The organism is Sporosarcina sp. SG10008, assembly GCF_044569405.1.
GTDB classification, from domain to species: Bacteria; Bacillota; Bacilli; order Bacillales_A; family Planococcaceae; genus Sporosarcina; species Sporosarcina psychrophila.
This window is the reverse complement of record NZ_CP172607.1, coordinates 152,501-383,186: the sequence shown is the minus strand read 5'-3', so window position 1 is coordinate 383,186 and position 230,686 is coordinate 152,501. Positions and strand designations below refer to the sequence as shown.

The following is a 230,686-nucleotide window of genomic DNA, read 5'->3' as shown; positions in this document are numbered from 1 at the left end:
ATCATCATGTAAAAACAACACTTGAATTGGCTCTTCTACAACAACATTTTTCGGAACATATACGAAAACGCCGCCGTTTATAAGTGCTGCATGAAGTGCAGTCAGTTTATGCTCGTCTACCTTCACACCGTCTGTCATGAAATATTTTTTCATAAGATCACTATGTTCACGTGATGCTGTGAAAATATCTGTCATGATGACACCTTTAGCTTTCAACTCTTCAGATAAAAACAAGTAAGCTGGTGTGTTGTTGTGCTGTACATAAATACTGTTCTGTTGCTCTTTATCAACAAGTGCACGCGCTTCTTCAGAAAGCTCGTCCAAGGAAGCATACACAGTACTCTCTACCGTATGGGCAGGGAATTCCGTAAAGTTCCATTTGTCAATTTTCGTTTTATCTGGTCTTGGCATTGGAAGCTGTTCCGCTCTCACTAATGCGTCTGCGCGGAAATCCGCCATCCAATCTGCTTCATTCATCTTAGCGGAATAGGAACGGACGTCCTGTTCGGTTAATGCCAACTTTGTTTCAACCGTCATTTTGAATCGTCCTCCTTTCTTAAACTTCCTGCCCGACAGTTTCGTCTTCGATGCCAAGTTCTTCTTTAATCCAGTCATATCCTTGTTCTTCAAGTTTATGTGCTAATTCAGCTCCACCGGATTTAACAACTTTACCTTGCATCATAACGTGAACTTTGTCTGGTGTAATATAGTCAAGAAGACGTTGGTAATGAGTGATGATTAGGCAACCAAAATCTTCGCCACGCATTTCGTTGATGCCTTTTGAAACAACTTTCAATGCATCGATATCAAGACCGGAGTCAATTTCATCAAGCACTGCAAATTTAGGCTTCAACATTGTAAGCTGAAGAATTTCGTTACGTTTCTTTTCTCCACCTGAGAAACCTTCGTTTAAGTAACGTGTAGCCATGTCTTCGTCCATTTCAAGGAATTCCATTTTGCTGTCGAGTTCACGGATGAATTTCATCAATGAAATTTCGTCGCCTTCTTCACGTTTAGCATTGATTGCAGAACGAAGGAAGTCAGCGTTTGTTACGCCTGTAATTTCGCTTGGATATTGCATGCCAAGGAAGATACCCGCTCTAGCGCGCTCGTCCACTGCCATTTCAAGTACATCTTCACCATCAAGTTTGATTGTGCCAGATGTCACAACATATTTGGGATGCCCCATAATCGCTTGCGCGAGTGTAGATTTACCTGTACCATTTGGACCCATGATTGCATGGATCTCATTTGTATTAATCGTCAAATCGACGCCTTTCAATATTTCCTTGCCTTCAATTTCAACGTGAAGGTCTTTAATTTCTAAAGTAGCCATTCCAATACCTCCAATATATTAAAGATGAACGGATATCCATTCTCAATTTAGTATCATTCTAATCTTAACGTAATAAGCATTGCCTTGCAAATCATTGAGAATCGTTTCATTTGAAAGGAATGCCCTTAATTCAAGACTTGTATGCATACATTCTTCTAGACTTCGCTCATTTTCAATTATCCAGTTTTAATGAGAAACCACACAATTCAAAAAACCGGCACGTAATGTACCGGTTCAAACTCGAATTATTAGTATTGATCTGGCTCTAAATTTGTTTTAGTATCGTCACTATCCGTGAATCTGTCAACGATAATAGCGAGTGCGCCATCACCTGTGACGTTCGTTGCTGTTCCGAAGCTGTCTTGTGCCATATAAAGTGCAATCATAAGTGCAACCATCGTCTGATCAAAACCTAGCATCGAAACGAGTAGTCCAGTTGCCGCTACTACTGCACCTCCTGGGACTCCAGGAGCTGCAATCATTGCAACACCTAGCATGAAGATGAATGGAAGATAATCACTGAATTCAACTGGCATTCCATTCATAAGCATGACACCGATTGAACATGATACAAGTGTGATTGTACTTCCCGATAGGTGAATTGTCGCGAAAAGTGGAATCGTGAAATCAGTCACCTTGTCCGACGCACCTGTTTTACGTGCTTGACTTAACGTAACCGGGATAGTCGCTGCAGACGATTGTGTCCCTAGTGCAGTGAAATAGGCAGGTGCCATCGTTTTCATCAAGAAAAACGGATTGCGTTTTGAAAGAGAACCAGCAATCGTATATTGAATCGTTAGCATGATGAAATGAAGAACGATAATCATAACGAATACCAGCGCAAACACGGAAAGAACCTTCGCAACTTCACCGGTATATGTCATATTTAGAAAAATCCCGAAAATATGGAATGGTAACAGCGGAATGATAACGAATGCAATCACCTTTTCTATTAGAACATTCAATTCCTCGAATACAGAGAGCATTGCCTTACTACCAATGGATGCCATACCTATACCTAGTACGAATGCGAGAAGGAGCGCTGACATAACACCCATAATCGGTGTCATTTCAAGTTCAAAAAAGGATTCCGCGGCAGCTCGACCTGCTTTTTCTACCTTGCCGTCTCCAAGACTTCCGATAAATCCTGGCAATAATGCTGTTGCCGAAAAATATGCAATAATACCAGCTACAATTGTAGATATATATGCAAATGCTGTTGCCAGTCCAAGGAGCTTACCAGATCCCTTGCCAAGCTTAGCGATTCCGGGCGTGATGAACGCAATAATGATTAGAGGCACTATAAAGTTCAGGAAACCTCCAAAAATCATATTAAATGTTGCGGCAAGACTGACAAACCAGTCCGTAAAGGCTGCTCCGATTGTCGGTATCTTCGGTAGAAGTACACCGAGTACAATTGCTAATCCAATGGCAATAACGATACGCCATATTAGACCAATTTTGAACTTCAAAACCATATCCCCCTATGATAAATATATGTATTTAAGAGACAACAATACCATAATATTTTTGCTATTGGAACATCTATTTGTGATTAACATCTATTGGAAAAAAGAAAACTCCACCGAGTTCAAAATCTTCGGCGGAGTTTTCTTCATACTTATTTTACCGGAACGACTGTGCCATCCCATTCTTTTAAAATAAAGTCTTGAATTTCTTTTGACTTCAATACTTCAATCAAAGCTTTGATCGAATCTTTATCTTCATCACCTTTTCTTACAGCGATGATATTTACATAAGGTGAATCCGCGTCTTCGATAGCAATAGAATCTTTAATCGGATTTAAACCCGCATCGATTGCAAAGTTCGAGTTGATCAGCAATGCATCGCCTTCATCATTTGAGTAAAGCTGCGGCATTAATCCCGGCTCATAGTTTGCGTCAAATTTGATGTTTTTAGGGTTTTCAACGATATCTTTCAGTTCAGCAGCTGTTTTATCTATACTTTCGTCAAGTTTGATAAGCCCTTTTGATTCAAGCATCGCAAGCACTCGTCCGTGATCAGAAATAGAGCTACTCATTAAAATCGTCGCACCATCTGGAAGTTCATCAAGTGATTTATACTTTTTCGAATAAACGCCGATTGGCTCAATATGAATGCCGCCTGCATTTACAAAGTCATATCCCGCATCTTCAATTTGTAATTCGAGATAAGGAATATGCTGAAAGTAGTTTGCATCGAGTTCGCTGGATTCAAGATCTTTATTCGGCAACACATAGTCTTGATATGTTTCGATTTGAAGGTCATAACCTTTTTCCTTCAACAATGGTTTTGCTTGTTCTAGAATGATCGAATGCGGTGTATTGGAAGCTCCGACAACAATCTTAGTTGTTTCTTTTTCGCCTACATTATTGCTGCCGCTAGTGTTTTTTGTTCCGCAAGCTGCAAGCGCGAGTATCAGTACTGCTAATAAAACACCTGTTAGAAATTTCTTCATTTCATAATCTCCCTTTTTTCTAAGATGACAATCTAGGTGATGGGTAAAGATAGTTGTCCACTTTCATCATCAAATCACTTCACAGGAATGACGTCGCCGCCCCACTCTTCGAGAATGAAGTCTTGGATTTCTTTCGATTTCAACACGTCAACCAAAGTCTTAATTGCTTCAGTATTTTCATCGCCTTCTCTTACTGTGATGATGTTTGCATATGGCGACTCTGTCTCTTCAATCGCGATAGAATCGTCAAGTGGATTCAAACCTGCATCGATTGCATAGTTTGCGTTGATAACTACTGCATCGCCTTCATCATTTTTATACAATTGTGGTAAAAGTGATGGTTCGTAATTCGCATCAAATTCCAGATTTTTAGGGTTGTCAACAATGTCTTTCACTTCAGCTGTTACTTTATCTACTCCGTCAGCCAATTTGATTAACCCAGCTGACTCTAACAAAGAAAGGACACGGCCATGTTCAGCTACTGAGTTACTAAAAATAATAACTGCACCGTCTGGAAGTTCATCAATTGATTTATATTTCGTCGAGTAAACAGCCATCGGTTCGATATGGATAGCTCCTGCATTCGCAAACTTATAACCGTGGTCAATTACTTGTTGATCTAAATAAGGAATGTGCTGGAAGAAGTTCGCATCCAATTCGCCTGATTCAAGATCTTTATTTGGCAAAATATAGTCTTGGTATGTTTCAATGACAAGTTCGATTCCTTTTTCTTTCAATATCGGTGCTGCCTTTTCTAAAATGATTGCGTGCGGTGTGTTAGATGCACCAATGACAATTTCCGTTTCTTCAACAGTTTCTTTGTCAGCTTTGTCTTCCCCACTTGTACTTTTATCATCGCTGTCATTTTTCGCTCCGCAAGCTACCAATGCCAATACAAGTACTGCTAATACTATTCCCCCTAAAAGCTTTTTCATGATTTTTTCTCCCCTTTTTCTATGTTTTTATATAATTTACAGGCTTGGCCTGATATTACTGTACTAACTATTATCTCTTGTCGAATTTCCTCACCGCAAAATCCCCGATGAATTGAATGATGAAAACGATAATTAAAATAAGGATTGTTGCAGCAAGTGTAACGTCTTCCCGGCTACGCTGGAATCCATCTAAGTATGCAAGAGTCCCAAGTCCACCTGCTCCGATAATCCCAGCCATAGCAGTGTACCCGACGAGTGCAATCGCTGTTACAGTAATTCCTGAAATAAGTGCAGGCATCGATTCCGGTATAAGAACTTTAAAAATAATCGTTCTCGTTTTCGCTCCCATTGACTTCGAAGCTTCAATTACACCTTTATCAATTTCCTGTAATGCAATCAACACCATTCTTGCATAAAACGGAGCCGCCCCAATAATAAGTGCCGGCATCGCTGCATCCGGTCCGCGGATTGTACCAAGAAGAAATTTCGTAAACGGAATAAGTAAAATGATTAATATGATAAACGGAATGGATCTAAAAATATTGACGAATGCTCCTGATATAATATTGACCAACTTATTCGACCAAAGTTGACCGGGACTAGATAGGAAGAGTAAAATTCCAAGTCCTAACCCAATAACTAAAGTGAACAATGTAGAAACCGCAGTCATATAGAGTGTTTCCACTGTTGCTTCCCACATTTTAGTCCAGTCGACATTCGGAAAAAGGTTTTCAATCATTACCGATCACCTCCGTCTGAACATCATTTTCATTGAGGTATTGAATTGCTTCCTCAATGATTGAGGAATCTCCAAGCAGCTGAAGTATCAGTGTGCCGTATGCCCCGCCATGTGTATGGGATATGTTTCCCTGCACGATATTCACATCGACAGTGAATTTCCGAATAAGACTTGCGAGCACAGGTTGTTCTGTCCGCTCCCCTACAAATACAAGCTTGATAAGCGTGCCGGCAGGAAATTCTTCCTTAATATGCGCCATTGCCTGCTTCGCCTCCACGGGTTCCGTCACTTGAGAGACAAACCGCTTTGTGATCGGTTCCTTCGGTGATTGGAACACATCCAGGACATCTCCCAACTCAACAACTTTCCCTGCCTCCATAACTGCAACTCTGTGGCAAATTTTCCGGATAACGTGCATTTCATGTGTGATAAGCACAATTGTCAGTCCAAGTCGTTCATTAATTCCTGTTAGAAGGTCTAGTATTGAATCCGTTGTTTCTGGATCAAGGGCTGAAGTCGCTTCGTCACAAAGAAGGACTTCAGGGTCGTTTGCAAGCGCACGAGCAATCCCTACGCGCTGTTTCTGACCTCCAGACAATTCGGATGGATATGCATTTTCACGACCAGCCAAACCAACTAATTCAATCAGTTCCGCCACTTTCTTATCACGCTCGGCTTTTCGTACACCCGCGATTTCAAGAGGGAAAGCGATATTCTCCTTCACTGTTCTAGACCACAGTAAGTTAAAGTGTTGGAAAATCATACTCACTTTTTGTCGTGCTTCCCTTAGCTCTTTCCCTTTAATTGCTGATATTTCTAGACTTCCTATTTTAACGCTACCTGACGTTGGCATTTCAAGACCGTTCAGTAGTCGAATCAACGTACTTTTTCCTGCCCCACTATAGCCGATGACTCCAAAAATCTCACCGTCAGTAATTTCAAGCGATACATTTTCGACTGCTGAAATACTGCCTGGCCCTTCACCGTATCGTTTATTTATATCCGTTAAATAAATCATTTTTTTCACCTCAGAAAAATTGTTTTGTTACTAATTTTGTCTAGCTTCAGGCGCCACCCCCTCGGGTCACAAGGCAGTTCGCTGTGGTGGCTTAGGTACGCCCCCTTCGCAATCTGACTTGTGCCTGTCGGGGCTGAGCGGCGCCTTCCGCTTTTCAATACAAAAAAGCCTTCCTGCAGACGGGCAGAAAGGCTTGACGTTATCGAAAATAAACGTTGTCCAATCTCTCATCTTTCAAAGCGTATGCTTTGTGTGACTTGGCACCATTTCACTTACGTGACGGTTGCCGGGCTTCGCAGGGCACTATCCCTCCACCTCTCTTAATAAGAGTGACCTATTCAATTGAATGTTAAGACGAAGTATATCAAAGTTCCATATCTATTGTCAATCTATTTCTTCAAGTAGATACGGTACTGATTGAAATGCATAAATTTTATGGGTTAAAACGCCATCCTTTTGTATAAGAAGGCAAGGAACGCTTTCGATTTCATAGTCAATTGCAATATTTTGTACGTAATTCAAATCTGCTTTCCCGATTGGTATTCCCGGTCTCATGACGGTAATAACTCCCATCATTTTAGATGCGACTGCACAAGTTCCACACATTGGTGTATATAAATAAAACGCTGCCACTGAAGACTCTTTCAAAGCCATCTCCCATTGTTCGCGTGTCCAAGTTTCCATTAATTCTACATCCTTTAAATTAGAAATTCCGGTCTGATTTTAAAATCCGCACCTTGTAGTATTGTAGCCAACACTTTGTATGGGGTCGTCTCCACTTCCCGATAAACCTTTTCTGTGTACAAATGGATTGCTGCCGGGAACTCTCTTTTGAATAAAACACGGGTCTTTTCTCCATCTTCATCCGCATCAACGAAGACAAATAGTTCATGTTCTTCGTAAGGTGCAAGCAATTCTTCAAGCCGATAAGGACTTACTGTGCCGTTCGTACAAATAATTTCGACAGGCTCAACAAGTATTCGTGCCAAACGTTTCTTATCCGAACCGCCCTCGACGATAATTACTCTTTCATCCGACACAAGAGGCCCCTCCTTCGCTCTTTTTTATATAAAGATGCAAAAAACGCCGAAAAAGTACCGGCGCCTTGTCTTAGTTATTCTCCGACAGTCATTTTTTCATACGCTTCAGCTGACATAAGTTCATCCAGTTCAGAAACATTTGAAGGTTCAACAACGATCATCCATGCATTTTCATACGGTGATTCATTGACAAATTCAGGGCTGTCTTCAAGTCCTTCATTCACTTCAATTACTTTTCCGCTGATTGGTGCATAAAGTTCTGATACTGTCTTAACAGATTCAACGCTTCCGAAAGGCTCGTCCGCTTTGATGTCATCTCCGACAGATGGAAGTTCAACGAATACGATATCGCCTAGTTCAGATTGTGCAAAGTGAGTAATACCGATGCGGTAGTTACCACCTTCGTCTTTTACCCATTCATGCTCTTCAGAATAACGCAGATCTTTTGGTGTGCTCATTCCGTATCCCTCCAAATAAATAGTTTCATTCTCTTCAATTCTGTCATATTTCTCGAATAAAGACAAGATAGGAAATCAGTTAGTCCATACTTTGTCGAACTCTTCTTCCTTGAATCCGACAGTCACCTTACCATCACCGAAGACAATTGGTCTCTTAATCAACATACCGTCAGATGACAGCAAGCTAATTTTCTCTTCATCTGTCATTGTGAGCAATTTGTCTTTCAAGTTTAGCTCTCTATATTTCGTCCCACTAACGTTGAAAAACTTTTTCAACTCCAAATCCGATGCCGCAATCATTTTGCCAAGTTCTTCTACTGAAGGAGGAGCTTCCGCTATGTTCACTTCCTGAAAGTCCAAGTTGTTCGTCTCAAGCCATTTTTTTGCTTTCCTGCATGTCCCGCACTTTGGATAACCGTAATAAACTAATCCCATACCGCAACGCCTCCATTTTCGCCATTATAACAGAAAAAACACCTGGGCGCCTATTGCTACCTGGACGTCAAAGTGAGATCGTCAATTTTACTTCATTAAACAATCACGTCTGTTGATTAATTATTGACTTGCATAATACGATAGCGAGTAGGGTTTGTAAACCGCTATAACCCTTTACTATTTTCGGCCCGCTTTCGGCGAATTAATTACGATATTATTACCGTGGGGCAGGTGCTTTGAAAGAATAGAAAAGATGACTTTCTATAGAGATTGTAAGTGCCCGAAGATGCAATTTCGGGCACTCTCGCACGTTGTACATTGCGTTCTTTGCTTACTTTTGCAAAGATTATGTGATGCCTTATAGGAAATTGACACTTCCTTAAAATAAATATGGAGATACTATAGAGAAGGATTGAGCGGTCAAAATTATATCTTTGACCGCTTATCTTTAGGTGAGAAGCTAGCCATTCTTTCGTCCAAAAAAGCTTCGGCACTTCTTGTATCAATGTCTTTGGAGAGCGGCAAATGAACAAAAACCATGCGATTACCGAAAGAATAAGTAGGGATGCGACAGAGTCGCATCCCTACTTATCAATACATCTCGATAATGGTATTGAAATTGTTCAATTCAAAGCGATACAAAAAAAGCAATACACGTAACGCCCAGTGTGTGATCAAGGTAATTTTAATCTACATACGTGTTATACGATATACTTCTCCGCTTCGATTAGCTTAACTGAAGCTTCGCGTTTTTTAGCGATGATATTATACGGATTCGAGCGAGTCAATTTACGCAGCGCTGAAATCATCATGCGTTGATTATCACCATCGACAGCCGCAAGAAGTGTTTCTTTTGCATCTCTTTCAATCTCTTCAAATGCTTCTTGGCAGAAGATTTGTGTGTAAAGGATTTTCTGTTGCGCTTTTTCTTCTCCGCTGCGTGCAATTGCTTTTTCTGTACGTAGAAGTGCAGACTCCATCGCAAAAACATTATTAGCGATATCTGCAATATTTACAAGTACCTCTTGCTCTGCTTCAAGCTTCGTGCCAAAACGTTGTGCAGCAAGACCAGCAGCAAGCAAACCGATTTTCTTAGCATTTTTCACAAGTGCTTTTTCTTGTGCAAGTGCTTCGTCACCGATTTCTTCAGGCATCATCATAAGAAGTTCTTCTTGAAGTGCTTGCGCCTGTTGAAGCAATGGCAATTCGCCCTTCATTGCTTTTTTCAGGAATGTACCTGGTACTAGCAGACGGTTGATTTCATTCGTCCCTTCAAAAATACGATTGATGCGTGAATCACGATAAATGCGCTCTACTTCATATTCTTGCATGAAGCCGTATCCGCCGTGAAGCTGAACTGCTTCGTCAACGATGTAATCCAATACCTCAGATCCCACGACTTTATTGATAGAACATTCGATTGCGTATTCTGCGATTGCTGCCGCAATTGCTTTACCATCTTTTTGCTCTTCAAGACTCAACTGGCTTTGACGCTCTTCAAAGTAACCAACTGTACGGTAAATCAAGCTTTCAGCCGCATACAGTTTAGATGCCATTGTTGATAGTTTTTGTTTCGTCAAGTTGAATGAAGAAATTGGTGTTTTGAACTGTTGACGTTGATTTGTATAAGTAATTGCAAGCTCAAGCGCACGTTTAGATCCGCCCATTGTGCCGACTCCTAATTTGTAGCGACCGATATTCAAGATATTAAATGCAATAATATGTCCGCGACCGATTTCACCTAGCAAATTTTCAACTGGTACTACTGCGTCTTGTAAGATTAGCGTACGAGTAGATGAAGATTTGATACCCATCTTTTTCTCTTCGGCTCCGACAGATACACCTGGGAATTCTTTTTCAACAATAAAAGCAGAGAACTTATCGCCATCGATTTTCGCGTAAACAACAAAAATATCTGCAAATCCTGCGTTCGTAATCCACTGTTTTTCACCATTTAAGATGTAGTGTGTTCCAGCAGCATTCAATTTCGCATTTGTTTTCGCACCCAATGCATCAGAACCAGAGCCTGGCTCAGTTAGTGCATATGCAGAGATTTTGTCACCTGATACAGAGTTTGGCAAGTACTTTTTCTTTTGTTCTTCATTTCCGAAAAGTACGATTGGTAGGGTTCCGATACCAACGTGTGCGCCATGAGTAATCGAGAATCCGCCTGCTACGGACATCTTTTCAGAGATAAGTGCAGACGCAATTTTGTCGAGTCCAAGACCACCATATTCTTCTGGTACATCCGCTCCTAGAAGTCCAAGATCCCCCGCAGTTTTCAGTAGTCTTACAGAGTGCTCGAATTCATGGTTTTCAAGATTTTCGACAACAGGTTGAACTTCATTTTTCACGTAGTCTTCTGCTGTTTTCGCAATCATTTTCTGTTCATCAGTAAAATCTTCAGGCGTAAATACACGGTTTGCTTCAATGTCTTCCGTTAGAAAAGCTCCACCTTTAATCAGTTCGTTTGTTTTTAATTCAGTCAATGTTGTTTCCTCCTTTTAATCTTAACGGTTTATATGTCCACTATTAATATAAAATTCACTGGTTTGTTTACTAGATAGTCAGCACTTAATAAATAGAATGTTCTTCCTACACCGCTTTGTCGCTTGGTGATGGCCTCACGCAATAAGCCCGCCAGAAGAGCATTGTCGGTCTGATTGCTTCGGCTCACACTTGTCGCTCCTTCGCTAGAATTGTTCGTTATACTGGTGAGGTATATCACCTAGTTAATTCTAAATAAGTGGTGCCGAATATATAGTGTTTACAAAAGCTCAAACACGCCGGCTGCGCCCATTCCGCCGCCGATACACATTGTAACGACTCCGAACTGTTTACCTTGACGTTTTAATTCACTCATCATACGAATTGTTAAGATAGATCCTGTTGCTCCGAGTGGATGCCCGAGGGAGATTGCTCCGCCGTTGAAATTCACCTTATCTATATCAAGGCCTAGATGACGGATAACTTGAAGTGACTGAGACGCGAACGCTTCGTTTAACTCCCATACATCGATATCCTCAATAGAAAGCCCTGCAATTTTAAGTGCTTTTGGAATGGCTACAATTGGGCCGATTCCCATCACTTCAGGTGGCACGCCGCCTACAGCAAATGACAGGAATTTCGCGATTGGCTTCAAGCCTTGCGCTTCTGCCACTTCGCGGTCCATCACAAGTACTGCGCCTGCTCCGTCTGATGTTTGTGACGAGTTACCTGCCGTAACAGTACCTGTTACGGAGAATGCCGGACGCAATTTCGCTAATCCCTCTACGCTTGTTCCGTGACGGACTCCTTCGTCCATTTTAAATGTGAAATTCTTCTCACTATATTTTCCGTTATCATCTACAGAACGCTTTACGACTTCGACTGGCACGATTTCATCATCGAATTTTCCAGCTGCAATCGCTGCACCTGCTTTTTTGTGAGACAGCACAGCAAATTCATCCTGTTCTTCACGCGTGATACCGTATTTTACTGCAACTTGCTCAGCAGTGTGACCCATTCCCATATAATATTGTGGAGCCGTTTCTGCTAAGTGAGCATTCGGTCGGATTGTATTCCCCATCATCGGTACCATACTCATTGACTCGACGCCGCCTGCAATAATTGCTTGCGAGTGACCGAGCATGATGCGTTCAGCTGCATAAGCAATTGATTGAAGACCTGATGAACAGAATCGGTTTACCGTAATTGCAGGCGTCGTATCAGGAAGACCTGCAAGTGCACCAATATTTCGCGCAACGTTCATCCCTTGTTCAGCTTCAGGCATCGCACAACCAATAATTAAGTCATCAATTGGGCCATCATAGCCCCCAGCACGTTTCAACGTTTCTTTAATTACAAGTGCCCCTAAGTCATCCGGGCGTACGGTTACAAGAGAACCTCTACCCGCTTTTCCCACCGGTGTCCGTGCACCGGCTACTAGTACTGCTTCACGCATTGAATTTCCTCCTCTTTGCTATGCACTTTAAATCAGTTACGTAACGGTTTACCTTTTACGAGCATGTGTTGCATACGCTGTTGTGATTTTGGTTCCGCCACAAGGCTAAGGAACGCTTCACGTTCAAGGTCCAACATATATTGTTCGTCAACAAGTGTTCCGTATGGTACTTTTCCGCCGGATAAAACAAACGCCAGCTTCTTCGCGATTTTCAGATCATGCTCGCTGATAAAGCCAGATAGGAACATGCCCTCTGCCCCGAGAAGCATCGTTGCATAACCCGAATCACCTGTAACAGGGAATTTCTCACGTTTAGGTGCTTTATAACCCATGTCAAACAATGCAATAGCTGCCTGTTTCGCATCATAGATTAAGTGATCTGCATTGACACTAATACCATCTGCGAAATCGAGGAAGTTATTTTCACGTGCTTCGTCTCCTGAAGTAGACACTTTTGCAGTCGCGATTGATTCGAAAACTTTATTGGCAACAAATTGATAGTCAATGTGAACGCCCTTTGGCAATCCTTTTAAATGTTTCGTATAAAGTCCTACGTTTCCGCCACCACCCGGTATCAAACCAACGCCGACTTCAACAAGTCCCATATACGTTTCCATTGAAGCTTGAATATGAGCTGCCGGTAGACAAACCTCAGTCCCTCCCCCAAGCGTCATTGCAAATGGCGCTGCAACAACAGGTTTTGAGGAATACTTGATTTTCATCATGGCGTTTTGGAATGAGCGAACAGTGAAATCAAGTTCAAAGATATTGTCATCCTGCGCTTCCATTAGAATCATTCCAAGGTTTGCACCTACACAGAAATTTTTGCCTTGATTTCCAATGACAAGCCCTTTGAAATTTTTCTCAACTTCATCAACGGCGAAGTTGATCATTTGAATGATGTCAGGACCAATTGAATTCGATTGTGAATGGAATTCAAGAAGTGCCACTCCATCGCCAAGGTCGATTAAACTAGCACCTGAATTCTTTTTGATAACGCCATGTTTTTGCTTATAGCGCTTCAAGTCAATTACTTTTTCATTAACAGGAACAAGCTTGTAATCTTCTCCATCGAAGAAGTAAAGTTCATTGTCTTCTTCTTTATAGAAAGTTTCATAGCCTTTGTCGAGCAAACTTTGAACGAATGCTGGAACTTTCCCGCCTTCATCTTTCATCTTCTCAACAGATTTTGCTACGCCGATTGCATCCCAGATTTCAAATGGTCCTTGCTGCCATCCGAAGCCCCATTTCATGGCATTGTCGATTGCAACGATATCATCTGCAATTTCACCGTTTAGTTCTGCAGAATAAAGCAATGTTGGTGACAGGATATTCCACAAGATTTCACCAGTGCGATCATCCGCATAGACGAGCGTTTTCACTCTATTAGCAAGTCCTTTTTGTTGTTTAGCCATTTCAATAGAAGGTGTTTTCAATTTTTTAGCTAGACTATATTCAAATGTCTCTGTATCTAGTTCAAGAATCTCTTTACCTTTTTTCAGATAAAATCCTTGTTTTGCCTTGGCACCAATCCAGCCATTATCAATCATTTTCTTCATGAATGGCGGCAATTCAAACACTTTTTGCTCTTCGCCTTCCGTCTTGTCGTAAACGTTTTTCGCCACATGCATGAACGTATCTAGTCCAACAACGTCAAGCGTACGGAATGTTGCCGATGTCGGACGGCCAATCAAGGTACCCGTCACCGAGTCAACTTCTCCAATCGAATAGCCGCGTTTCTCCATCTCGCGTAATGTGATAAGAAGGCCATATGTACCGATTCGGTTCGCGATGAAGTTCGGCGTATCTTTTGCAATGACAACTCCCTTACCAAGCGTATCTTCACCAAAACGGGTCATAAACTCTATAACTTCCGGAGCCGTTGTGCTCGCTGGAATAATCTCAAGTAATTTCAAGTAACGCGGTGGATTGAAAAAATGTGTGCCCATGAAATGTTTTTGGAAATCTTCCGAACGTCCTGCCGCCATCGCTTCAACACTAATACCCGATGTATTTGAAGTGATGATTGTACCTGGTTTACGAACTGCATCTATTTTTTCATACAAACCTTTTTTAACATCAAGATTTTCAACAATCACTTCAATAATCCAGTCAACATCTTTTAATTTATCCAGATCATCTTCGAAATTCCCTGCTTCAATAAGGGACAGATTACTTTTCTTCGTTAGGGGTGCAGGTTTTTGTTTCACTAATTTCTGCAAAGCACCTGCCGCAATTTTATTTCGTACGATGCCATCTTCAAGCGTAAGCCCTTTTGTAGCTTCCTCTTCAGTTAACTTTCCAGGAACGATATCCAAAAGTAAAACTGGAATTCCTATATTAGCGAGATGAGCTGCAATACCCGAACCCATAACGCCTGAACCTAAAACTGCCGCTTTTTTAATTTGATAAGTCACTTGCGAAGCCTCCCTTTTTTCGTTTGAATGAACACTCATTCATTTAATGGGCAAAAAAAATAGAAACCGTTTCTATATCTCTCAGTGTAGAACATATTGCTAGTTTTCGCAATATTTAAATCTAAATTTTTTCAACTTCCTATCTGAAACATATCATTACCCGACTAAAGTGATTACGTTGTACACTGTCCATATAAAGGAGGTCAATATATATTATGAAACCAATTACAACAGTTGAACAATTTAATGAAATTATTGCCGGCGATTCTAAAGCACTTGTAAAATTCCAGGCAGGATGGTGCCCTGACTGCAGACGTATGGATATGTTTATTGATCCAATCGTCGAGAAATATGATGAATACACATGGTATGATGTCGACCGTGACGTACTGCCGGAAATCGCTGATAAGTATGACGTCATGGGAATTCCTAGTTTACTGATTTTCCAAAACGGTGAAAAGCAAGCGCATCTGCATAGTGCAAATGCAAAATCGCCATCACAAGTGACGGATTTCCTTGAAGGCGTAAAAGCGTAACTGTATAGAAGCTTTACCTAAACGGATGGACTTATGTCTATCCGTTTTTTCATTTTCGGTGCACCTTTTATCTAGATGAAGTATACTAGAAAAAATGATAACGGGGTGTGTATTAGTGGACTACGAGAATGAAATCCAACTGCTTAAAGCTAAAATTGCTTCCTATGAAAAGATTATACTTGAAACATCAGCACCAATCATTCCTTCAATCGTCGAAAATACGATTCTCGTCCCGATTTCGGGTCACACCGGTCAGGATCGCTTTAATTTGATCCGCACCCGCGTTCTCGATTATGTTGGAATTCATAGAAGTACGGTGTGTGCAGTATTCGATTTCACCGGGGTAGGTCTCAAAGACGTTGAGGAATATGATTTTAATATACTTACTCTTGAAATCAATCAACTGAATAACACATTAAAACTGATGGGGGTACGTCCAATTTTTGTCGGTTTTAATCCGAGGATTGTCAGAGAAATCGTATCTGCCGGCATCCACTTGGAAATTGAAACCTACGTAAACTTCAGAACTTCATTAGCAGTATTACTTAAAGAAACAGGAAACTCACTTCAATTGTTTTAATGAAGTGAGTTTTTTTCTACTAAAGTTGAATACCTTCACTTGCTACCAGGAAGACTATACTGTATTGCAATAAGTATTTCAACGTACAAACTTTCGTGTTATCACCGTGAGAGCTACGGTGATAATCTACTAACTATATATGTTGAATTACAGAATCCTATTGAATCTGCCGTGGCGCTCAATTAATGAGAGAGATGTTATTCGGTTTTTGGATTGTAGATCGCTTGTCGCTTTGGAGATGCCTCTCGCCCTAAGCCTGGATTAGCGCTTCGCATCCAGTCTTACGGCTTCGGCGACCCCTTTGCCGCGCCTGCGCTAGGTTGTCCATTATCGAGAAAAATATAATTTTGAGATGTATATACCGAGACTTTAATGTGATTTCTAGTTGATACTACTTATAGTCAAGATAGATGCACTCCAGGTTGCAGATTTTATGACAGATAATGAATGCCCTTTCTCGCATAGAACATCCAGCGAAGGCGCGTCTTCGTGGTAGCCGGAGCGATAAGACTAAGGAGGGATGCAGTTCAATCCCTCCCAGCGGTCTTCTTTCTGGCTTATCGCGGGAGGCATCCACAAAGCGGCGAAGCGGTATTGGCAGGAATTCTAATTAGTTCTAAGTATTAGAACTTTTTCAGTGATCTCACGCTAGGTAGAGCTCTTTTTTTCTGGAGGTAGATGAATGAAAACTATATTGAACGTCAAAGGAAAATCCCAATTTGATGAGGATGTTGAACAATCGATTCGATCATCAGCATGCGGACCGGTAACAGCATTTGTAATGACTCAACATCTTTTTCCACAGGGGTGCCCTTACACAACAAATGAATTATATCGTCTCCTAGGTAGCACAAAAATTGGTTTATTCAAATACCGCTTCATCCGAAATATGCGCAAAGTGCTTGGAGTAGAATGGACAGTTGCGGGGTGCACTATTGATGAAGTGAAAAGACAACTCGACAACGGCCGGCCCGTCGCTGCAAAATTTGATAAATGGTTTACATTTCGTTGGCGCGGCAAGTATGGATTCGACTATCATTGGGTACCTGTCATAGGCTATGAAGAGACAGCTGACGATATTTTTCTCTTTATTCATGACAACGGGGGAAGAAACCGGGATAGCCAGGTCCGGCATATTTCATATAAGATGAATAGGTCAATTTTATCTTTTATAAAGATTGAGCCTACTGAATAGTAAATCCAAAAATCCCTACCCGAATCAGTTTCCGACTCGGATAAGGATTTTTTCATTTTTCTATATACGCTAAAGTCTGCTTCAGCGTGGCCAAACTTTTGATCCTAGCTGTACGAGCGTTTTATGGTTGCGGGAGGCATCCACAAAGCGGCGAAGCGGCATTAGTGGGAATCCTAATTCATTCTAATTACTAGGTCTTTTTCAGTGGCCTCCCAAAAGCCCTTGTAAAGCGTATACGTCGTATTCATTTGTTTAACATATATAGTTCCCACCTTTTTTAAATTAGTTAACCAACTGATCATGAGTTACTACAACACTATCCTGACATTATTTCACATAATGCACTATTTACCATGTATTTAATTGTTAAATTTAGAAATATATTGATTCATTGACGACCTTAAATAGTTAATAGGTTTAACGCATCTAAAGAAATTGTAAATATAAATATGGAGTATTGTGTTAGATTTGAAAGTGCTCTAATTCCAGTTCGAATGCTGCATCCCCCCTAGTAGACATAACACCCGTTCTCGGCAGTATTTAGCTTTGTTACTCAATAAGAAAAACATCAATTTGTATAGTACGATTAGGTAAATACCCCAAAAATTGCTATAATAATCTTATAGTGATGATGGTTATGATGAAAAAAGGTGGTAATTATAGTAACAATTCTATTAATCGTTTCTATTTTAATAGTGAATTATTCCGCATTAGTCGAGGGACAAGTCAATTCACCTAAAAAACTATCATTGAACATTTATCAGCAGCTTTTGAAGTGAGTCCAACAAATAATGAAAATCAAAACGACTTTTACATCATTGTTTCAAATGTCACGAGTGGTTTATATAAAGTCATTATTACTGCCACAAATGACTACACTTATGAAAGTGAAGAACTAAATCGCGATATCATAGTACCTTCAACAAACATCGAACCTAATGAGAAGCGACTGACCTTATTAGATTTCGTGATTCTATTACAGTAGGTTAAACAAGTAATGTCTTCAAGAAAATATGATAGTAATGCTATTTGTGAAAAGCGAATTTTTAATTTCATAGGCAAAAGAATATTTTATAGTAGATTCGGATAATCTATGCTTTTCAATTAAAACAGATGAGGAAGTACTAATTTTTATGAAAAATAGTAAAATTAAACTTATTTTAGTATTATCTGCTATCTTGTTATTGTTGTTTACAAGTTTAAATGTCTTTACCTCTTACGTGAAGATAAAAAAGACAGTTGAAGAGTCAATCGCCAATCAAAGTCTTGCAGCAGCAGAATCCATTGCGTCTGCGATAGACAAAGAAACGTATCAGAAATTTTTGAATAATCCTGCAAAAAACGACTATTATTGGGAATTAACAAACTACCTAGTTGATGCAAGAGAAAAACTGGGTGCATTATTTGTGTATACACTGAAAATCGATAATCCAATAATATCGAACTCAATGATAGGCGGATTACCCAAGGAATTAGAAGAGAGCTATAGCATTGGATCGGTTGGTACAGTGCCCGAAAAGCAGGTCAAAATAGCCTTTGAAGGAAATACATATATTACAGATGTAATTGAGGATGCCGTTTATGGCACTTTTCTTTCTGTTGGAGTGCCTATAAAGGATGAAGCAGGAATTGTCATGGGATACTTAGGTATCGATATTAGTGTTGATACACTTGATTATATTAAAGGGACAGTACTGAAAAATAATATCCTTCTCTTCGTCTTTAATGGTGCCTTTATTTTGGTCGTAATCGGATCTTTTTTATTTTTGCAAAGATGGTATCAACAAGAAGTGGCAAAGGAAGTCGGCTATACAGAAGATACATACCAAGCTGAACTTAAAACGTTAATCACTTCCATATCTTCTTTAAGACATGATTTCACCAATCATATTCAGGTTTTACACGGACTACTTCAACTAGGGGAATCTAAGCAAGCTCAGCAATACATATCATCTTTGTCTAAAGAAGTTCTGGCGCTAGAAACTCTAAAATTAAATATAGATCATCCTGGTCTATCAATATTACTGCAAACAAAGAAACTGGCTGCACAAAATTATCATATTGATATGAATTTTACGGTTTCTCATGATGCATTCGATAAAATAAAAACAACAGATTTAATCATAATACTGTCGAATTTAATTGATAATGCAATTGATGCAACAGTTGCATTACCTGTAGCTGAACGTAAAATAACAATTAGCTGTCAAACGGATGTTACGCAGTATCTATTTAAGATAACGAATACTGGACCTAAAATTAGTGAGAATGAACATATTTTTAAACAAGGATATTCAACAAAAAATGCAGAACAAGGAAAGATAAGAGGGCAAGGTTTATTTATAGTGAAGGAAGTTGTGAATAGATATAATGGGGAAATCTCAATTGATTCAATAAATGATTTAGAGACTATAGCCCTTGTGGGAATCCCTCTAAAGTAAATTTGAATGAAAGTGTAAACTCCCTACTACTAGTTGTGGGGAGTTTTTTCATTTATCTCGCTGGTTTATGCTACTAATTTTCTTATTTTGTGCTTTCTTAATTCGAATGATTATTCATATGTATTCCGTATTCAATGTGTAGACATAACACCAATTCACGGAAGTATTTAGCTCCATTTCTTAAACTAAAGTAATCCTTTAGTTACTTCTCTTTTGGCACGGATTAGTGTGCTTTTAACAGGATGGCCGCATAATAATCGAAGTGAACGAGCAATTAAGCCCTTCGTGATTGGTCGAAAAAATTGCTTTTCTCTCAATCGAAGAAAGACGCAAAAGCAATCGCCTATAGTATCGTGGAAGCTGCCAAAGAAAATCACTTAAATCCGTTGATTTACGTAACCTACGTATTTGAACAGTTGCCTGTAATCAATCTAACGGGTTCCAAAGCGCTTGATCAACTGCTCGCCAAAGACCCTACCAACAGATTGCCACGTCCCAAGTAAAAACAAAACAAAGCATATCACGGTACGCATGACAAATAGCCGTCTATACGATTTTTTTAATCGTATAGACGGCTATTTTATTTAGTGCTACAAGTGGCTTTAATGTTTTTCGTTGAGGGCAAGTACTGAACTAAAACCTCATCATTTGTTGAATACTCAGAACCGTTAAAATTTTCTTAACATCCTCATAGAATTCGATGCCCTTGCTTTTAACCGTTTCTGCAATGCTCAAACAAATCGCGTTCGCTTTTGCACCATGGTGAAATTCCTTCAGTGGGTCGACACTTCGCCTTTCTTTGTAGAAATGCCCTCAGACAAGTAGCCGAAGCTTGAACTATTTTCTTGGCTTCCGCCGCGATTTTTATGCGCATATGTTGTAAACTTTTTCCACACGCATCCCCCTCGTATATTTATAGAAATAGCGAATCCGCTTGTCTAACAATCATGGAATAACCTTCTCTATCTATCAGTTCCCTTACAACTCCATCATAAACAGGTATTTTCAGGGTTTCGATTGGATCATCCATTTTTAATTCACAATGGATTTCTGCAAGTTTTTTGGATAATAAGAGCATGTCCATCTCTTCCTCGATTTTCTTGCGTATTGCCGGCGTCAACTCATGCAATGATTGAATCACGCCTTCCACCGATCCATATTCTTTAATGAGTTTAAGTGCAGTTTTTGGTCCGATGCCTCTCACTCCAGGATAGCCGTCACTTGTATCCCCAGTGAATGCTTTTGTGTCAATAAACTGGATAGGGGTAATTCCATACTCTTCAATGAAACGTTCCTCTGTGTAAATATCGTAAACATTAAAACCTTTTTTCGTAAATGCAATACGGACACCCGGTCTAAGCAACTGCAACATATCTTTATCGCCAGTCACGATTGTAATCTCCGCTTTCCCCTCCCAAGCCTGAACGAATGAACCAATCAGATCGTCTGCTTCCATGCCTGGCACTCCGTAGTTTTTCCAACCAATTAATTCAGAAACACTTCTTGCCATATCAAACTGCGGTACGAGCTCCGGCGCCGGTGCAGGCCGGTTTGCTTTATATCCTTCAAATAAGTCATTGCGGAACGTTTGCGCGCCCATATCCCAACAAACCGCCATATGTGTAGGTTTGAATATCGAGGTCGCTGTCATAGTATGACGGGCAAACCCCTGCACTGCATTCGTCGGAATTCCAGCGTCATTCGGGAAATAATGCCCCATCGCCGAAGTTGCAAAAAAGGAGCGGAATAAGAGTGCCATTCCGTCGATTATTAAAATATGTGGTTTTTCTTCTATAGTCATTTAATCTTCTTCCTCCATCTGCCAAACTTTATTAGTAGAACTTCATCAATGATAACATGCTTTCAATCAGTAGTTTGGGGGTAAAGAATAATAGATTTCATAGAGGAGGTTGTAAGTATGCATATTCACGAAGGTTCATTGTATTGGCCAGAAACGATGCCAATTCCCCTCGAACGAAAAAAAGTAGAAATCGCGTCACATTATGATGTCATTATTGTAGGTGGAGGGATGTCGGGAGCTCTTTCTGCACTTGCATTGGCTGACAAAGGTCTTTCGATCGCAGTGCTAGACAAGCGGCAGATGGCTACTGGCAGCACAATGGCAAATACGGGATTGCTTCAATATTCAAATGACATCATGCTCCATGAATTAATCGAACAAATTGGAGAAAAGGATGCTGTACGTTTTTATCAGTTATGCTTGGAAGCAATGGAAAACCTAAAAAAGACAGCTGAACGACTGCCGCTTAACCCTGATTTCATCAGTCGGCCAAGCATTTATTATGCAAGTGACGACAATGATTTAAAACGCATTAGGAAAGAATATGATACATTAACGCATTATGGATTTCCTTGCGATTTTTGGGACGAGGTAGAAATCTGCAAGCATCTGCCGTTTTCGAAACCGGGAGCAATCGTGACATACGGTGATGCTGAAGTGAACCCTTACAAATTCGTCAACGGACTATTACAATTGGTCGAATCAATGGGCGTCCATCTCTTCGAATTTACAGAAGTGACGGACATAAACGACGAAAATGGACTGTTGCACATTTCCACATCTGCAGGGGATTTTTATGCGGATAATGTTCTTTTTACAACTGGATACGAGACCCTTCCTGTAGGAAAACGAATTGGTGCCGACATTAACCGTTCGTACGTCATTGTCACTGAGCCAATTGACGATTCTCCGATTTGGCATGAAAATGCGCTCATTTGGGAATCAAAGCGCCCGTATCTCTATATGCGGACAACGGAGGACAACCGAATCATTGTAGGCGGGCTCGACGAGGACAAACCCCAAGCCCCTCTTTCAAATGAATCGATTATGAAGCACGGTGCAATCTTAAAAAAACAGCTGCAAGAACTTTTCCCCGAACTTCCGATTGAAATTGACTACGCTTATTGTGCAACATTTGGAGAATCTCTGGACAACTTACCATTCATCGGAGAGCATCCATCAAAAAGAAATCATTATTATCTACTTGGCTATGGAGGTAATGGAACTGTTTACAGTATGCTTGGTTCAAAAATTCTCGCTGATATTATGACGGGCAAAGCCAATTCTGATGCGCATATCGTTCAACTCGAACGCTCCGCAACCGCTTTAGCTGGTGGAAGAAGCGGAATTGCCTGACCAATGAACATGATGATAACGAGTAAAAAGTTCAAAGTTCTCAAAGAGAGACAATACAAAAAACCGAAGCCTCCTAAAATCCGCTTCGGTTTTTTGCTAGTTATCAGACTAGAAATTGAGCAAGCTTTTCAATATCCGGCGTAAAAATACGATCTTCTTCAATTGGTCGCACGATTTCCAGCAATTGATCGAACTTGACACGGGTTTTTGGTGCCATTTGTTCTGCCCCTCTAATGGAACAGCCTGTCAGTGCGCAAAGCGCTTCAATTGCGAGTACATTTCTCGCATTTTTTATGATGGCATGTGCATGCCTGGCACCGATTGTTCCCATTGATACATGATCTTCCTGGTTGCCAGACGATGGAATCGAGTCAACGGACGCTGGGTGTGCAAGTGTTTTATTCTCAGAAACAAGGCTGGCTGCTGAATATTGTAAAATCATTGCACCCGATTGTAACCCAGGTTCTGGACTCAGGAACGGCGGCAATCCTTCATTCAATTGTGGATTAACGAGCCGTTCAATACGACGTTCGGAAATACTTGCAAGTTCTGCTACGCCCAGCTTCAAGAAGTCCATCGCAAACGCAATCGGTTGACCATGGAAGTTACCGCCAGATACAACCGTATCACCATCATCGAAAATAAGTGGATTATCCGTCGCGGCATTCATCTCAATCTCTAGCTTCTCTTTTACATAACCAAGTACTTGCCAGCTCGCGCCGTGCACTTGTGGAATACAACGAATTGAATAAGCGTCTTGGACACGTTTTTCGCCTTGAATGGTTGTCAGACGACTCCCTTTCAACCAATCCAGCATCCTCGCCGCCACATCCACTTGTTCCGGATAACCGCGCGCTTCGTGAATCGCCGGATGAAATGCGTCCGTAATTCCATAGAGCGCTTCCATTGTCATTGCAGCAACCCACTCGCTAGCATACGCAAGTGATTCTGCCTCCAAATAATTGACAACGCCTTGCGCAGTCATTGCTTGCGTCCCGTTAATGAGCGCTAGCCCCTCTTTCGCTTCGAGCACAATTGGCGACATGCCATGCTCATTCCAAATAGTTGCAGCTGGAACGTGCAAGCCGTCTTGCCAGACAAATCCTTCGCCAAGTAAAACAAGCGCGAGATGAGACAATGGCGCCAGATCACCTGATGCACCAAGTGAACCTTGCTGTGGAATGACCGGGTGAATGCGATTATTCACCATATAAGCAAACCGTTCTAGCACTTCTGCACGGATTCCGGAGAAACCTTTTAAAAGCGCATTCAGACGTAGTACCACCATCGCACGCGAAACGTTTTCAGGAAACGCTTCTCCAACGCCGCATGAATGCGATCGGATCAAGTGTAATTGCAATGCTTTCGTATCCTTTTCATCGATTTTAACGTCGCTGAACTTACCAAACCCCGTATTAATCCCGTATACGGTCCGGTCTTCACTAACAATTTTCTCAACCGCAGCCCGGCTTTTATTAACACGTTCCAAGGCTTCATCGTTCAATGAAACCCCGATTTCTTTATATATGATGTCGTTCATTTGAGCCAGATTTAGTGACGATCCTGTTAATTCAATCATGACAACCATCCTTTAATTAATATTAATCATCCAACGACTTTTACACCTTTTTTCCAGACGGACTTAACATGGTTCACCCCGAACAAGTATTGAAGTTCTTGGTAGTTTGAAATGTCCCATAGAACGACATCCCCTTGTTTACCTATTTCCAATGATCCTGTTTTATCTGCCATTTGGATTGCACAAGCCGCGTTATACGTCGCGGCAGTAAGCGCTTCTGCCGGTGTTAGTCGCATCGATATACACGCTAAGTTCATAACAAGTGGCATCGATGTCGTCGGTGAAGATCCGGGATTACAATCTGTCGATATCGCGACCGGTACGCCAGCGTCAATCATCTTGCGCCCTTGTGCTGCTTGCTCCCTAAGATATAACGCGGTTGCTGGCAATAAACAAGCGATTGTTCCGGAATCTGCCATCGCTTTAATTCCTTCATCAGACGCTTTCAATAAATGCTCTGCTGAAATCGCTCCAACTTTCGCCGCCAGTTCCGCGCCGCCATAGGGTTCAATTTCATCCGCATGGATTTTTGGTATCAGACCATACTTTTTCCCTGCTTCTAAAATCCGTTGTGATTGTTCAGGTGTGAAAACACCGACTTCACAAAATACATCATTGAAGACTGCTAGCTTTTCATTGGCAACAGCAGGAAGCATTTCATTGACGACAAGATCTATATACTCGTCTTCCCGTCCTTTGAATTCTGTCGGCACTGCATGTGCACCCATGAACGTTGGCACAAGGTCAATCGCATGTTCTTGCTGCAAGCGTTTCATGACACGGAGCTGTTTTAGTTCCGTTGCCAAATCTAAGCCGTACCCACTTTTCCCCTCGACAGTTGTGACGCCGTGTTTCAGAAACGAATCAAGGCGTTTCTTCGTCTGCTCAACAAGTTCATCTTCAGTTGCTTCACGAGTCATTTTTGTTGTCGCATGAATACCGCCACCTGCATTCATAATTTCCATATAGGTCGCGCCTTCAAGTCGCATTTCAAATTCACGTTCGCGACTGCCACCATAGGCGACATGTGTATGCGGATCGACGAGGCCTGGAGTAACGAGATGACCAGTTGCGTCTGTGATTTCCGCTTCATGGGCGCGGTCTTTGAACTGCTCTTCTAATTGTTGAGTCGTGCCGACTGCTCTTATGATCCCATCTTCTATCCAGATACTGCCGTCTTCTATAATTGATAAATCATTCATCGCTTCTTTTATTCGCGGGGCTGTACCAGCTTGGGCTAACGTCGCAAGTTGCGCTGCATGTTTAATCCATATAATTTTTGTCATTCTTCAATCGCCTCTTTTGCCATCATCGGAATGTTGACCCCTTTTTCCCACGCCGTTTTTTCGGCAAGTTCATAGCCCGCATCAACATGACGGACTATACCCATTCCTGGATCTGTCGTTAATACACGTTCGATTCGAGCTTCTGCTTCTTTGGTTCCATCCGCGACAATAACCATACCTGCATGAACCGAATAACCCATCCCAACGCCGCCTCCATGATGAATGGAAACCCAAGTAGCTCCGCCGACTGCGTTAATCATTGCATTCAACAGCGGCCAGTCAGCTACTGCATCCGAACCGTCTTTCATCGCTTCCGTCTCACGGTTTGGCGATGCAACTGATCCCGAGTCGAGATGATCTCGCCCAATGACAATCGGTGCTTTTAATTCGCCCGAAGCGACCATATCATTAATGATTTTTCCAAAGCGGGCACGTTCTCCGTACCCTAGCCAGCAAATCCGTGACGGCAGTCCTTGAAACTGAATTTTATCTTGCGCCATTCGAATCCAGTTGCACAAATGTTTGTTATCACTAAATTCACGTAAAATAACTTCATCTGTTTTATAAATATCTTCAGGATCTCCTGATAGAGCAACCCAGCGGAATGGCCCTTTTCCTTCACAAAACTGTGGACGGATATAGGCGGGAACAAATCCTGGGAAATCGAATGCACGAGTTACACCTTCATCTTTCGCCACCTGACGGATGTTGTTACCGTAGTCGAACGTAATCGCACCTTTATCCATCATGTCTAGCATTGCTTCGACATGTTTTGCCATCGATGCTTTCGACCGTTTGATATACGCCTCCGGATTTTCCGCTCGCAGTTTCGCGGCTTCCTCTAGTGACATACCAGATGGGATATAACCGTTTAACGGATCATGTGCAGATGTCTGATCAGTTAACACATCTGGGATAAATCCAATCGCAAGCATCGCAGGAAGCACTTCCGACGCATTACCTAACAGACCGATTGACAGTGCACGGCCCTCTTTTTTTGCTTCTTCAGCAAGACGGATCGCCTCTTCAAGTGAATCTGTTTTCACATCGGTATAGCGTGTTTCAATTCGGCGATCAATTCGCGTTTCATCTACTTCGATACCGATACAGACTCCCCCGGCCATCGTTACCGCTAGCGGCTGTGCAGCCCCCATCCCCCCGAGCCCAGCAGTTAGTGTAATCGTGCCTTTCAGCGACTCTCCAAAATGCTGTTTCGCCAGTTCCGCAAACGTTTCGTATGTCCCTTGCACGATTCCTTGTGAACCGATATAAATCCAGCTTCCCGCCGTCATTTGTCCGTACATCATAAGTCCTTTTTTATCGAGCTCATGGAAATGTTCCCAGTTGGCATAGGCCGGGACTAGATTCGAGTTCGCAATCAATACTTTTGGTGCGTCTGTATGTGACTTGAATATCGCAACTGGTTTCCCCGATTGCACAAGTAATGTTTCATCATTTTCAAGTTCTTTCAACGAGCGGACAATTGCGTCAAACGACTCCCAATTTCGTGCCGCCTTTCCAATGCCACCGTAAACAACAAGGTCATCCGGATGCTCAGCCACTTCCGCGTCTAAGTTATTCATCAGCATACGAAGCGCCGCCTCCTGCTGCCACCCCTTCGTGTTCAATTCAGTCCCACGGTAACGAATAACCTTTTCAGATGCTTTCCCCACTATGAACCCCTCCTTACTATTCTACTAGTATCGTACACGATGAAAGCGCTTTATTGTTCGGTATTCAGAAAATTTAGTCCGTGCTAATAGGGTGCTATTGTAGTGAGATAAAGCAGTGAAGTCACTCGTCTATTGATTAACCCTTTTCTTGCATCAAAAAACAGGTAATTAAGTCTTGAAAAACTCCATTTTCACTGGATCATTTCCGGTCCGCTTTCGGCGAACTATTCATGACCTCTTTACCGATGGACTAAAAAAAGTGTCTCTTCCTTAATTTAAAAAGACAAGGCAATGGAGAAGGCTTCAGCCGCCAAAATTGTATCTTTGGCAGCTATTATCCAGATAAGAAGCTCCGCTATTCTTTCGTCCCTGAAAGCTTTAGCACTTTGTGTATTTATATATTTGGAGCGCGACGGATGAATAAGCACCATACGATTACCGAGAAAAATGTGTAGGGATGCGACTTTCCTGCAATTGCTTTCTCTGCCAATTCCATATCAGTCATACCCCCAGCCCCATTCCCATTTCCGCTTCTATATTAGACCCGCGAAACTCGAAAAAGTTTTCGGGAAAAAAATAAAGACCACCTAATATGGCAGTCTCGTTAAAGGTATTGAAAAATCTTATTAGAAAGGCATCAATTACCTATTTCAATTCAATCATTTTACTAGTAACTAATGAAAGAAAAGGGATTCGCCATCGCTAGTAAATTATATAGTGTCATAATCGCCCTTCCCTTTAATTTTGTAAAGCATCTGATGCTTTACATTCCTGTTTGAATATTCAGTGGTATATCCTTGGCTAAAATCTATATTCAGCACATCGTATTTCAGATTAAACGTAAAATAACTGAAGGCTATTGCATCGTCTCTAATAATTTATTACATTCTGCTATTCACTTTTTTAAAATTCGGAGACCGTTAGCTCTTTATTACACCCTGTAAGTAACAAAGCAAAAATGGCTATTAATAGTACCTTCCTTATGATATTTCGCCCTCACTAAAAAAAGCTACCCTTTTGCTGTTTTCGTAAAATTTGTTACTATTAGAATAAAGAAATATGTCACACTAAAATATAAGAATAATCGGAAAGTAGGAAAGGAGAGGTAATATTTATGCTATTTATGTCCTTTATTGTTGTGCCTTTATTAGGCGTCATATGGTTTTTGAATCTTATCACCTTTATGGAGAACTTACACAACGGTAAAAACACTCATAATCAAAAAGTATTGGGGGGAGTTTGGACCTTCGCCTTTATCGCTACACTAATTTACTGCTATATGGGCATCAGTTATAGTTGATACTTTGTGGAGCGACACATGCTGAAATAAGCATGTGCTCTACCGGGTTTTCAAATGACGAATTCCCGCCATATTCAAGCCTATGGAACCAGTAAAGGTAGTTGGGCAACTCCTTGAAAACGCACCATCCAAGCCTTTAAGCGTTTGTGGAAGTGCTGGATGTGATAGATCCCCTTCTAACCACGTTTTTCGTCTTTCTCCCCACATTAAGCACCCCCCTTTAACCGCATTGTATCAACCTTTTAACAGTCTGATTAGTAAAGTAACAATCTATACGAAAACTGCCTCTCTCTCTTACAACTACCTCCCAATACCATGAAGTACTTTCCAACAACCATATATTAAAATTTGCAAGCATCTATGCTAGTCAAAGTCTATCCTCACATCATTTATATAGTAGGCTAGCTACACGATAAAACCTTCCGAAAATAAAAGTCCATTCCTTTTCACCCATTGTTGCATAGGATAAAGAGAATCGCTTGGAAGGAGTGAACGAATGGTCAACATGCAACCAGGTGGTCAAGGGGAACAGCAATGGTACCCAAAATTACCTGAAGGATATGAAGCAAACCGGGCGCAAGATACGTCTGGGTATGCGAATGATAGCTGGTCACCAGGTATGGGAATGTCCGGACAGGGGATGCAAGGTTTTTCATCTGGGCAAGGGATGTCTGGACACGATATGCAAGCTTTCTCTCCTGAGCAAGAGATGCAAGGCTACGACATGCAAGCTTTTTCTCCAGGGCAAGAGGCACAAGGCTACGACATGCAAGCTTTTTCTCCAGGGCAAGAGATGTCAGGTTACGGGATGCCTGAACAGGAAATGGTTGCTTTCCACTCAGGACACGACATGCAGGGGTTTGCTCCGCCAGGACGGCCGCCGGGCCAAGGAATGCCTGGATTTGGTCCTCCAGGACGACCGCCGGGCCAAGGTAGTCCTGGATTTGGTCCTCCAGGATGGCCACCGGGACCAGGAATGCCTGGATTTGGTCCTCCAGGACGACCACCGGGACCAGGAATGCCTGGATTTGGTCCTCCAGGACGACCACCGGGCCAAGGACAACCGGGCGGACAACAAGCCCCATCATCTCCACCACCAAATACCATACCAGCTTATCCAAGTACCCAGTTGTTTGCAGTAGATCCAGGTGCAATCCGTGGTTGTCTCTACCGCTATACCTATGTCTGGCTATCCAGAAGACAAGGTTTTTGGTTTTTCCCAGTCTTTGTCGGACGTACTTCTGTCGCCGGTTACAGATGGCGTAATAGGCAAAGAAGATGGGAATACATGGGGATCGACCTTAATCGAATCGACAAGTTCTCCTGTTTTTAATTAGCTACTTTCTATTATCTATGCTCACTTAATGAAAAAAACGATTCCATCACCGATGGAATCGTTTTTTATTGAGCTTATCTGTTTAACAATGACAGAGAGAGGGAATGTAATTAGAGGTGCGTGCATGGTAATGAAGAATAATGGACAAGATTAGTCTAAATGATGTGTACCATTATCTTATAAGAAAAATAGGTGATTTGATGAAAAAGGTATCAGGTGTTTTTTGGATTTCGGTCGGTCTAATAGGTTTGATAGTTTTATTCGGAGCATTTGCACCTGAAAGCTTCGAAAACGTAACAGAGAATATGAAAAACTTCATAACTTCATCATTCGGCTGGTATTATTTACTCGTTGTCACTGGAATTGTACTGTTCTGTCTGTTCTTTATCGTCAGTCCAATTGGTCAGATTACGCTCGGAAAGCCTGATGAGAAGCCTGAGTATTCTCGAATGAGCTGGTTCGCAATGCTGTTTTCAGCAGGAATGGGGATTGGACTTGTCTTTTGGGGAGCAGCCGAACCTTTATCCCATTTTGCTATAGACCCCGCAACTGAACTGCCAGGAACCGACGCTGCTTTTCGTGAATCGATGCGCTTCACATTTTTCCATTGGGGTATTCATGCATGGGCGATTTACGCTGTAGTTGCCATGTCACTTGCGTATTTCCAATTCCGTAAAGGGGAACCTGGATTGATTTCCTCAACTTTGAAGCCGCTTTTTGGAGATCGGATGAACGGTCCTTTAGGCACATTGGTCAATCTACTCGCTATCTTCGCGACGGTAGTAGGGGTTGCAACGACTTTAGGATTTGGAGCTATTCAAATCAACGGCGGATTATCTTATGTATTCGATATCCCCATCAATTTTACCGTTCAAATTATCATCATCATTATCGTAACAATTTTATTTGTTGCTTCTGCTTGGTCAGGTATAGGTAAAGGAATTAAATATTTATCTAATATCAATATGGTACTTGCGGTCATCTTACTGATACTTGTTATCATACTTGGACCTACTATGTTAATCTTCAATACATTTACCGATACAATCGGTCTTTACTTGCAAAACTTACCCCGTATGAGTTTCCGGGCAGCACCGCTTGATGATGCCAATCGTACGTGGATTAATGGTTGGACTATTTTTTATTGGGCGTGGTGGATTTCATGGTCCCCATTTGTTGGTATCTTCATTGCCCGCGTATCACGTGGAAGAACCATCCGGGAATTCTTAGTTGGTGTCTTGATGCTCCCCACATTGCTTAGCTTTTTCTGGTTTTCCGTTTTCGGTGCCACGGCAATGGATGTACAAATGAAAGGAACTGACTTATCTGGATTGAAAACAGAAGAGACACTTTTCGCCATTTTCAATGGGATGCCAATGTCAATGTTTCTATCGATTTTAGCAATTATCCTCATTGCCATCTTTTTCATCACATCCGCAGATTCTGCCACATTCGTGCTCGGAATGCAGTCAACTTACGGATCGCTTAATCCGCCAAATATTGTGAAACTGACATGGGGTGTTGCACAAGCAGCAGTTTCCATCATTCTGCTCTCTGCCAACGGGCTAACCGCACTGCAGAATGCATTGGTTATTGCTGCATTCCCCTTCTCCTTCGTCATCATTTTAATGATGATTTCGTTTTATAAGGCTCTTGATAAAGAACGAACGGAGATGGGACTGATGGTGAGACCTTATTCGAAGAAGAGGAAATAGTAATTTGAAAAGCCAAGACTGAGCCGTGTGCTCAACCTTGGCTTTTCTTTTTATGTTCTCCAACTTATTTAAACGCCTCTCCCACATTATTGCTTTGAAAGTTGTACTTCATAGATGCGAGCAATCTGCATATATTTCGTAGAGAGGTTTTACGAATTATAATGGGTAGGTGATGAAAGTGAGTGCAATATTACTTGGCAGTTTTCTTTTTTTAAGTGTAAGCTTCGGAGGTGGAATTGCTTGGCTAGTATCTAAACTATTCCACAATTCAACCGCAGGATTATCACTCCTATGCGGTGGATTTTTAGTAGGATTACTGGCACTTGATATCATTCCAAGCGCATTGAAGATGTATAAGTCTTTCGGTATCATACTGGGGGTATTCATTGGATACCTATTTTTTCTAGTGCTTCGCAATTTATTCCACCCATCTGCAGGTCAAAGTCCTTCCGTTTACTTGCTCATGCTTGCCATACTCATCCATACAATCCCGCTAAGTATGACCATTGGCAGCTTAATGGAGAGTTCAATAGTCGGCATCACAATTACGGCTTCTGTAATTCTGCATCATCTTCCAGAAGGTTTTGCACTTACAACTGCTTTTCTTTCGCAAAGGAAAAAGCCATGGAAGTTATTTTTAGGTTTCCTCAGCTTATCGCTATGCTTTAGCCTATTCATCTGGATCGGGCATTACGTAAATCTGTCTACCAAAGAGCAAGGTGTTCTAATGGGGATCTCCATTGGCCTCATTGCAACTACAAGCATTAGTGAATTCATCCTGCATAATCTAAAGCTGGTACCTCCAAGATCTTTTATCACCTATATTTTTACGGGTTATTTACTAAGTACTCTATTTCATCTGTTGTTATAATTTTAGGCAATATGGATGAAAGATAGCCGACTCTTCACTTAAGCACCTGTTAGTTAAATGAGAAATTATTCAGAAAATATATCAGCTACTAAATTACTAAATTCTCTTAAATAATAGAGATAATTTTTCCCGTCAATTCCTTCATAGTTATATCTTTTGTTATACATCTTTGCAACAACAACATTATATTCAGGTATTACTAATAAAGTTGGACCTGTTACCCCTATTATTTGAAAAGCACCTTTAGGCACTCGGTCTCCAATCTCGCTTTTTAATGACGGAGTTCCTTGAACAAACCAAAACGCACCATTCAATGGAGTTTCTTCATTTTTATATGTAGGGCTTTGAACTTGTGTTGCAATTTCAATTACTTCTTTTGGAACAACTTGTTCTCCATTTATATTTCCTTTTCTTAAATGAAGATTGCCCCAATGTGCAAATTCTCGAGCAGAGACATAAAGGTTAGACTCAGTTCCATCATTTGAATTGCCCAGTTTAGATGTTGCCTCTTCGTTAGGATTAACAATAACTTTAACTAAATTTTCATTTTCTTTTGTTTGCCAAGCTGTTTCCTTATAACCTAAAGGTAAAAAGATTCTTTCGTGTAACAATTCAGAAACACTTTGGTTGTATAGTTGTTTAATTAATTGTGTCATCATTAATACATTAATCCCTCTATACGCCCACCCTTGACCTGGGTCAAACTCTCTATAAACCATTCCATACTCGTCCTCATTTAAACCATGAGAATGCGTAATTAAATTTCTAATGGTTGTTCTACCAAGTAATTCTTTATCAAATTCTTCAAAGTAATTTACTGCATAATCATCAAGACTTTTAATTTTACCTTCATGGATTGCATATGCAACAGCTAGCCCTAAATAACTTTTTCTCGCCGATGCAACATTAAACTGTGAAAATTGCGTTATAGGCAATGAACCTTCTCTATTAGAGTGGCTTCCACTGTAATGCTCTAGTACCATTTCATCATCCTTAAGTATAAGCAATGCCGATGCGGAGCAGTGATTTAGCTCCTTTATATCTTCAACCCATGAGATTAATTTTTGATATCTAATATCCAACTTTGTGCCCTCCTTTCTTTTGTCAAATTCAACAAAAAATAGATTAAACCATGTTGAACGAACCTACCCCGTTAGTTACAATAAGCACCTATTAATTAAGTGTGAATTCTTTTTCAAGAAAAGTAACTACATCTTTCCAATCTACTATTGGTGAATGTTCTTCATATTCAAATGCTCCCAAATTCACATTAGCATCTGGTTCATCTTCATAAAGTGAAAACTCTCTTATTAACGTACCATTTTTTATTACTATAAGCTCTGTATTTAAATCTTCATCATAGTAAGCATAGATAACAGATCTACCATTTGCCAGTTTCGTCCATGCCTGATTCGATAAACCAAAGAATGCTCCTCCTTCAAAGTCCACAAAATATGTCCATCCATCTTCAGTTTCAGAAATGTGTACTGATTTATCAACACAATCCCCGTACTCATCCAACTCAAATTCAATCTCTTCATTCATCCAACTACAATATTTTTTTTAGCTTCTTCTAAAGATAAATTAATTTTAAAACAACATTCTTTCATTTTTATTCATCAGCCTCACTTCACTTTACAATGCACCTTAACTTTTCATTCTTATTAAACAACCCTACCTGTTAGGCTAACTCCAACGACCATGATGCATCACAGACTGTCGCACCCAATACGAGTAGCGCTTACGGGCGATTAATCCTCCCTTGCTTATTGCACCAGCCTTGCCTATATTCTCTGAAGAATGGGGCTGTTTTTTTATTTTCATGGGAGTTTAGTAGAATACTTCACAAACTTTTTTCTCCTCCAACTTATCATTTCCTTTTACTTTTAAGCGTTTTTGCAAATACATAACCACTTAATCCTAGTGACGCACTAATCACATAGCATTTATAATTATTCTTTTGTAAGTATTTTTCGAGTTCATTCGTATCATCGTAGCAAATCGGCCAAGCATATAATTTATGGAACTCAAATTGTTCTCTGTTCCCTACGAAAAATGTATTCAAATCTACTTCTTCAATATCAAATAAAATACTTCCCGCCATTACATGATCGAAATAATGTGCTAAGTAATCCTCGAATGTAACTGTTACAATTTCATCTGCCACCGTTTCGATATCTAATAGCAATTCATTTTCAAGAAAATTTACTGAGTACCCAATTAACACACCATCGTGAATAGATATTGTCATTCACTTCCTCCTATATACTGCCGCGTTGTATGAAAAATCAATTAGAATTACCCATGGCAATCCTACGATACTTTACTAAAAAACCTGGATTAAATGCTTTTCTATTTTAAATTTAAATTCTCTAATACTTAAGTTTGTTTCTGCGTCGAGAATACTTATTTCTATTGTTATCGTATCCCAACTTTCCAAATATGTACGCTTCACAAACCTTTGAAAACCTCTTATTTCAGAGTATTTCTCCATATACTGGGGCTTTTCATGGGATAAATCATTAATACTTTCATCTATTTCCCATTTGCCGAATTGAATATTTATGTCTCAATCAAGTTTATTTTGTGTATCAAAACCAAAAAACATGTCTCCTGTTTCTTCGTTATAATAAATCCCCATTACTTTCAAATAAAACTTAGTATCATTAATCAACAATAGTTGAATTCCTATATTATCCTCTGGATCCCCAACCCATTCCTTCCACTGTTCTTTAGTCCACATGTCCATTTTACTTGTATCAAATGTGTTCATAGTGAAATCAACATTAATATTTTCTTTTGTCATTTCCTTCGCACCCCTTAATTATCTTAATATGGTTAACCCTTTCAGTTAACTTGCTGCGTTAGTTGAAGTAGAAGGTAAAGGATTGTCTCCATGAGATCAAACCTTATACATCTCCAATCCAGATCAACTTAAAATCCGTTCATGGAAATATTTAACTTCATTACTCAATAAGTTATGACACATGCAATAGATAAAAGTCTTCCTATGTAAATGAAAGAGCGACTTTTCGCAAATCTAACATATTTATATTGTGTTTGATTCATAACTTTTTCAAGCAGATCTAGTAGACGCAATGCCCGTTTTAGGAAATAATTAATTTCATTAAGAAAAAGCTGCCCTGTAAAGGCAGCCGATTGTTTAACTAAAGTAACTTGTTAGTTGAAGAAATTATATTTCAAGAAAAATATTCTCAGATCAAAATTATGTCTATCATTTTATTTAGGTGGATTTAGTTGCCACGAAAATCCAAGCTATTTTTATTTAATGTGTAATTCTACCGAAAAGGGGTTTTTGCTGTTTTTGGAAACCTTAATACTTGAGCTGCCCATTTTTTGGATAATCTCGAAAATAACCTGCCCCTTTACATTTGACACGTCTATTCTATAGACTTTTTCTGCATCAGGATCTAGGGTATCTATATGTGCAGGTTGATTATCGACATAAACAGGTAATAATTCCTTTGTCGGTGAATTTTTACTGTATGCATTTATGGTGAATTGACGACTAAGTTCTTGGTTCTTATTTTTAACTTTTACATATAGGTTATCGCTATCTTCCTCCGTAGAAATCATACAGCGTGAGACATTTGTTTTTGTCATGTAGCCTCCTCCGATTCTTTTCTATTCTTTTTTGAGAGAATTAATAGCGTCAAGGATAGCTTTGCGATTACTATATTCACTTTGTAATAACTCATTCATTATATTAGTGAATTTAGAAACTAGAGGTTCTATATTGTCTGAATTCTGGTTACCCATTAAGCTTTCCATCATAATAAGATTAGATAGAGTCATAGCCATAAATCCAGCACTATTATCGGTTACGTTGATAACGGTATTGTTTCCATTTGTAAAGGTATTGTTTCCAGCGTTTGCGGTAGCAGTTGAGTCAGCATCACCAGTTGCATCAGCGTCTCCAGTTGCATCGGCATCACCAGTCGCATCGGCGTCTCCAGTCGCAGTTGCATCACCAGATGCGGTTGCATCGGCGTCTCCAGTTGCATCGGCATCACCAGTTGCATCAGCGTCTCCAGTTGCATCGGCGTCACCAGTTGCGTCGGCGTCACCAGTTGCATCGGAATCGGCGGTTGCATCGGCATCACCAGTTGCATCGGCGTCTCCAGTTGCATCGGCATCACCAGTTGCATCGGCGTCACCAGTTGCAGTTGCATCGGCATCACCAGTTGCATCAGCATCACCAGTTGCATCGGCATCACCAGTTGCATCGGCATCACCAGTTGCATCGGCGGTTGCATCAGCATCACCAGTTGCGTCGGCGTCTCCAGTTGCATCAGCGTCTCCAGTTGCATCGGCGTCTCCAGTTGCGTCAGCATCACCAGTTGCATCAGCGTCTCCAGTTGCATCGGCGTCTCCAGTTGCATCGGCGTCTCCAGTTGCATCGGAATCGGCGGTTGCGTCGGCGTCACCAGTTGCATCAGCGTCTCCAGTTGCATCGGCGTCTCCAGTTGCATCGGCGTCTCCAGTTGCATCGGCGTCTCCAGTTGCGTCGGCATCAGCAGTTGCGTCGGCGTCTCCAGTTGCGTCGGCGTCACCAGTTGCATCGGCGTCTCCAGTTGCATCGGCATCACCAGTTGCGTCGGCATCACCAGTTGCGTCGGCATCAGCAGTTGCGTCGGCATCACCAGTTGCGTCGGCGTCACCAGTTGCATCGGCATCGGCGGTTGCATCGGCATCACCAGTTGCATCGGCATCGGCGGTTGCATCGGCGTCACCAGTTGCGTCGGCGTCACCAGTTGCGTCGGCGTCACCAGTTGCATCGGCATCGGCGGTTGCATCGGCGTCACCAGTTGCGTCGGCATCAGCGGTTGCGTCAGCATCACCAGTTGCGTCGGCATCAGCGGTTGCGTCGGCGTCACCAGTTGCATCGGCATCGGCGGTTGCGTCGGCATCAGCTGTTGCATCGGCATCAGCTGTTGCGTCGGCATCAGCTGTTGCATCGGCATCACCAGTTGCATCGGCATCGGCGGTTGCATCGGCATCACCAGTTGCATCGGCGTCACCAGTTGCATCGGCATCAGCTGTTGCGTCAGCATCAGCTGTTGCGTCGGCATCAGCTGTTGCGTCGGCATCAGCTGTTGCGTCGGCATCAGCTGTTGCGTCGGCATCAGCTGTTGCATCGGCATCACCAGTTGCATCGGCATCGGCGGTTGCATCGGCGTCACCAGTTGCATCGGCATCAGCTGTTGCGTCAGCATCAGCTGTTGCGTCGGCATCAGCTGTTGCGTCGGAGTCACCAGTTGCGTCGGCATCAGCTGTTGCGTCAGCATCAGCAGTTGCGTCAGCGTCAGTGTTAACTATCCATGGATACCGAGCATCGCATCGTCTGCAAAATTTTTCAAGATTTTCACTTTTGTAATGACAATATTCACATTTCCAATTACTCATTTTTGTACCTCCTTTCTAAATAATGATCAAGTTGAAAAATAATAATCAACCTGTCTGGATAGCATATGTCTTTAAAAATTATTGAACTAGTTAATCTGACTAACTAACTAAATCAAAAATTTATTAGCTAGAGTTATAGTCTCTATTAAGCACAGAACCGCATGAGCAGTTATAGACTCGCTCCGCTAACGCACCCGTTTGCTTAATAAGATGACAGCTCTCTTGTAAGTGAATGCTTTCCGAATGAACCTCTTTCATAATTATCATCCTTTTAATTTCTTTTGATTTTCAATAAAATGGCCTGATAATGAAAATCCAGGCCCTTCTTTCTTCCATTAAAAAAACTCCCTTTTACGGGAGATCCTTTATGTTGAACTATTGAAATTAAGACTTCAGTAGTTGAAAAAAACAAGTTTCTGTATAACTAGTTAGGATAAAAAAATTAAAAATCAACGGTCTCTTTGATAGTTGACCATTGAATTTCGGGATTAAATTCATTGCTAGTCATCATCGTTCCAACAAATATATCATCGGTATTAGTTATGTTATTCAAATAGTGTTCAATAGTTGAACTGATAACTTTTGAGGTGTATAAACCTGATAATTCATTCTTAGAAACCCAAAATAATTCCCCTTCGTCTGAAGGAATAAAGTTCATATGCTTTGTTTCTCCAAAGTAGACATATTGCTGACGTATTTCCCCGCTATTCTTCTCAAGCAGTATGTATTCAAGCCTGAAATTTTTGATGTCATCCTTTTTAAATCCTGTCTCTTCTTCAATTTCCCTGTAACTTGCCGTCATTGGAGAATTAAGTTCATCGGATTCCATATGACCTCCAATTCCACCCCAAAATTCAAAATTAAAGATTTTACTTTTTTTCTTTTTCATCATTAGTACACTTCCTTGATGAATTAAGAATGCAGTAGCCATTTGTCGGACTTCCAATAATACCATCCTCTCTAATTCTACAATTATTTTTTAAACTAAAAGAGCATTATACGATCAAAAATCCTACTACATATAATGGCCCTTCAATGGAATAACATTATTATTACTTAACAGGTACCTGATCTACAGGTAAAACCGAAATCCCTTCTATATAGAGATAGGAAATTCCGGTTCACCTTTTTCATAAAAAATTTGATCATTTCAATAAGCCTTCTTCAACTGAACTACCCCTTTAGTCTTCCCCGCCACTTCGATAAGACCGGTAATTCAGACTTTTATAATACTGAGTTCCCAGGTTATTCATTTTAAATGATGATTTTTCTTATCCAAAATGCCATGTACTACAACTAACACAAGAATTGTTATGATTAAAATTTTGTATATCAACCGTTGATCTAAATAAAAATAAGCTATTAAAGACAAAATGCCTAAACAAATTGCCAAAATCTCTAACTTCTTTGGCTTACTCAGCAGACTCCCTAACAGAGCAAGAGTTGAACCACTTATCATAAGTATAGGAAGGTAGTTTGCATACGTATCTTCTAAGTCAAAAAACGGTCCTAAAGCAATAAGAATAAAACCTAACCATTGAAGCACTTTTCCTAATTTGTTCATCCTTGAGAACCCCCGGTCATTTGACACTTTTCTTCAACTAACCGCCATACATGTAGCGCAAAATCAGCGCTACACCACAGAAGTTGAAAATATGTGCAGAACTGTTATTGGATACTACGGCTTGCGAAGAAGGTCGATGAACTATGGTGCCATAGAACCCTATCCGTTAGTTATACTCCAACGACCACTGTGGCATCACAGACTGTCGCACCCAATACGGGCAGTATTTCCGGAAAATAAATCCTATTATAGTTAATGTACCAGCCTTGCCAATATCGAACAAATTTTGTAAAAAATTCGATATAATTACGTAGACAAGACGAACTTTGACAATTCAATAATCGGGCTATTTGATTTAGTATTCGGTATTCAGGAGGGGTAAGATAGATGAACTCAATCTATTCTAAATCGTTGTTTGTAAACCTGCTTTTACTATTGCTTACAGCTTGCAATGAAATAACGGAAATAGAAAAAGAATATATGGATGCGGAACCAGCTACGAAACTATTAAGAGACTACTTGACAGATCACCGCGCTGAACTAGTAGAGGAAAGAGTAATTGTAACAGCGTATGGTCCTGATGAACTTAATAATGTTCTCGAAGTAAATCTCATAAAATTGAACAGGAAGAAGGAGAAATAATTTAAAAAGATATTGCATCAGGAAGTAAGACGGAAACTGGAACAGGGAGGATACCTCATAAGGCAAGAAACATTTACAACAAATTAGAACAAACGAATGTATGATCTTCCAGAGATGAAAAATTATTGGAAATGTATAACTTGTTAAGCTATCAGGCGCAATTGTGGCACAACATAGCTATAAAATGAGCAACCTTCATTTTAATGCCTCACCTCACGCATTTTAACGCCCCCCCCAATCTAACTTAAGTTAATTCTAAAATGCGTTAAGTTAGATTCAAATGAGCACCGAAAAAAATGGATGGCTAAAAAACAGCTTCATCCCCTATGTAGCAAGAGCTGAGGCAGTCTTTATGAATCTAACATAGTTCTATTGTGTTAGATTCGCAAGTTTTTTTAAATACACTTATACCGATGTTTTATTTCAATAAATCGTTCGGAATCCGAATCCTTCCTATAATTAGTGTTATACATTAAAAAACGTGTAGCCATTAAATTCTGTTTTTGGTAAGGGGTTCAATTTTAATCCAATCGTTTGATGATCAAAAGCGATTCGTACCAGTCCACGAGTCATATCAGCAACATTCATTGATTCCATTTCCTCCAATGAGAAAAAGCCTGCACCATCTACTTCAACTTCATCTGGTTGTGGCTGCCCTTCTAAATATTCCATCAAAAATCCAATATAAATATTATGTACTCGACCTGGATAATCCCCCAACATTACGATCGATTTCACTTTTGTAGTTACACCTGTTTCTTCTAATACTTCACGTATGACACTTTGTTCAATAAGTTCTGTTTGACCAATATAACCACCGGGGTTTGTCCATTTCCCTTTCCCAGGATTATCTTTACGGCGAACGAGTAACATTTTTTCATCTTTTATGACTAAAGCTCCAACACTTACACTGTAATTTCCCCAATGAATAAATGAACAGCTTGAACATGCTTTATACTCTTCATCATTAATGACACGTATTTCTAACACTTCTCCACAGTTCGAGCAATAATTCATTCCCATATAAAAACCTCCATATAATTTGTCATAACTATTTTTTCAGATAAATAACAAAAGCCCGAGGATACTATGCTCCAAGGACTTTTATATTTATTTAGCGTTGTTACTTTTTGATTGAAATAAATTAAGATAAATAGTCGGGCTATAAACCAATATAAAGTTTGAATATATGCTTCCTCATTCAGATACTTTGATTACGATTTTACCGAATGCTCCACGACCCAGATGCTCATAGGCTTGGATTGCATCAGAAAAGGGATAAACTGTGTCAATCACGGGTTTAATGTTCAGTTCATTAAATGCTTTGTTCATTTCATCGAAAGCTTTCCGATGCCCCACAAAGATACCTTGTATACGCGCTTGTTTGGACAACAATGAAAACAAATTTACTTCTGCCATCATACTCTTCAGGAACCCAATGACATAGATATTTCCTTGTTGTGCAAGAGCATCAATGGAACGGTTAATACTATCTCCACCAACAACTTCTAAAATATGCTGAGCTCCCTTACCATCCGTGAGCTTTAATACTTCTTTTTCCCAATCCGGTGTTTTCACATAGTTTATAACTTCTTTTGCTCCTAGAGCCCTTACTCGTTCGCCCTTTTCGTCACTGCTAGTTGTGACAATAACTCTTGCCCCTAGTGCAGAAGCGATTTGAATCGCATAGATTGATACTCCCCCCGTACCAAGAATAAGTACTGTATCGCCGGCTTTTATTTTTCCATATTCAACTAAAGAAAACCAAACTGTTAAGGCTGCAATCGGAAGTGTAGACGCTTCTTCATCTGTCATATTAGAAGGTGTCATTACCGCTGCGTCTTCGTCTAGGAGCATATATTCCGCAAGACCACCATCATTAGGTCCACCCACTGCAGTTGGGCCATAGTCCTCGGTTGGTGCTCCATCAGTCCATTTTGTGTAAAGATGGGAAACCACCCGGTCACCTTCATTAAATTTTGTTACCTCTGAACCCACACCGATTACAACTCCAGCTGCATCCGATACGGGTGTGAAAGGTTTACTCATTAAGTCTGGTAAATAATCACCATCCATAATTGATTTATCCCGAAAATTGAGGGATACAGCCTTCACACGTACCAACAGTTGTTTAGGACCTGGTTTCGGAATATCCACATCTACTAATTTTAAGTTTTCCAATCCTACGCCTTGCTTTTTCCATGCTTTCATATTCATCTTTTCCTCTTTCCTTAAATATATATTTGCAATAAGAATATTATTTATAACCACTTATTAGTCTAAACGACTCGCAACACAGAAATACATATCCCGAATTGTCGATGTGTAAGTGATAACAATAACCAAATTCATAACGGAATTTGGTTATTGTTATAGTTCTGTTTGAATGAATATACCAAGGTTTCTTATGGCTTCCTCATCCCTTTTGTAATAAGTCCATTTACCTAACCTTGTGGCCTCAATTAAACCCGCTTTTTGTAAGGTTGACAAGTATTGGGAAGCAGTAGATTGAGTCATGTTTAACTTATTTGTTATTTGACTAACGCAAACACCAACTTCAACTAAATCAATCCCATCCTGTGGTTCAAAATGATCCGAAGGATCTTTAAGCCATTCTAGGATTTGCAGCCGAGCATCATTTGAAAGTGATTTAAAAATATTTATCTTATCCATGTTCACATTATACATCGACAAAAACCAATTTGTCAATTTAATAAACATTAATATCTCTATAGGTTGAAATCTATCTCCCCCCAAAACCGTTCCTGACCTTTTATCGGTCTATTTATGACACCTCCAATAATTTAAAAAGTCCCCCTTTCTTAATAAAAGAGACTATTTACAAATCGATATAAGCTAGGTAAAAGAAGTACGATAAAAACAGCAGACAGTTTAGAATTAGCAAAAGAACTACAAGTAGCAGTTAAGGCTGGTGAAGAAGAACTATTAATGTTTAATGGTCAAACTTTTAATTACCCAAATGAAAAAGGTGACCATTTAATTGAGGTAAATCTTACTGCTGATTTTGGAACGGCTAAATATGTTGGAAATATTTTAGTGAAGTAATATTAAATACTTTAGAAAAAACTACTATGTAGAGGCAGTCCCTTCTTCAACTAAAGCCCCTGTTAGTTGAAGAAGGTCTACATAAAAAAACTTACTTTATTTTTAGTGTACTATTTTTTCGATACAAACTTTGCACAAACCAGATGCTCCATTTAATTACCTCAATAAGCACTTTTTATAATTAACTAAAACTAAAACTATAGCCACTAATAAATATATTACAGAGGTAACTGTAAGAGTATTAAGTACGTTTCCAACTTGAATGACCAAAAAATAATTGAAAAGTTGGTGAATCACAATAGGAATAATGAGATTATGATTCAAGTTATAAAATGCAGTTATGATGATTGATACAGCAACAATGCCACACAAAAAACAAATGATATATTGCACCAATTGTAATCCTGAGTATCCTGACATAAGCCATAACGGTGTATGCCAGAAGCCCCAAGCCAATCCAACGATAATGGCTGATTTTAATGGACTGAATCTTTTTTGCAAATCATTTAATACAAATCCCCTCCACCCTAATTCTTCCCCGAGTGGTCCAAGAATTAAATTGTAGCCAAATAAGATAAGAAGTGAAGTCCATGAAGCAGTAAATTGTTCATATACGGGCACATTCCATACTTTGTTTGTCATTAATAAACTACCAATTAAAAGCAAAAATTGAATAAGAACGACACACAATACAGTCGATATTCTGATTCTTTCCCTAAATTGGCTTTTTATAAAGTTCCATAGGTTCCATTGGGGATAGATTTTACGGAACATTGTTACGAAGACAAATGTAGACGTCCATGATGATAGCACGAGTAATATATCTACTACGGGCTGAGACTTTAAAAAAAACATCGTCAGCCCTATGACAAGAAGAAATACAAAGAACATGACATAGGTCCATATAATATACTTTTTTACCATTCCACTCAAACCAAACACCCTCCTATATATATAAATAACCAATAGAACAGTTTGCACTTGTTCCATTGGTTATAAAGATAAACTATGGTGTTACCCCCAGGTCAATATCAATAAAAAGTATTTTACTCTTCTTCAACAGGAACATATATTTCTAAGAAGGCTCGTTCTTTGTTATCAAGATATGTAATAAGACGAGTATTAACAAAAGCAACCCCTTTTGGTTTAAGTCCTTGTTCGTTTCCCCATTCCACAGTAGATTCAAAAACTTTATATTTAATATCACTATTTCCATTTTGATACCTGCCATCCTCAACAATTGTATAGATGCATTTAGAATATTGTAAATAACATCCGATATTTTCCTTATGTATCGTTTCATGCTTTTCAACAATATACATCTTGGAATCTAGAAACCCGTTTTCATCAAAAGTAAATTTCCTCATGATTTTGCTAAGAATATCATCCTTCATCATATCCATATTTTGCAATAAAGCAGGATACTCCAGAAAGGAATAAAAGTCAGAAAACTCATCAATTACTTCATAGGTTGGGAATTTCCTTATGGAGTATTGGTTTAAGTGTTCTTTTAATTCCTCACAGAATACTTTTGTTTCTTTTATTTTTTGAAGCATGAATTTTTTATTTCGTATGGTTTCTTCTAATTGTTCGGCTTTTACTTCTAATAAAGTTTCCAGTTCTTCTATTGCTCTTCCTTCTTGTAGTTTTCTAACTTCTTTCATCGATAAGTTTCTCTTTATATAAAAATCCGCTACCAATAATGTATATATATCATAATCATTATACTGTCGATAATTATTTGATTCATCATGGTTTGGTTTTACAATTCCTTGTTTCTCGTAATACCTAAGTGCATCTCTTGATACACCTAGAATTTCAAATAATTGACTTGTTCTATAAGTATTCCTTTCCATTCCATATTGACCTCCTAAAGATATAATATTCATTGAGTAATTTTAAATAATTACTATACAATCACGGACCTTATTAATATGACCGAATATTTATTCTCAATCTTCATAATTATGTTAACATAAATATTCAATTAAAGTTTATCTCCCCTCTAAGCCATCCTTTAGAGGGGAGATAACTTTAATCATTTTTAAAAAATAATAAATCTTTATTTATATAATCAAAATTCGTATTAAATGAATAATCTTTTTAAAAACTATAAGTAGGTTTTCTTTTTATTCTTGTTCAACTAACCTGCCCAGTTAGTTGAATAAAAAAAAGCTTTACTCATTAATGAAGTAAAGCACCTGTTAGTTCAACATTCAGTATTAGGTTATCTATTTTACTTCACACAAGAAAAAGCCAGTACAATAGGAATTCGTTGTCTTCTAACAAATTCATCTTCACTACTAAAATGTTCACGCTTTGGTGTACCCTCGCGTAAATCTAGAACTGAAAAACCAGCTTGTTTAAGTGCTATAAAATAATTTTCGATTGTTCGATGATACTTAACCACTATTTGGTCAATCCAAGGCTCTTTTCTTTCCCCCTCCTGGAAGTAGTCATCGACAATCCAATTACCGCGTTTATCTCCAGATTGCTTACTAGCAAAAGACGAAGTTGTAAGTGGATGCTGGATACTAAAAACAAATCTCCCGTTTTCTTTAAGTGTTTTATGAACATCTCTAAACAGGCGATTAATGTCTGAAACATAATGGATTGCAAATCGAGATGTCACAAGATCAAATACTTCTTTTGGATAATCATAAGATTCCATTGTTTCAAAGTGTATTGTCCCGTTTTGTTGAAGTATGTTAGAGCGTGCCACTTCCACCATTTGTTTCGAACCTTCTACTCCTGTGTAGTTTTTTGCTCCTAAATGTAAGAGTTCTTTTCCAAACGATGCATCACCACACCCTAAATCTAAGACGCTACTATCTTGAAAACTCCCAATTAACTCATAGATAATTGGTCCTTCAATTGCATTATTTGGACTATCGTTTCTCTTTCTTCTAATCATATAATTTTTCAAAAAATCGGTTTGATCATAGACGCTAGGTCCTTTAAATTCCATCGAAACGTCTCCCTCTAAAACTTGAGATGTCGGGCGAATCATCGCCACATACACAAATTAATTTATTCTATCAGTTGTTTTCTAGAATTGACAATTAGGCAGTTATTTACTTTTCAATAAAATTTATATAAAAAATTTCGCTATAACGATTCCTTATTGAACTCACCTGCCGCGTTAGTTCCAGAAGAACAAAGAGCTGCATTTGGTTAGGATACGCTAACATAGAATGGCATTATAATGCTTTTGGTGTTTTTTCCAATAACGACCAAATTAACAGCTATCTATTCGATTTGTGGTGTACTTATGTATATACTTGTTCTTTTATTGTTTCTCGGATATCTAAGGACTTTAAAAATCGTAAAGAACGCAAATAAATAAGAATGAACGTTATTTTTTTTCTTATTGGTTAAAGTAAACAGTCTGCCCTTAACGGACGCGATTGTCGAACAATGTACATGCGCCTTTTTACTAGCCAGATCCGAATAGTTCTTTAATAATTGGATGTAAATATATACAAAACCCAGCAAACTTCACATGAGATTTTTGCTGGGTTTTAAAGTTGGATGTGCAAAATGACGCCAAAAGTGACAGCCATAGCTTCTACACTATCTTATTTTTTAAATAGATTTTTTTTATGCCACTTGAAATAAGGCTTGTTCTCCTCAGTTCGGGCGATTTTCATTTTTGAATGCATACTGTACTTTTCATAATCCTCTTCCGAAATCTGTGATGAAATATGCAATCTACCTTGTCCATCGAATGCGATAAATCCATTCTCATAGAGCGCATCATGATTACAACATAGAAGGACACCATTATAAGGATCCACTCTTTCAAAACTCGTACCGTCTTTCCATGGCTTAGAGTAGCTTGCGCGAAGCAGTGCAGGTAACTCAATCTCACAAAGAACACATTTGTGATCCCAGAGTGGTAGTAAACCTTCCCTAAACTTTTGTTGCCCTAAACGAATCTTTGTTTTCAATTCCGATTCTGTTTCAGCAATCATGGGAATGAATGTGTTACGTTCTGTTTGAAGCACCGTACCAATTGCTAATTCGAGCTGCTCTTCATCTACTTGATAAATATTAAGGTCGCCAATTAATTCTATTAACTTTATTGCTAATTCCTCATTGCAAGGATATAAATACCCTTGATTACCATTTGCATCTGTTTGAAAAGGTGAATACTTAATTGGCAGAAGCGGCAAAATGTCATCAAATTTCGAGAGTACATTCACAGGTACTTCAAGTTCATGATAGTCCAATTCCACTAAATACCCATCATCAATCAAACGTTCTTGATTTTGCATAGTTGACGGATTACTCGCTATCAAGCATCCTGTTTTAGCAACACTAATCGCCACAATATTTCCTTTTACATAATGAAATATGCGATCCCCTTCATTTACCTCTATCATTCGTAGCCGTGAATGACGTTCTTTCCCACTACTGTCTTGTTGCAGTGACCAAATGATTCCTAATTCTTTTTCTTCTTGATATGTCTGACCTTGCATCACAACGAAACTTTGCATGTATGGAACACTCCCTAAATCGCAATTCAACTAGCTCTATACTCATTATAGCTGTTTTTTTCCTTTAGGCTGCTTATTGTAGTTTCAAATTGACCTGAATGAGTAAAAAAATGATTTCTGCACAACCAAAAGCCACGATCGCCGAATCATCTTCGGTAATCGTGGCTTTTAATTTTTCATCGTAATTCTTAAGACTTCACAGTAACTACTTTACCCTCTTTACGTTCCTTAGCATATTCAGCTGTAGCTGTGAACAGTACGTCAGAAGATGAATTCAGTGCAGTTTCACAAGAATCTTGAACAACACCGATGATAAAGCCTACGCCAACCACTTGCATAGCAATATCATTTGGAACTCCAAATAAACTACACGCTAGCGGGATAAGCAAAAGTGATCCGCCTGCAACACCTGATGCACCTGCTGCAGACACAGCCGCAACAACAGTAAGAAGAAGTGCAGTCACAAAATCAACTTCAATCCCAAGCGTATGGACTGTTGCGAGAGTTAGTACAGCAATTGTAACGGCTGCACCTGCCATATTAATAGTAGCACCTAGAGGAATTGATACTGCATAAGTATCCTCATCTAAGCCAAGTTCTTCACATAACTTCATATTTACAGGAATATTTGCAGCTGAACTGCGTGTAAAGAATGCCGTGATACCACTGTCTTTTAAAACCTTGAAAACAATTGGATAAGGATTTCTGCGTATATAGACATATACGATTAACGGATTCACTACAAGTGCGATAAACAACATACATCCAACTAAAATTAAAACTAATTTACCGTATACAAGTAAAGCAGAAAAGCCAGTTGTTACAATAGCATCAAAAACAAGCCCCATAATACCAAGCGGTGCTAAATTGATCACCCATTGCACGACTTTAGTAATTGCATCTGAAAAACTACCTAACACGTCTTTTGTATTTTGATTGGCATTTTTCAATGCAAGTCCAAGAACAACTGCCCACATTAAAATACCTAAATAGTTAGCATTGAGTAATGCATTAACTGGATTCGCAACTATGTTAAAGAGTAATGTTTCAAGAACTTCAACAATACCTTCTGGTGGAGAAAGCCCTTCTGCTCCTGTTGTCAATGTTAGTGTAACCGGGAACATAAAACTCACAGCGACAGCGACAGCCCCTGCTAGGAGTGTACCAATCGCATAAAGCCCAAGAATCGCTTTCATATTCGTTTTCGTACCGCTTTTATGCACGGAAATTGCGTGCATCACTAAGAATAATACTAAGACTGGTGCCACTGCCTTTAATGCACCGACAAATAAAGAACCGAAAATGGATACCCAACTTGCTGCAGTAGGAACGATTAAAGCTAAAATAAGACCGGCAATAATACCAATAACTATCCTTTTTACTAGACTTATTTGATTCCATTTAACAAATAAATTTTTCATTATACTATCCTCCAGATTTTTCTTTAAACTCGTATTATAAAAAATGCACAATCACTTCTCCACGTTGAGGCAAAATGTACTTATTTCACCTTGAAGTAGACTGAAACTTTATTTTAACACATCCTTTTTAGAATTGTGCATTATATTAGAATACTTTTTGTGGTTTACTATTAAAATCGTTTGGGCGCTAGTCAGAGATTTTGGATCATATGGACAGTGTAGGTACATAATGAAAACAAAAAAACAACAATCACTGAATTCCCTTCAGTAATTATTGCTTTAAATCCCATAAATTACATTCAATTTCACGAATGTTTTTATGGATATGGTGGGAATTGGGCCCGCCTAGGACAGTAAAAAAGAGAGCCATTATAACTCTCAAAAATACGATTAATAACCAGATCAAATAATATTTCGAGTATCGAATCTTTGAAATCTCACCCACTTAACCTATTTAACGCTACTCTATGACATCTCATTCGATAAGAGCAATCTGTACAGGTTCTACGTGTAGTTCATCATAAATGATTCTAAGACACTTAAACCTGCTCGTCTCGTTGAAATAACAGGTAAACAAACTGGCTCGGCTTACTCACTTCCCTACACCAATATTTGTAAATAAGTTATACTGTATCATGAACTGATATGCCCGTTGTTCAACTAACGCGGCACGATAGTTCAACAAGGATAACATATGAACAGTGGTGAATTATTGAATGTTAGAAAACTTTAAAGGGGGCAGGGATTAAATTATGTGGAAGAATTACATTGAGAAAATATCGAAAGAATATCATTTCAAAGCCCCAGCAACCAATTCTGAAATAACTCTTATTAAAAAAGAATTAAATATTGAATTACCAAAAAAATTATTAAACCTATTAAATGAAACAAATGGAGTATTTGATAAATTTGATTGTCCTTTGATTTGGTCAACTGGAAAAATAATAGAAGACAACTTGTTTTTTAGAAATTTTGATGATTATAAAGATATTTATATGCCATTTGATAATTTAATGTTTTTTTCTGATGGGGGAAATGGGGATTTGTTCGGTTTTGCCATATTAAATGGGAGTATTCAAAAAGAGGACATATATGTATGGAATCATGAGGATGATAGCCGAACTTGGATTGCTTCTTCGTTAGAAGATTTTATAAAAGGTTGGATTACTTCCGAAATTTCTATATAAATAGGAGGTTTCGTTCTTAACCAAACGGGTGTTTTGCTTCAATTAGGGGTTAAGCACCCTTTTCTTATTCAACTAAAAGAGCAGAATAGTTCAATAAGTGGATTGGATTTATGTGGTGAAATTAATTATTCAACTTACATGGCAAGGTAGTTTAATAAGAAGGAGACAAGGTAGGATAGACTAATTACGATGAAAAGGGAGGACTATAATTATGGATCGAATTTATTTTGTAGACAATCCTTGGCCTAATGGTCATCGAATAATCAACTTTAAGTGGAGTGCACATTTCAAATATGAAGAAGAGGAAGTATTGAAAGAAAGAACAGGATTGTATTTCGATTTACATTTGGAAACTGCAGATTATTATGAGGAAGATTTAGATTTAGATGAGAATGACGATGAAGAAGTAGACGATTGGCGCGCTAAGATTGTATGGAACAACTATCATAGTTGTACTATGTCATCTCAAGAATGGGATTATAAAGGTTTTCATGTAGGAAGTGATAAGGCACCATTTGACCTAGAGACACTAGATGGAAAGGCATATGAAATTGACTTTCTATCCAAGGATGAACAGAAAAACTTGAATCTAGATTTGACTGCCTTTGATGTTTATTTGCTCGGTCACGATGCGACAGCCTATCATATTATTAAGTTTACTAAGGAAGAAGGCCAGTCTTATCAAATTGATTGGAAAGGTAAGTTGGCGCTGGCTTATACAGGTGATTACGAGTTCAGATATGATTTTCATGCATTAATTTCTTCTACGTCATTTAGCGGAATTACTATTCCTGATGAAATAACGGATTATAGGGCCTATGAGCTTCTAGAGCGCTTCGTTAGTAAACCAACATTATTTGAATTGCAGAATGACAATGGTAAGAGAAAATTTATATTTAAATAACAATATGACTTGAATATTTATGGGATGTTACGTTTTATAAAGGCTTTTCGTTGCTATTAGGCAGTATTAGCAAAGGGGATCGATAGTAGCTCAAAGGTGAAGCGATTGAGCTTATCCGGTCGTCTGCTGTTACGGTCAATCTATCTCGTTGAATATCTTCTTTTTATTTACCTTGCCGTAGTTTTTGTAAATAAGAAAGTCACAGTTTAATAGGGGTGTAATTTATGTTAAGAAAATGGATTTTATTAATTGGTGGAGCTGCATTAACCTCTTTAATACTTAGTTTGTTTTTTGTTAATAGGGCTAGTGAAGATCCCATGCTCGCTAGAAAGATTTTAGAGCAGGCGGAAAGTGGTACAACAGAAATCTCACTGTCTACTTTAACCGATTTTGACTGGGAGAAGGCATCAGTCTATGGACCATATACAACAGTAGATGTCATAGAAGAATCATTGAATGTTGAATTTAAGGGTAGTATTAATGGAATTGATTTTAGAGAAGATATTTTTCTACTCGTATTTGCTAAGGGAAACCATGCTATAAAAACGGTAGTACTTTCAAGAAAAGTAGGTAATTATTACGAAAAGAACGGTATGCTGACACCAAAGAATGATCTATTAATTATTAAAAAATAGCTGATATTGACACTTTACTGGTCTGGTCACGCCCCACCCCCAGCCGCCGCAGCAGACTGGGCTGCTTTTGCGCAGTCAATCGCCACAACAAGCGACACGAGAAGTGGTTCCATCTCATCCTCTACAATTATTAACTGGTAGCTATCGCCCCATGTGAACCACTTTTTGCTGACAGCACCAATCAGTTCCCCATTTCGGTATACTTCGAAATCCATATCCCACCAATTCCCCTGTACTTCTATCCCTGCCACGTCAATTGAATACCGTGCTTTTAAAAAAGAAAATTCCTTCTTTATCGTTACCATTTCTTGGCCATGTACTTCGACAAAAAAAGTCGGTAGAAAACTAAACGTTTTTTTCGTGATCATCGCCACTTCTTGACAAGCCACATCCATAATCGAAAACGTCTTCGGTATTTGCATAAAGCTTCCTTCTACGAAATACACTTCATTCTCTTCTTGATCCTTCACCGAAAACTTGCCGCTCAAACTAAATACCTTTTGCTTAATATACAACTGTCTCATGTAATCCCCCCTGTACTAGAAACCCCTTTTCAGTAAAACCCGTTCTCTCTACTACGTATCGGATGACAATACGTTTCACTTTCTCCATAAATATATGGGGAAAACATATAGTCTTGCTACTCTACTCAAGCCCGCATCCGTGCCAACACCCGCTCCCCCGCCCTAGCATGTCCTAAATAATTCGGATATGCGACAACTTTGTTACGGTGGAAGTATAATATATTCGCAGCATCCAGTTCATCGAAATGAAAAAGCTTCGGCATTAAATGGGAGGCATTGGTCATTCGTTTTGGCGTCTCTCGGAACATGTCCTGATGGAGTGCGTGCGCTTCCAAAACATTCTCACTGTAATAAAATGCGAATAGTTCTGGCTCTCTAGTTTCAATGACGTACAGCTTAATCTTGCCAATACTTAACTGATTTCGTGCAACCATTTTCGAAATTGCCTCGTCGTCATAGTCGATGGCATCCAGTAATTCGGAATCTTCCTCCACTTTCACTTCCCCCTCGGCAATTGCCCAAAAAGTCCGATGGGCCAACTGAAACAGGTCTTGTACAGTTGCGATGTTTTACGATATTTATTTCTAATAGGCCCGGCATATCTGTTTCTTTATTATAGTAATTGTAACGGTATAAAAAACCGATCACATCCGCATCATTTCTCACAATGTAAATATCATTATCAGAATACCCCTGTGTTTTTAACTCGTCGATCTTATTCAAAACCTCAGTTTCATTTTGGAATGTGCCTACAAACTTTTTGTAAGCCATATCAATTTGCCTTCTAAGATTTTTATTATTTTACGCTTACCATGGTTCCATCAAAAGCCGGGAGTTATTCAACAAAAATCCAGTAATATATCATCATGAAAAGCCCCCAGCTGAAATATTCAATAAAAAAGTGTTAGTGTTGGATAGAGAAATTGAGTAAGGAGCAATGGTAAATCGTAGGATTGTTAGAGGCTGTGTATAGCTTTCTTATGATGAAAATGTTATTTTGAATAAAATAAATTTAGTTTTTGTGAAAAGTTTGGGATAGTGTTTAGATTATTAACATTGATTTGATCAATATTGCATACATATATATGAAAACTTAAAGTAGAGGTATTGATTAGTATGAATGAGAAGTTACTAAAAAATGCCGATGCATGCTATCGGTTGGCTGAGCAGGAGGCTGCTCATTATTTTAAATCACTTTCTGAACAGCTCGTGCAAAACATGGTTGCCCCTGTTTTGATAAAAGATATACAGTCTTGGAAACAGAACCATATTCATCCTTTCCCGTTATTATCTATTTTTTCGCGTGGAAAGGGAAAAACTGGTTCAGAGGGGTATCACACTTATATCCAATGGCTGGATTACACAGGTAAACTAGATAATTATTTGGATCGGAGCATTTCCTATATTTACATGCGAGATTTGGGTAAAGCCTTGGACTCACCTGACACACAGGCCAGGGTTCAACGTACAGTTGATAGTTTAAAAAATCACCTAATTGATTCCAATCCGAAAAACCCTGGAAGTAAATTGGAGATGTTTACTATGGCTGGGATGTATCGGCTGGCCCAGAAGGAAGGCGTTGAATCCACCATGATCTGGGTGATGGATAAATTAAAGACTGTATCATCCCATATTCCAGAGGGGATGGATGCTGAGGAAGCCAAGCGGAAACTTATCAAAATCATAGCCGGGGTCATCCTGCATGTGGTTGAAGAGATGGACGCTGAGATTACGCCTGAAGAACGTACCCGGAAGCTCGAAGAAGCGATTAGGCTGGGGTATTCCTATGGTCTGACGTATCCATTCATTGACGACCTTCTGGATGCCGGTGTTTTATCAAATCAAGAGAAAAAACGATATTCCGATTTAATACGGTCCACACTTATCACAGGATCTGTTCCTGAATTGGATCAGTGGACTGGAAAAAACGCGGAATTCATCAGATTTGCCCATTCGGAACTCCGAGATGCCTTTGAGTATATTAAGAGCCTTCAACGACCAGAGACAAGAAAAAGTTTTTTCGAGCAGTCTTATGTGTTTTTCAATTCCCAGGAAGTGGATCGCGTAAAGGTTCTATCCAATGCGAATTACACCAATGAAGAACTTTATATACCTGTCATTTTAAAATCCTCTTCTTCACGTTTGATTACCCGTTCAGTCATAAGTGCTCCTGAGGATGAGGGCTTCCATAACCGAACATTTTTATATGGCATTTACAACCAGCTAGCGGATGATTTTGCGGATATGTTTGATGACTTAAATGAAGAAAGAGTAACACCCTATACCTATTATTTGAAATATCACGATAAGCGCTCGGACCTCATAAATCCCTTTGAATTGTACTGGGCAGTCATCTATAATTTGATCCATAATGTCTATCGCTCTGATAGCAAGACGCGTGAGGTGATACTCGATCGTGCCATAAACGGGCTGAAACGATTTAAAAAACGAATGGGCACTAATAAATACAACGAAGTTATGAAGTTATTTGCTTCGGGAAATCCTACATTCAACAAAGTCATCCAACGTATGGTTCGAAAAGCGGATGATGTGGATTTCTTTGATAAACTGCTTCGAGATCATATGATTACGAATCTGAAAAGTGAACGGAAAGAGCAGGAAGCCTTTTTAGTTACAATCGAAACTGTACGTGACCAGATCAACGACGTATTATCTATTTCCGAAATAGGAAATACCTCTTCGATGAGTGAACCGATAATCGATGCGGCAAATTACAGTCTGAAAAGTGATGGAAAGCGACTAAGGCCAATCATGACTTGGGTCATGGGTGTGAACGAATATGGATTGGATAAGTCATCTATCGTCCCGCTTCTGAGATCATTGGAATATATGCATACGGCATCCCTCATTTTTGATGATATGCCATCCCAAGATAATGCGCCCAAGCGTAGAGGGCGTCCAACCTTACATCAGGTGTATGACGTTGCCACAGCTGAATTAACTGGACTTTTCCTGACCCAAAAAGCGGTTGAAGAACAAACATCTCTTGACCAGTACGATCCAAAAACGGTGCTACGCTTGATTCGATATTCGTCCCAAATCGTAGGGGATATGTGTAGAGGACAGGCGATGGACTTGGATTCCAGAGGGAAACAATTGACGCTGGAACAATTGAATACGATGTGCTTTTATAAGACCGGAATCGCATTTGAAGCTTCTCTTATAATGCCTGCAATTCTGGCCCATGCAACGGAGTTGGAAATGGAAGCTTTGAAAAGATTCTCCCGTCATGCCGGCATTGCATTTCAGATTAAGGATGATCTGCTTGATGTGGAAGGGGATCAGAACGTACTCGGGAAACCCATTGGAAAAGATGCTGAAAACAACAATACGACATTTGTATCAATCCTAGGTGCTATCGGTGCCAGAAAAGCGATGTGGGAACATTATTGTTTTGCGATGGAAACGTTACAAGAAATACCACGTAATACGACTTTTTTGAAGCATTTATTGAATTATCTCGTAAACCGAGACCATTGAGTTTGTTGGTTTCCAACAAACTCTTCGAAGTCTTCAACCAAAGCCCAGAACTGTCCAACGAACTCGGCAAAGTGTCCTACTAACAACGAGGTTTCCAACAAACTCTTCGAAGTCTACAACCAAAGCCCAGAGAACTGTCCAACGAACTCGGCAAAGTGCCCAACCAATGCTTCAAAGTGTCCTACAAACGGAGAGTATTCTGTTTGTTAAATGCAATTACACATTCATATAGTGAAGTTTTGATCATTACCTGCTGTGGCCAAACTATAAACATTAAAGTACAGCAAGAAAAAAAAGCCGTCTCCTCGATTTTTAAAAATCGTAGTAGACGGCTTTTTTCATAATTCGGTCTTACAGTTCAGTCTCGCATCTCAAGATAAGATAGGGATACTTTCAAATTCGCGTTGCGTACACGGATTTCATTTAGCAAGTCCTGATCTTTTGTATCGGTCTTGCTTCGGATGGCAAATGTATAGAGAATCATCGTCCCCAAGTTCGTTGTTTCAACTTGTCGAAGTTGGAAGTATTCGGTTTTTTCATTCAAGATATCGTTGAATAAATTTTCGTGATTTAGATTTTCAGGGACAGTTACTTTAAGGATTTGCGTATCTTTCCCTTTTCCATAGTCCACTTTGTATAGTATATAGAAAATCAGACTGGAGAATAACGTCAATGCAATGGCCAGAGGGAATTGAAACAGTCCTGCTGTCATCCCGACACATAATCCGAAAAAGATGTAGGCGATATCCTTGGCGTTCGTCACGGCACTTCGGAAGCGGATGAGGGAGAATACGGCGAATAAACCAAACGCCACACCGGCATTTCCGCTTACTACGTTCATAACAACTGACACGACAACACTCATCATAATGATTGTATGGACGAACGCTTGTGAATAGCGCTCTCCTGTAAATGTAATTTGATACACTTTCGTAATGATTAAACTGAGGACCGCAGCAAGTGCCATCGCGGTAATACTCATCCACATGGTCGGAGTGGCTCCTTCCAATCCATTAGATGAAAACAAGTTCGTGATCTGAGCCATTTTCTATTCCTCCTGTTAGTTGTTTTTCCAATTCTTTCGGTTCAAAGTATCCTGCCTGCGGTAATACATCTCCACTCAGCAGTTCCATACTGGTACAAAACTTTGATGCACTGCGCTGCTCACACTGAAGCTCCTGTAAAATACGTGTTAGCCAAAGCGGCACACTGTGATCGACTTTCACTTCTAACACGACGAGATCTGGATCGATGAAATGCTCTCCGTACGAACCATTCTCGATATGCAGATCTTCTTTACGGCAACGTAAGTCGAAATCGAAGGTAATACGCAGTTCTGAATCATGAATACCGTGCAATGCGTGACGGCTATACGATACGACCATTTCGGGACGTAACTGATAGAACTTACGGAAGTAATCAATTTCCTTCATGACTTGCGAATTGGACGTTTTGTAGTGATCCAAGCCCGCTTGACCGTTTTCCTCTAAATAGCGATACGCCTCCCCTAGCGACAAAAGCATCCGTCTTTTATTGACGACTTTCTTATGTTTCTGCTTCACTTCAAAAAATGCCACGCTGGTAAGATTTGCATCGTCGTATACGCGTAAACGTAATTTCTGGCGGTATCTTAGTTTGTTTTTGGTCTCAAAATAAATGCCTTTCTCCGCATTGTCAAAGTACAGGCTAGTGACTGAATATTTTCCATCGACGCCATTCTTATCATTTCGCATCTCTGGTCCAATCCGTTCTACAAGTTCTTCGTATTGGCGGCGAGTGATTAAATACTTTTGCTCTTGCCGACTGAAGATTTCGATCGCCATATCTATCTACTCCTTTTTGCTGTCGCTCTATGAACTAAATACTAAAAGAAGAACCTTAAACAAACCTTAAAACAATTTAACAACACAAAAAAAGAGATCACGATGATGTGATCTCTTACTTTGGAAGTTTGACTATAAAAGTGGTTCCTTTATTCTGGTTACTTATCACATGAATCGTTCCATTGTGCATCGATACGATCCACTGGGCGATGGACAATCCTAAGCCCATGCCTCCAGTTTCCCTAGTTCGGGCTTTGTCTTCTCGGTAAAAGCGATCGAAAATATATTGGATATTTTCTTCTTTGATCCCGATCCCCGTATCGCTCACTTCAATTACAACTTTCTGATCCTCGCCATATGTTTTCACACGAATACTATCGTTTTCGCTCGTATATTTTAAAGCATTGTCCACTAAAATTACTATCAGTTGATGCAGCCGAGTTTCATCTGCTTCTATAGTAAAAGGACTTTGACAATTTAGCGAAAAATGCTTATCCTGCGACTCAGCAATTTCCTTATAAGGCGTACATACGCTTCGGATGAATGTATCGATATGAATGGATTGCTTCATAATCTGTGTTTCTGCCGAATCTGCTCTTGCCAAGGTCAATAAATCCGAAGTGAGTTTGGACAAACGCCTTGTTTCAGACAAGCTTAGGGCTATATTTTCAAACCTATCTGAAATTCTTTCTTGCGGTGCTGTTAGGAGAAGCTCCAGCTTATTTTGAATAATCGTCAAAGGCGTCCTGAGTTCATGTGAAGCATTTTCAACAAACTCCGCCTGCTTATTCCAAGAATGAATAATTGGTTTCATCATCTTTTTAGATAAGATGAAACTTGCAGAAATAGAGAGGACGATGAAGATGACCGACCAGATAATGAACAGTTTCTCAAAGTTGGAAATGATGGTTTGTTCAGCATCCACGTTAATCATCAGCTGTGTATAGGCAATTTCATCCTCATCATTATGGTCCTCAAAAAGAATATATCTAAAGTGATACAGTTCACTGATTTTCGTCATTGTAATCTTGTCCATAGTTGTTTTATCTAGCTTATAATCGGTTAGATAGTTTTCATAAAATAAGGTTCCGATTTCATTTTCATTACGTATATTTCCTGCGTTATCCCAATGCATGACAATCATCCTTGGATTTGGCGCATTTTTTCGTCTCTCATCATTAGGTATAGGCCGGTCTAAGTCTCCATCTTTAAGAGGCAGCCGTAACCCCTTTGGATTGTTATCTGTCATCATTTCTTGAAATGATAACAGTTCCTCGTCTGTCTTTGAAAATAATGTATTTTGAACTTGGCCAAAAATGATAATACTAAAGATCGTGAAAATCACAGTAAAAGCAATCAAGTTGAAAATCATGAATTTTAGCTGCTGTTTCTTGAAAATTAGTTTATTAAACATTACCTTCACCATGGTCTTCCAGCATATAACCTAACCCACGGAAGGTTTTGATGTATTGATCATAGCCAAACTTCTTGAGACTTTTTCGTAAATTACTGGCGTACACCTCCACAACTGTAGTAGATGTATCAGACTCAAATCCCCATATTCGATCAAAAATCTGTTCCTTAGTCAAAATAGCGTTTTTATTGTTCATCAAATACTCCAGTAAATCAAATTGTTTGCCATTCAACTTAAGTGCTTCCCCATTAATTTCCACAGTTTTATTTTTGATATTCAAATGTAGTTCCATAAAAGTTAGGACATTTTCTTTTAATAAACCTCCTGATCTCCTTATCATTGCCTCTAGCCGCACTAATAGTTCTTCTCGATGGAAAGGTTTCACTAAATAGTCGTCTGCTCCCATTTTAAAACCCTTAATCTTGTCATCGATTCCATCTTTGGCTGTCAGCATAATGACAGGAGTCGTGATATTTTGCTTTCTCAAATTTTCTAATACCTCATAACCGTTCATATACGGAAGCATGATATCTAAAATGATTATATCGAAAATATTTTGCTGTGCAAGAAACAGTCCTTCCTCTCCATCGAAAGCCTGCTCGGTATCGAACATTTCCTTTGTTGTTTCACATATTGATTCAGAGAGATACTTGTCATCTTCAATGATTAGTAATTTCATATAGTGCCCCCCTTGTATCATTTATCAACGTTTTAACTTAATTCAACAGAAGTCCCCCACTTCTATAAGTGGTGAGATGAATGCTAGATATGCCTTCAAAATCTGGACGCAATCACGCCGAGGCGTGATTGATATCGTTACGATAGATTATAGGTCCAACTGAAATAAAAGCAAACTTTAATTTCGCATTTCCTTTTTTAAGCTTTGTTTAAGGTTCATCCTAAATAATAGGGTTATTAGCAAAATATCATCTGAAAAACGGATGAAATTTCATTTGCAATAAGGAGCTTATGATGAAAAAACAAAATTCTAAATTTATGAAGGTAGCCGCCTCTCTTTTGTTCACCGCATCTTTGTTTGCTTGCAGCAATGATTCAGAAAAGGTAAGTACCAATAATGAGTCTACTGCAAAAGGCGAGAGCTTAAGTACGATTGGGGATCAAGAAATAGCGAGTGTTATTAGCGAGTATGTAAGCTATTCAGATGGAGATTTTTACGAGGATTGGGAAAACGCAACGTCTATTCAGTTGAATGGAAGTGGTGCCAGCTTTGAAGGTGATGGAAGAGTAGTCATCGACAAAAGCAGCGTCACGATAACAACTTCAGGCGTGTATGAAATCCAAGGAAAACTGGATGATGGGCAACTCATTGTGGACACAGAAGACGATGGCATCGTTCGGCTCGTTTTGAATGGTGCGGAAATCCATTCTTCCTCTACTTCAGCAATCTACGTGAAACAAGCAGAAAAAACGATTGTTTCATTAGAAGAAGGAACTGAAAACGTGTTATCTGACGGAGCAAAATATGTTTATGAGAATTCAGAGGAAGATGAGCCGAATGCAGCGTTGTTCAGCAAAGACGATCTCACCATTAACGGCAGTGGGAAACTAATCGTGCAAGGCAACTACAACGACGGAATCACCAGTAAAGACGAATTGAAAATTACAGGAGGAACAACCCAAATTACTTCAGCTGATGATGGATTAAAGGGAAAAGATCTCCTCGCCGTTAAAGATGGCGATATCAGTATCGAAGCGAGTGGCGACGGCATGAAGTCCACGAATGACACAGATGCTTCAAAAGGGATCATTGCCATTGAAGGAGGAAGTTTCGATATCAAGGCAGCTGATGATGGCATTCAGGCTGAGACTTCACTTCTAATCGCAGACGGAGAGTTCAACATTTCATCTGGCGGCGGCAGTCCTGAAAAAATAGCAAATGCTGAAATGGGTCGGCCTACCCCTGGAGAAACGGAAACAAGCACAACTGACGCTAGCTCTGAGACATCTAGTGGCAAAGGGCTTAAGGCAAATGAAGAAGTGGCAATTGGCGGGGGAAGCTTTCAACTGGATTCATTAGATGATGCGATACACAGCGACAACTCGATCACCATAGCTGGTGGCGATTTGAAAATGGCTACCGGCGATGACGGCATTCATGCAGATACGTCCATTCTGATCAAAGGCGGGAACATCGACATCACGAAGAGTAATGAAGGGATAGAAAGTAATTCAATCACAATCTTGGACGGGAAAATTCATGTTAAAGCAACTGATGATGGCATTAACATTAGCGAAGCCGACGATAATTCTGACACGACTACTGAACAAGCGAAAGATCCTCTGCTTTCAATAAATGGTGGCTATGTTTATGTCGATGCAGCCGGTGATGGACTCGATTCAAATGGTTCCATATCCATGACAGGCGGTACCGTGATCGTTAATGGACCTACGAATAATGGCAATGGTGCTTTGGATTATGACGAAGACTTTGAAATAAGTGGCGGAGTTCTCATCGCTACAGGAAGTTCTGGTATGGCGATGGCCACTTCAGAAGGCTCATCACAGCATACGATCTTGATGACTTATAAGGAGACACAATCTGCAGGAACCACACTGCATCTAGAAGATAGCGAAGGAAATGAGATTGTGACCTTTGCGCCCGAAAAAGATTATCAATCGGTCGTCATTAGTTCGCCAAAACTAACGAAAGATGCTTCATATACCCTTTACTCAGAAGGGACAACGTCTGGTAAAGAAAGTAATGGTCTTTTTGAAGATGGTGACTATCAAGGCGGCACGAAAGTTGTGGAGTTCACAATTTCCGACACCGTAACATGGCTTGATGAATCTGGAATCACCACTGCAAAAACTTCTGGTCCTGGCGGTATGGGAGGTCCAGGTGGTAAGGGAGCGCACGGGGATATGGTACCACCGGAAGGGATGGAAGCTCCCGAAGGTATGGAACGACCAGAAGGGATGATGGAGCCACCAGAAGGGATGAAAGCTCCCGAGGGTATGGAGCCAGAAGGAAAATGAAATAGAGGAAAAGGAAATATAAAAAGTTCTATAAAATAAATTAAAGGGTTCTCTTCAGAGGTCCAAACCATTTAGAAACAATAGAAAAGGGACTCAAAACCGCGATGGTTTTAGTCCCTTCTTTTTATTGTTATAGCAATGTTTACAGTTATTTCATGCTTAATTGGTATGTCAATTAACAGGCTAATTAACATCGTTACATAAAAATGGTTTACCGGAGTTTGATAAGCCAATTCCATACATCTTGTATTATTTTGATAATGCAATTTTTATATGGGCTAAGTGGTGCTCTTCGTGCCAAGCTAATTTTGCAACTTTTGTTGCAACTGTTATTTCACCGTTCTTCTGGTGTGTAAAAGCTCGATTTAATTGCTCTTCAGTTAAACTATATCCTAAAGCTACGATGCGCTCATTTATACCTTCTAACATTTTAATCGAACTTTCTATTGGAAGCTTTGTATCCGGTTGAATGGCCCACTTTTCTTGATCAAAATCTGGTACTGTTGGATTCTCATCTGTTAAAGCCAGCTTCAAACGTTGATACATGTTCAACTGAGAGTCTGCAATGTGATGAACAAGTTGACGAACTGTCCAGCTACCATCCCGATATGTTCTGCTTAACTCATCATCACATAATGGATCAACAGTTTCTCTTAATCGAATCGTGTAAGTTTCAATTTCCTTTAGCCATTCTTGACTATTTTCTACTGTACCTTTTTCAGGAACTTGTAATTCTCCAATTGGAAATCTTACATCCATTTTCAATCCCCTTTTCCAAATTCATTATTTCTCTTTCTATATATGTTGACATAAAGAATCCTCTCAACATCGCTTGGGGATGCCTCCCGCAATTAAGCCAGACAGAAAACCGTTGTCAGTGTTATTCAAGAAAATGGCCCGTTTGTGGAAGTTTAGCCTTGTACGTTAGTTTGCTTTAGAACTGGACATTTTTATGTATTTTATCAACCTCCGTGTTCTTCAATTATCCGCATTGCAATGCCCGTTAACTCCCCATGTTCAGTAAATCGTTCACTAAGCATATCCGTAAGAATATGTTCTAGGAAGTATTCTACACAGTTCATATCTTGAAACAGCAGTATTGTCCTTAATGCTTCTTCGTATATCTCTAAAAACAATGGTTCTGGATTATCCTTTTGAATCTCACCAAATGCTTCATAAAGCAAATCAACTTTATCAGCCACAGATAAAATGCGCCCCTCCAATGTCTCATCTTTACCTTCTTTAAGTCGTTCCAAATAAATGGCTTGAAACTCAATTGGAAGTTCCTTTTCTACAAACTTTCTTGTCATTTCTTCCTCTACTTCACTGAAGAGTTGCTTCAACTCTTTCGATGCATATTTTACAGGCGTCTTAATATCTCCTGTAAAAAGTTCCGCGTAATCATGGTTCAATGCCTTTTCATACAAGATTCTCCAATCCACTTTCTGCCCAGATTCCTCTTCGACTGTTCCAAGAAATTGCGCAATTTTTGTCACCTTAAATGAATGACTGGCGACGGAATGCTCCTGATATTTGAACTTTCCTGGACAACGAATAATTTGTTCTAAATCAGATAAACTTTTAAAATATTGATGTACACCCATCCTACTCATCACCTTTCTATATTTTTCAGGGCTTAAGTATAAAAAAAATAGTCACACAGACGTTCATATTTACGACTAGAATAACACGTTTTTTTAAAAAAACAGAGCTATGTTCACTTTAAGCACTGTCTATAATTACTTTCCCTAATTCTAACTAAATTATGCAGGAAAGGGATTAACAACATACAACAAAGAATTTAATCGGTCAATTTAGTCAAATTGACGTGCTTCGGTAGTCTGTTCTGCTACTTCTCACTATTATGATTAACTGGGGCATCTGGATTGTTTCCTTTTTACAAATACAAAAAGACCAACTTCTATTTTTGATTATTATTGCCATTTTTTCAGAATCTTCACTCCTTCTCAGTATTTTAAAAGGACTATCTAACCCTTTAACTTTCAATAGAAGCCTTCTAATTCCCTTTTTTCTTCGACTATCTGGCCCGAGTCTGGAGTACGCAGTTTTATTCAGTTATCCCACTATTATTCTAAAATAATAAATAAAATAGCATTAACAATTCTTTACACTATCAATATATAAAGTTAACAAAGCTTAGAGATTAAAATGTTATAGTGAAATTACTGTCCATGAGGATGGACTATTACAATATAATTGGAGGATGATCTTCTTGAAAATCAAAAAAAAAATCATCTCAGTTGCCCTAGCTTTATCCATAGTAGGCGGAGTTGGCAGTACGCTCTCTTTTGCAACAGATAGTCCAAATCATACTGAAGTCAGCAAGGTAACTGTCACATTTAAAGGGGATACGACCAATTCTAAGGGACTCACTTGGTATACATCACTAGATTACAAGAATAGTGATTTGCAGGTAGTGAAAAGGAAAGGAGCGAAGAAACCTGATTTTAATAAAGCCTTGAAATTTTCAGGTACTGCTTCCCTCTCTACTAATTCCAAGAAAGAGTATGTACACAAAGCTGAAGCAACTGGGCTTAAAGCAGATGCTGAATACTACTTCCGTGTTGGAGATGAAGAACTCAATAACTGGAGTGAAATGGGTTCATTTAAGACATCTCCAAAAGATGGAACTTTTACATTTATTGATTTGGCTGATACCCAGGCTAAAACAGAAGATGAAGCAATTCTTTCATCCCAGACTATCTCTAAGGCTCTAGATACTGTCCCTAATGCTGAGTTCATTGTTCACAATGGCGACTTAGTTGACGATGGAGTCAAAGAGGAACAATGGGATTGGCTTCTAGGACATTCACAGGAAAGTTTGCTAAACACGACGTTTGCACCATCCGCAGGGAATCACGAGGATGAAAATTTTGCTTTTATCGATCATTTTAATTTTGATGCACCTGAAAATTCTGCAACTGAGACAGGTGCTTATTATTCTTACGATTATAGTAACGCTCACTTTGTCGTACTTAATAGCAACGAAGACTCCGAAAAATACGCCAATTTTTCAGAAGAGCAAATTGAATGGTTGAAGGATGATGTGAAGGCAGCCAAAGCTGATGGAGCTAAGTGGGTTATTGTCAATATTCACAAGGGACCTTACACGACATCTAACCATGCAACAGATGATGATATCCTAGATCCAAACGGTGTGAGAAATCAGGTGGCACCACTCATGGCGGAACTAGACATCGACTTTGTTCTTCAAGGACATGACCATATCTATGCACGTACTAAGCCTATCAAGAGTGATGGTACGGCTTCAGAAACCGAAAAAATTATTTGGACTAAAAAAGGACAAACCGTAGAATATACCGTAAATCCAGATGGTACGATTTATTTGATACCTGCTACAGCTGGACCAAAAGTGTATTACAAAAATCAAGCGCCCGAACTTGGATCAGCTTACTATAATCTCTTTGAAGTTGCCGATGAGAATCATGCAGCTATCTATGGTCCAGATCCGAACGATAACCGCCGTCCAGTACGCGGCCAAATTCAAAACTTCGTCGGTATCACTATTAATAAAGACAAATTGACTGCAATAACTTATGAGATCGATCAAAGCAAAAATAATGCAGAACCTTACATTGTCGATCAATTTGGGATTATCAAGAAATAATAACCCTTTAAACATACAATATGAAACTGTGTATAAACACCGACTTTTTTTCTTGCTTGCTATATTAATTCTTGATTTCTACAACAAATTCTTTCATTAACGTAACTGCTTTTTAGTTGAAGAAGAAAAGAGTGCTTCAATCCTATTACTTAGCGGTTTTTATTGTCGCCTCCAATACAACTGATTATTCTAACATTTCATTGACATATATCAGCATAAACATTACTATAAAAAAGAAAATAATGTTCATTCTTGATTTCTAAGGAGGATTAAAGGACAATGATACTGTTTTTACAAAACCACTTTCAAAATTAATAAATTCCCCGCGAGTATTGTGATTACATCGTCACTTTGCCATTTGCAGTACTACATTTGAGGGAGTTAAAAAAATGAATGATAAAATAGTAAATAATACGGATAAAACAAATTTGCGTTTACTTTTAGACAAAGCTATTGAATTGCGTGAAGATGGGCGTGCTAAGCAAGACCAAGACATTCTGAAGGAAGCACGTACTCTCCTTTTAGAAATGGTTGCTACCTATCCAGATCATGCTGAAGTCAACTATCAGGCGGGAATTGCTCATGATAATTCTGGATTAGGCAAGGAAGCTATCCCCTATTATGTAAAGGCTCTCGAGCAAGGTCTCGCAGGACCAGATCTTCAAAGATGTTTACTCGGTCTTGGCAGTACCTACCGTGCTTTGGGTTACTATCAAGAAGCAGTTGAAACTTTACGTCGAGGTGTGACAGAGTTTCCTGAACACCGCGGCCTTCAAATTTTTTACTCAATGGCTCTGTACAATTCAAAAAACTATAAACAGGCAATGGAAATTGTTCTGACTAATTTGATGGAAACAACGTCTGATGAAAATCTTCAATACTTCAAAAGAGGGATTTCGTACTATGCTGATCACCTTGATGAAACCTGGTGATGATTGAAAATTATTAAGACTAGATGTTCTGATTTGAATCTAATTCGTTCTCTTTTAGATTGTTAAATAACTTATTTTAAAACAATTAAATTAAAACGCAGTGCAATTCATGAATGAATTCCTACTGCGTTTTTTTATGTATACAAAAGTTTTATAAGGGTTGTTTTCAACAAACGTATCGAATTCAAACCACTATTCCACAAAATGTCCCGTTTGTTGAACAAGAATATAATTATCTTCATACGCGAACCATCGATTCGCTCGCTGAATGACCTTGCATACGCTATGCACACCAGGTAAACATAACACCGAATCACAGAAGTAGTTAACTCCAATACGCAACAAGAAAAAAGTGTCTTGTAAAGGTAGTCAACTCTTCAACTAAAGCATTCCGTTAGTGCAATAAGAACACGAGTTACCTACGCAGTCCGTGTTCTTCGGCTAAAGACCATTCTTCCTAATCCCATGCATGAAATCATGATTATAATTGAAATAATGTATCCCAGTTTCCAACTATCAGGACTTTTGATTAGCATGAAAGTGATTAGGACAACTAAGAATATTCCTATTAAAAATAAGGGTATTCTTAATTTTGGTTTGTAGTTTTGTACAGTTATCATATCACTTGCAAGAAAAATATTGCTAATTGTCAAGTAACTTGCAGCCTCCACTAAATGAAATAAGGCAAAAGAATAAAAAAAGAAAATTAAAATAGAGTTATTAAACTCAATGTTTAGGAAAAGGAAGGATATAGGGATACCAATAAGAAGATTCACTATTATTCCCGCTATACCAACATTAAAATACTGTTTACTAGTTAGAGTTTGTGCCTTTTTTTCATCAATAGGCTGGGGTGTAGAGAAGAATAAATAGAATGGCACATGAACTTTAAAAGGATTGTCTTTGCATTTATATTTTGCATATACGACCCCATGTCCAACTTCATGTAACCAAATCACTAAATATAAAGCACAGTAGCCAACTATAAAATATAAGAAAGTCATTTATTATCACCTACTCCGTATGTATACTATTATTTCTTCATCTAAATAAAGTACTTCGACACCAATCTAAATATAACCTGCTTGTTCAACTAACCTGTCCCGTAAGTTAAGAAGGAAAAAGAGCTCGCTAAGGAGCCCCTGTTGTTGAACTAAAGCTACGGTTAGTTTAATAAGAACAGGAACTAACCAATCCTTTTAGAATAAAATCACGAAGAAACGGAATGCTCTTTCTTCTGTTTCCTCTTATAAAAATAAAGCCAAATAAAAAAGATTGTCCAAGATATTGAAGGAAATACTGGAATTACAGTAAATTGCATAATTAATATTTCTGCTATTACAGCTGGCACCATAATAATCAACCACATTCTAACTACCTTGTTTTTAAAACTTAGTTCAAATCGGTCACTCATATACCTCACCCCTTTTATCTTTAACTGAACTGTCCGTTACTTGAATAAGGTATCTTTCTACTACTAATACGTTCATTGCGACTGGAAAGTTTCACCAATTCAAACTAAACAGTTACTCTCTCATAAGTTGAACAGGGCTATTTTTTAATAGGGGGTACACCGTTGCAACGGCTGGAGTACATACTTTTCTTCAGTTGAATGACGAAAGGGCTGCCGTACGTCCTACAACGCCAACTGAATAGACAGAAAGGATGTTAGTCAGCATTTTGTAAAGTTTGTACAATAATTGAATTACAACAAAAAAGTCGAATTCCTATATATTGAGGAATCGACTTTTCTTATTGAATCTTGTTACAGTAACCCCCCTGTTAGTTGAACAACCTCGATAATTATTAAATCATAAATTTTGTAAACCATGCTACATATTTAGCACCGGGTATAAATAATACCTGTGCAAGTAGAGTTCCAAATAATCTTGAAGCAATCATCATTAAAGAAATGCTCTTTAGTGTAAAGTAGCTTCCCCTTTGATTAACTACATCGTCAGCAAGAACAGAAATTTTGGGGTCAATAAATATTACAAGAAGAATAGTCGCAACACCATTTATGAGTCCAGATGCCATAATGGCTGTTGAAGCTCTATCTGGTGCCAATAATGATGCGTACAAAGCAGATAGTACCCCAATGGTATATATTGCAGTGATTATCATATTTACAAAAAATAATTTTAGAGGAATTTCTTTTATCCTAATATCTTTCAAATAACTTAGCTTAGGTAAACTAAAATGTTTTATCCCACGCTTTATATATTCAAAGGATATTCCCTTTTTAACTAAACTTGGAATTGAACCTCTTTCTTCTGATAAATGGATTATAGCTCTTGAAAATATGGCAATAAAAGTGGGTAATAAAAGGATACCAACTAATGTCCCAAATGTTGAAGCGCTTATAAGTATTCTATATTGGCTCTCTACAAATTCTAAAGTATTTTCAGTAGGTGCAGTATCTATAAGGCTTCCTGTAAAAGGTTGCTGCATCATATTAGCTAGTCTTGAAATAATAACCATTAAATTAAATAGAGATAGAGCAGAAGCAATCAATCTTACCCTTGCACCTGATAACCTAACAGCATAAGCGAGGGTTTCTATTGAGTGAATTACAAAAATAAACAAAAATATAAACAATAACTTTTCTGAAATAAATTCCAAATAAATTCCCCTACTTCAGCTTTTATAATTACCTAATAATACCACATAATCAAATTTCTTGTTTAACTCAACTGCCCAGTTAGTAAAAATGCGCCTCTACTTGTTGTAGAAGCGCACCCGTTAGCTTACTAGTTAATGATTACAACCTGCTACTTCTCCCAAAGCTCGATCAATCGACCTTCAGGATCTTTAATCCAAATGAACTTTCCAAATTCACTAATCTCTTTTTTCTTTGCAAGAGGTACACCAATATGTTCAAGATGCTTTATAGTCTCGTTTAAATCATGTACTTGGAAATTTAACATCACTTGTTGTTCTGTTGGAAAATAACTGTCATTCTCCGTAAAGAATGAAAAGATAGTCTCATTTCCTAATTGGGGTTTTATCACAGCCCCATTCCAATTGTCTATTTCAATTTTCAACACTTCACTGTACCATTTTTTCACAATTTCAAGATTATTAGTTCTCCAAAATATTCCTCCGAAACCTTTAATCATCGTCTCTAACTCCTGTCTGTCATCAAATTTTAGCTAACCGATTACATTAGATATACGAGATTTAAATTATAGTTCCTTTTTCTACAATACTGCCCCTGTAGTTGAATTGAAAAGGGTGTTTAGCCCCTAAATGAAGTAAAGCCCCCGTTTTTTTAATAACTAATCTTACGCATAACTCCCTCGTAAAAGCAGATAATATGGTGAGGTGATTAGAATATGTTAAAAACAAGGATTGGTTATATTGTTTGTTTTTCAATTATTTTAAGCTTATTTGTTTACAGTAAGTCCATAAATACAAAATCGATGGAGTTATCTTTCTCGCAACCGAATAGTGATAAAAATGAACAGGAACGAATTCACGAATTGGAACAACGTTTAGATAGTCTCGAACCACCCGAGCCTACCACAATTCTTGATTCACCTTTTCCATTCGAAAAAGGAACAGAGGTGCATTTCCCTACTGATGTCATCCCTATTTCACAAGTGTTAAAAGAAGGAACAAAAATCCCTTTTAAAGTAATTAAAAGCGCACCGAACTATATTAGACCAATATATGAAGAAAACTGGCATAGCACATATTGGGGTGGAAGATGGAGCTATGTTCCTTCTCGAATACACTATTCTCTCCACCGGATATTCCCTTTTTATGCCATTGGTATTTCAGCTGAATTAAATTTTCAACAGGATGTAGGTATTGCTTTTAATACTGCTACAAATGAATCAGACCTTGATCTGTATATAGTTGTGTTCCAAACAAATATCACAGATGTTTATACAAAAGGAAATCAAGTTGTTGTTGTTGGGACACCTAAACGAACAGGAGTTGAGGTTATAAACATTAAAACAGCAGATATATACCCGAGTAATAAGGAGAAATATTTGTTAGTTCAGTTAGCAACTAATGGAGCCGAACTCGATTATTCTTTAATTAGTTATCAACCACCCGATTTTTGGTTAAAGCTAAAACAAAAAAATGAACGTGAAAAATCTAAAAAACAGTGAACCATTGCCTTATCATGTAAGTTGATAAGGCTGTTCTTTTACTCGGACTAAAATAGATTGCAATAAAATCAATCTCCTTAACTCTTTCCTCTAACGCTACCGCACTTTTACCTCCACTCTTTGTTAACTCAGAGTCGCTCCAACCTTGCATCCTATTTTGTGGATTCCATATAGTCTCTCCATGTCTGGTATCCTTTAGAACAGTCCCATTGCCTTAAGAAAATCTATTCGATTTTCGCACTCTTTAACGGAAATTCGCCTACCGGTAATCTGATTTTGATAGCTTAAGTACAAGTTTTGACAACAATCTTCCTTTCAAAGTAAGTAAAATGACGCATTACTTATTTTTATTGATGAATGTATCTAACATCCATTCATTAAATTTTTCTTTCTCTTCAAATTGTGGATAATGTGCTGATTTCTCGAAAGAAATAAATTCCTTATGTTCGGCTTCAATCATATCAAAATACTTCTTTGCTGCATTAGAGGAAGTCATATAATCGTATTTACCCATGACGAAATACAAAGGAATTTCAAGTTTTGTTACAATGGTAGGTATTGGATTTTCTAATAGATCACTTAACAACTTTTCTTGGGAATACCCCATACCATAGTTGTAACGAATAACGTCTAATAAGTTATACTCGCTGCTCAATAAAACACCTATATTATCACCATCGGGGTTATCAATGAGTCTAACAGCCCCGCCGTATTTCATAACATAGTTTCTTGGTGTAACCGTATCGCCATTTTTAATTTGCTCGGTGAGTCCTTGTAAATCTAAAACATCATCCGCATTACCATCCTTTTGGGCCTGGCTAATAGAGTATTTTAAACTTTCAATCTCACTTTCCTTTGTTTCACCCATTTGCCCAATCCCAATATATGCTTCATATTTTTCGGGGGATTTATAAGCAGCTTGTATTCCAATGTATGTACCAGAAGAATGCCCCATCAGTATAACCTTTTCTTTTTCAAGCCGTTCTGATATATATTCGGTCAAAGCTAATAAATCATCTACCAATAAGTCTGTTGAAAGAGTAGAATAGTCCTCAAAAAAGTGATATGATTTTCCACTTGCCCTTTGATCGTAATTAACAATTGTGAAATTGGCTTCCAATAAGTCTGCGTATTTAGTGGCATATGGTATTTCCGGAGCCCCAGGTCCTCCATGTACGACAATGATGACAGGATTATCCTTATCGTTGCCACGTATCATAATTTCGTGACCACTTCCATTTATCTCTACTTGTTCTAATGTACTTATACTGTTATCTCCTTTTATATTGGGTGTCCATGTAGGAAAGAAGAGCGCTATTACGAGTACTGTTACGATAGTGATTGCAATATATTTCATTAATTTCTTTATACGTTTCATCTAATTTAGTTTATTCCCTTCTATTTAACACCATCCCAATATACGATTGAACAAAACATGCTCTTAATAAATGTGATGGATATTGATTATTTTTGAATTTCTTTTGCAAAAGGTGCCATAATTTAATAAAGAGTAATTTGTAGCTGATTGAACAGAGTTAATTAGAATGATTGGTAAGCCTTTGAATTTATCACCAGTTTTCGCCGCTAATAGCCTAGCTTATACCACGCAATATCTTACCAATCAGTGTGCTACTCGACGCAAGAGGAGCCTTTCAGAGCGTTACCTCTTCATTCGACTCCTCGACATCCCCCTTCAGTTTTAGAACACTATAACTGTTTAACCTTTACCGAAATTGTGTGACCACATTTCATTTGAGCCAGGAACGTTTTGCACCCAGAATCGCGTCCATTTTTTGAATTTCGCTATTCAAACAGGCTAAATATTATATCTGCAATGTAAGTTTCTGAAAATGCAGCCATAATAATTAACGGTAAAATTAAAATGGTGTAAATCTTTATAGTCTCTAGAACTTTTTTAATAAGAGATGTTCCTACTTCCTCTGCCTTAAATACATTTCTTATTTTGCTACAGCGAATATAAAAAAAATAATTGATCTTTTAAATCCAGTTTCACGAATTATATTTGCTATAGTAATCACCCCACTCAATTGATTTTTACTCAACCTTCGTACCCGATTGTGGAAGATTATCATACTCGTCTTGTTCAACTAACAGCGTAATTTTAATGAGCAATACCGTTATTACTAATTTCCATAGGACCTAAAACTCTACACAAAATGGTTGAATACTGTTATCAAGACAGTGTTCTATTCTTTGCCTGAAGTTCCCAAAAGTTACCATTTCCAGAACTTGCTCAATAGGGAAGAATCCCACTTCTAAACTTTCTGGCGAAGTTGTTAATTTACCACCAATCGGCTTAGCTATAAAGAGTGTATTACAAATTGACTTATCCACGTTTTGAAATATTCCGCAGAATTTAAGAACTTCAATATCAATACCTGACTCCTCTTTAGTTTCCCTAATTGCAGCATCTTTCAGAGACTCACCTTCCTCGACTATTCCACCTGGCATTTCCCAACCTCTCTTAGGTCCTTTAATTAGCAGAATTTCCTTTTGATCGTTGAGTACAATCGTTGCAGCTGAAACAAAGTGCTTAGATGGTGTGTAAATATGTGATGTGTTTTGTCCCAAAACGTTGCCCCCTCTTTTGTGTTAGTTAACTTTTCATCTCCATCAGTTCAATAATTCTTCCTCCAGTAACTGCTCTATTCAATTGAAGTAAAAATTACTCAAACTTAAATTCATAACCTATATAGTTAAATACATTCCTGAATCCTATACTCTTTGCGACCGCAATTGAAGGTTTGTTAGATTCCATACAATCCCAATAAGGAACAAGATTATTTTCCAAACAATCTTTTACAAAAGCAATGGCTACTTTTTGTGCTAACTTTTTACCTTGATGCTCTTCCAAGGTTTCAATATCAACACCATGTACATTATCAACTACAAAACCCGAAAAACAGACGCTAACAATTTTACTTTTACAAACTATACCGTATCCAAAGCCTTCATTAAAGAACCTTTCGGGTGAAGACCAGAACTCTACTATTTTGGAATGTAAAAACTCAATATTTTCAATTGATTTATCACTGTTTTTAAAAAGTGTTTTACTAATTTTCACAATTTTATATCCTTCTTCAATAGTAAGTTCGAAGTTGCCTTTATAATCTTTTTTTTGTAAAGTATAAACCCTCTGATTCCAACTTCCTAAATTGCGGTTTTCAAACACCTTTATAATAGTCTCATCCCACTTATTATGATTACCAATCCCCTCAAACCAAGTTAATCCCACCTTCTTTGCTTCTAGAATGATTACTGTATCAATAAAATGATTTAATTCGGTATTGAACCCTTCGTTTCTTTCATCTCCAATAAAGAAAAAACCGTCATTATTACCTAACCAAATAAGTCCCGAAGCAGGAGATTCAATATCATCTACAAAAATACGACCTGGATTTATCCCTTCGACGACTGCTTTAGCTTCTAATTGACCTTGCTCATATAACATATATCTGCATTTAAAAAATTCTGACTTTTTTAATTCTGATATCATTACTTACCTCCTTATCTGCCGGAAATTAACTAATTCAGGAACCTTTTCTTTTTTAACAATCCTTCTTTGTTTGTTTAAGTACATCCCTTCACTTTACAATCTACCTGTTCTTCAACAATATGGCCCATTTGCTTTATATGGTTCGCTTTAGGGCAGCCCCATCGCCGAAGATGTTCTATTCAATAATCACGCCCGTTCATTTAATAAGCTGCTAATCCATAGTTAGCCAGTAAATATACAGAAATGAGATAGGCATGTCCTATGAGGATGAAGCCTTTCAAGAAAAGATATTAAAATATCAGATCGTGTACTTCCCCAGTAATAACCATGATTAAGCCGATCAATGAAAGCATTATACCTACGTAAAAAGGCCAAGGATTATCTTCTTTTTCTTTATCAAATGTAAAAAATGTAACTATGCAAAAGATAAGGGTAATAACAGGAATAAAACCATACTGAGGTCCAAATGTGAACGCAATTCCACCCAATATCATTCCTATAAGCCCATAAGGATTTTGAGATTTTTTTCTGTCTATATATTCTTTATCATCATTGGATAAGCTCTCGTTTCTGTCCCCCCATATGTCGATGACTTTCATTCTATTTAGGAATTCGATCGTTTTTTTAAATGCCTTCATAAATCACACCTACTTTCCCGTTAATCCAGCCTCTATCATTTAATTTCGATCTTTTGCACTCTGGCTCGTTTGTGCGATTTGGACGCAATCGCTTATTAAGCAATCGCGCTCAATTGTTAAAAACAACTGTTTATATTGTCCAGTACCAGCTATTTATAGCAATGTAAGGTACTATGTATTTTTTACCAAGCTCATAATCAGTAAAGTTTGTTTCAAGGTAGATATAACCTCTCTCTCTAAAAAAGGTATACCATATCCCTTCTTCCTTACTAACCGTAAAAACTTTAGAGTAATTATGATATCTCATATTTTTAGCACCCAGTGTTTCACAAGCAAAATCTAATGCATTTCCAAAAACAGGACCTTTATGTATTAACCTGCTACTGGTTTTATTAAATTAACCCATCCACATCCCCCAAACAAAAAATGACCATATAGAAATCGGAAGCCCTATTAAGACACACGCAATAACACTCACAATAAGGACTACTTTTTCGGTTTTATTGAAAATAAATAATGAAATAGGGATAATTATATATAATCCAATACTAATGAAAGTTACGATAGTTATAGCTGTTGTTAACTCAATTGTTGGGAAACGTTCATTAAAATCATAAGCTATAATTTGACCAAAGATGCCTAAAATAGTTGCAACTATAAGACCTATAATTACAAAAAAACTATAAATCATTACCTTCATATCCTCAATCCCTTCGTTTGAAAGCATTATTTTATATTCTTGCACAGCAGTATCAATCATGCCTGGCGTTCACCAATTTCTCAATCACTTTTTAATCCATAATACTCTTCATAAAAATGCGTATACATGTCGAAACTCATTTGAACATCATTTTGAAGGTTTTTAATAAGAGTGATTAATTGGAATCTCGTATAATAAGGAAAGCTTTTAATCCTTACGATATTTTCCTCAATTAGCAGGCACCGTTGCAAGCTTAGGTCAAGATAATTTTTGGATTCCGACGAGAGCTCTTCATTGAAAACTATGATTAAAATTAAATTTCTCAAACTCCTAATACTATCCAACATCTCATTCAAATCTCTTTTGCTTACTTTAACTCTATCAGCCGTCATCAAATCCATTTCATAGGTGTCTAGGATAAAATCAGTATAGAATTCTACACGACCCGTACTTTCGTTTTGTTCATTGACATTCCTTAACTCTTTCAGTTCATTTCGATAGTCCTTAAAAAAGATAGAATCCGCTTTAAAGGCAATTGGCTTATATACACTAAAAAAAGAATACGGAAAAATCAACGTCATCAAAACTAAGCATATGATTACAATTAACCCTAACGTTCTTTTTCTTCTCAATTTGAAGCCTCCTTGAAGTGCCAGGTGCTTTTTTAACAATCCCCATTTACTTAGTTAACTGACTTTCTAATAATTGATTACAGATATCCACACAGAGACCTTGTGCTTTACATCTAATCAGCAGCTCATTTAACTCAATAAATAGTCCATTATCTTGTAGGTATTTCTCAAATTGAGAAAACGTTAAATTTGGATTAATCTCTGCTTTTTTGTCAAGAAATGATCTTTGGAATGTTTGATTAATCTCGTCCAATTTATTTCCAAGTTGTTTAGCCGTAGATGTAAAAGTTAAAATCGTTTCAATAAAATCAATATCACTAGTAGAAAACCCTTTATTTCTTAACCACTCACTAACAGTTTCATTCGGCATATGAATTCCCCTTCGTTTATACTCTCCCAAAAAAATTAGTCCAATATAAAATGGAAAGTAATATGACAATAAATATTAATTGAAAAATTGTCAATTTGTAGGAATTTCGATTTTCTGCATATTTCCACTCCATAACTGTTCTAGCTAATTCTGTCCAAATACTAAGTATTAACAGCAAAAACCACGTTTCAAAAAACCAAATCGAATCCATTGGTAATCTGGAGATATTAATAATAAACGATAATGATGAGGACTATGAAGGTAATTCTAATTTTCCTACCTATTTTCGATTGTTTTTCATTGACATGGTAATTTCAAGTCCCCGATAGCATTGCTCGACAGTAAATAAAAGTAATTACAACCTTTATAAGTATAGTAATCTATATGAGTATACAGTAAAATGCTCCTTCTGTAGAATAGATACTGACAACAATATCAGTTCCCTACACTATAAATGAAGGAGTATTTCATATGTAATGTGTAATGTGTAGACCAAGACATAGTCTTTCGTCAATACTAATCTCTATTGCCCCGAGGCGTATTGGCGTTTCCATTAGTCAATTATGTCTATGACAAGTTATCTGAATACACATTAGTCAAATCCTTGATTCTTGCAACTATATTCCGTTGGAGAAGTTGTGAGGAAATTGAACAAAGAATCCGCGCTAAACTGGCTACCTTAATCGAAATGGAGCTGGATTCTGTCACGCGCTTTGACCTTGTCTCCATACTAACTCGCCCGGAAATACTGCGACTGTTTAAGTTTACGGACAAGGAAGGTTCCATATATAGCCTGCTAACCAGTCGATTGGAATTGACTGAGAAATAGATATTGGACATGTATAAAAGTCGTTGGTATATCGAGCTAGATCATCTGTTCAGCCTCTCACCTAAAGGGATCTAGAACCAGCTTTTCATTGCTTTAATTACGGTAGGATTGGTTGAAATCATGCGCGTCGAAAAGCAATCTAAGAATACTGCATGAGAATTTCATCAACTTATCCAACACTATTTATTAGAGCCATAGGAAAAGATTCTAGAGGAATTAAACCATAAAATAATCCTAGTAGTGGAATATTTGTCAATAGTAAGTCCGTTTTCTAAAGTCCCTTTATTTCATTCATGTTCATCTGTATGTCCTCCCTTAGTTTGTGGTAGAACTGTTTTGTTAATTTCAGTGCAGTATGTACTGATGGTAGCAGTGAACTTTCAGCCGGACCGGTAACATGCAATTACGAAAAGCAGACATGCTGAGCATGTCTGCTTTTTTAGTAGTCCTCATTCAATCACATATACGTGTCGATCGATTCATATATCTCGACATGAATAATGGGACCCAATTCCTGAACACGTACACCGATATTTATAAGATCAGTCTTTTTGTGGTCTGGTAGCTTAATATCGAAGGAGCCTGTTTTCTTTGCTACTGCATGGAACAAGTTGGTTCCCGCGTCTCTTGTGACCGTGGCAATTTGCTCAGCATCTTTCGGTAGTATATGCTTTCCTATGTTGTATGTCGCTCCCAAATCTACTGACGCAGTCGGCTTCTCCTCCAATACTTGGAGGTTATAGTAAAAGTTCGGAGCAGAACTTACCGCTTCGATCCCGTACCTTACTTCTTCTCCGCCAGCGAAATGGACAGTGGCAATATATTGACCTGGCTTATCGATCGGAATGCGGATATTATTATACTTACCCTCAGTATCGGTCTGATCGGTATCGCGGCAAACAGAGCGATTGGTCGAAAGACATTTTCTGAAATCCACATTGTCAGACAGCTTCTTTCCGTCCATTGTGGAGAGCGAAACGTTCTGGACTTGTTTTTTAACACTGATTATAGCTGGTGTAGTTAGAAAATCGTCTGTCTCTTCCAGTGTCAACTTCAGCTCGCCATCCACTTCTTTGATGTGCACATAATACTTTTGGTAGTATTTCTTATCCGGATTTCCCGTATACACTAAAGCGACACTAAATGTTCCCGTCCCTTCTTGGAGCGGGACTAAATGGATTTTATCCGCAGTATAGCTATTTGCTGTATCGCGTCCTACAACCGCATTGAACAAACCGTAATCCTCATGATTGGAATCGTACATTTTAAATTCTTCCCATTGGTAGTCGCTAGCCCGCAACGTAACAATCGGCGACTTTGCTTCCTCTGTAGCCTTCAGCATTTTAGCCGCTTGTCCTCTTGTGATGGACTCGTTCGAGCTGAATCTGTCAGTAGACGTTCCTGTCGTGATGCCGAGTCTATAGATGATAAGAATGTTCGGATCATGACCTGCCCCTCGTTTAACATCCTCGAATGGACTTTTATACGACGTGAAGTCATAGCGTGGCAGATCGAACGCTTTGACAAGTATCGAAGCCATCTGTGCCCGCGTAATAGGATCGTTCGGACCGAAACGTCCATCTCCATAGCCGCTGATGATGCTTTTTTCTGCCATAGCTGCGATGGCTTTGTAGTAGCCGTTCGCTTTCGAGACGTCTTTAAACCCCGGATTCTTTGCATTCGAAGTGTCCAATTTAATCATTTTTGCGATGATTGCGGCCGCCTGTCCTCTCGTGATAGAATTGCCGGGTCTATATGTGCCGTCCGGATAGCCTCCGATAATATTGCGTTCTGCCAGATCATAAACAGCTTCTGCAAAATGCTTTGATGACGGTACATCTGAAAATCGCTCTGTGCTTGCAGCGAACGTGCCGGATAAAGGCAGGCTATATACCAACAATAGTGCACAGAATAGAATAAGTAGTTTCTTCTTCATTTGCTCATATCCTTTCAGTCCTGTAAGTAGTTTTCATTGTATAGGAGGCTGCCGTCTAAAACGACTGCCTTTCAGACTAGATTGTGGTACTATGTATTCGTTCACTCTATTCATCTAACATATCACTGGTGTAATTAAGTATCGCCAAAATAGAGTAAGCGCATATTTGACGCTTACTCATCAAGGTTCTTAAGGTATATAACTCCAGGAAATACCAGTCTATTTTTTCATCAATTAGCACATTTTTTTTGTATTATCAATTAAAACTTCTTGAACTTTCATCAACATCACCTCAAGAACTGATAATAATTTATTTTAGAAAACCTTTTCTATAAAAACTATAAATACTGTAGATCATCACTGAATATAAGCTGTTTTTAAACATAAAAAAGAAGTAGTGCTTAACTTTGCAAGCGTTAAGCACTACTTCTTTGTATACTGTATATAAGCATCTGTTGGCTTAGTAGGAATATATATGTTGAAAATAACATAACGAAATTCAGCAACCGGGCAGAAAGTTGAGCAATTAAGGGAGGAAAAATTATGTCCAATAACGTAAGAACAAGAAAAATAATTTTAGATTTAGCAGTTACTTTAGATGGTTTTATTGAAGGGAAAAATGGGGAAGTTGATTGGTGTGTCATGGATCCTGATATGGGGTTTAATGATTTCCTAAATCAAATTGATACTATTTTATATGGAAGAAAAAGTTACGACTTATGGGGACAATATACTCCAAAAAATGAAGATACTAATACTGAAAAAGAAATGTGGGAATTGGTTCACAGTAAAGAGAAATATGTGTTTTCCAGAACACAAACAGGGATTGATAATAAAGCAATATTCATAAATGAAAATATACCAAGGGAAATAAACAAATTAAAGAATAAACCCGGTGAAGATATCTGGTTATACGGTGGAGCAAGTCTTATTACAACTTTTATCGATTTAGGACTTGTTGATGAATTTAGATTATCTGTACATCCTGTTGTTTTGGGAGAAGGAAGACCGTTGTTTATTGATATAAAACAGAGGTTGAATTTAAAATTGATTAATACAAGAACTTTCTCCTCCGGCGTTGTTCAACTAATCTATCATTTGAATAGAAATTAATAATCTATTTCATAAGGAAAAAATCTATTTTGATCATTTTTTTCAAAATGGATTCTTTTTATTTTCCCCAGAATGAGTTTTTTTGGGATACTATTAATTAAATTTTATTCCAATGCTACAAGTGTTTCTTCATATTCAATTATTATGTCTGCAAAATTTTCTCCATCGTTTTGCCATTTGCTAACTCATCAATCAGCTTATCCAAATAGCGAATTTCCCGCATAGTTGGTTCTTCGATGTACTCCACTCGGACACCGCAGACCACACCTTCGATCAAAGCCCGCGAAGGATTCAGTTGGGGAGCTTCTGCAAAGAAGGTCTCAATGTCTGGCTGATTTTTTAGCTGCGCTTCAAACTCTTCCTGGCTATACCCTGTCAACCAACGGATGATTTCGTCGACTTCTGTTTTCGTACGTCCTTTTTTCTCCGCCTTCGTAACATAACAGGGATAGACTCTTGCGACACTCATTGTATAAATCTGATGTTTCGCCATGATACATCCTCCCTAAATGATTTCTATAAATGAAAAAGAGCGCTGATCTTTATTCGAGATAAGCGCCCGTTTGTAAAATATCTCACACTCCATTGGCAACCAGATTACTCTGGCAAGTTCAACTGCCAGGATATGCCGAATTGGTCATTCAGCCATCCGAATTTTTTGCTGAACCCATAGTTATTGATAGGCATGAGTGCTGTGCCATTTTGCATCATTTTATCGTAAAGGCTGTCAATTTCTTCTTCGGTCTCACAAGTAAGATAGATAGAAAAAGACGGGGTAAACGAAAACTCATGGTCAACATGACTGTCGATACACATGAACTCCTGCCCCTTTAACGAGAATACAGCATGTATAACTGTACCTTCTTTACCGGGTCCTTCAGCCCCGTATCGAGCAATGCTTTTAATTTCTGAATCCTCGATGAGTGATATGTAGTATTTCATAGCTTCTTCTGCAATACCGCCTTGAAACATTAAAAATGGTGTTACGTTTTTCATATTTAACTTCCCCTTCTTCACATAAATTGTAATGTTGCCTCCCTATTTCAACTAATTACTCAAACGGTTTTTAACCTGTATAGCTGACTTTCCCTGTCTCAACTAATTCTTTAAGTCCCATAAACATATAATTCCAGCCATGTTCAGAGCCATCATGCGTTTCGCCAAGAGCTTTTTCTACATCTGACTCTGTCCAATTCTCTTCTTGAGAAACATGGATCACTTGTGTGAACGTCATCTCACAGCCTTGCTGGAGTTCTTGTAGTTCAACTGTAATCGTATCTTCTAATTCGCTAAATTGTGGCATCTTAAAAGTAAACGCAATTTTTTTCGGAGGATCAATTTCGAGATATTCCCCAATCGCACGGTAATCTTGTCCTTCCCGATGGTCAACAATTTCCCAAGTACCGCCTACTTGAGGATTATTTCGTGTCACCTTATTCGTGCCTTCCAATGTAAAAAACCATTTTCTCATCATTTCTGGGTTCAGCCATGCGTCGAAAACCCTTTCACGTTTTACATTGAATTCTCTTTTCATTATTAATGTTCTTGTTGAGATGTTGTTCATAAAATTCCCCTTCCCATGATTTAGTGTTCTCTATTCTTGGCTTTCAATAACTCACTTTCCAGAATATCAAAACGATTACTCCAAAACTTCTCATAAAAACGGAGCCATTCAGAAGCTCGAGACAGTGACTCTGCATTTATGCTACATATATGCGTTCTTCCGGTTATGTTCCTTTCTACTAAATTTGCTCGTTCAAGAACCTTTATATGTTTAGAAATAGCTGCTAAAGACATATCAAAAGGCTCTGCTAACTCTGAAACTGTTCTTTCTTTTTGAGCCATCATATGAATGATTTCTCTTCTTGTTGGATCAGCTAAAGCATGAAATATTTCATTTAATTGATTTTCATTATGGTTAACCATGTAGTTTAATATATCAGTTCCCACTTTCACATTCAACCATTTAGTTAAATGATTTCAATATAATACATACTACCTTATCAAAATTATTACCCTTTTAATAAAGTGTTATGCATTTTGGTTCCTTCACAGTGTCGAGTGCCAGGTTCTTAAGCAATTCAGAATTGAACGAGAACCTGGTATCTTTCACTATAGCCAATATAAACAGTATCCCTAACCAAAATTTTGGTCCAATACCATACATACATCTCTTCATAAACTCCAATTATCTTTCTATATAAATGTGAGAAAGCTTTCCCCAACAATCGTGCCGTTTGTTTAATACAGATAAATATAAGCGACCATTCCGAATATCCCCATGGCAATCATAGCAATACTTTTCAACGTACTTTTATTTCTGTTTACCAATTCCTCCACCCACGCTACACACCAACCAAGGAACACTAAACCCATTCCCGAATGTTGTAAGACTTTTATTCCCGGTGCCGAAACAGAACCAGTAAAAAACACAAGCAAACCAATAGTTATAGGTGCAGCTCCAAAAATAAATAAAGGTTCTTTAATTTCTTTTATAACCACGCGCCGTTTCTCTTCTTCCATTTTGTTGAAAGAATGCCACGCAAACAGAATGGGTAGCCCCCATAGTAACACTATATATACAAACTGAATTAGTCTCATATCAGTACCCTTTCTGATTTCCTGATTTCCATTTATAATCTGGGCCAATTCTAGATTTCCCAGTTATTATCCAGTTATCGCGCCCAATTGCAAGATAGCGAGATATTCTATTTATTATCTTTCTTTGCTGATTTGATCATCCATTCGATGAAAATATAACCAAAGAATGCAAAAATAGAAAGTCCAATATTGTCTACCCAGTTTATCTCTGGTTTGAATAAAAATTGTAAAACTGTTGGGAATATAAAAAACGACACACTATAAACTAAAGCCTGCTTGATCATACTGTCCTCCTATATTTTTAATTGCACCCTTAGTGAATCGACACTTTCTTTTACAAATAATTATATCATAGTTATTTTTTGGTTGTTTCTGTGATAAAATCCCCCTCTGCATCGCAGTTTTTTTCAATTAGCATGCCCGGTACACTATGACACCATTTGAAATATCTCCCATATACAATACCGTGCGAAAAACGACTTCTCTTTTGGGTTCATATTTGGGAAGTGTATCAGTGCATCCAACTACAAGAAATGATAATATGTATAATGGGCAAAGGATTATGCAATCGATAAATATGGTTTTTATTTGTTGCAACAGGAGGATATAGAATGAATAACGAAGATAATTTTTGGCTTGATTTACCGAAGCCGTTTTTTATATTAGCACCAATGGAAGATGTCACAGACGTGGTGTTTCGCCACGTCATTAGTGAAGCAGCAAAACCCGACGTATTTTTCACGGAATTCACAAATACAGAAAGTTATTGTCACCCTGAAGGAAGAGACAGTGTACGTGGTAGGTTAACGTTTACAGCAGATGAGCAACCGATTGTCGCTCATATTTGGGGCAATAAACCAGCATTTTTTGAACAGATGAGTATTGATATGAAAAAACTAGGGTTTAAAGGTATCGATTTAAACATGGGATGCCCCGTACAAAACGTCGCAGCCAATGGTAAGGGTGCTGGATTAATACGACATCCTGAAGTTGCAGCAGAAATTATTCAAGCAGCAAAAGCAGGTGGATTACCAGTTAGTGTTAAAACAAGGTTGGGTTACACAAATGTTGACGAGTGGCTCGATTGGTTAGGACATGTATTGAAACAAGATATTGCGAATCTTTCCATTCACCTTCGTACAAAAAAAGAGATGAGTAAAGTAGATGCACACTGGGAACTAATCCCTGAAATCAAAAAACTACGCGATGAAATTGCTCCAAATACGTTGTTAACCATTAACGGAGATATTCCTGATCGCGCAACAGGATTAAAATTAGTGGAACAATACGGCGTTGATGGTGTCATGATTGGCCGCGGCATTTTCACCAATCCATTTGCTTTCGAAAAAGAACCTAAAGAACATAGTGTGAAAGAGTTTCTCACTTTATTACTTTTACATTTGGATCTTCACGATAAATATTCAAACGAAATCGAACCTCGTTCATTTAAGCAACTTCATCGCTTTTTCAAAATCTATATTCGAGGATTTGAAGGCGCAGCTGAATTAAGAAACCAATTAATGAATACAAATTCAACGGATGAAGTCCGTCGTTTAGTACAGCCAGTTTTAGAATTAGGCTAAGTCAAGCACGAGACACGGAGATAGGTTCCGCGTCCCAAATAATACTAACTAAATACATTGGAAGAGTAACTGGAGGCGATGACGATGCAAAAGCTCTATTTTGAACCTGCATGGGACAAAACAATTGCCCCTGCTGATCGCGAAAAAATTACTCATCATTTCCAACAACAAACAAAACAACTACAAGGCGGTGTCCATTTGTTATTTTTATGGAACGCTCGCAATCATAAAGGCGAACAGCTGATTGCCGTACTCATTCACAATTTTGAGGACATAAATCTCCGCTTACACAATACAGTCATTTCCTATTATGAACAAGGCATACAACGGACCAATGCTACGTTTAGCTTACCTTGTGAAATTGCCGGTAATACTTCTATGCCATGGACGTTTATATTTTCAGAAACGAATGAAACAAATGCAGACCCGCAATATATGATTTGGAATTAAAACAAAGTGGTGTCTATTAGTCAGCACTTAAAATAAAAGCTAAACAAATTTACACTAGTAGCACAAACCACGGACATGGTTTGTGCTACTATTTTTAAAATACTCAATGAAATTGTATGATATAAAAAACGTCAAAAGCCTTGCTGAATCAAGGGTTTTGACGTTAATTGAAAATCAATGAAACAAACTATGCAGACGGCGCGGGGGGCGAACCAATACCTCATGAATGTATGGCAACAACACTTACTTGCAATTAAAAATCCAGAGGATATCGACAGAGCGTTATATAATCGATATCCGCCGTTTATTTTATGAAATCGTGATGAATATCCTCTCACAGGCACTTTCCACTATCGAATTCTTTTTGCAAAAAGTTTTTTCTTTATGTTTAAGTAGTTTTTCATTTCAAAAATCAAATAAAATAGATTCGCCCGTATTTCAAATTCTTCTCTTGTCTTCGGCAACTCCATCTCGCGAATTAAGGCATTTAATTCCTCTAACTCATTTAATGAAATGTCCGTTGTATCTCCCGAATGAACGTTTCGACTTAAGTTCTCCAAGAACTCTGCAAACATTTCTTTCTGTTTAACGTCTAGGCTGAATGAAGAGAAAATAGCAACGATTTTCATCATATGTTTTAGAAGTTCCAGTTGATCCTCTCGCATTTCCAGATAATAATAATCTATATTTTGTTTTCGCAGCAGACGATTTTCTACATCTTGAATGGCAATGCTTTTAGATTGATTAATCAAATCTTCTACCTCAAGAATCTCTTTCCCATCCCACTTCCGCATACTATCCCTTAAATGGGCAGAGAATTCAAAGAGAATAATTTCAAACTTTTGTTCAATCTCCTTCTTAAAGTTTTCAATATCTCGCTTGAAATTTGGCATGAAACTATTGACGAGAAGAGCAATTCCCATACCGATGAAAATAATATAGACCTCATTCAGAAACAGAACCCAGGTAGCATCCTTTACCGTATAAACATGTAATACGACAACCATACTTGTGACAAAACCAGCCTGGATGTGAGCTCTTACAAGGATTGGAACAAATAATAAAATAAATAAGGAAAAAACAATAGGATTATAACCTAATACTTCAAAAAACAAAGCACCAAGAATCAAAGATAAAAGAGAGGCCAAGAATTTATCCTTCATTGTAATTAATGTCTTTTTCTTCGTTTTCTCGATACACATAATAACAATAATTCCTGCAAATGTTGCAAATTCCAAATCCAATAAACTCGCAATCCAAATGGCCAGCCCTGCTCCTACAGCAGTCTTTATCGTCCGATAGCCCATACCAATCATGGAAGCACCATCCTATTATTTTCTCTGTAAATCCTTGCAGGTTTCCTGTTTTACAAATATACGCGTTAATTCACATATATGTACAAGCATAGACACCATAACAGGATGGCATCAGCTTTGATGAATATCAATCCATTTATAGTGTATTCTAAGAATATTTTTTGGACTATACCTCGAAATTCATCTGCCTATAGTTTAACACGTTGCTAATGAATCGTGATATCTATCTGACGCATTAAGAAGGATATTCGCACCTTCTGTCGTCTCGATGTAGATGTCTTTATCGAGAATGTCCGAGCTTAGGGTATTTTCAAAATTAGTTGAGCGACTTCTTCTGCACTTTGCTCCTTGCTCTCGGTATGAACCCGTTTACTTGTTCTTCATTGGTATTAAGGTCTCCATTCACGGTGGCAATCAGTCTTCCATAAATTTACGTGTAAGAAAATGATAAAACACCTAGTTCATAAAGCAGATTCGGTCCATCCACAAATATATAGCTAAACTCAATCCGATCTTCACCAGCTAACAGCGTGCCAAGCATCGTTGTAGGGATGACCATTCACCACCCGTCATCACAGGAAGGCCTGCCATAGCTACTGTATGTTGCGCCAAATCCGTCTTAAGTGTATTTTTTGACGACAAGGCAGCCCATTGATTTGCCTTGTCAGAGGCAGTTTCTTTTCCATTGATCCCTTTGGCTTCCAGCACTGTTTTCTTCATTGTCTTTTTCAGTTTCTTGACCTGTTGACTATTCGTTAGATTATTCTTGAGTTTTCGTGTGTAAATATAAATCAAATGATTATTAAAAAACCTTGAAAGGCATATAGCCAATCAAGGTTCAAATGCTATACTATATTTCTTGCAAAATAAATTCGAAAAAAAAATCACAAAATCATTAGCAATTCTCAAGATTCTATAGTGATTCAATCAACAAGGTTCTCATTCTCTTTAATAATCATTCTTGAAATACGTCTTCCTGACCGCTTAAAGAAGAAATCATCAGCAAACTCCTATGAATTTATTGGACAAAACTGATTTATAACCCTATTTTTTTTATCATATTCAATTTGTCCCATCGAATTCTCATTTGTTCCATATAGATATACTACCCTATCTTCGTCCTCAAACTCCTTCAACATCAATATAAAAAATGCCATGAATCTTCACTCCTCATAGTCTTTCTCACATTTCCACGGTCTTCCAGATTCTATTGTTTTGTCATGCGCTGTTCTACTACTAAAAAAAGAGTAAGTGAATGTACAAATCCACCTTTGTCCATTTCATTAATTGTTTGATGACACCATTACTAAATTTTTTAAAAAATACAATAAAAAATCACGAAACTTATGTCTCGTGATTCTCTGGATTATTTCTTCACTTTCGTTGCACTGTCTCTTTCAATCAGCTTCGTGTGAATCGTTATTTTCTTACATATTTCCCGTTTCGTTGCGATCCGCTCTAGCAGCAAGTCGACTGCGGATTCTCCCATAATTTCTGTGTACAGCTTAACTGTGGTAAGCGGTGGAACCATGTATTGCGCAGATGAAACATCATTGAAACCAACGATACTGAGATCCTCTGGGATTTTAACACCCAGTTCATAGGCCGCTTTGTAGCACCCGATTGCAATTGAATCATTTGCAACAAATAAAGCTGTTGGTTTTTCATTTTGACTAAGCATTTCCTTTAAAATCTGGTAGCCATCTTTTGGATTGTAGCCTCCAATTTTAACGAATTCCTCTTTGTAAATTCCTTTTTCCTTTAAATAGGCTTCAAAGACGTCCTGCCGTAAGTCCTTGAATCGATTACCAAACATATCAGTCTCTATGCCACCGATAAAACCAATATTTTTATGACCTAAATCTACTAAATAGTTGAGCGCATTTTTCGTTGCCGAATTAAAATTAATCACTACTGCGTCAAAACAATCTTCATCGGGGTTTGCATCTACAAACACAGACGGTTTATCAAAGCTTTTTATCAATTCAATATCTACTTTTTTAAAAGTCCCCAGACAGATGATTCCGTCTAATTTCGGAAGACTTCTTTTAGTGTCATCTTTGGTGATTTTAAAATAGTCCATTCCCATACTCTTAAGCTTTTTTTCTAGTGCTACCCGAATCGAAAGATAATACGTATCAACCAATTCCTCTTCAAGCGAATACGAATAGTAGAGCCCAATGTTCCCTTTCTTTTTCGCCTTTTTCTGTTTTGAGGTGTTAACATAGTTTAATTCCTCTGCTGCTTCGAAAACTCGTCTTCTTGTCTCTGGGGTCACATTAAGTGTTTCATCATAATTTAACACTCGAGAAACCGTTGCCATAGAAACCTGCGCTAAGTATGCTATATCTTTAATCGTCGCCATTTTTTATACCTACTTTGTTTTTTACTTCTATATATAAATTAATTCCAACTTACGCCAACTTACTTTCAACACTTTGCTTTGGTTCGCAAAAGCCGTTCTTCGTAAATACTTTTGCTACACTGCTTCTTTACGGTAATTTTTTTTGAGGAATTTCAGCTTTGTTTCCGAAATAATAATGGCTACAAGGATTAGTATCGCTCCGATAGCCATTTTGGCGGTTAAAACCTCGCTTAAAATAATGACGGAGAAAACCATCCCCCAGAATGCCTCTGTCGATAAAATGATTGCCGCCTTTGTTTCGCTTGTGAACTTTTGAGCGACTGTTTGCAGTAAAAAAGCAATCGTGGTGGAGAATACACCCAAATATAAAACAGCCGATACTCCTTCAAAATTTGCTACAAAATTCGTTTCTCCTTTGAAAAGGACTACAATAAATCCTAACACTGTTGCAGCTGCCATTTGAACCACTGTTAATAGTACGGGGTCTTCGTTCTTTACAAACTGCGCTGTGTAAAAAATATGGAACGCAAACGCTACTGCACATAATAATGTAAGTACATCCCCAAAATTAATGCCACCCGAAAGCTGTAGTGATAACACACCGATGCCAATGATCGCAAGTAATGCACCAAACAACTCAAACTTGTCCATTTTTCGTTTAAAAATGAAAAACGCAATAAATGGTACAATGACTACATTGACAGCGGTTAAAAAAGCATTTTTCGAAGGCGTCGTATATACCAATCCAACCGTTTGTAGAGCAAATGCCAAGTATAAAAAGATTCCAATGATGGAACCTTTTATAATTGTACTCTTTTTAATATTCTTTAGTTTCTTAAAAAAGACAAGACTTAACAAAATAATACCAATAAGGAAACGGATTGCAAGTATTTGATATGGTGTAAAGTGCTCGAGTGACACTGCACTTGCAACAAACCCACTTCCCCAAATAATGGCGACAACCGCAAGCCCTAGTTCTCCAATATATTTCCGCATTGTATCCTCCACCTACTTACTTTCGATTAACGATAGGAACACACTTGATGTCCACGTAAAGGAAGTATCGACGAGCCCTTTTCCGCTATGCGGATCAAAGTTTTCTGCCATACCGCCAACAAGCGTGAGATTTAGATATTTTTCTTTAATTCTTTCTCCAACCTCACCGTAGCCAAAACTCTTTAATGAATCAATAAAAAGATAAGTAACAGGGGCCCAAATCGGTCCAAGCCAATAACCATTTTCCTTATATAATGGACTTGATGGCATTTCCGTTGCAAATCCATATTTCGTTTCAAAGTTTTCCACAAGGTCATCTACAAGTTGGTCCATGATTTGTTTTTCTAAGCGATATCCGATTAAAACCGGTAAACGTAAAATTAGACTGGAGCGTGTGTCAATTTTCTTAGCATCCTTACCAACACGACCAAAGAAGCCATCTTCATCATGAAGGCGCTCCATTAATAAGGAGAAAAGTGTGTCTGCTTTTCCAGTAAATTGCTTTGCTTCTTCCTCTTCGCCAAGAAGACCAGCAAATTTCGTTAAAATATCATACGTTCTAATTAAAAAACTAGTGAGATCTGGTGCCTCTACCGGCATTCCACTATGGAACAAGGAGGAATTATCCCAACCCGAGTCATTACCATGCTTATAATGTGGAAGTCTCCCTTCGTACGTTCGGTATAAATCGAAGTAAAGCATTACTTTTTTAGTAGATTCATACACTTCTCTTAGACGACTTTCTTCCTTAAAGTAGTCATTCACTTCCATTAATTTTTCATAAGCGTATGCGAAGACCGGTGGTTTAATACAGTTATAAGACACAAACTTATCATTCACAAAGTCTGGATATACGCCTGATTCGTCCTGCGCGTCCATAAAGATCTTCAGCTGAGAATAGGATAGCTCCGGATACTTCGCACCTATATGTAATGCGTTAAAGCAATTGTCCCAAGACCAGATGTTATACATCCAAAGTTTTGACATATACATGGCATAATTTTTTAATAGTCCATCCGGGTGAACGATGCTTGACCAAGTAATATACGCCGCACGATCAATTGAAGCTTGGTATACTTCATTTTTCTCGGTATTATTTTCTACCCACTCCTGATAGAGATGCTCAACCTTTTCTTTTCCTGCTTGAAAGCTTGCATACTCTTTCGGTTTAAACACAGTGCGATAGCTTTCGATGACGAAGTGGCCATTACTTATACGAATGTCAATATAATCATTGCCAATCACATTCCACGGTGCGTCAACAGACATCTCGCCTGAAAGCTTGCTAATCATCAGCTTTAATTCCTTCGGATAGATATGATATTCATACATGCCATCCTTATATTCGTGAAGGGTATCGTACTTCACTTTACTAGCTTGTAAACGAACTTCAACCCCATTTGACTCAATATGAAGTTCATCTTCTTCCGGAATATTGATTTCTGCATATTTCTCTGTATCTTTTACTAGAAAAAAGCGCAAGCACGTTTCTGTAGCGGCGATGTCAAATTCTTGTTCAACTCCATCCTGTAACAAATCCAATTTAAATAATTTTGATGGCGCATCATCTCCGCCATGAACATCACGTATATAAACTTCGTTTGTATCCAATTCCTTTGATACACAAAAGTAAGAACCAAATCGAGAAAAAGGGATTTCTTTAATATTTAATTTCATGGAATTTCGCTCCTTTTGTTTAACTTGAATCAGCAGAAGTCCACCACTTCTATAAGTGGCGGGATGGAAGCCGGATGTCACAGATTTTCAGAGGAGCTTAAGAAGGCAGTCTAAGTGCGCGACGTCCTGTCGCAACGACTGCATGACCAACCTCCTGTAGTCCTCTAGCTCGAAAAAATCTGGACGCAGTTTCACCGAGGCGTAATTGATCGAAATAAGAAGCAGGGTTTCCCCTGCATACTTCTTACTGAACCGCGAAAAATTTACTCTCTTCCACTAGGCTGCTCTTGTCTATTTTTCTAAGTTCAAATTGAAGATTGAAGTCCTCAATCACTGTTCTGTATGGAGGTAACTGCTCCTCACCGCAACTATTACTTCCCACACCACTTTGCTTGTAATCAATAGTCAGCACTGTAAATGGTGACTTCTTAATATTACCGCGGTGTTTGGCCTCTTCAAGCGCACTTGTTTCGTAATCATGTATTGTAAAATCATAAGTTTCTTTAAAATTAATCAAGTATGCTTGCTTATCGTTTGCTACAGCTAAGAAAGAACTATCACACCGTGAACCATTTTCCTGCGGGTATATATAATCGGTATGCATGTCTTGAATGGTTTTATTATATAAACCAATTGGTTGGCTGCGTTTTGTATCCTGGTACGATTCAGAATCACCGCGACCATACCAGCTAACTTTGTTGTAATCCTCGTTCAAATGCATCGTTACGCCGATGCGTGGCAGCATTTCTGGAATTTCTTGACCTCGTAATACTTTTTCACCTTGCAAATCAATATTCAAGGCACCATCTTTCGTCAGACGATAGTGATATGTCAGATGGAAGCCCCATGCTTGATTGACAGTAGATAAGAACTTCGTGATTTTGACATCCGTGAAATCTGCTGTCACTTCGTACGTCACTTCTGCTAATTGTTCTTTGGTATTTTTAAGGAAGTACTTATTGACCCAGTCATCCTTTTTGTACATATCATTGTCGATAATCGCTCTCCAAAGGGTTACTTCAGGTCCTTTGTTAATAATTTCTTCCCCTTCAGATTTGAACGATTCTAGTGTGCCATACACAGTTGAGAAAACAGCCTCGAACTGGTCGTTTTCAACTTTCAGTAGAGCACCTTCATCCTTAATAACAAAGTCAGATCCTGATGAAGTGATAGACCGCACTTCTTTTTCAATTTTTGTAGATGCTAATAAGAAGCTTTCTTTTGTAATCTCATGATTTTTACCCGCATAGAGAGTATCTTCAGTCTCCAGATAGCTTAAGTAGATCCGAACATCGTCATGCTGGGCAGCTTTTACTATATCTACTGGAAGCGTAATAGCCAACGATTCATGTGCTCCGATACTTGGTAACTGCATGTCATGTGATTCAATCAGTGTACCAATTGATTTTACTTCAATACGCAGGGTTACTCCGCTTAAGTTTCTAAAATCGTATAGATTGTTAATACGAATTTCACCTTCAGCTAGGTTTACTTCCTCCGTGACAATTGGTTCAATTACTTTTTTATATTCCCAAAGTCCTGGTGACGGCGTTCTATCCGGGAACACAAGCCCATCAATACAGAAGTTGGTGTTTGTCGGGAAGTCGCCGTAATCTCCGCCATATAAATAAACGATTTCACCTTTGTCGTTTGTCGTTTCAATTCCATGGTCACACCATTCCCAGATGAAGCCACCTTGCAATCTAGGATATTTTCTCATCAGTTGTTGATATTCCGTTAAGCCTCCAGGGCCAGTCCCCATTGCATGTCCATATTCACATAAAATATGAGGCTTCTTGCCTTCTGAATCCTTACCGATTTCTTCGAGTTTGTTTAAGCGAGTGTACATCGTTGTGTACACATCACTGTATGCAGCATTTCTGTCTCCCTCATAATGAACTAATCTAGTAGAATCAATCGTCTTGATGGCATTGTACATAGCCGTAAAGTTTCTTCCAGCACCTGATTCATTTCCGAGTGACCACATGATGATACTTGGATGGTTACGGTCTCTTTGTACCATACGTACTGCTCGATCTACATATTGCTTTTCCCATAGTTCGTTGTCAGAAATCCAATTGTAATTTCCGGTATTTTCAAAACCATGACATTCAAGATCTGCTTCGTCAATGACGTAAAGACCATATTCATCACACAAATCATAGAATACATCATTATTTGGATAATGCGCTGTACGAACAGCATTGATATTGAACTGTTTCATCATTTTAATATCCTGAAGCATATCCTCGTAGTTGACTGTTCTACCAGTCTTCGCATGTGCGTCGTGGCGATTCACACCATTAAAGAAAACGCGTTTTCCGTTGACACGGATTTCATTGTCATTCACCTCAATGGCACGGAACCCTATGCGCAGTGGCACAACCTCCTTTTCACCTAACAAGTTATACTCGAGGTGAAGTGTATAGAGGTTTGGTTCCTCTGCATTCCATAGAAGCGGTTTTTCCTGAACTTTACTTACTTCGAATTTCCTGTCAACGACTTCCATGTCAAACTGGTCAACTTGTTTGTCATGATGGTAAAGCGTAGCTACTACATCTTTTACCTGGTCTGTTAAAAATGCTCCGCCTATTTTTAATGTGAAATTCTCATAGTTTTCATCGGGAAGTGTTTCAACATGGACATCCCAAAGTGTCTCTTTGTTGATTTTAAACAGTTCAACACTTCTAAAAATACCAGACAGCCACCACATATCCTGGTCTTCTATATAAGTTCCATCAGAAAATTGGTAGACTCTAACAGTGAGACGATTACTGCCAACTTTCACGAATTCTGTGATATCGAATTCAGACGGTAATCTTGAAACTTTACTAAAACCAGCATGCTGTCCATTGACATATAAATCAAATGCAGAATCCACGCCATTGAATTTTAAAATAAGTGCTTCATCATCTGCTAAGTCAGAAACAACAAGATCTCTAAAATAGATGCCCGTTGGATTTTCCTGTGGTACAAACGGTGGATTGATAGCAAACGGATATAAAACATCTGTGTAATGCATGTTGCCATAGCCCTTGATTTGCCAACTTGAAGGAACTTCCATATCGTCTAAACTATCGATGCTAAAGTCCTCTTTTTCAAAGCCTTTCGGTGAAAGCTCAGGTGCATTTAAAAATAAGAACTTCCATACGCCATCTAGTAATGTATAGCCTATACTATTTTCCTTCGTAAATGTTTGTGCATTTTCTTTCGATTCATATCTATAAAAATCAGCATGAGCGGGAAGTCTATTGATACCCATTATCCTGATATCTTCCCATCTCTTCATTTCGCGACGCATATTATCTTCCCCCATATAATACTATATTGGTATTTCAGTATTTCTTACTTAACAGAACCACTAATTCCTTCAACAATGTACTTCTGCGCAAATAGGAATATCACAACTGGTGGAACGATCATGACTAAAGTAATCGACATAATTGGTAGAATTTGAAGATCATGAACTCCTTTAAATGCTGCTAATCCTAGTGCTAATGTATATTTCGATTGATCTTGAAGATAGATTAATGGACCCAGGTAGTCATTCCATACTGATAACATATTGAGCACCGCGATTAAGATCAGTGGAGCTTTCATAACAGGTATGAATATTTTATAGAAGATTTGGAATTCATTTGCACCATCGATTCTTGCTGCATTTTCAAGATCCTTCGGTATACTCATAAGGAATTGTCTTAACAAAAAGATATAGTATGCCGATCCAAAAAATGATGGGACAATCAATGGCTTTAATGTGTTAATCCAACCAAACATTTTGAATTCCATATATAACGGAATCATTGTGACGTCCCAAGGAATCATCATTGTCGCAAGCATCAAGACGAAAAGAGTGTTTTTAAATTTAAAATCAAATCTAGCAAATCCATAGGCAATTAATGAACAGGATAGTAGCTGACCTATCGTTGTCATCACTGTAACGATGACGGAGTTCTTTAAATAGACGCCGAATGGTTGACTAGTCCAAGCATCAACAAAGTTTTTCCACTGAAGTACTTCTGGAAAAATCTTTGGAGGATAGCTAAACACTTCGGTTTCTGTTTTTAATGCAGAAAGGATTACCCACACAAATGGTAATACGAAGTAAAGTGAAAATAGTCCTAGAAGGCTGTACATGATGATTTTATATCCTTTTGATATTTTCATTTTTTTCTCCTCCCTTTCTTCCCTTCTTTTTTCACTTCATTTTCGTAGAACACCCATGCAGATGATGTCTTAAAGATTAACATTGTTAAGACTAATATCACGATGAACATGAACCATGCGTTTGCACTTGCATATCCCAGTTGATGGTGTTTGAAAGCGTTGTTATACACGTACAAACCATAGAAATAGGTGGACTTTAAGGGGCCACCACCAGTTAACAGTAAGACCAAGGTCAGCTGCTGCAGTGCTCCGATGACTGATGTAATGACGTTAAACAGAATGGTCGGCGTAATACTAGGAATCGTAATACTGAAAAACTGACGGAACGGACCAGCACCGTCAATCGCTGCCGCCTCATATAATTCAGCTGGGATCCCTTTTATATTGGTATAAAAGATTAGCATCATAATTCCGACGCCCCAAGCACTCGCAATGACAATTGTGAGAAGTGCCCACTTCGGATCTACAAGCCATCTTGGACCTTCAATGCCAAGAAACGATAGTAAGTAATTTAAAATTCCGTACTCTGAGTTAAAAATCCAACCCCAAATAATCGAAATGGCAACACCTGAAACAACCGCAGGTAAGTAGAAAATCGTACGGAAAAATTTCATTCCTTTTAATGGTTGAGTAATGAGAAGTGCTAAAATTAATGCAATAGCTAAGTTTAAGGGTACAAATATTGCAGCAAATTTAAGGGTAATAATTATAGATTTATAAAACTGCGGATCTGCAGTGAACATTGTTTTGTAGTTATCGATCCCCACAAATGTTGGTTCACTTGTAATTGGCCAATTATAAAAGCTCATAATTAATGAGAGAATCAGTGGTCCCAGGGTGAATACCAAAAAACCAATGATCCACGGTAAAATAAATAAATAGGGCACTTTTCTATTTACTAACTGATAGCTTTTCGTTTTCTTCGTTGTTATATTTCGCATAAAATGCCCCCATCATCAGATTAGAAAATAGGGTAAAGCACTTAAAAAGTGCTTTACCGCATTAAAGATTAATATTTTTACTCTACAGCACTATTTAATGCCTCTTTCGGGTTCATTAATGTACTTGGATTTAACATCGATTCAAACGTATATTGCAAATTCTCGGATACTTTACTCCAGTCTTCAACGATGAAAGATGCTGGCGTATAGCCATCACTCTGTTCAAGCATAGAATAGAACACACTTTTCACTTCATCTTGTTCAAGTTGTTCACTTTCTACGACTGATTTCAAAACAGGTAGTTCAAAACCAATTCTTTCCTTATTCGCATCTTCATTTGTCCAGAATTTGATAAATTCGAATGCTTCATCTTTATGTTTTGAGTTTTTAGAGATTGAGATACCAGAAGAACTTAAGATACTGACGCTTTTCCCACTTTTAAATGCTGGTAATTCTACGACACCGTAGTCAATGCCCGCTTCTTTTAACGGCGTTAATCCCCATGCCCCGTAGACGAACATTGCAACTTTACCAGATTTCATTTCTGTTGTTCCAGAGCCTTCTGTCGTAATAGCATAGCCATCTTTCGCCATGTTCTGGAACATCTCAAATACTTCTACTGATTTCTCTGAGTTTAAGTTACCTTTCAAATTCCCTTCTTTATCCACATAAGATGTCCCATTGCTCCATAGGAACATTTCGAAATCGTATGGATCCGGTTTTCCTGAGAACGCGAAACCGCTTACTTTTGAATCCTTGTTTGCTACTTTCTTAGCTGTGTCTTGAAGATCCTCCCAAGACCAACCCGATTTTGGATATTCGACACCCGCTTCATCAAATAATGCTTTGTTGTAGTAAACAACATGTGTCGTATAACCAACTGGTAATCCCAGAATTTCTCCATTTGCTGAATTATAGTTCCACAGTGTTTCATAGAAATTGTCTTTGTACTCAGCACCTTCTTTTTCAAGATAGGAGTCGAGTGGTTCTAACGCATCCTTATATTGCGGGTAGTTCCACATATACATAATGTCTGGAGCATCATTTGCCCCCATACCAGCTGTGATTTTTGTATCATATTCACTTCCATAAGACTCTAAAACAACTTTGATATCGTCTTGTGACTCATTGAATTTGTCAATCATATCTTGCTGCAGGGTAACGTCATCGCCAACGTCCCAAGTGGCGAAACGGAGTTTAACTTTACCATCTTTCGTGGTACCGCTTTTTTCGCCAGCTGATGAACTACACCCCACTAAAAGCAACATAACTGCAATAAGTAAAAAGAAAACAGATTTAAACTTTATAAACTTCATAATATACCCCCCTTTTTTTTGAACACTTTCATTATATTCTGTGTTTTACTAAAAGTAAACTATTTTTTCATCATTTTTAGTAAAATCAACGATTCTAAGGACAGGTTAAAGTGTCCATTATTTCATAAAGAAACAGTATCCGTATAATAGATACTGTTTTTTTATGTATGATCACTAGCGTTAAAATCCCTCCCGAAAATCAACCATCTCATTTAAAGTATGGGTTTTTCTACTTAATCAACAGAAAAAGAGTGACACTCAGCGTTTCAAAATGTCCATCGATATTCAGTTTTACTAAAATAGCTAGTCCACCCGTTCTTTACACACAATAAACCTTTGAAAGGCAACAAAAAAAAGCACGGCAGAGTAGCCCGTGCTTAGAAGAAATACTAAAGCAAAACTTTTATTTCTTGTTCATCAATGATTTTCAGCAAAAATCTTCTGCATTTCGGTAAGGTGTAATGAATCATTTGCTCCAAAAACAGTGCTATCAATATCGTGCCAATACCAATAGGACCGCCAAATAAAATCTCAGTTACCCCAAAGTTGTAAAAAAAATGCCGGAATTGTGAAGGATCTGGTGGAGCTTCAGCCATAATACTGCCGACGCAATTGTTTGGCTTATGGAGAAAGATCGTAGCACTATTAGTGGAATCGCCGTACTTGATTTAACAGGTCGCAAAAGAATAGGCACATTACTTCAGCTATTTCACTGGATTAAAGTGAAAATGAGTGGCTGGAATAATGTGCTTGATTACGGTAGTTTGATGCCTGGTTTCCACACAATTCACGCCCTTCGAATTGTGGTAGTTCCTGCGCACCACACACTTCAACTTCTCCTACAATACCTCTTTTATATAAAAGTACGGGCACTCTAACAAACATGTTTGTTCAAACTTTCACGATTGCATGATTGCCTGTCACCTCAATAAGTAAAACCTTCTTTACCGAACCGACAACTTTTCCTGTTTAACTTGGCGTGCAATTTTCTCCGTTAAGCGTGTTGTCACTTTCGGCAACACCATTTTAATAACAGGTGTCAACACAGCGCCTGTTAAGCCGCCTGCATTTACTTCAACTGTCCCTGTCATCGTTGTTTGCCCAGCCGTTTCATCAGCAGTAAACTGGCCACTGCCTGTAAAGTTGTCCGTTAACCCTTTTAACTCGAACCGAATCATCGTTGGCTCATGAAATTCAGTTATGTTTAACTCCATTTTTACAGCTTTTTTAAATCCTTTAATATTCCCTTCGAATGTCCAAACCGACTTTTGTTCATCAATTTGTTCATGCTCCTTATAGGCAGGAACCATTACTGCCCAGTTTTCGATTTGACTAACGTATTCCCATACGTTCTCTACAGGTGCTGGAATGATTACAGAATGCGATGCAATTGCCATACGTTTCACAACTTCCTTCTTTATGTATTTATAATGTGAATCTACTACTAACATAATAGCATTTTTACTGTATCGATCCACATTTAATCCACTTACAAAAAGAAGTTTAATAAGTTAAATAATGAGTAAGGAAACCTTAAAATTGAAGGTTTCCTTTTTAGGTGAGCCCAAGATGGACATTATATATAATTTTTTAAATGATACCTACATCTGCGGGGTACAAAATGGTACCTATTAATAACTTCATGTAAAATGATAAATATTGGAAGGGGTATGTAAAAATGAAAAAAAGATTTAAAGTAAAATTAAAAGAACATCTAAGCGGAGGCCTTATTAAAATTGTAGTGGATACTGAAACAGGTGTAAATTATCTCATGACAAGTGGTTTGGGATTGAGTGGAATGACTCCTTTACTAGATAAAGATGGGAAAATAGTGATTGATTAATATCTAAATAAAAGTTCCTTTGGATTCTTCTCTTGGCTACATTAACGCAAATTATAGATGGTTTCACTCGTCGCATTTAGCATCAGTTAGAAGCTAGAAATTCCGAGTACTAGCGCTAAAATAATTTAGAATTAAATGAGAACCTGGTCCCCTTCACTACCACTGGTTGACAAAAAGTGTACCAATGAATGATGCCTGTTTACCATTTCATACCTTCTAGATGATCAAAGATGAAAACTCATATTTCAGGAATAACAATGGTAGACTTGTGATATAATTTTGACTAATTTTCAATAAAATCACTCTTCCGCAACGAACCAGATTTCTTAGTAAGACCCATAGAGTTACCTATAGCATGATAGTTGCGGGAGGAATTGCCCACTTATAAATTAATTACTTCTATACGAAAGAGGTGATGTTATGACAAGATTTATTATGTTCTTTATCGCTATTGAACTTTTATTAGTTGGGTGTAGTCAAGATAAAACAATTGGTAATTACGATAAAAATACGCCTGTAGTCTCGGAAGATAGCAGCACGGAACAGCATGTAGTACCAGATTCCCCCGAATATTTAGCTAAAAATGAAGGGGAACTATCTGTTGAGGATTCTGAAACGGCTTATGAAATGTGTGTGAGGGCGCTGACTGACTATTATAAAGCGGTCTGGAACGGCTCGGATATCGAATTGGATACATTTATTGATAACGATCACCTTAAACAGTATACGCAAAAGAAGATTCAATCCCAATACGATCTGTATGTAAATATTTCAAAGAATTCTGTTCAGGATATTGATATTGGTGCTTGGGAAGTGGAGTATACGGATGCTGGGGATGGAGGTTTTCTCTATTTACATCTACCTGTGGAAATTATTCAAAGTGTAGGTAGTTATGGTGAAGGTACTGAATTTCTTGTACGTAATGTAAACGGCAAGTTAGTCATTGTTGATTGGTATAATGGTGCAAAAGATAGTTATGATTTCATGGTGCGTGGAGAAAATCTAACGATTGACAACCCTACTATTTGGAATGATAGTGAATGGCTAAAGAATCTAAATAGTAAACAGCTTGAATTTTCTGGCTCGACTCGATAGTAAGTTATTTACAGCTAACTTAGCAATCAAAGTGAAGTGGGCAGCAATAAACAAGTTATTGCCCCTCCCATTCTTAGCAAACACTCCAAGCATAAATACCGTGTTTGCGTAGTAAAATACCTGGCTTGAAAATATATAAGGTAAAAATGTCAACACCGGGGAAATCATAGTTACCACTCACTGAAAAACACCTTTCAATATTCAAAAATAGGACACGATTGCATTATAAATGATTGCGTATATCCCCTACAATCAGCCCAGATTATAGTAAAATTTGCCATTTGCATTAATGATGTAGGATAACAGCTTATAGAGGAACACTTAAACTAGCCTGCCCCTTTACTTTAATATGTTTTAACCGAATGAAAGTTCCAATTTTTCTTATTGAACTAAAGCTCCGCTAGCACAATAAGAAAAGCATTACTGTTGTTACACCAAAATACCAGTTAGTTGAACACTACTTCTATTAAATTAATCATAATGCCTTAACTCCAACGAATAAAATGAATAACGAAGTGCATAAATAGAAGACCCCCCACATTAAACTCTGTGTTTTTTTGTATTCTCGTATTCCTATTATAAGGAACATTACACTCATAACTATTAAAGTCATCGGTAGTAAGTTGTATTTTTCCGTAACCTTACTGTAAATAATAAGGAACATAAAAATTATTGCAAAAAACATTTGAAATAACTTTAAAGTATCAAATTTTCTTTCTTCCATTTTTATACCTCCACTGATAATCTATCAACTTCAATAGATACCTTTTCAAGCTTAACTACCGCGGTAGTTGAATGATAAAATGGATATTCAATAAATTTCTAATTCATCAATCTTTCCGCATATATCTTTAGCTCTTTTAGACCTAAAGAACTCATCTATACACCAAAATAGACTTGATGATAAAAGAGCGGTAATTAAAACTAAGCGATTAAAACTCCTTTCCATTTCTAAGATTGGCATTAAAACAAACGAAGCAGCAAAGAATAAATGAATGAATAGCGCCAAACTTCCTCTGAACAATCCTCTAAGTCTTTTTGTAACGAAATCAGAGAGAATAGATGCTAGCACTCCATAAATCAAAAGAATGGGTAAGAGATACACACCTATTAAGAGGACAAAGCCAGACTGTTCTAATAGGAAATAAATTAACATGAGCAAAATACCAGCAATTAGCATATCAAATTTTCAGTTCATAAATATGTAATTTTAATTAATTACTACAATAGTTTCGCACACAGGCACTCTATTTATTATACTTTTATATTGGCTTTTCCCTCTAACTCTTTCGCTAGATTTTCTTCGTTTATTCTTTCCCAACAAGTATTACATCTATTAGTCTTCTTGCCTTTTTCATTCAAGTGAAGGTCATTATGCCTTGTAGTTTTACCACATATGAAACAATTCTTATACAGAGCGCAAATTATTTGAGCAAACGGATCTTCAGATGTAGTGGCTACGATATCTTTTATATTTTTCACAAGAAGTTTTGCTGTGTTAACCGCATCATCACCAGCAGAGTGAAGTTCTCCATCTTGTTCAATTCCACTCATCGTTAATGCTTCTTTCAGTGAAATTTGTCTGTTTTCTTGAAAAACATCCACACATATAGGTCTTTGTATATCATTAAAGTTTTTTACCCACGATAAATCATATCTTTCCTTCGCATAGTGATTGACAAGGAGTCGAAGGTCGCTATTGCTCCAACTACATAGATAGTAATCTTCCTCGCCTATCCACTTACGAAATCTTTGCATTACCTCTACCATGTTCGGTGAATCAATGAACTGATCAGTAGTTAGCCCTACAAATTTCAATGTTCTCTTATCAAGTAAATCCATTTGTGGGGGTTTTACGTAAGACTGAAACCTATCAATGATTTTTAATTCACCTTCGACATCCGAGACTTTGGCAGCGCCAATTTCAATTATATACTGTGGCATATCTGTTGTATGTGACATCGTTGCCTCTAAATCGAAAACTATATATTGCATGATAATACCTCTTTCATTTTAGCTTGTAACAAGCATATCTCTTTTCCAGATATAATGTTAGGTACACTGTGCAACTAATAAATAACAAACAATTCACATACTTGCATAAAAAAACAATGGAGATTAGATTATCATGCACTTATCTAATCTCCAGTTACTAAATATATAATTGTAGTGAATTATCGGAATAGCTTCGTGCGCAGGTATCTGAAATTTACCGCCGCTCCAAGTACTAACGATAGTGTAATAATAATAGCTAAAGCTATATTTTCCCACCTCACAATATGTATTTTTAAGTATAGTAACCTACGGTAAAGGAGATGGCATTTAAAATGCAAAAAACGTTTGTCGCACTTCTAATTTTTATGTTCGTCAACTCTTCACCAACACTTTTCCCTTTCTAAAACACTTGCTATCGTTGTTAAAACAACCTACTGCCGAAAACAATAAACCTGATACTGAGGTTCCTAGACCCATCTTTGTTCCAATTGAATAACTAAATCCAGTTGCACTATAGGCAATTATCACCTCTCCGTTTTAAAAACCTACAATTTCAGTATCTTTTATTGATCCACAATTAACAATTAAAATATGCCTTCAAGAAATCAAAAAACGATGACCAAGTTTCCTTTAGCTCTCCTTTTAAAAGCAGTTCATCTCCACCCTCAAAATTAACTATATAAATTTTATCTGTTACAGTATCCAGCACTAATACAGCATTTGCTGACATTTCACTTAAAACCAGATACTGCTTCGGAAAACCATGTTCTTTTCTAGAAATGAGTGTGTATGATTCAATATTATTTTCTTCATCTGCTATATCTAATAATTCAAAGGGTACATGCTCTTCCCAAAAAGATCCTGCATACTGGATATAAAATTCTTGGAAAGTATCTGATACGTTTACACCTAGCCTTATTAAAGCATCTTGTACTAGATTGCTATCTTCACGTTTATATATTTCTTCTCCTAGAACTTCATCTAGTCTCTCAGGCAAACTCATATTATTTTCCTCCTAGTGTCTCTTCTCCTCGTATTTTCAAATAATTAATAGAATCTACTTTTTGAAATGCTCCTCTAGTTGTCTCATCCATTGGATAAAATGGGTTTAACTTTCCTTTATAAGGATGTAGTGGAGCTCTTTTAGCATTACTGATATTATGGTACCTAGTTGAAGCTTCATATAATGGCCCAATACCTTTTTGTTGTGAATGATGTAACGTTGCAACACTACTTGCATCATCAAGAATAGGAGCAAGTCCGTATTTCGCAGATGCTTCAGCATTTGTTAATCCGCGACCTTTTTTAGCACCTTGTGTTCGGACCATATCCCAATTAATATCTCCTCTTTGATATACCTTATAAGTAAACCCTGTGCCATCTTTACCTGCATTATACTCTACACTTCGAGTAAAATATTTATTATTCTTATAGTCCTTTAGATATTGATAAGTTTCTTTACCCGTACCCTTAGTCACGATATCCACATTCTTTACTTCAACCTTAACATCGGTAGCTCCATTTTTGATACTCGTAGGAATATCCGTTTTTGCGAATGGCGTATTGAATGTAAAGGCATTTGGCGTACCCAATTGGTAATGAGTATTAGTTAAGAGATCTAGTTGATTTTGAGTTTTGCCCAGCGGACTGTTGACGACATCTTTGTAAATTGGAGAATAGATGGACTCCATCTTCTCTGTACTTACCACTTTACTTACTTGATTTAGATCTTGTGCTTTTCCGGTTAATTTCACACCCGCACTTGCCCAGTCAGCGAAGGGAATCATCGCTCCCAAAGAATGGGTTGCATTTAATGTATCCCCTCTCGCAGCATAGATAACTCCATTTACGCCATCTGCTACTTCACACAAGCCCGGCAATATCTAAGACAAACTGAAAAGTATCTAGTACTTTGTTTTCCTTGGAGTAAGAAGTCACTTTCAGTAGAAGACGAATTTATTATAGAGCTGTGAAAAGTACTAGGTCTCGGATTAACGCCCACTTAATTACAATAAGTATAAAAATATAAAGAAGCACTTGTCGCCTATTAAAAGGCAATCAAGTGCTTTATTGTTTACTTTTTTTCAAATTCCTTCATTCTCTCTATTAAATCTAAATCTGGCTGTTCTTTGTTTTGGCTTACATATTTATATTCAAAATACTTAATTCTAGCTGTTGGGCCAAATTCACTTTCATGCCAATTTGTATAATCAAAATGTACATTTAATTTTCCTGTATCATTTATTAATAATGTCACTGAAAACCAAGGTTCTTGGTCGTTATCAATAAAAACTTTTTGAAGTTCAACAGTTAGTTGCAATAATTTATGTAGTTCTTTATTATAAGCCCTCTTATCTATACTATATAATTTTGGAATATAATGTGAATAAACGTGTTGCTCCTCACCTTGGGGTGTAAAAAAGAAGAAAACTCCTCCTTCTCTCTCCTTAACTTCACCATTAAAATAGAAATTATCCCATTCAGTTGGAATCATATCATTAACCTGTTGTGCAATTTTATTATATAACTTGTTTAATTCTATTTCAAAACTCATCAATATCAGCCTCCTGATTTATTTGCAATCTCACGAATCACTGGGAATTGTCCTTCAATTTCATATTCGACCATAAAGGAATCAGGTCGCATTGAATTATTAGAATAGATTGGATCAATGCTAATAGAAACTTTCTTCGGTGGTATCTCTTTCAATGCATTGGCCCACTCAGTCTCCATTTCGTACCAAACTCCACCCCTCCTATTAATTTGACTATTTTGTGGTACAAGATTATCAATATCAGGAGGACCATTAAATTGTGCTCCTATTAAATGTCCGCCATCATCATCTGGTAATCTGTCTTTTCCCCCTACATTTGCCTGGGCATATTTATTTCTATCAGCCTTTTTCAATACAAGTTCAGGAGCATTTACATTTACTATACTTCCAAGTTCATCAGTAGTATATTTGTAGTTATTATTGGTTACATACTTAGTATTTGGGAGTAGTTGTTTCTTACCATTTTCACCTTTTATTATGTGCTTTCCGAAGTCAATTTCTTTAACTTCGTTGACTATACCTTTTCCCGTACCCTTAGCCCCAACATCCACATTCTTCACTTCAACCTTAACATCTCCAACTTTGATACTCGTAGGAATATCTGTTTTTGGGAATTGCATATTGAATGCAAGGGCATTTGGCGTACCCAATTGGTAATGAGTATTAGTTAAGAGATCTAGTTGATTTTGAGTTTTTCCTAATGGACTGTTGACGACATCTTGGTAAATTGGCGAATAGATGGACGCCATCTTCTCTGTACTTACCACTTTTCTTACTTGATTTAAATCGTTTCCTTTTAAGGCTAATTTCCCACCCGTACTTGCCCAGCCAGCAACTAGAATCATCGCTCCAAAAGAAAGGGCCGCATTTAATGCATCCCCTCTTGCCGTATAGATAACACCATTTACGCCATCTGCGACTTCACCAACAACAGGTATAAGCCCTGCTAAATCTAATCCAAACTGGAAAGAATCAAGTAATTTGTTTTCTTTGGGTTTGTCGACTTTAACGGTCTCTTCTTCCTTATAGTCAACTTTGGAAACAACTTCATAGAAAACTGTTTGGCCTACAACATACTCTTTAATGAGTAAACCATTTTCATACATATGGTATTTTATATTTTCATCCAGATTCTCTTCGACAGTATTCACTTTTTTCCCTTCAAGGGTTTGAAAAGTCGCTGTAGTAATCATCGTACCAATCAGCTGTTGATGTTCCTTTACCCATAAGTCATTTGGATTTAAGTACACTTTTGGGAACAGTTCCGTTCTAATTTCACTTCTAACCGTCAGAAGATTCCATTGGCTCGGGACGAAGTTTATGTCCTTTACTCCTGCTTGGAACAGTCCTTCCATATCCGTAAGCCACGTGTTCATCGTCTGCAAATCTTGTTCAATGGGATGTAGTGCGGTAGTCTGAGTTTCATCAAATTCATAAAGTTGAGAGATGGTATCATCACGTTTCCTCTTAAAACGAATGACTCCCTCTTGCACTTGTTCCCTTCCAGTCAAAGATGAATACAAAAATAAGACTGGAGGGAACTAAATGAACGAACAATATCGAGTAGTAAAAATCAGTTACTCAGAAGAACTATCATCTGAATCTGAACTATGGTTTAAAAGATTTATTGAAAAAATCTTATTGGATCATGTTGCAAAAGATGATTATAGACTACGAGCTTTAAATCGAGGTGCCTGTGCGTCAAACAAACATGAAAGTTCGAACAATCAAGTTTTCCCTTACATAGTTACCTTGGCATTTCTAACACCCAACTGCTACAAAGTAGTTCACATCACTTCTAAGCCAATCATTTCAAAAAGCGTATATGTCTTCATCCTATTGCGGATCTTGCGGTATATAAATTATCATACCGTCCCTCCCCTCGTCAAAAGTACGCGGTAACTATTGATTTGAAGGAGATGCACATCCTTCGCTTTTGGATTTCACTAATTTTCAGACGACCATTCTTCGTCCTTCCTTGCTAAATCTTCACCCAAAGAAACGATTGGGAAATCTAATTCGAGTCCTGGCATGAAAATTCAGTTGTCGCACTATTAAATCTACATCGATATTGGATATGTAAAATGTCATCTCGTCTAATTATCGTACTTTTCGAAATGCCTAAGTATTACAACACTACTTCATAATGGTACAACCTTCATGTGCTATGAATTTCAGTAAAGCATCATCCATGCCGTCCAAAGTTTAAACTTCTCACAAAAAAACAAAAACACATGTTGCCTAAAAGGCAATCAAGTGTTTTAAAGTTGGCTATATAAAGTAATTCATTATTAAACCAACAAGCCTATTTAATTTCGTAAATTTTTGTCTTGTTACCAGTAATAATAATTCGTATGTTAAAAATGTCATCTCACTTAATTTATTGCTTTCATCCGCACAATTTATTTTTTCATAATACTTTCCAATAGAACATTTTTATAAACTCTTGATTAAAAATGTATATTCAAATCTTCTCGAATCGCTTTTTCTAAATATTCTTCAAAACTTCTTGCTATTATTTCTTTTCCACCAAAATCAAAGTCAAATGTAATAATTTCTGTATTAGAAGAATTAAAACCTACCGAATTTCCTACACCGTCTATTCCAATAACAATAAAACTCTCATGCCCTTCGGGAAGAATATTTCTAAACTGTAGAGATTTCTCTACAAATGATGGTGTAGCAAAAAATTCCGCCTCTCTCAATCCTAAAACAATTGCTTCACCAACTGCTTCCGAACCATATCTCAAAAGAAACATTTTAAAATCCTCTGGTGATTTTACTTTGAGTTCATCTTCAGCTTGTATTACTTCCTCTATATTAACGGGCCCACCAAAGGCTTCAGGGCACATTTCAAACTCTTCATCAATCGCATTTAACAATTCTATTTTCATTCAATTATCCCCCTTTTAATCATTTCATTGGCATATCTTACTTTCCAATATTCTTTACGCCATTTATTGAATTCCTGCCTAGCTTCTCCGCCGCCAACTCCTCCCTTATTTCCAAATGGATGCTGTCTTTTGTTTCCTAGATCATGGTATCTACTAGGCATCTCAATTATTGGTCCCTCAACTTTTTGTTCAGTTACCATTAACAGTACCCTTCATGGGTTCTGAATTTCAAGCTGGTCTCATTCATTGTTTTATCCTTAAATTGCTCACAAAAAACAACACCTGTTGCCTAAAAGGCAATCAGGTGCTTTATGGTTAGCTATATAAAGTAATTCATTACTAATTCTATCTGTAAACCCACGAGCTTGTTTAATTACGTAAGTTTTTGGCTAGTTCCCTGCAACAATATTTCGTATGTTTCAAATGTCATATCGCCAGTTATCATATTTATTTTTCATAACCCAAGTATTCTTTGGTACAATCTACATGAGTTATAGATTTTGACTAACCTCAGTAAGATTACTTTGTGAGTGGTAGACTAATAGAATATTGCTATTTCTAATTATTTGCATGTTTTTTTAATTATCTTGAAGCCCTATTACAATCCATTCATCTACAATATCCCAGAAATCCACATTATATTCAGGCTTATCATTGGTAAACCATAATGTCGCTACATCATCGATACAGTTGTTTAAATCTATAGCAACATATCCTCCCATGCCGTTTTCAAAAAAACCATATGTTGTAGCCATATTAATTCCTAATGGTTCATCTAATTCTTCAAGTATTCCCCATTCATAATCCTCAAAATGAGTACTGCTTTCCACTGGTACTAGTCCCATAGCTCTACTTGGCAGATAATAAAACCCATTGTGTAACTTTTCATAGAACCTCTTAATAGATTCTGGAACATTTGACCAATCTTGTTGCATTTCTGAAATATAAATAGAACTGGTCGGTATACCACCTTCGTAATAAAGAATTTCGTCATTTTCACTCTTTACGCTGTATAGTACTGCATATTGTCCATTATCTACAATTAGTTCAAATTCTAATAAATTCTCTTTCAAGTATGATATAGTATTGCTCAATTCTTTTTCACACACATCATTCCATAAAGCTATTAATTTATCTTTCTTTCTAGCTTTATCTGTTTCTTTAAATATCTCTATCCATTTTTCAGGCATATTTTCCTTTTCTATATTGAGTAAGTTTTTGTTAGATACAAACTCTATACTTTTTCTGTATTGTTTTAATGAAGATAACTTATCCACCCGAATTCACTCCTTTTTATTTATCCTATTAAATTCATCTGTCATCTTTTGTATCTCAATTTCTAGTTCTTTTTCTTTTAATATCATTTTTTCCCTAAATACAGGATTCACCAAAATGTTTTCTTTTTTGTAGATGTTCCAATCTGCAAATGATTTTGAACCTTTAGATGTATTAGCTGCTTCACTAAGACCTTTAAAATTCTCTACAAAATTGGCAATTTCCTTCTGTTGTTGGTAAGTCAATGTCTCAAAACCTTCCAAACGAGCTATTTTCTCTAGAGAAACAATATGATCTGCATGCAGTTTTTTTTCAATTATTTTTCCGGGTAAAGCAAAATCCTCAGTTCCAATAATATCATCAATATTTTTATTAACTTCTTTTTGTATTTTAGAAGATGGCGATGCTCTTCTTAATTTAGCATATGTCTCATCGGAAATTTTCCTTTCCCCATATCTTGCACCTTGCGTAATGTTTTTATCCGTACCCTTAGCCCCAACATCCACATTCTTCACTTCAACCTTAACATCGACATCTCCACCTTTGATACTCGTAGGAATATCTGTTTTTGGAAATGGCATATTGAATGCAAGGGCATTTGGCTTACCCAATTGGTAATGAGTATTAGTTAAGATATCTAGTTGATTTTGAGTTTTTCCTAATGGACTGTTGACGACATCTTGGTAGATTGGGGAATAGATGGACGCCACCTTCTCTGTACTTACCACTTTTCTTACTTGATTTAAATCGTTTCCTTTTAAGGCTAATTTCCCACCCGTACTTGCCCAGCCAGCAACTGGAATCATCGCTCCAAAAGAAAGGGCCGCATTTAATGCATCCCCTCTTGCCGTATAGATAACACCATTTACGCCATCTGCTACTTCACCAACAACAGGTATAAGCCCTGCTAAATCTAACCCAAACTGAAAAGAATCAAGTAATTTGTTTTCTTTCGGTTTATCGACTTTAACGGTCTCTTCTTCCTTATAGTCAACTTGGGAAACAACTTCATAGTAAACTGTTTGGCCAACAACATACTCTTTAATGAGTAAACCATTTTCATACATATGGTATTTTATATTTTCATCCAGATTCTCTTCGACAGTGTTCACTTTTTTCCCTTCAAGGGTTTGAAAAGTCGCTGGAGTAATCATCGTACCAATCAGCTGTTGATGTTCCTTTACCCATAAGTCATTTGGATTTAAGTACACTTTTGGGAACAGTTCTGTTCTAATTTCACTTCTAAATGTCAGAACATTCCATTGGCTCGGCACGAAGCTGATGTCCTTTACTCCTGCTTGGAACAGTCCCTCCATATCCGTAAGCCACGTGTTCATCGTCTGCAAATCTTGTTCAATGGGATGTAGTGTAGTAGTCTGAGTTGCATCAAATTCATACAGTTGTGAGTTGGTATCATCACGTTTTCTCTTAGAACGAATGACTCCCTCCTGCACTCCGCTATCATCTAAGTGGGGCAGTCCGACAATATCACTCACCTGATCCATGATACTGTTTGCCTCATCCGTCAAACTATCCGTGAGATGACCAATAAGCGTAAGGCCCTGTTCTAGCTCTCCCTCAAGGAATTGTTCTACTATGTACCCAGATGAATCAGGTTCGAGTGAATGAAGTGCTGCCTCCATCTGCTGAAGCACTTGTTTGAACTGTTCGGAAAACAACTGAAAAAAATGAAGAAATGGTAAATGACATTCCTGGTAAAAGGAACGGATGGCATTACCCCCGGCTCCTTTAAATTGTTCCTCCATCTGAACTAGACCCTCCACTGCATGGTGGATCGCTTCCATCTCACCGCTTAACCTGTCTAACATAGTAATGTTGCGCTGCAGCCCTTCTTGAAATAAATCTACGTCCAATATTTTCATAGGCATTGCCTCATCAAGCGTTTAAAAATAGCTACTTCACAATATTCTTTAGTATACAATAATACCCCACTGGTGAACATTCTTCTCCCCCTCTAGTAATCTATAAACAGTTATTATATTCCATTTTTTCCATAGATGTAAAGGGAGAGGTTATTATATTCCCAAAAATCATGAATTAATATATACAAAGTAGCATATGACTTGAGCTAATGAGCTTCTGTTTTAAGTTTTGATACTGCTCAACAATACAGAAGGAAAGGTGTACGTCATACCAACCTTACTTAATTTCTCTTCTTCCACCTCGTAGTCTTCTGAAATTTAAATGTTCAAAAAATGTGTATAAGTGTTTATACTATTATGCTAAATTATTTCTATGAGTCATTAAATTAAAGTAGCAGGTTAGTACATAAAAGTCCTATAAGGAGTTGATACTTTTGGTTGACAAAGAAACACAGATAAAGATACTGCTATATGGAAATCCATTAGATTTTGCTTGTGAAACTCTGGGTGTTAAAAATATGAGATATCATAATTACTCTAGTGTTTTTACGGTTAGTAAGGAAGAAGTGTATGAATATATCTCAATCAATGGTATCCCACAGAGTGATTCAACGAGTAGATATTCTATGGAAGAAGGCTTCAAGTTTTTTGAGGAAGAAGGGAAATGGTATACCTTTTTTAGAGAAAGGGGTTATATCTATCATGAAAAAAACTTTGATGATTATGAACTTGGAAAAAAATATATAGTACTTACATTGCTACAATTAGCTGGTACTGGACTATATAAGTAGTTGGTTCTATCAATCAGGGGCATCGAAACTGTGAAAGCGAAAGGATATAGAAAGACGTCGATACGTGACGATATCAATGAAACTGCAAAATACTCGGTAAAGCCTTCGGATTATCTGACTGGTAATCTTCAAAATGATTTAGAGGTTGTAAAAGATTTGGTGTAAGGAATGTATCGAAAACGATTGATTGCCTGCATGGGTTTATTAAAAACGATTCATAAAGAGTTGAAGATGGAGTTATTGTTCATATATTTCAAAGTGGATTCACCCGATCATTAATGGAACAAACAAGTTTGTGTGAACTTTCATGATTGAATGAGTGACTTGTCCCGTAAGCGTCAAATAGGCGCTTACATACTTATTGTACTCGTTTGATTGAATTTCAAGAAGAACTGTCTTCAATAATTGGGCTAAATTGTGGGGTAAATTGGATAAATATGAACGAAGGGGATGAATTTTTCTATGTTATGGATTTCTACACAAGATAAGCACAGTTTGATAAATGTAAAAGAAGTTACTGTAAACGGGAAAAAAATAAAAGGCTTTGTTAGCGGTTCGTCTTTAGACGAATGGAGTAAAGATTTAGGAAAGTATGAATCAAATGAAAGAGCATTAGAAGTTCTTAATGAAATATTTAAGAAAATCGAAGAAATCAATGGTATTTCTGCGACATCCGCTATACCTAAAAAGTAAGTTTCAACTTGTTCGATAAATAGGCTCTTTTCTAGAATGAGGTTCTGCACCGATTTAGGAATAGAGTCATTTTGTTGAATAACGCAGGATTTTCTCAAAAACGTGCACGATAACGAAATAAATTTGTGCAGTAATAGGGCCATTTAATGGAGAATGTATGTTAAATTTCACGCAAAATATTTCCAATACCAAAAAGGGGTGTGTATGTTGAATAAATATCAAGAACGTACGGTTTACATTTCAATTGTAGCACTTGCTTTTTTCTTAGTATTATCTTTAATTACACATAATTGGGGATTCTTTTTATGGAGTATATTGCCTGTTTTATAGTTTTGATGTCTACGTTTTTCACCAATAAGGACAAGAAAAAAAATAAGTGATGAACATACTTATTCAATCATCGGGTGCTATTGTTGAAAATGATAAGCCTAATTCCTCGCCTAAGATACGGAGGGATTAGGCTTTTTTATCTTTGATTGAGTACCCCACAATCTGCATCCCCTCCCTTAGTCTGAGCCAGAGCTGCTTTGTTGATTTCAGAAGTAGTATATACCGGCCGCCATGGACGTTCACCCGGACGGATCTCATACATCGTAAACAGCAGACATGTGCTGGCATGCCTGCTTTTTGATTTATTGATACCTGTTACGTAAGATGTCGCATCACTTGTTAAGAAACCTACAACTTTAGCGATTTCTTCAGCTTCGCCTTCTCGACGTAAGGGTGTATGTGCAAGTAATACTGCCATCATATCGCTTTCTTCTTTTTCGGCACGGCCCATAGCTTACGAAACGCTTGTGGGTAGGGTACCCTTATTAAATTTGCTGGTTATAACTATTGGACTTTGGGAATGGATTAGAAAGGAGGTGGATTAAATGGACACGTTTTTATATTTTCTTTATGCTGCTTTATATGCGATATTATTGATTTGGGGATTATACGGCATTAGAAAACAAGATTTAGCAAGATGGACTAGTGTTATTTATATAGTAATATTGCCGCTTATTTATGATAACTTGCTACTGCCAACAGGTAAGTGGATTGGTGAAGGAGGGTTACTAGAAAGCTTAAACTTCTCTCGTTTTTGCTTACATGCTTTACTAACCCCCTTACTCGTTATGTATTCGATTGGTACGTTACGGGAAAGTGGAATTGAATGGGCAAAGAAAAAGTGGCTAGTCATCTTAGGTATTCTTTATACAGTTGGCTTAATCGTATTAGAATTTTCGATAGAAGTGATGGGGTTGGAACTTGAAGTAGTGAAAGAATACGGAGCCATCAGCTATTCAAATGTAGAAGAAGCGACAGGCCCCCCTATTATGGTGTTATTAGTTACACTAATTCTCATTGTGGCAAGTGCGATCTTATGGAAAAAAACGAAATGGCCAGTTTTCTTTATAGGTGCCGTTGTTATGACGATTGGAAGTGCTATACCTATAAATATAGATAGTGGAGCAGTGACGAACGCATTTGAGCTAATTTTGATATCTACATTGATTTGGACTAAAAGAAGATTGATAACAAAACAGCTACATGTTTGAATTTCGCGTACTTATTATGTTAACTAGATAGTTGGCGAATGAAAAAACCATTGTTTTCAGGGTATTGGAGAAGTGCCAATCACAGAACTCCCGATATACGATCCCCACCAAATAGGAGGAGCTGAAAACAATGGTTACACTATCATGTAATCATATTCAGGGGAAGAACGGAAGTCATTGGAACCGTCTAATGCGAGAAGGAAAGGCAAAAGAATACTGTATTGTAGCGATTTAATTTCAGGTACACGATACTATTACGGCAATTCACTACAATTACATATTTATAAGGAGTGGATTAGATTTTTACATCAATATCTAATCCTCCTACATTTTTATACAATTTGGTGAATTTTTCATTATTGTTTATTGCACAGCGTCAACTAAAAGGGATCATCATATCTATGGTAGCATATCGACGTAGCAACGATCTCTACACGTATTCTAACCTCTATCCGTCCACAGAAAAAGAAGCCGTACTAACGATGGAGGACGACTTCAAGATCATAAAATATGCCAATTTTATGCAAGTGATTTTACAAACCCTGTTGTGAATTTAATCATTTCATGTTTCAATAGCTCATTCCCGCCCGATTTAGCCCATGCCCCGGGTTAACAGTTGGACTTTATTTGACGCTTCCATTCAATTAACACACTTTTATATCTTGATAGATTAAAATCCTTGGAAATCTCCGAATATCGGTTGTACTAATGAATTGATAAGTGTAAGTTTATCAAAAAACAGAATAATTCCCATACCTACCATAATTCCTCCGCCAATTTTCATTACAGGGCCACTGTATTTTTTTATCCAAGTAAATTTAGTAATGAAGAATGCCATTAAAAGAAAAGGAATACTAAAACCTAACACATAAGCTGCCATATACCATAGACCCTGTGATGGATTTGCACCTACAAGTGCTAATGTAGCTGCTAAAATTGGACCCATACAAGGTGTCCACCCTACTGCAAAAGCAAATCCAATTACTACTGAACCTAAATAACCAGCTGGTTTATTTTGAATATGCAGTTTATGTTCCTTCATCAAAAATTTTGGTTGGAGTAACCCAATCGTAATCAATCCAAAGAGCACCATTAAAATAGCACCAATTTGTCGAATTACATCTCCATATTGAAAATACCACGTCTCTAAGAGAGTTGCACTTCCTACTGTTCCAAAACCAAATACTAAATAAATGATTGAAAATCCACATAAGAAGAAAATTGTATGCAAAATTGCTTTGTGCTGTCCTTTTAATTCACCCAGTTGTATTTCAGCTACACTCATTCCTGTAATGTACGATAAAAATGCAGGATAAAGTGGAAATACACAAGGCGATATGAAAGTTAGTGCACCTGCACCGAATGCAAGTAAAATAGAAATGTCCGCCATCAACGATCCCTCCATTTTAGCCGAAGGCACTGAAAAAGACCGATTTCCTTCAATCTCGTTGATTTCCGTTCCGAGCGGACGCTTTCCGCGGGCACGGCTTCAGCCTCCTCGTCACTGCGTTCCTGCGGGGTCTTCAGCTCGCGCTGTTCCCGCTGGAGTCGCCGCTCTTCACTACAATCAACTAGTTCTTACTATAAAAAAGAACTTTTTCAGTGCCCTTTTTAGCCAACATATGTTAGTTGTTTGTCGTCACGATATACTTGGTTAATGGTTCCTCCACCGAGGCATTCTTCTCCTTGATAGAAGACAACTGCTTGTCCAGGCGTTATGGCACGAATCGGTTCGTGGAAAGTGACTTTAAATTGCGAATCATCCAAGCGTTCTACCGTTACTTTATTGTCCGGTTGGCGATAGCGGAATTTTGCAGTACATTCAAATGTATCAGGTATAGATTCCTTTGAAATCCAGCTTACATTATCAGTAATGATACTGTCTGAGTATAGCAATTCATAGTTGAAGCCTTGTCCAACATATAGTACATTCCTTTCAATATCCTTTCCAATTACAAACCAAGGATCGCCGTTTCCTCCGATCCCCAATCCATGCCTCTGTCCAATTGTATAGTACATGATTCCATCATGCTGTCCGACAACTTTCCCGTCGAATTTCTCCATATTCCCCTTTTGAGCAGGCAAATACCCACTCAAGAACTCTTTAAAATTTCGTTCACCAATAAAGCAAATGCCTGTGCTATCTTTTTTGGATGCGGTCACCAAATGAGCTTTGGTTGCTATTTCCCTTACTTCTGGTTTTTCCATATCACCTATTGGGAATAACACCTTACTTAACTGCTCCTCAGTTAATTGATTAAGGAAATATGTCTGATCCTTATTTTCATCTTTCCCTCTCAACATGTGAACTTTTCCATTTTCTCTGACCACACGTGCATAATGTCCTGTAGCGACATAATCGGCTCCAATGCTCATGGCATGATCTAAAAATGCCTTGAACTTGATTTCTTTATTGCAGATCACATCGGGATTTGGCGTTCTTCCCGTCTTATATTCTTCTAAGAAATAGGTGAAAACCTTGTCCCAATACTGCTTTTCAAAATTCACGGCATAATAGGGGATATCCAGTTGATTGCAGACGCGGATAACATCTTCGTAGTCTTCTGTAGCCGTACAAACACCAAATTCGTCTGTATCGTCCCAGTTCTTCATGAACATCCCGATTACGTCATAGCCTTGCTCTTTTAGAAGCAGCGCAGCAACAGAAGAATCGACTCCGCCTGACATTCCTACTACGACACGTGTGTCTTTTGGTGCTTTCTCCATTTGTATTCCTCCTATCTTTTTATAAAAACTTTCTATCATCAATCGTAATTTCTGCTGCTAGTGGAGAAAAAGAATTACACTATCCATTATCATTCCTTTTGATTTCTGAAGAAAACAAAATTCAATTCTACAAGTACATAGAATAGAATTGAATTGAATTAGTTGGAACGCCGTATGCAGTGAAAGCCGCACGTCGGAGTAAACAGTGAGCGATAACTTCAAACTCTTACCTACCTGTCTGAAAAAGAGATTTGAATAATGTAGTTTAACAACAAAATATTTTTAGTAAGAATAATACAAGAGACCCTTCATGGGTCTCTTGTATTGTAAATTAAAATTCACTACACGTTTTTCAATTTCCACCTTAAAATGAGTAAGATTCTCCATCGTCTGGAACTAATACATTAGACTTGATTCCTTTTTCGTTGATAAAGTTCTTTAATTCTTCTCTGGACAATCCCCAATGGTTAACTGCTTCCATGTGGCTAACAATGATGTCGGCTTCAGGAGCAGCCTTGTATACTTCATATATGTCTTCTTTCCCCATAATAAGAGGGCCAACAGGGCCATCTTCAACAAATTGGTTTTCGCCACCGTTTAGCATAATAACTTCTGGTTTGTAGGTATCGATAATCTCTTGTACTTTTTCATACCAGACGGTATCACCAGCTACATACAATGTTTTTTCATCCGTGTGTTGGAAGACAATCCCCATAACGTTTCCCATGAGCTTTGCCGTTTCTCCATGTCCGTGTCGACCATCAACTTCAGTAAGTTCAACTCCATTAAAGTCTATACCTACTTCTTCTTCCATGACTTCAATATTCGTGAATCCTAATTCTTTGGCTAATTCAGCATCCTGTTCATCTTGCATAATCATCTTAATGTCTTTAGGCAGCTGTTCTTTTGCTGCTTGGTCAAAGTGATCCTCATGTGTATGAGTAATGATGACAGCATCTACACCATCAAGAATCTCATCAACGGACATTGGTAATTCAACGATTGGATTTCGATCATCTCTTTCGGCAGGAAGGAAAGGATCGAATTCGCCTTTTTTGGAAAACATCGGATCAATCAAGAACTTTTGCCCACCGTATTCTACAGTTAATGTAGCATTTCGGATTTGTTGGATAGTCATTTCCTGTTCTTGTTGTTGAGAAGTATTTTGCTCAGGTTGGCTCTCCTGAGGGCTACCGCAAGCAGCTAATAATGCGCTCATCAGAAGCGCCGTCATTGAAAGCATAGATGTCTTTTTAAATTTCTTCATTTTAATAAAACCTCATTTCTTAAATTTAATAATTATTTTCCATTTAAATACACAACATAATGAAACAAATTGTCTCGTCTTTTGTGTTCGGCATCGGCCGAATAATAAAACCACCAACAACTTGAATCGTCAAGTCCGGATTACTAGTACACATACAGCAACAGAGGGGGGACTTGTACCCGATACAATGGGAACCTGGCAAAACAGCCCTTATCGCGGCGGCATGTCCCATTTTTTCACTTTTAATCTTTTGTTTTTAATTCGCGAATCTTTTCAGGTGTTACATCATTTAAAAGCGAATCCACTATCTTCATTCCTGAGAAAGTATGGAGAACTTGCCCGCGTATAGCACCTAAATAATCTTCACGAAGCACTTGCTGCTCGGCTTTTTCTACATTTGTTAACCCTTCTTCACGCTGCTTTTTCGCTAATTCATTAATTCGTGGTAACAAGTCCAACATGTTTTTTCACCGTCCTAATTGATTTTGTATTTATTCAATAACTTGAGTATGGAAGCAACGTTTCATATGGTTTACCATTGTTTCTCCCAGATCAGTAAATGTTGCTACCCCTCTTTTATGAATGACTGTTTTGAATCCTTCTGCGTCTGCTCCTGCAACTGTTAAAAAGTCACAAATATCCGTCGTTACCCCAACAGTATGGACCTTTTCTACGCCTAAACTTCTTAACGTTTCAGCCAAATTTGTTTGAAAGAATGCATTATAGTTCGTTTTAGGCGTATAAATTAAACTTTCATTATCTTTATTGTTTTGAAACCAATCATATAAATCTCCGTACAATTGTTGCCCTTCTGTACCTACAATATTATGTGGTGGCCATAATTCAAAATGCGGGTCATTTGGTTGGTGTGCATCCATTGATACGACAACTACATTTCCCTCTTCTAAAAAACTTGTTGCCAAATCCTTAATATAGGCCACTATTTCTTGTGCTGTTTTACCAACAGTTAATGTTCCATTATCAGCTACAAAATCATTACTCATATCAACAATTAATAGAGCTTCATTTGCCATTTTAATTCAACTCCAAAATAAATTCCTCATATTTTCTCTCCTCATACGAGTACAGCTTTTCGTTTATGTTTTTTTGCTTGCTCTATGTTTTTCATTTTGTTATCCCAACAAGCCCGACTTAAATCTACAGGATATTCCGCTGGATTTAATGAACGTTTATATTCGTCCCATAAAAGATTTAGTTGTTGCCCAGCATACGATTGAATCTGGTGAATTGACGGACATTCATAGACAAGCGTGCCATTATCGAAAATATCTTCGTGCAAGTCTTTTGCCGTAAAATTGGTGACGAAATTTCCAATGTAGGTATGCACAGGATGAAACATGTGAAGTTTGGCTTCTTTTTCAGGTTGTTCGTTGGCTAAGGCGATATAATCTCCCTCTGATTTTTTCGTCAGATTATTGATAATACGGTATACCTTTTTTAATCCTGGTGTTGTGACTTTTTCAGGGCTTGCAGAAATTTTAATCGTGTCACGCATCTGGCCGTTGTCATCTTCAATCGAGACCAGTTTGTACACAGCACCTAAAGCTGGTTGATCGTAGGCGGTGATGGCTTTGGTACCAACTCCCCATGCATCGATTTTCGCTCCTTGTGCGTGTAAGCTCATAATGGTATATTCATCAAGGTCATTCGAAGCATAAATTTTAGTGTCAACAAATCCTGCTTGATCTAATAACTTTCTTGCTTCTTTGGAAAGGTAAGCCAAATCTCCACTATCTAAGCGAATGCCTACAAAATTTATGTTGTCGCCTAGTTCTTTGGCGACTTGGATTGCTGTAGGAACTCCTGATTTTAGCGTGTCATAGGTATCCACTAAGAAGACACAATTTTTGTGACTTTTCGCATATTTATGGAAAGCAGTGTATTCATCTTGATACGCTTGAACAAAGGAATGGGCATGTGTTCCTGTAACAGGAAGACCAAATCGTTTTCCTGCCCGAACATTGCTTGTGCTAGAGAATCCACCAATATAAGCAGCTCTTGTCCCCCATAATGCAGCATCAAATTCATGTGCGCGTCGTGTACCAAACTCTGAAACGGGTTGGTCACCCGCGACTTGTTTAATCCGAGAAGCTTTGGTTGCGATGAGCGTTTGATAGTTCACGATATTTAACAAGGCCGTCTCGATAAGTTGCGCTTCAACTAACGGTGCTTCGATACGAAGAATGGGCTCGTTGCCAAATACAACTTCCCCTTCTTTCATGGCACGAACAGTTCCTGTAAAACGTATAGTTCGCAAGAAGTCAACATAGTCCTCCTGATAGCCAAGTTCTATTAAATAATCTAAATCGCTATCAGAAAAATGAAATGCTTGGAGATAATCAATGATTCGTTCCAATCCAGCAAAAAGCGCATAGCCATTTCCAAACGGCAATTTCCGAAAATACAATTCAAATACAGCTTTTTTGGTATGAATCATATCATCCCAATAAGCTTTCGCCATATTGATTTGGTACAAGTCCGTGTGAAGGGCGAAGCTATCATCTATATACTTGTTCATTACACTTACCTCCTAACCTAACAAAATGCGCTCGGACCTGCTTACGATAAATAGACTTTTTTATGCATTAGTTTCATTACTTTTCTGTAAGAGATCTTTTGCAAAGTCAACAAGTTGACGTGCTTCTTCGGTCCGAAGAAAATTCTCATCCAAACCATCAGGACCCAGACGGAAGCGATCCAGTGCGTCAGCATCCTTGAAAATCTGATACAGCAGCACAGCCTGTTCACTTAAATCGGAAGACTTCGCAATCTCTGACAAACCTAGCGAATCATCCTGGTCATGGTAATAGGTAATGTAGTAGGTTTGTGCATCGTAGGACAAACCGTGCTCACGGCAATACTCTTTGTAATACGCTGCCGCACGACTACCATGTCCTTTATCAATCCCATCATCGTGGCGTCGAGAGTCATGGAAAACAGCCGCCATACCCAGCGCGTCCTTTTCCTCCTCACTCAGACCTTTTTGTGGCCGATGAGGAGGGCCAGTAACAGAACGCGGGCGCAATGGGCTTTCGTATGCCATTCACTATCCGGCAGCCAAAACTCTACATTTTTCTCCATGAATGTATACCATCGTTCATAAGGCTTTTTGATTGGTTGGCAGACAGGTTTATCCAGAATAGTTGACAGAAACATTAGTCATTCTCCCTCTCTTTTCTACTAAGGTAAATCAGCTTATTTCAGTTGAACTAATTGCTCTAACACTTCCGCAATATCACCGTCGATACCAATGGATTTATCAGCAATGAGATCTGGAATATAAAGCTCTCTCCCCTTATTAAAGGTAATATAGGTAGCATTTTCTTCTGAGTTAGCTATATTCATAAATGGGGCTTTAATCAATTGATTTCTTGCACCTACGCCTAATTCCAGTAAGACTATTTTTTTGCCATGAGCATTATCGATAAAATCCTGATAAGCTTGAAAGCTGGCTTGCCATGCATCACCTCTTAGAAAATTGCGATCGACTTCTACATGGACTTGCATTGGACCACCACATTCTAGACATTTAGGAATAAGGCTTGAAGGAACTTTTCCGTTTTCTTGGTTCCGGGCCATTTCACTCAATATTTCGTCACCTTGGTAAATTTGATGATGGCAACCATGAGAACATTGCAAATACCGACTATTGCCCTCTAGTTCGAAAAGGCGTTCCTTTGGAAATCCTGTCAGTTTAAAATGAGAATCTGTATTAGAAGTAACCACAAAATAATTTTTATCCTTCACCAGTTCATAAAGGTTTTTCATAACAGGACTAGCTTCCTTGTTGTTTAAAAAGTAGGCGTACATACGGCTGAAAAATGCCCACTTCTCTTCCTCAGAAGGATATGGATAAAAAGCTCCCTGTAGGATGCTACGAAAACCATATTTCTTACGAAAATCGCCAAAATGTTCTATGAAGGACGAATCCTCAGCAAAAATATTAGTACCTCCAGAAATGGCGAGGCCGTTACTTGCGCCAATTAGAACACTGTCCGCATTCTTGATTTTGCTTAAAACGTCTTGATAGTTCTCTTTCATATGATCCTCCATTTATATAAAATTTTGATGAATCTATTTTACTTAATGAATTCGTGTAATGCGTAGTCGAATTGCTCCCTACTTATCAAATAGCCGAATCTCTTTTTTCCTTCCCGCTCAAAGCATCTTGTAAGACACGTGCAATATCTTCTTTAATGGCAAGTCCTTTTTCACTTAACTCTTGAGGAACGACCGCATCTTTAGGATTTATTGTAATATAGTAGGCATCCGGAAAACTGTAAGTCATGTTCCAAAACGGCTCTTTAATAAACATTGGTGTCATTGTTCCAACGCCTAATTCCAGAAAGAGAATCTTTTTATCTTTGTTTTTTATAAGAAACTCATTGTATTTTCTTAATTCACTTTGGTAAGAGCTTCCTTCAAGAAATACATAAGAGCGCACCCATGGTTCCATTTCCTGTCCGCATTTTGGACATACTGGAATTAACTCTGTTGGGATTCTGGTTCCATCTATGTTTGCATACATGTTCTCAACCTGCTCTTTATTAAAATAAACCTGATCATGGCAACGGGAGCCACATTGAAAATAACGCATATCCCCTTGAATTGGGGAAACTTTCTCATCGGGGAAAGTCTTGGAAAACTGTGCGTCTTGATTCGTTGTAACAACGAAATAGTTTTTTCCTTGAAGGAGTTGCAATAAATCAAGGTAAGGGCGACCAGCTTCGGCATCATGTAAAAACTTGATTTCAGTAGCAAGAAAAGCCCAGCGTTCCTCACTTGTAGAAAAACGGTAATAAAAGCCCTCAAAAAGGTTTTTAATACCATACTTATCTGCAAATTTCCCAAAATGCTTCAGAAAATTTTCATCAGTATGATAAAAACTGTGTCCGATCGCCTCAGACATCCCAGCAGCGCCACCTACCACAATTGCCTCAGCTTCTTCAATTTTTTCCCGTAATGTTGCTATATTGTCTTGATATTGTTGTGTTAACATATTTTTTTGTCCTCCTTAGTATTTTTTGCTTTTCTATCATTAAACTACTTTCGCCTTCTCGTTCAGGGCATCTTCAAGCACTCGGGCAATATCTTCGTTAATTGCGAGTCCTTTTTCGCTTATCTCTCTAGGAACCACCGCATCTTTAGGATTGATGCTGATATAGTATGCATTCGGCAAACTATGAGTCATCTCCCAAAATGGTTCTTTAATAAACATCGGTGTCATCGTCCCTACGCCCAATTCCAAAAATAAGATCTTTTTATATTTATTTTCCATAAGGTATGCTTGAAATTTCATTAATTCGCTTCTGAAATGGCTTCCTTCCAGAAAAACACGGGATCGCACCCACGGTTCCATATCCTTCCCGCATTCTGAACAAGTAGGTATCAACTCTGTGGGAATTCTAGTTCCCTCTATGTTTGCGTACATTTCCTCAACTTGCTTTTTATTGAAATAAACATGATCGTGACAACGGTTGCTACATTGATAGTAACGCCAATCTCCTTGAATCGCAGACACTTTCTCTTCAGGAAAAACTTTTGAAAACTGAGTATCTTGATTCGTTGTTAGAACGAAATAATTTTTGTCTTGTAGCAGTTGCAATAAATCAAGGTAGGGCTTTCCGGCTTCGGTATCATAGACAAACTTGTTAAGAGTAGCAATATAAGCCCAGCGTTCTTCTCTTGTTGCAAAACGGTGATAAAAACCATAAAAAATACTTTCAATCCCATACTTACCGGCAAATTCCCCAAAATACTTCAGAAAGATTTCATCTGTCTGATACCAGTTGTACCCGGCGGCAGCAGACATCCCAGCAGCGCCACCAACCACAACCGCCTCAGCTTCTTCGATTTTCTGAAGTAGTGTGTCTAAGTTGCCTTGATATTGTTGTGTTAACATACTATATTTATCCTCCTATTGATTTTTCTTTGTATAAATTCACGCATATATAGCTTTCCCTCAATAACAAACTTAAAGTGCGAGAGGTTCAATATATGTTTTGCCTGTAAAGCATTCCTTTACTTGAATCTAAATATATTATAGAGTGGATATGAACCAACAAACAAGTATGCACTTTTATGACGCATACTATCCAGGAGGATAGTGTAGATATGAATAATTCTAAAATGATTGTTGCTGACAACGAAGAAACCTCCTTCGGTTACACACTTTCTATTATTAACGGAAAATGGAAGCTGCTAATTATTTACAATTTATCGAAAAATGGCCCGGTTCGTTATAATGAACTTCAGCGTATGATGGGGAAAATAACTTATAAAACGCTCAGTTCTACACTTAAGGATATGGTAGCTGATGGTATAGTCCATCGTGAGGAATATCCACAAATCCCTCCAAAGGTTGAGTATAGCCTGACTGAAAAGGGGCAAACGCTTTGGCCTATTATCCAGACGATGTGCCAATGGGGAGATCATAATAAGGAAATATAAAAGAGTGAAATTCCAGGTATATTGCAAGGTTGACTTAATCCTGAAGAGTCAAAGAAAAAATGGTTCCATTCATCAGTATTTGATGATTGGAACCATTTTTATTTGGATTATCTCCACTGACTTTTGGTGAATTTCGTTCCCGTAAGTAGTGCTTGGCATTTATCTTTCGCTTTTGGTGCATAACAAGGCATTCTTATATTTTTCATATAACCAAATGAACCATTTAGACATTCTTTGTGAAATGAAAAAATTGTTGACAAAAAGTTCTTTAACATATAAGATACATTTCATCAGTTAAGTTTAGTTTACTTAACCGAAGTATAAGGAGGATATTATGCTTGCAAATCATCAAATAATGTTTAAAGAACTGATTGTCGTTTTTAGTGAATACTACTTAAATTATCTTTTATACAATAAAAACGCGCAAAAGTTCAATGCTTATAATTTAACTGCACAGCAAGATACGATATTATTTTTTGTGAAGGACAATCCATGTATCACGGCAAATGAAATCGCCCAGAAATTCGCGATTTCTAAAAGTGCTGTGAGCCAAGTATTATCGAAGCTCGAGGCACGAAATTTTATCAAACGTGAGGCCAATCCAACTAATCATCGCGAGTTTTTCATCGTATTAGCAAAAGAAGGTCTCGCTTATCAGGCATTAAGCGAAGAAGCAGATAAAGAATTTATGACAGAGCACTTCGCTGACATCGATTTAGAACAATTGCAAAATGTATTACAAACAATGAAGAAAGTGAATGCATCCATTTCATCCTCCAACAAATAGGACCGTGAATTGTTTGACCATTAAATAGAGGTAATCAATTATGAATCGAAAAGAGAAAGTGTCTATTGCACTTGCATTATCTAGTTTATTTATTGCTTTTGTGGGGATGGGACTTGCCGCACCAGTTATGCCATCGATTGCGAAGGACCTAAGATTAAGTGGTGCCGTTGTCGGTTACTTGTTCGCCGCGATGGCCCTTGCGCAGTTTCTGGCTTCCCCTTTTACAGGTGCATGGGTCGATTCAATCGGCCGTAAAAAAATGATGGTCATCGGTCTTTTGTTATTTTCATTTTCAGAGGCACTGTTTGGCTTTTCAAATGAAACGTGGCTATTATTTGTGAGCCGTCTACTTGGCGGTGTAGGTGCCGCCTTTATTATGCCCGCCGTTGTTACGTATATTGCCGATAAAACGACGCTAGCAAATCGTGCAAAAGCGTTAGGTTATCAATCGGCTGCGATTAGTTTAGGATTTATAATTGGACCAGGAATTGGCGGATTTATTGCAGAGTTTGGGATACGCGCACCGTTCTTCTTTGCTGCTGCCATTTCATTGATTACTGCCATTGTTATTTCCCTTGTATTAGACGATTCGATTTCAACAGAGCAGCTACAAAAAAATCGGGCATCCGCTGTACGACCAGCGTTTATTCAGGAGTTTAAAAAATCTTTTCAGCCACAGTACTTCACACCACTACTGGTCGTGTTCGTACTAGCGTTTGGACTTGCCGTTTATGAAATGATGTTTAGCTTATTCGTCGACGAAAAGCTTGGCTTTACGGTCCGTGATATTTCGATCATTATTACAGTCGGCTCAATCGCTGGGGTTGTCGCTCAAATTTTATTCTTTGATAAGATGGTCAATGTAATTGGTGAACGAATGCTGATTAATTTAACCTTACTATCTTCCGCTATTTTTATCTTTATTACGATTTTAATAGACGGTTACTGGACGATGATTGTCATTACGAGCATTGTGTTTTTCTCTGGTGATATTTTACGCCCTGCTGTGACATCCTTTTTATCAAAAATCGCTGGGGAAAACCAGGGGTATATTGCGGGAATGAACTCTGCTTACACTAGCTTAGGCATCATAATAGGACCGATTATTGGCGGTATTTTATTTGATATCAACATCGATATGCCGTATGCATTTGCCGCAGTTGTGCTTGTCATCGCGTTTGTTATTTCAAGTACAAAATTAAAGAAGCCTCAACTCAATTAAACTAATGACTATTTCCCAAAAAATCTTTAGCTGGGAATGGGTAGTTACACTCTTAGCGATTGGACCTATTTTGGGCATTGTCGCTATACTCCCTTATAAACGCTTCGAATCTAATAACAAGTAAGTTGTAAGCAACCTTGAGTAATCCGTTACTCTCAGTTGCTTTTTTCAACTGCATGAGTCCTTAGATAAAATAAAACGAAGCTCACCACTAGAAATTGTGAAAGTTTACTACGGCCCTATCCGAGATAAATAACCAACTTATTTAGCATTGATTGGATGCGTATGCTTGATTTCATTAATTGAAAGATATAGTTTATAGTTCCCAAATTCTAAAATTTTATCTAAAAATGCATTTAACGTTTCATGTAAATCTACCTTTACTTTTAAATGGTAACAGCCTTCTCCCGATACTCGGTGAGCTTCAACTACCACATTTTGATTATTAATAAAACGTATAAATGAATCATGGTTTGCTGATTTCATATAAATAATTACAAACCCTGTATAAGAAAATCCTAATTTCATTTCATCAACTAGTAGAGTGTAAGCTTTAATTACACCACTTTCCTCAAGTTTTTTAATACGATTCCCCACTGCTTGTCCCGTCATATGAATTTGTTCACCTAAGTCTTTCCATTGAATACGTGAATTATTGGATAATAACTGAAGGATCTGAAAATCAATGTTATCAAGTTCCATAATACATTCCTTTCACCGTGAAATTTTTTGAGACAAAAGTGTTTCATCAACTTATCGATACAAATCAATATACGAGTTATGATTATAGTGTATCAAAATACTGTAAATGAGGTGGAGAATAATGAGCACAGCTCTAATTATTGTAGATATTCAAAATGACTATTTCCCAAATGGAAAGATGGAATTAGTTAATCCAGATAAAGCGGCCGCTAATGCTGCGAAAGTTCTTGAATCGTTTAGACAGAACAACAATGAAAACATTTTCCATGTTCAGCATATCGCAGCTGATCCAGCATTAGGATTCTTCCTTCCAGATACGGAAGGTGCTGAAATACATGAAACTGTTCAACCTTTGGAAAACGAAAGCATTATTATCAAACATTTCCCTAATAGTTTTTTAAAGACTGATTTGGAAAGCAAATTAAAAGAAAAAGGAATAACAAAGGTAGTGGTTGTCGGTATGATGACTCATATGTGTATTGATGCAACAGTTAGAGCTGCAGTGGATTTAGGCTATGAAACAACTCTTATTGAAGATGCATGTGCGACAAGGGACTTATCTTATGAAGGTAAGGCCGTTCCAGCAGAACAGGTTCATTATGCATTTGTCGGCGCACTTAACGGTATGTATTGCGCTGTAACTTCGACTGAGGATTTCCTGCAATAAGAAACACAATCTTAAAGAACAAATAAATGTAAAAGGCATTTGGGAATACGCTTATTCCCAAATGCCTTTTAACTTTTTCGTTTTTCAGAAACGGTCATCGGATATTAGTCGGAAAACTATACGAAGTTTTACGTATTTATTTTGACTTATACAGTAATGGCATCCTTTACTACCACATCTAATTTAACTTTTTATGGGTAAATTACTGACCAAATCCTGAAATCCGGGTTACTTTCCCTTCCGGAAGATCATCCATACTTAATTGTTTGAATTCTAACTTTGTTTGATCATTTACTTTATCTAATACCATTGCTAGAAAATTATTCATTTTCTTCACCAGATCCCTTCGTGAATTTAATCTTCGTTTTATTTGTATACATAAACGATTCGTGAAAAAAGAGTTAAATTCTCTATTCGTTCAAAACTTCATTTCTTTACTCTTTTTTGTTTAGAATTTCCTTTTAAAATCATACACGTACTAGTTGAATGAGCAACAAGACTTCCTTTTTCATCATATACATGACATTCCAGTAGTCCAACTGTGGCGCCTTTTTTAATTAATTTTCCCTCAGCTCGAAGTTTCGATTCATAAATAGGTTTAAGGAAATTTAATTTAATTTCCATTGTTGTAAAAAGTTCATCTTCAGCAAGCGTACTAGCAAAAGCATATCCCATCGCAGCATCAGCTATATCACATAGTATCCCACCATGCAGCGTGCCCATCGGATTATGCAATCTTTCAGAAGCTTCTATTTCTATAACAACTCTACCTTCTTCAACATCTACCACCTTAAAACCAAGTACTTGTGCAACTGGGGGTTCAGGTATTTCACCCGTCATCATTTTCTTTAAGTTTTCTAAGTGATTCATTATCACGTCTCCTAAATAATAAATTTTAAATTTTTAAGCGTATTTTTCAACTACGCAGGTGAAGATGTCCATCGTCTGGGTAAATGATAAGCTGATAGATATCAAATTCGCCCCTTCCCTTAGAAAGTTACAATAACTTTACCTTGCGAGTGGCCAGTAGAAACTTTATGTAATGCCTGATTAATGTCGTCAAATTTATAAGTTGAATCAATTGAAGCCGTAATATCCTCATTTTCAATAAGACTAGTAATCTCTTGTAACTGTCTTCCATTGGCTTGCACAAATAAAAAGTGATATTCTTTTTTATCTTTTGCTGCTAAACGATCTAAACGAGCACCCGCTAAACCAAACAACATTCTTTTCCACATTGGAAGGTTATTTTCAACGGCAAAGCGATAATTGGGTGTAGCCTTCAATGATACTAATTTTCCATGAGGTTTTAAAATACTAAGTTCCATTTTTATTTCAGTTGTACCTAAGGTATCTATAACGTAATCTATATTGGATAGAACCTCAGCATAGTTTTCTTCCTTATAATTTATATATTGACCTGCCCCAATCGACAGTGTACGTGATCGACCTCTTTCACTGCCACTTGTAATCACATATAACCCCATTGATTTAGCAATGGGAATTGCCATAGCACCAAAGCCACCGGTTCCTCCAGGAATAAATAGCTTTGTATTAGGCTGAACATGGAGTAAATCCTTCAATGCTTGATAAGCTGTTAAAGCAGTAAGGGGGACCGCAGCCGCTTCTATAAAGGATAGATTTTCAGGCATTTTAGCTATAGCATCATCTTTGACCGCCACATATTCAGCAAAAGCTCCTATTTTATTCACCGGCAATCTCGAATAAATTTTGTCGCCAACCTGAAAATCAACAACATCTTTACCAACCGCCTCTATAACACCAGATAGTTCATTGCCTAATGTTAGTGGAAACTCATAATCAGCAATCATTCGGACACTGCCATTTAAAATCAGAATATCTAATGGATTTACACCTGCTGCTTTTACTTTAACAAGCACCTCGTTATTATCGATTTCCGGTATTTCCACATTATTTATTTCCACTTGAATTCCTTTTGAGTATTTCTGCATTTGAGCAGCTTTCATACTTTTCTAGCTTCCTTTCCACTTAAAAATCTAATGGCGTACAATTTTTAGTTGTACGCCATTCATCATTTCACTTATTCTTACTGCTATTGAGATTTTTATTCTTCCATTTTAGGATAATCTGTATAACCCTGTGCACCACCAGCATAGAGCTTAGTTACATCCGGTTCATTTAGGGGAGCGTTTTTCTTTATACGCTCAATGAAGTCCGGATTAGCTAGTGCCCAAATCCCTACTGTTGCGACATCTGCTAGACCATTATCCAAGTCCACAGTAAGTTGTTCAAGTGGACGTCCCGCTCTATTTACCACTAGTGGTTGTGTCCACAATTGACGTATTTCTTGTAATAAGGGTTCATTGCCAAAGTGCATAATATGAAGATAAGCCAAATCAAGCTTATTTAATTCCCCTATTAAATATCGATACATCTCAATATTTGTATCACCTTCCTCAATTCCGTTCAATGTCCCTTGAGGCGAGAACCGAATTCCCGTTTTTTCTGCACCAATTTCATCAATGACTGCTTTAGTTACTTCAATTGCAAATCGAGCCCGGTTTTCAATTGAACCACCATAGGCATCTTGACGATGATTTGAGTTCTCACTAAGGAACTGTTGAATTAGATACCCATTTGCCCCGTGAATTTCGACTCCATCAGCTCCAGCTTCAATTGCTGCGGCTGCGGCTGTACGAAATTCTTGAATGACTTCTTTTAGCTCATTTTGACCTAATTCCCTAGGCGTCGGGATATCTTTCATCCCCTCAGCTGTAAACATTTCTGTGCCAGGTGCAATAGCAGAAGGTGCAACTGCTTGTCGATGAAGTGGTGTATTGTCAGGATGTGAAACACGCCCTACATGCATGAGCTGAATGAATATGCTGCCACCTTCATTGTGTACACGACTCGTTATTTTCTTCCAACCTTCTATGTGAGATGGTGTATAAATCCCAGGTGTATTTAAGTACCCTTGACCATCATTTGAAGGTTGTGTACCTTCACTTATGATTAAACCAAAAGAAGCACGTTGACCATAATATTCAGCCGCTAACTCGCCTGGGGTACCATCAGGTAAAGCTCTATTTCTCGTCATTGGTGACATACCTAGGCGATTTTTCAATATAACGTCTCCAATACGAACCTCTTCAAATATTTTTTTCATTTTCATTCTCCTTTTTTGTTGTCATATAGTCTAAGCATAAAGTGGTTAGTAATAATTGATTATCTATGACTAATTGTCTTCTCCCCCCTTAATTACTTAGAATCAAGAAATAGCTTTACATGTCCGGCAAACTGTTCTGGGTACTGGAATAGATGTCCATGTCCGGAGTCTGGATAAATAATGAGTTGGGCATTAGGTAAGTTTTCCGTAAGAATATAACTGTTTTCGGTCGGAACCATGACGTCTTTAACCCCATTAGTCACGAGTACCGCTTGCGTAATCTTCTGCAACCAGTCGTATTTCTGTTCAGGATCCCGCTCAGTCCATTGGGAGATTGCCTGTAATTGCGCATCGAGCACTTGAGGTGAACTTTCCACTTTTTTCTGGCTCAAGATTCGTTTTAATGAAGATATTCCAGCCGTCCGACTCGTTTCGGTCGGACCGTAAAATAGGAGCAAGAAATTCTCCAGAGCATCATTTTCATCTCCACCAACTTGAGTCATCGCTTCATACACGTCTTTTCTAGGATCATTGACACCGGATTGTGGACCAGTTCCCGCCAAGACGATGCGTCGTACCATATTTGGCTGCTGCAATACTAACTCCTGTGCAACAAATCCGCCAATTGAAAAACCAAGGATATCGACTCTCTCTAAGCCAAGTGCTTTAATGAAAGTCGCTGCATCCTTTGCCATCTCAGCTACAGTAGTCGGAGTTTCACCACTGGATTCACCGACACCAGCATTATCAAAAAGAATAATAGGTCGACTTTCAGCTAAAACACCAATCATATTAGGATCCCAATTTTCCATTGTTCCGCGGAAGTGAATGAAGAAAACTAGCGGAATTCCTGTTTCTTGGCCGAACTTTCTATAGGCAAATCGGATCCCTCCAGCTTCGATATAACTTGATTCAGTTGGAATTGTAAATTTTGACATCATTTTTCCCCTTTCGAACGGTGAGTTCGGATTGATTTGATAAATTATAAATTAATTGCAATTTCATCTGCATTTCTAGAATGTTCGTTCTAGAAAGGTAAAAAAAAAGAAAGTTAGTCTAACACTGAAAGTGTCATGTCAACAATGCTTTCTAATTTCTTTTTATCAGCCTCAATCTTCACTAATACGCGTAACCCTACAAGTGAATTATGAAGAAAAAGAGACAATACTTCAGGATCATGATTCTTAGATATTTCTCCGTTTTTCTGCCCATGTTTCAGCAGCTCATAAAAGAGAGCTTCTGTCTTTGTAAACATTTCTGCAATCTTTGTTGCAATTTCCTCGTCAAGCAAAGATAATTCAACAGCTGCATTTACAGACAAACATCCTTTTGGCAAATTAAGATTTGGGTAAATTATCATGTTAAACACTTCTCGTATCCCTTGTTTTACCAGTAATTTTGAACCTACTCTCTTCTTCGTTTCACTAGTAATTAACTCTTCATAGTGAGATAAGGCACTCAAAAACAATGTACGTTTGTCGCCAAACGTATCGTAGATGCTTCTGCGATGAATGCCCATATAGTCTACTAGCTCTTGCATAGATGTTTTTTCATACCCTTGTTGCCAAAAAAGCTCCATGGCTTTTCTTAATACTTGATTTACATCAAACTCTTTACTTCTAGCCATAATTCCTCCCTAAATACGAGCACCTTAACAAGAATGAACATTCTAATTATAGGACATTTAACTGCAACTAATTTAACTTCTCTTAGAATATCATTTCTAGAACGATTAGTAAAGAATAAGAAAAAACATAGAATAAATTAAACTCCAAGTTTTGTCTGCCTGTGCATCACACAATTCGAATTAATTCTGAATCGTGTCTGAATTGCACCGTGCACAGGCAGCACCCACTAACAATCGCGCTTGTTTGCTTTATTAAATCTACTTAAAATAATTGTTCCTATGAAAAATATTCTAACCAGAAGATGAATCCAAATAAGGTAATAACAGTTAAGGTAAGCTGAATTAGTGATACCTGAAAGTCTTTTCTGTTATCCGAAAATCTCCATTCTATATATGCTTGAACACCTATTTGAGTTAGTATGAAAAACCCAAATACTATATATGTTATAAAGGGCTGACTATTAAAAAGGGTTGCACTAGTTATTAAAAAAATCACAAAAACTATACGGAGTGTCCAATCGACTTTTTTATGAAATTCATTTATATGATTATATGAAAACCATTTCTTTTTACTTGCACCCATTCTATAACGAAAAACAGCTGGAATAACGCCAACCAGTAAAATAACAACTGATAGTATTTTAATAAGTTCTATCCAAAACCCAGGTGGCATTCCAGGGTACCCCATTTAAAATCAACTCCATTCTAGATTCCTTCCACTTCTACCACTAACTATATTATTGCAACGTACACAGGCAGCACTTACTCAATATGGCAATGGTTCAGGAATAATTGCAAGGGGAATAGCCCCGTACCGCCTACCCCAATATATGAACTTGCTAAAGCCCCATTATAGGGGTTAAACGGGAGTCACAAAGTGCTATTATCGCTATAAAATGTTGCTTTTATTTTCTATTAGATAACTCTTTCCCCTCCCATAAATTCAGCTTTTTAATATATATCCTTTTCAGAATCTTTATACTCTGTAATAAGAAATCCAACTTTAGATGTTTGATGGTTTCGACCTTTAAAGTCTCTTTCATCAATACCATAGGCTGACCATCCTTCTTTCCCAATGTAAAAAGTCAGTATGTTCTTGTATCCGAACTTTTTAGCTACTTGATCTTCACTGATGAATTTTAACTTGTTTTGAGTTAGAAACTTACAGATTCTCTCTTGTGAATTATCCATTTTTACTCATCCTCTCATTTTTAAATGAAATGTTCTTTTATTGTTTGGTGGGAAAAGAGTTGCGGATTGACTCCCCTTCTACAAGAGTACCAGTTGCCCACTAGCGTTGCATAGCAGTAAAATAATGTGAAAAAGGATTGGGATCAGAAATAAAGTTACATTAATACGAAAAAAAGGGCTCCTTCTGTAAAATGAAACTGACGACTAATCAGTTATCTACTCTACAGAAAGGAGCTTCCTTATGAAATGTGTAGACGAAAACTTAGTCTTTCGTCAATATTTATCTCTATTGCCAGTTAACATTTTGGCTTGTCCATTGATGTAAAGTTTTGTCTACCTGTGCATCACACAATTCGAATTGATTCTGAATAGCGTCTGAATTTAACAGTGCACAGGCAGCACTCACTGAATTTGTGAGCATATTCATCAAAATCCAGATTTTTATAAGGGAAGAATCCTTGATAGATTATTTATAACTCGCTTGTATAAACATTTATACGAGACGCTTCAAGTAAGCTTTAAAAATGAAGCACTTTCAACCTTTACAGCATTCGGAACAATCGGGTACTTAACGAAATGAATTGATGAAGATTTCCATACATCCGTTGAAGACACGGCAGCAGGCTTAACAAGCATTAGTAAAATGGCGTATCGAGTGAATGGTATATAAGAATTTGTCGCATTTCAAAACGGGAAACAAAACGAGTGCCAGGTACCGCAAAATTTCCAAAACAAAAAACGACCACATCAAAAGATGAAATCGTCTTTGTTATATATGTTGTTGCCATAATGATGCCACACATCGCTTAAACGTTGCTGTGACATCAAATATGTAGACAGCGAGAGTCGAACCCGCCTCTAAAGACCTACATATTTAAGTAAATATACTTGCAAATGTTGACTATCCACTACGCTAAAATCAAATCGCATTTTTTTAAAACTGTCATAAAAGTTTCTTGCACAGATATGCAATATTCAAAAAAGAAATGCATGGCTAAATCAGCATATCCGCATCCTATCCATTTGCCTATCTTACTTTTTATCGACCTTCCTTTTAAACTTTTGCCAAAACCTTTTTTTTCCTTTATGATCATCAAGAAAAGCCCAAATAGAGAATGCACTCACAGCAATCAAACCAATATAAACAGACAATTCCCAGTATGTAAATAACAGAAGGTAATCCCATATAGAATTCCCTCGAACAAACACATCATACGGATCGGCATTTCGATAGCTAATTGGTAGTTTGTCTCCTATGCCATATTGCCGATAGGTGTGTCGCGTTACGTCTTTGGCCATTTCAAAAGTTCTGCCCGTATGATCTTTATAAGAGATGGTTAAATCCCGAATTGAGTCTTCGTATTTCCGATAAGTCGTATACTCGAATCGGTCAACGACTGTAGCTTTCGTTTTTGTCTTTCCGAATGGCTGCACTGTTCGAATCAGGTTCACTACAAAGCTTTTGGCAATGAAAAGAAAAATTGCAATGACAATACCTGCATTTCTCCAAGCCCTTTGTCTCGAATCTACTTTTTTCTTTCGTTTCTTTTTCCTCATTCTTTTCCTTTTTTTAAATCGCTCAGAAGATATCTTCTCTTCTAAGCGCTCCAATGCAGGAATGGATAAGAAAAAGGCCACGAGTAAACAGAAAGCTATAAACGCAAAAACAAAAATAGCAATCAAGTAATAGAGGCCATCAATGAGTAAATCGCGCAGTGTCGAAAAGGTTGTAGCACCTGTCAAATAACCATTAATCGTATCGCCAATTTCAATGTTCTCTATCTGACTTTTGGAAACACGGTTGCGATATTTAATCTCTTCTCCGCCAGCAAGTTCGACCCAAACAAAATAGGTAGGAGGGGTGAATAACCCTTTGCTTGCTGTTTTTTCAATGACTGTCGCTTCTGCTGATCGAATTGAAGCTAAATCGTACTCATCCAGATAAGAATCGATCATTACCCAAGTGAAAAGGCTGAAAAATAAGCCTAAAACTAGAAGCCCAGCTAATTCTTTGATGTTTGTCATAATTTCCTCCATAACCATCCTTCCACCACCATATCAAACAGACGTTAAAATACAAGCATAAAAAAACTACCAGCAAATGCTCTGATGGCAGGTCTACTTAAAATTCACCGTAGGGTTATTTCAAAACTTCTGCACTATAGAATCATCCTTTACAAGAAGTTCTACTTCTTTAGTGTCATGACCATAACCGTCTAGAATGATATTCAGAGAATAGTTACGATTCACTATTGAAGTAGCACCCTCACTTGCATGTTGAATGATTTCTTCATCTTTTAGTTCGTTCATTTCTTCAATTGTTAGCGTTGTGTAGCCACAGTATGTTGTTACATCCCCATCTTTAAAAACAAACACTTCATCAATACGACTATCTCTTGTTAGATCTTGATTCGCTATGAACCAAACTGGATACTTTTCAAAACCCTTACTTATCAGTATAAATTCATTTTCTCCAGCTTCATTTACTTTTGAAGTGTCTGTTTACGTTGCATTTTCAGTGCTTCACGTCTCCGCATCCACAAGCTGTTAAAAACAACGCAGTAGTAATAACCATCAATAGCGCGAACCTTCTTTTCTTTAAATACATTTCACGCCCTCCATTTTTCAACAAGCTAAGCTTCATAACTCGTTACATAAAACACATTAATTAATGCCCCGAAGCCTTCATACCCATTATGTCAGAGTTGCCCCATTCAACTTTGTCACCCAGTTTATTATTAACAAATTAACGTGCCACAAAATGTGTTTCTTTTCCTAAGCAATAAAAATAGGGATATTGCACAGGAGTTTACCTCCCGTTCAATATCCCTACTCTCTAAAACCGTTAATAAGACTACATTATCAGCCATATCTCTATGGAGACGGCGGGAGTCGAACCAATCGCTTCAAGAAACGCTATAATACCAGTGTTTTCAAGGGTTTATAGCCGCTATGTAAAATGTTTGACTACATTTTTGACTACGTCTGATGAAAATTACCTTGCGAGGGCAAAGTGTTTTCTTTAATAAACCTAGAGTTTGAGCAACTCAAGTTGTTCAAAAGACTTTATTGTAAGGCTACATTTCCAGCTCCAACCAAGCCTCACACTCAACATGCACGGTTTGAAGCGTGTAGCCGAATGGCAGCAATTCAGTTACGACCGTTGCGAATGTGTCAGGATTGCATGATACATAGACGATCCGTTTTGGTTTGGAACGTCCAATGTGGCGCATCACTTTCCTACCAGCCCCGCAACGTCGTGGGTCGATCAACAGAATATCAGCGAATCCGAAATGATCATGCATCTCATCCAGTCCCCTGCGTGCATCACGGGCAATTAATGTCGTGTTATGCAAATCATGAGGTAGTGAGGGGAAATACATTTTCACTATCAGGATGCAGTGTGACGCGGACTATTGTTAATTCTTCTTGCGACATTAAAAGAACTTCCTAAAATTGATACGTTGATCGTACCAGGGAGGCGCTGCGTTTGGATATGCGTTGTTTGATTGGGGGCTTACAGTGTGTCTAGCATACTTTTCTATTTTTGTGTATAAAAAGAGAAGCTAATCATTTTTGATTAACTTCTATTTTTATTTGCTCGTTTATTTTATTTCCCATACGCTTCATATATTGTTCCATGAACTTATAATCTGGTGTTCCATCCTCTTTTGTTGGAAGAAGGATGATTTGTTCTTTCATTCTTGTAGCATTGAATTTATATCCATATGCGTATTTAACTTTCTGTTGCAAGATAACAGCTTTCATAAATAAGAGAACATGTTTGTTATTTGGAAAACCTTTTAGTTTAAGTCGTTTAACATCATCTGAAAAAACAGCAGAATAAGGATGATAAAAATTTTCTACAACACTACCGTTATAATTTACCCCCAAGACATTACGATCAATGCTAACATTTGTGTTAGAAGTAAACTCGGTTATCCCATTATTGCTATCGGTCGCTCCGATAAATGGAATTCTACCTGGTCGCATATTCGCCTTTGTTAATCTAACGCCACTGTCTATTGTAAAAATGTCATCCATCTTAAACGGATTCCATAATAAATCATCTAAAGACCTTAGATCTTCAATATCCTCATTTTTCTCAATCTCGATATTTTTCTCAATATCACTAAACATATTAGCTACATAAGTATCCATATACCCCCAATCAGGTTCTTGTTCTTTAATAGGTAAGAGGATGATTAAGTTCTTTAATCGAGTTGAATTGATGGTATAGGAATAGCTAAACATTTTTGTTGCGTTTTCTATCATAGTTGCTACATACAGTAGATGGTTTCTTTTCAAATCTAATTTCGGAATACATATGTTTACTTTTGTACCTGTAAAAAAATGAAATTCTTGAACAAAAGGTTTACTTGTTTCATTCCCTATCGTAATAACAGGTAACTTACCACTATAAAGTTTTTCTGCTTCACCATCTATCATAAATTCAAAACCATTTCTGGTAACTTTTCTAGTAATATAAGGTGTTCCGTTTTCGTTTAGTTTTGCTTTGTTACCGTCAATAGCTTTGCCGATAATTACTTCAAATAAATCAGAGACAAGAAAAGGTGAATATATTATCGGATCATTCATTCTCTTCCTCTCCTCCTTCAACTTCAAAGAGATAACGCTTTCCATTAGCCATCATCTCGAATTTGAAAGTCAAGTAATCAGCAACTGTTTTCTGAAAAACATCTTCTGAAGGTATTTCATCGTTAAAGTAATAAAAACTATGTAACCATTCATCAGTGTCATTGATAGTCGTTTTTACAATAAAAGCTGTACCGTCATCTTCATCGCCTGCTAGAACTGCAAGTAGATGATCTAGCTTCCCTTTTTCTGAACCATCTCCAACAAGACCAACGTGTTTTCTCACAATATAACCATCATCTTCGTAATTTACAAATGAAACTCGCTTATTTTCAGGATGTTTAATTCTAGCCGTAAAAACAGCAATACAAGGATTTACACCTATTCCGTAGAATGTATCTTTATTTAATGTAATAACTGTTTCTAATGTATGACTCTCTAATATTTGGCTTTTTCTAGCTTTATCGTGACGATTTTTCCCGACCATTGTTGATTGCGGTACGATCACACATAATTTACCACCAACAACTAACATATCTAAAGCATGCTGAATAAAGCTTAATTCCGATAAATGTTGTGTTTGATCATTTTTTGCTTGAGAATAGGGCGGATTCATCAGTATTTTATTAATTCCATGTTCTTTCATAATATCTCTATCAAATGTCAAAGTATTATCACGAACAAGATTACTTTTTCCATCTCCTCGAAGAATCATGTTTGTTGTTGCAACCGTAAATAACTTCTGTTGAATCTCAATACCGTATAACCGATTTTGTTTAATATCTCGTTTTTCATCATCATTTTCAGCCTGTCCAAGCATTCTGTTCATGGCACTAATTAAAAAAGCTCCAGTTCCACAACAAGGATCTAAAACGTAATCTGATTTATTCACACTAATTAGTTCTGTCATTAAAGAAGTTATATGTCTTGGTGTTAAAACGATTCCTAGAGAATTTCCGTCATTGCCTCCGTATTTTACAAACTCACCGTAGAAATTACCTAGTATATCAAAGTCTGTATTACTTTTGATCTTATCCATAATCTCTGCTTCAAGAGTTGTAGTAAAGTACTTGAGAGGTGTCATTTCAAGATTAACGTTGATTACGTTTAAAGTTACATCTCTTTGTATAAAATTAAATTGGTCTAACATTTCACCAACTTTTGCGTAAGGAACAATACCGACATTTTCTAGATACAATCTTACTGCATTGAAAATGATTTCTCCATCAAATCCTCCTACACGATCAGAACCAGTCAATTGACTTAATGAAAAAGTTGGTTCTTCTAAAGCAAGTAAAATAGCTGAAACAACAGTCGCTTTTTTCTCACCTTCGAGCTGACCATAGTTTCTTAAATCTTCATGCATATCTGAAGCAATTTTATTTACTTCCCTTAATTCCCGTTCCTCTTTTGGAAGTTCACCAAGCACGGCTACTTTATAATATTCATCTATATTTTCAGGAGAAATATCTTCTAAACTTTTCATGTCAGGTAATTCTTTTATCCCTGTTTCCGATACAAAATAAGGTTTTATTTGATAATGTAATCCATCTCCAGCAATTCCTAATGCAATAATTTCTTTATAAGAGTTGGTTTTTTCAATGATATGTTTTGCGTAATGAATCGCTCCATTAACAGCATAATCTCTTCTAAATGGGAATTCAGTATCCACAACACCATCAACATTTTTATATTCAAGTCTATTTACTGCTAGTTTATCTTCTACAATAATTAAATGATCTCCAGAGAAGAAAATAAACTCAGGTTTCCCTATACCTGATTGTGTTTTTGATTTACTTGCATTTTTTAAAGCTTGTTTGATTTGAATGTTCGAGGACCCTTGCTCTTCATACTTAACACCTAAGTCTTCAATAAACCTTCTTACAAGCTGATCTGTACTTGTCTTTTCGTTCACCAAAATTCTCTCCCTACCTATTTTTATTAAACAATTATAATTATAATAGTAATTTAGATTAATCAACTCCACAATAAGAATCAATATTTATTACATACGAATAATTACAACTATTTATTAATTATTGCATAATAATTGTATTATAACAATTTAACCTTTAGAGCTTTAATAAACATCGCCCATAATCGATGTTAGGAGTGGTTATATTTATTCTAGATTGTATAGTGCAAAATGAAAGTACATAGTATTCCAATAAAATTAAGCGTTGCAACTTTACATGGAGAGGTGAGCATGGTACCTCTCTCGGCACAGCCAGTCCTTGTTGTGGCTGGTTTTCTAGCATGATAATCATGCTCACAGAGACTCCATGTCTAGTTGCAACATTATGTACTTTCCGTTGCACTTTTCAGCAATATGATCTTTCAAATTACATATATATACAATACACGAGATTTAGTAGATATTATATATGAAGGATGTTGAAAACATAAGAAGTAATGATTAAAATAATGATTGCATTTAGGGTTAAAATTATAATCAGTATCATAATTAAACAAAAAACCTTCTAATTTTTAATTAAGAAGGTTTTTTGAATGCATTTTTATATCATTAACAGGAGATACCAAGTTCCTGATGTCAATTCTGATTGTTATTGATAGTGTTCGAATTTATTTTCGCTCAGGCATACTTCACTAAAACTTTCAGCTAAACTAATCGTCCTCTCAATTCCTTAATCCCCCTATCTAAGCCGGAAGTTACTTATTCTGTTCGTCATCCCTCTCATCCTTAATCCCATAAAACTCTTTTATATACTCGTAGTACTTATAAATTGCTTGATTGAGAATATATGCTTTAGTTACACGCCCCTCATGTTCATTGAATAAGTCTTGTATTTCATCTAGTTCTTTTGCAGAGCGTTGTGTCATATAAAAAGCAATTTGCTTTTCTTTGTCTTTCGCCATATAAATACCTCCTATTGTGATTTGTAAATTCTTATTTATATTTCTAATTCAATCCTAACAAAATCACTCTTTTTTTACTACTTAAAAATATTTTATAAACGGTTTTGAACTATTAAAATAAATCAATCCTCAGCTTCTTGTTTTTTATTTATAGCTATGCGCTACCTTAAATTAATATACTTCATAGCTAATTAACTAAAATACTTGATAAATTTATCGTCATAGATTAGTGTTATTTATAGCTAATAGAATGCAATCTACTTTTTAGTGGAAATACTTTTATTTATTAGCTAGAAAAGGAGACTTAATTATGATTAGACCCGTTATAGACAGCTACGAAACACTGGGAGAAACTTTGTTACTTGTAGATATTGTCAAGCGTTATAAAAAAGTGGAGAACAAAGAAACCAAGACATGGGTGGCCACTAACGAATTTTCTCATGTTTATACTGTGGTTTGCTTAGAACGTAAATTCGACAAATTTGATGTGAAGATTGAAGAGAATAAACCGCTTTTCTCACTTGGAGAAGATGGAAAAGCAGTTGCAATTCCCGACGAGTGCTATGTCAAATTTGAAAATCTGACAATCCTTCCCTATGTTCGAGAGGGGTGGATACAATTAAGCGCTAAAGCTGATAGATGCATGTCCATTATCGTGGAGTGACCTATGAGAAAAAAAGATAGAGATGGATTTATGATAGTTTCAGCTTTTTCAAAAACTCCATTACAAAATCGCTTTAGAACTTTACTTGTCATTTACTTCTTAATTGCGACTCTTGAAGTTGCTAATTTTCACTATATTAGCGGGATCTCTAGAATAATAGTTAGCATGATAATCATTGTTATTTCGGTTCTCATTACTATTATTTTTGCAAAATTAAAGGTTGAGTTTAATCGTTCCCCTTTCCTTTCATTGCAAAGATATATTCACAATAACAGGTTATATGAGGATGAAATAAGACAAATAGGCTTTGACAGGGATGGCAATCCAAAGCAAAAAAAGGTGATATTTAATTCTGCTTACTTCTCCTATAAAGAAACAGAAAATGATCTGATAGTTAGATCTTGGAAGAGAGCGGATAAGTTTTCAGATAAAGCTAACTCTCAAGATACTATGCTCTCAGCTCTATTTGGAAAAGAACTATTTAGGAAACAAGACAATGTTCAGTTTTGTGATTACATCTTTGAACTAGTAAAAGATAAACGATTGTCAATGAATACACGAAAACCATCGAAAGGAATGATATTACAAATGACAGAAAAAATCAGTTGGTCATTGGGAAAACCCCCTCACACTTTAATTGTCGGCTCAACTAATTCCGGTAAAACGTATTTAGTCAGTATGTTAATTCTTGACTATCTATATATGGGAGCAGATTTATTTATTGCAGACCCAAAGTCTGCAGATTTAGCAATTATAGGCCGAATAATAGATGTTAAACGCTACAGCAAGATAACTAACACTGCTACGACTGAAAATGAAATTGCAGGGCTATTTAGAAGAGCTAACGAGGAAATGGAAAAGCGATATAAAGAATGGTTTTCTGATGAAAGTGCCTTTGGGAAAACATGGAGAGATATTCCAACTGCTAAACCGCTTGTTTTCGTTTTTGATGAGTATTCCGCATTCATTTCTGTCGCTTCACCTAAAATTGTTAAAGAGGTGAATGGATATTTGTTTAATCTCATTCTCAAAGGACGGCAAGCTGGAATAGAAGTTGTAATGATATTGCAAAGACCAGATGCAAACATTTTAAGCGCAAATATTCGTGATCAATTTGGAGTAAGAATTGGACTATCAAATATGACTAATGATGGTAGAAAAATGTTGTTTGGTTCTGTTGATATGGAATACAAAAATATTCAAGAGATTGGTAGCGGATATCTTTTGATTGATGGAGTATTTGATAAACCTGTTTACTTTGAAACTCCACTAATGTCTCATGGAATGGACTATTTAGATGAGTTAAACAAAGCTATTGAAGAGAATAAACCTAAAACAATTACCCCTTTAAAGGTAGTTTAATAGGGAGACAAAACGCCTAAAGCGTTTTAGCGGAGCGGCCGAGTCTTTATACTACCTTTAAAGGGGAGTCGGGCGGTCTTCGCCCGACACTAGACTTGATATATAGAACAACATCTGACCGTTTCAGGAGAGACTAAAGAGGTTGAATATGAGTAGAAACGTAAAGTATTACAATACGAAGACTATTGAAACACCAACTTACATCGAATACTACGAATACGAATATCCAATTTTCTCAAAGAAAAGTGATGAAAAATCGTCTAGTAAACTTGAATGGTTAAATGATGATACCAGGAATAGGGAATTTGATGAATTAGGTACTAGAGAAAAATATGATAGTTTGAAACGGAAGCAAAAACACTATGAAGCTATGCGTTGGGAAGTCGCAAGAATCGTAGACTGCAATTTTGATAAAGCAACCAAGTTCGTGACACTTACCTTTCAAGATAATGTTACTGATGTTGAATTTTCCAATATTGAGTTCAAGAAATTCATTCAACGTTTAAACCGTCGATTAGCTAAGAAAAGTCAGAAAGCTAATTATTTAGCTACTTGGGAAAAACAAAAACGTGGAACAATTCATTATCACGTGATTTTCTTTTCGCTGGGATATATTAAAAAATCCGAACTTGAAAAAATATGGAGTAATGGGTTTGTACAGATTAATAAAGTTGATGTAGACAGCAGAGAGAATAGAGGGAGATATCTGTCCAAGTATTTTTCCAAAGATCTAGATATTAAGGAACATAAGAAAAAAGCGTTCTTTAAGTCGCAAAACCTAAAAACGCCAATTGTTAGAAAAACCACTTCGTCTAAACTGCACGATTTTTCAAATAAAAATATTATCTACAGTAAAAAGTATACACAAAAAGTTCTAGATTTCAAAGAATTTGACAATAAGAACTGCATCTTTAAAGAGGGCGATGTGCAGTATACAAAAATTTTGAAGTAGTGTTATTCGGTAACCAAATCCCAAAATAAATACGGATACAAATTAATTGAAGTAAAGTAGAAAATTCAGATCTTGAAAATGGGGGTATTTAAGGTGCAACATACATTTGAAATTTCCAAAGAATTAGAGAACACATTAACCGAGTTAATCATTACTTGCACAAACCAAGCAATAAAATCTCATCATATTATACCAAAAGAATGGCTTTCTTTATCTGACGCTGCTCTATATGCAGGCGTTTCAAACAATACACTTGTTAAATTCCGTCACATGGGGTTAAGAGTATGTGAAATCGACGGTATCAAAAGGGTATCACGCAAAGAAATCAATCGCTTTTTAGAAGACTACCGCTTGTAAACATACTAGGAGGATTTTCGCACAGTTAAATTGTAAATTATAGCTGTGTGGATTAATCCTCCTTTATTAATCTTGCCCCCGCAGCTGATTAGGAGGAATTATCATGGTAAAGAAAAAAGTATCACCTATCAAAAGCTACAAGCTTAAAAACGGTGATTTACGATACGAGTTCCCTGCTTATTTAGGGGTTGATCCGTTAACTGGGAAACAGAAGCGCACAACGAAACGTGGCTTTAAAACACGTCAGGAAGCGAAACTAGCATTAGCTCGTATTCAGCTAGATGTTGCAAATGGTACGTACCAACAAGAACGTGCTGAAACGTATCAAGAAATTTACGACCTATGGGTAAAGCAATATGAAAAGACTGTTGAGGAAAGTACATTCGTAAAAACAACGGGCCTTTTTACAAATCATATTCTACCTGCGATGGGTGCTTATAAAATTGAAAAGATACATGTCGATGTATGTCAGAAGCATGTGGATGAGTGGGCGGCGAAGTTAAAGAAGTTCCGCATGGTAAAAGCGTATGCTGCGAAGGTGTTAAACTTTGCGATTAAGCGTGGCTATATACAAACAAATCCGTTTGCGCACGTAGATATGCCCGCCACCTCCTCCAAGAAGGCTATTGTAAATGATGAAGATGAGGCGGAGAATTTCTATACTCGTGAACAGCTTATCAAGTTCCTATCATGCCTAGAACAAGAAAGTAACTACAAAGCATATGCTCTCTTCCGCCTATTAGCGTTCAGTGGTATGCGTAAAGGTGAAGCATTAGCTCTAACGTGGAATGACCTGAACTTCACAACAAACGAGCTACGTATTAGCAAAGCCCTTTCACGAGGTAAAGATAATCGGCTATATGTGAAATCTACGAAAACAGGTGTTGCTCGTACAATCAAAATGGACGACAAAACAATGGCTGTGTTAAAAGAGTGGAAGAAAAAGCAGAAGGAAGATTATTTTGTACTGGGCTTTAATACGCTGCAACCAAAGCAACTTGTATTTAGCAATGAGCACAACGAATACATGCAACCTACCAAAACTCGAAAGTGGATTGTGCATGTACAAGATAAATACAAGTTAGGCACAATCACAACACATGGTTTACGTCATACACATTGTTCATTATTATTCGAAGCTGGTGCTAGTTTGAAGGAAGTACAAGATCGTTTAGGACATACTGATGTAAAAACGACGATGGACATCTACGCACACGTTACGAAGAAGGCGAAAGAAGAAGCAATACTGAAGTTTGCCAACTATATTGAGATGTAGATGTATGACTACTCTTTGACTACGTTTTTGACTACGTTCGATTGATATTCAATGAAATCATATGAAACAAGACAAAAGAAAAAACCCTTGATATACAAGGGTTTTGACACTCATTGAAACTCAATGAAATCTTAATATGGAGACGGCGGGAGTCGAACCCGCGTCCAGAGGCTCTAACACTTAAGCATCTACGCGTGTAGATTGTCTATTTGGATTCGCGTGGCATTATGCCGGCAATCAGGGCGTCATGTACGCTATCTTGGAAGTCTCTTCCGACTGCCTCAAGAGGCAACAGTCGTCGTATCCCACTAAAGGTTGAGCCCTACAAATGCCACATGGGCGATGGAAATGTAAGGCAGATTCAACAGCTTACGCTGCGAATGCTAGGTTGTTGTTAGTTTTGCCTGTTATTATAAGGTGCCGTTTCTGACGGAGCCGAGCCCTCCGACGCGCAACTCAAGCTAAGACGACCCCTGTCGAATCCGTAACGTCCCCAAAGGGATGTCAGGAGAACCTATTTAAAGGCTTCTGAACTACTTGAACACAAATTAGTATATCACATTTCCACTAAATTTTCAATACTTCTGCCTATCTCTAAGTGCACGATCGATTTCACGCTTCGCATCTTTTTTCTTCAGATCTTGGCGTTTGTCGTAATCTTTCTTACCTTTCCCAACACCAATTAACACTTTTGCAAAGCCGTCTTTTAAATACATCTTAATCGGTACAATCGCAGATCCCTGTTCTTTCGTTTGTCCAATCAATTTGCTAATCTGTTTTTTATGAAGAAGTAACTTTCTAGAACGCACCGGATCATGATTGAACTGATTCCCGTGGTCATATGGGCTAATGTGCATATTGGTAATCCACGCTTCGTTATTGCGGATTCTTATAAACGCATCTCGCAGTTGAACTTTACTAGTACGGATTGCTTTGATTTCAGTACCTTGTAGAACAATACCTGCCTCAATTGTTTCTTCGATTGCAAAATCATGATTCGCCTTTTTATTAACGGCGACTACCTTCCCCTGGCCTTTCGCCATTTCTTTCACCCCTTAATCAATTACGCCCCGGCGTAATTGCATACAAATTTTGAATAGCGCTTGTGCCTGCTGGACGCAGGTAAGCAACCTTTCAAAGTTTGTGACAATACAGCCGGAAGCAAAACTGCGGAGCGGCCTAGACCGCTCCTTCTTTACTTTTTCTTTTTAGGCTTAGGTTTAGTACCCGCTTTTTTCGCTGCGCCTTCATAGAACTTTTTCTTTTTACTATATGTGCCTGTTTTCTTTTTATCTTTTGATTTATCTCCGGATTTATTGTCGCCATCCTTTTTCTTTGCATGGATGACTTTCGGAGTTTCTTTACGTGTACGACGGAAGTCTTGTTTCATGCCAACGATTTCAAAATCGATTGTCGATTCTTCAGGCTTCACAGCAATCACTTTCACGGTTACTTCGTCGCCGAGTCTGTATTGTTTGCCAGAACGTTCACCAATCATCATCATTTGTCTGTCGTCAAATCGATAATAATCATCTGTCATATGACTAACGTGAACAAGTCCTTCGATTGTGTTTTCCAGTTCGACAAACAAACCAAAGTTTGTAACCGATGAAATAACGCCTTCGAATTCTTCGCCAATTTTGTCGAGCATAAATTGAGCTTTTTTCAGTGACTCTGTATCACGTTCTGCTTCAACTGCACGACGTTCCCGTTCAGATGTATGCTCTGCAATATCAGCTAATATCGCACTCCAATGCGCAAGTGTCTGTGTCGACATGTCTTTTTCAATTAGATATGTCCGGATCAAACGGTGGACAATCAAATCTGGGAAGCGGCGGATTGGTGCCGTGAAATGAGTATAGAATTCTGTGGATAAACCAAAGTGACCCAGACTTTGATCTAAATACTTCGCCTGTTGCATTGAACGCAGGAGCATTGTCGAAATAACTGTTTCTTCAGGTAGTCCCTCAATTGATTCTACGATTTCCTGCAACGCTTTTGGATGGACCTTATTACCCGTTCCTTTTACAACAACACCAAAGTTCGTTAGAAATTCGAAGAAACGTTGTAATTTCTCAGCTTTCGGATCTTCGTGAATTCGGTAAATGAACGGTACTTTAAGCCAGTGGAAATGTTCCGCGATTGTTTCGTTCGCAGCAAGCATGAATTCTTCTATCAGGCGTTCTGATACAGTACGCTCCATAATGACAACATCCGTTGGCCATCCTTTTTCATCAACAAGGATTTTCGATTCCTTGAAATTGAAATCAATGGCTCCACGATCTTCTCGCTTCTGTTTCAAAATAGCCGCGAGGTCTGCCATATGGTTAATCATAGGAACAACATGTGCATATTTCTCTGAAAGTTCTTCGTCTTTTTCTTCGATGATTTTATAAACTTCATTATAAGTCATACGTTCTTTCGAGCGAATAACACTCTCAAATATTTCGTGCTCGACGACTTTCCCGTTGCGATCTATCGTCATTGTACAAGATAACGTAAGCCTATCGACACCTGGATTCAATGAACAGATTCCGTTCGATAATCTATGCGGTAACATTGGGATAACTCTATCCGTCAAGTACACGCTTGTTCCACGGTCATAAGCGTCATCACCCATTGCAGAATTCTCCGTCACATAATAACTGACATCCGAAATATGAACAGATAATATATAGCTACCATTGTCGTTTTTCACAACTGAAATGGCATCGTCAAGGTCTTTGGCATCCGCGCCATCAATTGTAATCGAAAGTTCTTCACGGAGATCACGACGTTTGAACAAATCTTCTTCTTGAACTTCTTCAGGTATTTTATTTGCCTGGTCTAGTACTGCTTGCGGAAAGTCAACTTCAATTCCATGCTTATGAATAATAGACAAGATGTCCACGCCAGGATCATTTCTGTGACCAAGGATTTGTGTCACCATACCTGTTGCTGATTTCCCGTCTACAGGCCAGTCTGTTATTTCAACAACGACTTTGTGACCGTCAACCGCATCAAGTGAATCTCCTTTACCGATGAAAACGTCCATTGGTAATTTTTTATCATCAGGAACAACGAAACCGAAGCCTTTATTGTTCTGGTACATGCCCACTACCTTTGTTGTTTTGCGTTCCACGACACGTGTAATTGCCCCTTCACGTCTACCGCCTGATGTGGCATTAACGACACGTATGAGGACAGTATCTCCGTTCATCGCGCCATTTACTTCATGTGGTGGTATGAATACATCATCCATTCCTTCTACATCCGGTGCCACAAAACCAAATCCTTTTGCATGCCCGATGAATTTTCCACGAAGGAGATTCATGCCTTCTGGCACGCCATAACGGTTCGATTTCGAGCGAATAATTTGCCCTTTTTGTTCAAGGTCAACAAGCATTTTCACTAGTTCCTTAAACTCCGCCGCCTGTTCAAATCCCAATACTTCCTGAATTTCCTGTACGGTTAGCGGCTTATACGATTCTTCTTTCATTAGAGACAGCAATTTTTGCTGTATGTCTTGTTCTAAGCTATCCAATTGCATCACTCCTTATAAGTCTATAGTATGGTCATTGGTCTTATCTTTCACTCATTCCAGTCCAATGATTCCAAGAATTTCAAAATATCTTCATGAAGTTTCACTTTTTCGGGTCCGAGTGTAATGACATGTCCCGATTGTTCATACCATTTAATATTTTTTATGTCTGATTCGGTATTGTCATAAATAACGTTTGCGGAATCGGTATCGATAACATCATCGTTTGTGGCCTGCACAACAAATAGCGGTGCATAGATGTGATCGATATGATCTCGTACATCATAGACAAGTGCACGAAGTTCTTCGAGAGAAGGCATATTTTGCGCACGTAATGCCTCTATATCTCTTTCGATGTCTTCTTCGGCTTTCCCTTCAAACTTCTTATACTCCCGTGCATATTTAAGGACACCTTCATACATAATGTCAGTTGTTCTCATCGACATTGGCGCGCACATTGTAACAATACCCTTCACTGGCTTGTTATACCCTAATTTGAGCGAAAATACGCCTCCTAATGACAATCCAGCAACTGCAATCTCATCGTATCCAGCTTCCTTTAATTGATTATAACCCGTAAGAACATCTTCCCACCACTCTTCGGGACCTGTGTGGATCAATTCTTCTGGGGGAACACCGTGGCCTTTGTAATGGGGTGCAAGCGAGGTGTAGCCTTCCTTTTCAAGAAACCGTCCCAACATCCGTACGTCCGCTGAGGTACCTGTAAATCCATGTAGCAGTAAAACTGCACGCTTCCCTCTTTCGAAAAAGAATGGTTTCGGTTGTGCAATTCTCATTTAGATCATCCTTTCTAAGAAAAGTGCAAGGCGCCGTTCAGCTCCGACAGGCATAAGACGGGCGGGCTAAGCGGCGTTCTTTGCCGAATAGTCTGACTGACTTATGTCCCGAGGAGTTGGCGCCTGGAGCTAGACACTAAGAAAAGTGCAAGGCGCCTCGGTAGACCCGAAAAGCGCTGGAGGGCCTTAAGATAAAGGCGCTCTTTGCCTTTAACTTAAGGACTGAAGCGACTCGAGGGGCTAGGCGCCTGGAGTCTGGACACTAAGAAAAGCGCAAGGCGCCCGCTAGACGCGACAGGCATAAGTCGATCCAGCGACGTGGCGCTCTTTGCCACATAGCTGGATTGCTTATGACCAAGCGGCTGGCGCCTGGAGTCTAGACAACGACCCCAGTAGAAAACTTATACTTCCCTACTTTTAATAAAAAACGCCCGACCAGTCGGAAGGTCAGGCGATAATGGTCTATTTAAGATTATACTTTCATAATGACGATTGCCAATACGATAAACAAAACGGCAAGTACAACAGTGACCCGTTGAAGTACAAGGTCAAGTCCCCGTGCTTTTTGTTTCCCGAAAAGTTGTTCGGCTCCGCCAGAGATGGCTCCTGATAGACCTGCGCTTTTCCCAGATTGCAATAATACGACTACGATCAATGATAGTGCTACGATTACGAGCAGTGTCATCAGCAAAGTATGCATTTTGTTCCACCTCCCGATTCGAACTTCACAACAGTTCTATTTTACCAAAAACAGACTGGTGTTACAACCTATTGTTCTAATTTTAAGACAGAAGTTCTCATAGTCACTCAGTGAGTTTCCACTCAATCTATTAAAAACCAAAGAAAAACCCGCCGAAGCGGGTTTTTATCAATCATTATTTTTTCAAGTTATAAAACGTTTTAACACCAAGATATTCAGCAGTATCATCTAGCTGATCTTCAATACGAAGCAATTGGTTGTATTTCGCAACGCGGTCCGTACGAGATGGTGCACCCGTTTTGATTTGTCCAGCGTTTGTTGCAACTGCGATATCAGCAATTGTCGTATCTTCTGATTCACCTGAACGGTGGGAAATAACTGCCGTATAGCCAGCGCGCTTCGCCATTTCAATCGCATCAAACGTTTCCGTCAATGTACCGATTTGGTTCACTTTGATAAGGATTGAGTTACCAATACCTTCTTCAATTCCTCGTGCCAGTTTTTCTGTGTTCGTCACGAACAAGTCATCTCCGACAAGTTGAATTTTTTTGCCTAAGCGGTCCGTCAATAGTTTATGACCCGCCCAGTCATTTTCATCCAAACCATCTTCGATAGAGATGATTGGATACTTACTGCAAAGCTCTTCATACCAATCAACCATTTCTGCCGATGTTTTTACGATACCTTCGCCAGCAAGATTGTACGTACCATCTTCTTTATTGAAAAACTCAGATGCTGCAACGTCCATTGCAAGGAGAACTTCCTCGCCTGGTTTGTAGCCTGCTTTTTCGATTGCTTCAAGGATAATAGACAAAGCTTCTTCATTGGAAGATAAGTTCGGAGCAAATCCGCCTTCATCACCCACTGATGTATTCATGCCTTTTGCCTGTAGAACAGTCTTAAGGGTATGGAAAATTTCCGCGCCCATACGAAGACCTTCGTGGAATGAAGTAGCGCCGACTGGCATTACCATAAACTCTTGAATATCCACGTTGTTGTCCGCATGCTCGCCACCGTTTAGAATGTTCATCATTGGCACTGGCAATTGTTTTGCGTTAATGCCGCCTAGATATTGATAAAGGGGAATATCAAGATAATCAGAAGCAGCATGTGCGACAGCTATCGATACGCCAAGAATTGCATTTGCGCCCAATTTACCTTTGTTGGCAGTACCATCAATTTCAATCAACGCTTTGTCAATCGTCACTTGATCAAGAACTGAAAACGCATCTTCCAATTCCGCCGAAATAACTTCATTAACATGGTCAACCGCTTGAAGAACACCCTTGCCCAAGTAGCGATCCGGATCACCGTCACGTAGTTCTACTGCTTCATATTCGCCTGTTGAAGCGCCAGATGGAACGATTGCCCGACCAAATGCACCGCTTTCCGTAAATACTTCAACCTCTACTGTTGGATTTCCACGTGAATCAAGTACTTCTCTCGCTTGGATAAGTGTAATGATTGGCATGTCATTCTCCCCTTTTTAAAATAATGGTGTGCCGGTCATTTCTACCGGTTGTTCTACTTGTAACAATTTTAGCATTGTTGGTGCCAAGTCTGCGAGTTTACCGCCTTCGCGCAAACTAATTCCCGCCTTCGTAACGATAACCGGAACCGGATTCGTTGTGTGCGCCGTCATCGGAGCCCCGTCTTGCGTAGTTACTTCATCAGCATTTCCATGATCAGCCGTTACGATTGCCGTACCGCCTTTAGCATGGATTGCGTCGATAATTTTGCCAAGGCATATATCAACCGTTTCAATCGCTTTGATGGTTGGTTCCAGCATTCCACTATGCCCGACCATGTCGGGATTTGCGAAATTGAGAATAATTGCATCAAAACGATTCGCCTCAATTCCTTCAATAAGCGATTCCGTCACTTGGTAAGCACTCATCTCCGGTTGCAAGTCATACGTTGCAACTTTCGGTGAAGCTATCAAGATTCGTTCTTCACCTATGAACTTGTCTTCTCGTCCGCCACTCATGAAAAAAGTGACATGTGGAAATTTCTCGGTTTCCGCAATGCGCAGTTGTGTCAAACCGTTGCGGGCGATAACTTCTCCAAGAGTGTTTTCCAAGTTGTCACTACTATAAGCGACATCTGCAACAATGTCGTCACTATAATGTGTGAACGTCACAAACTTCAAATCTTTATATCTTTTCGTTCCTGTTTCAAATTCATCAAAAGTAGAATCTGTTAAGGCGCGTGAAAGCTGAATGGCACGGTCCGGACGGAAATTAAAGAATACAACCGCATCCCCATCTTCAACCGTCGCAACCGGTTTACCAAGTTCTTCAATAAGGAAAGGTACAACGAATTCATCATGAACGCCTTGCTTATACGACGCTAGTACGCCTGCAGTCGGCGTAGCTGCCGTTAAAGCAGCGCCTTCAACAATTGCACGGTAGACCTTTTCCAAACGCTCCCAGCGCTTATCACGATCCATCGCATAATACCGTCCTGAAATACTTGCAAACTTGCCAACACCCAACTCTTGCATGAATGTTTCAGTCTTTTCAATGTAATCAAGAGAAGATTGTGGGCTCACATCACGACCATCCAGGAAGGCATGGACAAATACTTTATCAAGTCCATTCAACTTCGCTAGGCGAAGAAGCGCGAATAGATGCTCATAATGGCTATGTACACCACCGTCGGATAGTAACCCCATCAGATGGAGTGCAGAGCCGTTTTCCTTCGCGTGTGTAACTGCTCTCAAAAGCGTTTCGTTATCGAAAAAGTCAGCTTCCCTGATTGACTTATTAATACGAGTCAAACTTTGATAGACGACGCGACCAGCTCCAATATTTAGATGCCCTACTTCAGAGTTACCCATCTGTCCTTCAGGAAGACCTACCGCCTCCCCACAAGCTGTCAGCGTTGAATGCGGGAAGTTGTTCCATAATAGATCGTAATTCGGCTTATTCGCCTGTGCAACTGCATTTCCTAGCTTGTCATCACGAAGGCCAAAGCCATCCAAAATGATAAGCGCTACCGGACTTTTACTCATGTGCTCCAGCCTCTAGCAATTTCAAGAATGATGCAGGATCCAAACTTGCGCCGCCGACAAGTGCGCCATCGATATGTTCCATTGTGAGAAGTTCTTCAATATTGTCCGGTTTAACGCTACCGCCATATTGAATACGAATTTGGTCTGCAACTGTTTCATTATATAATTCGCCGATTGTCGTACGGATTGCTCCACATACTTCATTGGCATCTTGTGCAGTTGCTGTTTTACCTGTACCGATAGCCCAGATTGGCTCATAAGCTATGACTGCTTGTGCCGCTAAATCAGCGCTGACGCCTTCGAATGCTTTTTTCACTTGTCCCGCTACTAAATCAACAGTTTGTCCACTTTCCCGATCTTCAAGTGATTCTCCCACACAGACGATTGGCGTAAGCTTGTAGTCAAATGCTGCATGGACTTTCTTGTTGACGGATTCATCTGTTTCGTTGAAGTATTGACGACGCTCAGAATGACCCAGGACAACATAACCAACGCCGATTTCTGACAGCATCGCTGGACTGATTTCGCCCGTGAAAGCACCTTCTTTTACGTCATGCATCGTTTGTGCACCAATACCTACTGCTGAACCTTTTGTAATTTGTACAAGTTCTGAAAGGTATAAAGCTGGTGGACAGATAACCGCTTCCAATTTTTCTGAAGCTGCTGCTTTTTCTTGCACTTCTATCGCGAAACTTTTCGCTTCTTCAAGAGACTTGTACATTTTCCAGTTACCCGCAATTATTCGTTTTCGCAAAATGTTTCCCCCCGATCATTTATCGTTCAGTGCAGTGAGGCCCGGTAGGTCTTTTCCCTCCATGAATTCAAGAGAAGCGCCTCCACCAGTTGAAATGTGATCCATTTTATCTCCTACGCCGAACTTTTCGACAGCAGCGGCTGAATCGCCCCCACCAATAACTGTATATGCTTTTGTTTCAGCCATCGCTTTTGCAACTCGTTGTGTGCCACCCGCGAACGGCTCCATTTCAAACACACCCATAGGCCCGTTCCAAATGATCAATTTCGACTCTTTAATAACGTCTGCGTAAAGTTCAGCTGTTTTTGGTCCAATATCCAGACCCATCCATCCTTCTGGTATGGAATCGATATTCACGTTTTTTGTCTTTGCATCTTTTGAAAACGCATCCGCTATGACAACGTCGATTGGTAAGTATAAATTAACGCCTTTTTCTTTGGCTTTCTGAATAAATGAGTTCGCCAGGTCGATTTTATCTTCCTCAAGGAGCGAATCTCCTATTTCATTGCCTTGTGCTTTTGCAAATGTATATGATAATCCGCCGCCGATAATCAAGTTATCCACTTTGTCTAATAGATGATCGATGACGCCAATTTTGTCTTTCACTTTGGCTCCGCCAATAATTGCTGTGAACGGACGGTCAGGCTCTGATAATGCCTTACTGAGAATGTCCAATTCTTTTTCAAGAAGGAGGCCAGATACAGCCGGAATATGTTGCGCTATGCCCGCAGTAGAAGCATGTGCACGGTGTGCAGCACCGAATGCATCATTGACGAAAACATCAGCGAGTTCCGCAAATTGCTTCGCTAGTCCTGCATCATTCTTTTCTTCTCCAGCATGGAACCTAACATTTTCAAGCAGAATGATATCGCCGTTTTTCATTGTCGAAATGGTTTCTTCCACTTCTTTTCCAATGGATGAATCGAGCTTTGTTACCGGCTTGCCAATCAATTCCGCAAGTTTTTCTCCTGCAGCAGTAAGCCGCATGTCTTCATTCACTTCGCCTTTTGGACGTCCTAAATGACTCGCGAGAATAACTTTCGCACCCTGAGCTACCATATAATTGATGGTCGGAATTGCTGCACGGATCCTTGTATCATCCGTTACATTCCCATCTTCCATAGGTACATTGAAATCTACCCGGCAAAAAACGCGTTTCCCTTCAAGCTGCATATCTTTCATCGTCTTTTTCGACACCATGAAAACGCCCACCTCCATATATACTAAAAAAAAATGAGGAACGGGGTAACCCCCGCTCCTCTTACCCAACTACATTATAAGGGGTTTTATTGTTTATGGCTATATTTAACTGAATTATAGACCTTTACCAAACATATAAAGTGCCAAGTCCACACAACGTGCAGAATAAGCTGATTCGTTGTCATACCAAGTAATTACTTTCACCATGTTGTCTTCAAGGACCATCGTTGAAAGACCATCTACAGTAGATGATGAAGTATTTCCGTTATAATCTTTAGAAACTAGTGGGAGTTCATTATAAGCCAAGAAACCTTTTAGCTCATTTTCAGACGCGTTTTTCAATGCATTGTTCACATCAGCAATTGTCACATCTTTCTCAAGTTCAGCGACAAAGTCAACGAGTGAAACGTTTGGTGTTGGAACGCGGACAGCCATACCGTCAAGTTTACCTTTCAATTCAGGAATAACTTTTGTTACAGCTGAAGCTGCGCCTGTCGTAGTTGGAATCATGTTTTCTGCAGCTGCACGAGCACGTCTGTAATCCGAATGCGGTAAATCCAAAATGCGTTGGTCATTTGTGTACGAGTGAATTGTTGTCATTAGACCGCGTTTTATACCGAATTCGTTGTGAAGTACTTTTACAACTGGAGCAAGACAGTTTGTCGTACATGATGCATTTGATACGATGTTATCATTTGCCGGATCGTATGACTCGTGGTTAACACCCATTACAAGTGTCGTGATATCGCCTTTTGCCGGTGATGACAAGATAACTTTTTTCGCACCCGCTTCAAGGTGTTTGTTCAGTCCAGCTCTGTCCGTAAATACGCCTGTCGAATCAACGACAACGTCAACCCCAAGTGTGCCCCATGGTAGCGCTGCTGGATCTTTTTCTGCATATACTTTCACTCTTTTGCCATCGACAATAAGCGTGTCATTATCAAAACTGACTTCCGCGTCAAATACGCCATGTACAGAGTCATACTTCAAAAGATGTGCAAGCATTGCTGCATCCGTCAAATCGTTCACTGCTACAATTTCAATTTCCTCTTGTTTCAAAGCTTCGCGGAATACTTTACGTCCAATCCGTCCAAATCCGTTAATCGCAAGTTTCAAAGTCATAATATATTCCTCCATGTTGTTTTTTTAGTTTATAGTTAAAAAATTTCTTATAGCTACATTTACACAAAGCCCATCTAAACCTATTCCCTGAAAATACCCGTCTTAGTCATTTATACGTTTATTTATTGACGAGTATTTTCAGCATTTCAGTTGCTGCACCTTCATCAGTTACTAAAATCGTTTGTTTAGGCGCACTTGCCATATAAGCCAAGATAGCTTCAGCTTTACTGCTGCCGCCTGCGACTGAAATGATAAGCGGAATCTTCTCGAGATGGCCAGTTTGGATACCGATTGTCCGTAATCTGTGGACAACGTTACCATCCTGGTCAAAATAATAACCGAATGCTTCGCCTTTAGCTCCATTGTCTTGGATCATATCTCGCTCTTCTGTAGGCGAATTACGCATAATCGCCATTGTTTGCGCGTCGCCTACTCCATGCAGAACACAATCTGTTGTGTCATAAAGTTCAAGCATTTTCAAGACGGAAGGTTCTTTTCGGAACGCTTCATGGGCTTCTTCGCTTAACGACTCTGGATAATAAAATGTACTATACGTACCTCCACATGCCGAGGCGAAAGAGGCCGCAATGACATTCGCTTGCAAACCAATATCATCTCCTACACCGCCTCTTGCAGCGATGAATAGCAGATTATTGGTACCGCTAAACTTTTCGATATGAAGTGGAATCGATGCAATTGTACTTCCTCCAGTGACGGCGACTACTTTGCCCTCGTCAATTTTAGAAGAAAATTGTTTCGCTGCCTCCATACCAAGTAAGCTTTTCGAAGCGGTATCGGTATCGCAGTTACCTGCAACAACTTTGACTGATTGAATGCCAAGGAATTCCATTAGTCTCTTTGCAATTGACGTACGGCCCGACCAGTCTTCCATTGAAGACTCAAGAGCAAGTAAGACAGTCAATCCTTCAGTGGTGATTGAAGCTCCGTCTTTTGCAATAGTAATCAGATTTTGACCCCTTAGCGTATCCATCATGGTTCGCGTTTCCCGCTCCGATAAACCAGCCATCTGACCGAGTGGACGCCTTCCAATTGGACCAGCCATTTTTACAAGCTTTAATATCCGATATCTTTGCTGCATTAACTCCATCATTTCTGGTACGAGTTTACTCTGTGCATCCATCAAAACGTCCAATGGCTGCCCTCCTCTTTACCATAGGGACATTTAACGACCCTACATACTGAATAGCGTCCCACATAAAGCAAAAAAATATTTCTAACTTCATTATAGCTCTTTTCATTCGACTTTACAAACAATACAGCATTAATTATCAGAATAAATCAATGATATCAGCGTAGCCAATTGACCCGTAAAGCATCACATCGCCATCTTTTTCAATGACAGGAATCAAAAACATATATTTCTCATGACTTTCATCATCAGTTTCTATATCTACTATCGTCCACGTCAGCGGGAAATCCTCTTGGACAAGTTTCATCATTAATTCAGCTTCATCACAAAGGTGACAACCTGGTTTTGTGTAAAATGTCACATGCACTTTAATGCACCTCATTACTTTTATAATACCTTTAGTATAAATGAATAACAGGTGGTATGCACAGGATGTTGCCTGTGCATACCGCCCATTATTCTTTACCAGCTTCGGCCTGCTCCGCCACCACCGCCGGAACCACCGCCACCGAAACCACCAAAACCGCCGCCGGAACTACCGCCACCACTTCTGCCCCCAAAAGAACCAGGGAAGAAAATTGGCCCTCCGCTACGCCGTCCGCCCGAACCGCCTCCGCCTCCTCGGCCTCCTCTATTACTGATGACACGGAAGACAATGTAAATAATGATGAAAAGGATGACGGGGAATGGAATACCGAATCCCCCATCACTTGAGTCGGAATCTATAGTTGTGACGGGCACATCCGCGCCATCCCATCCATATTCAGCTGCGATTTCATTGTAGAATGATTTATATGCTTCCATGATCGCCATGTCAGGCTGTTGCTTATTCAAATATGGAACAGCTACTTCATCCATTATACGTCCGACTTTTCCGTCCGGAAGGGCACCCTCTAATCCATACCCGACCGATAGTTCGAAATGTCGTTTACCATCGGAATTTTTCTCCGTTGTAACGACTAGCAAAGCTCCGTTATTTTTTTCCTTATTGCCTAATTTAAATTCCCTAAGCTTCTCTACTGAATATTCCTCAACTGGCTTATCGCCTATGCTCGGGAGGATCAATACCGCAAGTTCCGCTGTCGTAGCATTATTTAATTGAATCCCATATTGCTCAAGTTCCGATTTCTGTTCAGCGGACAACACATTCGCAGTATCTTGAACGACCGGAACAGCAGCATCAGCCGAAAACACTGCTGAGTTTAACGATGTAAAAACAATCAGACATGCCGTCACCAGTATGCGGACAGCTTTTCTAATCATTCCTTGTCATCTCCAAAATCGACATTCGGCACTTCATTTGCAGCTGCATCGGCTTTAAAGTATTCCTTTTCATCATATCCGAAAATGGATGCAACGATTTTTCCAGGGAATCTTTTCACTTGCCTATTGTAATTGGCGACTACGTCGTTATAATCCTTACGCGCAACGCCCAGACGGTTTTCAGTTCCGGCCAGTTCATCCATCAGCTTAGTGAAATTTTCATTTGCTTTTAAATCAGGATAATTCTCAACGACGACAAGAAGACGACTAAGCGCACCCGCTAAGTCAGCGTTTGCATCCGCTTGTTCTGCGGGCCCATTTGCTCCGGCAAGTCTTGCACGGGAATCTGCAATGTCACTGATAATCTCTTTTTCATGGCTCGCGAAACCTTTAACCGTGCTTACCAAGTTCGGTATCAGATCGAGCCTCCGTTGTAGTTGATTTTCAACTTGTGCATACGCCTGGTCCACATCTTCTTCTAAATTAACGAATTTGTTATAACTTGGAACCAGTATCATAGCCAAAACTGCAAGTATGATTACGATTACCGCAATTGGTCCTAAAACTTTTTTCATGTTAACACTCCTCACGAGTTAGTTACTTTCATTTACCCTCTCGAACACCGTGTCGAAACTTTTTCTACAGTAGTATATACAGTATGACTATTGAAAAGGTTTCATTTATTCTAAGGCAACGTTTTTTTATAGCCACAAAAAAACGGCTTCCCATAATGGAAAGCCGACTTTTGTAGAACTTATTTAGATTCAGGTTTAGTTTTAGCTCCGTCTTTCATGTCACTGCGTGTAATAATATGGTCAATTAAACCATACTCTTTCGCACGTTCAGCTGTCATGAAGTTGTCGCGGTCCGTATCTCTCGCAATTACTTCAACCGATTGGCCAGTACGCTCAGCAAGAATCAAGTTTAGTTTTTCACGAGTGAAAAGGATATGTTTTGCAGCAATTTCAATTTCTGTTGCTTGCCCTTGTGCTCCACCTAATGGTTGGTGAATCATTACTTCTGCGTTAGGAAGCGCATAACGTTTCCCTTTAGTACCCGCCGCTAGTAGGAACGATCCCATAGATGCAGCCATCCCCATACAAATTGTTTGGATGTCAGGTTTGATGAATTGCATTGTGTCAAAAATCGCCATACCAGCAGTGACGCTTCCCCCGGGGCTATTAATGTAGATGGAAATATCTTTATCCGGATCTTCTGCTTCTAAAAATAGGAGTTGAGCAACGATAGAGTTCGCAACGTTGTCATCGATTCCACTTCCAAGCATGATGATACGGTCTTTCAATAGACGTGAATAGATGTCGTAAGCACGCTCACCGCGGCTAGTCTGTTCAATTACTGTAGGTATTAGATTCATTCTATTTCCTCCTTCAAGCTGGATAGTGTTGTCTACCTATTGAAACATAACTTCGTTTCAACTGTAACTTTATCATACATAGTATGGTCAACGAAGGTCAAATATAACGCTTTCAAAATAAGCATTGCATTCATTGAGCTACACCAGTATAATAAGTCTAGTCTGCTGCAAAAGATAGCCGATTTGTAACGCCCTCGTGGTGCAACGGATAGCACGTGAGCCTCCGAAGCTTAAGATGTGAGTTCGATTCTCGCCGAGGGCATATGATTACAACAATTTTACCCGTCATTGTTCATTCAATGGCGGGTATTTTCTATTCCCAATCACCAGGAATTCAAAACGCACCGGTTACAGTCATCCGCAGAAATAATTGACGGGGTGATGAGAATATGAAAAAACGAAAACAAATTGATTCAGCGCTATTAAACGACATTCTAAGGGTTACCAATCTAGCCAAGCCGCAAACAATTCTATCGATCCAATCAGTCATTGACGAATTCCACCGTTTCAACATGGCGAAAGGTTTGTCGGAATGGACAATTTCATCTTATGCAAAGGAAACAAAAACGTTCAACCGTTCGTTGGTTGCGTTAGAAATGTATGATGTACAGAAATATCGAGAGCATGCGGGCATTGCGAATGCTGTCCAATTTTCACCGCATGAAGAACGACTGGCCGATAGAATAATCGTATTCATCCGGAGAAAAAATCACCTGGAATCGAACTTATATTGATTAGACTTTTTAAAATGGCGTCTCAGCAATATATATTCTAGGAGGAAAAAACATTATGATTATCACACTTTTCTTATGGGGATTAGGGTTAACAGCAATAGCAGCAGTTATCGTAACGATTATAAAAGAAATCGATGGCTCTATTGGTAGGGGCAAGGCCAAGAAGGCGCTAGAAAATGTATTGGTGGAACATAAGATAGTGGACTATTATTGGGAGCAATTTGAAGATGGTCAGATACTTCTGCACGACAGGACTTATGGTAGCTTTTATGTGATAGGAAGCAACGGTGGCGCTATTGGAATGTGGTATACAAACATACTGAACGTTGAATTAGTCATTGATGATTCAGTTGCATATCAATCTTCATTAACAAGCGCAACAGGTAGAGCAATTGTTGGTGACGTTTTAGCAGGTGGAGTGGGAGCGATTATTGGTGGAGTAACTGGAAAGAAAAATAGCAGGAAAGTTGTTCATAGGGTTGAAATGATACTTTCATTTAATTCATCAGATTATCCATACAGCAAAATAACTCTTCTCGATAGTCAGCAAGGCGAAGAAATTTCAGGCTATGCATACGAGACTGCATACGCAAAGGGATTACAGTGGAGTAGACGGGTATCAGCGTTACTGAAGTGAAGAGATAACTAATCTATAATAGAAGCCCAGAAACAACCACAGGACGGTTTATATCGATCTTTTAGAAGCCTGTTTATATGGAAGTTAATTATTATTATTGATGATTCATTAATAAAAAAAGGACCTTTTACGGTCCTTTTTTTGCTGCTCTGTCACAACGAACGTTGGCAAATTGTTCAATATTATCGAGGATTGACTATAGTTTTTTATTTAATGGAAATAAAACACAGTCTTTAATCGTATCACTATCCGTTAGTACCATTAATAATCGTTCAATTCCAAATCCCCAACCAGAAATGGGTGGCATTCCATATTCCATAGCTGTTAGATAATCCTCATCCATCTCCATAGCTTCCAAATCTCCGTTACTTTTAAGATGAGCTTGAGTCTCCAGTCTTCTTCTTTGTTCAAGTGGGTCAACCAACTCTGAATAGGCATTTATTATTTCCGCACCATTCACCACTAATTGGAAACGGTCTGTAAGAGCAGGGTTTTGATCATTGGCCCTAGCTAGTGGGGATAAATCAATAGGATGTCGGATTAGAAATGTCGGTTTAACTAGTTGTGGCCGACACATTTTTTTGTAAAGAAGATCAATAAAATTACCTCTCCCTAAAGATTCAATATCAGGATGTTCCAAATCCATATTAACCCTCAATGTTTCTTGATATAAATCCTTAACATCAGGAAAAAGATCTATATCAATCCCTGTGTCTTTTAAGATTAAATCCCTGAAAGAGACAATGTCCCATTCTAGTGAAAAGTTTATTGTTTGACCCTGGATGGTAATGGTAGTCGTATTAAAGATTTGATCCAGGACAAACAGAACCATATTACGCATTAATTTCATTGTATCCTCATAATTCCAATATGCCGCATACCCTTCAACCATTGTAAATTCTTGAAGATGTTGAGGACTAATCCCCTCGTTCCTAAAACACTTTGCAAATTCAAAAACTTTGGTAAATCCACCTACAATTAACCTTTTCAAATAGGTTTCCGGTGCAATACGTAAATTTAGCTCTGTATCTAAAGAGTTATGATAGGTCCTAAAAGGCTTAGCTAACGCCCCCGAGGAAGTATGCTGTAAAACTGGTGTTTCTACTTCTAAAAATTCCTGGTCTTCAAAGAACCTGCGAATGGCACGTACCATTTTGGTTCTAGCTAGTAAGCGACTTTGTGTGTCTTTTGTCACCATTAAATCTAAATAACGCTGTCTATATCGAAGTTCAACATTGCTTAAACCGTGCCATTTTTCTGGAAGAGTCCGTAACGCCTTCCCAAGAAACACATAACTTTCGATACGAAGTGTTTTCTCATTAGTTTTAGTCGTATACATACATCCTTCCACACCGATAAAATCTCCCATATCCAATAAATTGTGAAACTGATTATAAGGTTTCTCACCAATCTCATCCTTTTTCAACAGAAGTTGTACGCTTCCTTGTATGTTTGAAATAGTAATGAAACTTAATTTACTGAAGTTTCTAATGCTCATTATTCTTCCAGCAACTCGGACCCCAGAAGTTCCGTCTTCAAGTTGAGCAGCTTCATAAATTTCATTATTTGTAGAAAACCTTTCAGGATATACTGAAATCCCTTGCGATTTTAAAGTCTCTAATTTCTCTATTCTTAAAGCTATTTGTTCATTGCTCATTCTTTTCACTCCATTCTTTTAGTTTGTTTATAAGGCTTTTTATGTTATGGATTTAAATTTCCAAACAACAAAAAAACTCCCACCCCCAAGACATTTGTCTTGAGGACGGGAGTTTATAGCTCCGCGGTACCACCTCAGTTTATTGATATGTCGCCATATCAACCTCTTCGAGTACGTCAATTTTCTAACAATTGATTATACCCTATCTCTTTAACGGGAGATCCCGTCGCAGTATCACTAAGAATGCTCTTAGATCCGTGCGAAGCTCCAAGACTTTTTTTCATTAAGATCATTATTACTCCTTCCCACCTACCGGAGCTCTCTGAAAATAATTAATCAAAATTACTCTTCTCTTCATAGCCGTACATTATATATTGATTGAAAATAATTTAGCATAATTAAATGGAATAGTCAATTTCTATTTGACGGGTTGCAGTGACAGTTCGACCTTGCCCTCGCAGTTTGTCAGGATGCCATGACAGTTGCCGACTTTGCCCTCACAGTTTGATGGGTTGTCATGACAGTTCGATCTTGCCCTCACAGTTTGATGGGTTGCCATGACAGTTCGATCTTGCCCTCACAGTTTGTTGGGATGCCATGACAGTTGCCGACTTTCCCCTTGCAGTTTACCGTGATGCCATGACAGTTGCCGACTTTGCCCTCACAGTTTGATGCGTTGCCATGACAGTTCGACCTTGCCCTCACAGTTTGTCGGGATGCCATGACAGTTGCTGACTTTGTCATTATAATTCAGCGAGCTACCATGACTTCAAGTCGTATCCTCATGACTAATACAATCCAGTCTCCATAAAAAAACCGTTACCACTTGTCGTTTGACAGCGCTAACGGTGATTGTTTTATTTAATTGCCATTTTCAACAAGTACTGCGAGTGATTCTAGCGCCTGTTCCTCGTCAATTCCTTCTGCAATCAACGTAACAGTCGTGCCGCGCGCGATGGCTAGGCTCATGATCCCCATTATACTTTTAGCATTTACTTGGCGTTCTTCTTTTTTCAAAAATACATCAGACAAAAACCTATTTGCCTCTTGGACAAAAAGTGCTGCTTGCCTTGCTTGCAATCCTGATTTCAACTTCACTTCAACTATTCGTTCTGCCATGACAGCGCCAGCTCCTCTCTTGGTTCGACAGCGGATTTACCGACTACCGATTCCCCCATTGCGAAGATTTTCCGCAATTTCTTCAATTTTTCTTAAGCGATGGTTCACACCTGATTTACTTACCATTCCACCCGAAACCAGTTCTCCAAGTTCCTTCAACGTAATATCCTGATTGTCGACCCGAAGCCTTGCGATCTCTTGTAATCTATCTGGTAATTCAGCAAGTCCAATCGTACTTTCAATAAACTTTATATTTTCAACTTGGCGCTGTGCTGCACCAATTGTTTTATTCATATTCGCGGTTTCACAATTCACAAGCCTGTTCACACTATTTCGCATATCGCGTATAATTCGTACATCTTCAAACTTCATTAAGCTCACATGCGCGCCGACGATGCTAAGGAAATCCGATATTTTTTCAGCTTCTTTCAAATAAGCAATATACCCTTTTTTCCGTTCAATCGACTTCGCATTCAAATGGTATTTGTTCATCAGATCGACTAAGTCTTCACTATGTTCTTTATATATCGAAAATATTTCAAGGTGATAAGAAGATGTTTCCGGGTTATTCACGGAACCCCCTGCCAGAAAAGCTCCCCGTAGATAAGCGCGTTGGCAGCATCTCTTTTTAACCAATTCCTTTGAGATTTCATTTTTAAATTGAAATGTTCCTGTCAGGATTAGTAGTTCTTCCAAAAGAGCTTTTGCTCCACCTCGAATTCGGCAAATGTAAACGTTATTTTTTTTCAAGCGCATCTTTTTTCGAACAAGCAACTCTACTTTATAAGGATACAATCGTTTTAAATTCGTATATAGGCGTCTGGCAATCGCTGCATTTTCAGTTTGTACGTCCAAACTTAACTGTTTATTAGAAAAGGAAAGTGCACCATTCATCCTAATGAACGCCGCTACTTCTGCCTTTACACAACAGTCATCCGCTTCTATCTGTGTCATTTCCTTTTTTGTTTCTGAAGCAAAAGACATGATTCTTCCCCTTTCTCGGCGACGATCACGTCTGTTCCGTTTCGATCCCATTTTCCATATATTCTATAAGCCATTTAGCTACTTTTTCGGAATCATGTATGATAGTTCCATTTAATAATAAGCAAATGTCTTTTACTACGATATTTGGTACAAGTTGTTGAAGCGTTTCCAAATCGTTTTCGACAGGCCAGGGAGGTCCCGTCCATTCTTTCCCACCCTGCAACGCAGAAAATTCTGTGCCGTTCAATAAAACCGTGTCGATAAAAGGTTCACCCGCATGATCATATAATGCCTGCACATGCTCCGAAGCTGTATAGCGGTGTGTTTCTCCTGCTTGCGTCGTCAAGTTGTTAATATACACCTTTTTTGCCTTACATGACAAGACCGCTTTACGAATTGATTGGACAAGCAGTGCCGGCAAGATGCTTGTATATAGGCTGCCTGGGCCAATAATGATCAGGTCAGCAGAATTGATTGCCTCTATTGTTTCAGGTAACGGTTCAACTTCTTGTGGTGATAAATACACTTTACGAATTTTACGTTCGTAAACCGGTATTTTCGATTCACCCGTCACGATTGTACCGTCTTCGAGTTCTGCGTGCAATGTGATCCGCTGATTAGCGGCTGGTAATACTTTCCCTTTTATGTTTAGTACCCTGCTCATTTGTTCGACTGCTCGTGCGAAATCACCTGTGATATCCGTCATAGCAGCCAGCATAAGATTGCCGAGTGAATGACCTTTCAAATCCTCTGAAGTAGCAAAGCGGTATTCAAACATTTCTTCGATTAATGGCTCTACATCTGAAAGCGCTGCCATCACTTTACGAATATCACCCGGAGGTGGTATGTCATATTCGTCAAGAAGTCTGCCCGAACTGCCGCCATCATCAGCTACTGTAACGACCGCAGTCAAATCGACAGGGTAATTTTTTAATCCGCGTAGCAAAGTGGATAAACCAGTTCCGCCGCCTAACACAACGACTTTCTTCAAGTTCCCGGATTTCGGCATAGCGTCAATCCTTTCTTTTTTCAATATCCCTATGGGTGATGAGTGTCCGGTACTCGTCTTTGAACCGGCTTCCGAAAAATTCAGCGAGTGTGACAGAGCGGTGTTGACCTCCTGTACAGCCGAATGCAATCACAACTTGTGATTTTCCTTCATTTTTATATTGTGGAATTAAGAACTTAAATAAGTCCGTGAGTTTTTCAATAAGGATTTGAGTATCTTTCCATTTCAGTACATAGTCATAGACTTCTTTCTCGAGTCCCGTCTTCGGTTTCAAATCCTCAATATAGAAAGGATTGGGTAGGAAACGCACGTCAAACACGACATCTGCATCAATTGGCATGCCATGCTTAAAACCGAAAGAGAGGAAGTTTAGTGTAAAACCAAGATCATCCTTAGAGGAGAACTCAGCCATTATTTTTTCTCTCAATGCCCTTGGTTTTAAACTTGATGTGTTGAAAATCGAGCGTGCACGGCCTTTCATCTCAGACAATAGCAGGCGCTCTTTCTTTATACCTGCTAGAGGCAATCCTCCTGCCGATAATGGGTGTGACCTTCTCGATTCCTTATAGCGTCGAACAAGCGTCTCATCGTCTGCATCGAGGAATAATATTCGTGATGATACACCCTGCATTTCCAAAAGGTCATCCAGAGCACCAATGAGCGAATCAAATAGGTCACCTCCACGCGTATCCATTACAGCGGCTATCCGTTTCATTTGATTTTCCGATTTCATCATCAAATTCAGAAACATAACTAATAGCTCTGGAGGCAAATTATCGATGCAATAAAATCCAAGATCTTCAAAGCTCTGCACTGCAACCGTCTTACCTGCACCCGACATCCCCGTAATAATAACTATTTCAATATCGCTGCTTGGCTTCCCTATTTCAGTCATTGTCCATCACCTTCCACAGAATTTTGGATTTCCTCTTTCAAGAGTTTAAATTCTTCGGTATAAAAGAACGTTCCATACTGTATCCCACTTTGAGATACCGCAAACAGTAAATTGGTTCGATCCCCTTCTGCCATCGGAAGTGTCTCTAAGCTTTCAACAGGATGCCATTCCAATACTCCTTCAATTGTCGTTTCAAACGGTTTACCCACTAAGTCAAAAGCAATGAATGTGTGGAGCATCCATTCGTTTTTCACAGTCTCCCCAGTTTCATCTGTAATCATCATTGTGTAGACGCCTTTTAACAATGGACTAATCGGTACAGCACCGGTTTCTTCCGTGAATTCTCTGACGGCTGTTTCGTAAACCGATTCACCCGGATCCATCTTTCCACCAGGGGCTACATACCACCCGCGACGAGGTTTTTTTAACAGTAATACATGATTATCTTTTACTACAAGTAAATTTACGATTCTCTGCATTTGTCTAACCCCACTTTTTATAAACGCATAGTATCATTATACATCGAACCGTTGTAAAACGACAAAAAAAAGGCAACCCATCGGATAAACCGATAAATTGCCTTTCAAAATTTACTTTATCAAAAGGGGGGTCAATTGATACTTTTACTATACCCTTTAGACATTGCATTTCTGTTACAGCCACATTAAGGTTACATTAAGCTTTTGCGCCTAATTTCTCCATCAATTCCTCAACGTATTTCTGGACAGCCTGCGCAGCAATACTACCGTCTCCAGTAGCCGTTACAACTTGACGCAATAATTTTTCACGAACATCCCCTGCAGCATAAATACCAGGTACAGATGTTTCCATGATTTCGTTTGTTGCAACGTAACCATTTTCGTCAAGAATACCAAGTTTAGCAAATGGAGCTGTTAACGGGTCCATTCCGATGTAAACGAACATGCCATCCGCTTCAAATACCCTTTCAGAACCATCAACAGTTGAAACAAGTGTAACGGAACCAACTTTTCCTTCTCTAGCATTTACTTCTTTCACAGATGAATTCCAGATGAATTCAATCTTGTCGTTTGCAAATGCACGGTCTTGAAGAATTTTTTGTGCACGTAATTCACCGCGGCGATGAACAATCGTCACCTTATCTGCAAACCGTGTCAAATAAGTTCCCTCTTCTACGGCAGAATCGCCACCGCCTACAACAACGAGCTCTTTCTTACGGAAGAATGCTCCATCACAAACCGCACAATAGCTTACGCCACGGCCTGTAAGTTCAGCTTCTCCGGGAATACCCATTTTTTTGTATTCAGCACCTGTCGTAATAATAATCGCACGGGCTTTATACTCTTTATCCCCGACGACTATCGTCTTGTAACTTTCTCCATCAATAACATCTGTAACATCGCCATAAGCATATTCAGCACCAAACTTACGCGCGTGATCAAACATTTTTGTAGAAAGGTCCGGACCTAATATATGTTCGAATCCTGGGTAGTTTTCAATTTCTTCCGTATTAGCCATTTGGCCGCCTGGAATTCCCCGTTCAAGCATTAACGTTGAAAGGTTCCCACGAGATGTATAGACAGCAGCCGTCATCCCCGCAGGGCCGGCACCAATAATAATGACATCATAAATTTTTTCAGTTGTCATGTGAATTTCCTCCTCTACAACATTTACACACCAAATCGTATAGGATACGTAAGTTCCATTCAACTTTTCTGCTTACAATGAAAAGCGAAAGGCGCCTGCTAGACGCGACAGGCATAAGTCGATCCAGCGACGTGGCGCACTTTGCCACATAGCTGGATTGCTTATGACCAAGCGGCTGGCGCCTGGAGTCTAGACACTAAGAAAAGCGTAAGGCGCCGTTCAGCTCCGACAGGCATAAGACGTTTTGCGAGGAGGCGTACTTCAGCCCCCACAGCAAAATGGCTTATGACCCGAGGGATTGGCGCCTGAAGCTAGACAACAATGAAAAGCGAAAGGCGCCGTTCAGCTCCGACAGGCATAAGACGGGCGGGCTAAGCGGCGTTCTTTGCCGAATAGCCTGACTGACTTATGTCCCGAGGAGTTGGCGCCTGGAGCTAGACACCAAGAAAAGCGCAAGCGCCTTGGTAGACCCGAAAAGCGCTGGAGGGCCTTAAGATAAAGGCGCTCTTTGCCTTTAACTTAAGGACTGAAGCGACTCGAGGGTCTAGGCGCTGGAGCTAGACACTATTCTAAGTCAAAAAAACGTATACTCTCTTACCAATATATGTCGAACTAATGATTCTATATAATCTCCAGCGAAGGCGCCTCATAGGGGTAGCCGAAGCAATAAGACTGACAGCGGTTTTCTGTCTGGCTTATTGCGGGAGGCATCCCCAAGCGCCGAGCGTTGTTGAGAGGATTCTTTATGTCAACATATATGATAAGAAAAGTGTAGGACCTTAGGCATCAAATTGTGGTAAATACTCAATCAATTCTCCGACATACTTTGTCAGCGTCGGGACTGATATTCCGAATTCCTTTGCAATCGCTGTTTTTGTTACATCCGGATAACGGGATGATTGGAACATATAATCTGCTGCGGCTGCAAGTGCCGCCGGGTTTCTAAACAAATAAGAACGACTTAATGCAGTTTCGCATAGGGTGAACCACATTTGAAACAGATGAGATGCTTGTTTATCGAGCGGACAATATTTGTTGTAAAGTAAGTCGGTCGTTTCAAGCGCTCGCATAAATGACTTATCAAAGTTGGTTTCCGGCATGAATTCATAATCGAGACCACTTGCCAGAAAAAGCCGCTCGTAGTCACTCAGTTTTTCCATTTCAATATAAGATGGATGTGAGATAATTTCCTGCTTGTGACCTGACTTTCCAAGAAGATAAAAACCGAACATCCTTTCACTTCTGTAGGTGTTGGCAATTTTACTTAGTAAAAATTCCCTATCCTGCTCAAGTGAATCAGACGTGATAATCTCTTGGACACCATTCCACGGCTCGTAACCCGCCTTCGATGGATCCAGTTCAATCAGCTTTGCATATGCTTCTCGCGCCACTTTTTCATGTCCAGAGAAATAAGCGGAATGGGACAGCCAGAAGTAGTAGCCTGTGTCCCCTTCAAACCCTCTCTTTTGTAGACTTCTGAGCCAATTATAAGCTTCTTTATGTCTTCCAATAAGCGCAAACGTCGCGCCGAGTTTATAGCGATTTTCAAATTGATACGGTTTAATTTTCACAAGCAAAGCAAGTAGAGACTCTAATTCCTCTTCCTTCTTTTCGTAATAATAAAAGACCGCCAGATTACAAAGTGCATGGATATTTCCTTTATTACGATTTAAAACATCATGAAGTAACTTACTAGCTCGCTCGTTTTCCCCGATATAAAAATAAGCCAGAGCTAAATTATTATAAGCGGCCCAAAACTCCGGATAATCGACAATAATCGACTCAAGTAATTCCACGGCCGCCTTGAATTCACCTGACTCCATAAGTCGGCGTGCCTTTTCCTGTAAAAAGAATACTTCACCGTCCGGCATTTCATCATCATTAAATGACTCTTCCTGTTCTGCGAAATCAATAATTTCCATTGAATCATCAGCAAATGGACCATCAGGATCAATTAATATATATTTTTCCGCATACATTTTTGCATCCCGCAGCATACCAAGATGGGCATGCACTTCTGCCAAATAGAATATAATTTCCTCTTCCGAAGGTGCGAATGAGTTTGCAGTCATTAGCAGTTCATGAGCTTCCTCAAAACGTCCCTCTTCCATGACGAGCACGCCATATTCCATGAGGATTTTCCAATCTTCCGGACTAAGCTCTGATGCTCTTTTCAAATACCGCTGTGCATCTTCAAAACGATCGCGTTGCATCGCCTGAATCGCTTTATTATAATAAAATTCACCGTCTGGAATGAACGAAATAATTTTTTTATCATGTTTGTTACGTAGTTTATCCAATCATATTCCCCCGAAAAAATAAGAAGGAACGCAAAGCACGTTCCTTCTCGTATTGTCCCCCATTATACCATAAGATACATCGGCACTATCCGTTTTCATTTTTTTGTTGTCGCTCAATCATCTGCTCCAGTGTAAAGATGATCTTAACCGGATTGCCACCAGCAAACACACCTGGTGGGATATCACGGTTTACGAGAGAAGCAGCAGAAATAATTGCCCCATCTCCAATTTCCACTCCGGGAAGAATTGTCGTATTTGCTCCAATTAATACGTTCTTTCCAATAATGACATCTCCTATACGATACTCATCTATTAAGTATTCATGTGCAAGGATTGTCGTATTGAAGCCAATGATTGAATTGTCACCGACTTTTATCCTCTCGGGGAACATGACATCAGGCATCACCATAAGGGCGAAAGATGTCTTATTCCCAACTTCCATTTTCAAAAATGTGCGGAACAAAAAGTTCTTCATCGGGATGAAAGGTGTGTACCTCGATAATTGGATAACAGCAAAGTTTTTTGCAACTTTGAAAAAAGGAACCGTCTTGTAAATATGCCAAAGTGAATTTGCTCCCTCTCGTGCGGGATACCTTTCAGTACGTCTCAATCTTTTTCGCCTTTAACCAATTGGAGTAGTTCCGAAATATGCTGCAACATGTAATCTGGGTTGAATGTTTGTAAAAAGGCTTCCCCTTTTGCCGACCATGCGACACCCGCTGTACGGACCCCTGCATTTTGCCCACCAACTATGTCATGGTAGTTATCCCCGATCATAAGGGCTTCATCCGCGTTGGCTCCCAATCGTTCGAGTGCTAGTAAAATCGGTTCTGGATCAGGCTTCGTTTTCGTTACATCATCCATTGCAATGACTTCGTCAAAAACCCCTTCCACATCAAGGAGTTCTAACCCTCTCATAATCATATCTTTTCTCTTGGTCGAGACAATCGCCATTTTCATGCCCGCTGCCTTCAACAACCTCATCGTTTCAGAAACACCGTCAAACTCAATTGAAAGTTCGTCATGCATTGATTTATTCCATGCTCTATATTCTTCAATCAGTTGCTCCGTCTTTTCAGGTTCAACCGAATCGAATGATTCATACAATGTTGGCCCTAAAAACGGTAGTATATCGATTCGTTCATATTTCCCCGGGTAATGATTACCAAGGACATATTGGAATGTCTGGATGATCAATTCATTCGTATCCAGTAATGTTCCGTCAAAATCAAATAGTAGTGTAGTAATTGGTTTAGCCATCTGCAACCGGAACCTCCTTTTTTTTCTGTTGTTCAGCCCGTTTCCAGACATATGCGACAATGATCGTCAACACGAAAGCTGTTACGACCCGGATAATCAGTAATGGCAGAATCGGAATGCCTAGTGGGATAAAAATCAGTGTATCTTCTATAACTGCATGACAGGCGACTAGAAAGATGAATGCCAGTGTTGCGTCCTTCTTGCTCACACCATCCTCTTGTACGGCCTGTATCATAACGCCAGCACCATAAGCGAGACCGATAACCAAACCGGCAACAAGTGTCATCGACGCATTGGATTGTACGCCAATTACTTTCGTGAAGGGTGCCAGTTTCTCCGAAAATTTCTGCAAATAATTACGATCTTTCAAGAACTGAACAATAATCATAAGTGGAATAACAATTATGGCAAGCTGAAGAACTCCAAATGACGCTTTCTGAACACCTAACAGCCCAATTTCTAACCAACCATCTGGTATATCCGTAACTTTCGGAGTCATTCCGTAACGTGCTGTCTCTCCTCCGCCTTGCCACATCAAGTTAATGATAATACCTGACATCGCTGCAAGCCCAAAACGTACCACGAGCACAATCCATAACTTCACACCGACTTTCAGTGCAACGCCTGTTTCAATGAATAGATTATGTGAAAATGACAACATGATGGCGATGATGAATACTTCCTTCACAGTCATTTCCAACGATAAAATCCCTGCAATTCCCGCATATAAATTGAGTGCATTACCAAGCACTAACGGGATTGCAGCTTCTCCACTAAGACCGAATATCCCCATAAACGGTGCAACAAGTTTAATAAGCCACGGTAACACGGGTGTATGCTGTAAAATGACGACGAGTACTGTGATTGGAAAGATGATTTTCCCCAGCGTCCACGTTGTCCGAAGTCCTGCCTTTAATCCATTTTGAAGCGTCCCCATTCCCCAAACTCCTTCTTATTTATCTTGATACTTCACATTTACTTTCTGAACGTATCTTCTTACTATGAATACCGCGATAGCAACAATGATTGTGATAACCGATACTAGCTGCGCCGCCCGAAGTTCACCGATGACATATAAGCTGTCTGTTCGCATCCCCTCAATGAAGAAGCGTCCAGCAGAATACCAGACAAGGTAAAATAGAAACATTTCGCCGCGCTTCAAATTCACCTTGCGCAACAAGATAATGATGATAAGTCCCACAATATTCCACATAGATTCATAAAGGAATGTCGGATGATACGTCACGCCTTCAATCGTCATTTGGTTCATAATCCAATCAGGAATAATCGTTGTTTCAAGGAACTTTTCTGAAACAGGACCTCCGTGCGCTTCCTGATTCATGAAATTGCCCCAACGACCGATAATTTGACCAATCAGCAGTCCAGCTGCTGCGATATCGACCACTTTCCAGAATGAAATACCTCTCTTTTTCGTGAAGAAGTATGTCGTAATGAAGGCACCAATTAATGCACCATGGATAGCGATGCCGCCTTGCCAAATTTGAATAATTTGTCCCGGATTGTCTTTATAATAATCCCACGAGAAAATAACATAGTAGATTCGCGCACTAACAATCGCGATTGGAACGGCCCAAATGAGCAGATCCGTCAAAAAGTCCGGATGCATCCCGCGCTTAACCATTTCCTTTTGAACAACAATGAATGCGAGGACAATCCCCAGCGCAATTAAAATCCCATACCACCTGACTTCAAGCGAACCTAGCGAAAATGCAATCGGGTTTATTGCCAGTACATTAAACATGTATTAACCTATCCTTTCTCTATCAATCATTTACTTTCGATTCACTTTAATTTCATCAGCAAGTTTTTTCGTAAACTCCTCTGCTGCATTGACTCCAAGTTTTTTCATTCGATAATCCATTGCCGCAACTTCAATAATAACGGACAAGTTACGCCCAGGTCTTACCGGCACAGTCAGCTTCGTCAATTCTGAATCCATAATTTTCATCTTTTCTTCATCAATACCAAGCCGATCATAAATTTTATCCTGATCCCAAAATTCAAGATCGACGATAATTAAAATTCGTTTATCGCTCTTCACGGCGCTGGCTCCGAACAATGTCATCATATCTACAATCCCGACTCCACGGATTTCAAGCATATGTTCAAGTAGTTTTGGTGCATTTCCAATCAACACATTTTTTGCTACCTGTCTAATTTCCACAAGGTCATCAGCCACAAGTCGATGGCCCCTTTTCACAAGTTCAAGCGCTGTTTCACTTTTACCTACACCACTCTTACCCGTGATCAGTATCCCTATTCCATAAACATCTACAAGCACTCCATGAATGGCTGTCATTGGTGCAAGTCTGCCACTTAGATAATTCGTCAGCATGCCCGAAAATCGCGTCGTTGGAACATCCGTTTTCAAGACAGGAATGCCTTGATTTTCAGCAGCCTCAATCAATTCAACCGGCACTTCCATTTCATGCGCCACAATGATGGCCGGCGTAGTTTCTGAACAGAGTCTTTTCATCCGATCTATCCGTTCTACTTCGGTTAAGTTCGCGAAAAATGATAGCTCTGTCTTGCCCAATAGTTGAACACGATCCGCTAGGTAGTAATTGAAATAACCAGCCATTTCAAGGCCTGGTCTTGAAATATCACTCGTATGTATCTCACGCTCGATGCCGGCTTCGCCTGCGCATAGTTCAAGAAAAAGTTTTTCTTGTGCGTCCTTTACTGTTACATAAGACATTAACTCGCCCCTTTTCTATATATTCCAAACGTCTATAGCCTATTTTACCATGCTCTTTTTCAAATGAAATGATTTAGTGCCGAAACTGTCTACCTCTATACTCTTTTTCCATATATAGAGGATAAGGAGGGGAAGATTTTGACGACAATAATGATTGATGCAGGGCACGGTCCCAAGACAGCGGGAACACACTAAACAGATGGACTATTGCGGGAATTCAGCTTTTAACAGCTTATAATCGAACAGACCGCGGCGTGAAGAAAGCGAACTACGCTGTCCTACGTGAAACCCCGACGCCTGCGATACTTATTGAGTGCGGATTCATGACAAATTGAGAAGAAGCCGTGTTATTAATGAAGAAAGCATATAGACTTCAGTGTGCAAGGGCAATTGCTCACGCACTATCAACTTAGATTTATCAAGAGAATAAATATTTTTTGATAGGGAGTAAGCAATTGTCGTGGTAACTATCAAAACCGACAGAGTTCTTTTCCCGATTTAATGGCTCTATAATCAGCACTTATCAAATAGAATGTTCTTCCAATACCGCTTTATCGCTTGATGATGGCCTCACGCTTGTCGCTCCTTCGCTAGATTTGTTCATTATACTATTGAGGTATACCACCTAGTTAACTCCAAATAGGTAGTACCGAATATATAATCGGCAATTTCATTTCAATTAAAAAGGACTGTTGCTACACCGATTTCGGTGTAGCAACAGTCCTTTTTATTTCTTTATACTTTTTTCGCGTTATAACAAACGAGAACAGAACCCGTTTTCGCTTCACCAAAAATGTGTAACGGAGATGGATTTCCTTCTACGTCCTTTTTAAAACGAATTGTCCGATGTAGCAATTGTTCCTGCTCGACAGTCCGATCGACATCTTCAAGTTTTAAGTCCAATCGGCCCATATTGGACGCAATTTCACCTGACAGAGCGACTCCTGTTGGAATGTAAATTTCAACTGTACCGCTCATTGTTTTTGCTTCGATTTTCTCAGCTGCAAGATCTGTCGTTGTAACCACGACATGTCCGTTTAAAGATTGTGCCTCCACATCTTTCACAGCGCCATCGATGTACACACGGCCGTTGAGTGTTTCTGCTTCAATTGTAGTAGCAGTCACATCGTTTAGACCGATTGAGCCATTCACAGTTTCAAATTCACCATTTTTGAACGTCAAGCCAGCAATCTCGATTTTCCCGTTTGCAGTCTTCACTTTTACCTTTTCAGCAGTGGCATCTTTCATTTTAAATGAGCCGTTCAGCAAACGTGCGGAAATTCTCGCGTAATCCTTTTTCGGAATGAATAATTCAACATTTACTTGAACCATTTTCAAATCGCTTGAAATTCTTATTTTCCCTTCGTCATTAACAAACAATAACTTTTCAAGAAAATCTTTTTTCGCTTTTTCTTCTGACTCACTATTGTAGGTTTTCACCGTGAAATCTGCCCGTATTTCTTCTGTTTCACCAGTATGGATTGTCACTTTTCCGTTGTCGATATCAATGATAACTTCGTCGATTTCGGTTGCCGGCTTAGTTATTGTATGGTCAAACGTAACCGTATTACCAAATGGAGAATCAAATTCGAACGATTTCACTTTTTGAACAGCGCTCTGCATGAATTGCATGAATCTATCCCCGACGTTGGTAAAATCTTTAGTCAAATCTTCAAGGAATTCATCCATAGAAGGCTGATCTTGATCCTTGTCTTCGATAATAGGCTCAGCCTTTTCGAATGGATCTACTTTTTCTTGCTGTTTTGGTTCACTATATTGTTTTTCCAATTCTTGTGCCTTTACAGTGGTCTGTTTAGCTTCTGGGCTTTTTTCCACTTGACCAGTTTTCCCTAATGTTTCTAGAAGTGTCAATGCTTCCTCGGTCGTGATCGTACCGTTTTCCAGCATTGCTAAAATCCGTTTCCGTTCATTTTGCATCATTACGCCTCCTAGTATTGTGGTGTTCCGGATTTCTCCGTTATTTTATGACTAACTAGTAAAGGTTGAAATAAAGAATCCCATTAAATTCGCTACTGCTCCCCTTATAAGGCGCCTTCGCTCAGTTTATATAGGTATTCATTTGTTCAACATACTATATATACGAATGGATGTGGAAAAGGTTTCATTTCGAAACCTTTTCTGCATCTTCAATCATCATGTCCATTCGTTTTCGTTCTCGCTCAAGTACCGGTTTTAAATAATAACCTGTATAGGATACTGTCGATTCCGCTACTTTTTCCGGAGTACCTGTCGCAATAATTTTACCGCCTTTATCACCACCCTCAGGCCCTATGTCGATAATGTAATCGACGGTTTTAATGACATCCAGGTTATGTTCGATAACGAGTACCGTATTTCCTGTATCGACAAGGCGCTGCAATACGATAAGTAGTTTGGCAATATCGTGGACATGAAGACCCGTCGTCGGTTCGTCAAGAATATAAAACGACTTTCCATTGGAGCGTTTGTGCAGCTCAGAAGCAAGTTTCACCCGTTGTGCTTCCCCGCCTGATAATGTTGTTGCCGGCTGGCCTAGATTAATATAACCTAGTCCCACATCAACAATCGTCTGAAGCTTACGGCTAATTTTCGGTATATTTTCAAAAAACACGAGTGCATCATCGACTGTCATAGCGAGTACGTCCGCAATGTTTTTCCCTTTATAGGTAACTTCCAGTGTCTCTCTATTATATCGTTTCCCATGACAAACTTCACAAGGTACATAGACGTCCGGTAAAAAGTGCATTTCGATTTTAATGATTCCATCGCCACGGCAGGCTTCACAACGACCACCCTTAACGTTAAAGCTGAAACGACCTTTTTTATAACCTCGGACTTTAGCTTCGTTCGTAGAAGCAAACATATCCCGTACATCATCAAACATGCCTGTATAAGTAGCAGGATTGGATCTAGGCGTCCGTCCAATTGGAGACTGGTCGATTTCAATGACCTTTTCAAGCTCTTCAAGACCTATAGCAGATTTATATTGTCCCGGTTTCTGCTTAGAACGATTCAATTTCTGTGCGAGTACTTTATAAAGAACTTGATTGATTAGCGTACTTTTCCCTGATCCTGAAACACCCGTTACGGCGATGAATTGTCCAAGCGGAATATCTACATTTACATTTTTTAAGTTATTTTCAGATGCACCTTTAATGACGATTTTTCGTCCGTCCAGTTTACGTCTTTCCAATGGAAGCGGGATAAATTTCTTACCACTCAAATATTGACCCGTCAGTGAGTTAGGGTCATTCATAACTTTTTCAGGCGTTCCTGCAGAAACGATTTCCCCCCCAGCAACACCAGCGCCGGGTCCGATATCAATTAAATAATCGGCAGCCATCATCGTATCTTCATCATGCTCAACAACAATCAGTGTATTGCCGATGTCGCGCATACTTTTCAATGTACCGATAAGCCGATCATTATCTCGTTGATGAAGTCCAATTGATGGTTCATCTAAAATATAAAGAACGCCTGTCAGCCTTGAACCAATTTGCGTTGCCAATCGAATTCGCTGAGCTTCTCCGCCGGATAGCGTTCCTGCCGCCCTCGATAACGACAAATAATCAAGTCCAACATTAATTAGGAATCCGAGACGTTCTTCAATTTCACGCAATATAAGCTTCGCAATTTGTGTGTCTTTTTCAGATAGCACAAGGTTTTTGAAAAACTGGTCTGCTTCAGTAATGGACAATTCCGTCACTTTTCCGATATGGACGCCATTCACTTTTACCGCAAGTGACTCTTCCTTCAACCGGTAGCCAGCACAAGTTGGACATGGCCGCTGTGACATATACTTCTCCATCTGTTCACGGATATAATCTGAAGAAGTTTCTTTAAAGCGGCGTTCTACATTTGCCAAAACACCTTCAAAGTAAATATTGCTATCTCGCGTCCCACCAAATTCATTTGTGTAACGGAATCGAATTTTTTCATCTTTTGAGCCATTTAATATTTTATCAAGTTCATCGTCTGGCAATTCATTTACCGGTACATCCATTGATATGCCAAAATGATTCGCGACAGTTTTCAAAAGTTCCGGATAGTATTGGGAGCTTGTCGGTTCCCATGGCGCAATTGCATGATCTTTTAACGACAGCGTTGGATCTGGCACGATTAATTCCGGGTCGACTTCTTGCTTTGTCCCCAGTCCATCACATTCCTGACAAGCGCCAAACGGACTGTTGAACGAAAACATTCTTGGTTCAAGTTCGCCAATTGAAAAACCGCATAATGGACAAGCATGGTGTTCACTGAACAGGATTTCTTCCCCGTCCATGACGTCAACCAAAACAGTACCATCCGCAAGACGTAGAGCCGATTCAAGAGAGTCGCTCAGACGTGGCGCAATGTCTTCCTTCATAACAATCCGGTCGATGACAACCTCAATCGTATGCTTCTTGTTTTTGTTCAATTCAATATTGTCGTCAAGATCTATAATTTCACCGTTGACTCGAATTCGTACATACCCTTGCTTCTTAATATCTTCGATTAATTTCACATGTGTTCCTTTACGACCTGAAACAATCGGTGCCAGAACTTGAATACGCGCACGTTCTGGTAATTTCATAAGGCGGTCAACCATTTGCTCAATCGTTTGGGACGAAATTTCCGTTCCGTGAATCGGGCAGATTGGTTTGCCAACACGTGCATAAAGAAGACGTAGATAGTCGTATATTTCCGTTGCAGTTCCTACGGTCGAGCGGGGATTGCGGCTCGTCGTCTTTTGATCAATTGAAATTGCCGGTGATAGCCCTTCAATGACATCCACATCCGGCTTGTCCATCTGACCTAAAAACTGTCGCGCATAAGAAGATAATGATTCAACGTACCTTCGCTGCCCTTCCGCGTAAATTGTATCGAAAGCGAGGGAGGACTTCCCTGACCCCGAAAGACCTGTCATGACGACCAATTTGTCACGAGGGATATTTATGTTAATATTTTTCAAATTATTCGCTCGTGCGCCTTGTATGATGATTTCTTTATTCTTCATAAAAACCCTACCTTTCAGCCTTCAATTCCATGATTGTATCCCTTAGTTCAGCAGCACGTTCGAAGTCGAGTGCTTTCGCTGCCTCTTTCATCTCTTTTTCCAAAGTTACAAGCAGCTTTGTTTTTTCGTCTTTTGTCAACTTCTTGCCTTGTGTTACTTTTTCTAAATAGGAAATAGCTTCTTCTGATACTGCTGTTGCACGAATCACATCACGGATTTCCTTTTTGATTGTCGTAGGTGTTATGCCATGTTTTTCATTATATTTTCGTTGAATGTCCCGACGTCGCTCCGTTTCCCCAATTGCTTTCGCCATGGAGTCCGTCATTCTATCTGCATATAAAATGACATGTCCATTGGAATTACGGGCAGCACGACCCATCGTCTGAATAAGTGCTCGCTCAGAACGTAGAAACCCTTCTTTATCAGCATCCAAGATTACAACAAGCGATACTTCAGGAATGTCTATCCCTTCTCTTAAGAGGTTAATACCCACAAGGACATCATATGTGCCTATTCGCAGTTCTCTTAACGTTTCAATTCGTTCAAGTGTTTTAATGTCAGAATGAAGGTATTGAACTTTTATACCAATTTCCTTCAAGTAATCGGTCAAATCTTCGGACATTTTCTTTGTTAACGTCGTAATTAGAACACGTTCATTGTTTTTAGTCCGTTCTCTTATTTGACCTATCAAATCATCAATCTGTCCTTCAATCGGACGTATTTCAATTGTCGGATCTAGTAGACCAGTCGGGCGGATAATCTGTTGAATCATCTCAGGAGTATGCTCAATTTCGTAAGGACCTGGTGTCGCAGAAACATAAATCGCCTCGTGGACATGGTTTTCGAATTCTTGGAATGTAAGCGGTCTGTTGTCGAGTGCTGAAGGCAAACGGAAACCATGGTCAACAAGGACATTTTTCCGTGCCTGGTCACCGTTATACATACCACGGATTTGTGGCAATGAGACATGACTTTCATCTACAATAATGAGGAAATCATCTGGGAAATAGTCAAGCAATGTATACGGTATCGCTCCTGCAGGACGGAGTGTTAAATGACGGGAATAGTTTTCAATACCCGAACAGAAGCCCATTTCCCGCATCATTTCAAGATCATAGCGTGTCCGTTGTTCAAGACGTTGCGCTTCCAATAATTTGTCCTGGGCACGAAACTCTTTCAAACGTTCTTCCAGTTCAATTTCAATGTTTTCAATTGCTTTCACCATTTTTTCTTCACCAGTAACAAAGTGAGATGCGGGGAATATGGCAACGTGTTCACGTTCACCGAGGATTTCGCCTGTCAGTGAATCCACTTCGCGAATTCGTTCGATTTCATCACCGAAAAACTCGATACGTAAGCAATGTTCATCCTGGGATGCTGGCAAAAGTTCAACAACATCGCCGCGTACCCGGAACGTACCTCGAGTGAAACTTACGTCATTGCGTTCGTATTGAATATCTACAAATCTGCGAAGCAGTTCATTGCGTCCGATTTCCATACCTGGACGAAGAGAAACAACATGTGCGCTGTATTCTTCTGGGGAACCTAGACCATAAATGCAAGAGACAGATGCAACAATGAGTACATCATTCCTTTCAAATAAGGAAGATGTTGCAGAGTGACGTAATTTATCAATTTCATCATTGATGCTTGAGTCTTTTTCAATGAAGGTGTCAGTATGCGCGATATACGCTTCTGGCTGATAATAATCATAGAAACTGACAAAGTATTCGACTGCATTGTCAGGAAAAAACTCTTTAAATTCACTATATAATTGACCCGCTAACGTTTTGTTGTGAGCGATAACGAGAGTCGGTTTGTTAATCTCCGTCAAGACATTCGACACGGTAAATGTTTTTCCAGTCCCGGTTGCACCGAGCAAAGTTTGGTGCTTCTCACCTCGGTTATGTCCTTCTAATAGTTGTGCGATTGCAGACGGCTGATCGCCTTGTGGTGTATAAGGGGCTTGCAAATTGAATTTTCCGACCATCGGAAAAACCTCCTCTATCAGTTACATCTATCTTATCACTTTACCCATCTTTTGACGAGCAAAAAGCGAACGTACGTTTTTTCACTAATTTTCACTTTTATAAACACACAAAAAAAACGCTGCATGTCTACTCAACATGTAGCGTCCTTGCATTTTTCAATCATTCTCTTCAAGTTTCCCCAGTCTTTTGGAATACAGCAGGAATGCGCTTTCATCCCTACTGTCAAGCGCAAGGTCAATCAATCCCATGAACCTACTCTTTGTCTGCTCTCTGTGTATATGTTTCAAAAAAAGATCTAAATAAATTTCATTCAGCAGTTTTTCCGCTTGGAGCGAAGTACTGTTTTTCCCTACAGCTTTTAAAAACTCGGCATATGAATAATTGTTCTCCATCCCTATCACCCCTGATGCCTTTTATTTAGTATATCTAATTTCAGAGATAAGTTGCAAGGTTTATTGGAATATTCTATTTTTATATTTAGTCATAATTTATCAAAGAAAAGCGTAAGGCGCCGTTAAGCCCCCCCGAGTCTAGACACTGTTCCATGACGAGAAATTCATACTTCCTTTTCTACAAACAAACGCCCCGTCTGCAAATGATTGCAAACGGGGCGACTTTTCTTAGTCATATTCTTTTTTCTCTACAGTCAATCTGATAGTAGCCTCAGAGATGATGAGAATGACAGCCCCGACAAGAAGAGGTGTTACAGAAACCCCATAGAGATACAGTGCAGCGCATGTGACTACTGCCGCCTGAATCCATTGGACTGTACGAACGATTCTTTTAATTGCATCTGGACGGGTGTCTTCCTTTTCAGGAAATAGCATATCCATCCGAAAATCGTCCCCTGCCCGCAATGCGTGGATAAGTTGTACGGCAGAGGCAAATGCAAGCGCTCCTGCGAAAATAAATACAACAATCGGAAACGGGATGAAAATCGCTCCAAGCGCCGATAAAGCAGTGAGCCTTACCCAGAGCCAAAAAATATCATCCGTGCGTATAAATGTACGTCTGATTAAATACGGTTGTGCTACAGGCTTACCGAAATTCGGGGATCCCATCGCAAAACCGAGCCATGCTCTTCTACTAATGGATCCTTTCAAATGCGGGACGTCTGTGAAGTAATTGGCAAAACGGTAAAAACGCATCATCCGATTCTGTTCGAGTGATATGAAATGATCGTAAGGGAATGGTTTTAGCATTCTCTTTTTTCGCCAATAGAAGTTGTACAGTACAATGAGTACACCAATAATCAGAAGTATAATTAGACTTCCTTCAAGACCTGCATAAATTATGGTTCCCGCCAATAAAAACCGGACGGCCCTATCTAGCCAGATCCCTTTTCCATCCAAAACATGTCTGAAATTATATTCCGACTCAATGAATACTCGCTTAATAACTAGTATCAAAACTGCGATAACGATGTATTCCATCTTTGAACCGGTCCCTGTAGCTGAAAGTAACGGCAACGCCACAATATATAAAATAAATGGTAATGGCAATTGGGAATAGAAGCTCCAACTCAAAGCCCGTTTCATATACGTAATAAGCTTTTGTTCCAGTGGTAGGAAATAAACCGTGTCAGCAGGTTTCAATAGCGTCACTGGCGGCGAAAAGGTGAGCGCTAATCCAAGTATGAGAGCCGTAAGCAACGCTGCAGGGAATTCCGCTGGCACTTCCTTCAACCATTCGCTATACGTAAAGCCCCCCGCCCCAATTGTGAAGACAAGGACAATTGCCAAATGGCCTGTAAATACATACTTCAAATACTTTTGGAGCTCGGTTATATAATGGACGAACCGAGATCCCCATATTTCACGCAAATTGTTCATTGTCGGTTTCCTCTGTCATCGCGATATACAAGTCGTCCAGTGACGCGCCAGGACGTCCGAATGCATTTCTCAAGTCATCCATCGTTCCTTCTGCTCGCACCCGTCCTTCGTGCAGCAAGATGATCCTGTCGCAATATTTTTCCGCAGTTGCCAATACATGCGTTGACATGAGAATGGAAGCCCCATTTTCTGTTCTCTGCGTCATCTGCTCTAAAAGTGATTTGATGCCGATTGGATCGAGACCCACAAATGGTTCATCAATAATATATAAAGATGGATTAACGAGGAAAGCACACATGATCATTACTTTTTGACGCATCCCTTTTGAAAAATGCGCTGGGAACCAGTTTAGACGTTTCTCCATCCGGAATTCCCGGAGTAACTCATCAGACCGTGCTTCAAACACTTCTTTATCAAGGTCGTATGCCATTGCTGTTAGTTCAAGATGTTCCCTAAGCGTCAATTCTTCGTAGAGTATCGGCGTTTCCGGTATATAAGTGAACGCTTTTCTATACTTTTCGGGATCCTCACTGAATGTCACCCCGTTGACACGAATTTCACCTTTATGAGGATTCATTAATCCAATGATATGTTTAATGGTTGTACTTTTTCCCGCCCCATTTAGTCCAATCAAACCTACTAATTCACCTTGTCCGATGTTAAATGACAAATCATACAGAACAGGTTTACGTGTATAACCGCCTGTTACGTCTTGTAATTCAAGAATTTCCATATCCATCCTCCATTCTTTCATTCATTTTAGCAAAAAACGCTACAAAAAGCTTTTTCCTTCATACAACCGATATAGATTGAATGATTGCATCGAATAAAGCTTGGACCTGTAGGATGCAGGTCATGCAGTGGGGAGGGATTGACCTACATCCCTCCTTGTTGCGACACGACGTCGCGAACTTAGACTGCCTTCGTCTCCCCCTGTAAGGCTCCTACGCTAGTTTACCGTATTCAATATTTCAACCTATATCTAAAATTATGCTACACTTGTCCCATTCATGAAAATATGAACAGGAGTGTTGAAAATGACTGAATGTATTTTTTGTAAAATCATTGAAGGTACGATCCCTAGCGTTAAAGTTTATGAAGATGAGCACGTTCTTGCCTTCATGGATATTGTACCTGTAACGAAAGGGCATGTCCTTCTCATCCCGAAAACACATCGTGAAAATATCTATGATTTAACTGCTGAAGAAGCGGCACAACTATTTTCCGTCGTACCCAAAATCGCCAATGCCATAAAAGATGAATTCAAACCAGCTGGAATGAATTTACTACAAAACAATGGCGCATATGCGGGACAAGCCGTTTTTCATTCACACCTACACCTCATCCCTCGCTATGATGAAACTGACGGCTTCCAACTTACGTTTGAAACGAAGGAATCTGAAACAAGTATGGAACGAATTCAGGAAGTTGCAGCTGGAATTCGAATGAAATTACAAAAATAAGCTTGTGAATTATCTGAATACCGTGTATGATTCATAATAAGTTTTTCGCTGTCGATCATGAGGATACGACAGGAAAAACACAAAATACTAGATGAGCCGAGGAGAGATTAGAAATGAAAACGAAAAGTCTTGTGTTAATGTCTTTATTGACTGCTGTAGGTGCTGCACTTTACCTGATTATTCCCCCGATTGCTGGAGGAATGAAGCCGGATTTCATGCTGACAATGATGTTTATCAGCATATTCCTGTTCCCTGAAGTACGCAATGTTTTGTTACTTGCTGGAACAACAGGTATTATATCAGGTATTTTTTCAAATTTCCCTGGCGGATTCATCCCCAATGTAATTGATAAGTTCATTACCGCATTCGTAATCTACGCTATTATTATCTCACTAAAAAAAGTTACAGGTAACTTGATTGCTTCCACTGTTGTCGCAGGTATTGGAACTGTATTGTCAGGAAGCATCTTCCTTTCAATCGCCATTTTCATTCTTGGAGTAGATTTACCGTTCGGTGGTTTGTTCTTGGGGGTTGTACTTCCAGCTGTTGCGATGAACGGAATTGCATTTTTCTTGATATACCCGATTGTTAAGGGCTTGGTCAAACGCTCCTCGTTTAAAACTGCATTTTCCAATTGAAATTTTAGCGAAAGCTTTCCGTCTCCACGAGGAGAGCTTTTTTTGTCGCCTGTATAATATACCCGAAGATGAAATTTCGGGCACCCCTCCGCTTTTACTAAAGAAAAGATCATACAAGTAACAGTGCTACGCTATATTGAAAGTGACACTGCCCCCAATTCGAAAAGGAAATGCTATAGAAAAGGAGTAAGCAGTCATTTACTGGTTACTCAACACATGTAGTTTAAAATATAAAGTAGCGTCTAAACAGGTCACTTGCGCTTGTTTTTATTGCTCAGGCACTTTTTAAATGTTTTAATAAAACTAGAGTAAGGAATACTATTCATAACAGGAAGGAGTGTATTATACAATGAAAGCATCTACATTTTTCATCGGACTCGCAGCAGGTTCAGTTGCAGCTGCTGTTACGGTATTGTATTCGACTCCCCAATCGGGAAGTCAACTTCGGACATCCGTCAGGGATGCTTCAAGCGACATGAAATTTTTGTTCAAAGATGTAAAAGTAAAAGTCGATGATTTAAAAGAGTCCATTTCCCACCTTACGAAAGAAGCAAAAGAAACAGTTCCAACAGCAATTGATGGAATTAAAGGTTCAGTAGATCAGTGGCAACAATCAACGGAATCTAATCGGGAACGCATGGAAAAAGAAATTGCAGCAATCCAAACCGCTATTGAAGAGCTTGAGCAGAACTTCGCAAAACAGCAAAAGTAATGTCAATTATGCTTCGGCGCAATTGCGTCCAAAATTTGTAATATCCCTCGGAGGCTTGGACCAGCAGGGAATTTGTTCCCACTTATAAAAGCTGGGGTTTAATGCTAATTCAAGTAAAAAGTTAAAAGTAAATACTATCCACCAGTAAGGAATGCAGTCACCCCTCCACGAGAGACCTACATTATATAGGTTTTAACTAGTGGATACGGCCGCATTCCTTATTTTCATACCCATTTCCCCAAATATTATTATTGAATCGAAAGCTTTTTCACAATTTTTACTTTTCTCTTCTTTGCTTTCCTGCTATAATAAAAGAAGCGGGAAAATATAGAAAGAAGGTGTTTCCAATGTCAGAGCAAAAGTACTCTCCGAAAGAAGCAATGATTTTCAGTCAAAGGGTTGCACAGATGTCTAAAGCTCTTTGGAAAGCAGTAGAAAAAGATTGGCAGCAGTGGATAAAACCTTATGACTTGAATATTAATGAGCATGATATTTTATGGATTTCTTACCATCTTCAAGGCGCAACCATTTCTGACATCGCTAAATTTGGAGTCATGCATGTTTCGACAGCTTTCAACTTTTCGAAGAAGCTAGAAGAACGTAATTATTTACGGTTTTATAAAAAAGATGATGACAGAAGAAATACATATGTTGAAGTTACAGAAGAAGGGGAAAAACTGATACTCGAGATGAACATGAACTACTATGATTCTAAACATGATATTTTAGAGGGATCACTCCCTATTAAAGACCTTTACGGAAAGTTCCCAGAATTCCTCGAAGTAATGTCCGTTGTCCGAAATATTTATGGGGAAGATTTTATGGAAATATTTGAGCGCGGCTTTGAGAAAATCAAAGAATCATATGATGACTCCACCGGTGAAATGATGGCTATTAATCATACGAAAAGTAACGAAGAACTTAAAAACCCAGTATTTAGCGCAGAGGAAAATTAATTTCATTTTAGAAGGACTTCTGCTATGATTGCCTTGGGAAGTTAAAGAGGAGGAATAGATTTGATCCTTATTATTACAATTCTGTTCTCGTTATTATATCTGTTTCAAATCAATAAAATGACGTATGCACTATGCGAATCTAAGGAAATCCCTGAAGAGAAGCAACAGAAAATATACACAACCGTTAACGTTCTTGTAACCATTTTAATCGTGTCATTTTACGTCGAGATTCTGTTACAAGTATAAAAAAGTCCATTCCCTTTTTTACGGGAAATGGACTTTTTCCATTATCGATACCCTCAGCGCCTAACGCCTTGAGCTTTTCTGGAATTAATTCAGGAAGGCTGCACCGACAATGATTAATAAAATGAACAAAACAACAATCAACGCAAATCCCGAAGTACCATGGGAACCTTGGTCATATCCGCTCATAGGAGCACCCCCTCTCTCTATGTATCCTATGCAAAACAATTGGCTCGTTGTAGGCAGTATATTCTAGGGGAACCTTTTTGTTTTAGATACGTTTTTATGGTATAGTGTCTACTGTTGCACATAAAAGTTAGGGGAGATTTCAAAATGAAAAAAACTATTTTAGCACTTACAATGGCCGCATCTGTACTTGCACTTTCAGCGTGCAGCGACAAGAATGCCGGTGATGAAGTTCTTGTCAAATCAAAAGCCGGAAATGTAACACAAAGTGAACTTTATAACGAAATGAAGGATGCTCAAGGTGAACAAACATTACAACTACTCGTCCTTGAAAAAGTATTAGATGCAAAATATAAAATCTCTGATAAGCAAGTCGATACAGCAATCAATGAAATGAAAGAACAATTAGGTGAAGGTTTCGATGCTTATATCGCTCAACAAGGTCACACTGAGAAGAGCTTGAAAAAAATCCTTCGTATCAACATGTTACAAGAAGCTGCTCTTACTGATGGCGTTGAAGTAACAGATAAGGAAATCGAAGAGCGCGTTAAAATGATGGCTACAGAATTGAATGCCAAACACGTCCTAGTTGCGGATGAAGAGACTGCACTTAAAGTCAAAAAGGAACTTGAAGGCGGAGCTGATTTTGCTGAAGTAGCGAAAAAGAATTCGACTGAACCGGCTGCAAAAGAATCCGGTGGGGATCTTGGGTGGTTTGGCTACGGTAAAATGGTCAAAGAATTCTGGGATGCTGCATATGCACTTGAAGTGAACACAATCAGTGAGCCGGTCCAATCGGAACACGGGTTCCACATTATTAAAGTTACAGAAAAACGTGACATCGAAGCTAAGGAAATGACTAAAGAAGAGAAAGAAAAACTCACTAAAGAAATACAACTTGAGAAAGCAGATCCTAGTACAATTATCCCGAAAGTATCTAAGCTAATGAAAGATGCTGATGTAAAAGTCGAAGATAAAGATTTGAAATCAGCACTTGATGTATTCTTGGAAGAACCTAAAGTAGAAAAAGAAACAGAAACAGAAACAGATAAAGAATCTAAGTAATGCTACTAACAATTCAAGACTCCTTTCTAGGGGTCTTTTTTTATTGGGGTATTTAAATGTACAAACAAACACCTCCAAAAGACGCCTGTCCTTCGGAGGTGTTTGCTAGTTCAATATATGTTATTCTACGTCTGTTGATTAACCATTTTCTTGCATAAGATACTGGTAAGGTAGGTGCAAAAGTCTTCATTTGGACTAGTACGTTTCCGGCTCGCTTTCGGCTAAACTAATCACTACATTTTTATCGTGGGACAAGGGTGGCTAGAAGTGACTTCGTCACTTCTAGCCACCCCCTTTTCGATAATTCTGTTGCGATTAGTTGCCTGTCGCGTACCTACAACGTTCTAGTGAAAATTACGATTCCTTGGAAAATAAGAATAGATGACTTTTCACAGAAGGTATAAGTGCCCGAAGATACAATTTCGGGCACGCTTGCATTTTTTACAATGCGTTCCTTACTTACTCTTAGCAAAATCAGGCTTGGCAACATGTGATATCCTGTAGAAATTGACACTTCCTTAAAAGATCTAAAGTACTAGTGTCTGGACGTAAAATCTCAATGTTCTAACTCATCCACGGTACGAGATTTTATAACCTCCTAGACAATAAAAAAGAAAAAACCATAAAGAAGGAGTGAGCCGCCAAAATTGTATCTTTGGCGGCCTTTACCCAGATAAGAACCAACTATTCTTTCATCCCAAAAAGCTTTAGCACTTCGTGTACTTGTGTCTTAGAAGGGCGAAGGATGAATGACCACCATACGATTACCGAAAAAATCTATAGGGATACGACAAAGTCGCATCCCTATAGATTAAGATATCACGGTAATTGTGTAGGAGCCGTTTAATCCAAAGTGATCTAAAACAACTGTACTCGGAGCGCCTTGTGGTTGATTGCGTTATTTACTGGTTAGTCAATTGATGGTTTATAAAATGACCTGTTATCCAGCGGGAAAATTCTTTCAGTGAACTCACCAGGAGCCGTCTTGCCAAGTGCACGGTCCAGCATATTCATCTTCGCATCAATATTATCGATGTAATGAAGAATTTCCGCTTCTTTCAGCATTGGACGTTTCGGGCTTCCCCATTCTTCCTTACCGTGGTGAGATAAAACCATATGTTGCAACAGCATAACTTCTTCACTTGTAATTTCAAGTTCGTCAGCCGCTTTTGAAATTTCATTGACCATAATCGTAATATGACCTAGCAGATTCCCCTCAATCGTGTATTGAGTTGCAATTGGACCTGAAAGTTCAATTACTTTCCCAACATCATGCAAAATAATTCCCGCGTACAATAAATCCTTATTGAGTGACGGATACAGATCTGCTAACGATTTTCCAAGTTTCAGCATGGAAACAACATGATCAATAAGACCCGATACATAATCATGGTGATTTCTTGTCGCAGCAGGGTACGTCATGAAAGCTGTCTGATGCTTTTTCAATAAATGACGCGTAATTCGTTGGATTTGTGGATTTTGCATTTCAAAGAAATACTGCATCAGCTCTTCGTATAGCACTTCTTTACTTGTTGCCGATGACGGAACTAGGTCGGCAATCGCCACCCCTTCATCCTCTTTTACGGGACGTATACTTTTAATGCGCAACTGATTTTTCCCACGGTATTCATGTACTTCCCCGCCAACTTTGACAATCGATGCTGCGGCATATGTTTTCGCGTGTTCATCTGTTGTATCCCATAACTTCGCTTCAATATCCCCACTTTTATCCTGCAAAATAAGCGTCATAAACGGTTTACCTTGTGTGGTAACTCCTTTTGTTGATTGCTTAATTAGCAAGAAAAGATCAAACGGCTCGCCTGCATTATATTCTGCAATTTTCTTCATAAGACCATCGCTCCCTGTTCGCTTCCGATATCGGAAACGTTTAGTATTGTTGCCCCCTGCCATTTATCCTTCATCGCTTCGTGGCATGTAAAATAAATGAACTGATGCTTATTTTGTAGATTGTCTAGTAGTTCAATCATACGCGAAAGTCGCTCTTCGTCAAAGTGAACGAATGGATCGTCCAACATTAGTGGAAAAGGTGCCGTATTCATTATAGATGCCGCAAGCGCCAATCTAAGTGAAATATAGGCTTGCTCTTTTGTAGCCTGGCTCAGCTCTACAATGGGATAACGCATTCCATTTTTCGCTATTACTTCGAAATGACCCGTCTCCGTTACACGAAGTGATTCATAATTTCCACCCGTCAGTTCACAAAACAATTTTTCTGCCGCTTCAAGTACTTCTGGCAATTTCTTTTCTTTCAACTCCGACATTGTTCTTCTGATTGCTTCAGTAATCGCTTTGCGCTCAGACCATTTTTTTACGAGTTCTGCGAGCTCCGATTTTTTCATTTCGAAGTGTTGCAGTTTACGACCGTAATTTTCATCTGTCAGTAGTCGTTCCGTTTTGTTAACAAGTGCGGCCTTGTCATTGATTAAGACATTTAGCCTCTCGCTAATCGACGATAGTGTTCCGCTAATATCATTCACTTTTTTTCGCAACTCTTCATCCACAACGCCATCAGGCAATTCAAGAGGGCCATATGATGCTAATTGAGCATTGACATCCTCAAGTTGCCCCTTTAAACGAAACGCTTCCTGGTGGCTATTGTATGCGGCGTAAAAGGCCTCTTCCGTTTCTACTGCTGCTTCAGCAAGCAGAGCCTGCACTTTTTCCAGCAACGAGTTTACAAGGCTGGATGTCTCTTTCAGCGCTGATTCTTTGCGTTCTAAAGCAACTGTCAATGACCTGATTGTTTCTGCCTGTTCATTAAGGTGAATGAATTCCCTTCTCAGCATCTCATAAACTGTTTCTTGTGGTGCAAATTTCCGCACTATTTTTTCAGCTTCTGCTAACCTCACAGCAATCTGTTGTTGAATCGTTTGTCGCCGTAACAAGGCATCATTCAACTCTCTAGTAACTTCCTGAACTTCTCGAATCATACGGAATAATTCCGGGATAATCCCGGTTGAAGGTATTTCATCGAAACCATAAAGTCCTAAAAAATCGACCAGTTCTAATTCGATTTTCCGTCTATTGCTATAGGTATTTTCAAGCTCGGATGTCAACGATTGAAATTTCCTTTCAAGTACCATAAACGCTTCTTGTAAATCTTCTTTCTTGCGCTTGTACATGCCAATTCGGTCTGTCAGTTCTTCCATTTGATGCTCATTTCCACCATATGCGGCAATGATTTTTTCCATCTGCTTCAGTTTTGCTGAATCGGGCGTTTGATGCTGTTTTTTCGAATAAATTAGAATACCTAATCCTATAACAATAACACCAGCTATAATTATGAACCATTCTTTTTGGATGAAACCGAAAACGATGAACGCGACAGCAAGTACGACAAGAAGTGCAGGTATCATCAGTGATTTCTGTTCAACCGGTCTTCTGCTTAGTGAAATATAGGCTTTCGCTTCAGCAAGTTGCTGACGAATTTTCGGCCACTGCAGTACACGTTCTAATTCCTCTACGGCAGGTGCAGTGCGTTCAATTCCACCAATTTCAGTTTCCGTATCACCTAACTCATTTTCCACTTGGATGAGTTGGCGATTCACAAAGCCAATTTGCTGATCGCCTTCAGTAAGTTCTTGAATAATTTTGTGCATCTGTTCTTCCTTTTGGATTGAAACATCTGCCTCCAAAATAGTATTTTCCGCTTCAAGCCCTTTGACACCAAGTCTATCAAGCAGACGTCTCTTTGAACTAGTTAGCTGACTCACGTTTTCTTCTTCAAAAGTAACCGCTGTTTGCCATCTATGCCACTCTGTTTCTTTCGCCAGTAAAATTTCAAGTTCAGCAATGCGCTCAAATTCGTGCTGTTCAGGCATTCGTGTCATTAGCTCTGCTAATTCTTCTTCCAATCGTCGTTTAGTAACTTCGGCTTCCGTTAACTTCCCCGCAAGCATTTCATAGCGCCTGATACCATCTGTGGGAAATTTTATTTCACTTAATTGCGATAGTCTTGCATCCAATGCTTGTTTCTTTTGATGAAGGGGGAGTAGCTGTCGCACGAGAGCGAGTTTCTGTGATTCTTGCATAAGTTCCGCTTCCTGTCCTCGCAACTCTGTAAGCAAGTCATCGATTTCCCGTATTCGTTCAATCGAGGGTGCATATTCTCCCACTTTTTCCTGCTCTTCTTTCAACTCTATTTCCAATTCCCGAAGTTCCATGATCTTGACGTTCATCTCCGGAATTCTTCCCGACTTTTTGAACAAATCCCCCAGTTCTTTTTCCATTCGATTTCCAAGCTGTAACAAAGAGTCAACACCAGTAGTCCCCGAAGCAAGAAGTGTCCTGCTTAATTCGTCTTCATCCATTTTTTCAAATCCCTGCAACTGTAACAAAGAGAATGAAAAAATGGATTCGAATGAAGCACGGTCATACTGGCGAAGTAGCGAGTTCAATTGCTCTTCTCCACCCTTTGTTCCATCTTCGAAATAGACGGTAACATCACCAGCAGATTTTCCACGGATCCGTTCGACGATGCATTTCCCATATGTTTCATCTATAAGATGAACTTGCCCACCGTACTTGCCGCCCGATTTCGGTTCGTAGCGTAAGAGCGCATTATTTTTTGGTGGAAATCCAAATAAGATATGCAGGATGAATTGCTGAATAGTCGTTTTCCCAGCTTCATTCAATCCATAAACTACAGAGATTCCTTGTCCAAAATCCACCGTGACATTTTCATGTTTTCCAAATCCATAAATGTTTAGTTTTTCAATTTTCATGTAAACACCTCATTCCATTCCTGACATTTCCGCCGCCAACAATGCTGTTGCTCCGGCTTTCACTTCATCTATTTCATCTGCAGTCAAAACATCCAGATATTTGACGCCACGCGCATGCTGGTAAACATCTTTTAAAACATCCTTCCAGTCTTCCGTCGTCCAACCATCAATCATCCCAGCAACTGATTGCATCAGTGCACTTGATGCCATAGATGGATTCAACTGACTCGCAAATGTAATCTTCTGCACCCAGACATAGGGTTCGCTTTCACCCACATAATCACGCAGGACCTCCAACCATTCTCCCTCCGGCGATTGACTGAATAGATTCGCAGCTTCACGATCGATATCAGTCAGCAACAGCTCCACAATTCCCGCGCCATTGTGCTCTTTAAATGACTCTAGCACTTCCGAACATGCCGTCAGCCACTCATTCGCATGACTCATTCCTGCACAAGGCAATTCTAGTCTATCAAAGACAATTGCTGATGCCGGGATGAAATGAAGAGATGCTGTTGTTTTCGATAGTTCAACTTCATAGAATCCCTTTGTACCACGCTCATTGCGATGACGCCCCTGTAAATTTCCCGGATAAACGATTGGAGGCGTTTCATGCAGCTGTTGCCTCACATGGATATGCCCGAGCGCCCAGTAATCATACCGCTTAGCTAGCAACTCATTTTTAGTGAATGGCGCATAAACGGCATGTGTTTCATCTCCCGCCAAGCTACCGTGCAACATCCCGATATGTATCGCATCCTGACCTTCAGCTACAGGATAACGGTCAATCACTTTATCACGGATATGCCTTTCCTGATAACTAAACCCAGAAATCAACACTTCTTGACCATCCACGGTCAGACGCACTGTTTCAACATGCTCATCGAAAACATACACATTCGGAGGCAGGTCAAATCGTGTCCATCTTCCGCCAAGATGGTCGTGATTGCCATGTGAAATGAATACTGGAATGCCTGCTGTATCCAATTTCACCATCCCTTCCCGAAACTTCATCTGCGTACGTAAACTCCGATCTTCCCCATCGTAAATATCACCCGCGATTAACATGAAATCCGGTTTCGTTTTGACTGCGTGCTCAATCAACTTAGTAAATGATGCAAAGGTACTGTCACGTAAATTATTCAGGCGATCTGTTGGTAAGCCAGTCATGCCTTTGAACGGGCTGTCGAGATGCAAATCGGCTGTGTGGATAAATCGGATTGTTGACAAGTTAGTCCCTCCTTCATTCGGCGAATACTTGTTCTTATTTTAGCATAAATAAAAAGACTCTGCGAATTAATTAACGGGTTCGGTTGATGGGGAGAACAGTGCAATTAACAACGCAAATAACAGGTTAAGCAGCATTTATTTCAACAGTGAAAAAGATATATATAAAACAAGTAAAAACGCTCAGAAATCTGAGCGTTTTTTGGCGAATTATTCTACTATCCTTATTGTACTTAGCACCTGTTAGTTGAGTAATTTTTCTATGAATTTCCTTTCTTATCTTTTACGAAAAGTCCAATTATTACAAGAGCGAATCCTAAACCTAAAAGGAAAATTTCAAAACCACCTGTTCTAAAAGCAACTTCGTGTGGTATATATATTGCTATAAGCATCAGTGCAATACCTAATAACATCGTTTTAATAGAACGCATTTATATCTCCCCTTTTTACCGTTAATTGAAGAAAATAATTTCATAGTATTCAATTTATTAAAGCATAGATTACTCACCTTCCTTATTTTTCTTTCCAATATCCAATTAGCAAGTGTTTTAACAATGGAATTAGCAGCATCGCATAAATTTATGCGATGCTGCTAATTCCTGTGCCAATCGTGGTACCAGTTCATCTATATAAAGCATCTACATGTTGATATAACAACAAAAACAGGGACTCCAATTCATATGCAAATTGCGTCCCCGAACACTGTTTTTTTTATTGTTTCCTCCCCATCCAATCATCCGAACCCGTTACGAATTAATCAGAGTCTTTCTATATCTCACTTATTCTTTTCCGAGCTGGATTGCTTTTTTAATATCTTTCAACGAACGAGACGGTCCGTACATGAGAACACCACCGCGGTAAACACGTGCTCCGAAGAAGCCCAAAAGGAAAATTGTCACAAGCATAATCGCAATTGACAATAGCGGTTCCCATACTGGTAACTCCAACATACCAACGCGCAAGAACATGACGAGTGGCGCAAAGAACGGGAAAAACGAAGCATATTTTATATAGGCCATTTCAGGATTTCCGAGCCCAGTTGCCGCAATCATGAACCCTGCCACGATCAGCAACGTCATTGGCATGATAATCTGCTGTACATCTTCCGTGCGGCTGACAAGTGAGCCAAGAAGAGCTGCCAGCGTCGCGAAGAGGAAATAGCCCAACAGGAAGAAAACTAGCGCATAGACAAGCGTTCCCACATTCATATTCGAAAAGCCGAAGACGGAAAAGAAGCCATCTGCCATTTCAGAACCTGTTGTTTTCAATGCAATATATCCTGCCAGACCCAATAATACCATTTGCAAAAGACCAAGCGATCCAATGCCAAGTACTTTTGCAAACATATGTTTAACTGGTGATACGCTTGAGATAAGAATTTCCATCACACGCGATGATTTTTCCGCCGCAACTTCTGTCGCGATCATACTTGAATATACGATGACTGCAAAGTAAATAAGAAACATGAGTACATAGACGAGACCACGTGCCTGGCTCAATTCTTCTTGTGATTTCGCTGACGGAGATACAGATTGCTGTTCAAATTGGATAGGTGCGAATAGTGTCTGTACTTGCTCACCAGACAGTGAGAGCTCCTCCGCTTTCATTTCCGTTTGAATCGACTTAAGTGCTTCTTCTAGCATCATTGGAAGAGAAAAGTCCATGGCACTCATCGAGATGTAGTTCGCTTGAATTGTATTTGTGTCATCAAGTCCAAGCGTCACGAACGAATCGATTTCTCCCTCTTTCACTTGTTCTGTAAGCGCATTTTCCGATTTACTGGACAGTTCTACCTTAATACCTGATTCATTTGACTCTAGTTGCATTTTCAACCGCTCCGCAAGAACACCGCTTTCATCGAGTACTTGCAGCACTTCCGCCGAATCTTTATCTCCGCCCGTGGCACCTTTAACGGTATCAATGATTTTTTCCATGTTAGCAAAAAGGAAAACCGCCGCAATCATGATGGATGTTGTTATAATGAACGATTTCGTTTTCGCTTTTGTCGTAAATGCCTGTTTAAAAATGATCATGAATTCACGCATGCTGTTTCCCCACCTTTTCGATGAAAATGTCTTGTAGCGAAGGTTCCTCAATCCCAAAATGGCGAATCGGGCCCGACTTTAATGCGGCCGTCAACAAATCATTGGCCACTTGTTCAGATTCGACCTGGTAGAGTGCCCCTTCAACCGACTTATGGACAGATGTAACACCTGCAATCGCATTCAGATGTGCTAAATCATTGTCTGAATTTATGCGTACGTTCTGCTTGCCATATGACCGCTTCACATCGCGGAGTGTCCCGCTCACGATTTGCTTACCTTTATCGATGATACTAAGTTGCTCACACAATTCTTCGACATGATCCATGCGGTGGCTCGAGAATACGATAGTTGCACCATCATTACGAAATTGAATTATCGCCTCTTTCAACATCTCAACGTTTACCGGGTCCAACCCTGAAAATGGCTCATCTAGAATTAACAGTTGAGGATTATGCATGAGAGATGCAATTACTTGGATTTTTTGTTGATTTCCTTTTGATAGTTCTTCAACTTTTTTATTGGCATAGTGAGTGATTTCCATTCGTTCCAGCCATTTATTCATAGCTGTCTTGGCATCCGACTTTGTCATACCACGTAATTGTGCTAGAAAAATCAGTTGCTCTTCCACCTTCATTTTCGGATAAAGGCCGCGTTCCTCCGGTAAATAACCAATCTCAGGACTTGTTGCGTAAGAAATCGGTTTCCCATTCCACGTAATCCGTCCTTCATTCGCATTTAATAGACCAAGAATCATCCGAAATGTCGTCGTCTTACCTGCACCGTTCGCTCCAAGAAAACCGTACATCGTGCCTTTACCTACAGACAGCGTCAAATCATCAACCGCCGTGAAATCTCCAAATCGTTTCGTTACATTTTCAAGTAGCAATGACATTCGATTACCCCTTTCGTTTTACCCAATATTAACTATACGTATCTAGCACTCTGAAGTTTCACTTTTTTAGTTTTTCAGTTTTTACTACTGGCGATTGCTGTACCAATCGCATACGACGCCATATGCACTACCCAAATTCCCGTTAGAATGAAAAATGCAAGTTGCGGTCCTTCAACAATAATGATAACTGCCCAAGCAATGAGTATCGCAACGGTTGTCGCACACCACGAAATTGAACGGGCATGTTGATGAATCGTTCTATATCGTTCGTCAAACCATCGTTCTTTCTTTCCCCTTTTCCGATTTATTAACATAGTAATGAAAATAATGACTACAGCAAGCGGCAGCCCTGCAAGAAATACCCATATATTAAACCCTTCGTACATTTTCAATCCTCCTCTAGTGTAAAAATATCTTCAATGCGACAATTGAATAACTTCGCAAGTTTGAACGCTAATGTCAGTGATGGGTTATATCTACCTTTTTCGAGGGAAATAATCGTCTGTCTCGAAACTTCCAGTTTCTCCGACAGATCATCTTGCGTTAGCCCCATCGCAGTCCGCATTTCCTTTATCAAGTTATTCATTTCAATGCTCCCCTTTCATACGAAAAGCGCAGGGCACCCGGAGTCTAGACACCGACTATTGTAAAGGTTGCTTTACGTAAAGGTTACTTTACCATACTCAAGATGTCAAGTAACCTTTACAAATTTCCTTTTAGAATTTTTCATAGTATAATGAATGAAATAGAGTGGAAAGGGTGAATTATGTGAGAACATATAAACTAACAGCTTTTGAACCAACAGGAGCATTAATTACAGAAGAAACATTCACAGCTGAAACAGACGAAGCAGCAAAAGAAAAAGGCCAAGTAATGCTTGAGGAGAAAAACCTTCTCACCAAAACACACCGCCTTGCCTCTCCTGCTGGAAAGTTGTTATTGTTCCATTCCTAAATAAAATTGCACTTCAGATGTTTACTTCCCTTCACTTATTATGTAATCCTAAACAGAAACAAAGCATTTCCATCATACAAATAGACAGGGTGTTGAGAAATGAAAATCGCATTAATTGCCCATGACGAAAAGAAAAATGAAATGGTAAATTTCACAATTGCCTACGAATATATCTTTTCGCAATACACATTATTTGCTACCGGTACAACGGGAAAAAGAATTATGGACGAAACCAATTTATCTGTAACCCGACTTAATTCGGGACCTTTGGGTGGTGATCAGCAAATTGGTGCAATGATTGCAACTGGCGAGCTGGACTTAATCTTGTTTTTCCGTGACCCACTAACTGCTCAACCACATGAACCCGACGTCAGTGCGTTATTACGCCTTTGTGATGTCTATGGCATCCCACTCGCTACGAATATTGCAACGGCTGAGCTGTTACTTCGCGCTGTTGAAAAAGGGTACTTTTCGTGGCGTGAAATGCTTGATAAATATAAGTAAGTTCATTTCAAAATAAAATAAAAAGTACCAAGCACTGATCCTTTTATTCAACGGATGCATGCTTGGTACTTTTTTAATTACGCAGGCTGATTCAGACTGCAAGCGCTGGATTAAATTGTTAATTTCCTTTCTTCCTTATGACCGCCATGGAGCTTGTTATGCTCGCCATAGGTGCAGTTATGACCGCCATGAGCACTGTTATGCTCGCCACGACTTCCATTATGACCGGCATCAGCCGTGTTATGACCGCCACATGTTAATCGCACAAAATGTCTAGTACAAGAAAAGACACTGATTCAGGATGGCGTAAAAACTCACCCCTAAACCAGTGTCCATATTACATAGAAATCATTTCCCTATAAATTCCGGCTTACGTTTTCCCACAAATGCCTGAATACCTTCTAGGTGGTCTGCTGTTTTCCGCATTGCCACTTGTGCTTCACTTTCCATTGCCAATATGCTTTCAAGTTCTTTCGTTTTTTGCGCATGCAGAATTTTTTTCGATGCAATCATTGCTGCAATCGGCGACGCAAGCAGTTTATGAGCAAACGCTTCGCCGCGTTCAGCACCAGTACCTTGTGCAGTCACTTCATCGATGAGTCCTTTTTCAAGTGCTTCTTGACCATTCATCACTTTTCCTGACCAAATGAGTTTTTTCGCTTGAGGCACACCTACGCGTTCTTTTAAGAAGAAATGACCTGCCCCGTCTGGAATTAGACCAATGCCGATAAAGTTCATCGCAAGTTTACTTTCCTCTTCCGCAATAATATAATCGCAGCCAAGCACAAGGCTAAATCCAAGTCCTGCCGCCGCACCATGGACGACCGCAATCGTAACTTGCGGTAATGTATAAAGTGCTTTCGCAAGACGTGACACGTCTACCATTACACTACCAATATCCATTGGGCTATCCGGATTTAACATCGCTTTAATATCCCCACCCGCAGAAAATGCACGACCGGCCCCTTGGATTACCAAAACTTGAACTGACACATCGCTTTTCAATTCCTCGAAAACATCCGCTAGTTCCTTCATCATGACACTATCCATCGCGTTCATCGATGCAGGCCTATTCAACGTAAGATGCGCAAGGCGTACCTCTTTTTTTAATTCGACAGTTGTATACATAAAAAAACACCCCTTCGTAAGAAATGAATTACCATTCACTTCTTAGATTCGGTGTTTTTTCAGTAAACCCTTTATTTAAGAGCTAAGAAAGTATACGTTTTTCTACCTAGAGTAGGGTCTATCAAGGCGCTTGCGCTTTTCTACTTAACCATCTCTGGAAAAATCGCGTCAAGATGAGCGAGCTTCTTCACGATTGAATCTTCATATGTCAGGATATAAGCTGCTGGATCTTTTGGATTATAGAACTGCGTAATTTTCCCCGTTTCAGGGTCAATGAACTTACTTGAAGCCCCACAACCTACTCCAATGATCGTCTGTACCTCTTCCATAATAACTATGTTATAGATACTTTCTTCACCAGGCTTTGCGTACCCGACGTTTTCCAAGTTGCCTAAAATGTTCTTTTGACGGTATAAATAGTACGGTTCATAGCCGTTTGCAGCGTTCCACTCTTCTCCGAGTTTCATCATCTGCTCGACTGTTTCACGATTAGCTACTTTGTATTTGTCTTTATTACGGGTCATTTCAGATGCCCGTTTGAATGACAATGTATGAACTGTCAGCGATTCAGGTTGCATTTTTTCAGTCTCCGCAAGTGAATGCTTGAATTCTTCCATTCCTTCATTTGGCAAACCGATGATGAGATCCATATTAATATTCTTCATGCCCATATCGCGTGACAACCAGAACTTATCGACTGTTTCTTGAACAGTATGGTGACGACCGATTGCTTTTAGTGTCTCATCTGTATAGGATTGCGGATTGACGCTTATCCGGTCAATGCCCCATTTTTTCAGAACTTCGATTTTAGCAGGCGTAATCGTATCAGGACGACCTGCTTCTACCGTTACTTCTCTGACTTTATCCATATTAGGGAATGAAGCATACATCGTTTCATATAGCGCGTCCATTTCTTCCGCTTCTATAGATGTCGGAGTTCCTCCACCGAAGTAAATCGTCGTAATGGCCATGTCTCGCTCTGTCAGCCATTTTCCCATTTCTCGGATTTCTTCATGCAATCCGTCTAGGAATGTTTCGACTCGTCCATTTTTTCGATTAATCGCATAGGCTGGGAATGTGCAATACGCACATTTCGTCGGACAAAATGGAATGCCTATATAAATACTTACTTCATTTTTTAATTCGTGTAAATCAGGCACCGTTCGCAACTGCACATTCGCTATTTTTGCTAGAAGTTCGCTTTTTTCGCTCGAGAGGCGATGGCGATTCATTAACAATTGCTGGGCCTCTTCCGTACTGTGTCCTTCGTGGCGATATTTATGGTACAGTTTCATCGGGCGAATCCCTGTCAGAATTCCCCACGATTGATGCATCCCTGTTGCTTGTTCAAGCGTTTCAAGGAAAACGTGTGAATAAATCCGCTTTAACTGGCGGGTAATCGCTTTATCATCGTCCGTCTCTTCTATCTCAGAAAACTCAGCAGAATATTCCACACCGTCCCATGTAAGGATTGCCTTTCCGACAAGTTGTCCATCAAGCGTCCGTTCCAACGTCAAATTTGCCAGTATCGCACCCTCTTCATCTTCATCGACTATTTTCGATTGTTCAAAGAAAAGGTTTGCTAGATGCGTAAACATCCTAATCCAACCCTGTTCGTAGTTTTCTTTCATGATGATTTTTTGCATTGTAAGTACCCAACTTTCTATTTATAAAACCGAAGTTTTTTCTCTAGATAAACATAAAATCATTATAGCAAATTTACGGAGTGAAAGAAGAAAAACCGGCCTAGGCCGGTTTTTAGATGGATTCGTATAATTGTTGTACTGGTTTCATCAGTACACGGTTTACTTCTTCAATCAAGCCACTCAATTTCATTTCTGCTTCAAGCATTTTCATAATCTTAGGATTTTGCTGCGCAAGTTGTGCAGTCTTTTGAGCATACTCAAGCTCTTCAGCTACTGGCTCTTCACCTTGCATCTGTTTTTCCTGAAGGCTCAATTGGATTTTACGGAAGTTTTTGAACAACGCTAGTGCATCGTCATCCACCTTCACTTCTTCTACCGCTTGCTGTACTTCTAAAAACTCTGCAGTTTTTCGGAATGTTGCTTCCAATTTGTTTAAATCATCGTAAATATTCACTGTCATGTATTGTTCCCCCTATGATAAATTTGTTGCCAAGACAATAAGGCCTTGAACGATTCCAATCAAACCGCCGAGAAATGCTCCAAGTACGGTGATCATCTTGAATTCGCGTCTTGAAATGCCGAGCACTAGATCTTCCAGTATTGCAACTGGAAACGCATCGACTTGCTCTCTAACCATATCATCTAATTTAAGTTTGTGGAGCGATATCTCCATTTGTTTTTCTGCCTGTTCGAATGCAAAGCTAGTCAGCGCCGGCGTCAGATTAACAGCTGTCCATTCCGCCCCTGCAGGCCAATAATCCTGTATCGTCTTATTCAAGCGAGCTTCCAGTACAAGTTCTTTTTCTGCATAAGATCGGACTGAATTGAACAACCCATCCCAATCAAATCCTGAGAGAAGTTCCTCAACGGGACGTTTTTGAAGCTTTTCCCATTCATTAAGTATAATTGTGTTCACAAGATCATACGTCCCTTGTGCTGCGACAAACTTCAGTGCTTCACGCTGTACTTTTACAACAAGCGATTCTGATTCTCCAAAAAACATATTTACCATACTTCCAAGTGTACCTTTTGATGCTAGGAAATCATCAATCATTTTATGGAACATTGCTTTTCCTTCATCTGATTCGAAGTAGGTTTCCGACCTGCCTAGAATATAGGTTGTTATGGCTGGAATGCGCCCTGCAGCTTCTACCCGCCACTTTTGCGGTAGCACCTCTTCTACCGATCCCGTCGTCATTTTTACACGAACGGCGTTAAGCTGGGCATCGAGTACTTCCAACACTTTCCGCTCTGCTTTCTCTGCAACATTCATCGCGCCGGCAGTATTAAGCCAGTCATTCAATGTTTTATCAGAGAGAAGGATATGCTGCTCAAGTTTTTGTTGGAGGAAATCCTCTGCTTTCTTCTCCATGTCAGGCGTCAATAATTTCTTTCTGAACGTTTCCGGTGTTAATAAATAATTCGTCACCGTCTTACCGAGTTGCACTGCCAGTTCATCGCGCCGTTTCGGTATCAATCCCGGCGTGAATGGCAAACGCCATTTCCCAATATATTTCGCTTCATGTGGCCTGAACAGCATTTTAATCGCCAGATGATTTGTAAGTCCCCCGATTAATGCACCAATAAAAGCCATGAATAACAATGTCCATAAAATACCCAAATGCTTCACCTTTTTCCGTATCGTTAAGTCCTAATTATAGCAGAACTAAACCGAACGGAAAAATTCAAAGACTTATCTTAGTGCGTTGTACATTGTCGACATGCGAATAGCGTGTTCCATTTCATCATGCATTGCGATGAATAATGGATTGTAGGCCTGTTGAAAAGGAACTGTTAGTAGCATTTCCTTATACATTTCAACCGCTTCAAGCTCACTCACCAATGCCCGCTGAACACACTCTTTTAAGTTATAACAAGGCAACGGTCTCTTTGGATTTGGTACAAATGTCCCCGTCATCATATAATAGAGCTGTTGAAACATTTCATAATGGCTTTTTTCATCTTCATACATATGTCTGAGGAAGTCTTGCCAAAGCGGATCATTGGTCATGTCGTGCATTGATTTATAAAAATAATAATCTTTGTACTCATCCTCGATGGCCTGCTTTAATTTATCAACAAACAAGTCAGCACCCTTTCGCTTTCTTTTCTTGATATTATGCGGTCGGGTAGCGTCTTATGAGAGGAGTTATTTACATGCTACAACATTTCAGTTTTAAACCGATGTTTGACAATACACAATTACCGGGTTGGACATTCTCATTTTTCTTCCGCAATACGAGGTATACCGGTGACTATTTACCTGAGGGTGTCATTGTTTGGACAGGAGAAACGCCGCCTGAAGAAGACAATTTGAAAAAAATGATTCATGAATTGATGATTTTTCACGTCTATGATTGATTCGTGAAAACTTCGGGAATACTGTCCTCCATGACGTATTAAGGAGGCGCAGTATGAATAAAGAAAAATCCCCTGAAGAGTTGCGTAAAGAAAAGGAACAGTTAAAAGTACAAGATCAGAAAACTGAAAATGTCTTTGAAGATAAGAGTCGAGTACCAGAAGAACAAAATGCCTGGAAAGAAACACAAGCCAGACGCGGTGAATAACAAAACTCCCTGCATATTGTATGCAGGGAGTTTTGTTATTCTACATTTCTCGTTTCCTCTATGCCAACCGCGTGCCTTGTATCTTCTTCCAAGTACTTATTACTGTTCGTGTCATTTGTTCCCCTCGTCATATCGTCATAAGGCGTAAAAGGCGTAAACATATTTCCTGACTTCTTCTTATTAAAAAGTGTCTTGTAGATTGCAAAACCAATCAACACCATACCTCCGAGTCCCAATACAATGGCAACAACAGCTATAATGGTAATGCCCATAAGAACACCCCTTTTTATTTATTATACCACTAATGAACCAGATTTTTCTGACACACTATTCCTACGACAAATTTCTTCTGCCAAAAATGAAGTAATAGTACGTCGAGGAAACAACATAGAGTCCTGCTGTGATTGTGAATGCATAGGCATAGCCCCAATACGAACCACTTGCAATAACAAGCCCCGCTGCTACTGGCCCCATCGCTGCCCATCCAATATTAAATACAGTTTGGTTCACTGAGTTAGCAAGCCCTTTGTATTTATCCGCAACAATTTCCATTGCAATAGCACTTTGAATCGGATTCCCCGCATTCATGAGTGCCTGGCGCATAAGGAATCCGAGTGATGCTAACAACAGGGATGTCGTATAGGCCGTTAATAGTAAAAATGGAATAGACAGCATTTGGAATAGGATAAGTGCTTTCACTTTCCCAACCTTTTTCACTAATGCCGGACCAATAAGCATAGCTACCGCCGTCATCGCAGATCCAAGTGATAAAATAAGACCAATGTATGCATTTGAGGCATCAAATCGGTTTGAGAAATATAAATTCAAGTACGGCACAACAAGACCTGAACCAAAACCAATCAGCAAACTCGCAAATGAGAAATGGAAAATCAGAATGATATTCCGCCTGAAGCTGCTGTCGACTTTCTCAACCTCTTCTTCCACAGGTTCAACGGACGTTTTCTTCACTTGCACCGGTTCAGGCGGCTTGTTTTGAAGTTTAAATAAGGGAAGTAAACCAATGATAAAAATGGTTGCCCCCGTTAGAAGCGCCCAACGAATCGCATCAGCTGCATCGAGAGCCAAGAGGACTTCTAGTACGTCAGCGATAACGCCCCCAAGCAAACTGCCGATAACATTCGCAACCGTCATGAGAGCGAAGTGGATACTGAACATATGGACCCGTTCGGCGGGTTTAGAATTTTCGGCGAGGAATGGCACACCCGAAACTTGCACGAATGCCATGAATAACCCCGTCAGAAATGCTGCGTAAATAATTGGCGTTTCAGCAACAGCGACACTTCGGTAAAACAATGTCATTCCTCCGAAAATTGCACCGCCGACAATCATCCATTTCCGACCGAATTTATCACTTAGAAATCCGGCTGGAACGAGCATAATTGCCGAAGCCAACGCCGTCATAGAAATGACTTTTCCGTTGATAGTTTCAGGCATTCCTAACTCTTTTATATAGAGATTGTACATGACCATGAATACACCCATCCCGATCTGGATGAGCACGTTCGCTAGCATGAACAGCCTGACGTTTTTATTGAATGAAGATATTTTCAACTTCCAATCCGCAAACCATTTCCCCATGCTACTCCAACTTTCCATACGAGATACTTCGTTACTCTAAAGATACGTCTTTCAGAATAGTTTTTCAACAACTCAAATGCATCGTGCCAGTTATTGACACCATTTGTACCCTTCAAATTGTGGCAACAGCTGGACCACACACCGGGTAGTACGGGCAACAATAAAGCAGTCACTTGGAGCTTAATCACAAAGAAAAAAGGAACTTCCCACTTACACGGAAGTCCCCTTCGTCATATCCTTGTCATTCAACTTTCGGAGTACCAGAAGTTCCCGCCTGCAATTTATACATTTGAGCATATTGCCCACCAAGCATAAGCAACTCATCATGTGAGCCTTGTTCAACAATCTCCCCGCGATCTAATACTAAAATACGATCCGCGTTCTTAATAGTAGAGAGTCTATGGGCAATGATAAACGTTGTACGCCCTTTTTTCAGTACGTCCATCGCATGTTGGATGATTTCCTCTGTTTCCGTGTCGATGTTGGACGTCGCTTCATCCAGAATAAGAATGGCAGGATCGAACGCAAGCGCCCGTGCGAATGAAATAAGCTGGCGCTGTCCAGAAGAGAGCGTACTCCCTTTTTCCACAACTGGCTCGTCAATTCCGCCTGGCAAATGTTTCAATACCAGTTCCCCACCGACTGCATCTAGCGAATGTTGCACTTTTTCGCGAGTAATGCGTGAGTCACCTAAGCTAATGTTCGACTCGACTGTCCCACTAAACAAGTAAGGGTCTTGCAGAACAATACCCATATGATCACGAATCGTCTGACGTGGCATGTCACTGATGTTTAGTCCGTCAATCGTAATCTTCCCTTTCGAAGCGTCATAGAAGCGGAACAGTAAATTCATGATTGAACTTTTTCCCGATCCAGTATGGCCGACAAGTGCGACCGTTTCTCCCTGCTTTGCTCCGAATGAAAGATCCTTTAAGACATATTCTTCATCCTTATAAGCGAACCAGACATTCTCAAAGCGGACATTTCCCTGGTAACGGGCGATTTTGTCGTCGCTTACCGGCTCCCCTTCACGGTCCAATAATTTGAAGACACGCTCTGCCGCCACAAGTGAATGCTCGAGACGTGCGAACTGGTTTACAATGCCCGTCACCGGGTTGAACAACCGTGTAATATAGTCTACGAAAGCATAGAGCATCCCAACTGAAATGAAACTTTCTGTGGAGATCGAAGCACCGCCAAAATACCAGATAAAGAACACAAAGGTCAATGACCGGATTACGTCGACAAGGTTATGTGAAGTCGCCGCCTCCACTTTTAGCAGTTTGTTCTGATAGCGGAAGTGTTCATCATTCAAGTCACGGAATTCCTCTTCCATCTGCTTTTCACGACGAAATGCTTGAATGATTGTCATGCCATTGATTGATTCATTAATCATCGCATTCATGTCACTCACTTTTCCGCGGATGATATGGTTAACCTTCGAAGCGAATTTTCTGTATGCCTTCATCCAAATATAAAGTATTGGTAAGACAAATAACGTGATAGCACCCATTTTAGGATCCAAAATGAACATTGCAATGAAGATTCCTGTAATGTACATTCCGCTAATTGCGAACTGTGAAACGACCGTCACATATAAGTTACGGATCGCTTCCGTGTCATTTGTAATTCTTGCAACAACTTTCCCAGCGGGCAAATTATCAAAATAGCGGATTGGTAATGTCTGAATATGTTCGTAAAGATCATTACGCATTTTCTGTATGATACGGTTTGCCGCCTGTTGCATCAATAAATACTGGAAATACCTAAGTATCGCAGTGACCACAGCGAGCCCGAAAAAGATGGCCAGCAGCTTGGCAATCGGAGCGAAATCCATGCCCCCGCCAGTGGCCCCTGCAATGTGGTCATCAATGATTTTCTTGGCAATCATTGGGCCCATTAGATCCGCAGCGACTGCGAACGCGAGAAGAATAATACCTGTCAGTAACAATTTTTTATAGTCAAGTGCGTAATGGAGTAAGCGTCTACCAGTACCCATATTATTCAACCTCCCCAATCTGTTGGCGGTCGAATTGTTCTTTGTACCAGCCGTTCATTCCAAGTAAGCCCTCATGTGTTCCCTCTTCAATAACACGCCCATCGTCAAGTACGATAATCCAGTCTGCATGCTGAATAGCAGACAGTCGGTGTGTTGTAATGATTGTCGTTTTTCCAGAACGTTCCGTTTGAATATTCTCTATGATTTTCGCTTCCGTTTTCGCATCGACCGCAGAAAGCGAGTCATCTAAAATAAGAATCTCCGGATTTTTCACCAGTGCTCGTGCAATGGATATTCGCTGTTTCTGCCCTCCGGATAATGCAACACCCTTCTCTCCGACAAGTGTTTCAAGTCCTTCAGGAAGCATTTCAAGATCTTTTTCAAAATAGGACAGACGAATCGTTTCCGCAATGTCCGCTTCGGTTGCATCGGGTCGTCCGAATAAGATATTATCCCTGACTGACCGTGAAAACAGAACGTGATCTTGCGGGACGTAACCAATCCAATCCCTTACCTGATCTTTTGTCATTGACTGCATTGGTACTCCCGAGAAGACGATTTCCCCTTCTCCGGATGGATATTCACGCAGTAGCTGTTTGACGAATGTCGTCTTTCCACTACCGGTTTTTCCAACTATCCCAAGCGTATCGCCACGTTTCAAATGGAGCTTAATAGCATCCAAGTTGACCGAATGCGACGTCGGATAAGTGAAAGTAACATCCTGGAAACCTACACTATTAGGTTGTTCAACATTCACGGGATGTTTAGGATCCTTCACATCTTCCTCATAATCAAGCGTCTCTGTCACCCGGTCGAGTGACGCATTTCCGCGTTGTAAAACGTTAATCAATTCACCGATTGCAAACATCGGCCAAACAATCATCCCAAGATAGACATTAAAGGTAACGAGATTCCCTAGCGTCATATCACCAATGGATACAAGGTAGGCCCCGTAACCGAGCCCAATCATATACGTCAGACCTGTCAGTACTTTCGAAATTGGCATGAACAGCGCGTCAATCTTCTCGACGTGCATGTTTTTCTGATAGACATCTTCCGTCATATCAGAAAACCCTTTTTCAGATGCACGTTCCTGGACGTATGCACGAACAACCCTTACACCCGCGACTGCTTCCAAGACGTTATCATTCAAATCACCGAACGCCTGCTGTGCCGTCATATATCTTTCGTGAATTTTCTTTCCTAAAACCTGCATGATAAACGCCAAAATCGGAAGCGGTAAAATCGCCACAAGCGTCAATTTCCACGAAACGAGAAAGCCCATCGTCAAGACTAGCGTCAGTAAATAGAGCGTCGAATCGACAAGCGTCATGATGCCGAAACCTGCCGTCTCAGATATTGCCCGTAAGTCATTTGTAGAACGGGCCATCAGATCGCCTGTTTTATTTTTCTCATAAAACGTGGGGGTCATTTTCAGAAAATGATGCATAAGCTTTCCCCGTAATTGCCGTTCGATTACATAAGCCCCGCCAAATAATTGGTATTGCCAAACATAGTTACTTGCATAATTGAAAAGCATAATTAAAAACATAGAACCAATAAATATAACAAGTAATCTTGCTGTCAACGTCTGTGTATAGATCGAGTCAATTGCCTGCCCGATTAGCCAAGGTGGAATAACAACAAGAATATTCGTCACCATCAGCAGAATAAGCGCAACTGTGTACCTCTTACGATTTTCTTTAAAAAACCATTTTAATTTAAATAGCACTGAAAACATAATTCAATCAACCTTCTTCCCTATTCTCTTACAGCTATCCGCTTTCGAGAGATTCCTTTTTCAATATTTTCCTTTGTTGTTTGATGATTAACATCGTCAACACTCCTTTTCCTATTAGTTAGTCCAACTTTATGCAACACGCAATGCGTGGAAACACCAATTTCTCTTTAGATTAAAACAAAAAAAGAGCACACGCTTCTTAAGATAAGCGTGTGCTCATAAAAGGAACGGCAAAGCGCGCCGGTCCGGGTTTATTTAGTGTTAAAAACTAAAACACGGATAGGTACGGTTTCATTTTATTGTTGTTGTTTTGGAACACGTATACTTTTTTCATTTTCCGTACCTCCCTTTCTATTTCGAGTAACTAACTACTTGTAGGTTATCATTTCCATTTCAGAGTTGTCAATACTTTTCGAAAACAGAATTACTTCAACCATTTTCTATGATGTAATCCTCAAGTCAGTGAGAATCTTACTGTTCGTTAATATTGGATAAATATATGAATGAGTTAAATTGAATATGACACCAACAGAGAAATACGTAATGAATAACAGCTACTATATATGTTAAACAAATGAATACAGCGTATGCGCTTTACAAGAGCTTTTGGTAGGCCACTGAGAAGGTCCCAATAATTGGAGTGAAATAGAACTCCTACCAATACCGCTTCGACGCTTTGTGGATGCCTCCCGCGATAAGCCAGAAAGAAGACCACTTTCAGTCTTATCGCTCCGGCTACCACGAAGTCGCGCCTTCGCTGGATGGTCTATTTGAGAAAGCGCATTTCATCCCAGATAATTATATATGTTGAATCTGGTATATATACTGAGCGAAGGCGCCTTAACAGGGGTAGCCGAAGCCATAAGACTGGCGGCGAAGCTGCTTGGCTTAGGGCGGGAGGCATCCCCGAGCGTCGCAGCGGTTCAATGGAATTCTTTATTTCAATTTATATAGTATCAACTAGTAATCACAGTATAATCTCGGCATATACATCTCAAAATCATATTTTCCTCGATAATGAACACCCTAGCGCAGGCATCCCCAAAGCGTCAAGCGTTCTACAATCCACACCCCGAATTTCATTGAGGCTTGAACAACTTCTATGAACTTTTTCTTATCCTTTTTCAGAAGTCCTGCTATACCGCCTTACCAGCAAATATACGTAAGACAAGAGTATCTATTTGTTTTTTTCTTGAAAATAAATTATCATAGAGTTAACTAAGGATTTTACCACTATAGGAGGTGTACACTTTGTTCTCCCCCTCATTTGGGTTCGGAACAAAGTAATTATTTGGATATTGCCATACGATTGACAGCATTTGCTGTCTTGATCGCTCTCACCGCATTTTTTGTTGCGAGTGAATTTGCAATTGTGAAGATTAGATCAACACGGATTGACCAACTGGTTGCGGAGGGTAACCAGCGTGCCGTAATTGCGAGAAAGGTAATTAGTAATCTGGACGAATATTTGTCCGCTTGCCAATTGGGGATTACGATAACTGCTCTCGGACTCGGGATGCTCGGGGAACCAACTGTAAAACTAATGTTAAAACCGATTTTCTCTTATTTCGATTTAACAGCTAGTACTTCCAGTATTCTTTCATTCATTATCGCATTCACATCGGTAACATTTTTGCATGTTGTTATAGGTGAATTGGCTCCTAAAACGATCGCGATTCAAAAAGCGGAAGCCATTACATTGTTATTTGCAAAACCGCTTATTTTATTTTATCGCCTCATGTACCCTGTTATTAAAGGTATGAATGGTTCTGCACGTTTCTTCGTTGGACTGCTTGGCTATAAATCGATTTCTGAATCAGAAGTCGCTCATACAGAAGAAGAACTTCGAATGATTTTATCAGATAGTTTAAAAAGCGGCGAGATTAACCAAGCCGAATATAAGTATGTCAATAAGATTTTCGAATTTGATGACCGGATTGCCAATGAAATCATGGCCCCTCGGACAGAAATGATATCAATCGAAAAAGATATGACATTACGTGAAGTATTCGATGTGATGGGTGTTGAACAATATACACGCTACCCTGTCACGGATGGCGATAAAGACCATATTATTGGTCTGGTCAACATGAAAAACCTATTGACAGCATTCATTAAGGAACCAGACACAGCTGGCCATCAACCAATTGTTAATTATATGCAACCGATTATACATGTCATCGAATCGATACCAATCGCCGACCTTCTACTCAAAATCCAACGAGAACGCATTCATATGGCGATTCTAATGGATGAATATGGTGGAACTTCAGGCCTTGTAACTATCGAAGATATTTTAGAAGAAATCGTCGGTGATATTCAAGACGAATTCGATATGAATGAAGTACCAGAAATTCAAATTCTCGGGGAAAACCATTACATTTTAGACGCGAAGATGCGCATCGAAAATGTAAATGACATTCTCGGTATTTCCATTAACGAAGAGGACATCGATACAATCGGCGGCTGGATCATGACCCAACGCTTCGAAGCAATCCAAGGTGAAAAAATTATTGAACAAGGGTTTGAATTCATGGTGAAAGATGTGGATGGTCATCATATTCTCTACCTAGAAGTCATCAAATATGAACAGGACTCCACTGACAGCACTTCAGAATTGTCAATGGAATCCTAACTAAAAGCGTCTTCCCTATGGAGGACGCTTTTTTGTCCGATACGATACGCTCCCACCTTCTCAGCTATATTTCAAATGACCTGAAAAGTCTGTATTGACTTTCTTCTTGCGTCTTGTTATTATTAATTCAACTTACAGAAAGCAGGTGAAGTTTTATGGCTATTATCATTGTACCTATTGCTAATTTGATCGGACCCATACTTTCACCTGCCGTGCTTTTATAATAAGCATGCTTATTCTGTTATGCGCGTGAAAGCCGTGGTGTCCGATCAAAGGACCCACGGCTTTTTTATTGTCTAGCTACAGGCGCCTTGCGCTTTTCTAGTACGCACATAACAGGAGGAATATAAATTGATTAATTTAAACGAGTACGGTTGGAATTTATCCCATGAAACGAACTGGGATGATATAAAAGACGGATTAAAAATGAAAAAATGTACGCCTGGGCGTGTCACACTCGAGCATAAAAGAATGTATCGGGTTGTCACAGCTGAAGGTGAATGGCTATCTGTCTGTTCGGGTGCGATGCAGTACGAAGCCGATGAGCGACGAGACTTTCCAGCTGTCGGTGATTGGGTCGCAGTGGAAAAAATGCCTGGTGAAGAACGTGGTATTATCCATGACATATTACCGAGAACATCTCTGTTCTCTAGAAAATCCGCTGGCACAATGATTTCCGAACAAATTATCGCAGTAAATATCGATATCGTTTTCTTGGTCATGTCGATGAATAAAGACTTTAATGCTAGACGACTCGAGCGTTATCTGGTTGCCGCCTATGATTCAGGCGCAAGTCCCGTCGTCGTATTGACAAAGAAAGACGTATGTGATGACCCTTCCTACTACATTGAAGAAGCACGGAATATAGCTATGGGCGCTGATGTTTTCGCCGTGAGCAATGTAACCGGTGAAGGAATTGACGAATTGACCGCACTGTTAGATGGTGGAAAAACAGCGGCCTTATTAGGTTCTTCAGGTGTAGGGAAATCCTCTCTTACAAACGCCATTTACGGCGGTGAAACGATGTTCGTTCAGGATATCCGTGATGATGACGATAAGGGCCGGCATACGACGACCCATCGTGAACTCGTTAAGATTCCTGGCGGCGGTGTATTGATTGATACGCCAGGGATGAGAGAGTTTCAGCTGTGGGACAACAGCGAGAGCCTGGATTCAGGTTTTAAAGACGTGGAAGCATTCACCAATTCATGCAAGTTCAATGACTGTCAGCATAACAATGAACCCGGATGTGCAGTACAGGAAGCACTTGCTACAGGTGCTTTACCTGAAGTCCGCTATGCGAGCTATCTGAAACTCCAAAAAGAGTTGGCATTCCTTGAACGAAAAATGGATGACGCCGCTCGATCCGAAGAACGGAATAAGTGGAAAAAGATAACAAAAAGTATGCGCAATCATCCTTCGAAGAAGAAATAAGTAAAGAGTCACTATATGAGAAGGGCTGATCTGTTAGTCGATAAATTATCGACTAACAAGAACAGCCCTTTTTTTGATATGTATATTGATTGTTATCACCGCGTTGATTTGCTTTATCACCGTCATCGGGAGGTTTATCACCGCCATGGACCTGTTTATCACCGTCTTAAACGAGTTTATCACCGCCATGGAATTCCTAGTAAGTCGGAAACTACTTTTTGCGTTACAAAAAAACAGCCACGTACACCGGGTTTACCGGTATGCGTGGCATTTTTGCTTTCAATCCTTCTTATACTCGATATGGTACACATCATGACGACGATCTTTTAGTTGCTTCACGGTACCGTCCTGACGCTGGCGACGTAATATCTCGAGGTCGACGTCTCCAATAAGTACCATTTCTAAATTTGCATTCGTTTCTCCTACGATGCCATCCCGAGCAAACTCGAAATCGGATGGAGCGAATATAGCTGATTGTGCATATTGGATATCCATATTTGCCGTCTGTGGCAAGTTTCCGACCGTGCCAGAAATAACAGTGTAAATCTGATTTTCAATCGCTCGGGCTTGGGCACAATAACGGACGCGCAGATACCCTTGTCTATCTTCTGTACAAAATGGTGTGAAGATAATATTGGCACCCATATCTGTTGCAATACGTGCCAATTCGGGGAATTCGATATCATAACAAATTTGGATGGCGATTTTCCCGCAGTCTGTATCGAAGACGCGAACCGCATCTCCTGCACTAATTCCCCACCATTTTCGTTCATTTGGCGTAATGTGAATCTTATATTGTTTTTCGATTGACCCATCACGACGGAACAAATACGAAATATTGTAGATTTCTTCATCCTCTTCCTCGACAAAGTGAGATCCACCAATGATATTCACGTTATAACGGACTGCAAGATTCATGAACATCTCAATATATTGCGGCGTATATTCAGTCATTTTACGTACTGCTTGGCTCGGCGATATTTCATCCATAAATGACATAAGCTGAGTCGTGAATATTTCCGGGAAGACGACGAAATCGGAGTTGGCATCAGACGCGACGTCAACGAAGTATTCACACTGATGAGCCATGTCGTCGAATGATGAAATCTTGCGCATCAAGTATTGGACAACGCAAATACGTACTGGATAACTTGTCTTGAAATGACGCTTCGTCAGCGGTTTATAATCAACGTTATTCCATTCCATAAGTGTTGCATATTTCTTCGATGCTTTATCGTCCGGTAGATAGTTTGGATTAACCCTCATCAACGTAAAGTCATTCATCAGTTGGAACGTCAGTACAGGATCATAGATTTTATGGCGCGACACAGAATCTACATATTCACGCGGCGACATTTCTTCGGCAAATTTATGGTAGTTCGGGATCCGACCACCTAGGATAATCGACTTCAAATTGAGCTCTCTCGCAAGTTCTTTACGTGCTTCATACAAACGCTGTCCGACCTTCATACGGCGGTAGCCAGGATGCACCATAACTTCGATGCCGTACATATTATAACCGTCGGGATTATGGTTTGTTATGTAACCTTCATCAGTGACATCATCCCATGTATGGCGGTCGTCATACTCATCGAAATTGATGATTAGACTGGAGCATGAACCGATGATTTCCCCATCCAATTCAGCAACCATCTGTCCTTCCGGAAAATTTTCTAAATGACTCTTTAGATGCCCCTCTTCCCACGGTTCCATACCAGGGAAACATAATTCCTGCATACTTAAAAGCCTCGTTATATCCTCAAATTTCATCTGACGAATAACCATACTTATTTCAAACTCAGACAAATCAAATTCTTCACTCATCCGAAACACCTCTTCCCAACCTGTATCTCTCCATTATACCGCAGTTGCCCCTACAGTTAATAATGTTTTACTTGTTTAATACGACACCCTATAATCAAATGTGTATGTAGTTTACCAAGCAGGAGATGATTGTATGCAAAAACGACTAGAAAACAGTCTCATTATTATTTGGACAGTTTCATTTGTCGCAACGCTCGGTTCGTTATACTTTTCGGAAGTACGCGGATATGAGCCCTGTACGCTCTGTTGGTACCAGCGGATTCTGATGTATCCAATCGTACTCATTTCAGGTGTCGCCCTGTTCCAAAAAAACGCACGAATTGCCTTGACTCTAGCTGTTTTCTCGATTGTTGGTGGAAGTATCTCCCTCTATCATTATGGAATTCAAAAGCTGACTTTTTTGAGCAATAGTGCACCTACTTGTGGAAACGTGTCTTGTACAGGACAATACATCAACTATCTCGGATTCATCACCATTCCATTCTTGGCGCTTTTGGCATTTTTAATCATCTTTATTACAAGCCTTTTCATGATGAAATGGCAGAAGGAGTCGAAGTAACTTGAAAAAATTATTAATCATTGGCGGTGCTATTGTCGCGGTCTTCATCCTCATTGTCGTATTATCGAACAAAGCGGACCAAGCAAAAATGAAAGACAATCCATATGGAACGGATAATCTTGAAAAACCAACAATCGATTTGATCGGCAATGAAAACTACAGCAACATCGTCTTGCCAGATACTCTGTTCAAAAAAATCGAGGCCGGTGAATCAGTAACGGCCTATTATTTCCACCCTGAATGTCAATTTTGCATGGAAATGACACCTGTTTTGATGCCAATTGCAAAAGAGATGGATGTCAACGTACTGCAATATAACATGATGGAATTTGGTGATAAAGCCGGAATGGATACAGACTATAAAATTGAACGTTGGCCGGCCCTCGTCCACTACAAAGATGGTAAAGAAGTCGGACGTATGCTCGGTGCACAACCCGAGGAAAATATCCGTGCATTTTTCAATGAATTCGAAGGCAAATAATATGGAACGAAGTCTAAGTTCGCTGCGTCCTGCGGCAACTAGGAGGGATGAAGTACAATCCCTCACGCTTCATGACCTACATCCTGTAGGCCCACGACTGGAAGGAATGATTTAAATGGCTTTATTTCATTATAAAACACAAGAAGACAATATGACGGTTGAATACTTGCTCAAAGATAAATGGCAAGGCGGTAAAAAGACGGTCCACCTTATGCGTATGGCCAAGAGTGTACTAGATTCGAACGGCGAACCCGTAGACGACTGGCGCTTACCTCTCGCGAAAGGTACAGAATTGGTGTTTACTTTCCCTGATGCAGCTTCCACGTATATTGCTGATGAACAAGTTGAACTTACCGTACTTTTTGAAGACGAGCATATCCTGGCAGCTGTTAAACCTGCTGGTATGACAACACATCCCGATGGTCCAAGGGACAAAGGTACACTGATGAATGCTGTCATGGCATATGTTAAAAACAATGGCGGGGATTATGCCGAGCATATCCATCGTCTTGATAAAGGAACTTCCGGTGTTGTTCTCGTTGCGAAGCATCCAATTGCGAAGGCACTCTTCGACCGTATGATTGAGAATAATGACATCTCACGGAAATACACTGCAGAAGTTGACGGTTACTTGAAACGACCTAAAGGTTCCATTAGACTTCCGATTGGAAAAGACCGCCATCATCCAGCCAAACGAATTGTTTCAATGTCTGGACAAGCCGCTGTTACAAACTTCCGACTTATTGAACGTAAAGAAGAGACTTCCATTGTAGAGGCTGATCTTGAAACCGGTCGGACACACCAAATCCGCGTACATTTATCACATATTGGATACCCAGTTACAGGCGATACACTATATGACGGCAGTGAAACGGAAGACGGTCATTATCGGTTAACTGCAACTGCGTTATCGTTCATCCATCCATTTACAGAAGAACAGACGCTTATTGAAATGAAAAATATCTAAAAAATGCCATGGAGAGTATTTCTCCATGGCATTTTTTTAATAAATTGCACTTAGTTTGTGACATCCTCAGAACGCGGCATTTTTAGTCTAGGTACTCCTAAGTTCGCTCCTACTGAATCAAATTAAAACGCTAGTTGACGGATTCCATTCTCAAGACGCTCATCAACTTCTTTTGCATCTTCAATATGTTCCACAATTAGATTATGTGCTTGTGAGAATAAACTTTTCGCACCGTGAAGTTCATGTTTCACTTCTTCGGACAGTTTTTTCTGTTCTTCAATCATTTCTTGAATAGCACCAATGTCACCTTGGCTTACCTCAATCGTGCTTAGGATGCTTTCAATTTTTAATGCAGTTGCCAAACTTACTTCGACTCCTTTTTCAACGAGCTCAGCACTTTTCCTTGTAGCGGCAAGCGCTTGCTCGATTTCATTGCGAAGTGAAGAAGTTAATGTTTGGATGTTTGCCGTACTATCCGACGTGCTTTCTGCAAGTTTCCTTACTTCTTGGGCAACGACCGCGAACCCTTTTCCGGATTCTCCAGCCCGTGCCGCCTCGATTGACGCATTCAATGCAAGCAAATTTGTCTGCGCTGCAATATCTTCAATGACGCCGACAATTGACTGTATCTCAACTGATCTAGCGCTTAAGTTCGTCATGTTCTGTTCGGAAGCTTGAATTTGGATTCCCAAATCTTTGATTACATCGGCTGTCGCCTTTACCTCTTTCGTTCCTTCTGATGCTTCTTTAACCATGCTATGAGATTGTTCTTCAAGTGAACGACCTTTTTCAAACAAGTCCTGTGACTTTTCCGAAGTTCTTTCGCTTAGTTCACCTACGTTTTCAAACCTTGTCTCAATCTGACTAACTGCTTCACCTAATACGTTATGTTGCGCGTTTACTTTTTCATGCTGATTAACAGCAGCATTCAGCTCGCTTTTTAAGTCAGTTAAACGTCCTTGATCCTGTTGTTCTTTATCCGAATACGCCAACTTCAAACGGTCAATTTCTAGTTGAAGACGATCATCCTCGATACCCTTTTTCTTGCTTCTGAACATGGTAATCAATTCCTCCTACACCCTTTTTTTCATCATACCATAAAATACCTCATTTTGAATGTAGTATTTGTGCTAAAAGTTGCAATACTATGAATAGCATTAAGACTTATGACACATATCAGGCACGCTAATGAAATTAGTATGAATCCGGATTGGTTCCCGTCCGCTCATCGCGATTAAGTGCGTTAATCGATGCCATTTCTTCAGATGACAGTTCAAAATCGGCAACTTCATTATTTTCACTTATACGTTCAGGTGTCACCGACTTTGGAATAACGATGAGATTATTTTGCAAATGCCATCTGATAATAACTTGCGCAGGTGTTTTACCGTACTGTTCGCCGATAGTAAGAAGCGTTGGTTCTGCAAGTAGCTTCCCACGTGCAAGCGGTGACCAAGACGTCACAGCAATTCCATTCTCTTCGCAAAACGCACGGAGCGGTTCCTGTGTTAGATACGGATGGAGTTCAATCTGGTTCACCATTGGCGCAACATTTGCTTTTACAAGGATTTTTTCAAGATGATGGGCATGATGATTGGAGACACCTGTTGTACGGATCAGTTTTTCGTCATACAACCGTTCAATCGCTTTATAAGTGTCGACATATTTTTCTGACACAGGCCAATGTGTCAAATATAGATCCAAATAATCTAAGCCTAGTTTCTTCAATGAAGTCTCGAATGCGCGGAGTGTCCCGTCATAGCCCTGATCAGTATTCCATACCTTCGATGTGATGAACAGCTCTTCCCTTGGAACACCAGAGTGACGGACCGCTTCCCCCGTTTCCCTTTCATTCTCATAGATTGCCGCTGTGTCAATTGCGCGATATCCTGTTTCTATTGCGTATGTAATTGCTTCGACAGTCTGACCCGGATCCGTCATCTTATAGACGCCAAGTCCTAATTGTGGCATTTTCACACCATTTGCTAGCTCAAGTGTTCCGTTGAATCGTTTTGTCATTTGAATTTCCCCTTTCGAAACTTATTCTTTAATTGTACAAGCGGCATTCGAATATTACGAATTACCTGATTGCATTTCAGAGTTGAATTTTAACGTAAAAACGAATATTATTGTAAATGTACTTCATTTCGTTCGTATTCTGAAAGGAGATTTACATTGTTTCATTTAAAAAAACATAATACCACTGTGAAAACGGAAGTATTGGCAGGTATGACAACTTTTTTGACAATGGCCTATATTGTCATCGTCAATCCGATTATTCTCGCTGACGCCGGCGTACCATTCGAGCAAGTATTCATTGCGACAATTATCGCTGCGGTTATCGGTACACTTTGGATGGCACTTTTCGCCAATTATCCAATTGCAATTGCACCAGGAATGGGATTGAATGCTTATTTTACATCGGTTGTTCTCGCATCTGATGGTCAACTCGACTACATGACTGCTTTTTCTGCAGTATTCATAGCTGGATTAATATTTGTTCTGTTGTCCTTGACTTCATTCCGTGAAAAATTAATTGAATCAATTCCTGAGAGTCTGAAGCTCGGGATTACAGCTGGGATAGGGTTATTCATCGCCTTTATCGGCTTGCGTCTTTCTGGACTCGTCGCTCCACATGAGGCGAACCTTGTTAAGCTTGGCGACCTTACGTCTCCGCCCGTTCTACTCGCTTTGTTCGGCCTTCTCGTGACGGTTATTCTTATGACTTTGAATATCTATGGTTCGATTTTCATTGGAATGGTTCTAACTGGAATTGTCGCAGTCTTTACGGGTCAGCTCAAATTTGAAGGTGCCTTATGGAAAATGCCTCAATTACCGGAAGGGATTCTTGTTTGGAATCCGATTACTGCATTCGGTGACGTCATTTCACATGGTTTGTATGGGGTGGTTTTTGCCTTTCTCATCGTTACCTTGTTCGATACCACCGGCACGATGATTGGTGTTGCAAAACAGGCTGGCCTTATGAAAGGCAATAAGCTGCCACGTGCACGTCATGCATTACTTGCAGATTCTGTTGCAACAACATTCGGATCGATGTTCGGTACGAGTCCAACAACGGCGTACATCGAATCTTCATCTGGTGTTGCAGTAGGTGGCCGGACAGGATTGACATCACTGACTGTCTCTATCCTCTTCCTTGTCGCGGCATTTTTCGGTCCACTCGTCAGTACATTGTCTGGTGTATCTGCAATCACAGCTCCTGCTTTGATTATCGTCGGAAGCTTGATGATTGGTGCAGTGAAAGATATTGATTGGGATTCATTCGATGAAGCATTCCCAGCCTTCCTCGTTATTCTAACAATGCCACTCACTTCGAGCATTGCGACAGGAATCGCTCTTGGTTTCATCACATACCCGCTATTGAAAGTTGTGAAAGGGAAAGGAAAACAAGTTCCTATCCTGTTATATATTTTCGCGGTACTGTTCACCTATCAGCTGCTCTATTTACCACATTAAAAAATACCCTTCCGTTAGTATTCGGAAGGGTATTTTTTACATATTGATTTAGCGTCTAGAAGTGATAGCCGACATTACGAGCGCTCCTGCAGTTAGTAGGTGCATGAACCAGCCAATGAACGGAATAGCACTCACTATGCTCGTTACGAGACCTAGGATGGGTGCTGCCTTACCCTGCATGTCCCGAATTGAAAGCAGTAACGTAATTGCATGTAAAACGAACATGACACCCAGCACTGAATATCCGGAGCTTATAACAAAAACTCCTCCAATGATCGGAATTGCAAGAAAACCTTCTGCAATTGCCGTGATCCATTTCATTCCTGTCGAGTAATTTTTCATACTATATTCTACCTCCATATTATTTAAGTCGTTATGTTATATACGGACAAGCCGACAAAAAGTTTCATTTTTCTTGGCTCTGTCACAATTTTTCCTGACGGTCGTTTCAATTCCATTTAAAATAGGGTATACTTAACGAAGCTACTAATGAATTTACAGGAGGTACCTATCATGACAGTAATTCTAATTATAGGTGTTTGCTTTGCATTCCTATCTGCAATTTTCACAGGCGGATACGATGATAAACCGGGCAAGGTTAAGATACCTGGCCTAAAAAAATAACAATAAGTAAAACGGGACATGCCTTCAGGCTGCCCCGTTTTTTTATACCAATCCTGGATAAGATTGTTGCCTAAGTGCTTCATATATAAGTATCGCCGCCGTGTTCGATAAATTAAGCGACCGAATGTTGTCGTTCATCGGGATTCGTAGACACCGTTCTTTATTCTCCTCTAAAATTTCTTCAGGAAGTCCGCTCGTCTCTTTACCGAAGACGAAAAATATATCTGTTGCACCATCAGAATAATCGAATGCAGTATGAGTCCTTTCACCGTGTTTTGTCAAAAAGTAAAAAACAGCATCGGGATTCGCCGCGAATAGCTCACGAATTCCTTCATGATATGTAATGTCGACGTGCTCCCAGTAATCGAGCCCCGCACGTTTCAACATTTTGTCATCCGTCGAAAATCCAAGCGGTTTCACAAGATGAAGTTTCGCTCCTGTTCCTGCGCATGTCCTTGCAATATTCCCTGTGTTTGCAGGGATTTGTGGTTCAAATAACGCTACGTGTATGGCCATCTCAGTGATTCCTCCAATTAAACTTTTTCTTACTATAGATTTGTTGAAATATAGAACCCCATTGAATTTACTTCTGCTGCCTCTTGTAAGGAGCCTTCGTTTAGTTTATATAGGCATTCATTTCTTCAGTATATAAGTATCCGCTGCCTTTTCTAATTCAACACGCACTTCCGGATCTTCCTCTTTCGATAATGCTTCCTTAATCGCTACATATCCTTCTTCCAAACCAATTCGACCAAGTGCCCATGCAATCGTACCACGAATGACGGGCCTTGGATCGTTCTCTAACATACTGATCAATTCAGGTACCGCAGACTCCTCCTTAAAATGTGCGAGTGCAATAATTGCATTTCGCTGAATCGGATTTTTTCCGCGCCAAGATCCTGATACATGTCCAAATTTCTCTTTAAATTCTCGATTCGACAACCTGAGCACAGGCTGAAGAAGTGGCTTCGCCAGTTCAGGGTCCGGTTGGAATGCTTGCTGATGCAAATTATGCTTTCCTTTATTTTTCGGACATACCGTTTGACATGTATCACACCCGTATATCCGATTACCAAACTCCGCACGAAATTCTTCCGGGATTGGCTTTTTCGACTGTGTAAGGAAAGCAATGCAACGCTGCGCATTTAATTGACCACCCTGAATCAATGCACCAGTTGGACATACGTCAAGACAAAGTGTGCAATCCCCACATTCATCTTCCATTGGAACGTCCGGCGCAAAAGGGATATTGGTAATCATTTCACCCAGGTACACATACGAACCGAATTCCGGCGTAATTATTGAACAGTTTTTTGCCGACCAGCCAATCCCCGCCCGTTCTGCAACAGCGCGGTCTGCAAGCTCACCCGTATCTACCATCGAGCGAACCTTTGCTTTAGGTGCATGTTCTAGTATAAATTCCTCAAGCAGTCTCAGCTTCTCACGAAGGACCGTATGATAATCTGTTCCCCATGATGCACGGCAAAAAATACCCCGGCGCTCGCCTTTTTTTCCTCTCGGAGAATCTGCCATTTTGGATGGATAAGCTACAGCAATTGCAATAATGCTTTCTGCTTGATCAAGCAAAAGAGCAGGTTCTGTCCGTTTATCTAAATCCTTTTCTTCAAAACCCGACTGATAGCCTAGTTCTTGCTGCCGCTTCAAGCGGTTTTTCAACTCACGAAATGGTGCAGCTGTTGTAAAACCAATTTTGTCGATGCCGATTGACTCCGCATAGTCCCTCACTGACTGTTGCAACTGAACAGCATTCACACTGTATCGCCTCCACTATGCTACTATTGAATTAAACTATATAAAGGGTGAAGTCATTGATTATTGAAATGGATATGAAGCTTTTAGGTGCCGTACCCGGATTAAAATTGGGCATTAACCATTATACCAAAATTACAGTGTCAGAATCGCCTCAAATGCTAAAAGGAAAATTGCAATTATTCCAAGAGCAACTTTTCTTTGAGCTGGAGAACAAGTCCGTCCCCGAATTCCCTGGCATTAAAGAATGGCGTACTGTGTGGAAAGCACTTGGCGCAGACCCTAATCGATACCGTCATTCTACAGAAGCACTTATGCGCCGGATTAAGAAGCAAAACTACATCGATCCATTCCACAATGCTGTCGACTTGAATAACTTCTTTTCCTTGCAGCACGAAATTCCAGTAGGCATCTATGACCTCGAAAAAATTGTCGGCGATATAGTCGTTACTTCAGGGACAGAAGAGGATGGATATGATGGATTGAATGGTCGTTTTAATTCATTACAAAACATTCTACTGTTAAAAGATGATTATAGCCCATTCGGTAGTCCATATGTCGATTCTATACGTAGCGCTGTAACAGAAGATACGACAGACGCGTTACATATCTTCTTCCTACGCCCGTCCATGGATGCTACTGAAGCGTTTGAACTGACAACAGCATGTGGGAACATGTTTACTAGTCTTAGTGGTGGAGATGTTCGTTCATATGTTTTGCACGAGGGACAAACTTCCATTATAGTTGACTGACAATGTTTCTAAATGGGGGGAATGAACAAGTGAGCAACATAACACTCGCTGAAGCTGTAAAATTAAAAAGTGTTTTAACAAAACGAATTCATGAGCTTGAAGATGAAATGAGACGCGTAGCCTTTACGAATGTAGAAAAAGGCAACACCCCTGATCAAGGACCACGTAGCCTTAAAATCGTAGAAACAGAATTGGATGAAGTCCGTTTAGATAGTCGAGTGCTCGACCGTCTCATGTATCGTGCCAATATCGATAATGAAATCGAGTTCCAAGGGCAACAACTTGCGATTGTCGAAGCGATTGAACTTGCCATACAATTGCGTGCAAAAGCCCGCTTTTACAAAGAACTCTCTATGGCAGAAAAAGAAGAGATTCAATACGGCTACTCTGAAGGTACGGTCGTATACCGTGTTGCTTTATTCGTTCCTGAGGATTATCGGGTGAAATCATTGCAAGCAGAAAAGGATGCACATAAGTTATCTAATTCTATTAATGCAAAAAACTATTCGATTGTCTTGAAATTTGATGATACGAAGTACTTTTAATGCCCTTGGAAAGGTGAGACTCCTCTCCAGGGCATAGAGTAGGGATCAATCCAATTTAAATTGCAGGCAAACCAATAACCTGTCACCATTTACTTTGTGACCAATCCCCAATGACCAACCAAGGCAATTGCAATGGACAACCCAAACTAGTGTCATCGGATCCCCTCTATGAAAATCGCTCCTTACGCTTCGGCGGTAAGGAGCGATTTTGTTTACTACCCATTTTTGAAGCGCTGTGTTTTCTCACAATCGATTAGTAACGTCCAGGTTCCACTCTCTAGAAAACTTGTGCCACCAAGTTTATCAAGTCGACTTTTCCTGATGAAATGCCTCTTACTCATTTTCTGCAATATGCTTCAGAGCTCTTGCTCGACTCACAATAAAGTTTCTCATATAGCTTTCCAAAAACAACTTATCCGCAATAACACCAATCACTCCACAGGGTGATCTATATTGAAATCTGTCAATCATCAGAGTGCCATTATCCTTCTCAATAAACTCATGAATATGGTGAAAAGATTGGAATGCTCCTTTCACCATTATGTCTTCAAACATATACGGTATATCCATCACCGTTACTTTGGCAGTTAGTCTTTGTCTTATACCGAAATGAACGGCCTCCCATGTAACAATATCCCCGGCCAGCAATAAACCTGTTGTCACCCCACCGACAGCCTTCTCTTTCGTCCCCTCTGTTGTACGGGTATGAATATCCACGTCTCGTGCAAGATCAAAGCAACGTTCTACCGAGGCTTGAATGAACTCCTGGTGTTCAATTAATGGCATAATGTTTCCCCTACTCTCTATTCTTTTATCTAAATATATATTGAAATAAAGAATTAAATTACATTGAATTCTTTAAAGTGCTAGGGGTAGCCAAAGCCCACGTTCGCTCAGTTAAGTCAACTTATATAGTAGAAATTAAACACAAAAAAACACAACCGAAGTTGTGTTTTACATCTGATACCCGAGGCCGGACTTGAACCGGCACGCCTTACGGCATCGCATTTTGAGTGCGACGTGTCTGCCATTCCACCACTCGGGCATAACACTATTTAGTTTACAAACAACGATACATAAGAAAATTGGAGGCGGCAACCGGAATCGAACCGGTGGTAAGGGTGTTGCAGACCCATGCCTTACCGCTTGGCTATGCCGCCGTAGATGATGGAGCGGAAGACGGGATTCGAACCCGCGACCCCGACCTTGGCAAGGTCGTATTCTACCACTGAACTACTTCCGCGAAACTGGGGTAGCTGGATTCGAACCAACGAGTGACGGAGTCAAAGTCCGTTGCCTTACCGCTTGGCTATACCCCAAAAAGATAAATGGGGCGACTGAAGGGAATCGAACCCTCGAGTGTCGGAACCACAATCCGATGTGTTAACCACTTCACCACAATCGCCATGATATCTAGTTTGTTTTAATTGAATATAAAATGGGGCGACTGAAGGGAATCGAACCCTCGAATGTCGGAACCACAATCCGATGTGTTAACCACTTCACCACAATCGCCATGATATATAAGTTTGTTTTAATTGGATAGATAAATGGGGCGACTGAAGGGAATCGAACCCTCGAGTGTCGGAACCACAATCCGATGTGTTAACCACTTCACCACAATCGCCATAATATTAGATTATACTAAAAAAAATGGCAGGGGCAGTAGGAATCGAACCCACATCAAAGGTTTTGGAGACCTCTATTCTACCGTTAAACTATGCCCCTAAAACTGGTGGTGGGGGGCGGATTCGAACCGCCGAACCCGTAGGGAGCGGATTTACAGTCCGCCGCGTTTAGCCACTTCGCTACCCCACCATATAGGTGTAAATGGTGCCGGAGAAAGGACTTGAACCCTCAACCTACTGATTACAAGTCAGTTGCTCTACCAGTTGAGCTACTCCGGCACAAATATTAAAATGGTGGCTCAGGACGGAATCGAACCGCCGACACAAGGATTTTCAGTCCTTTGCTCTACCGACTGAGCTACTGAGCCACATATTTGGTTTACATTAAGATATTAGCTTATTCTAAACCTTATAAGAAAAATAAAAATGGCGGTCCCGACCGGGATCGAACCGGCGATCTCCTGCGTGACAGGCAGGCATGTTAACCGCTACACCACGGGACCATTTGGTTGCGGGGGCAGGATTTGAACCTGCGACCTTCGGGTTATGAGCCCGACGAGATACCACTTCTCCACCCCGCGACAACAATATAATGTATTCATTTGATAAAGAGCTAATCATTTACATGTCAGCTATATGATCTGCTGTATCATGATAAAATTTGGTTGCGGGGGCAGGATTTGAACCTGCGACCTTCGGGTTATGAGCCCGACGAGATACCACTTCTCCACCCCGCGACAATAGTATTTATATAATTAAATATATGTAAGTTTCTTTAAGCGGTGAATCTGCTTAAAAAACTTAATGGTGGAGGATGACGGGCTCGAACCGCCGACCCCCTGCTTGTAAGGCAGGTGCTCTCCCAGCTGAGCTAATCCTCCTGGGTAAAATTGCGATAAGCGACGCATCTCTTTGTCAGCTTCATTCGCTCAGTCAGTCACGTACTAATGTACGCTCCTTCCTTCTCCCAATTTTAACGAGAGTGTGCTATGCTCGAATTACTGAATTAAAGTCTACGTGCTTAATGATGAATTTCTAAAAAGTTATGGTGACCCCTACGGGATTCGAACCCGTGATACCGCCGTGAAAGGGCGGTGTCTTAACCGCTTGACCAAGGGGCCTTAATTTATCATTTATATGAATCTGGCGGAGAGCAAGGGATTTGAACCCTTGAAACAGCGTTAGCCGCTTACATGATTTCCAATCATGCTCCTTCGGCCACTCGGACAGCTCTCCTAAATGGCTCCGCAGGTAGGACTCGAACCTACGACCGATCGGTTAACAGCCGATTGCTCTACCACTGAGCTACTGCGGAATAATATTAAGAACATACATTAAGTATCTTCTTTTGGACTAACAGACCAGCGACGTCCTACTCTCACAGGGGGAAACCCCCAACTACCATCGGCGCTGAAGAGCTTAACTTCCGTGTTCGGTATGGGAACGGGTGTGACCTCTTCGCAATCGTCACTGAACTATTTTCCACAAGACAAGATTAATTATATCATACCTTGTTGTTACTTGCAAGCGTTTTTACAAAATAATTAATTTTGTTCGCTCAAAACTGAATAAAACAGACATTGTGCTACACAAAATCAGGGTAATCAAGCCCTTTTCAAAATTGGTTAAGTCCTCGATCGATTAGTATCCGTCAGCTCCACACGTCGCCGTGCTTCCACCCCAGACCTATCAACCTCATCTTCTTTGAGGGATCTTACTTACTTGCGTAATGGGAAATCTCATCTCGAGGGGGGCTTCATGCTTAGATGCTTTCAGCATTTATCCCGTCCATACATAGCTACCCAGCGATGCCTTTGGCAAGACAACTGGTACACCAGAGGTATGTCCATCCCGGTCCTCTCGTACTAAGGACAGCTCCTCTCAAATTTCCTGCGCCCGCGACGGATAGGGACCGAACTGTCTCACGACGTTCTGAACCCAGCTCGCGTACCGCTTTAATGGGCGAACAGCCCAACCCTTGGGACCGACTACAGCCCCAGGATGCGATGAGCCGACATCGAGGTGCCAAACCTCCCCGTCGATGTGGACTCTTGGGGGAGATAAGCCTGTTATCCCCGGGGTAGCTTTTATCCGTTGAGCGATGGCCCTTCCATGCGGAACCACCGGATCACTAAGCCCGTCTTTCGACCCTGCTCGACTTGTAGGTCTCGCAGTCAAGCTCCCTTATGCCTTTGCACTCTACGAATGATGTCCAACCATTCTGAGGGAACCTTTGGGCGCCTCCGTTACTCTTTAGGAGGCGACCGCCCCAGTCAAACTGCCCGCCTGACACTGTCTCCTGCCCCGATAAGGGGCATGGGTTAGAAGTCCAATACAGCCAGGGTAGTATCCCACCAACGCCTCATCCGAAGCTAGCGCTCCGGAATCCAAGGCTCCTACCTATCCTGTACAGGCTGCACCGGAATTCAATATCAGGTTACAGTAAAGCTCCACGGGGTCTTTCCGTCCTGTCGCGGGTAACCTGCATCTTCACAGGTATTATAATTTCACCGAGTCTCTCGTTGAGACAGTGCCCAGATCGTTACGCCTTTCGTGCGGGTCGGAACTTACCCGACAAGGAATTTCGCTACCTTAGGACCGTTATAGTTACGGCCGCCGTTTACTGGGGCTTCAATTCGAAGCTTCGCTTGCGCTGACCTCTCCTCTTA

Annotated in this window: 228 protein-coding genes, 19 tRNA genes, 2 rRNA genes, 1 other RNA gene, 2 pseudogenes, 1 riboswitch and 1 other annotated feature (2 of these 254 cut by a window edge); of the genes and pseudogenes, 61 read left to right on the top strand and 191 right to left on the bottom strand. The window is 39.3% G+C overall.

What is annotated here, in order from left to right; translation table 11 throughout:
• From sufD to ACGLYD_RS01900, 11 genes are all read right to left on the bottom strand, one after another.
• Window positions 1-537 carry the 5' end (the start) of a Fe-S cluster assembly protein SufD gene (gene sufD / locus ACGLYD_RS01950; protein WP_067206333.1) on the bottom strand. 771 nt of this gene lie to the left of the window's left edge, so only the first 537 of its 1,308 coding nucleotides appear in the window; the start codon lies at window positions 535-537; its stop codon lies beyond the left edge, outside the window.
• Between the two features lie 19 nt (window positions 538-556).
• A complete protein-coding gene (sufC, locus tag ACGLYD_RS01945; RefSeq protein WP_067206330.1) occupies window positions 557-1,336 on the bottom strand; it encodes a Fe-S cluster assembly ATPase SufC in 780 nt (259 codons plus the stop codon).
• 248 nt (window positions 1,337-1,584) lie between these two features.
• Window positions 1,585-2,808 carry a dicarboxylate/amino acid:cation symporter gene (locus ACGLYD_RS01940; protein ID WP_399631077.1) on the bottom strand — a complete coding sequence of 408 codons (1,224 nt, stop codon included), beginning with the start codon at window positions 2,806-2,808 and terminating at the stop codon, window positions 1,585-1,587.
• Window positions 2,809-2,957: 149 nt separating this feature from the next.
• Window positions 2,958-3,794, bottom strand: a complete 837-nt coding sequence (locus ACGLYD_RS01935) for a MetQ/NlpA family ABC transporter substrate-binding protein (protein ID WP_067206326.1) — start codon at window positions 3,792-3,794, stop codon at window positions 2,958-2,960.
• Window positions 3,795-3,868: 74 nt separating this feature from the next.
• Window positions 3,869-4,729, bottom strand: coding sequence for a MetQ/NlpA family ABC transporter substrate-binding protein (locus ACGLYD_RS01930; RefSeq protein WP_340765938.1), 861 nt, complete (start codon window positions 4,727-4,729; stop codon window positions 3,869-3,871).
• Between the two features lie 70 nt (window positions 4,730-4,799).
• Window positions 4,800-5,468, bottom strand: a complete 669-nt coding sequence (locus tag ACGLYD_RS01925; RefSeq protein ID WP_067206320.1) for a methionine ABC transporter permease — start codon at window positions 5,466-5,468, stop codon at window positions 4,800-4,802.
• On the bottom strand, window positions 5,461-6,486 hold the full coding sequence (locus ACGLYD_RS01920; protein WP_067206317.1) for a methionine ABC transporter ATP-binding protein: 1,026 nt from the start codon (window positions 6,484-6,486) through the stop codon (window positions 5,461-5,463). The genes ACGLYD_RS01925 and ACGLYD_RS01920 overlap by 8 nt, the downstream gene beginning before the upstream one ends.
• A gap of 224 nt (window positions 6,487-6,710) precedes the next feature.
• A riboswitch (SAM riboswitch) is annotated at window positions 6,711-6,816 on the bottom strand.
• Between the two features lie 54 nt (window positions 6,817-6,870).
• Complete coding sequence (locus ACGLYD_RS01915; RefSeq protein WP_399631072.1) at window positions 6,871-7,170, bottom strand: thioredoxin family protein; 300 nt, start codon at window positions 7,168-7,170, stop codon at window positions 6,871-6,873.
• Window positions 7,171-7,184: 14 nt separating this feature from the next.
• Window positions 7,185-7,526 (bottom strand): toprim domain-containing protein, encoded by a 342-nt coding sequence (locus ACGLYD_RS01910; RefSeq protein WP_067206312.1) that lies wholly within the window; start codon window positions 7,524-7,526, stop codon window positions 7,185-7,187.
• Window positions 7,527-7,600: 74 nt separating this feature from the next.
• Window positions 7,601-7,984 carry a glycine cleavage system protein GcvH gene (gene gcvH / locus ACGLYD_RS01905; protein WP_067206310.1) on the bottom strand — a complete coding sequence of 128 codons (384 nt, stop codon included), beginning with the start codon at window positions 7,982-7,984 and terminating at the stop codon, window positions 7,601-7,603.
• Between the two features lie 75 nt (window positions 7,985-8,059).
• Window positions 8,060-8,419: an arsenate reductase family protein gene (locus ACGLYD_RS01900; protein ID WP_067206307.1), complete on the bottom strand. Its 360-nt coding sequence runs from the start codon at window positions 8,417-8,419 to the stop codon at window positions 8,060-8,062.
• A 525-nt stretch (window positions 8,420-8,944) separates the two neighbouring features.
• Between ACGLYD_RS01900 and ACGLYD_RS01895 the strand changes: the two genes are divergently transcribed.
• Complete coding sequence (locus ACGLYD_RS01895; protein WP_399631068.1) at window positions 8,945-9,079, top strand: hypothetical protein; 135 nt, start codon at window positions 8,945-8,947, stop codon at window positions 9,077-9,079.
• 41 nt (window positions 9,080-9,120) lie between these two features.
• On the opposite strand, the gene ACGLYD_RS01890 is transcribed toward ACGLYD_RS01895, so the two are convergent.
• From ACGLYD_RS01890 to ACGLYD_RS01880, 3 genes are all read right to left on the bottom strand, one after another.
• On the bottom strand, window positions 9,121-10,908 hold the full coding sequence (locus ACGLYD_RS01890; protein WP_187046785.1) for an acyl-CoA dehydrogenase family protein: 1,788 nt from the start codon (window positions 10,906-10,908) through the stop codon (window positions 9,121-9,123).
• Between the two features lie 278 nt (window positions 10,909-11,186).
• Window positions 11,187-12,362 (bottom strand): acetyl-CoA C-acetyltransferase, encoded by a 1,176-nt coding sequence (locus tag ACGLYD_RS01885; protein ID WP_067206302.1) that lies wholly within the window; start codon window positions 12,360-12,362, stop codon window positions 11,187-11,189.
• A gap of 32 nt (window positions 12,363-12,394) precedes the next feature.
• Complete coding sequence (locus tag ACGLYD_RS01880; RefSeq protein WP_399631066.1) at window positions 12,395-14,779, bottom strand: 3-hydroxyacyl-CoA dehydrogenase/enoyl-CoA hydratase family protein; 2,385 nt, start codon at window positions 14,777-14,779, stop codon at window positions 12,395-12,397.
• A 215-nt stretch (window positions 14,780-14,994) separates the two neighbouring features.
• On the opposite strand from ACGLYD_RS01880, the gene ACGLYD_RS01875 reads away from it, so the two are divergent.
• The 6 genes and pseudogenes from ACGLYD_RS01875 to ACGLYD_RS01850 all read left to right on the top strand — a co-directional run.
• On the top strand, window positions 14,995-15,315 hold the full coding sequence (locus ACGLYD_RS01875) for a thioredoxin family protein (RefSeq protein ID WP_067206296.1): 321 nt from the start codon (window positions 14,995-14,997) through the stop codon (window positions 15,313-15,315).
• A 115-nt stretch (window positions 15,316-15,430) separates the two neighbouring features.
• Window positions 15,431-15,895: an STAS domain-containing protein gene (locus ACGLYD_RS01870; protein ID WP_187046782.1), complete on the top strand. Its 465-nt coding sequence runs from the start codon at window positions 15,431-15,433 to the stop codon at window positions 15,893-15,895.
• Window positions 15,896-16,577: 682 nt separating this feature from the next.
• Complete coding sequence (locus ACGLYD_RS01865) at window positions 16,578-17,090, top strand: C39 family peptidase (protein WP_067206291.1); 513 nt, start codon at window positions 16,578-16,580, stop codon at window positions 17,088-17,090.
• A gap of 775 nt (window positions 17,091-17,865) precedes the next feature.
• On the top strand, window positions 17,866-18,075 hold the full coding sequence (locus ACGLYD_RS01860; RefSeq protein WP_340741582.1) for a hypothetical protein: 210 nt from the start codon (window positions 17,866-17,868) through the stop codon (window positions 18,073-18,075).
• Between the two features lie 148 nt (window positions 18,076-18,223).
• A complete protein-coding gene (locus ACGLYD_RS01855) occupies window positions 18,224-19,531 on the top strand; it encodes a sensor histidine kinase (protein ID WP_399631061.1) in 1,308 nt (435 codons plus the stop codon).
• 252 nt (window positions 19,532-19,783) lie between these two features.
• Window positions 19,784-20,034: pseudogene (locus ACGLYD_RS01850) on the top strand (transposase); the annotation flags it as partial.
• Window positions 20,035-20,444: 410 nt separating this feature from the next.
• On the opposite strand, the gene ACGLYD_RS01845 reads toward ACGLYD_RS01850, so the two are convergent.
• On the bottom strand, window positions 20,445-21,332 hold the full coding sequence (locus tag ACGLYD_RS01845) for a 5'-3' exonuclease (RefSeq protein WP_340765949.1): 888 nt from the start codon (window positions 21,330-21,332) through the stop codon (window positions 20,445-20,447).
• Window positions 21,333-21,449: 117 nt separating this feature from the next.
• On the opposite strand from ACGLYD_RS01845, the gene ACGLYD_RS01840 reads away from it, so the two are divergent.
• A complete protein-coding gene (locus tag ACGLYD_RS01840; protein WP_399631058.1) occupies window positions 21,450-22,688 on the top strand; it encodes an NAD(P)/FAD-dependent oxidoreductase in 1,239 nt (412 codons plus the stop codon).
• 103 nt (window positions 22,689-22,791) lie between these two features.
• On the opposite strand, the gene hutH is transcribed toward ACGLYD_RS01840, so the two are convergent.
• The 4 genes from hutH to ACGLYD_RS01820 form a co-directional block, all read right to left on the bottom strand.
• Entirely contained in the window at window positions 22,792-24,267 is a 1,476-nt protein-coding gene (gene hutH / locus ACGLYD_RS01835; protein ID WP_067206280.1) for a histidine ammonia-lyase, read from the bottom strand.
• A 26-nt stretch (window positions 24,268-24,293) separates the two neighbouring features.
• Window positions 24,294-25,553 (bottom strand): imidazolonepropionase, encoded by a 1,260-nt coding sequence (gene hutI, locus ACGLYD_RS01830; RefSeq protein WP_067206277.1) that lies wholly within the window; start codon window positions 25,551-25,553, stop codon window positions 24,294-24,296.
• On the bottom strand, window positions 25,550-27,226 hold the full coding sequence (gene hutU / locus ACGLYD_RS01825; RefSeq protein ID WP_340741577.1) for a urocanate hydratase: 1,677 nt from the start codon (window positions 27,224-27,226) through the stop codon (window positions 25,550-25,552). Before hutU ends, hutI begins: the two co-directional genes overlap by 4 nt.
• 1,339 nt (window positions 27,227-28,565) lie before the next feature.
• Complete coding sequence (locus ACGLYD_RS01820; protein WP_399631053.1) at window positions 28,566-28,733, bottom strand: hypothetical protein; 168 nt, start codon at window positions 28,731-28,733, stop codon at window positions 28,566-28,568.
• Window positions 28,734-29,022: 289 nt separating this feature from the next.
• Between ACGLYD_RS01820 and ACGLYD_RS01815 the strand changes: the two genes are divergently transcribed.
• The 3 genes from ACGLYD_RS01815 to ACGLYD_RS01805 all read left to right on the top strand — a co-directional run bounded on the left by ACGLYD_RS01815 (window position 29,023) and on the right by ACGLYD_RS01805 (window position 32,448).
• Window positions 29,023-29,859, top strand: a complete 837-nt coding sequence (locus ACGLYD_RS01815) for a hypothetical protein (RefSeq protein ID WP_399631051.1) — start codon at window positions 29,023-29,025, stop codon at window positions 29,857-29,859.
• A 203-nt stretch (window positions 29,860-30,062) separates the two neighbouring features.
• Window positions 30,063-31,577 carry a BCCT family transporter gene (locus ACGLYD_RS01810; protein WP_067213849.1) on the top strand — a complete coding sequence of 505 codons (1,515 nt, stop codon included), beginning with the start codon at window positions 30,063-30,065 and terminating at the stop codon, window positions 31,575-31,577.
• 172 nt (window positions 31,578-31,749) lie between these two features.
• Window positions 31,750-32,448, top strand: coding sequence for a ZIP family metal transporter (locus ACGLYD_RS01805; RefSeq protein ID WP_187046773.1), 699 nt, complete (start codon window positions 31,750-31,752; stop codon window positions 32,446-32,448).
• A gap of 65 nt (window positions 32,449-32,513) precedes the next feature.
• On the opposite strand, the gene ACGLYD_RS01800 is transcribed toward ACGLYD_RS01805, so the two are convergent.
• The 8 genes from ACGLYD_RS01800 to ACGLYD_RS01765 form a co-directional block, all read right to left on the bottom strand.
• The gene (locus ACGLYD_RS01800; protein ID WP_399633078.1) at window positions 32,514-33,524 is read right to left on the bottom strand and encodes a serine hydrolase domain-containing protein; all 1,011 of its coding nucleotides are present in this window, start codon (window positions 33,522-33,524) and stop codon (window positions 32,514-32,516) included.
• 97 nt (window positions 33,525-33,621) lie between these two features.
• Window positions 33,622-33,993: a hypothetical protein gene (locus tag ACGLYD_RS01795; protein WP_399631045.1), complete on the bottom strand. Its 372-nt coding sequence runs from the start codon at window positions 33,991-33,993 to the stop codon at window positions 33,622-33,624.
• Between the two features lie 325 nt (window positions 33,994-34,318).
• On the bottom strand, window positions 34,319-34,699 hold the full coding sequence (locus ACGLYD_RS01790; protein ID WP_399631042.1) for a hypothetical protein: 381 nt from the start codon (window positions 34,697-34,699) through the stop codon (window positions 34,319-34,321).
• Between the two features lie 318 nt (window positions 34,700-35,017).
• Window positions 35,018-35,254 carry a hypothetical protein gene (locus tag ACGLYD_RS01785; protein WP_399631039.1) on the bottom strand — a complete coding sequence of 79 codons (237 nt, stop codon included), beginning with the start codon at window positions 35,252-35,254 and terminating at the stop codon, window positions 35,018-35,020.
• A gap of 476 nt (window positions 35,255-35,730) precedes the next feature.
• Window positions 35,731-36,072 (bottom strand): hypothetical protein, encoded by a 342-nt coding sequence (locus ACGLYD_RS01780; RefSeq protein WP_067206265.1) that lies wholly within the window; start codon window positions 36,070-36,072, stop codon window positions 35,731-35,733.
• Between the two features lie 218 nt (window positions 36,073-36,290).
• Window positions 36,291-37,757, bottom strand: a complete 1,467-nt coding sequence (locus tag ACGLYD_RS01775; RefSeq protein WP_399631036.1) for a hypothetical protein — start codon at window positions 37,755-37,757, stop codon at window positions 36,291-36,293.
• Between the two features lie 560 nt (window positions 37,758-38,317).
• A complete protein-coding gene (locus ACGLYD_RS01770) occupies window positions 38,318-38,767 on the bottom strand; it encodes an NUDIX hydrolase (protein WP_342537663.1) in 450 nt (149 codons plus the stop codon).
• 357 nt (window positions 38,768-39,124) lie between these two features.
• A complete protein-coding gene (locus ACGLYD_RS01765) occupies window positions 39,125-39,439 on the bottom strand; it encodes a hypothetical protein (RefSeq protein ID WP_067206261.1) in 315 nt (104 codons plus the stop codon).
• A 387-nt stretch (window positions 39,440-39,826) separates the two neighbouring features.
• On the opposite strand from ACGLYD_RS01765, the gene ACGLYD_RS01760 reads away from it, so the two are divergent.
• A complete protein-coding gene (locus tag ACGLYD_RS01760; RefSeq protein WP_340741572.1) occupies window positions 39,827-40,081 on the top strand; it encodes a hypothetical protein in 255 nt (84 codons plus the stop codon).
• Between the two features lie 465 nt (window positions 40,082-40,546).
• Here ACGLYD_RS01760 and ACGLYD_RS01755 read toward each other — a convergent pair whose 3' ends face one another.
• The 8 genes from ACGLYD_RS01755 to sstT all read right to left on the bottom strand — a co-directional run bounded on the left by ACGLYD_RS01755 (window position 40,547) and on the right by sstT (window position 49,067).
• Window positions 40,547-41,104 (bottom strand): NUDIX hydrolase, encoded by a 558-nt coding sequence (locus ACGLYD_RS01755; RefSeq protein WP_342537662.1) that lies wholly within the window; start codon window positions 41,102-41,104, stop codon window positions 40,547-40,549.
• A 174-nt stretch (window positions 41,105-41,278) separates the two neighbouring features.
• The gene (locus ACGLYD_RS01750; protein WP_187046769.1) at window positions 41,279-42,292 is read right to left on the bottom strand and encodes an NAD(P)-dependent alcohol dehydrogenase; all 1,014 of its coding nucleotides are present in this window, start codon (window positions 42,290-42,292) and stop codon (window positions 41,279-41,281) included.
• Between the two features lie 159 nt (window positions 42,293-42,451).
• Complete coding sequence (locus ACGLYD_RS01745) at window positions 42,452-42,754, bottom strand: helix-turn-helix transcriptional regulator (RefSeq protein WP_067213845.1); 303 nt, start codon at window positions 42,752-42,754, stop codon at window positions 42,452-42,454.
• A gap of 549 nt (window positions 42,755-43,303) precedes the next feature.
• The gene (locus tag ACGLYD_RS01740) at window positions 43,304-43,789 is read right to left on the bottom strand and encodes a CPBP family intramembrane glutamic endopeptidase (RefSeq protein WP_342537660.1); all 486 of its coding nucleotides are present in this window, start codon (window positions 43,787-43,789) and stop codon (window positions 43,304-43,306) included.
• 404 nt (window positions 43,790-44,193) lie between these two features.
• Window positions 44,194-45,003: a MerR family transcriptional regulator gene (locus ACGLYD_RS01735; protein ID WP_187046767.1), complete on the bottom strand. Its 810-nt coding sequence runs from the start codon at window positions 45,001-45,003 to the stop codon at window positions 44,194-44,196.
• Between the two features lie 380 nt (window positions 45,004-45,383).
• Window positions 45,384-46,115 (bottom strand): class I SAM-dependent methyltransferase, encoded by a 732-nt coding sequence (locus ACGLYD_RS01730; RefSeq protein ID WP_340741568.1) that lies wholly within the window; start codon window positions 46,113-46,115, stop codon window positions 45,384-45,386.
• Window positions 46,116-46,725: 610 nt separating this feature from the next.
• On the bottom strand, window positions 46,726-47,646 hold the full coding sequence (locus tag ACGLYD_RS01725) for an HNH endonuclease (RefSeq protein ID WP_187046765.1): 921 nt from the start codon (window positions 47,644-47,646) through the stop codon (window positions 46,726-46,728).
• Window positions 47,647-47,834: 188 nt separating this feature from the next.
• Window positions 47,835-49,067 carry a serine/threonine transporter SstT gene (gene sstT / locus ACGLYD_RS01720; RefSeq protein WP_187046764.1) on the bottom strand — a complete coding sequence of 411 codons (1,233 nt, stop codon included), beginning with the start codon at window positions 49,065-49,067 and terminating at the stop codon, window positions 47,835-47,837.
• Between the two features lie 752 nt (window positions 49,068-49,819).
• On the opposite strand from sstT, the gene ACGLYD_RS01715 reads away from it, so the two are divergent.
• The 3 genes from ACGLYD_RS01715 (at window position 49,820) to ACGLYD_RS01705 (ending at window position 51,793) form a co-directional block, all read left to right on the top strand.
• On the top strand, window positions 49,820-50,254 hold the full coding sequence (locus ACGLYD_RS01715; protein WP_338653399.1) for an SMI1/KNR4 family protein: 435 nt from the start codon (window positions 49,820-49,822) through the stop codon (window positions 50,252-50,254).
• Window positions 50,255-50,465: 211 nt separating this feature from the next.
• On the top strand, window positions 50,466-51,158 hold the full coding sequence (locus ACGLYD_RS01710) for a hypothetical protein (RefSeq protein ID WP_342537659.1): 693 nt from the start codon (window positions 50,466-50,468) through the stop codon (window positions 51,156-51,158).
• Between the two features lie 224 nt (window positions 51,159-51,382).
• Window positions 51,383-51,793: a hypothetical protein gene (locus ACGLYD_RS01705; protein WP_187046761.1), complete on the top strand. Its 411-nt coding sequence runs from the start codon at window positions 51,383-51,385 to the stop codon at window positions 51,791-51,793.
• Window positions 51,794-51,819: 26 nt separating this feature from the next.
• On the opposite strand, the gene ACGLYD_RS01700 is transcribed toward ACGLYD_RS01705, so the two are convergent.
• From ACGLYD_RS01700 to ACGLYD_RS01690, 3 genes are all read right to left on the bottom strand, one after another.
• Complete coding sequence (locus ACGLYD_RS01700) at window positions 51,820-52,317, bottom strand: LURP-one-related family protein (protein WP_340741565.1); 498 nt, start codon at window positions 52,315-52,317, stop codon at window positions 51,820-51,822.
• 125 nt (window positions 52,318-52,442) lie between these two features.
• A complete protein-coding gene (locus ACGLYD_RS01695; RefSeq protein WP_342537658.1) occupies window positions 52,443-52,811 on the bottom strand; it encodes a hypothetical protein in 369 nt (122 codons plus the stop codon).
• Window positions 52,771-53,088: a general stress protein gene (locus tag ACGLYD_RS01690; protein ID WP_067206226.1), complete on the bottom strand. Its 318-nt coding sequence runs from the start codon at window positions 53,086-53,088 to the stop codon at window positions 52,771-52,773. The genes ACGLYD_RS01695 and ACGLYD_RS01690 overlap by 41 nt, the downstream gene beginning before the upstream one ends.
• Window positions 53,089-53,433: 345 nt before the next feature.
• On the opposite strand from ACGLYD_RS01690, the gene ACGLYD_RS01685 reads away from it, so the two are divergent.
• Window positions 53,434-55,818 carry a polyprenyl synthetase family protein gene (locus ACGLYD_RS01685; protein WP_399631025.1) on the top strand — a complete coding sequence of 795 codons (2,385 nt, stop codon included), beginning with the start codon at window positions 53,434-53,436 and terminating at the stop codon, window positions 55,816-55,818.
• A gap of 358 nt (window positions 55,819-56,176) precedes the next feature.
• Here ACGLYD_RS01685 and ACGLYD_RS01680 read toward each other — a convergent pair whose 3' ends face one another.
• The 4 genes from ACGLYD_RS01680 to ACGLYD_RS01665 form a co-directional block, all read right to left on the bottom strand.
• Window positions 56,177-56,863, bottom strand: coding sequence for a DUF4956 domain-containing protein (locus ACGLYD_RS01680; protein WP_399631022.1), 687 nt, complete (start codon window positions 56,861-56,863; stop codon window positions 56,177-56,179).
• Window positions 56,832-57,641, bottom strand: a complete 810-nt coding sequence (locus ACGLYD_RS01675; protein WP_399631020.1) for a polyphosphate polymerase domain-containing protein — start codon at window positions 57,639-57,641, stop codon at window positions 56,832-56,834. The genes ACGLYD_RS01680 and ACGLYD_RS01675 overlap by 32 nt, the downstream gene beginning before the upstream one ends.
• Before the next feature lie 115 nt (window positions 57,642-57,756).
• Complete coding sequence (locus tag ACGLYD_RS01670) at window positions 57,757-59,055, bottom strand: sensor histidine kinase (RefSeq protein WP_399631018.1); 1,299 nt, start codon at window positions 59,053-59,055, stop codon at window positions 57,757-57,759.
• Window positions 59,048-59,734: a response regulator transcription factor gene (locus ACGLYD_RS01665; RefSeq protein WP_399631015.1), complete on the bottom strand. Its 687-nt coding sequence runs from the start codon at window positions 59,732-59,734 to the stop codon at window positions 59,048-59,050. The genes ACGLYD_RS01670 and ACGLYD_RS01665 overlap by 8 nt, the downstream gene beginning before the upstream one ends.
• A 290-nt stretch (window positions 59,735-60,024) precedes the next feature.
• On the opposite strand from ACGLYD_RS01665, the gene ACGLYD_RS01660 reads away from it, so the two are divergent.
• Entirely contained in the window at window positions 60,025-62,052 is a 2,028-nt protein-coding gene (locus ACGLYD_RS01660; RefSeq protein WP_399631012.1) for a carbohydrate-binding domain-containing protein, read from the top strand.
• Window positions 62,053-62,301: 249 nt separating this feature from the next.
• Here the strand turns inward: ACGLYD_RS01660 and ACGLYD_RS01655 are convergent, their stop codons facing one another.
• Window positions 62,302-62,811 carry a YfiT family bacillithiol transferase gene (locus tag ACGLYD_RS01655; RefSeq protein WP_354314704.1) on the bottom strand — a complete coding sequence of 170 codons (510 nt, stop codon included), beginning with the start codon at window positions 62,809-62,811 and terminating at the stop codon, window positions 62,302-62,304.
• A gap of 203 nt (window positions 62,812-63,014) precedes the next feature.
• The gene (locus ACGLYD_RS01650) at window positions 63,015-63,656 is read right to left on the bottom strand and encodes a YfbR-like 5'-deoxynucleotidase (protein ID WP_067206211.1); all 642 of its coding nucleotides are present in this window, start codon (window positions 63,654-63,656) and stop codon (window positions 63,015-63,017) included.
• Between the two features lie 620 nt (window positions 63,657-64,276).
• Between ACGLYD_RS01650 and ACGLYD_RS01645 the strand changes: the two genes are divergently transcribed.
• Together ACGLYD_RS01645 and ACGLYD_RS01640 are read left to right on the top strand one after the other, a co-directional pair.
• Window positions 64,277-65,701 carry a metallophosphoesterase gene (locus ACGLYD_RS01645; protein ID WP_399631008.1) on the top strand — a complete coding sequence of 475 codons (1,425 nt, stop codon included), beginning with the start codon at window positions 64,277-64,279 and terminating at the stop codon, window positions 65,699-65,701.
• Between the two features lie 389 nt (window positions 65,702-66,090).
• A complete protein-coding gene (locus ACGLYD_RS01640) occupies window positions 66,091-66,633 on the top strand; it encodes a tetratricopeptide repeat protein (RefSeq protein WP_340741558.1) in 543 nt (180 codons plus the stop codon).
• Window positions 66,634-67,052: 419 nt separating this feature from the next.
• On the opposite strand, the gene ACGLYD_RS01635 is transcribed toward ACGLYD_RS01640, so the two are convergent.
• From ACGLYD_RS01635 to ACGLYD_RS01620, 4 genes are all read right to left on the bottom strand, one after another.
• The gene (locus ACGLYD_RS01635) at window positions 67,053-67,637 is read right to left on the bottom strand and encodes a hypothetical protein (protein ID WP_399631005.1); all 585 of its coding nucleotides are present in this window, start codon (window positions 67,635-67,637) and stop codon (window positions 67,053-67,055) included.
• A 206-nt stretch (window positions 67,638-67,843) separates the two neighbouring features.
• Window positions 67,844-68,047 carry a hypothetical protein gene (locus ACGLYD_RS01630; RefSeq protein WP_399631003.1) on the bottom strand — a complete coding sequence of 68 codons (204 nt, stop codon included), beginning with the start codon at window positions 68,045-68,047 and terminating at the stop codon, window positions 67,844-67,846.
• A gap of 392 nt (window positions 68,048-68,439) precedes the next feature.
• On the bottom strand, window positions 68,440-69,255 hold the full coding sequence (locus tag ACGLYD_RS01625; protein WP_067206197.1) for a lipid II flippase Amj family protein: 816 nt from the start codon (window positions 69,253-69,255) through the stop codon (window positions 68,440-68,442).
• Between the two features lie 149 nt (window positions 69,256-69,404).
• Window positions 69,405-69,752 carry a VOC family protein gene (locus tag ACGLYD_RS01620; RefSeq protein ID WP_067206194.1) on the bottom strand — a complete coding sequence of 116 codons (348 nt, stop codon included), beginning with the start codon at window positions 69,750-69,752 and terminating at the stop codon, window positions 69,405-69,407.
• Between the two features lie 216 nt (window positions 69,753-69,968).
• Here ACGLYD_RS01620 and ACGLYD_RS01615 point away from each other — a divergent pair, with 216 nt between their 5' ends.
• Entirely contained in the window at window positions 69,969-70,754 is a 786-nt protein-coding gene (locus ACGLYD_RS01615; protein ID WP_399630999.1) for a hypothetical protein, read from the top strand.
• On the opposite strand, the gene ACGLYD_RS01610 is transcribed toward ACGLYD_RS01615, so the two are convergent.
• The 10 genes from ACGLYD_RS01610 to ACGLYD_RS01565 form a co-directional block, all read right to left on the bottom strand.
• Window positions 70,741-70,905: a histidine phosphatase family protein gene (locus tag ACGLYD_RS01610; RefSeq protein ID WP_082786492.1), complete on the bottom strand. Its 165-nt coding sequence runs from the start codon at window positions 70,903-70,905 to the stop codon at window positions 70,741-70,743. The genes ACGLYD_RS01615 and ACGLYD_RS01610 overlap by 14 nt on opposite strands.
• Window positions 70,906-71,091: 186 nt before the next feature.
• On the bottom strand, window positions 71,092-72,132 hold the full coding sequence (locus ACGLYD_RS01605) for an alpha/beta fold hydrolase (RefSeq protein ID WP_067206191.1): 1,041 nt from the start codon (window positions 72,130-72,132) through the stop codon (window positions 71,092-71,094).
• A gap of 782 nt (window positions 72,133-72,914) precedes the next feature.
• Window positions 72,915-73,346 (bottom strand): NUDIX hydrolase, encoded by a 432-nt coding sequence (locus ACGLYD_RS01600; RefSeq protein ID WP_399630995.1) that lies wholly within the window; start codon window positions 73,344-73,346, stop codon window positions 72,915-72,917.
• Window positions 73,347-73,440: 94 nt separating this feature from the next.
• On the bottom strand, window positions 73,441-74,271 hold the full coding sequence (locus tag ACGLYD_RS01595) for a GNAT family N-acetyltransferase (RefSeq protein ID WP_399630992.1): 831 nt from the start codon (window positions 74,269-74,271) through the stop codon (window positions 73,441-73,443).
• 290 nt (window positions 74,272-74,561) lie between these two features.
• Complete coding sequence (locus ACGLYD_RS01590; protein WP_399630990.1) at window positions 74,562-74,909, bottom strand: cell division protein FtsK; 348 nt, start codon at window positions 74,907-74,909, stop codon at window positions 74,562-74,564.
• 397 nt (window positions 74,910-75,306) lie between these two features.
• Window positions 75,307-75,669, bottom strand: coding sequence for a hypothetical protein (locus tag ACGLYD_RS01585; protein ID WP_399630987.1), 363 nt, complete (start codon window positions 75,667-75,669; stop codon window positions 75,307-75,309).
• Between the two features lie 20 nt (window positions 75,670-75,689).
• The gene (locus ACGLYD_RS01580; RefSeq protein WP_399630985.1) at window positions 75,690-76,241 is read right to left on the bottom strand and encodes a hypothetical protein; all 552 of its coding nucleotides are present in this window, start codon (window positions 76,239-76,241) and stop codon (window positions 75,690-75,692) included.
• 46 nt (window positions 76,242-76,287) lie between these two features.
• Window positions 76,288-76,611 (bottom strand): hypothetical protein, encoded by a 324-nt coding sequence (locus ACGLYD_RS01575; RefSeq protein WP_399630982.1) that lies wholly within the window; start codon window positions 76,609-76,611, stop codon window positions 76,288-76,290.
• A 16-nt stretch (window positions 76,612-76,627) separates the two neighbouring features.
• Window positions 76,628-76,822: a DUF4181 domain-containing protein gene (locus ACGLYD_RS01570; protein WP_399630980.1), complete on the bottom strand. Its 195-nt coding sequence runs from the start codon at window positions 76,820-76,822 to the stop codon at window positions 76,628-76,630.
• Between the two features lie 1,075 nt (window positions 76,823-77,897).
• Complete coding sequence (locus ACGLYD_RS01565) at window positions 77,898-79,376, bottom strand: S-layer homology domain-containing protein (RefSeq protein WP_399630977.1); 1,479 nt, start codon at window positions 79,374-79,376, stop codon at window positions 77,898-77,900.
• A 543-nt stretch (window positions 79,377-79,919) separates the two neighbouring features.
• Here ACGLYD_RS01565 and ACGLYD_RS01560 point away from each other — a divergent pair.
• Window positions 79,920-80,489, top strand: a complete 570-nt coding sequence (locus tag ACGLYD_RS01560; RefSeq protein WP_187046738.1) for a dihydrofolate reductase family protein — start codon at window positions 79,920-79,922, stop codon at window positions 80,487-80,489.
• Between the two features lie 142 nt (window positions 80,490-80,631).
• Here ACGLYD_RS01560 and ACGLYD_RS01555 read toward each other — a convergent pair whose 3' ends face one another.
• The 6 genes from ACGLYD_RS01555 to ACGLYD_RS01530 all read right to left on the bottom strand — a co-directional run bounded on the left by ACGLYD_RS01555 (window position 80,632) and on the right by ACGLYD_RS01530 (window position 83,374).
• A complete protein-coding gene (locus ACGLYD_RS01555; protein ID WP_399630974.1) occupies window positions 80,632-80,982 on the bottom strand; it encodes a DUF2200 domain-containing protein in 351 nt (116 codons plus the stop codon).
• Window positions 80,983-81,086: 104 nt separating this feature from the next.
• Complete coding sequence (locus ACGLYD_RS01550) at window positions 81,087-81,485, bottom strand: VOC family protein (protein ID WP_067206169.1); 399 nt, start codon at window positions 81,483-81,485, stop codon at window positions 81,087-81,089.
• Between the two features lie 70 nt (window positions 81,486-81,555).
• The gene (locus tag ACGLYD_RS01545; RefSeq protein ID WP_067206166.1) at window positions 81,556-82,053 is read right to left on the bottom strand and encodes an SRPBCC domain-containing protein; all 498 of its coding nucleotides are present in this window, start codon (window positions 82,051-82,053) and stop codon (window positions 81,556-81,558) included.
• Between the two features lie 20 nt (window positions 82,054-82,073).
• Window positions 82,074-82,439: a helix-turn-helix transcriptional regulator gene (locus ACGLYD_RS01540; protein WP_231885767.1), complete on the bottom strand. Its 366-nt coding sequence runs from the start codon at window positions 82,437-82,439 to the stop codon at window positions 82,074-82,076.
• A 291-nt stretch (window positions 82,440-82,730) separates the two neighbouring features.
• Window positions 82,731-83,090 (bottom strand): hypothetical protein, encoded by a 360-nt coding sequence (locus ACGLYD_RS01535; protein WP_399630970.1) that lies wholly within the window; start codon window positions 83,088-83,090, stop codon window positions 82,731-82,733.
• 107 nt (window positions 83,091-83,197) lie between these two features.
• Complete coding sequence (locus ACGLYD_RS01530; protein ID WP_187046736.1) at window positions 83,198-83,374, bottom strand: hypothetical protein; 177 nt, start codon at window positions 83,372-83,374, stop codon at window positions 83,198-83,200.
• A 327-nt stretch (window positions 83,375-83,701) separates the two neighbouring features.
• Here ACGLYD_RS01530 and ACGLYD_RS01525 point away from each other — a divergent pair, with 327 nt between their 5' ends.
• Window positions 83,702-84,673, top strand: a complete 972-nt coding sequence (locus tag ACGLYD_RS01525) for a tRNA dihydrouridine synthase (protein WP_399630967.1) — start codon at window positions 83,702-83,704, stop codon at window positions 84,671-84,673.
• An 84-nt stretch (window positions 84,674-84,757) separates the two neighbouring features.
• Window positions 84,758-85,123, top strand: a complete 366-nt coding sequence (locus ACGLYD_RS01520) for an SLAP domain-containing protein (protein ID WP_187046735.1) — start codon at window positions 84,758-84,760, stop codon at window positions 85,121-85,123.
• Window positions 85,124-85,473: 350 nt separating this feature from the next.
• Here ACGLYD_RS01520 and ACGLYD_RS01515 read toward each other — a convergent pair whose 3' ends face one another.
• The 9 genes from ACGLYD_RS01515 to ACGLYD_RS01475 form a co-directional block, all read right to left on the bottom strand.
• The gene (locus tag ACGLYD_RS01515; RefSeq protein WP_338653453.1) at window positions 85,474-86,439 is read right to left on the bottom strand and encodes an aromatic acid exporter family protein; all 966 of its coding nucleotides are present in this window, start codon (window positions 86,437-86,439) and stop codon (window positions 85,474-85,476) included.
• 430 nt (window positions 86,440-86,869) lie between these two features.
• Entirely contained in the window at window positions 86,870-86,998 is a 129-nt protein-coding gene (locus ACGLYD_RS01510; RefSeq protein ID WP_342537645.1) for a hypothetical protein, read from the bottom strand.
• Between the two features lie 807 nt (window positions 86,999-87,805).
• Window positions 87,806-88,804, bottom strand: a complete 999-nt coding sequence (locus tag ACGLYD_RS01505; RefSeq protein ID WP_187046733.1) for a LacI family DNA-binding transcriptional regulator — start codon at window positions 88,802-88,804, stop codon at window positions 87,806-87,808.
• A 114-nt stretch (window positions 88,805-88,918) separates the two neighbouring features.
• Window positions 88,919-89,800 carry a DMT family transporter gene (locus ACGLYD_RS01500; protein ID WP_338653457.1) on the bottom strand — a complete coding sequence of 294 codons (882 nt, stop codon included), beginning with the start codon at window positions 89,798-89,800 and terminating at the stop codon, window positions 88,919-88,921.
• Window positions 89,801-89,812: 12 nt separating this feature from the next.
• The gene (locus ACGLYD_RS01495) at window positions 89,813-91,477 is read right to left on the bottom strand and encodes an amylo-alpha-1,6-glucosidase (RefSeq protein WP_399630961.1); all 1,665 of its coding nucleotides are present in this window, start codon (window positions 91,475-91,477) and stop codon (window positions 89,813-89,815) included.
• 244 nt (window positions 91,478-91,721) lie between these two features.
• A complete protein-coding gene (locus ACGLYD_RS01490; RefSeq protein WP_399630958.1) occupies window positions 91,722-94,778 on the bottom strand; it encodes a glycoside hydrolase family 2 TIM barrel-domain containing protein in 3,057 nt (1,018 codons plus the stop codon).
• A 44-nt stretch (window positions 94,779-94,822) separates the two neighbouring features.
• On the bottom strand, window positions 94,823-95,644 hold the full coding sequence (locus ACGLYD_RS01485) for a carbohydrate ABC transporter permease (RefSeq protein ID WP_187046729.1): 822 nt from the start codon (window positions 95,642-95,644) through the stop codon (window positions 94,823-94,825).
• On the bottom strand, window positions 95,641-96,585 hold the full coding sequence (locus ACGLYD_RS01480) for a sugar ABC transporter permease (RefSeq protein ID WP_354314688.1): 945 nt from the start codon (window positions 96,583-96,585) through the stop codon (window positions 95,641-95,643). Before ACGLYD_RS01480 ends, ACGLYD_RS01485 begins: the two co-directional genes overlap by 4 nt.
• Window positions 96,586-96,662: 77 nt before the next feature.
• Window positions 96,663-97,901, bottom strand: coding sequence for a sugar ABC transporter substrate-binding protein (locus ACGLYD_RS01475; protein WP_187046727.1), 1,239 nt, complete (start codon window positions 97,899-97,901; stop codon window positions 96,663-96,665).
• A 623-nt stretch (window positions 97,902-98,524) separates the two neighbouring features.
• On the opposite strand from ACGLYD_RS01475, the gene ACGLYD_RS01470 reads away from it, so the two are divergent.
• On the top strand, window positions 98,525-98,779 hold the full coding sequence (locus tag ACGLYD_RS01470) for a hypothetical protein (RefSeq protein WP_187046726.1): 255 nt from the start codon (window positions 98,525-98,527) through the stop codon (window positions 98,777-98,779).
• 66 nt (window positions 98,780-98,845) lie between these two features.
• Here ACGLYD_RS01470 and ACGLYD_RS01465 read toward each other — a convergent pair whose 3' ends face one another.
• Window positions 98,846-99,379 carry a CoxG family protein gene (locus ACGLYD_RS01465; RefSeq protein ID WP_399630954.1) on the bottom strand — a complete coding sequence of 178 codons (534 nt, stop codon included), beginning with the start codon at window positions 99,377-99,379 and terminating at the stop codon, window positions 98,846-98,848.
• A 200-nt stretch (window positions 99,380-99,579) separates the two neighbouring features.
• On the opposite strand from ACGLYD_RS01465, the gene ACGLYD_RS01460 reads away from it, so the two are divergent.
• Window positions 99,580-99,744, top strand: coding sequence for a DUF6440 family protein (locus ACGLYD_RS01460; RefSeq protein ID WP_197485368.1), 165 nt, complete (start codon window positions 99,580-99,582; stop codon window positions 99,742-99,744).
• Window positions 99,745-100,164: 420 nt separating this feature from the next.
• Window positions 100,165-100,839, top strand: a complete 675-nt coding sequence (locus ACGLYD_RS01455) for a hypothetical protein (protein WP_399630951.1) — start codon at window positions 100,165-100,167, stop codon at window positions 100,837-100,839.
• A 475-nt stretch (window positions 100,840-101,314) separates the two neighbouring features.
• Here ACGLYD_RS01455 and ACGLYD_RS01450 read toward each other — a convergent pair whose 3' ends face one another.
• The 11 genes from ACGLYD_RS01450 to ACGLYD_RS01400 form a co-directional block, all read right to left on the bottom strand.
• Complete coding sequence (locus tag ACGLYD_RS01450; RefSeq protein ID WP_399633075.1) at window positions 101,315-101,428, bottom strand: DUF3953 domain-containing protein; 114 nt, start codon at window positions 101,426-101,428, stop codon at window positions 101,315-101,317.
• Between the two features lie 222 nt (window positions 101,429-101,650).
• Window positions 101,651-102,019, bottom strand: a complete 369-nt coding sequence (locus ACGLYD_RS01445; protein ID WP_399630948.1) for a hypothetical protein — start codon at window positions 102,017-102,019, stop codon at window positions 101,651-101,653.
• 74 nt (window positions 102,020-102,093) lie between these two features.
• Entirely contained in the window at window positions 102,094-102,834 is a 741-nt protein-coding gene (locus tag ACGLYD_RS01440) for an exonuclease domain-containing protein (protein WP_399630946.1), read from the bottom strand.
• A 577-nt stretch (window positions 102,835-103,411) separates the two neighbouring features.
• Complete coding sequence (locus ACGLYD_RS01435; RefSeq protein WP_187046720.1) at window positions 103,412-103,837, bottom strand: SMI1/KNR4 family protein; 426 nt, start codon at window positions 103,835-103,837, stop codon at window positions 103,412-103,414.
• A gap of 1 nt (window position 103,838) precedes the next feature.
• Complete coding sequence (locus tag ACGLYD_RS01430; protein WP_231885766.1) at window positions 103,839-104,705, bottom strand: hypothetical protein; 867 nt, start codon at window positions 104,703-104,705, stop codon at window positions 103,839-103,841.
• A gap of 203 nt (window positions 104,706-104,908) precedes the next feature.
• On the bottom strand, window positions 104,909-105,388 hold the full coding sequence (locus ACGLYD_RS01425; protein ID WP_067206134.1) for an immunity protein YezG family protein: 480 nt from the start codon (window positions 105,386-105,388) through the stop codon (window positions 104,909-104,911).
• Window positions 105,389-105,393: 5 nt separating this feature from the next.
• Window positions 105,394-106,881: a DNA/RNA non-specific endonuclease gene (locus tag ACGLYD_RS01420; protein ID WP_399630941.1), complete on the bottom strand. Its 1,488-nt coding sequence runs from the start codon at window positions 106,879-106,881 to the stop codon at window positions 105,394-105,396.
• A gap of 957 nt (window positions 106,882-107,838) precedes the next feature.
• On the bottom strand, window positions 107,839-108,282 hold the full coding sequence (locus tag ACGLYD_RS01415; protein ID WP_067206129.1) for an SMI1/KNR4 family protein: 444 nt from the start codon (window positions 108,280-108,282) through the stop codon (window positions 107,839-107,841).
• Window positions 108,279-108,482 (bottom strand): HNH/ENDO VII family nuclease, encoded by a 204-nt coding sequence (locus ACGLYD_RS01410; protein WP_067206126.1) that lies wholly within the window; start codon window positions 108,480-108,482, stop codon window positions 108,279-108,281. The genes ACGLYD_RS01415 and ACGLYD_RS01410 overlap by 4 nt, the downstream gene beginning before the upstream one ends.
• A 378-nt stretch (window positions 108,483-108,860) precedes the next feature.
• The gene (locus tag ACGLYD_RS01405) at window positions 108,861-109,559 is read right to left on the bottom strand and encodes an SMI1/KNR4 family protein (protein ID WP_067206123.1); all 699 of its coding nucleotides are present in this window, start codon (window positions 109,557-109,559) and stop codon (window positions 108,861-108,863) included.
• Between the two features lie 6 nt (window positions 109,560-109,565).
• On the bottom strand, window positions 109,566-111,440 hold the full coding sequence (locus ACGLYD_RS01400; protein WP_197485366.1) for a ribonuclease YeeF family protein: 1,875 nt from the start codon (window positions 111,438-111,440) through the stop codon (window positions 109,566-109,568).
• Window positions 111,441-111,874: 434 nt separating this feature from the next.
• On the opposite strand from ACGLYD_RS01400, the gene ACGLYD_RS01395 reads away from it, so the two are divergent.
• From ACGLYD_RS01395 to ACGLYD_RS01385, 3 genes are all read left to right on the top strand, one after another.
• Complete coding sequence (locus ACGLYD_RS01395; protein ID WP_399630935.1) at window positions 111,875-112,231, top strand: hypothetical protein; 357 nt, start codon at window positions 111,875-111,877, stop codon at window positions 112,229-112,231.
• A 30-nt stretch (window positions 112,232-112,261) separates the two neighbouring features.
• A complete protein-coding gene (locus ACGLYD_RS01390; protein ID WP_231885765.1) occupies window positions 112,262-112,396 on the top strand; it encodes a protein rep in 135 nt (44 codons plus the stop codon).
• A 297-nt stretch (window positions 112,397-112,693) separates the two neighbouring features.
• Entirely contained in the window at window positions 112,694-112,924 is a 231-nt protein-coding gene (locus tag ACGLYD_RS01385; protein ID WP_067206118.1) for a hypothetical protein, read from the top strand.
• Between the two features lie 466 nt (window positions 112,925-113,390).
• Here the strand turns inward: ACGLYD_RS01385 and ACGLYD_RS01380 are convergent, their stop codons facing one another.
• The gene (locus ACGLYD_RS01380) at window positions 113,391-113,705 is read right to left on the bottom strand and encodes an SDR family oxidoreductase (RefSeq protein ID WP_399630931.1); all 315 of its coding nucleotides are present in this window, start codon (window positions 113,703-113,705) and stop codon (window positions 113,391-113,393) included.
• Window positions 113,706-113,799: 94 nt separating this feature from the next.
• On the opposite strand from ACGLYD_RS01380, the gene ACGLYD_RS01375 reads away from it, so the two are divergent.
• Complete coding sequence (locus ACGLYD_RS01375; RefSeq protein WP_399630930.1) at window positions 113,800-114,465, top strand: hypothetical protein; 666 nt, start codon at window positions 113,800-113,802, stop codon at window positions 114,463-114,465.
• A gap of 670 nt (window positions 114,466-115,135) precedes the next feature.
• Here ACGLYD_RS01375 and ACGLYD_RS01370 read toward each other — a convergent pair.
• The 11 genes from ACGLYD_RS01370 to ACGLYD_RS01320 all read right to left on the bottom strand — a co-directional run bounded on the left by ACGLYD_RS01370 (window position 115,136) and on the right by ACGLYD_RS01320 (window position 124,382).
• Window positions 115,136-115,855, bottom strand: coding sequence for a cytochrome c biogenesis CcdA family protein (locus tag ACGLYD_RS01370; RefSeq protein WP_399630927.1), 720 nt, complete (start codon window positions 115,853-115,855; stop codon window positions 115,136-115,138).
• A 221-nt stretch (window positions 115,856-116,076) separates the two neighbouring features.
• Window positions 116,077-117,192, bottom strand: coding sequence for a tRNA 2-thiouridine(34) synthase MnmA (gene mnmA, locus ACGLYD_RS01365; RefSeq protein ID WP_399630924.1), 1,116 nt, complete (start codon window positions 117,190-117,192; stop codon window positions 116,077-116,079).
• A gap of 364 nt (window positions 117,193-117,556) precedes the next feature.
• The gene (locus tag ACGLYD_RS01360) at window positions 117,557-118,330 is read right to left on the bottom strand and encodes an MBL fold metallo-hydrolase (protein WP_187047787.1); all 774 of its coding nucleotides are present in this window, start codon (window positions 118,328-118,330) and stop codon (window positions 117,557-117,559) included.
• 371 nt (window positions 118,331-118,701) lie between these two features.
• Window positions 118,702-118,920, bottom strand: a complete 219-nt coding sequence (locus ACGLYD_RS01355) for a DUF896 domain-containing protein (RefSeq protein WP_187046711.1) — start codon at window positions 118,918-118,920, stop codon at window positions 118,702-118,704.
• A 30-nt stretch (window positions 118,921-118,950) separates the two neighbouring features.
• On the bottom strand, window positions 118,951-119,493 hold the full coding sequence (locus ACGLYD_RS01350; protein ID WP_399630921.1) for a cysteine hydrolase family protein: 543 nt from the start codon (window positions 119,491-119,493) through the stop codon (window positions 118,951-118,953).
• 41 nt (window positions 119,494-119,534) lie between these two features.
• Window positions 119,535-120,998 carry a nicotinate phosphoribosyltransferase gene (locus tag ACGLYD_RS01345; RefSeq protein WP_187046709.1) on the bottom strand — a complete coding sequence of 488 codons (1,464 nt, stop codon included), beginning with the start codon at window positions 120,996-120,998 and terminating at the stop codon, window positions 119,535-119,537.
• Between the two features lie 60 nt (window positions 120,999-121,058).
• Window positions 121,059-121,427, bottom strand: coding sequence for a hypothetical protein (locus tag ACGLYD_RS01340; RefSeq protein WP_399630918.1), 369 nt, complete (start codon window positions 121,425-121,427; stop codon window positions 121,059-121,061).
• 26 nt (window positions 121,428-121,453) lie between these two features.
• Window positions 121,454-121,636, bottom strand: coding sequence for a hypothetical protein (locus tag ACGLYD_RS01335; RefSeq protein ID WP_399630916.1), 183 nt, complete (start codon window positions 121,634-121,636; stop codon window positions 121,454-121,456).
• A gap of 39 nt (window positions 121,637-121,675) precedes the next feature.
• Complete coding sequence (locus ACGLYD_RS01330) at window positions 121,676-122,521, bottom strand: hypothetical protein (RefSeq protein WP_187046707.1); 846 nt, start codon at window positions 122,519-122,521, stop codon at window positions 121,676-121,678.
• A gap of 85 nt (window positions 122,522-122,606) precedes the next feature.
• Window positions 122,607-123,479 (bottom strand): NAD-dependent protein deacetylase, encoded by an 873-nt coding sequence (locus tag ACGLYD_RS01325; protein WP_399630913.1) that lies wholly within the window; start codon window positions 123,477-123,479, stop codon window positions 122,607-122,609.
• 39 nt (window positions 123,480-123,518) lie between these two features.
• Window positions 123,519-124,382 (bottom strand): NAD-dependent protein deacetylase, encoded by an 864-nt coding sequence (locus ACGLYD_RS01320; protein WP_399630911.1) that lies wholly within the window; start codon window positions 124,380-124,382, stop codon window positions 123,519-123,521.
• A 212-nt stretch (window positions 124,383-124,594) separates the two neighbouring features.
• On the opposite strand from ACGLYD_RS01320, the gene ACGLYD_RS01315 reads away from it, so the two are divergent.
• From ACGLYD_RS01315 to ACGLYD_RS01305, 3 genes are all read left to right on the top strand, one after another.
• The gene (locus ACGLYD_RS01315) at window positions 124,595-124,930 is read left to right on the top strand and encodes a helix-turn-helix domain-containing protein (RefSeq protein WP_255428583.1); all 336 of its coding nucleotides are present in this window, start codon (window positions 124,595-124,597) and stop codon (window positions 124,928-124,930) included.
• Window positions 124,931-125,264: 334 nt separating this feature from the next.
• Window positions 125,265-125,717, top strand: a complete 453-nt coding sequence (locus tag ACGLYD_RS01310) for a MarR family winged helix-turn-helix transcriptional regulator (RefSeq protein ID WP_399630908.1) — start codon at window positions 125,265-125,267, stop codon at window positions 125,715-125,717.
• 40 nt (window positions 125,718-125,757) lie between these two features.
• Window positions 125,758-126,939 (top strand): MFS transporter, encoded by a 1,182-nt coding sequence (locus ACGLYD_RS01305; protein WP_399630906.1) that lies wholly within the window; start codon window positions 125,758-125,760, stop codon window positions 126,937-126,939.
• 261 nt (window positions 126,940-127,200) lie between these two features.
• Here ACGLYD_RS01305 and ACGLYD_RS01300 read toward each other — a convergent pair whose 3' ends face one another.
• Complete coding sequence (locus ACGLYD_RS01300) at window positions 127,201-127,641, bottom strand: Lrp/AsnC family transcriptional regulator (protein WP_187046702.1); 441 nt, start codon at window positions 127,639-127,641, stop codon at window positions 127,201-127,203.
• A gap of 121 nt (window positions 127,642-127,762) precedes the next feature.
• Between ACGLYD_RS01300 and ACGLYD_RS01295 the strand changes: the two genes are divergently transcribed.
• Window positions 127,763-128,308: a cysteine hydrolase family protein gene (locus ACGLYD_RS01295; protein WP_187046701.1), complete on the top strand. Its 546-nt coding sequence runs from the start codon at window positions 127,763-127,765 to the stop codon at window positions 128,306-128,308.
• 202 nt (window positions 128,309-128,510) lie between these two features.
• On the opposite strand, the gene ACGLYD_RS01290 is transcribed toward ACGLYD_RS01295, so the two are convergent.
• From ACGLYD_RS01290 to ACGLYD_RS01225, 14 genes and pseudogenes are all read right to left on the bottom strand, one after another.
• Complete coding sequence (locus tag ACGLYD_RS01290; RefSeq protein WP_342537620.1) at window positions 128,511-128,645, bottom strand: hypothetical protein; 135 nt, start codon at window positions 128,643-128,645, stop codon at window positions 128,511-128,513.
• Window positions 128,646-128,734: 89 nt separating this feature from the next.
• Window positions 128,735-129,178: a PaaI family thioesterase gene (locus ACGLYD_RS01285; protein ID WP_342537619.1), complete on the bottom strand. Its 444-nt coding sequence runs from the start codon at window positions 129,176-129,178 to the stop codon at window positions 128,735-128,737.
• A gap of 119 nt (window positions 129,179-129,297) precedes the next feature.
• Complete coding sequence (locus ACGLYD_RS01280; RefSeq protein ID WP_399630901.1) at window positions 129,298-130,296, bottom strand: NADP-dependent oxidoreductase; 999 nt, start codon at window positions 130,294-130,296, stop codon at window positions 129,298-129,300.
• A 98-nt stretch (window positions 130,297-130,394) separates the two neighbouring features.
• Window positions 130,395-131,456, bottom strand: a complete 1,062-nt coding sequence (locus ACGLYD_RS01275; protein ID WP_399630898.1) for an alkene reductase — start codon at window positions 131,454-131,456, stop codon at window positions 130,395-130,397.
• Window positions 131,457-131,548: 92 nt separating this feature from the next.
• Window positions 131,549-132,394 carry an alpha/beta hydrolase gene (locus tag ACGLYD_RS01270; protein WP_342537616.1) on the bottom strand — a complete coding sequence of 282 codons (846 nt, stop codon included), beginning with the start codon at window positions 132,392-132,394 and terminating at the stop codon, window positions 131,549-131,551.
• Window positions 132,395-132,507: 113 nt separating this feature from the next.
• Window positions 132,508-133,083, bottom strand: coding sequence for a TetR/AcrR family transcriptional regulator (locus ACGLYD_RS01265; RefSeq protein ID WP_399630894.1), 576 nt, complete (start codon window positions 133,081-133,083; stop codon window positions 132,508-132,510).
• 277 nt (window positions 133,084-133,360) lie between these two features.
• Window positions 133,361-133,771, bottom strand: coding sequence for a DUF4181 domain-containing protein (locus tag ACGLYD_RS01260; RefSeq protein WP_399630891.1), 411 nt, complete (start codon window positions 133,769-133,771; stop codon window positions 133,361-133,363).
• Between the two features lie 263 nt (window positions 133,772-134,034).
• Window positions 134,035-134,274: a hypothetical protein gene (locus tag ACGLYD_RS01255; protein WP_399630888.1), complete on the bottom strand. Its 240-nt coding sequence runs from the start codon at window positions 134,272-134,274 to the stop codon at window positions 134,035-134,037.
• A gap of 1,032 nt (window positions 134,275-135,306) precedes the next feature.
• On the bottom strand, window positions 135,307-136,299 hold the full coding sequence (locus ACGLYD_RS01250; protein WP_399630885.1) for a hypothetical protein: 993 nt from the start codon (window positions 136,297-136,299) through the stop codon (window positions 135,307-135,309).
• Window positions 136,300-136,419: 120 nt separating this feature from the next.
• Entirely contained in the window at window positions 136,420-136,650 is a 231-nt protein-coding gene (locus ACGLYD_RS01245) for a hypothetical protein (protein ID WP_399630883.1), read from the bottom strand.
• Between the two features lie 701 nt (window positions 136,651-137,351).
• Window positions 137,352-137,630 (bottom strand): annotated as a pseudogene (locus ACGLYD_RS01240) (23S rRNA (uracil(1939)-C(5))-methyltransferase RlmD); the annotation flags it as partial.
• Window positions 137,631-137,844: 214 nt separating this feature from the next.
• Window positions 137,845-138,873, bottom strand: a complete 1,029-nt coding sequence (locus ACGLYD_RS01235; RefSeq protein ID WP_399630880.1) for a restriction endonuclease subunit S — start codon at window positions 138,871-138,873, stop codon at window positions 137,845-137,847.
• Window positions 138,866-140,788 (bottom strand): class I SAM-dependent DNA methyltransferase, encoded by a 1,923-nt coding sequence (locus ACGLYD_RS01230; RefSeq protein ID WP_399630877.1) that lies wholly within the window; start codon window positions 140,786-140,788, stop codon window positions 138,866-138,868. Before ACGLYD_RS01230 ends, ACGLYD_RS01235 begins: the two co-directional genes overlap by 8 nt.
• 752 nt (window positions 140,789-141,540) lie before the next feature.
• Window positions 141,541-141,747 carry a hypothetical protein gene (locus tag ACGLYD_RS01225; RefSeq protein ID WP_399630874.1) on the bottom strand — a complete coding sequence of 69 codons (207 nt, stop codon included), beginning with the start codon at window positions 141,745-141,747 and terminating at the stop codon, window positions 141,541-141,543.
• A 310-nt stretch (window positions 141,748-142,057) separates the two neighbouring features.
• Here ACGLYD_RS01225 and ACGLYD_RS01220 point away from each other — a divergent pair, with 310 nt between their 5' ends.
• From ACGLYD_RS01220 to ACGLYD_RS01200, 5 genes are all read left to right on the top strand, one after another.
• Window positions 142,058-142,411, top strand: a complete 354-nt coding sequence (locus ACGLYD_RS01220; RefSeq protein ID WP_399630873.1) for a hypothetical protein — start codon at window positions 142,058-142,060, stop codon at window positions 142,409-142,411.
• Window positions 142,412-142,414: 3 nt separating this feature from the next.
• On the top strand, window positions 142,415-143,773 hold the full coding sequence (locus tag ACGLYD_RS01215; protein ID WP_399630871.1) for an FtsK/SpoIIIE domain-containing protein: 1,359 nt from the start codon (window positions 142,415-142,417) through the stop codon (window positions 143,771-143,773).
• A gap of 148 nt (window positions 143,774-143,921) precedes the next feature.
• On the top strand, window positions 143,922-144,725 hold the full coding sequence (locus ACGLYD_RS01210) for a Rep protein (protein WP_399630868.1): 804 nt from the start codon (window positions 143,922-143,924) through the stop codon (window positions 144,723-144,725).
• 93 nt (window positions 144,726-144,818) lie between these two features.
• Window positions 144,819-145,082 (top strand): DNA-binding protein, encoded by a 264-nt coding sequence (locus ACGLYD_RS01205; protein WP_399630865.1) that lies wholly within the window; start codon window positions 144,819-144,821, stop codon window positions 145,080-145,082.
• Window positions 145,083-145,185: 103 nt separating this feature from the next.
• Complete coding sequence (locus tag ACGLYD_RS01200; protein WP_399630863.1) at window positions 145,186-146,358, top strand: tyrosine-type recombinase/integrase; 1,173 nt, start codon at window positions 145,186-145,188, stop codon at window positions 146,356-146,358.
• Window positions 146,359-146,492: 134 nt separating this feature from the next.
• Here the strand turns inward: ACGLYD_RS01200 and ssrA are convergent.
• The 15 genes from ssrA to clpP form a co-directional block, all read right to left on the bottom strand.
• Window positions 146,493-146,853, bottom strand: a transfer-messenger RNA (tmRNA) gene (gene ssrA / locus ACGLYD_RS01195).
• Between the two features lie 80 nt (window positions 146,854-146,933).
• The gene (gene smpB / locus ACGLYD_RS01190; RefSeq protein WP_067206031.1) at window positions 146,934-147,401 is read right to left on the bottom strand and encodes an SsrA-binding protein SmpB; all 468 of its coding nucleotides are present in this window, start codon (window positions 147,399-147,401) and stop codon (window positions 146,934-146,936) included.
• 152 nt (window positions 147,402-147,553) lie between these two features.
• Window positions 147,554-149,836 (bottom strand): ribonuclease R, encoded by a 2,283-nt coding sequence (gene rnr / locus ACGLYD_RS01185; protein ID WP_231885816.1) that lies wholly within the window; start codon window positions 149,834-149,836, stop codon window positions 147,554-147,556.
• Between the two features lie 92 nt (window positions 149,837-149,928).
• Complete coding sequence (locus ACGLYD_RS01180; protein ID WP_067206026.1) at window positions 149,929-150,675, bottom strand: carboxylesterase; 747 nt, start codon at window positions 150,673-150,675, stop codon at window positions 149,929-149,931.
• A gap of 472 nt (window positions 150,676-151,147) precedes the next feature.
• Complete coding sequence (secG, locus tag ACGLYD_RS01175; RefSeq protein ID WP_067206024.1) at window positions 151,148-151,375, bottom strand: preprotein translocase subunit SecG; 228 nt, start codon at window positions 151,373-151,375, stop codon at window positions 151,148-151,150.
• 175 nt (window positions 151,376-151,550) lie between these two features.
• Window positions 151,551-152,846 (bottom strand): phosphopyruvate hydratase, encoded by a 1,296-nt coding sequence (gene eno / locus ACGLYD_RS01170; protein ID WP_067206021.1) that lies wholly within the window; start codon window positions 152,844-152,846, stop codon window positions 151,551-151,553.
• Between the two features lie 15 nt (window positions 152,847-152,861).
• Entirely contained in the window at window positions 152,862-154,388 is a 1,527-nt protein-coding gene (gpmI, locus tag ACGLYD_RS01165) for a 2,3-bisphosphoglycerate-independent phosphoglycerate mutase (protein ID WP_067206019.1), read from the bottom strand.
• Window positions 154,381-155,142 (bottom strand): triose-phosphate isomerase, encoded by a 762-nt coding sequence (gene tpiA / locus ACGLYD_RS01160; protein WP_399630857.1) that lies wholly within the window; start codon window positions 155,140-155,142, stop codon window positions 154,381-154,383. Before tpiA ends, gpmI begins: the two co-directional genes overlap by 8 nt.
• 15 nt (window positions 155,143-155,157) lie before the next feature.
• Entirely contained in the window at window positions 155,158-156,339 is a 1,182-nt protein-coding gene (locus ACGLYD_RS01155; protein WP_399633073.1) for a phosphoglycerate kinase, read from the bottom strand.
• 117 nt (window positions 156,340-156,456) lie between these two features.
• Window positions 156,457-157,464, bottom strand: a complete 1,008-nt coding sequence (gap, locus tag ACGLYD_RS01150; RefSeq protein WP_067206007.1) for a type I glyceraldehyde-3-phosphate dehydrogenase — start codon at window positions 157,462-157,464, stop codon at window positions 156,457-156,459.
• A gap of 118 nt (window positions 157,465-157,582) precedes the next feature.
• Entirely contained in the window at window positions 157,583-158,617 is a 1,035-nt protein-coding gene (locus ACGLYD_RS01145; RefSeq protein ID WP_082786484.1) for a sugar-binding transcriptional regulator, read from the bottom strand.
• Window positions 158,618-158,753: 136 nt separating this feature from the next.
• Window positions 158,754-158,981, bottom strand: coding sequence for a glutaredoxin family protein (locus ACGLYD_RS01140; protein ID WP_255428579.1), 228 nt, complete (start codon window positions 158,979-158,981; stop codon window positions 158,754-158,756).
• Window positions 158,982-159,076: 95 nt separating this feature from the next.
• Window positions 159,077-159,877 carry a YgcG family protein gene (locus ACGLYD_RS01135; RefSeq protein WP_187046681.1) on the bottom strand — a complete coding sequence of 267 codons (801 nt, stop codon included), beginning with the start codon at window positions 159,875-159,877 and terminating at the stop codon, window positions 159,077-159,079.
• On the bottom strand, window positions 159,874-160,452 hold the full coding sequence (locus ACGLYD_RS01130; protein ID WP_187046680.1) for a LemA family protein: 579 nt from the start codon (window positions 160,450-160,452) through the stop codon (window positions 159,874-159,876). The genes ACGLYD_RS01135 and ACGLYD_RS01130 overlap by 4 nt, the downstream gene beginning before the upstream one ends.
• A gap of 179 nt (window positions 160,453-160,631) precedes the next feature.
• Window positions 160,632-161,252, bottom strand: a complete 621-nt coding sequence (gene clpP / locus ACGLYD_RS01125; RefSeq protein WP_067206000.1) for an ATP-dependent Clp endopeptidase proteolytic subunit ClpP — start codon at window positions 161,250-161,252, stop codon at window positions 160,632-160,634.
• Window positions 161,253-161,442: 190 nt separating this feature from the next.
• On the opposite strand from clpP, the gene ACGLYD_RS01120 reads away from it, so the two are divergent.
• The 3 genes from ACGLYD_RS01120 (at window position 161,443) to ACGLYD_RS01110 (ending at window position 162,623) form a co-directional block, all read left to right on the top strand.
• Window positions 161,443-161,514: transfer RNA gene (locus ACGLYD_RS01120), tRNA-Arg, on the top strand.
• Between the two features lie 127 nt (window positions 161,515-161,641).
• Window positions 161,642-161,986 (top strand): hypothetical protein, encoded by a 345-nt coding sequence (locus tag ACGLYD_RS01115; protein ID WP_399630850.1) that lies wholly within the window; start codon window positions 161,642-161,644, stop codon window positions 161,984-161,986.
• 55 nt (window positions 161,987-162,041) lie between these two features.
• Window positions 162,042-162,623, top strand: a complete 582-nt coding sequence (locus ACGLYD_RS01110) for a hypothetical protein (protein WP_399630847.1) — start codon at window positions 162,042-162,044, stop codon at window positions 162,621-162,623.
• A gap of 196 nt (window positions 162,624-162,819) precedes the next feature.
• Here the strand turns inward: ACGLYD_RS01110 and lysS are convergent, their stop codons facing one another.
• The 13 genes from lysS to hprK all read right to left on the bottom strand — a co-directional run bounded on the left by lysS (window position 162,820) and on the right by hprK (window position 176,192).
• A complete protein-coding gene (lysS, locus tag ACGLYD_RS01105) occupies window positions 162,820-164,280 on the bottom strand; it encodes a lysine--tRNA ligase (protein WP_338653535.1) in 1,461 nt (486 codons plus the stop codon).
• A 98-nt stretch (window positions 164,281-164,378) separates the two neighbouring features.
• Window positions 164,379-164,647 (bottom strand) — a binding site (T-box leader).
• Window positions 164,648-165,141: 494 nt separating this feature from the next.
• Complete coding sequence (locus tag ACGLYD_RS01100; protein ID WP_067205987.1) at window positions 165,142-165,399, bottom strand: HPr family phosphocarrier protein; 258 nt, start codon at window positions 165,397-165,399, stop codon at window positions 165,142-165,144.
• A gap of 36 nt (window positions 165,400-165,435) precedes the next feature.
• Window positions 165,436-166,383, bottom strand: coding sequence for a DNA-binding protein WhiA (gene whiA / locus ACGLYD_RS01095; protein ID WP_067205985.1), 948 nt, complete (start codon window positions 166,381-166,383; stop codon window positions 165,436-165,438).
• A gap of 25 nt (window positions 166,384-166,408) precedes the next feature.
• Window positions 166,409-167,392, bottom strand: coding sequence for a gluconeogenesis factor YvcK family protein (yvcK, locus tag ACGLYD_RS01090; protein WP_067213832.1), 984 nt, complete (start codon window positions 167,390-167,392; stop codon window positions 166,409-166,411).
• Window positions 167,393-167,396: 4 nt separating this feature from the next.
• Complete coding sequence (gene rapZ / locus ACGLYD_RS01085; protein WP_187046676.1) at window positions 167,397-168,287, bottom strand: RNase adapter RapZ; 891 nt, start codon at window positions 168,285-168,287, stop codon at window positions 167,397-167,399.
• A complete protein-coding gene (locus ACGLYD_RS01080; RefSeq protein ID WP_067205979.1) occupies window positions 168,284-168,766 on the bottom strand; it encodes an NUDIX domain-containing protein in 483 nt (160 codons plus the stop codon). Before ACGLYD_RS01080 ends, rapZ begins: the two co-directional genes overlap by 4 nt.
• A 196-nt stretch (window positions 168,767-168,962) precedes the next feature.
• Window positions 168,963-169,913, bottom strand: coding sequence for a thioredoxin-disulfide reductase (trxB, locus tag ACGLYD_RS01075; protein WP_067205976.1), 951 nt, complete (start codon window positions 169,911-169,913; stop codon window positions 168,963-168,965).
• A 779-nt stretch (window positions 169,914-170,692) separates the two neighbouring features.
• Window positions 170,693-172,213, bottom strand: a complete 1,521-nt coding sequence (locus ACGLYD_RS01070; protein WP_067205973.1) for a lipopolysaccharide assembly protein LapB — start codon at window positions 172,211-172,213, stop codon at window positions 170,693-170,695.
• A gap of 85 nt (window positions 172,214-172,298) precedes the next feature.
• The gene (locus tag ACGLYD_RS01065; protein ID WP_067205970.1) at window positions 172,299-172,823 is read right to left on the bottom strand and encodes a DapH/DapD/GlmU-related protein; all 525 of its coding nucleotides are present in this window, start codon (window positions 172,821-172,823) and stop codon (window positions 172,299-172,301) included.
• Entirely contained in the window at window positions 172,820-173,473 is a 654-nt protein-coding gene (ppaX, locus tag ACGLYD_RS01060; RefSeq protein WP_187046675.1) for a pyrophosphatase PpaX, read from the bottom strand. Before ppaX ends, ACGLYD_RS01065 begins: the two co-directional genes overlap by 4 nt.
• Window positions 173,466-174,410: a nucleoside recognition domain-containing protein gene (locus ACGLYD_RS01055; RefSeq protein WP_067205966.1), complete on the bottom strand. Its 945-nt coding sequence runs from the start codon at window positions 174,408-174,410 to the stop codon at window positions 173,466-173,468. The genes ppaX and ACGLYD_RS01055 overlap by 8 nt, the downstream gene beginning before the upstream one ends.
• Window positions 174,411-174,425: 15 nt before the next feature.
• Complete coding sequence (gene lgt / locus ACGLYD_RS01050) at window positions 174,426-175,235, bottom strand: prolipoprotein diacylglyceryl transferase (protein ID WP_067205964.1); 810 nt, start codon at window positions 175,233-175,235, stop codon at window positions 174,426-174,428.
• A 30-nt stretch (window positions 175,236-175,265) separates the two neighbouring features.
• The gene (gene hprK / locus ACGLYD_RS01045; RefSeq protein ID WP_338653539.1) at window positions 175,266-176,192 is read right to left on the bottom strand and encodes an HPr(Ser) kinase/phosphatase; all 927 of its coding nucleotides are present in this window, start codon (window positions 176,190-176,192) and stop codon (window positions 175,266-175,268) included.
• 254 nt (window positions 176,193-176,446) lie between these two features.
• On the opposite strand from hprK, the gene ACGLYD_RS01040 reads away from it, so the two are divergent.
• Window positions 176,447-176,527: an N-acetylmuramoyl-L-alanine amidase gene (locus tag ACGLYD_RS01040; RefSeq protein WP_399633071.1), complete on the top strand. Its 81-nt coding sequence runs from the start codon at window positions 176,447-176,449 to the stop codon at window positions 176,525-176,527.
• A gap of 400 nt (window positions 176,528-176,927) precedes the next feature.
• Here the strand turns inward: ACGLYD_RS01040 and ACGLYD_RS01035 are convergent, their stop codons facing one another.
• The 6 genes from ACGLYD_RS01035 to ACGLYD_RS01010 form a co-directional block, all read right to left on the bottom strand.
• Window positions 176,928-178,133, bottom strand: coding sequence for a DUF4097 family beta strand repeat-containing protein (locus ACGLYD_RS01035; RefSeq protein WP_399630838.1), 1,206 nt, complete (start codon window positions 178,131-178,133; stop codon window positions 176,928-176,930).
• 181 nt (window positions 178,134-178,314) lie between these two features.
• A complete protein-coding gene (gene uvrA, locus ACGLYD_RS01030; RefSeq protein ID WP_067205956.1) occupies window positions 178,315-181,188 on the bottom strand; it encodes an excinuclease ABC subunit UvrA in 2,874 nt (957 codons plus the stop codon).
• A 7-nt stretch (window positions 181,189-181,195) separates the two neighbouring features.
• The gene (uvrB, locus tag ACGLYD_RS01025; RefSeq protein ID WP_067205953.1) at window positions 181,196-183,178 is read right to left on the bottom strand and encodes an excinuclease ABC subunit UvrB; all 1,983 of its coding nucleotides are present in this window, start codon (window positions 183,176-183,178) and stop codon (window positions 181,196-181,198) included.
• A 156-nt stretch (window positions 183,179-183,334) separates the two neighbouring features.
• On the bottom strand, window positions 183,335-183,571 hold the full coding sequence (locus ACGLYD_RS01020; protein WP_067205951.1) for an IDEAL domain-containing protein: 237 nt from the start codon (window positions 183,569-183,571) through the stop codon (window positions 183,335-183,337).
• A gap of 228 nt (window positions 183,572-183,799) precedes the next feature.
• Complete coding sequence (locus ACGLYD_RS01015; protein WP_067205948.1) at window positions 183,800-185,011, bottom strand: ABC transporter permease; 1,212 nt, start codon at window positions 185,009-185,011, stop codon at window positions 183,800-183,802.
• Complete coding sequence (locus ACGLYD_RS01010; RefSeq protein WP_067205945.1) at window positions 184,995-185,744, bottom strand: ABC transporter ATP-binding protein; 750 nt, start codon at window positions 185,742-185,744, stop codon at window positions 184,995-184,997. Before ACGLYD_RS01010 ends, ACGLYD_RS01015 begins: the two co-directional genes overlap by 17 nt.
• A gap of 304 nt (window positions 185,745-186,048) precedes the next feature.
• Here ACGLYD_RS01010 and ACGLYD_RS01005 point away from each other — a divergent pair, with 304 nt between their 5' ends.
• The 5 genes from ACGLYD_RS01005 to ACGLYD_RS00985 all read left to right on the top strand — a co-directional run bounded on the left by ACGLYD_RS01005 (window position 186,049) and on the right by ACGLYD_RS00985 (window position 189,026).
• Window positions 186,049-186,474 (top strand): HIT family protein, encoded by a 426-nt coding sequence (locus ACGLYD_RS01005; protein WP_067205943.1) that lies wholly within the window; start codon window positions 186,049-186,051, stop codon window positions 186,472-186,474.
• A gap of 113 nt (window positions 186,475-186,587) precedes the next feature.
• A complete protein-coding gene (locus ACGLYD_RS01000) occupies window positions 186,588-187,112 on the top strand; it encodes a tryptophan transporter (protein WP_067205940.1) in 525 nt (174 codons plus the stop codon).
• Window positions 187,113-187,461: 349 nt separating this feature from the next.
• Entirely contained in the window at window positions 187,462-187,824 is a 363-nt protein-coding gene (locus ACGLYD_RS00995; RefSeq protein WP_067205937.1) for a YtxH domain-containing protein, read from the top strand.
• Between the two features lie 347 nt (window positions 187,825-188,171).
• A complete protein-coding gene (locus tag ACGLYD_RS00990) occupies window positions 188,172-188,780 on the top strand; it encodes an HTH-type transcriptional regulator Hpr (RefSeq protein WP_399630832.1) in 609 nt (202 codons plus the stop codon).
• A gap of 60 nt (window positions 188,781-188,840) precedes the next feature.
• Window positions 188,841-189,026 carry a hypothetical protein gene (locus ACGLYD_RS00985; RefSeq protein WP_067205932.1) on the top strand — a complete coding sequence of 62 codons (186 nt, stop codon included), beginning with the start codon at window positions 188,841-188,843 and terminating at the stop codon, window positions 189,024-189,026.
• An 84-nt stretch (window positions 189,027-189,110) separates the two neighbouring features.
• Here the strand turns inward: ACGLYD_RS00985 and ACGLYD_RS00980 are convergent, their stop codons facing one another.
• Window positions 189,111-189,212, bottom strand: coding sequence for a YjcZ family sporulation protein (locus ACGLYD_RS00980; RefSeq protein WP_082786481.1), 102 nt, complete (start codon window positions 189,210-189,212; stop codon window positions 189,111-189,113).
• A 144-nt stretch (window positions 189,213-189,356) separates the two neighbouring features.
• On the opposite strand from ACGLYD_RS00980, the gene ACGLYD_RS00975 reads away from it, so the two are divergent.
• Window positions 189,357-190,274 carry a peptidylprolyl isomerase gene (locus tag ACGLYD_RS00975; RefSeq protein ID WP_399630828.1) on the top strand — a complete coding sequence of 306 codons (918 nt, stop codon included), beginning with the start codon at window positions 189,357-189,359 and terminating at the stop codon, window positions 190,272-190,274.
• A gap of 909 nt (window positions 190,275-191,183) precedes the next feature.
• Here the strand turns inward: ACGLYD_RS00975 and yhaM are convergent.
• The 8 genes from yhaM to ACGLYD_RS00935 all read right to left on the bottom strand — a co-directional run bounded on the left by yhaM (window position 191,184) and on the right by ACGLYD_RS00935 (window position 199,769).
• Window positions 191,184-192,122 (bottom strand): 3'-5' exoribonuclease YhaM, encoded by a 939-nt coding sequence (gene yhaM, locus ACGLYD_RS00970; RefSeq protein ID WP_399630826.1) that lies wholly within the window; start codon window positions 192,120-192,122, stop codon window positions 191,184-191,186.
• Entirely contained in the window at window positions 192,119-195,019 is a 2,901-nt protein-coding gene (locus tag ACGLYD_RS00965; RefSeq protein ID WP_399630824.1) for an AAA family ATPase, read from the bottom strand. Before ACGLYD_RS00965 ends, yhaM begins: the two co-directional genes overlap by 4 nt.
• Window positions 195,020-195,028: 9 nt before the next feature.
• Window positions 195,029-196,249 (bottom strand): exonuclease SbcCD subunit D, encoded by a 1,221-nt coding sequence (locus ACGLYD_RS00960; RefSeq protein ID WP_399630821.1) that lies wholly within the window; start codon window positions 196,247-196,249, stop codon window positions 195,029-195,031.
• Window positions 196,250-196,506: 257 nt separating this feature from the next.
• Window positions 196,507-196,677 (bottom strand): hypothetical protein, encoded by a 171-nt coding sequence (locus ACGLYD_RS00955; RefSeq protein WP_399630819.1) that lies wholly within the window; start codon window positions 196,675-196,677, stop codon window positions 196,507-196,509.
• 348 nt (window positions 196,678-197,025) lie between these two features.
• Window positions 197,026-198,291 carry an ABC transporter permease gene (locus ACGLYD_RS00950; RefSeq protein WP_067205921.1) on the bottom strand — a complete coding sequence of 422 codons (1,266 nt, stop codon included), beginning with the start codon at window positions 198,289-198,291 and terminating at the stop codon, window positions 197,026-197,028.
• Window positions 198,284-199,183 carry an ABC transporter ATP-binding protein gene (locus ACGLYD_RS00945; protein ID WP_340741502.1) on the bottom strand — a complete coding sequence of 300 codons (900 nt, stop codon included), beginning with the start codon at window positions 199,181-199,183 and terminating at the stop codon, window positions 198,284-198,286. Before ACGLYD_RS00945 ends, ACGLYD_RS00950 begins: the two co-directional genes overlap by 8 nt.
• 74 nt (window positions 199,184-199,257) lie before the next feature.
• On the bottom strand, window positions 199,258-199,569 hold the full coding sequence (locus ACGLYD_RS00940) for a hypothetical protein (RefSeq protein WP_067205915.1): 312 nt from the start codon (window positions 199,567-199,569) through the stop codon (window positions 199,258-199,260).
• Between the two features lie 2 nt (window positions 199,570-199,571).
• Window positions 199,572-199,769, bottom strand: a complete 198-nt coding sequence (locus ACGLYD_RS00935; protein WP_399630815.1) for a helix-turn-helix transcriptional regulator — start codon at window positions 199,767-199,769, stop codon at window positions 199,572-199,574.
• 182 nt (window positions 199,770-199,951) lie between these two features.
• Between ACGLYD_RS00935 and ACGLYD_RS00930 the strand changes: the two genes are divergently transcribed.
• Window positions 199,952-200,137, top strand: a complete 186-nt coding sequence (locus ACGLYD_RS00930; protein WP_399630812.1) for a YhzD family protein — start codon at window positions 199,952-199,954, stop codon at window positions 200,135-200,137.
• 99 nt (window positions 200,138-200,236) lie between these two features.
• Window positions 200,237-200,641 (top strand): methylglyoxal synthase, encoded by a 405-nt coding sequence (gene mgsA / locus ACGLYD_RS00925; RefSeq protein WP_067205909.1) that lies wholly within the window; start codon window positions 200,237-200,239, stop codon window positions 200,639-200,641.
• Window positions 200,642-200,989: 348 nt separating this feature from the next.
• Here the strand turns inward: mgsA and ACGLYD_RS00920 are convergent, their stop codons facing one another.
• The 5 genes from ACGLYD_RS00920 to ACGLYD_RS00900 form a co-directional block, all read right to left on the bottom strand.
• Window positions 200,990-201,769: an enoyl-CoA hydratase gene (locus ACGLYD_RS00920; RefSeq protein WP_399630809.1), complete on the bottom strand. Its 780-nt coding sequence runs from the start codon at window positions 201,767-201,769 to the stop codon at window positions 200,990-200,992.
• Window positions 201,770-201,909: 140 nt separating this feature from the next.
• Window positions 201,910-203,415 (bottom strand): coproporphyrinogen III oxidase, encoded by a 1,506-nt coding sequence (locus ACGLYD_RS00915; RefSeq protein WP_067205904.1) that lies wholly within the window; start codon window positions 203,413-203,415, stop codon window positions 201,910-201,912.
• 112 nt (window positions 203,416-203,527) lie between these two features.
• Window positions 203,528-203,875: a YlbF family regulator gene (locus ACGLYD_RS00910; protein WP_067205901.1), complete on the bottom strand. Its 348-nt coding sequence runs from the start codon at window positions 203,873-203,875 to the stop codon at window positions 203,528-203,530.
• Window positions 203,876-203,887: 12 nt separating this feature from the next.
• On the bottom strand, window positions 203,888-205,045 hold the full coding sequence (locus ACGLYD_RS00905) for a DUF445 family protein (RefSeq protein WP_335339515.1): 1,158 nt from the start codon (window positions 205,043-205,045) through the stop codon (window positions 203,888-203,890).
• A gap of 63 nt (window positions 205,046-205,108) precedes the next feature.
• The gene (locus tag ACGLYD_RS00900) at window positions 205,109-205,501 is read right to left on the bottom strand and encodes a ferritin-like domain-containing protein (RefSeq protein WP_340766118.1); all 393 of its coding nucleotides are present in this window, start codon (window positions 205,499-205,501) and stop codon (window positions 205,109-205,111) included.
• Between the two features lie 71 nt (window positions 205,502-205,572).
• Between ACGLYD_RS00900 and ACGLYD_RS00895 the strand changes: the two genes are divergently transcribed.
• Complete coding sequence (locus tag ACGLYD_RS00895) at window positions 205,573-205,776, top strand: YheE family protein (RefSeq protein WP_067205894.1); 204 nt, start codon at window positions 205,573-205,575, stop codon at window positions 205,774-205,776.
• Window positions 205,777-205,829: 53 nt separating this feature from the next.
• A complete protein-coding gene (locus ACGLYD_RS00890) occupies window positions 205,830-205,982 on the top strand; it encodes a hypothetical protein (protein ID WP_156475954.1) in 153 nt (50 codons plus the stop codon).
• Between the two features lie 35 nt (window positions 205,983-206,017).
• Here ACGLYD_RS00890 and ACGLYD_RS00885 read toward each other — a convergent pair whose 3' ends face one another.
• From ACGLYD_RS00885 to ACGLYD_RS00870, 4 genes are all read right to left on the bottom strand, one after another.
• Entirely contained in the window at window positions 206,018-206,254 is a 237-nt protein-coding gene (locus tag ACGLYD_RS00885; RefSeq protein WP_187046664.1) for a hypothetical protein, read from the bottom strand.
• Between the two features lie 61 nt (window positions 206,255-206,315).
• Entirely contained in the window at window positions 206,316-207,599 is a 1,284-nt protein-coding gene (locus tag ACGLYD_RS00880; RefSeq protein ID WP_399630802.1) for an MFS transporter, read from the bottom strand.
• Window positions 207,600-207,822: 223 nt separating this feature from the next.
• On the bottom strand, window positions 207,823-209,580 hold the full coding sequence (locus ACGLYD_RS00875; RefSeq protein ID WP_067205885.1) for an ABC transporter ATP-binding protein: 1,758 nt from the start codon (window positions 209,578-209,580) through the stop codon (window positions 207,823-207,825).
• 1 nt (window position 209,581) lies between these two features.
• Window positions 209,582-211,321 (bottom strand): ABC transporter ATP-binding protein, encoded by a 1,740-nt coding sequence (locus ACGLYD_RS00870; RefSeq protein WP_399630798.1) that lies wholly within the window; start codon window positions 211,319-211,321, stop codon window positions 209,582-209,584.
• A 1,309-nt stretch (window positions 211,322-212,630) separates the two neighbouring features.
• Between ACGLYD_RS00870 and ACGLYD_RS00865 the strand changes: the two genes are divergently transcribed.
• Both ACGLYD_RS00865 and rsgA read left to right on the top strand, forming a co-directional pair.
• Entirely contained in the window at window positions 212,631-213,956 is a 1,326-nt protein-coding gene (locus ACGLYD_RS00865) for a hemolysin family protein (RefSeq protein WP_067213830.1), read from the top strand.
• Between the two features lie 354 nt (window positions 213,957-214,310).
• The gene (gene rsgA, locus ACGLYD_RS00860) at window positions 214,311-215,390 is read left to right on the top strand and encodes a ribosome small subunit-dependent GTPase A (RefSeq protein WP_399633069.1); all 1,080 of its coding nucleotides are present in this window, start codon (window positions 214,311-214,313) and stop codon (window positions 215,388-215,390) included.
• Window positions 215,391-215,669: 279 nt separating this feature from the next.
• Here rsgA and ACGLYD_RS00855 read toward each other — a convergent pair whose 3' ends face one another.
• On the bottom strand, window positions 215,670-217,214 hold the full coding sequence (locus ACGLYD_RS00855; protein ID WP_067205879.1) for a bifunctional GNAT family N-acetyltransferase/carbon-nitrogen hydrolase family protein: 1,545 nt from the start codon (window positions 217,212-217,214) through the stop codon (window positions 215,670-215,672).
• Window positions 217,215-217,347: 133 nt separating this feature from the next.
• Here ACGLYD_RS00855 and ACGLYD_RS00850 point away from each other — a divergent pair, with 133 nt between their 5' ends.
• From ACGLYD_RS00850 to ACGLYD_RS00840, 3 genes are all read left to right on the top strand, one after another.
• Window positions 217,348-217,773: a disulfide oxidoreductase gene (locus ACGLYD_RS00850; RefSeq protein WP_067205876.1), complete on the top strand. Its 426-nt coding sequence runs from the start codon at window positions 217,348-217,350 to the stop codon at window positions 217,771-217,773.
• A 1-nt stretch (window position 217,774) separates the two neighbouring features.
• Window positions 217,775-218,254 carry a co-chaperone YbbN gene (locus ACGLYD_RS00845; RefSeq protein WP_067205874.1) on the top strand — a complete coding sequence of 160 codons (480 nt, stop codon included), beginning with the start codon at window positions 217,775-217,777 and terminating at the stop codon, window positions 218,252-218,254.
• Between the two features lie 115 nt (window positions 218,255-218,369).
• Window positions 218,370-219,221 carry an RluA family pseudouridine synthase gene (locus ACGLYD_RS00840; protein WP_067205872.1) on the top strand — a complete coding sequence of 284 codons (852 nt, stop codon included), beginning with the start codon at window positions 218,370-218,372 and terminating at the stop codon, window positions 219,219-219,221.
• 122 nt (window positions 219,222-219,343) lie between these two features.
• Here the strand turns inward: ACGLYD_RS00840 and ACGLYD_RS00835 are convergent, their stop codons facing one another.
• The gene (locus ACGLYD_RS00835) at window positions 219,344-220,279 is read right to left on the bottom strand and encodes a methyl-accepting chemotaxis protein (protein ID WP_067205870.1); all 936 of its coding nucleotides are present in this window, start codon (window positions 220,277-220,279) and stop codon (window positions 219,344-219,346) included.
• 136 nt (window positions 220,280-220,415) lie between these two features.
• Window positions 220,416-221,240 (bottom strand): aldo/keto reductase, encoded by an 825-nt coding sequence (locus ACGLYD_RS00830; RefSeq protein WP_067205867.1) that lies wholly within the window; start codon window positions 221,238-221,240, stop codon window positions 220,416-220,418.
• Between the two features lie 156 nt (window positions 221,241-221,396).
• On the opposite strand from ACGLYD_RS00830, the gene ACGLYD_RS00825 reads away from it, so the two are divergent.
• The gene (locus ACGLYD_RS00825) at window positions 221,397-222,698 is read left to right on the top strand and encodes an NCS2 family permease (protein WP_067205864.1); all 1,302 of its coding nucleotides are present in this window, start codon (window positions 221,397-221,399) and stop codon (window positions 222,696-222,698) included.
• 48 nt (window positions 222,699-222,746) lie between these two features.
• Here ACGLYD_RS00825 and ACGLYD_RS00820 read toward each other — a convergent pair whose 3' ends face one another.
• The 3 genes from ACGLYD_RS00820 to queG all read right to left on the bottom strand — a co-directional run bounded on the left by ACGLYD_RS00820 (window position 222,747) and on the right by queG (window position 225,095).
• Window positions 222,747-223,040: a hypothetical protein gene (locus ACGLYD_RS00820; protein ID WP_067205862.1), complete on the bottom strand. Its 294-nt coding sequence runs from the start codon at window positions 223,038-223,040 to the stop codon at window positions 222,747-222,749.
• Window positions 223,041-223,364: 324 nt separating this feature from the next.
• Window positions 223,365-223,838 (bottom strand): tRNA (uridine(34)/cytosine(34)/5-carboxymethylaminomethyluridine(34)-2'-O)-methyltransferase TrmL, encoded by a 474-nt coding sequence (gene trmL / locus ACGLYD_RS00815; RefSeq protein WP_067205859.1) that lies wholly within the window; start codon window positions 223,836-223,838, stop codon window positions 223,365-223,367.
• Between the two features lie 117 nt (window positions 223,839-223,955).
• On the bottom strand, window positions 223,956-225,095 hold the full coding sequence (gene queG, locus ACGLYD_RS00810; RefSeq protein ID WP_399630792.1) for a tRNA epoxyqueuosine(34) reductase QueG: 1,140 nt from the start codon (window positions 225,093-225,095) through the stop codon (window positions 223,956-223,958).
• Window positions 225,096-225,151: 56 nt separating this feature from the next.
• On the opposite strand from queG, the gene ACGLYD_RS00805 reads away from it, so the two are divergent.
• Complete coding sequence (locus ACGLYD_RS00805) at window positions 225,152-225,844, top strand: B3/4 domain-containing protein (protein ID WP_067205854.1); 693 nt, start codon at window positions 225,152-225,154, stop codon at window positions 225,842-225,844.
• A 29-nt stretch (window positions 225,845-225,873) separates the two neighbouring features.
• On the top strand, window positions 225,874-226,389 hold the full coding sequence (locus ACGLYD_RS00800; RefSeq protein ID WP_338653568.1) for a hypothetical protein: 516 nt from the start codon (window positions 225,874-225,876) through the stop codon (window positions 226,387-226,389).
• Window positions 226,390-226,722: 333 nt separating this feature from the next.
• On the opposite strand, the gene ACGLYD_RS00795 is transcribed toward ACGLYD_RS00800, so the two are convergent.
• The 21 genes from ACGLYD_RS00795 to ACGLYD_RS00695 form a co-directional block, all read right to left on the bottom strand.
• A complete protein-coding gene (locus ACGLYD_RS00795) occupies window positions 226,723-227,175 on the bottom strand; it encodes an SRPBCC family protein (protein WP_187046656.1) in 453 nt (150 codons plus the stop codon).
• A 178-nt stretch (window positions 227,176-227,353) separates the two neighbouring features.
• Window positions 227,354-227,434 (bottom strand) — tRNA-Leu (locus ACGLYD_RS00790).
• 41 nt (window positions 227,435-227,475) lie between these two features.
• Window positions 227,476-227,549: transfer RNA gene (locus tag ACGLYD_RS00785), tRNA-Cys, on the bottom strand.
• Window positions 227,550-227,557: 8 nt separating this feature from the next.
• A tRNA-Gly gene (locus ACGLYD_RS00780) sits at window positions 227,558-227,632 on the bottom strand.
• Window positions 227,633-227,636: 4 nt separating this feature from the next.
• Window positions 227,637-227,708 (bottom strand) — tRNA-Gln (locus tag ACGLYD_RS00775).
• Between the two features lie 10 nt (window positions 227,709-227,718).
• Window positions 227,719-227,794 (bottom strand) — tRNA-His (locus ACGLYD_RS00770).
• A 34-nt stretch (window positions 227,795-227,828) separates the two neighbouring features.
• Window positions 227,829-227,904, bottom strand: a tRNA-His gene (locus tag ACGLYD_RS00765).
• A gap of 36 nt (window positions 227,905-227,940) precedes the next feature.
• Window positions 227,941-228,016, bottom strand: a tRNA-His gene (locus tag ACGLYD_RS00760).
• Window positions 228,017-228,043: 27 nt separating this feature from the next.
• Window positions 228,044-228,117, bottom strand: a tRNA-Trp gene (locus ACGLYD_RS00755).
• Between the two features lie 5 nt (window positions 228,118-228,122).
• Window positions 228,123-228,207: transfer RNA gene (locus ACGLYD_RS00750), tRNA-Tyr, on the bottom strand.
• Window positions 228,208-228,220: 13 nt separating this feature from the next.
• A tRNA-Thr gene (locus tag ACGLYD_RS00745) sits at window positions 228,221-228,296 on the bottom strand.
• Between the two features lie 13 nt (window positions 228,297-228,309).
• A tRNA-Phe gene (locus ACGLYD_RS00740) sits at window positions 228,310-228,385 on the bottom strand.
• 59 nt (window positions 228,386-228,444) lie between these two features.
• Window positions 228,445-228,520, bottom strand: a tRNA-Asp gene (locus ACGLYD_RS00735).
• Window positions 228,521-228,523: 3 nt separating this feature from the next.
• Window positions 228,524-228,598 (bottom strand) — tRNA-Met (locus ACGLYD_RS00730).
• An 81-nt stretch (window positions 228,599-228,679) separates the two neighbouring features.
• Window positions 228,680-228,754: transfer RNA gene (locus tag ACGLYD_RS00725), tRNA-Met, on the bottom strand.
• A 68-nt stretch (window positions 228,755-228,822) separates the two neighbouring features.
• A tRNA-Val gene (locus tag ACGLYD_RS00720) sits at window positions 228,823-228,898 on the bottom strand.
• A gap of 165 nt (window positions 228,899-229,063) precedes the next feature.
• Window positions 229,064-229,138, bottom strand: a tRNA-Glu gene (locus ACGLYD_RS00715).
• Window positions 229,139-229,161: 23 nt separating this feature from the next.
• Window positions 229,162-229,253, bottom strand: a tRNA-Ser gene (locus ACGLYD_RS00710).
• Between the two features lie 4 nt (window positions 229,254-229,257).
• Window positions 229,258-229,332, bottom strand: a tRNA-Asn gene (locus ACGLYD_RS00705).
• A 44-nt stretch (window positions 229,333-229,376) separates the two neighbouring features.
• Window positions 229,377-229,492 (bottom strand): 5S ribosomal RNA (gene rrf / locus ACGLYD_RS00700).
• Between the two features lie 146 nt (window positions 229,493-229,638).
• A 23S ribosomal RNA gene (locus ACGLYD_RS00695) occupies window positions 229,639-230,686 on the bottom strand (it continues 1,884 nt past the right edge of the window).

Bases quoted from the DNA above. Each gene is read 5' to 3' on its own strand.
- sufC (WP_067206330.1), bottom strand. From the start codon at position 1,336: ATGGCTACTTTAGAAATTAAAGACCTTCACGTTGAAATTGAAGGCAAG.
- ACGLYD_RS01935 (WP_067206326.1), bottom strand. From the start codon at position 3,794: ATGAAGAAATTTCTAACAGGTGTTTTATTAGCAGTACTGATACTCGCG.
- ACGLYD_RS01930 (WP_340765938.1), bottom strand. From the start codon at position 4,729: ATGAAAAAGCTTTTAGGGGGAATAGTATTAGCAGTACTTGTATTGGCA.
- ACGLYD_RS01925 (WP_067206320.1), bottom strand. From the start codon at position 5,468: ATGATTGAAAACCTTTTTCCGAATGTCGACTGGACTAAAATGTGGGAA.
- ACGLYD_RS01920 (WP_067206317.1), bottom strand. From the start codon at position 6,486: ATGATTTATTTAACGGATATAAATAAACGATACGGTGAAGGGCCAGGC.
- ACGLYD_RS01915 (WP_399631072.1), bottom strand. From the start codon at position 7,170: ATGGAAACTTGGACACGCGAACAATGGGAGATGGCTTTGAAAGAGTCT.
- gcvH (WP_067206310.1), bottom strand. From the start codon at position 7,984: ATGAGCACACCAAAAGATCTGCGTTATTCTGAAGAGCATGAATGGGTA.
- ACGLYD_RS01900 (WP_067206307.1), bottom strand. From the start codon at position 8,419: ATGGGATTAGTTTATTACGGTTATCCAAAGTGCGGGACATGCAGGAAA.
- ACGLYD_RS01895 (WP_399631068.1), top strand. From the start codon at position 8,945: ATGAACAAAAACCATGCGATTACCGAAAGAATAAGTAGGGATGCGACA.
- ACGLYD_RS01885 (WP_067206302.1), bottom strand. From the start codon at position 12,362: ATGCGTGAAGCAGTACTAGTAGCCGGTGCACGGACACCGGTGGGAAAA.
- ACGLYD_RS01875 (WP_067206296.1), top strand. From the start codon at position 14,995: ATGAAACCAATTACAACAGTTGAACAATTTAATGAAATTATTGCCGGC.
- ACGLYD_RS01865 (WP_067206291.1), top strand. From the start codon at position 16,578: ATGAAAACTATATTGAACGTCAAAGGAAAATCCCAATTTGATGAGGAT.
- ACGLYD_RS01855 (WP_399631061.1), top strand. From the start codon at position 18,224: ATGAAAAATAGTAAAATTAAACTTATTTTAGTATTATCTGCTATCTTG.
- ACGLYD_RS01845 (WP_340765949.1), bottom strand. From the start codon at position 21,332: ATGACTATAGAAGAAAAACCACATATTTTAATAATCGACGGAATGGCA.
- ACGLYD_RS01840 (WP_399631058.1), top strand. From the start codon at position 21,450: ATGCATATTCACGAAGGTTCATTGTATTGGCCAGAAACGATGCCAATT.
- hutH (WP_067206280.1), bottom strand. From the start codon at position 24,267: ATGATTGAATTAACAGGATCGTCACTAAATCTGGCTCAAATGAACGAC.
- hutI (WP_067206277.1), bottom strand. From the start codon at position 25,553: ATGACAAAAATTATATGGATTAAACATGCAGCGCAACTTGCGACGTTA.
- ACGLYD_RS01820 (WP_399631053.1), bottom strand. From the start codon at position 28,733: ATGTGGGGAGAAAGACGAAAAACGTGGTTAGAAGGGGATCTATCACAT.
- ACGLYD_RS01815 (WP_399631051.1), top strand. From the start codon at position 29,023: ATGGTCAACATGCAACCAGGTGGTCAAGGGGAACAGCAATGGTACCCA.
- ACGLYD_RS01810 (WP_067213849.1), top strand. From the start codon at position 30,063: ATGAAAAAGGTATCAGGTGTTTTTTGGATTTCGGTCGGTCTAATAGGT.
- ACGLYD_RS01805 (WP_187046773.1), top strand. From the start codon at position 31,750: ATGAAAGTGAGTGCAATATTACTTGGCAGTTTTCTTTTTTTAAGTGTA.
- ACGLYD_RS01795 (WP_399631045.1), bottom strand. From the start codon at position 33,993: ATGAATGAAGAGATTGAATTTGAGTTGGATGAGTACGGGGATTGTGTT.
- ACGLYD_RS01790 (WP_399631042.1), bottom strand. From the start codon at position 34,699: ATGACAATATCTATTCACGATGGTGTGTTAATTGGGTACTCAGTAAAT.
- ACGLYD_RS01785 (WP_399631039.1), bottom strand. From the start codon at position 35,254: ATGACAAAAGAAAATATTAATGTTGATTTCACTATGAACACATTTGAT.
- ACGLYD_RS01780 (WP_067206265.1), bottom strand. From the start codon at position 36,072: ATGACAAAAACAAATGTCTCACGCTGTATGATTTCTACGGAGGAAGAT.
- ACGLYD_RS01775 (WP_399631036.1), bottom strand. From the start codon at position 37,757: ATGCTGACGCAACAGCTGATGCCGACGCAACTGGTGACTCCGACGCAA.
- ACGLYD_RS01770 (WP_342537663.1), bottom strand. From the start codon at position 38,767: ATGATGAAAAAGAAAAAAAGTAAAATCTTTAATTTTGAATTTTGGGGT.
- ACGLYD_RS01765 (WP_067206261.1), bottom strand. From the start codon at position 39,439: ATGAACAAATTAGGAAAAGTGCTTCAATGGTTAGGTTTTATTCTTATT.
- ACGLYD_RS01760 (WP_340741572.1), top strand. From the start codon at position 39,827: ATGAACTCAATCTATTCTAAATCGTTGTTTGTAAACCTGCTTTTACTA.
- ACGLYD_RS01755 (WP_342537662.1), bottom strand. From the start codon at position 41,104: ATGGGAATGAATTATTGCTCGAACTGTGGAGAAGTGTTAGAAATACGT.
- ACGLYD_RS01750 (WP_187046769.1), bottom strand. From the start codon at position 42,292: ATGAAAGCATGGAAAAAGCAAGGCGTAGGATTGGAAAACTTAAAATTA.
- ACGLYD_RS01745 (WP_067213845.1), bottom strand. From the start codon at position 42,754: ATGGATAAGATAAATATTTTTAAATCACTTTCAAATGATGCTCGGCTG.
- ACGLYD_RS01740 (WP_342537660.1), bottom strand. From the start codon at position 43,789: ATGACAAACAAAGTATGGAATGTGCCCGTATATGAACAATTTACTGCT.
- ACGLYD_RS01735 (WP_187046767.1), bottom strand. From the start codon at position 45,003: ATGGAAAGGAATACTTATAGAACAAGTCAATTATTTGAAATTCTAGGT.
- ACGLYD_RS01730 (WP_340741568.1), bottom strand. From the start codon at position 46,115: ATGGAATTTAAAGGACCTAGCGTCTATGATCAAACCGATTTTTTGAAA.
- ACGLYD_RS01725 (WP_187046765.1), bottom strand. From the start codon at position 47,646: ATGCAAAGTTTCGTTGTGATGCAAGGTCAGACATATCAAGAAGAAAAA.
- sstT (WP_187046764.1), bottom strand. From the start codon at position 49,067: ATGAAAAATTTATTTGTTAAATGGAATCAAATAAGTCTAGTAAAAAGG.
- ACGLYD_RS01715 (WP_338653399.1), top strand. From the start codon at position 49,820: ATGTGGAAGAATTACATTGAGAAAATATCGAAAGAATATCATTTCAAA.
- ACGLYD_RS01710 (WP_342537659.1), top strand. From the start codon at position 50,466: ATGGATCGAATTTATTTTGTAGACAATCCTTGGCCTAATGGTCATCGA.
- ACGLYD_RS01705 (WP_187046761.1), top strand. From the start codon at position 51,383: ATGTTAAGAAAATGGATTTTATTAATTGGTGGAGCTGCATTAACCTCT.
- ACGLYD_RS01700 (WP_340741565.1), bottom strand. From the start codon at position 52,317: ATGAGACAGTTGTATATTAAGCAAAAGGTATTTAGTTTGAGCGGCAAG.
- ACGLYD_RS01690 (WP_067206226.1), bottom strand. From the start codon at position 53,088: ATGGCTTACAAAAAGTTTGTAGGCACATTCCAAAATGAAACTGAGGTT.
- ACGLYD_RS01685 (WP_399631025.1), top strand. From the start codon at position 53,434: ATGAATGAGAAGTTACTAAAAAATGCCGATGCATGCTATCGGTTGGCT.
- ACGLYD_RS01680 (WP_399631022.1), bottom strand. From the start codon at position 56,863: ATGGCTCAGATCACGAACTTGTTTTCATCTAATGGATTGGAAGGAGCC.
- ACGLYD_RS01675 (WP_399631020.1), bottom strand. From the start codon at position 57,641: ATGGCGATCGAAATCTTCAGTCGGCAAGAGCAAAAGTATTTAATCACT.
- ACGLYD_RS01670 (WP_399631018.1), bottom strand. From the start codon at position 59,055: ATGTTTAATAAACTAATTTTCAAGAAACAGCAGCTAAAATTCATGATT.
- ACGLYD_RS01665 (WP_399631015.1), bottom strand. From the start codon at position 59,734: ATGAAATTACTAATCATTGAAGATGACAAGTATCTCTCTGAATCAATA.
- ACGLYD_RS01660 (WP_399631012.1), top strand. From the start codon at position 60,025: ATGATGAAAAAACAAAATTCTAAATTTATGAAGGTAGCCGCCTCTCTT.
- ACGLYD_RS01655 (WP_354314704.1), bottom strand. From the start codon at position 62,811: ATGGATGTAAGATTTCCAATTGGAGAATTACAAGTTCCTGAAAAAGGT.
- ACGLYD_RS01650 (WP_067206211.1), bottom strand. From the start codon at position 63,656: ATGGGTGTACATCAATATTTTAAAAGTTTATCTGATTTAGAACAAATT.
- ACGLYD_RS01645 (WP_399631008.1), top strand. From the start codon at position 64,277: ATGATCTTCTTGAAAATCAAAAAAAAAATCATCTCAGTTGCCCTAGCT.
- ACGLYD_RS01640 (WP_340741558.1), top strand. From the start codon at position 66,091: ATGAATGATAAAATAGTAAATAATACGGATAAAACAAATTTGCGTTTA.
- ACGLYD_RS01635 (WP_399631005.1), bottom strand. From the start codon at position 67,637: ATGACTTTCTTATATTTTATAGTTGGCTACTGTGCTTTATATTTAGTG.
- ACGLYD_RS01630 (WP_399631003.1), bottom strand. From the start codon at position 68,047: ATGAGTGACCGATTTGAACTAAGTTTTAAAAACAAGGTAGTTAGAATG.
- ACGLYD_RS01620 (WP_067206194.1), bottom strand. From the start codon at position 69,752: ATGATTAAAGGTTTCGGAGGAATATTTTGGAGAACTAATAATCTTGAA.
- ACGLYD_RS01615 (WP_399630999.1), top strand. From the start codon at position 69,969: ATGTTAAAAACAAGGATTGGTTATATTGTTTGTTTTTCAATTATTTTA.
- ACGLYD_RS01610 (WP_082786492.1), bottom strand. From the start codon at position 70,905: ATGCAAGGTTGGAGCGACTCTGAGTTAACAAAGAGTGGAGGTAAAAGT.
- ACGLYD_RS01605 (WP_067206191.1), bottom strand. From the start codon at position 72,132: ATGAAACGTATAAAGAAATTAATGAAATATATTGCAATCACTATCGTA.
- ACGLYD_RS01595 (WP_399630992.1), bottom strand. From the start codon at position 74,271: ATGATATCAGAATTAAAAAAGTCAGAATTTTTTAAATGCAGATATATG.
- ACGLYD_RS01590 (WP_399630990.1), bottom strand. From the start codon at position 74,909: ATGAAGGCATTTAAAAAAACGATCGAATTCCTAAATAGAATGAAAGTC.
- ACGLYD_RS01585 (WP_399630987.1), bottom strand. From the start codon at position 75,669: ATGATTGATACTGCTGTGCAAGAATATAAAATAATGCTTTCAAACGAA.
- ACGLYD_RS01575 (WP_399630982.1), bottom strand. From the start codon at position 76,611: ATGCCGAATGAAACTGTTAGTGAGTGGTTAAGAAATAAAGGGTTTTCT.
- ACGLYD_RS01570 (WP_399630980.1), bottom strand. From the start codon at position 76,822: ATGGATTCGATTTGGTTTTTTGAAACGTGGTTTTTGCTGTTAATACTT.
- ACGLYD_RS01565 (WP_399630977.1), bottom strand. From the start codon at position 79,376: ATGAAGAAGAAACTACTTATTCTATTCTGTGCACTATTGTTGGTATAT.
- ACGLYD_RS01560 (WP_187046738.1), top strand. From the start codon at position 79,920: ATGTCCAATAACGTAAGAACAAGAAAAATAATTTTAGATTTAGCAGTT.
- ACGLYD_RS01555 (WP_399630974.1), bottom strand. From the start codon at position 80,982: ATGGCGAAACATCAGATTTATACAATGAGTGTCGCAAGAGTCTATCCC.
- ACGLYD_RS01550 (WP_067206169.1), bottom strand. From the start codon at position 81,485: ATGAAAAACGTAACACCATTTTTAATGTTTCAAGGCGGTATTGCAGAA.
- ACGLYD_RS01545 (WP_067206166.1), bottom strand. From the start codon at position 82,053: ATGAACAACATCTCAACAAGAACATTAATAATGAAAAGAGAATTCAAT.
- ACGLYD_RS01535 (WP_399630970.1), bottom strand. From the start codon at position 83,090: ATGAGACTAATTCAGTTTGTATATATAGTGTTACTATGGGGGCTACCC.
- ACGLYD_RS01530 (WP_187046736.1), bottom strand. From the start codon at position 83,374: ATGATCAAGCAGGCTTTAGTTTATAGTGTGTCGTTTTTTATATTCCCA.
- ACGLYD_RS01525 (WP_399630967.1), top strand. From the start codon at position 83,702: ATGAATAACGAAGATAATTTTTGGCTTGATTTACCGAAGCCGTTTTTT.
- ACGLYD_RS01520 (WP_187046735.1), top strand. From the start codon at position 84,758: ATGCAAAAGCTCTATTTTGAACCTGCATGGGACAAAACAATTGCCCCT.
- ACGLYD_RS01515 (WP_338653453.1), bottom strand. From the start codon at position 86,439: ATGATTGGTATGGGCTATCGGACGATAAAGACTGCTGTAGGAGCAGGG.
- ACGLYD_RS01510 (WP_342537645.1), bottom strand. From the start codon at position 86,998: ATGGTCATCCCTACAACGATGCTTGGCACGCTGTTAGCTGGTGAAGAT.
- ACGLYD_RS01505 (WP_187046733.1), bottom strand. From the start codon at position 88,804: ATGGCGACGATTAAAGATATAGCATACTTAGCGCAGGTTTCTATGGCA.
- ACGLYD_RS01500 (WP_338653457.1), bottom strand. From the start codon at position 89,800: ATGCGGAAATATATTGGAGAACTAGGGCTTGCGGTTGTCGCCATTATT.
- ACGLYD_RS01495 (WP_399630961.1), bottom strand. From the start codon at position 91,477: ATGAAATTAAATATTAAAGAAATCCCTTTTTCTCGATTTGGTTCTTAC.
- ACGLYD_RS01490 (WP_399630958.1), bottom strand. From the start codon at position 94,778: ATGCGTCGCGAAATGAAGAGATGGGAAGATATCAGGATAATGGGTATC.
- ACGLYD_RS01485 (WP_187046729.1), bottom strand. From the start codon at position 95,644: ATGAAAATATCAAAAGGATATAAAATCATCATGTACAGCCTTCTAGGA.
- ACGLYD_RS01480 (WP_354314688.1), bottom strand. From the start codon at position 96,585: ATGCGAAATATAACAACGAAGAAAACGAAAAGCTATCAGTTAGTAAAT.
- ACGLYD_RS01475 (WP_187046727.1), bottom strand. From the start codon at position 97,901: ATGAAGTTTATAAAGTTTAAATCTGTTTTCTTTTTACTTATTGCAGTT.
- ACGLYD_RS01470 (WP_187046726.1), top strand. From the start codon at position 98,525: ATGGAGAAAGATCGTAGCACTATTAGTGGAATCGCCGTACTTGATTTA.
- ACGLYD_RS01460 (WP_197485368.1), top strand. From the start codon at position 99,580: ATGAAAAAAAGATTTAAAGTAAAATTAAAAGAACATCTAAGCGGAGGC.
- ACGLYD_RS01455 (WP_399630951.1), top strand. From the start codon at position 100,165: ATGACAAGATTTATTATGTTCTTTATCGCTATTGAACTTTTATTAGTT.
- ACGLYD_RS01450 (WP_399633075.1), bottom strand. From the start codon at position 101,428: ATGTTCCTTATAATAGGAATACGAGAATACAAAAAAACACAGAGTTTA.
- ACGLYD_RS01445 (WP_399630948.1), bottom strand. From the start codon at position 102,019: ATGCTAATTGCTGGTATTTTGCTCATGTTAATTTATTTCCTATTAGAA.
- ACGLYD_RS01440 (WP_399630946.1), bottom strand. From the start codon at position 102,834: ATGCAATATATAGTTTTCGATTTAGAGGCAACGATGTCACATACAACA.
- ACGLYD_RS01435 (WP_187046720.1), bottom strand. From the start codon at position 103,837: ATGAGTTTGCCTGAGAGACTAGATGAAGTTCTAGGAGAAGAAATATAT.
- ACGLYD_RS01425 (WP_067206134.1), bottom strand. From the start codon at position 105,388: ATGAGTTTTGAAATAGAATTAAACAAGTTATATAATAAAATTGCACAA.
- ACGLYD_RS01415 (WP_067206129.1), bottom strand. From the start codon at position 108,282: ATGAAAATAGAATTGTTAAATGCGATTGATGAAGAGTTTGAAATGTGC.
- ACGLYD_RS01410 (WP_067206126.1), bottom strand. From the start codon at position 108,482: ATGGTAACTGAACAAAAAGTTGAGGGACCAATAATTGAGATGCCTAGT.
- ACGLYD_RS01400 (WP_197485366.1), bottom strand. From the start codon at position 111,440: ATGAAAATATTGGACGTAGATTTATTTCAAGAAGGGCTGCAGCGCAAC.
- ACGLYD_RS01385 (WP_067206118.1), top strand. From the start codon at position 112,694: ATGTTATGGATTTCTACACAAGATAAGCACAGTTTGATAAATGTAAAA.
- ACGLYD_RS01380 (WP_399630931.1), bottom strand. From the start codon at position 113,705: ATGGGCCGTGCCGAAAAAGAAGAAAGCGATATGATGGCAGTATTACTT.
- ACGLYD_RS01375 (WP_399630930.1), top strand. From the start codon at position 113,800: ATGGACACGTTTTTATATTTTCTTTATGCTGCTTTATATGCGATATTA.
- ACGLYD_RS01370 (WP_399630927.1), bottom strand. From the start codon at position 115,855: ATGGCGGACATTTCTATTTTACTTGCATTCGGTGCAGGTGCACTAACT.
- mnmA (WP_399630924.1), bottom strand. From the start codon at position 117,192: ATGGAGAAAGCACCAAAAGACACACGTGTCGTAGTAGGAATGTCAGGC.
- ACGLYD_RS01360 (WP_187047787.1), bottom strand. From the start codon at position 118,330: ATGACTATCCAACAAATCCGAAATGCTACATTAACTGTAGAATACGGT.
- ACGLYD_RS01355 (WP_187046711.1), bottom strand. From the start codon at position 118,920: ATGTTGGACTTGTTACCACGAATTAATGAATTAGCGAAAAAGCAGCGT.
- ACGLYD_RS01350 (WP_399630921.1), bottom strand. From the start codon at position 119,493: ATGGCAAATGAAGCTCTATTAATTGTTGATATGAGTAATGATTTTGTA.
- ACGLYD_RS01345 (WP_187046709.1), bottom strand. From the start codon at position 120,998: ATGAACAAGTATATAGATGATAGCTTCGCCCTTCACACGGACTTGTAC.
- ACGLYD_RS01340 (WP_399630918.1), bottom strand. From the start codon at position 121,427: ATGGCGGCTGTTTTCCATGACTCTCGACGCCACGATGATGGGATTGAT.
- ACGLYD_RS01335 (WP_399630916.1), bottom strand. From the start codon at position 121,636: ATGTTTCTGTCAACTATTCTGGATAAACCTGTCTGCCAACCAATCAAA.
- ACGLYD_RS01330 (WP_187046707.1), bottom strand. From the start codon at position 122,521: ATGAAAGAGAACTATCAAGACGTTTTAAGCAAAATCAAGAATGCGGAC.
- ACGLYD_RS01325 (WP_399630913.1), bottom strand. From the start codon at position 123,479: ATGTTAACACAACAATATCAAGACAATATAGCAACATTACGGGAAAAA.
- ACGLYD_RS01320 (WP_399630911.1), bottom strand. From the start codon at position 124,382: ATGTTAACACAACAATATCAAGGCAACTTAGACACACTACTTCAGAAA.
- ACGLYD_RS01315 (WP_255428583.1), top strand. From the start codon at position 124,595: ATGAATAATTCTAAAATGATTGTTGCTGACAACGAAGAAACCTCCTTC.
- ACGLYD_RS01310 (WP_399630908.1), top strand. From the start codon at position 125,265: ATGCTTGCAAATCATCAAATAATGTTTAAAGAACTGATTGTCGTTTTT.
- ACGLYD_RS01305 (WP_399630906.1), top strand. From the start codon at position 125,758: ATGAATCGAAAAGAGAAAGTGTCTATTGCACTTGCATTATCTAGTTTA.
- ACGLYD_RS01300 (WP_187046702.1), bottom strand. From the start codon at position 127,641: ATGGAACTTGATAACATTGATTTTCAGATCCTTCAGTTATTATCCAAT.
- ACGLYD_RS01295 (WP_187046701.1), top strand. From the start codon at position 127,763: ATGAGCACAGCTCTAATTATTGTAGATATTCAAAATGACTATTTCCCA.
- ACGLYD_RS01285 (WP_342537619.1), bottom strand. From the start codon at position 129,178: ATGAATCACTTAGAAAACTTAAAGAAAATGATGACGGGTGAAATACCT.
- ACGLYD_RS01280 (WP_399630901.1), bottom strand. From the start codon at position 130,296: ATGAAAGCTGCTCAAATGCAGAAATACTCAAAAGGAATTCAAGTGGAA.
- ACGLYD_RS01275 (WP_399630898.1), bottom strand. From the start codon at position 131,456: ATGAAAAAAATATTTGAAGAGGTTCGTATTGGAGACGTTATATTGAAA.
- ACGLYD_RS01270 (WP_342537616.1), bottom strand. From the start codon at position 132,394: ATGTCAAAATTTACAATTCCAACTGAATCAAGTTATATCGAAGCTGGA.
- ACGLYD_RS01265 (WP_399630894.1), bottom strand. From the start codon at position 133,083: ATGGCTAGAAGTAAAGAGTTTGATGTAAATCAAGTATTAAGAAAAGCC.
- ACGLYD_RS01260 (WP_399630891.1), bottom strand. From the start codon at position 133,771: ATGGGGTACCCTGGAATGCCACCTGGGTTTTGGATAGAACTTATTAAA.
- ACGLYD_RS01255 (WP_399630888.1), bottom strand. From the start codon at position 134,274: ATGGATAATTCACAAGAGAGAATCTGTAAGTTTCTAACTCAAAACAAG.
- ACGLYD_RS01250 (WP_399630885.1), bottom strand. From the start codon at position 136,299: ATGACAAACATCAAAGAATTAGCTGGGCTTCTAGTTTTAGGCTTATTT.
- ACGLYD_RS01235 (WP_399630880.1), bottom strand. From the start codon at position 138,873: ATGAATGATCCGATAATATATTCACCTTTTCTTGTCTCTGATTTATTT.
- ACGLYD_RS01225 (WP_399630874.1), bottom strand. From the start codon at position 141,747: ATGGCGAAAGACAAAGAAAAGCAAATTGCTTTTTATATGACACAACGC.
- ACGLYD_RS01220 (WP_399630873.1), top strand. From the start codon at position 142,058: ATGATTAGACCCGTTATAGACAGCTACGAAACACTGGGAGAAACTTTG.
- ACGLYD_RS01215 (WP_399630871.1), top strand. From the start codon at position 142,415: ATGAGAAAAAAAGATAGAGATGGATTTATGATAGTTTCAGCTTTTTCA.
- ACGLYD_RS01210 (WP_399630868.1), top strand. From the start codon at position 143,922: ATGAGTAGAAACGTAAAGTATTACAATACGAAGACTATTGAAACACCA.
- ACGLYD_RS01200 (WP_399630863.1), top strand. From the start codon at position 145,186: ATGGTAAAGAAAAAAGTATCACCTATCAAAAGCTACAAGCTTAAAAAC.
- smpB (WP_067206031.1), bottom strand. From the start codon at position 147,401: ATGGCGAAAGGCCAGGGGAAGGTAGTCGCCGTTAATAAAAAGGCGAAT.
- rnr (WP_231885816.1), bottom strand. From the start codon at position 149,836: ATGAAAGAAGAATCGTATAAGCCGCTAACCGTACAGGAAATTCAGGAA.
- ACGLYD_RS01180 (WP_067206026.1), bottom strand. From the start codon at position 150,675: ATGAGAATTGCACAACCGAAACCATTCTTTTTCGAAAGAGGGAAGCGT.
- secG (WP_067206024.1), bottom strand. From the start codon at position 151,375: ATGCATACTTTGCTGATGACACTGCTCGTAATCGTAGCACTATCATTG.
- eno (WP_067206021.1), bottom strand. From the start codon at position 152,846: ATGCCAATCATTACACTTATCCAAGCGAGAGAAGTACTTGATTCACGT.
- gpmI (WP_067206019.1), bottom strand. From the start codon at position 154,388: ATGAGTAAAAGTCCGGTAGCGCTTATCATTTTGGATGGCTTTGGCCTT.
- gap (WP_067206007.1), bottom strand. From the start codon at position 157,464: ATGACTTTGAAACTTGCGATTAACGGATTTGGACGGATTGGACGTAAA.
- ACGLYD_RS01135 (WP_187046681.1), bottom strand. From the start codon at position 159,877: ATGATTAGAAAAGCTGTCCGCATACTGGTGACGGCATGTCTGATTGTT.
- ACGLYD_RS01130 (WP_187046680.1), bottom strand. From the start codon at position 160,452: ATGAAAAAAGTTTTAGGACCAATTGCGGTAATCGTAATCATACTTGCA.
- clpP (WP_067206000.1), bottom strand. From the start codon at position 161,252: ATGAATCTAATACCTACAGTAATTGAACAGACTAGCCGCGGTGAGCGT.
- ACGLYD_RS01115 (WP_399630850.1), top strand. From the start codon at position 161,642: ATGAAAAAACGAAAACAAATTGATTCAGCGCTATTAAACGACATTCTA.
- ACGLYD_RS01110 (WP_399630847.1), top strand. From the start codon at position 162,042: ATGATTATCACACTTTTCTTATGGGGATTAGGGTTAACAGCAATAGCA.
- lysS (WP_338653535.1), bottom strand. From the start codon at position 164,280: ATGAGCAATGAACAAATAGCTTTAAGAATAGAGAAATTAGAGACTTTA.
- ACGLYD_RS01100 (WP_067205987.1), bottom strand. From the start codon at position 165,399: ATGGCAGAACGAATAGTTGAAGTGAAGTTGAAATCAGGATTGCAAGCA.
- whiA (WP_067205985.1), bottom strand. From the start codon at position 166,383: ATGTCTTTTGCTTCAGAAACAAAAAAGGAAATGACACAGATAGAAGCG.
- yvcK (WP_067213832.1), bottom strand. From the start codon at position 167,392: ATGCCGAAATCCGGGAACTTGAAGAAAGTCGTTGTGTTAGGCGGCGGA.
- rapZ (WP_187046676.1), bottom strand. From the start codon at position 168,287: ATGACTGAAATAGGGAAGCCAAGCAGCGATATTGAAATAGTTATTATT.
- ACGLYD_RS01080 (WP_067205979.1), bottom strand. From the start codon at position 168,766: ATGCAGAGAATCGTAAATTTACTTGTAGTAAAAGATAATCATGTATTA.
- trxB (WP_067205976.1), bottom strand. From the start codon at position 169,913: ATGACAACTGAAAAAATTTATGATGTCATTATTATTGGTGCCGGCCCT.
- ppaX (WP_187046675.1), bottom strand. From the start codon at position 173,473: ATGGCTAAACCAATTACTACACTACTATTTGATTTTGACGGAACATTA.
- ACGLYD_RS01055 (WP_067205966.1), bottom strand. From the start codon at position 174,410: ATGGGGACGCTTCAAAATGGATTAAAGGCAGGACTTCGGACAACGTGG.
- lgt (WP_067205964.1), bottom strand. From the start codon at position 175,235: ATGTTTAATGTACTGGCAATAAACCCGATTGCATTTTCGCTAGGTTCG.
- hprK (WP_338653539.1), bottom strand. From the start codon at position 176,192: ATGTCTTATGTAACAGTAAAGGACGCACAAGAAAAACTTTTTCTTGAA.
- ACGLYD_RS01035 (WP_399630838.1), bottom strand. From the start codon at position 178,133: ATGATGCAAAATGAACGGAAACGGATTTTAGCAATGCTGGAAAACGGT.
- uvrA (WP_067205956.1), bottom strand. From the start codon at position 181,188: ATGAAGAATAAAGAAATCATCATACAAGGCGCACGAGCGAATAATTTG.
- uvrB (WP_067205953.1), bottom strand. From the start codon at position 183,178: ATGGTCGGAAAATTCAATTTGCAAGCCCCTTATACACCACAAGGCGAT.
- ACGLYD_RS01020 (WP_067205951.1), bottom strand. From the start codon at position 183,571: ATGGAGAACAATTATTCATATGCCGAGTTTTTAAAAGCTGTAGGGAAA.
- ACGLYD_RS01015 (WP_067205948.1), bottom strand. From the start codon at position 185,011: ATGAACAATTTGCGTGAAATATGGGGATCTCGGTTCGTCCATTATATA.
- ACGLYD_RS01010 (WP_067205945.1), bottom strand. From the start codon at position 185,744: ATGGAAATTCTTGAATTACAAGACGTAACAGGCGGTTATACACGTAAA.
- ACGLYD_RS01005 (WP_067205943.1), top strand. From the start codon at position 186,049: ATGACTGAATGTATTTTTTGTAAAATCATTGAAGGTACGATCCCTAGC.
- ACGLYD_RS01000 (WP_067205940.1), top strand. From the start codon at position 186,588: ATGAAAACGAAAAGTCTTGTGTTAATGTCTTTATTGACTGCTGTAGGT.
- ACGLYD_RS00995 (WP_067205937.1), top strand. From the start codon at position 187,462: ATGAAAGCATCTACATTTTTCATCGGACTCGCAGCAGGTTCAGTTGCA.
- ACGLYD_RS00990 (WP_399630832.1), top strand. From the start codon at position 188,172: ATGTCAGAGCAAAAGTACTCTCCGAAAGAAGCAATGATTTTCAGTCAA.
- ACGLYD_RS00980 (WP_082786481.1), bottom strand. From the start codon at position 189,212: ATGAGCGGATATGACCAAGGTTCCCATGGTACTTCGGGATTTGCGTTG.
- ACGLYD_RS00975 (WP_399630828.1), top strand. From the start codon at position 189,357: ATGAAAAAAACTATTTTAGCACTTACAATGGCCGCATCTGTACTTGCA.
- yhaM (WP_399630826.1), bottom strand. From the start codon at position 192,122: ATGAAGAAAATTGCAGAATATAATGCAGGCGAGCCGTTTGATCTTTTC.
- ACGLYD_RS00965 (WP_399630824.1), bottom strand. From the start codon at position 195,019: ATGAAAATTGAAAAACTAAACATTTATGGATTTGGAAAACATGAAAAT.
- ACGLYD_RS00955 (WP_399630819.1), bottom strand. From the start codon at position 196,677: ATGCGTTCTATTAAAACGATGTTATTAGGTATTGCACTGATGCTTATA.
- ACGLYD_RS00950 (WP_067205921.1), bottom strand. From the start codon at position 198,291: ATGCGTGAATTCATGATCATTTTTAAACAGGCATTTACGACAAAAGCG.
- ACGLYD_RS00945 (WP_340741502.1), bottom strand. From the start codon at position 199,183: ATGTCATTGCTACTTGAAAATGTAACGAAACGATTTGGAGATTTCACG.
- ACGLYD_RS00940 (WP_067205915.1), bottom strand. From the start codon at position 199,569: ATGTACGAAGGGTTTAATATATGGGTATTTCTTGCAGGGCTGCCGCTT.
- ACGLYD_RS00935 (WP_399630815.1), bottom strand. From the start codon at position 199,769: ATGAATAACTTGATAAAGGAAATGCGGACTGCGATGGGGCTAACGCAA.
- mgsA (WP_067205909.1), top strand. From the start codon at position 200,237: ATGAAAATCGCATTAATTGCCCATGACGAAAAGAAAAATGAAATGGTA.
- ACGLYD_RS00920 (WP_399630809.1), bottom strand. From the start codon at position 201,769: ATGTATACAACTGTCGAATTAAAAAAAGAGGTACGCCTTGCGCATCTT.
- ACGLYD_RS00915 (WP_067205904.1), bottom strand. From the start codon at position 203,415: ATGCAAAAAATCATCATGAAAGAAAACTACGAACAGGGTTGGATTAGG.
- ACGLYD_RS00910 (WP_067205901.1), bottom strand. From the start codon at position 203,875: ATGACAGTGAATATTTACGATGATTTAAACAAATTGGAAGCAACATTC.
- ACGLYD_RS00895 (WP_067205894.1), top strand. From the start codon at position 205,573: ATGCTACAACATTTCAGTTTTAAACCGATGTTTGACAATACACAATTA.
- ACGLYD_RS00890 (WP_156475954.1), top strand. From the start codon at position 205,830: ATGAATAAAGAAAAATCCCCTGAAGAGTTGCGTAAAGAAAAGGAACAG.
- ACGLYD_RS00885 (WP_187046664.1), bottom strand. From the start codon at position 206,254: ATGGGCATTACCATTATAGCTGTTGTTGCCATTGTATTGGGACTCGGA.
- ACGLYD_RS00880 (WP_399630802.1), bottom strand. From the start codon at position 207,599: ATGGAAAGTTGGAGTAGCATGGGGAAATGGTTTGCGGATTGGAAGTTG.
- ACGLYD_RS00875 (WP_067205885.1), bottom strand. From the start codon at position 209,580: ATGGGTACTGGTAGACGCTTACTCCATTACGCACTTGACTATAAAAAA.
- ACGLYD_RS00870 (WP_399630798.1), bottom strand. From the start codon at position 211,321: ATGTTTTCAGTGCTATTTAAATTAAAATGGTTTTTTAAAGAAAATCGT.
- ACGLYD_RS00855 (WP_067205879.1), bottom strand. From the start codon at position 217,214: ATGAGTGAAGAATTTGATTTGTCTGAGTTTGAAATAAGTATGGTTATT.
- ACGLYD_RS00850 (WP_067205876.1), top strand. From the start codon at position 217,348: ATGCAAAAACGACTAGAAAACAGTCTCATTATTATTTGGACAGTTTCA.
- ACGLYD_RS00840 (WP_067205872.1), top strand. From the start codon at position 218,370: ATGGCTTTATTTCATTATAAAACACAAGAAGACAATATGACGGTTGAA.
- ACGLYD_RS00835 (WP_067205870.1), bottom strand. From the start codon at position 220,279: ATGTTCAGAAGCAAGAAAAAGGGTATCGAGGATGATCGTCTTCAACTA.
- ACGLYD_RS00830 (WP_067205867.1), bottom strand. From the start codon at position 221,240: ATGACAAAACGATTCAACGGAACACTTGAGCTAGCAAATGGTGTGAAA.
- ACGLYD_RS00820 (WP_067205862.1), bottom strand. From the start codon at position 223,040: ATGAAAAATTACTCGACAGGAATGAAATGGATCACGGCAATTGCAGAA.
- trmL (WP_067205859.1), bottom strand. From the start codon at position 223,838: ATGGCCATACACGTAGCGTTATTTGAACCACAAATCCCTGCAAACACA.
- ACGLYD_RS00795 (WP_187046656.1), bottom strand. From the start codon at position 227,175: ATGCCATTAATTGAACACCAGGAGTTCATTCAAGCCTCGGTAGAACGT.